Annotated in this window: 150 protein-coding genes, 4 tRNA genes, 1 other RNA gene and 2 pseudogenes; 107 read left to right on the forward strand and 50 right to left on the reverse strand. The window is 58.1% G+C overall.

Annotated features, from left to right (window positions below; genetic code table 11):
* Window positions 1-181: pseudogene (locus DDF78_RS06860) on the forward strand (inositol-3-phosphate synthase); the annotation flags it as partial.
* Window positions 182-370: 189 nt separating this feature from the next.
* On the opposite strand, the gene glf reads toward DDF78_RS06860, so the two are convergent.
* Entirely contained in the window at window positions 371-1,531 is a 1,161-nt protein-coding gene (glf, locus tag DDF78_RS06865; RefSeq protein WP_152581169.1) for a UDP-galactopyranose mutase, read from the reverse strand.
* 413 nt (window positions 1,532-1,944) lie between these two features.
* Between glf and ffs the strand changes: the two genes are divergently transcribed.
* From ffs to DDF78_RS06890, 5 genes are all read left to right on the forward strand, one after another.
* An RNA gene (gene ffs / locus DDF78_RS06870) (signal recognition particle sRNA small type) lies at window positions 1,945-2,041 on the forward strand.
* A gap of 374 nt (window positions 2,042-2,415) precedes the next feature.
* Window positions 2,416-3,654, forward strand: coding sequence for a phosphatase PAP2 family protein (locus DDF78_RS06875; RefSeq protein ID WP_438502741.1), 1,239 nt, complete (start codon window positions 2,416-2,418; stop codon window positions 3,652-3,654).
* A 166-nt stretch (window positions 3,655-3,820) separates the two neighbouring features.
* Window positions 3,821-6,901, forward strand: coding sequence for a type I DNA topoisomerase (gene topA, locus DDF78_RS06880; RefSeq protein ID WP_152581171.1), 3,081 nt, complete (start codon window positions 3,821-3,823; stop codon window positions 6,899-6,901).
* Window positions 6,901-7,674 carry a dTMP kinase gene (gene tmk, locus DDF78_RS06885; protein ID WP_152581172.1) on the forward strand — a complete coding sequence of 258 codons (774 nt, stop codon included), beginning with the start codon at window positions 6,901-6,903 and terminating at the stop codon, window positions 7,672-7,674. The genes topA and tmk overlap by 1 nt, the downstream gene beginning before the upstream one ends.
* Window positions 7,671-8,825 (forward strand): DNA polymerase III subunit delta', encoded by a 1,155-nt coding sequence (locus DDF78_RS06890; protein ID WP_152581173.1) that lies wholly within the window; start codon window positions 7,671-7,673, stop codon window positions 8,823-8,825. The genes tmk and DDF78_RS06890 overlap by 4 nt, the downstream gene beginning before the upstream one ends.
* 57 nt (window positions 8,826-8,882) lie before the next feature.
* Here the strand turns inward: DDF78_RS06890 and DDF78_RS06895 are convergent, their stop codons facing one another.
* Window positions 8,883-9,959 carry a LacI family DNA-binding transcriptional regulator gene (locus DDF78_RS06895; RefSeq protein ID WP_237564595.1) on the reverse strand — a complete coding sequence of 359 codons (1,077 nt, stop codon included), beginning with the start codon at window positions 9,957-9,959 and terminating at the stop codon, window positions 8,883-8,885.
* Window positions 9,960-10,539: 580 nt separating this feature from the next.
* Between DDF78_RS06895 and DDF78_RS06900 the strand changes: the two genes are divergently transcribed.
* The 3 genes from DDF78_RS06900 to ulaA all read left to right on the forward strand — a co-directional run bounded on the left by DDF78_RS06900 (window position 10,540) and on the right by ulaA (window position 12,947).
* Window positions 10,540-10,989 (forward strand): PTS sugar transporter subunit IIA, encoded by a 450-nt coding sequence (locus tag DDF78_RS06900; protein ID WP_152581174.1) that lies wholly within the window; start codon window positions 10,540-10,542, stop codon window positions 10,987-10,989.
* Window positions 10,990-11,095: 106 nt separating this feature from the next.
* Complete coding sequence (locus DDF78_RS06905) at window positions 11,096-11,368, forward strand: PTS sugar transporter subunit IIB (protein WP_152581175.1); 273 nt, start codon at window positions 11,096-11,098, stop codon at window positions 11,366-11,368.
* A gap of 49 nt (window positions 11,369-11,417) precedes the next feature.
* Window positions 11,418-12,947, forward strand: a complete 1,530-nt coding sequence (gene ulaA / locus DDF78_RS06910; RefSeq protein ID WP_152581176.1) for a PTS ascorbate transporter subunit IIC — start codon at window positions 11,418-11,420, stop codon at window positions 12,945-12,947.
* Window positions 12,948-13,042: 95 nt separating this feature from the next.
* Here ulaA and DDF78_RS06915 read toward each other — a convergent pair whose 3' ends face one another.
* Complete coding sequence (locus DDF78_RS06915; RefSeq protein ID WP_152581177.1) at window positions 13,043-13,312, reverse strand: HPr family phosphocarrier protein; 270 nt, start codon at window positions 13,310-13,312, stop codon at window positions 13,043-13,045.
* 173 nt (window positions 13,313-13,485) lie between these two features.
* Here DDF78_RS06915 and ptsP point away from each other — a divergent pair, with 173 nt between their 5' ends.
* The 4 genes from ptsP to DDF78_RS06935 all read left to right on the forward strand — a co-directional run bounded on the left by ptsP (window position 13,486) and on the right by DDF78_RS06935 (window position 19,718).
* Complete coding sequence (gene ptsP / locus DDF78_RS06920) at window positions 13,486-15,135, forward strand: phosphoenolpyruvate--protein phosphotransferase (protein ID WP_152587866.1); 1,650 nt, start codon at window positions 13,486-13,488, stop codon at window positions 15,133-15,135.
* A 626-nt stretch (window positions 15,136-15,761) separates the two neighbouring features.
* A complete protein-coding gene (locus DDF78_RS06925) occupies window positions 15,762-16,322 on the forward strand; it encodes a YbhB/YbcL family Raf kinase inhibitor-like protein (RefSeq protein WP_152581179.1) in 561 nt (186 codons plus the stop codon).
* A gap of 111 nt (window positions 16,323-16,433) precedes the next feature.
* Entirely contained in the window at window positions 16,434-18,080 is a 1,647-nt protein-coding gene (locus tag DDF78_RS06930) for a C69 family dipeptidase (RefSeq protein ID WP_152581180.1), read from the forward strand.
* Between the two features lie 120 nt (window positions 18,081-18,200).
* Entirely contained in the window at window positions 18,201-19,718 is a 1,518-nt protein-coding gene (locus DDF78_RS06935) for a formate--tetrahydrofolate ligase (protein WP_152581181.1), read from the forward strand.
* A gap of 180 nt (window positions 19,719-19,898) precedes the next feature.
* Here DDF78_RS06935 and DDF78_RS06940 read toward each other — a convergent pair whose 3' ends face one another.
* Window positions 19,899-20,246: a phenylpyruvate tautomerase MIF-related protein gene (locus tag DDF78_RS06940; protein WP_152581182.1), complete on the reverse strand. Its 348-nt coding sequence runs from the start codon at window positions 20,244-20,246 to the stop codon at window positions 19,899-19,901.
* Window positions 20,247-20,508: 262 nt separating this feature from the next.
* On the opposite strand from DDF78_RS06940, the gene DDF78_RS06945 reads away from it, so the two are divergent.
* Window positions 20,509-21,042, forward strand: coding sequence for a GtrA family protein (locus DDF78_RS06945; RefSeq protein WP_152581302.1), 534 nt, complete (start codon window positions 20,509-20,511; stop codon window positions 21,040-21,042).
* A gap of 91 nt (window positions 21,043-21,133) precedes the next feature.
* On the opposite strand, the gene DDF78_RS06950 is transcribed toward DDF78_RS06945, so the two are convergent.
* On the reverse strand, window positions 21,134-22,510 hold the full coding sequence (locus tag DDF78_RS06950) for an MFS transporter (protein WP_152581183.1): 1,377 nt from the start codon (window positions 22,508-22,510) through the stop codon (window positions 21,134-21,136).
* 299 nt (window positions 22,511-22,809) lie between these two features.
* Here DDF78_RS06950 and DDF78_RS06955 point away from each other — a divergent pair, with 299 nt between their 5' ends.
* The gene (locus DDF78_RS06955; protein ID WP_152581184.1) at window positions 22,810-23,469 is read left to right on the forward strand and encodes a histidine phosphatase family protein; all 660 of its coding nucleotides are present in this window, start codon (window positions 22,810-22,812) and stop codon (window positions 23,467-23,469) included.
* A 156-nt stretch (window positions 23,470-23,625) separates the two neighbouring features.
* A complete protein-coding gene (locus DDF78_RS06960; RefSeq protein ID WP_152581185.1) occupies window positions 23,626-24,600 on the forward strand; it encodes a hypothetical protein in 975 nt (324 codons plus the stop codon).
* Window positions 24,601-24,672: 72 nt separating this feature from the next.
* Here the strand turns inward: DDF78_RS06960 and DDF78_RS06965 are convergent, their stop codons facing one another.
* From DDF78_RS06965 to DDF78_RS06975, 3 genes are all read right to left on the reverse strand, one after another.
* Entirely contained in the window at window positions 24,673-25,902 is a 1,230-nt protein-coding gene (locus DDF78_RS06965; RefSeq protein WP_152581186.1) for a DUF805 domain-containing protein, read from the reverse strand.
* Between the two features lie 90 nt (window positions 25,903-25,992).
* Window positions 25,993-26,832, reverse strand: coding sequence for an ABC transporter permease (locus DDF78_RS06970; protein ID WP_152581187.1), 840 nt, complete (start codon window positions 26,830-26,832; stop codon window positions 25,993-25,995).
* A 9-nt stretch (window positions 26,833-26,841) separates the two neighbouring features.
* Window positions 26,842-27,915, reverse strand: coding sequence for an ABC transporter substrate-binding protein (locus DDF78_RS06975; RefSeq protein ID WP_152581303.1), 1,074 nt, complete (start codon window positions 27,913-27,915; stop codon window positions 26,842-26,844).
* 330 nt (window positions 27,916-28,245) lie between these two features.
* Between DDF78_RS06975 and DDF78_RS06980 the strand changes: the two genes are divergently transcribed.
* Window positions 28,246-29,070, forward strand: a complete 825-nt coding sequence (locus tag DDF78_RS06980) for an HNH endonuclease family protein (protein ID WP_152581188.1) — start codon at window positions 28,246-28,248, stop codon at window positions 29,068-29,070.
* Window positions 29,071-29,096: 26 nt separating this feature from the next.
* Here the strand turns inward: DDF78_RS06980 and DDF78_RS06985 are convergent, their stop codons facing one another.
* Together DDF78_RS06985 and DDF78_RS06990 are read right to left on the reverse strand one after the other, a co-directional pair.
* Window positions 29,097-30,839 (reverse strand): MDR family MFS transporter, encoded by a 1,743-nt coding sequence (locus DDF78_RS06985; protein WP_152581189.1) that lies wholly within the window; start codon window positions 30,837-30,839, stop codon window positions 29,097-29,099.
* A gap of 377 nt (window positions 30,840-31,216) precedes the next feature.
* Window positions 31,217-33,022 carry a sugar transferase gene (locus tag DDF78_RS06990; RefSeq protein ID WP_237564596.1) on the reverse strand — a complete coding sequence of 602 codons (1,806 nt, stop codon included), beginning with the start codon at window positions 33,020-33,022 and terminating at the stop codon, window positions 31,217-31,219.
* Window positions 33,023-33,489: 467 nt separating this feature from the next.
* On the opposite strand from DDF78_RS06990, the gene DDF78_RS06995 reads away from it, so the two are divergent.
* The 6 genes from DDF78_RS06995 to DDF78_RS07020 all read left to right on the forward strand — a co-directional run bounded on the left by DDF78_RS06995 (window position 33,490) and on the right by DDF78_RS07020 (window position 41,308).
* The gene (locus DDF78_RS06995) at window positions 33,490-35,319 is read left to right on the forward strand and encodes a DUF4012 domain-containing protein (RefSeq protein WP_152581190.1); all 1,830 of its coding nucleotides are present in this window, start codon (window positions 33,490-33,492) and stop codon (window positions 35,317-35,319) included.
* A gap of 4 nt (window positions 35,320-35,323) precedes the next feature.
* On the forward strand, window positions 35,324-35,932 hold the full coding sequence (locus DDF78_RS07000) for an arsenate reductase/protein-tyrosine-phosphatase family protein (protein ID WP_152581191.1): 609 nt from the start codon (window positions 35,324-35,326) through the stop codon (window positions 35,930-35,932).
* Window positions 35,933-36,036: 104 nt separating this feature from the next.
* The gene (locus tag DDF78_RS07005) at window positions 36,037-37,407 is read left to right on the forward strand and encodes a Coenzyme F420 hydrogenase/dehydrogenase, beta subunit C-terminal domain (protein WP_152581192.1); all 1,371 of its coding nucleotides are present in this window, start codon (window positions 36,037-36,039) and stop codon (window positions 37,405-37,407) included.
* 125 nt (window positions 37,408-37,532) lie between these two features.
* Window positions 37,533-38,645 (forward strand): polysaccharide pyruvyl transferase family protein, encoded by a 1,113-nt coding sequence (locus tag DDF78_RS07010; RefSeq protein ID WP_152581193.1) that lies wholly within the window; start codon window positions 37,533-37,535, stop codon window positions 38,643-38,645.
* Between the two features lie 441 nt (window positions 38,646-39,086).
* Window positions 39,087-40,181 (forward strand): EpsG family protein, encoded by a 1,095-nt coding sequence (locus DDF78_RS07015; protein ID WP_152581194.1) that lies wholly within the window; start codon window positions 39,087-39,089, stop codon window positions 40,179-40,181.
* Between the two features lie 143 nt (window positions 40,182-40,324).
* The gene (locus DDF78_RS07020) at window positions 40,325-41,308 is read left to right on the forward strand and encodes a glycosyltransferase family 2 protein (protein ID WP_152581195.1); all 984 of its coding nucleotides are present in this window, start codon (window positions 40,325-40,327) and stop codon (window positions 41,306-41,308) included.
* A gap of 94 nt (window positions 41,309-41,402) precedes the next feature.
* On the opposite strand, the gene DDF78_RS07025 is transcribed toward DDF78_RS07020, so the two are convergent.
* Complete coding sequence (locus DDF78_RS07025; RefSeq protein ID WP_152581196.1) at window positions 41,403-42,413, reverse strand: glycosyltransferase family 2 protein; 1,011 nt, start codon at window positions 42,411-42,413, stop codon at window positions 41,403-41,405.
* Between the two features lie 146 nt (window positions 42,414-42,559).
* Between DDF78_RS07025 and DDF78_RS07030 the strand changes: the two genes are divergently transcribed.
* The 5 genes from DDF78_RS07030 (at window position 42,560) to DDF78_RS07050 (ending at window position 48,079) form a co-directional block, all read left to right on the forward strand.
* A complete protein-coding gene (locus DDF78_RS07030; protein WP_162000763.1) occupies window positions 42,560-43,390 on the forward strand; it encodes a glycosyltransferase family 2 protein in 831 nt (276 codons plus the stop codon).
* A gap of 9 nt (window positions 43,391-43,399) precedes the next feature.
* Window positions 43,400-44,545 (forward strand): glycosyltransferase, encoded by a 1,146-nt coding sequence (locus tag DDF78_RS07035; protein WP_152581198.1) that lies wholly within the window; start codon window positions 43,400-43,402, stop codon window positions 44,543-44,545.
* Window positions 44,546-44,720: 175 nt separating this feature from the next.
* The gene (locus DDF78_RS07040) at window positions 44,721-45,617 is read left to right on the forward strand and encodes a beta-1,6-N-acetylglucosaminyltransferase (protein ID WP_152581199.1); all 897 of its coding nucleotides are present in this window, start codon (window positions 44,721-44,723) and stop codon (window positions 45,615-45,617) included.
* A gap of 49 nt (window positions 45,618-45,666) precedes the next feature.
* On the forward strand, window positions 45,667-47,169 hold the full coding sequence (locus DDF78_RS07045) for an oligosaccharide flippase family protein (protein ID WP_162000764.1): 1,503 nt from the start codon (window positions 45,667-45,669) through the stop codon (window positions 47,167-47,169).
* Between the two features lie 172 nt (window positions 47,170-47,341).
* Window positions 47,342-48,079 (forward strand): acyltransferase family protein, encoded by a 738-nt coding sequence (locus DDF78_RS07050; RefSeq protein WP_152581201.1) that lies wholly within the window; start codon window positions 47,342-47,344, stop codon window positions 48,077-48,079.
* Window positions 48,080-48,466: 387 nt separating this feature from the next.
* Here the strand turns inward: DDF78_RS07050 and DDF78_RS07055 are convergent, their stop codons facing one another.
* Together DDF78_RS07055 and DDF78_RS07060 are read right to left on the reverse strand one after the other, a co-directional pair.
* Window positions 48,467-50,161: a DUF6119 family protein gene (locus DDF78_RS07055; RefSeq protein WP_162000766.1), complete on the reverse strand. Its 1,695-nt coding sequence runs from the start codon at window positions 50,159-50,161 to the stop codon at window positions 48,467-48,469.
* 160 nt (window positions 50,162-50,321) lie between these two features.
* On the reverse strand, window positions 50,322-51,080 hold the full coding sequence (locus tag DDF78_RS07060; RefSeq protein ID WP_162000767.1) for a DUF4238 domain-containing protein: 759 nt from the start codon (window positions 51,078-51,080) through the stop codon (window positions 50,322-50,324).
* 165 nt (window positions 51,081-51,245) lie between these two features.
* Between DDF78_RS07060 and DDF78_RS07065 the strand changes: the two genes are divergently transcribed.
* Together DDF78_RS07065 and DDF78_RS07070 are read left to right on the forward strand one after the other, a co-directional pair.
* A complete protein-coding gene (locus tag DDF78_RS07065; RefSeq protein WP_152581204.1) occupies window positions 51,246-51,665 on the forward strand; it encodes a hypothetical protein in 420 nt (139 codons plus the stop codon).
* Window positions 51,643-53,001 (forward strand): AbiH family protein, encoded by a 1,359-nt coding sequence (locus DDF78_RS07070; protein ID WP_162000769.1) that lies wholly within the window; start codon window positions 51,643-51,645, stop codon window positions 52,999-53,001. The genes DDF78_RS07065 and DDF78_RS07070 overlap by 23 nt, the downstream gene beginning before the upstream one ends.
* On the opposite strand, the gene DDF78_RS07075 is transcribed toward DDF78_RS07070, so the two are convergent.
* Together DDF78_RS07075 and DDF78_RS07080 are read right to left on the reverse strand one after the other, a co-directional pair.
* Window positions 52,990-53,250 carry a hypothetical protein gene (locus tag DDF78_RS07075; RefSeq protein ID WP_162000770.1) on the reverse strand — a complete coding sequence of 87 codons (261 nt, stop codon included), beginning with the start codon at window positions 53,248-53,250 and terminating at the stop codon, window positions 52,990-52,992. The two genes, DDF78_RS07070 and DDF78_RS07075, sit on opposite strands and share 12 nt — an antisense overlap.
* Window positions 53,247-53,879: a hypothetical protein gene (locus DDF78_RS07080; RefSeq protein ID WP_152581207.1), complete on the reverse strand. Its 633-nt coding sequence runs from the start codon at window positions 53,877-53,879 to the stop codon at window positions 53,247-53,249. The genes DDF78_RS07075 and DDF78_RS07080 overlap by 4 nt, the downstream gene beginning before the upstream one ends.
* 137 nt (window positions 53,880-54,016) lie before the next feature.
* Between DDF78_RS07080 and DDF78_RS07085 the strand changes: the two genes are divergently transcribed.
* Both DDF78_RS07085 and DDF78_RS07090 read left to right on the forward strand, forming a co-directional pair.
* A complete protein-coding gene (locus tag DDF78_RS07085) occupies window positions 54,017-54,676 on the forward strand; it encodes a hypothetical protein (protein ID WP_152581208.1) in 660 nt (219 codons plus the stop codon).
* Between the two features lie 14 nt (window positions 54,677-54,690).
* On the forward strand, window positions 54,691-55,734 hold the full coding sequence (locus DDF78_RS07090; RefSeq protein ID WP_152581209.1) for an ImmA/IrrE family metallo-endopeptidase: 1,044 nt from the start codon (window positions 54,691-54,693) through the stop codon (window positions 55,732-55,734).
* 193 nt (window positions 55,735-55,927) lie between these two features.
* On the opposite strand, the gene DDF78_RS07095 is transcribed toward DDF78_RS07090, so the two are convergent.
* Together DDF78_RS07095 and DDF78_RS07100 are read right to left on the reverse strand one after the other, a co-directional pair.
* A complete protein-coding gene (locus DDF78_RS07095; RefSeq protein WP_152581210.1) occupies window positions 55,928-56,794 on the reverse strand; it encodes a nucleotidyl transferase AbiEii/AbiGii toxin family protein in 867 nt (288 codons plus the stop codon).
* 131 nt (window positions 56,795-56,925) lie between these two features.
* Window positions 56,926-57,864 (reverse strand): type IV toxin-antitoxin system AbiEi family antitoxin domain-containing protein, encoded by a 939-nt coding sequence (locus DDF78_RS07100; RefSeq protein ID WP_152581211.1) that lies wholly within the window; start codon window positions 57,862-57,864, stop codon window positions 56,926-56,928.
* A gap of 478 nt (window positions 57,865-58,342) precedes the next feature.
* Between DDF78_RS07100 and DDF78_RS07105 the strand changes: the two genes are divergently transcribed.
* Window positions 58,343-58,771, forward strand: coding sequence for a hypothetical protein (locus tag DDF78_RS07105; protein WP_152581212.1), 429 nt, complete (start codon window positions 58,343-58,345; stop codon window positions 58,769-58,771).
* A gap of 117 nt (window positions 58,772-58,888) precedes the next feature.
* Complete coding sequence (locus tag DDF78_RS07110; protein ID WP_152581213.1) at window positions 58,889-59,158, forward strand: GNAT family N-acetyltransferase; 270 nt, start codon at window positions 58,889-58,891, stop codon at window positions 59,156-59,158.
* A 177-nt stretch (window positions 59,159-59,335) separates the two neighbouring features.
* On the opposite strand, the gene DDF78_RS07115 is transcribed toward DDF78_RS07110, so the two are convergent.
* The gene (locus DDF78_RS07115) at window positions 59,336-60,430 is read right to left on the reverse strand and encodes a RelA/SpoT domain-containing protein (RefSeq protein ID WP_152581214.1); all 1,095 of its coding nucleotides are present in this window, start codon (window positions 60,428-60,430) and stop codon (window positions 59,336-59,338) included.
* A 42-nt stretch (window positions 60,431-60,472) separates the two neighbouring features.
* Between DDF78_RS07115 and DDF78_RS07120 the strand changes: the two genes are divergently transcribed.
* Window positions 60,473-60,913 carry a Panacea domain-containing protein gene (locus DDF78_RS07120; RefSeq protein WP_152581215.1) on the forward strand — a complete coding sequence of 147 codons (441 nt, stop codon included), beginning with the start codon at window positions 60,473-60,475 and terminating at the stop codon, window positions 60,911-60,913.
* An 80-nt stretch (window positions 60,914-60,993) separates the two neighbouring features.
* On the opposite strand, the gene dsdA is transcribed toward DDF78_RS07120, so the two are convergent.
* Window positions 60,994-62,346: a D-serine ammonia-lyase gene (dsdA, locus tag DDF78_RS07125; RefSeq protein WP_152581216.1), complete on the reverse strand. Its 1,353-nt coding sequence runs from the start codon at window positions 62,344-62,346 to the stop codon at window positions 60,994-60,996.
* A gap of 510 nt (window positions 62,347-62,856) precedes the next feature.
* Here dsdA and DDF78_RS07130 point away from each other — a divergent pair.
* Both DDF78_RS07130 and DDF78_RS07135 read left to right on the forward strand, forming a co-directional pair.
* The gene (locus tag DDF78_RS07130) at window positions 62,857-64,281 is read left to right on the forward strand and encodes a tyrosine-protein kinase domain-containing protein (RefSeq protein WP_152581217.1); all 1,425 of its coding nucleotides are present in this window, start codon (window positions 62,857-62,859) and stop codon (window positions 64,279-64,281) included.
* A 198-nt stretch (window positions 64,282-64,479) separates the two neighbouring features.
* Window positions 64,480-65,949: a hypothetical protein gene (locus DDF78_RS07135; protein ID WP_152581218.1), complete on the forward strand. Its 1,470-nt coding sequence runs from the start codon at window positions 64,480-64,482 to the stop codon at window positions 65,947-65,949.
* 20 nt (window positions 65,950-65,969) lie between these two features.
* On the opposite strand, the gene DDF78_RS07140 is transcribed toward DDF78_RS07135, so the two are convergent.
* Window positions 65,970-67,379, reverse strand: coding sequence for a hypothetical protein (locus DDF78_RS07140; protein ID WP_237564597.1), 1,410 nt, complete (start codon window positions 67,377-67,379; stop codon window positions 65,970-65,972).
* Between the two features lie 422 nt (window positions 67,380-67,801).
* Here DDF78_RS07140 and DDF78_RS12230 point away from each other — a divergent pair.
* Window positions 67,802-68,056, forward strand: a pseudogene (locus DDF78_RS12230) (DUF4143 domain-containing protein); the annotation flags it as partial.
* A 77-nt stretch (window positions 68,057-68,133) separates the two neighbouring features.
* Here the strand turns inward: DDF78_RS12230 and DDF78_RS07150 are convergent.
* The 6 genes from DDF78_RS07150 to DDF78_RS07175 all read right to left on the reverse strand — a co-directional run bounded on the left by DDF78_RS07150 (window position 68,134) and on the right by DDF78_RS07175 (window position 75,896).
* Window positions 68,134-69,393, reverse strand: a complete 1,260-nt coding sequence (locus DDF78_RS07150) for a DUF4236 domain-containing protein (protein WP_162000771.1) — start codon at window positions 69,391-69,393, stop codon at window positions 68,134-68,136.
* A gap of 230 nt (window positions 69,394-69,623) precedes the next feature.
* Window positions 69,624-70,799, reverse strand: a complete 1,176-nt coding sequence (locus DDF78_RS07155) for a pyridoxal-phosphate-dependent aminotransferase family protein (RefSeq protein WP_152581220.1) — start codon at window positions 70,797-70,799, stop codon at window positions 69,624-69,626.
* 662 nt (window positions 70,800-71,461) lie between these two features.
* Entirely contained in the window at window positions 71,462-72,241 is a 780-nt protein-coding gene (locus DDF78_RS07160; protein ID WP_152581221.1) for an energy-coupling factor transporter transmembrane component T family protein, read from the reverse strand.
* On the reverse strand, window positions 72,238-74,244 hold the full coding sequence (locus tag DDF78_RS07165) for an ABC transporter ATP-binding protein (protein WP_162000773.1): 2,007 nt from the start codon (window positions 74,242-74,244) through the stop codon (window positions 72,238-72,240). The genes DDF78_RS07160 and DDF78_RS07165 overlap by 4 nt, the downstream gene beginning before the upstream one ends.
* A 148-nt stretch (window positions 74,245-74,392) precedes the next feature.
* Window positions 74,393-74,947: an ECF transporter S component gene (locus DDF78_RS07170; protein WP_152581223.1), complete on the reverse strand. Its 555-nt coding sequence runs from the start codon at window positions 74,945-74,947 to the stop codon at window positions 74,393-74,395.
* A gap of 217 nt (window positions 74,948-75,164) precedes the next feature.
* A complete protein-coding gene (locus DDF78_RS07175) occupies window positions 75,165-75,896 on the reverse strand; it encodes an MIP/aquaporin family protein (RefSeq protein ID WP_152581305.1) in 732 nt (243 codons plus the stop codon).
* Window positions 75,897-76,829: 933 nt separating this feature from the next.
* Between DDF78_RS07175 and DDF78_RS07180 the strand changes: the two genes are divergently transcribed.
* Entirely contained in the window at window positions 76,830-77,435 is a 606-nt protein-coding gene (locus DDF78_RS07180; protein WP_152581224.1) for an isochorismatase family protein, read from the forward strand.
* Window positions 77,436-77,453: 18 nt separating this feature from the next.
* Here DDF78_RS07180 and msrA read toward each other — a convergent pair whose 3' ends face one another.
* A complete protein-coding gene (gene msrA, locus DDF78_RS07185) occupies window positions 77,454-78,416 on the reverse strand; it encodes a peptide-methionine (S)-S-oxide reductase MsrA (RefSeq protein ID WP_415481874.1) in 963 nt (320 codons plus the stop codon).
* Window positions 78,417-78,679: 263 nt separating this feature from the next.
* Between msrA and DDF78_RS07190 the strand changes: the two genes are divergently transcribed.
* Together DDF78_RS07190 and DDF78_RS07200 are read left to right on the forward strand one after the other, a co-directional pair.
* Complete coding sequence (locus DDF78_RS07190) at window positions 78,680-79,333, forward strand: alpha/beta hydrolase (protein WP_152581226.1); 654 nt, start codon at window positions 78,680-78,682, stop codon at window positions 79,331-79,333.
* A 100-nt stretch (window positions 79,334-79,433) separates the two neighbouring features.
* Window positions 79,434-83,615 (forward strand): SNF2-related protein, encoded by a 4,182-nt coding sequence (locus DDF78_RS07200; RefSeq protein ID WP_237564598.1) that lies wholly within the window; start codon window positions 79,434-79,436, stop codon window positions 83,613-83,615.
* 174 nt (window positions 83,616-83,789) lie between these two features.
* Here the strand turns inward: DDF78_RS07200 and DDF78_RS07210 are convergent, their stop codons facing one another.
* Window positions 83,790-85,139 (reverse strand): DUF3100 domain-containing protein, encoded by a 1,350-nt coding sequence (locus tag DDF78_RS07210; RefSeq protein WP_152581227.1) that lies wholly within the window; start codon window positions 85,137-85,139, stop codon window positions 83,790-83,792.
* 169 nt (window positions 85,140-85,308) lie between these two features.
* Between DDF78_RS07210 and DDF78_RS07215 the strand changes: the two genes are divergently transcribed.
* From DDF78_RS07215 to DDF78_RS07250, 8 genes are all read left to right on the forward strand, one after another.
* Window positions 85,309-86,337, forward strand: a complete 1,029-nt coding sequence (locus DDF78_RS07215; protein WP_152581228.1) for an Lrp/AsnC family transcriptional regulator — start codon at window positions 85,309-85,311, stop codon at window positions 86,335-86,337.
* A gap of 56 nt (window positions 86,338-86,393) precedes the next feature.
* Window positions 86,394-86,996 (forward strand): NAD(P)H-dependent oxidoreductase, encoded by a 603-nt coding sequence (locus DDF78_RS07220; RefSeq protein ID WP_152581229.1) that lies wholly within the window; start codon window positions 86,394-86,396, stop codon window positions 86,994-86,996.
* A 70-nt stretch (window positions 86,997-87,066) separates the two neighbouring features.
* Window positions 87,067-88,614 carry a glutamate--tRNA ligase gene (gene gltX, locus DDF78_RS07225; protein ID WP_152581230.1) on the forward strand — a complete coding sequence of 516 codons (1,548 nt, stop codon included), beginning with the start codon at window positions 87,067-87,069 and terminating at the stop codon, window positions 88,612-88,614.
* Window positions 88,615-89,095: 481 nt separating this feature from the next.
* Window positions 89,096-89,168, forward strand: a tRNA-Glu gene (locus DDF78_RS07230).
* Between the two features lie 41 nt (window positions 89,169-89,209).
* Window positions 89,210-89,281 (forward strand) — tRNA-Gln (locus DDF78_RS07235).
* Window positions 89,282-89,761: 480 nt separating this feature from the next.
* Complete coding sequence (locus DDF78_RS07240) at window positions 89,762-90,997, forward strand: ABC transporter substrate-binding protein (protein WP_152581231.1); 1,236 nt, start codon at window positions 89,762-89,764, stop codon at window positions 90,995-90,997.
* A 24-nt stretch (window positions 90,998-91,021) separates the two neighbouring features.
* Window positions 91,022-91,933, forward strand: a complete 912-nt coding sequence (locus DDF78_RS07245; protein ID WP_152581232.1) for a carbohydrate ABC transporter permease — start codon at window positions 91,022-91,024, stop codon at window positions 91,931-91,933.
* Window positions 91,933-92,817 carry a carbohydrate ABC transporter permease gene (locus DDF78_RS07250; protein ID WP_152581233.1) on the forward strand — a complete coding sequence of 295 codons (885 nt, stop codon included), beginning with the start codon at window positions 91,933-91,935 and terminating at the stop codon, window positions 92,815-92,817. Before DDF78_RS07245 ends, DDF78_RS07250 begins: the two co-directional genes overlap by 1 nt.
* Window positions 92,818-93,092: 275 nt before the next feature.
* Here the strand turns inward: DDF78_RS07250 and DDF78_RS07255 are convergent, their stop codons facing one another.
* Together DDF78_RS07255 and DDF78_RS07260 are read right to left on the reverse strand one after the other, a co-directional pair.
* Window positions 93,093-93,716, reverse strand: coding sequence for a DNA-3-methyladenine glycosylase I (locus DDF78_RS07255; RefSeq protein ID WP_237564599.1), 624 nt, complete (start codon window positions 93,714-93,716; stop codon window positions 93,093-93,095).
* A gap of 131 nt (window positions 93,717-93,847) precedes the next feature.
* On the reverse strand, window positions 93,848-94,384 hold the full coding sequence (locus DDF78_RS07260; protein ID WP_152581234.1) for an NAD(P)H-dependent oxidoreductase: 537 nt from the start codon (window positions 94,382-94,384) through the stop codon (window positions 93,848-93,850).
* A 207-nt stretch (window positions 94,385-94,591) separates the two neighbouring features.
* On the opposite strand from DDF78_RS07260, the gene DDF78_RS07265 reads away from it, so the two are divergent.
* Both DDF78_RS07265 and DDF78_RS07270 read left to right on the forward strand, forming a co-directional pair.
* Window positions 94,592-95,326, forward strand: coding sequence for a TetR/AcrR family transcriptional regulator (locus tag DDF78_RS07265; RefSeq protein ID WP_237564600.1), 735 nt, complete (start codon window positions 94,592-94,594; stop codon window positions 95,324-95,326).
* Window positions 95,327-95,430: 104 nt separating this feature from the next.
* Window positions 95,431-96,774: a metallophosphoesterase gene (locus tag DDF78_RS07270; protein ID WP_152581235.1), complete on the forward strand. Its 1,344-nt coding sequence runs from the start codon at window positions 95,431-95,433 to the stop codon at window positions 96,772-96,774.
* 137 nt (window positions 96,775-96,911) lie between these two features.
* On the opposite strand, the gene DDF78_RS07275 is transcribed toward DDF78_RS07270, so the two are convergent.
* Complete coding sequence (locus DDF78_RS07275) at window positions 96,912-97,739, reverse strand: IclR family transcriptional regulator (protein WP_237564601.1); 828 nt, start codon at window positions 97,737-97,739, stop codon at window positions 96,912-96,914.
* 150 nt (window positions 97,740-97,889) lie between these two features.
* Here DDF78_RS07275 and leuC point away from each other — a divergent pair, with 150 nt between their 5' ends.
* The 4 genes from leuC (at window position 97,890) to murA (ending at window position 103,410) form a co-directional block, all read left to right on the forward strand.
* Window positions 97,890-99,293 carry a 3-isopropylmalate dehydratase large subunit gene (gene leuC, locus DDF78_RS07280; protein ID WP_152581236.1) on the forward strand — a complete coding sequence of 468 codons (1,404 nt, stop codon included), beginning with the start codon at window positions 97,890-97,892 and terminating at the stop codon, window positions 99,291-99,293.
* 245 nt (window positions 99,294-99,538) lie between these two features.
* Complete coding sequence (leuD, locus tag DDF78_RS07285; protein WP_152581237.1) at window positions 99,539-100,270, forward strand: 3-isopropylmalate dehydratase small subunit; 732 nt, start codon at window positions 99,539-99,541, stop codon at window positions 100,268-100,270.
* Window positions 100,271-100,675: 405 nt separating this feature from the next.
* A complete protein-coding gene (locus DDF78_RS07290; protein WP_152581238.1) occupies window positions 100,676-101,794 on the forward strand; it encodes a beta/alpha barrel domain-containing protein in 1,119 nt (372 codons plus the stop codon).
* A 290-nt stretch (window positions 101,795-102,084) separates the two neighbouring features.
* On the forward strand, window positions 102,085-103,410 hold the full coding sequence (murA, locus tag DDF78_RS07295) for a UDP-N-acetylglucosamine 1-carboxyvinyltransferase (protein WP_152581239.1): 1,326 nt from the start codon (window positions 102,085-102,087) through the stop codon (window positions 103,408-103,410).
* A 753-nt stretch (window positions 103,411-104,163) separates the two neighbouring features.
* Here murA and DDF78_RS07300 read toward each other — a convergent pair.
* From DDF78_RS07300 to DDF78_RS07310, 3 genes are all read right to left on the reverse strand, one after another.
* Window positions 104,164-105,021, reverse strand: a complete 858-nt coding sequence (locus DDF78_RS07300) for a DUF559 domain-containing protein (protein ID WP_162000774.1) — start codon at window positions 105,019-105,021, stop codon at window positions 104,164-104,166.
* A gap of 126 nt (window positions 105,022-105,147) precedes the next feature.
* Window positions 105,148-106,533: an MFS transporter gene (locus DDF78_RS07305; RefSeq protein WP_152581241.1), complete on the reverse strand. Its 1,386-nt coding sequence runs from the start codon at window positions 106,531-106,533 to the stop codon at window positions 105,148-105,150.
* 173 nt (window positions 106,534-106,706) lie between these two features.
* Window positions 106,707-107,399, reverse strand: coding sequence for a TetR/AcrR family transcriptional regulator (locus DDF78_RS07310; RefSeq protein WP_152581242.1), 693 nt, complete (start codon window positions 107,397-107,399; stop codon window positions 106,707-106,709).
* 213 nt (window positions 107,400-107,612) lie between these two features.
* Here DDF78_RS07310 and DDF78_RS07315 point away from each other — a divergent pair, with 213 nt between their 5' ends.
* The 10 genes from DDF78_RS07315 to DDF78_RS07360 all read left to right on the forward strand — a co-directional run bounded on the left by DDF78_RS07315 (window position 107,613) and on the right by DDF78_RS07360 (window position 118,055).
* On the forward strand, window positions 107,613-108,506 hold the full coding sequence (locus tag DDF78_RS07315) for a lysophospholipid acyltransferase family protein (protein WP_152581243.1): 894 nt from the start codon (window positions 107,613-107,615) through the stop codon (window positions 108,504-108,506).
* 84 nt (window positions 108,507-108,590) lie between these two features.
* Window positions 108,591-109,586, forward strand: a complete 996-nt coding sequence (locus tag DDF78_RS07320; RefSeq protein WP_152581244.1) for an NAD(P)H-dependent glycerol-3-phosphate dehydrogenase — start codon at window positions 108,591-108,593, stop codon at window positions 109,584-109,586.
* Window positions 109,587-110,298: 712 nt separating this feature from the next.
* A complete protein-coding gene (locus tag DDF78_RS07325) occupies window positions 110,299-111,186 on the forward strand; it encodes an ABC transporter substrate-binding protein (protein ID WP_162000776.1) in 888 nt (295 codons plus the stop codon).
* An 8-nt stretch (window positions 111,187-111,194) separates the two neighbouring features.
* Complete coding sequence (locus tag DDF78_RS07330) at window positions 111,195-112,016, forward strand: ABC transporter permease (RefSeq protein ID WP_152581246.1); 822 nt, start codon at window positions 111,195-111,197, stop codon at window positions 112,014-112,016.
* Between the two features lies 1 nt (window position 112,017).
* Entirely contained in the window at window positions 112,018-112,767 is a 750-nt protein-coding gene (locus DDF78_RS07335) for an ABC transporter ATP-binding protein (RefSeq protein WP_152581247.1), read from the forward strand.
* Between the two features lie 31 nt (window positions 112,768-112,798).
* A complete protein-coding gene (locus DDF78_RS07340) occupies window positions 112,799-113,524 on the forward strand; it encodes a maleate cis-trans isomerase family protein (RefSeq protein ID WP_152581248.1) in 726 nt (241 codons plus the stop codon).
* Between the two features lie 13 nt (window positions 113,525-113,537).
* The gene (locus DDF78_RS07345) at window positions 113,538-114,875 is read left to right on the forward strand and encodes an amidohydrolase family protein (RefSeq protein ID WP_162000777.1); all 1,338 of its coding nucleotides are present in this window, start codon (window positions 113,538-113,540) and stop codon (window positions 114,873-114,875) included.
* Window positions 114,868-116,088, forward strand: coding sequence for an amidase family protein (locus DDF78_RS07350; RefSeq protein WP_162000778.1), 1,221 nt, complete (start codon window positions 114,868-114,870; stop codon window positions 116,086-116,088). Before DDF78_RS07345 ends, DDF78_RS07350 begins: the two co-directional genes overlap by 8 nt.
* A gap of 27 nt (window positions 116,089-116,115) precedes the next feature.
* The gene (locus tag DDF78_RS07355) at window positions 116,116-116,841 is read left to right on the forward strand and encodes an SDR family NAD(P)-dependent oxidoreductase (RefSeq protein WP_152581251.1); all 726 of its coding nucleotides are present in this window, start codon (window positions 116,116-116,118) and stop codon (window positions 116,839-116,841) included.
* A 17-nt stretch (window positions 116,842-116,858) separates the two neighbouring features.
* Complete coding sequence (locus DDF78_RS07360; RefSeq protein ID WP_152581252.1) at window positions 116,859-118,055, forward strand: amidohydrolase family protein; 1,197 nt, start codon at window positions 116,859-116,861, stop codon at window positions 118,053-118,055.
* 19 nt (window positions 118,056-118,074) lie between these two features.
* On the opposite strand, the gene DDF78_RS07365 is transcribed toward DDF78_RS07360, so the two are convergent.
* The gene (locus DDF78_RS07365) at window positions 118,075-118,770 is read right to left on the reverse strand and encodes a FadR/GntR family transcriptional regulator (protein WP_152581253.1); all 696 of its coding nucleotides are present in this window, start codon (window positions 118,768-118,770) and stop codon (window positions 118,075-118,077) included.
* Window positions 118,771-118,971: 201 nt separating this feature from the next.
* Here DDF78_RS07365 and DDF78_RS07370 point away from each other — a divergent pair, with 201 nt between their 5' ends.
* From DDF78_RS07370 to DDF78_RS07385, 4 genes are all read left to right on the forward strand, one after another.
* Window positions 118,972-119,733 carry a cyclase family protein gene (locus tag DDF78_RS07370; protein WP_152581254.1) on the forward strand — a complete coding sequence of 254 codons (762 nt, stop codon included), beginning with the start codon at window positions 118,972-118,974 and terminating at the stop codon, window positions 119,731-119,733.
* A 17-nt stretch (window positions 119,734-119,750) separates the two neighbouring features.
* Window positions 119,751-121,145, forward strand: coding sequence for an amidase (locus DDF78_RS07375; protein ID WP_152581255.1), 1,395 nt, complete (start codon window positions 119,751-119,753; stop codon window positions 121,143-121,145).
* Between the two features lie 238 nt (window positions 121,146-121,383).
* Window positions 121,384-122,568, forward strand: coding sequence for a D-alanine--D-alanine ligase family protein (locus tag DDF78_RS07380; RefSeq protein ID WP_152587867.1), 1,185 nt, complete (start codon window positions 121,384-121,386; stop codon window positions 122,566-122,568).
* Window positions 122,569-122,809: 241 nt separating this feature from the next.
* Window positions 122,810-123,898 carry a CPBP family intramembrane glutamic endopeptidase gene (locus DDF78_RS07385; RefSeq protein ID WP_152581257.1) on the forward strand — a complete coding sequence of 363 codons (1,089 nt, stop codon included), beginning with the start codon at window positions 122,810-122,812 and terminating at the stop codon, window positions 123,896-123,898.
* A 548-nt stretch (window positions 123,899-124,446) separates the two neighbouring features.
* On the opposite strand, the gene DDF78_RS07390 is transcribed toward DDF78_RS07385, so the two are convergent.
* Together DDF78_RS07390 and DDF78_RS07395 are read right to left on the reverse strand one after the other, a co-directional pair.
* Window positions 124,447-125,220: a mechanosensitive ion channel family protein gene (locus DDF78_RS07390; protein WP_152581258.1), complete on the reverse strand. Its 774-nt coding sequence runs from the start codon at window positions 125,218-125,220 to the stop codon at window positions 124,447-124,449.
* A gap of 153 nt (window positions 125,221-125,373) precedes the next feature.
* Entirely contained in the window at window positions 125,374-126,627 is a 1,254-nt protein-coding gene (locus DDF78_RS07395; protein ID WP_152581259.1) for a DUF2974 domain-containing protein, read from the reverse strand.
* A gap of 370 nt (window positions 126,628-126,997) precedes the next feature.
* On the opposite strand from DDF78_RS07395, the gene DDF78_RS07400 reads away from it, so the two are divergent.
* Window positions 126,998-128,290, forward strand: coding sequence for a lactonase family protein (locus DDF78_RS07400; RefSeq protein ID WP_152581260.1), 1,293 nt, complete (start codon window positions 126,998-127,000; stop codon window positions 128,288-128,290).
* Window positions 128,291-128,354: 64 nt separating this feature from the next.
* Here DDF78_RS07400 and DDF78_RS07405 read toward each other — a convergent pair whose 3' ends face one another.
* Complete coding sequence (locus tag DDF78_RS07405; RefSeq protein ID WP_152581261.1) at window positions 128,355-129,410, reverse strand: PfkB family carbohydrate kinase; 1,056 nt, start codon at window positions 129,408-129,410, stop codon at window positions 128,355-128,357.
* A gap of 259 nt (window positions 129,411-129,669) precedes the next feature.
* Between DDF78_RS07405 and rpmB the strand changes: the two genes are divergently transcribed.
* The 9 genes from rpmB (at window position 129,670) to DDF78_RS07450 (ending at window position 141,072) form a co-directional block, all read left to right on the forward strand.
* Window positions 129,670-129,864, forward strand: coding sequence for a 50S ribosomal protein L28 (rpmB, locus tag DDF78_RS07410; protein ID WP_152581262.1), 195 nt, complete (start codon window positions 129,670-129,672; stop codon window positions 129,862-129,864).
* Between the two features lie 300 nt (window positions 129,865-130,164).
* Window positions 130,165-132,759, forward strand: coding sequence for an ATP-dependent DNA helicase RecG (locus tag DDF78_RS07415; protein WP_152581263.1), 2,595 nt, complete (start codon window positions 130,165-130,167; stop codon window positions 132,757-132,759).
* A gap of 84 nt (window positions 132,760-132,843) precedes the next feature.
* Window positions 132,844-133,782: a uridine-preferring nucleoside hydrolase UriH gene (gene uriH, locus DDF78_RS07420; protein ID WP_152581264.1), complete on the forward strand. Its 939-nt coding sequence runs from the start codon at window positions 132,844-132,846 to the stop codon at window positions 133,780-133,782.
* A gap of 131 nt (window positions 133,783-133,913) precedes the next feature.
* Window positions 133,914-135,308, forward strand: a complete 1,395-nt coding sequence (gene uriT, locus DDF78_RS07425) for a uridine transporter UriT (protein ID WP_152581309.1) — start codon at window positions 133,914-133,916, stop codon at window positions 135,306-135,308.
* 65 nt (window positions 135,309-135,373) lie between these two features.
* Window positions 135,374-136,279 carry a tRNA pseudouridine(38-40) synthase TruA gene (gene truA / locus DDF78_RS07430; protein ID WP_152581265.1) on the forward strand — a complete coding sequence of 302 codons (906 nt, stop codon included), beginning with the start codon at window positions 135,374-135,376 and terminating at the stop codon, window positions 136,277-136,279.
* Window positions 136,280-136,541: 262 nt separating this feature from the next.
* Window positions 136,542-138,728, forward strand: a complete 2,187-nt coding sequence (locus DDF78_RS07435; RefSeq protein WP_152581266.1) for a circularly permuted type 2 ATP-grasp protein — start codon at window positions 136,542-136,544, stop codon at window positions 138,726-138,728.
* Between the two features lie 208 nt (window positions 138,729-138,936).
* Window positions 138,937-139,731, forward strand: coding sequence for a transglutaminase family protein (locus DDF78_RS07440; protein WP_152581267.1), 795 nt, complete (start codon window positions 138,937-138,939; stop codon window positions 139,729-139,731).
* A 100-nt stretch (window positions 139,732-139,831) separates the two neighbouring features.
* Window positions 139,832-139,920 (forward strand) — tRNA-Ser (locus DDF78_RS07445).
* Window positions 139,921-140,187: 267 nt separating this feature from the next.
* The gene (locus DDF78_RS07450) at window positions 140,188-141,072 is read left to right on the forward strand and encodes a KilA-N domain-containing protein (protein WP_202613237.1); all 885 of its coding nucleotides are present in this window, start codon (window positions 140,188-140,190) and stop codon (window positions 141,070-141,072) included.
* 147 nt (window positions 141,073-141,219) lie between these two features.
* Here DDF78_RS07450 and DDF78_RS07455 read toward each other — a convergent pair whose 3' ends face one another.
* The gene (locus DDF78_RS07455) at window positions 141,220-142,161 is read right to left on the reverse strand and encodes a hypothetical protein (protein ID WP_152581269.1); all 942 of its coding nucleotides are present in this window, start codon (window positions 142,159-142,161) and stop codon (window positions 141,220-141,222) included.
* An 80-nt stretch (window positions 142,162-142,241) separates the two neighbouring features.
* Between DDF78_RS07455 and nusA the strand changes: the two genes are divergently transcribed.
* From nusA to DDF78_RS07490, 7 genes are all read left to right on the forward strand, one after another.
* Entirely contained in the window at window positions 142,242-143,471 is a 1,230-nt protein-coding gene (nusA, locus tag DDF78_RS07460; protein ID WP_237564602.1) for a transcription termination factor NusA, read from the forward strand.
* A 302-nt stretch (window positions 143,472-143,773) separates the two neighbouring features.
* On the forward strand, window positions 143,774-146,722 hold the full coding sequence (infB, locus tag DDF78_RS07465; protein ID WP_152581270.1) for a translation initiation factor IF-2: 2,949 nt from the start codon (window positions 143,774-143,776) through the stop codon (window positions 146,720-146,722).
* A gap of 277 nt (window positions 146,723-146,999) precedes the next feature.
* Window positions 147,000-147,641 carry a 30S ribosome-binding factor RbfA gene (gene rbfA, locus DDF78_RS07470; RefSeq protein WP_152581271.1) on the forward strand — a complete coding sequence of 214 codons (642 nt, stop codon included), beginning with the start codon at window positions 147,000-147,002 and terminating at the stop codon, window positions 147,639-147,641.
* 8 nt (window positions 147,642-147,649) lie between these two features.
* Window positions 147,650-148,684: a tRNA pseudouridine(55) synthase TruB gene (gene truB, locus DDF78_RS07475; protein WP_152581272.1), complete on the forward strand. Its 1,035-nt coding sequence runs from the start codon at window positions 147,650-147,652 to the stop codon at window positions 148,682-148,684.
* Between the two features lie 44 nt (window positions 148,685-148,728).
* On the forward strand, window positions 148,729-149,931 hold the full coding sequence (locus tag DDF78_RS07480) for a riboflavin kinase (RefSeq protein ID WP_152581273.1): 1,203 nt from the start codon (window positions 148,729-148,731) through the stop codon (window positions 149,929-149,931).
* Window positions 149,932-150,268: 337 nt separating this feature from the next.
* On the forward strand, window positions 150,269-150,937 hold the full coding sequence (locus tag DDF78_RS07485; RefSeq protein WP_152581274.1) for a TetR/AcrR family transcriptional regulator: 669 nt from the start codon (window positions 150,269-150,271) through the stop codon (window positions 150,935-150,937).
* 76 nt (window positions 150,938-151,013) lie between these two features.
* Window positions 151,014-151,601, forward strand: a complete 588-nt coding sequence (locus DDF78_RS07490) for an NAD(P)H-dependent oxidoreductase (RefSeq protein ID WP_152581275.1) — start codon at window positions 151,014-151,016, stop codon at window positions 151,599-151,601.
* A 47-nt stretch (window positions 151,602-151,648) separates the two neighbouring features.
* On the opposite strand, the gene DDF78_RS07495 is transcribed toward DDF78_RS07490, so the two are convergent.
* Both DDF78_RS07495 and radA read right to left on the reverse strand, forming a co-directional pair.
* Window positions 151,649-152,179, reverse strand: a complete 531-nt coding sequence (locus DDF78_RS07495) for a cupin domain-containing protein (protein WP_152581276.1) — start codon at window positions 152,177-152,179, stop codon at window positions 151,649-151,651.
* Between the two features lie 184 nt (window positions 152,180-152,363).
* Complete coding sequence (gene radA / locus DDF78_RS07500; RefSeq protein ID WP_152581277.1) at window positions 152,364-153,791, reverse strand: DNA repair protein RadA; 1,428 nt, start codon at window positions 153,789-153,791, stop codon at window positions 152,364-152,366.
* 170 nt (window positions 153,792-153,961) lie between these two features.
* Here radA and DDF78_RS07505 point away from each other — a divergent pair, with 170 nt between their 5' ends.
* From DDF78_RS07505 to tpx, 3 genes are all read left to right on the forward strand, one after another.
* The gene (locus tag DDF78_RS07505; RefSeq protein ID WP_152581278.1) at window positions 153,962-154,567 is read left to right on the forward strand and encodes a hypothetical protein; all 606 of its coding nucleotides are present in this window, start codon (window positions 153,962-153,964) and stop codon (window positions 154,565-154,567) included.
* A gap of 224 nt (window positions 154,568-154,791) precedes the next feature.
* A complete protein-coding gene (locus DDF78_RS07510) occupies window positions 154,792-154,881 on the forward strand; it encodes a 30S ribosomal protein bS22 (protein WP_003817716.1) in 90 nt (29 codons plus the stop codon).
* A 204-nt stretch (window positions 154,882-155,085) separates the two neighbouring features.
* The gene (gene tpx / locus DDF78_RS07515; protein ID WP_152581279.1) at window positions 155,086-155,592 is read left to right on the forward strand and encodes a thiol peroxidase; all 507 of its coding nucleotides are present in this window, start codon (window positions 155,086-155,088) and stop codon (window positions 155,590-155,592) included.
* Window positions 155,593-155,875: 283 nt separating this feature from the next.
* Here tpx and rpiA read toward each other — a convergent pair whose 3' ends face one another.
* Together rpiA and DDF78_RS07525 are read right to left on the reverse strand one after the other, a co-directional pair.
* Window positions 155,876-156,574 carry a ribose-5-phosphate isomerase RpiA gene (gene rpiA / locus DDF78_RS07520; RefSeq protein WP_152581280.1) on the reverse strand — a complete coding sequence of 233 codons (699 nt, stop codon included), beginning with the start codon at window positions 156,572-156,574 and terminating at the stop codon, window positions 155,876-155,878.
* A gap of 102 nt (window positions 156,575-156,676) precedes the next feature.
* Window positions 156,677-157,888 (reverse strand): ribonuclease H family protein, encoded by a 1,212-nt coding sequence (locus DDF78_RS07525; RefSeq protein ID WP_152581281.1) that lies wholly within the window; start codon window positions 157,886-157,888, stop codon window positions 156,677-156,679.
* Between the two features lie 550 nt (window positions 157,889-158,438).
* Here DDF78_RS07525 and DDF78_RS07530 point away from each other — a divergent pair.
* On the forward strand, window positions 158,439-159,923 hold the full coding sequence (locus DDF78_RS07530; protein WP_202613238.1) for an ATP-binding protein: 1,485 nt from the start codon (window positions 158,439-158,441) through the stop codon (window positions 159,921-159,923).
* A 251-nt stretch (window positions 159,924-160,174) separates the two neighbouring features.
* A complete protein-coding gene (locus DDF78_RS07535) occupies window positions 160,175-160,369 on the forward strand; it encodes a helix-turn-helix domain-containing protein (protein WP_152581282.1) in 195 nt (64 codons plus the stop codon).
* Window positions 160,370-160,683: 314 nt separating this feature from the next.
* On the opposite strand, the gene deoC is transcribed toward DDF78_RS07535, so the two are convergent.
* Window positions 160,684-161,451 carry a deoxyribose-phosphate aldolase gene (deoC, locus tag DDF78_RS07540; protein WP_202613239.1) on the reverse strand — a complete coding sequence of 256 codons (768 nt, stop codon included), beginning with the start codon at window positions 161,449-161,451 and terminating at the stop codon, window positions 160,684-160,686.
* A gap of 145 nt (window positions 161,452-161,596) precedes the next feature.
* Between deoC and DDF78_RS07545 the strand changes: the two genes are divergently transcribed.
* On the forward strand, window positions 161,597-162,385 hold the full coding sequence (locus DDF78_RS07545) for a GntR family transcriptional regulator (RefSeq protein ID WP_152581283.1): 789 nt from the start codon (window positions 161,597-161,599) through the stop codon (window positions 162,383-162,385).
* Between the two features lie 50 nt (window positions 162,386-162,435).
* On the opposite strand, the gene DDF78_RS07550 is transcribed toward DDF78_RS07545, so the two are convergent.
* Window positions 162,436-163,395, reverse strand: a complete 960-nt coding sequence (locus DDF78_RS07550) for an ElyC/SanA/YdcF family protein (RefSeq protein WP_202613240.1) — start codon at window positions 163,393-163,395, stop codon at window positions 162,436-162,438.
* Between the two features lie 552 nt (window positions 163,396-163,947).
* Entirely contained in the window at window positions 163,948-165,621 is a 1,674-nt protein-coding gene (gene pgm / locus DDF78_RS07555; protein ID WP_152581284.1) for a phosphoglucomutase (alpha-D-glucose-1,6-bisphosphate-dependent), read from the reverse strand.
* A gap of 320 nt (window positions 165,622-165,941) precedes the next feature.
* On the opposite strand from pgm, the gene DDF78_RS07560 reads away from it, so the two are divergent.
* Together DDF78_RS07560 and DDF78_RS07565 are read left to right on the forward strand one after the other, a co-directional pair.
* Window positions 165,942-168,104, forward strand: a complete 2,163-nt coding sequence (locus DDF78_RS07560) for a glucose PTS transporter subunit IIA (protein WP_152581285.1) — start codon at window positions 165,942-165,944, stop codon at window positions 168,102-168,104.
* A gap of 27 nt (window positions 168,105-168,131) precedes the next feature.
* Window positions 168,132-168,968: a PRD domain-containing protein gene (locus DDF78_RS07565; RefSeq protein WP_152581286.1), complete on the forward strand. Its 837-nt coding sequence runs from the start codon at window positions 168,132-168,134 to the stop codon at window positions 168,966-168,968.
* Window positions 168,969-169,183: 215 nt separating this feature from the next.
* Here DDF78_RS07565 and DDF78_RS07570 read toward each other — a convergent pair whose 3' ends face one another.
* The gene (locus DDF78_RS07570) at window positions 169,184-170,368 is read right to left on the reverse strand and encodes a diacylglycerol/lipid kinase family protein (RefSeq protein WP_152581287.1); all 1,185 of its coding nucleotides are present in this window, start codon (window positions 170,366-170,368) and stop codon (window positions 169,184-169,186) included.
* A 200-nt stretch (window positions 170,369-170,568) separates the two neighbouring features.
* On the opposite strand from DDF78_RS07570, the gene serS reads away from it, so the two are divergent.
* The 8 genes from serS to DDF78_RS07605 all read left to right on the forward strand — a co-directional run bounded on the left by serS (window position 170,569) and on the right by DDF78_RS07605 (window position 178,628).
* Complete coding sequence (serS, locus tag DDF78_RS07575; protein WP_152581288.1) at window positions 170,569-171,855, forward strand: serine--tRNA ligase; 1,287 nt, start codon at window positions 170,569-170,571, stop codon at window positions 171,853-171,855.
* A 154-nt stretch (window positions 171,856-172,009) separates the two neighbouring features.
* A tRNA-Ser gene (locus DDF78_RS07580) sits at window positions 172,010-172,094 on the forward strand.
* Between the two features lie 147 nt (window positions 172,095-172,241).
* Entirely contained in the window at window positions 172,242-173,861 is a 1,620-nt protein-coding gene (locus tag DDF78_RS07585; protein ID WP_152581289.1) for a PucR family transcriptional regulator, read from the forward strand.
* A 4-nt stretch (window positions 173,862-173,865) separates the two neighbouring features.
* The gene (locus DDF78_RS12210) at window positions 173,866-173,991 is read left to right on the forward strand and encodes a hypothetical protein (RefSeq protein WP_272869827.1); all 126 of its coding nucleotides are present in this window, start codon (window positions 173,866-173,868) and stop codon (window positions 173,989-173,991) included.
* A gap of 303 nt (window positions 173,992-174,294) precedes the next feature.
* On the forward strand, window positions 174,295-175,617 hold the full coding sequence (locus tag DDF78_RS07590) for an aspartate aminotransferase family protein (protein ID WP_152581290.1): 1,323 nt from the start codon (window positions 174,295-174,297) through the stop codon (window positions 175,615-175,617).
* 194 nt (window positions 175,618-175,811) lie between these two features.
* The gene (locus DDF78_RS07595; RefSeq protein WP_152581291.1) at window positions 175,812-177,833 is read left to right on the forward strand and encodes an amidase family protein; all 2,022 of its coding nucleotides are present in this window, start codon (window positions 175,812-175,814) and stop codon (window positions 177,831-177,833) included.
* Between the two features lie 236 nt (window positions 177,834-178,069).
* Window positions 178,070-178,315, forward strand: coding sequence for a hypothetical protein (locus tag DDF78_RS07600; RefSeq protein WP_152581292.1), 246 nt, complete (start codon window positions 178,070-178,072; stop codon window positions 178,313-178,315).
* Entirely contained in the window at window positions 178,308-178,628 is a 321-nt protein-coding gene (locus DDF78_RS07605) for a type II toxin-antitoxin system RelE/ParE family toxin (RefSeq protein ID WP_152581293.1), read from the forward strand. Before DDF78_RS07600 ends, DDF78_RS07605 begins: the two co-directional genes overlap by 8 nt.
* 142 nt (window positions 178,629-178,770) lie before the next feature.
* On the opposite strand, the gene gabT is transcribed toward DDF78_RS07605, so the two are convergent.
* The 3 genes from gabT to DDF78_RS07620 form a co-directional block, all read right to left on the reverse strand.
* Window positions 178,771-180,147, reverse strand: a complete 1,377-nt coding sequence (gene gabT, locus DDF78_RS07610) for a 4-aminobutyrate--2-oxoglutarate transaminase (protein ID WP_152581294.1) — start codon at window positions 180,145-180,147, stop codon at window positions 178,771-178,773.
* A 234-nt stretch (window positions 180,148-180,381) separates the two neighbouring features.
* Window positions 180,382-181,158, reverse strand: a complete 777-nt coding sequence (locus tag DDF78_RS07615; protein ID WP_152581295.1) for a carbon-nitrogen hydrolase family protein — start codon at window positions 181,156-181,158, stop codon at window positions 180,382-180,384.
* Between the two features lie 94 nt (window positions 181,159-181,252).
* Window positions 181,253-182,893: an amidohydrolase gene (locus DDF78_RS07620; protein WP_152581296.1), complete on the reverse strand. Its 1,641-nt coding sequence runs from the start codon at window positions 182,891-182,893 to the stop codon at window positions 181,253-181,255.
* Window positions 182,894-183,115: 222 nt separating this feature from the next.
* Between DDF78_RS07620 and DDF78_RS07625 the strand changes: the two genes are divergently transcribed.
* From DDF78_RS07625 to DDF78_RS11740, 5 genes are all read left to right on the forward strand, one after another.
* Complete coding sequence (locus DDF78_RS07625) at window positions 183,116-184,288, forward strand: RsbRD N-terminal domain-containing protein (protein ID WP_162000779.1); 1,173 nt, start codon at window positions 183,116-183,118, stop codon at window positions 184,286-184,288.
* Between the two features lie 125 nt (window positions 184,289-184,413).
* Entirely contained in the window at window positions 184,414-185,412 is a 999-nt protein-coding gene (locus DDF78_RS07630) for a phosphotransferase (RefSeq protein ID WP_162000930.1), read from the forward strand.
* A gap of 244 nt (window positions 185,413-185,656) precedes the next feature.
* Window positions 185,657-187,033 carry an aspartate aminotransferase family protein gene (locus DDF78_RS07635; protein ID WP_152581299.1) on the forward strand — a complete coding sequence of 459 codons (1,377 nt, stop codon included), beginning with the start codon at window positions 185,657-185,659 and terminating at the stop codon, window positions 187,031-187,033.
* A gap of 273 nt (window positions 187,034-187,306) precedes the next feature.
* Window positions 187,307-188,953: a helix-turn-helix domain-containing protein gene (locus DDF78_RS07640; protein WP_152581300.1), complete on the forward strand. Its 1,647-nt coding sequence runs from the start codon at window positions 187,307-187,309 to the stop codon at window positions 188,951-188,953.
* A 308-nt stretch (window positions 188,954-189,261) separates the two neighbouring features.
* Entirely contained in the window at window positions 189,262-189,411 is a 150-nt protein-coding gene (locus DDF78_RS11740) for a hypothetical protein (protein WP_154677518.1), read from the forward strand.
* The last annotated feature ends 252 nt before the right edge of the window (window positions 189,412-189,663 follow it).

Genomic DNA, 189,663 nt, shown 5'->3' on the forward strand with positions numbered 1-189,663 from the left:
CGGCCCGGTGCTGGCGCCGAGCTCCTACTTCATGAAGTCCCCGGCCGTGCAGCATGAGGACAACGAGGCGCGTCAGCTCGTCGAGAAGTTCATCGCCGGCGAGGTCGAGTCGACCGAAGCCCAGCTCAATGCCGACGTGGCCGAGGCGAAAGCCAATGGCAAGGACGTCTGGCACGCCTGAGCGAGCGGGCTTATGCTCTGTAGGCTAGCGGCTGATGTTGCTGGCTAGCCTGCGTCGCCAGTCTGTATATGACAATGGGGGCTGCGCACGATTCTGTACGAATCGCGCGCAGCCCCCATTGATGCATGTGGCTACCGTTCGGTTCACACTTTTTTCAACGTTCGCAAAAAGTGTGAGCCGGTTCCTGAGCTACTTCGCGATGAGCGGGTGAATGCGCTTGTCATACGCGGTCAGGGCGCTGTTGATGACCTGATGCATGTCGTAGTACGCATACGTGCCCAGCCTGCCGCCGAAGATCACGCCGGGCTCCTTGTCCTCCAGCTGCTTGTACTGCTGGTACAGGTCGCGATCGTCCTGCGTGTTGACCGGGTAGTACGGCTCGTCATCCCGGCCGGCGGAGCGGCTGTATTCGCGCCACACCACGGTTTTGTCGGGGTTCTGCTGCTCGCGGCGCTCGGGGTTGAAGTTCTTGAACTCGATCGCCCGCGTGTAGGGCACGTCCGCATCCGGGTAGTTCATCACCGGGCATCCGTAGTGGTCGCCCTCCTCGTAGCGGACCTCCTCGAAGTCCACCGTGCGCCATTTCAGCTCGCCGAGCGCGTAGTCGAAGTAGCGGTCCACTGGGCCAGTGTAGATGATCGGGACCTTGCCCACGAGCGCGGCCTTGTTCAGCGGCTGGCTCTCGTCGAAGAAGTCGACACCGAGCGTCACATGAATCTTCGGATCGTCAATCATCCGCTCCATCCATGCCGTGTAGCCGTCGGTCGGCAGCCCCTCGTACTTGTCCTTGAAGTAGCGATTGTCGTAGTTGAAGCGCACCGGCAGGCGATTGATGATGCTGGCTGGCAGGTCGGCCGGATCCGTCTGCCACTGCTTGCCCGTGTAGTACTTGAAGAAAGCCTCGTAGAGCGGCCGGCCCACCAGCTGGATGCCCTTGTCGTTGAGGTTCTTGGCCTCCACTCCCGCCAGTTCGCCCGCCTGCTCTGCAATGAGCGCCTGGGCCTCCTTCGGCGTGTAGTGCGCGCGGAAGAACTGGTTGATGGTCCCCAGATTCACCGGCAGCGGGAACACCTCGTCCGCATGCGTCGAGTACACGCGGTGCACGTAGTTCGTGAACGAGGTGAAGCGGTTCACATACTCCCATACGCGCTCGTTGGACGTATGGAACAGGTGGGCGCCATACTGATGAATCTCCGCGCCGGTCTCCTCATCCATGCGCGAATACGCATTCCCCCCGATATGCGGGCGAATGTCGATGATTTCGACTCGCGCCCCCGCACGTTCAGCCGCCTGCTGCGCCACCGTCAGCCCAAACAAGCCAGCGCCAACCACCACTAGATCCGCGTTCATGGATATCCTTCCGTTCCCAATATTCCCATGTGTTCAGTGTCATGAACCATATGCGATGGACTGCTGAAGGCAACAACCGCTTGTCGCAACGCATAATCTCCTTTATATTACCCGCAGGCGCTCCCGTGGCCCAATAGCCTGTCGCGCGGTGAGAATGAAGGTCGATTCGCCGGGGTTCTCTGCATCTGACGAATCAACCCGTTTGCGTCGTCTTTTATCTGCCAACTCGAAGCTGCTGTACAAAAGGTGACGCAAAATCAGTGCAAAACGTTGCGAAACTTACGGTAGTGGCGCATTAGCGTGCAAAAGGCGACGCAAACTCCTTCGGAAACGTTGCGAAAGCCACGGCAGCCTGTCGCTCTGCTCTGAGCAGCCTTGCGTGCCGACGTGCATCCGAGGGTGGTGTACACTAGGGAAAGCCTCCACGCGGCGCTATGTCACCCAACTCCCCCAGGGCAGGAATGCAGCAAGGGTAAGTGGCCTCTGACGGGTGCGTGGAGGTTTTCACATATTTGACTTATAACCCGCTTATGTGCAAGTTTTGCCGCAACTGCGCGTCTAGCGAATGCATCGTCGCAGGCTTGGCCGTAGAGTCGTGAAATATGAGCGACGAAACAGAATCCGAATTTGAACCCGATGCCGTGGCACGCGACCCGAATAATCCTGATGATGCCGGCGATATGAGGAACGACGCAGACAGTGCGGATACAGCTGCCGCGACGCCGGAAGATGCGGAAAGTGCGGAAGATACAGAGAATGTCGGCAACACGGAGATTTCCGGCAATGCAGATGGCGAACATGGCGCGGCCGAGGCTGGCGGCGCAGATGGCGCATCTAACGCGAATGACACGGATGACGCGAGCTCAGCCTCACCCAGCGTCCCAATGCCCGTGTTCACGCCGCTGCCTGAGCCCCCGGCCTCGGCCGGACTGCCGACATCAGCGTCGCCAGCGGCTTCGAGCCACGGAGCCTTTGCAACGCTCGGAGACGATTCGCCGCATTCCTTGAAGGTGCAGTCTGGGCAGAGCAATCAGGTAGACGATTTGACAGGCCTGATCGGGCCGCAGGGTCCGCAAGGCTTGCAATCCGGGCGATCCGCACATGATTCGCAAAGTGGCTCCGCATCGCAAGACGGACTCGGCCACGATTCCGACCCTGATCTCGATCTCGACCACGGCCTCGCCCGCCTCGACCCGCTGACCGTGCGCCCGAGAATGTCCAGCCGAATCCTGTGCGTGGCGTTTGCTCTGATATTCGCAGCCTTTGCCGCCGGCGTGTGGTGGCTGGGTGTGCACATGATGTCGGGTCAGAATTACGACGACGCCGTGTATACGGGTTTGCGCGGCTCCATCGCCGGCTGGTTCAGTCCGCTGACCACGATGTTTACCAACTCTTCTCTTGTAATTGGGCTGAGCGTCGCCATCATCGTCGTAGCCGTGGCGGTTGCCGCGTTGCGCCGCCGGTGGTGGCTGCTGGGGCAGATGGCCGTCGTCGGACTGCTGTTCTGGGCCGTTCACTATCTTAAGGACGTGCTGCCGCGCCCATTCATCGTCAACACGGCTTCCAGCAAGCTCAATTCCGCGCCGTCCGGTCATACCTTGCTTGCCGCGGCCGCCGGCGTGCTGCTCCTGATTGCGGTCGGCCGAGCCTGGCGGGCGCTCGCAGCGCTGCTGGCTTCCGTCTACGCAGTGCTGGTGGGGCTGTCGGTGATCGTCGGCCAGTGGCATCGCCCGACCGATGTCATCATGGCCATCCTGCTGATCGGCGCGGTGACCCTGCTGGTGCTCGCCTTCACGCGCGCATCCGGCATGGACGCGCCGGGCAAGCGGGCCTCCTCGCCCAGCATACAGATCGTCGCCAGCGTCATGATTACTGCCGGAGTGCTTGGCTGTCTGTACGCGGGCTATATCATCTGGCAGCTCGCGCCCGGGCTGCCCTTGAGCGAGCAGTGGACGCATAGCGGAGCTATCGCTTCGGCGATTGTGCTCATAGCGGCTGCAAGCGCCCTGGTCTTCGGTCTGGTGCTGGCGATGCGCCAGCTGACCGCGTCGCCGCTCTCGAAGCTCGGCCTTGTTGGAGCGCCTCCCGAGCCGCCGACCGCACCGCAGCAGAAGGCGAAGTAAGCCGAAGTAATCCGAAATAATCGCCGCGGCAATCGCTGGAATTGCTGGCGAAACGCTGAGACGGCACGCACCCGATTTGGCGCTTCGACATGCCGCATGCGTATGATGGCGCTGCGCAATGCCATGAGCAATGGCAGAGGAACTGATAGTAGAACAAGGAGGGGCAATGGCTAACGGCACCAAGCTCGTCATCGTGGAGTCCCCGACCAAGGCCAAGAAGATCGGCGGATATCTCGGCAAGGACTATACCGTGATGGCATCGGTGGGTCATATCCGCGACCTCGCCCAGCCCAGTCAGGTCCCTGCGGCCCAGAAGGCGAAATTCGGCAAGTTCGGCGTCGATGTGGACGACGGCTTCGCTCCTTATTACATCGTCGGCTCGGACAAGAAGAAAACCGTATCCGAGCTGCGCTCCGCGCTTAAAAACGCTGATGAGCTCTACCTCGCGACTGATGAGGATCGCGAAGGCGAGGCCATCGCCTGGCATCTCGTGCAGACGCTCAAGCCCAAGGTTCCGGTCAAGCGCATGGTCTTCCACGAGATCACCCCGGAGGCCATCAAGGCCTCGCTGGCGCAGACCCGCGATGTAGACGGTAATATGGTCGACGCGCAGGAGACGCGTCGTGTGCTCGACCGGCTCTACGGCTACGAGCTGTCCCCGGTGCTCTGGCGCAAGGTCGGCCCCGGGCTGTCGGCGGGTCGTGTGCAGTCCGTGGCGACACGGCTGATAGTCGAGCGTGAGCGTGAGCGCATGGCCTTCGTGAAGGCCGCGTATTGGGACGTCACAGCTATATTGGGGGCGCCAAGCGTCCAAGGCGACAATGTCGATTTCGCTTCCAGGCTCGTGTCGCTGGATGGCAAGCGGCTGGCCGTCTCCAAGGACTTCGGCGATGACGGCAAGCTCACGCCGGCCGGATTCAAAGACAACGTCTGCCTGCTGGATGAGGCCGGTGCAGCTGCGCTCGCGAAGTCGGTGCAGAACGCCGTGTTCACGGTGGTCTCGAATGAATCGAAGCCCTACCGCCGCCGCCCGATGCCGCCGTTCACCACGTCGACGCTGCAGCAGACCGCCGGCAACCGGCTGTCGATGAGCTCGCGCCAGACCATGCGCGCCGCGCAGGGGCTGTATGAGAACGGCTATATTACGTACATGCGTACGGATTCGGTGACGTTGTCGCAGGAGGCCATTTCCGCCGCCCGCGATGCGGTCGAATTCCATTTCGGCGCGTCGTATCTCGCTGATAAGCCCAAGCAGTATGCCACGAAGACGGCTGGCGCGCAGGAGGCCCACGAATGCATCCGTCCCGCCGGTTCGCGCTTCCGCGACCCGAACGAGCTGGGCGGCAAGGTGCCGCCGGACCAACTCAGGCTCTACACGCTGATCTGGCAGCGCACGCTGGCCTCGCAGATGGCCGACGCAACCGGATCGACCGCTACAGTCAGGTTCTCCGCGCCCGCAGGGCAGCAGGGCGAGGCGATTTTCCAGGCCTCGGGCACCGTCATCGAATTTCCGGGCTTCCTTAAGGCCGTTTCGGGCCGCTTCGGCGGCGGTTCGTCTTCGTCGACGGCAGCGCAGTCGGCTCGGACTGCCGACAATGCGCAGTCGGGCAAGGCGGATGCGAAATCCGGCAAGTCCGCCGATGAGAATGAGTCGTTGCCGCCGATGCAGGTCGGCGACGAGCTGCACGCGTCGCAGGTGACGGCCGATGGGCACGAAACCCAGCCGCCGGCGCGCTACACCGAGGCCTCGCTGGTCAAAACGCTTGAGGCCAAGGAGATTGGCAGACCGTCGACCTACGCGAGCATCATCTCAACCATCATCGACCGCGGCTACGTCTACGAGCGCGGCCGCGCCCTGATACCGTCCTGGCTGGCGTTCGCGGTCACGAAGCTGCTGGAGACGAAATTCCCCAAATATGTGGACTACGAGTTCACCGCCGATATGGAGAACGGCCTCGATCAGATCGCGCATGGCAGGGAAACCGGCAAGGAATGGCTCACGCGCTTTTACTTCGGCTCCGGCGAGGAGGCAGCGCAGAACGCTGCCGAAGCCCACGAAGGCCTGCAGCAGCAAGTCGCTCAGCTGGGCGAGATAGACGCGCGGGCCATTAACACCATCGATATCGGCGATGGGCTGCACGTCCGTGTAGGCCGTTATGGCCCGTATCTTGAGGATATGAACCACCTCGACAAGGAAGGCAATCCTAGTCGAGCCTCGTTGCCGGACACGATGGCGCCTGACGAACTGACCATCGAGGCGGGCCACGAGCTCATCGAACACAACGCCTCCGGGCCGCGCGAACTGGGCAAGGACCCGGCGACCGGTGGCTCCGTCGAAGTGCGCAACGGGCGTTTCGGACCGTATGTGGCGCTGGTGGCACCCGAAACCCCGGAAGAGGACAAGGACGCTGCGGCTTCGGAAGCGTCAGCCAAGACGGCTGCGAGCAAAGATACTGCGGCCAAGTCGAGCAAGACGAGCAAAGCAGGCAAAACAGCAAAATCTACGAGCGCCGCGTCGAAGCGCGCGAAGAAGACTCCGACCGCGCCAAGGCCCAAGATGGCCTCGCTGTTCAAGTCGATGAGTCCGGACACGCTGACCCTTGAGGACGCTCTGAAGCTGCTCAGCCTGCCGCGTGAAGTCGGCGCGATCGAGGAGACCAATGCCGAAACCGGCGAGGTTTCGCAGGCGATCGTGGCTGCAAGCAACGGGCGATACGGCCCGTACCTGACCAAGACGGGCGCTGACGGCACGAGCGAAACACGCTCGCTGACCAGCGAGGACGAGATTTTCACCGTCAACATCACACAGGCCAAGGCCCTGTTCGACCAGCCCAAATACGGGCGTGGGCGCGGCCGGGGAGCTGCCAAGCCGCCGCTGCGCGACCTCGGGGCCGATCCTGAGACCGGCAAGAACGTGACCATCAAGGACGGGTTCTACGGCGCGTACATCACCGATGGCGAGACGAACCGGACCCTGCCCAAGCAGTACACGCCCGAGTCGATCGAGGTGCCGGAGGCCTTCCGGCTGCTGGCCGAGAAGCGTGCAGCCGGGCCGGTGAAGCGCCGGGGCCGCAAGGCGACAACGTCAAAGTCGAAATCGACCGCAAAATCGACCGCGAAGAAGGGCGCTGCTGCCAAGAAATCCACCGCAGCCAAGAAATCCACGGCGAAGAAATCCGCAGCGAAGACCGGGGCTGTCAAGAGCAGCGCAAGCACCCGCAAGAGCGCTTCGGCCAAGGCCAAGTGATGGCGGGGCTGTTCATCTCCTTCGAAGGCGTTGACGGCGCCGGCAAGACCACGCAGGTCGAGCGGCTGCGCCAGTATGCCGAGTCCTTGGGGCGTTCGGTCACCGTCACACGCGAGCCGGGCGGTACTGCCTTGGGGCGGGCCATCCGCCAGATGCTGCTACACGGCGTGCCCGAGGACGCCGAGTCCATGAGAGGGGCGGCAACTGTCGAGAGCGCTGCTGGAAATGCTGCCGAGAACACTGAAAACGCAGGCATCGCCGCGCGCGCCGAGGCGCTGCTCTTCGCCGCCGACCGGGCGCAGCATGTCGCGCAAGTGATACGCCCGGCCCTGGAACGCGACGGCATCGTAATCACCGACCGATATCTGGATTCGTCGCTCGCCTATCAAGCAGGCGGGCGCGAACTGACCGTCGAGGCCGTGCGCCGGCTCAATCTCTGGGCAAGCGATGCGCTGCTGCCTGCACGCACCTATCTGCTTGATATGGATACGGATATTTCGCATCGTCGGCTCACGCATAGCGAGGATCGCATGGAATCGGCGGGCGCGGCATTTCAGCATCGCACGCGGCAGGCTTTTTTGGAGCTTGCGCGCAAGGAGCCGCAGCGGTTCAAGGTCATCGATGCCGCGCGGCCCGTCGATGTGGTCTGGCAGGAGATCAAGGCCGATTTCGATGCCGTACTGGCTGACGGCATGGCTTCTGGTGGCTTGGCCTCCGGCGGCATAGTTTCTGACAATATGGACTCCGGCGAATCACGGGGAGAGACGCGATGAGCGTCTGGGATTCGATCGTCGGCCAGCAGCGCGTCGTCGGCCAGATCTCCGCCATCGCCGCCGGGGATGCGAAGGCCATCGCCCAGTCATGGCTTATTTGCGGTCCTCCCGGCTCGGGCCGCTCGAACATCGCCCGCGCCTTCGCAGCAGCTCTGGAAAGCCCTGATCATGGTATGGACGCGGAGCCGACGCGGATTGCTGCGCAGGTGCTTGCCGGCACGCATCCGGATGTGACCGTGCTGGCGACCGACAAGGTGACCATCGGCATCGATGAGGTGCGTGGTCTTATCGAAACCGCCGAGCAGACGCCGAGCACCGCGCCGTGGCGCATCATCATCATTGAAGACGTCGACCGCATGCTCGAGCGCACCACGAATGTGCTGCTCAAAGAGATCGAGGAGCCCAGCCCGCACACTATCTGGCTGCTGTGCGCGCCCAGCGCCCAGGACGTGCTGCCCACCATCCGCTCGCGCACGCGCATCATCAATCTTGCCGTGCCGCCTGTCTCGGCCGTCGCGGATTTTCTGGTCGAGCAGGACCATGTGGACCGCAATATTGCGTTGCGTGCCGCGCGGCTGGCCGAAGGACATATCGGCGTGGCGCGGCTGTACGCCAACGACGATCAGGTGATGGCTGACCGCGATGAGCTGATTGTCGGCGTGCTCGCCTTGCAACGAGCTTCCGACGCCGTGCTGCTGGCGGCAAGTCTGATCGAGAATGCGTTAGGTCAGGCGCAAGCGGATGTGCAGCGCCAGGCCGAGGCGCGCGAGGCCCAATTCCGCCGCATCAACGGACTGGGGGCGAAGGATCGCATTCCGCCCAAGCTGCGCGGGGCGTTCAACGCCATCGGCAAGAAGGACGTGCTCAAGCGCCAGACCACGCGCCGCAGCCGCGATGTGCTGGACCGCGCGCTGAACTCGGTCGCCAGCATCTACCGCGATGTCGCCGTGCTGCAGAACAATGCCGAGGATGCGGTCGGGCTCATCAACCTTGAGAACCGCACGCCCATCACCGAGCTGTCGGCCCACCTCACTCGCGCCGGCGCAGTGCAATGCCTCGAAGACATCGCCACCGCGCGCCGCCGACTCGCAGGCAACGGCAACCCAACACTCGTCTTCGAAGCCCTGTTCTGCGCGCTCATAGCTCGCTAGCAGCTAGGCAGCGGCACAACTTACACTTTTCAGCCGCGGCCAAAAAGTGTGAGCCGCTTACCCCAGATCAGCGTCGGGAACCTCCATATCGCTGCTGCCGAAACGCGGGGTCGCCGTTGATTCGCGCTCGATGAGCTGTGGGGGGAATGCGGTGTGAGATGGCAGCCAGCGTTTTCCTGCGGGCCCTTTGTGCAGCAGTCGCAAGGTCTCCTTGACTATTGAGGCAATCGGCAGACGCAGCGAGCTTAAGGTGGGATGCACGGCTTGCGCCGTCGGGGTATCTCCTGCGCCGATGACGCAGACTTCCTCGGGAACGCGTACCGTCAGCTCATGCAGGGCGAGCAGTGCTCCTGCGGCAACGGCGTCGCTAGAGCAGATGATGGAGTCGGGGTGCCTGCCTGGTGCTGCGAAAAGCGCCATGGCGTCATCATATCCGCGCTTGACTGTGTTCGAACCGAAGGTGCTCCACGCTGGCTCGCTGTCCATATTGCGCATGCTCATCGACGTTTGGAAGGTCGTATATCGTTCCGCTGCGTCGTCGGAATCGACATCATTACCGAAGAAGGCCACGGCGCTCGCGTTGTGCGCCGAGAGATGGTCAAGGGTGATCTGCACAGCGGCGCTCTGGTCGATGCCTATCCAGTTGATGCGTGAGGAGATGACAGGTCCGGATATCTGCACGATGGGCAGCAGCTTGGCGAGAGCGTCCAGCTCATGGTCGGGCTGCGCGTTGTCGGGAGGGACGATGACCAGTCCGTCGACTTTGCGGGCGGCCATGGCGGCAATGCGGTCGCGCTGGGTCTGCTCATCGGAGCCTATGCCTACCACCAGCTGGCAGCCTGTGGATTCAACGGCCGGTTCCAATTCGCAGAGCAGTCCTGCCGCAAGCGCTTGGTGAGGATTGGGCAGAATGAGTCCCAGCAGGTGGGTCACGTTGCTGCGCAGCGTGCTTGCGGCATTGTTGGCGGAGTAGTGCAGTGCGTCTGCGGCCTTGAGCACGCGCCGGGCGATGCTGTCGTCCTGCGTGCGCTGCCCGTTGATCACGCGCGACACCGTCGCTGTGGACACGCCGGCCATGGCGGCGACATCGGTGATTGAAGCGTTCGAGATGGGCATCGTCGAATCGGGTGTCATTCCTGCTCCAAACTGGTGGTGGCTCCGGGCTCGGCCTGTTCTCGTGCGGGAGAATACCGTGCAGACGGGGTCTGCGCTGGTAATGTCCGTGCAACTGGGTTCACAGATGAGTCCATATTTGGCAGGGTACTCGTGCTCAGCAACCGCGGCGTTGCGCGCATCAGTTCCAACTGTCGTTCGTCCCTGCTGCGCATGGTCGACTGAGATTCATAATACGCGTATCCGACGATTATTCAGAAAACGTTTACCTTTTATAACAAGCCGATTTTAGGGTGTATACTCAGAGGCATCGGAGAAAGCTCCGATGGCACATACAGGTGCGAATATCACCTGCAGCGCGACAACGAGGTCGGATAATGATTCATCCATTCTCGACGCCTCGCTTGTACAAGAGCATGGCCCTGAAACGGGTTATGCGCCTTCCGGGCGAGGTCGGCGGCAACTGACCAAGTCTCGCGGGCACGACATGTCGCCATCGAATGCAAGTACCCGATTCGCGCCGGGCATGAGCCCAGCCGAACACAGGATGCGCGCTGATGCGACATGTGCAGTGCGCCGAACTCACGAAAGGACGTACGCTATGTCCGCTGACATTGACGGATTCCTGCCTGACAGCTCGTTTCTGCTGGACGTTGAAGCCGCAGACTGGAAGGATGCCATCCGATTGGCAGGGCAAGGTCTGGTCGCTTCCGGATTCACCACTGAGGCCTACACCGAGGAGATGATTGGCACGGTCGAGAAGATGGGACCGTATATCGTCATCGCTCCGGGCATGGCGCTCGCGCATTCGAGGCCGTCCGACGCTGTGCTGCATACCGGGCTGAGCTGGGTGCGGCTGAGCACGCCAGTGGAGTTTGGCAGCAAGCGCAATGATCCGGTGTCGCTGGTGATCGGCTTGGCCGGCCGCGATGAGAATGAGCATATCGCCGTGATGTCGGCGATTGCCTCGGCCTTGTCGAATGCAGACAAAAGAGCGCAGCTGGCCACGGCTTCCACGCCTGAGAGCATCCGTGCCATCTTGGAATCCTGATTGTCCCCGGCAGCGCATCCTGCCGGAGCATCCATTGTCTCGGTGCGGTTCGTCCGTCCGGGCAGACCCAAATCAACAAAGAACCAAAGTTAAGAATTGAGGAATTATGAACATCCTATGCGTATGCGGCAATGGCATCGGCACTTCGGTGCTGCTGAAGATCAATGTCGAATCCGCCGCCGCCGATCTTGATATGGACGTCACCGTCACGACGTCCGACGCCGGCAGTGCCAAGGGCACGGCGAATATGAACGATCTCGTGCTCACCTCCGCGGAATTGGCGCCGGAGCTTGAAGGCACCACAACCCCCGTCGAAGTCGTGAACAATTTCATGGATACCGACGAAATCACAACCATTCTGGAGAAGTACGCCGACTGATGTGGTTGCCGCGATGAAGCGGAACCCATCATCATAGAAAGATACAATCATGAATGTCTTCATGCTCGTGCTGAATTTCATCAGCAAGGAGATTCTCAACGTCCCCGCCTACCTCATCGGCATTGTCGCCGCAGTCGGCCTCATCGCACTCAAACGCAACGTCGGACAGGTCGTGTCAGGCGCGCTGAAGGCCGCCATGGGCTACCTGATTCTCGGTGCCGGCGCCACAGTCGTCACTGCAGCGCTTGCCCCGTTCGGTGAGCTTGTGCTCAAGTCGACTGGCGCTCACGGCGTCGTGCCGACCAATGAGGTCATCGTCGGTCAGGCTTCCAGCCAGTTCGGCTCGGCCTCGGCCTATATCATCGTGCTGAGCTTCATCATCATGCTGCTGGCCGCACGGTTCACGCCGCTCAAATACGTGTTCCTCACCGGCCACCATATGGTGTTCATGTCGATGATGCTCGCCATCGTGCTGTCCTTTGGCTTTGGCGCCAAGAACCAGTGGCTCGTCGTGCTGCTTGGCTCAGTGCTCATGGGCGTCATCATGGTCGTGATGCCTGCCTTCGCACAGCCCTTCATGAACCGTGTGACCGGAAGCGACAAGCTTTCGATCGGCCACTTCAACACCTTGGGCTACATCGTCTCGGGTGCTGTCGGCGCGGCCTCCGGCAAGAAATCGAAGTCCACTGAGGATATCAACTTCCCCAAGGGCCTGAGCTTCCTGCGCGACTCCATGGTCTCCACTACGCTGCTCATGGTCATCCTGTATCTGATCTTCTCCGTCTGGGGTGCCATCGTGCTGCCGGCCAAGACCGCGTTCAAGATCTTCGCCTCCAACCCTGATAACTACGGCTCGTTCTTCATGGCCGCGTTCGCGCAGGCTTTGCAGTTCGGCATCGGCGTGAGCATCATCCTCTACGGCGTGCGCATCATCCTGGGTGAGCTTGTCCCCGCCTTCCAAGGCATCGCGAACAAGGTCGTGCCGGGTGCCAAGCCTGCGCTCGACATCCCGATCGTGTTCCCCTATGGCGCGAATGCTTCGCTCATCGGCTTCCTCTCCAGCTTCGTCGGCGGCCTGGTGGCGCTGGGCATCATCGCAGTATGGCTCGGGCCGGTGTGGGGCGTCGCGCTGATTCTGCCCGGCATGGTGCCTCACTTCTTCGATGGCGGTGGTGCCGGCGTATTCGGCAACGCGACTGGCGGGCGTGTCGGCGCTATTGCAGGCGCGTTCATCAATGGCATGCTCATTACCTTCCTGCCCGCGGCGCTGATGACCGTCATGGGCAGCTTCGGCCTGTCCAACTCGACCTTCGGCGACTCGGACTTCGGTTGGTACGGCATCGTCGTGGGCAACCTGGTGCACATGGGCCCGGTGGGCGGCGCGATTTCGCTGTTCGTCTTCGCCGTTATCCTGTTCGCCGTGGCCTGGGTCTGGCAGGTCAAGGTCGTGAATAAGGGCTGGCTGCCTGGCGTCAAGCACGCTGAGTTCATTGAGCAGGTCAAGGCTGAAGAGAAGGCCGCCAAGGCTGCTGCACGGGCTGCCAAGGCCGTCAAGAACACGGACGCAGCCAAGGCTTGAGTCCAAGAGTCCCCAGTTGTTGGGTAAAAAATAATGCCGGACGCAGCGAACTGCGTCCGGCATTACTGTATTCGTAGCCTAATAAAGGCTGGCAATCACTCGCTTGCGGCGATGGTGGCGGCGAGCTTGTCAGCCACGGATTCGGCGTCGTCGCCGTCCACGGTGATGGTCACTTCGTCGTTCTGCTTGATGCCCAGACCCATGACGGACAGAATGCTGCCGGCGTTCACGCCTGCGCTGCTGGGATCCTTCGAGATGGTCACCTTGGCTCCGCTGGCGGCGGCCGCCTGCGCGAATTGGGAGGCCGGGCGTGCGTGGATGCCTACGGGGTCGGTGATGGTGATGGTGCGGGTTGCTGTTGACATGCAACGCTCCTTTGAGTTTGAGCAGTGTCCTGCTGGGCATGCTGCGACATAACGTTGTCGCGTTTTAGTCTAGCATGGGTATGGAAAATCTAGACTGGGAGGCTGACTCGCCCTGTCGTGGCTTTTTTCTAGGTGTCTCGATATACTGACAAAGATTTGGAGAAAGGACTCTGATGATTATTACAGGTGTTGGCATTGGCCGTGGCACGGCTATAGGGCCGGTTATCCGCATGGCTTCAGCGTTGAAGGAACCGCAGGACATCGCGCGCGGCGCGGGCTTGGACGCGCAAAGCGAAATCAAGCGCGTCAAGGCTTCGCTGGACGCGGTCAATGCGGATTTGAACGCCCGTGCCGAGGCCGCGTCGCATGGCGACGAGGGAACCCGGCAGGCAGCGGCAATACTCGAAGCTTTGGCGCAGATGGCGGGGGACCCGACACTGCTGGACTCCATCAGCAAGCTCGTCGAGCAGGGTAAAACCGCTGATCGCGCCGTGTTCGAGGGCTTCGCAGGCTTTGAGCAGACGCTCACCTCGCTCGGTGGCTACATGGCCGAGCGCGCAGGTGATCTGCACGATGTCGGGCAGCGCGTGATCGCCAATCTGCTTGGCGTTCCCGCCCCAGGCGTGCCGCAGAGCGACCATCCATTCGTGCTGGTCGCCGAGGATCTGTCTCCTGCCGACACGGCTGCGCTGGATATGCACAACACGCTGGCCATCGTCACCACTCAGGGCGGGCCGACCAGCCATACCGCGATTCTGGCCCGTGCTCGCGGCATCGTCGCCGTGGTTTCCGCATCCCGGGCCAGCGATTTGACCAATGGCACGACTGTCATTGTCAGCGCCGCGAAGGGCGAGATCACCGTCGACCCGAGCGACAAGGAAATCGAAACGGCCAAGGCAGCTCAGTCCTCGGCTGCTCAGGCCAAGGACCTGCGCGGCAAGCCCGGTGCGCTCAAGGATGGCACGCCCATCCCGCTGCTGGCCAATGTCGGCAAGCCGAAGGACGCCGATGCGGCGCTCGAATACGGCGCTGAAGGCGTGGGCTTGTTCCGCAGCGAGTTCCTGTTCATCGGTAATTCCGAGCCGCCCAGCGTCGAGGAGCAGGCCAAGGCCTATGCCGAGCTGCTCAGCCGTTTCCCGGGCAAGAAGGTCGTCATCCGCATGCTCGACGCGGGCGCGGATAAGCCCCTGCCGTTCCTGACCCCCGAGGACGAGCCGAACCCGGCGCTCGGTCTGCGAGGTCTGCGCACGCTCAAGGCGCATATGCAGGTGCTCGAAGACCAGCTCGAGGCGCTCGTTGAAGCCGATCGCGCCACTAACGCGCACCTGTGGGTCATGGCCCCGATGATCGCCGATCAGTATGAGAGCGAATACTTCGTCAAGCTCGGCAAGTCGAAGGGCCTGAAGTTCGTCGGCTCGATGGCCGAGGTTCCTTCGATCGCCCTGATGGCGAACGAGGTCGCTGAAGTGGCCGACTTCGTCTCGATCGGTACGAACGACCTGACCCAGTACACGCTGGCCGCCGACCGTACGCTCGGCTCCGTGGCCAACTACCAGACTGCTTGGCACCCGGCCGTGCTGCGCAACATCAAGCTCATCGCCGACGCCGGCAAGGCGCATGACATGCCGGTGGGCGTGTGCGGCGAAGCTGCGGCTGACCCGGATCTGGCCGTCGTGCTCGCCGGCCTCGGCGTCACCTCGCTGTCGATGACCCCTGTGGCCCTCGACGACGTGCGCGCCGAACTGGCCAAGTACACGCTGCAAGAGGCGCAGGAGAAGGCCAAGCGGGCCCTCGCCGGCGAGTTCTACCACCCAGCCGAGTAATACATAACCAATCCATTGGCCTGCCGGGTTCAATCCCGACATGGCCAAACCGACGCCATTAACCAGCGGGGCCCTGCGCATTACCCATGTGCAGGGCCCCGCTGATATGTGCGGTGCCTGATATGCGAAGTGCTGTGCCTATGACACATGGCAGATGGCTGTCTCGCGTAGCCTTTTGTACGCTAACTTAGGCTTACCGTACAAAACGTTACGCAGAACAGCCATTTCCCGTCGCATTCTATACGTCAAGGTCGCGTTACCGTACAAAAGACTACGCACAATGGCTGTTTTGCATCGCATTTCATACAGGACACTGGCGTTAGCGTACAAAACATGACGCTGAAACGTCACAAATCCCGCACTATTACGAGGGTCCTGCGAGAATTGTGATGTCTGAGGCAGTTCAAACGTCACAATTCCCGCATAAGCCGCGTAATCATGCGGGAGTTGTGACATTTGAGACCATGGGCCGTGTCTTCGCTCACATGTCTTGAGCAGCTTTATCCGCTCGCTCAAACGGACTTGACCCCCATGCGACACGCCGAATGGCGTGCAATATGGCCGCAATCCGTTGTTCGCGCGTTATTCTCCTAGGGCAAGTCAGCGCGGTGGGGGATACTGGATTCATGAGAGTCTCAGCTGATTTCACCGTCGTCCCCGATGAGTTCGCCGCCGCAGCGCCGCCGGAGAACCTCATCGATGGGACGCCCGTCGTCTCCTTCCCGTTCTACATCGATAATCTCGACCCATCCGCCCAGTATCTGCACTGGCAGTTCGTCGACCCTGATTCGATTCCCGTCTGCGGATTCGAGTGGATCCATTGGGGTGTGGCGAATGTGCCCATCGACGCGCTCATGTTCGATTTCAACGATTCGCACGCGCTGCAGATTCCGCCGGACTTCTCGCGCACGCTGCCCTCGATGATTCCTGAGGCCATCCAAGGCCGGACTTCGGCGGCAAGCAAGTTCGTCGGGAAAAGCGACCCGGCTGTGACCATGCGCTATAACGGCCCCACGCCGCCCGACAAGCTGCACGGCTATGAGCTGCAGGTCTGGGCCACCGCATCGCCGCTGCCGGGCTTGCGCCAAGGCTTCTGGCTCAACGAGCTGCTGCACGCGCTGCACAGCTACGAGGGCCCGCTCGATCATGGCGGCATCGTCTTGGAGTACGGTCCGAAAAGCGACTGAATGCCGGGCGCGGCAAGACACATAGACAATCAAATAGACAATAAGACAATAAGTAATTAGGCGACTGCGCCAACATACACAAGCATATACAAGCAAAGGAAGCAACAGCATATGGCCTGCACCACGATTCTGGTCGGCAAAGACGTGAGCTACGATGGCTCTACCATCATCGCCCGCAACGAGGATTCGGCGAACGGCGAGTTCAATCCCAAGCGCTTCCTCATCGTGAAGCCGAGCGAGCAGCCCCGCCATTATCGCAGTGTTATCAGCCATGTGGAGCTTGACCTGCCGGACGACCCGCTGCAGTACAGCGCAGTACCGAACGCCGATGCCAAAGAAGGTATCTGGGGCGAGGCCGGGGTCAATGAGGCGAATGTCGCCATGAGCGCTACCGAGACGCTGACCACCAACGAACGCGTGCGCGGCGCCGATCCGATGGTCGAGCTCACTGCGGCGAAGGGCGCAGCGGGCGAACTGGGCTACGAGCCGGAAGTGCCCGGCGGCATCGGCGAGGAGGATTTCCTCACCATCGTGCTGCCCTATGTCACCACCGCGCGCGAAGGCGTGGCCCGCTTGGGCTCGCTGCTTGAGCAGTACGGCACCTACGAGATGAACGGGGTCGCGTTCAGCGATGCGAGCGAGATCTGGTGGCTGGAAACGGTCGGTGGCCATCACTGGATCGCCAAACGCGTGCCAGACGAGGCCTATGTCACCATGCCGAATCAGCTCGGCATCGACGAATTCGACCTTGACGACGCCCTCGGCGATCAGGAAGACCACATGTGCTCCGCCGATCTGGCCGAGTTCATCGAGGCGAACCACTTGGATCTCTCGGTCGAATCGACCACGCCGTTCAACCCGCGCGATGCCTTCGGCTCACATTCCGACTCCGACCATGTGTACAACACGCCGCGCGCGTGGTTCATGCAGCGCTTCCTGAACCCTTACGACGAGGTCTGGGATGGGCCGGATGCCGACCACAGCCCACAGAGCGACGACATTCCGTGGGCGCGCCAGCCTGATCGCAAGATCACCATCGAAGACGTCAAATACGTGCTCAGCTCGCACTATCAGGGCACGCCATACGACCCGTACGGCAAGCTCGGCGACGAGCATACGCGGCATATGTACCGCACCATCGGCATCAACCGGCAGAGCCAGCTCGCCGTCATCCAGATTCGCCCTTACCAGCCGCAGGCCAACCGCGCCATCCAATGGATGGCCTACGGCTCGAACCCCTTCAATGCGCTCGTGCCGTTCTACGCGAACGTCGACACGACGCCGGATTACTTGGCCGACACCACGACGCGCGTGACCTCGGAGAACTTCTACTGGGAGAACCGCATCATCGCGGCGCTGTGCAACTCAGCCTTCGCCGAGACCTCGAACGCAATTGAGCGCTACCAAGAGAAAATCGGCGGCATCGGGCATCGCATGGTGACCGTCACCGACGAGCAGGTGGCGCGGCTGGACGGCGTCGCGGCCGACAGCGCGGCTGACGAATCCTATGAGGCCGATGCCGAGACCGCCGAAAGCGACGATATCGACGTGACTGATGACATCAGCAACGACATCCAGCCAATGGAACCGGGCGAAATTCCCACCGCCATCCGCAACAGCGAGGCGCGCGAGATACTGGCCGCCGCAAACCAAGCGATGGCCGGCCAGCTCAAGGCGCAGACCGACGAACTGCTCGACGCTGTGCTGTACACCACCAGCATGAAGATGAGCAACGGCTTCAATCGCTCCGATAACTGAAAGAGACATAGCTAACATAGCTGCCTGTCACGTAATCGCCGCCCCACGTATTATCGTATTATCCTGAGTAATTGCACCATCCTTACCCACGCCCCTATCCACGGAAACTTAAGGAACAACATGCCACTGATCGATCAGTTCACCACCCAGTACGGCCTCGTGCGCAAAATCGACGCCTTCGGCTATCTCGCACAGTTGAAGAGCGACTCCAGCATTGAGCGCAAGCATGGCAAAGTCGTGCTGGTCACGGCCGACACGCCGCTGAAGGCCTCGCGCGGCGAAGGCAAGACCACCACGACCATCGCGCTGATCGATGCGCTGCGTGCCAAGGGCATCGACGCGGCAGCCGTGCTGCGCCAGCCGAGCATGGGCATCACCGCAGCCGGCTCCAAGGGCGGCGCTTCGGGCGGCGGCAAGGCATCGCTGACCCATCCTGAACTCGTGGACTGGGGTCTGTGCGGCGAGATGACCGCCATCGCCGCAGCGCAGAACCTGCTGGTCTCTTTCGCCGAGAAGGCCGTGGACGAAGGCCTGCTCGATACGATTCTGACTCCTCGGGTGAGCGAGGTTCCCTCGCGCTCGCTGCGCCAGATTGCCGTCGACTACGGCAAGGGCAATGTGCCAGAGCGCGTTGTGCTGACGCCGACCAGCGAACTGATGCAGATCGTGGTGCTTTCGCGTTCGATGGCTGAAATCGGCGAGCGGGTCGCCGCGATGATCGCCGGAACCAAGGACGGCAAGCCGGTGAAATACGGCGAATTCATCGATTTGTGGCGCATCACCAACATTCTGCTTGACGCGGTCAAACCGGCACTTACGGAGACGCAAGCTGGCTCGCCGGTCTACGTGCACTGCGGACCTTTCGCGAACGTGTCCATCGGCATCCCCTCGCTGGTATCGGTCGAAATGGCGTGCGCGCTGCACGATGTGGTGGTCGTAGAAGCCGGGTACGGTGCGGATGCCGGAGCGCAGAAGTGGCTCGATATCGCCTGCCGCGACTATGGCGCGCAGTGGCCTTCGGCTGCCGTGATCGTGACGCGCGCGACCACTTGGCGCGACGACCCGGCGCTTTCGTGGCGCTATCCCTTCCATGTCCAGCGCCTCGAAGGCCTTGACATTCCCACCTTCCCGCTCATCAACCTGTGGGAGGGCGAGGACGGCGAGATTGCGTCGCTGCGCGAGACTGCGAAGACCCTGGAATTCCGCGATCCGATTATCGGCAACCTGTTCCGCGACGGCGGTGATGCGCTGAGCGACCAGCTCGAAGGCTTCATCGATGCGCTGCAGAACGGCGAAACACCAGCGCAGCCGCACAGCCATCGCGGCATGTCCCTGACCGAGAACGCCAAGTGGGTCGCCGAGCAGGCCTATGGCGTGCCTGGCGAACGTGTGCTGCTCAAGGACGGGTTCAGCGCGTCCCTTGCCCAGGCCCGGGATCTGTGCGCCGATGCGGGTCTCAACCTCGATGAGCTGGCCTTCGTGGCCGTCAAGTCGCCGGCCGTGATGACCGACAACGACTCCGCGCCGGAAGCCGAGCACACGGTGACCCTGAAGAAGGTCGAAGTCCACGCCGGAGCAGGCCTCGTGCAGGTCAACCTGACCACGTCACTGACCACCCCAATGCCCAAGATCGTGTGAGCCTTGGCTGGCTGGCTAGCTAGCGGTTGTATTACGTATGAAGGCGGCGCACCCAGACCGGGTGCACCGCCTTCATACGCCGTGGCATGCGCGATGTGCGATGCGTACTGAACGTGTTGCACCCCTATCGCATTCCATGGCGTCCTAGGGCTGTCAGCCACTAGTCCCTTAAAATTACCCTTAGAAATTGCTGCCGTTCCAACCCCAGTCGGTGGTGGCGGTATAGCGGATGTACGTGCGGTCCTCGGGGATGCCGAGCTCGCCGTTGAGCGCCTTCATGATGCTCGTGGTGAGCTGCTCCCAAGCTGAGCCCGGAACGCTGCGGCCGAAGACATTCACCTCGACATAGGCGGCGGGCTTGCTGTCGTCGCCAGCGAAGTAGATGGGCATATCGTCTTCGAAGGGGCACATCAGCCAGCCTTCGGACTTGCCGGGAACTGCGGTAATTGCCTTGCCGTAGGCGGCCTTGAGCGCTTCACGCTGTTCGGGCGTGGTGGATACTGAGACATGGGTGTGGATGACTGGCATGATATTCCCTTCCAATAGGTAGACGGTTAGTCGTGAGGCCCAGTCTAATCCGGCTTGCCGATTGCGGCCGGACATATGCGCAGTTCTGGTGCGCAGACCTGGCGATTGGAAATCACGAGCCACAGCCGAGTGCAGCCGTGGAACATGCTGAACGAAACCTCGAAGATATGCATGGGTTCGGTTCAGATTGCGTGCGGGCCTGCCGGATTATCGGCTGCGACGTGTTTAATGAAGCGTTGTGAGAAAACTGATTGAACAGCTGATGAAGTTCGGCGTCGTAGGCGTCATCGCCTTCTTCATCGATTGGGGCATCCTGAACGCCTTGGTGTGGGGCCTGCATATGCACAACGTGCTGGCTGGCACGATTTCCTTCACGATATCGCTCGTGTTCAACTATCTGGCCAGCATGAAGTACGTGTTCAAGCATCGCGAGGACATGGCCCGCTGGATGGAGATTCTTATTTTCGTTGTGGCTTCGGTCATTGGGCTGTTCATCAACGATCTGATTCTGTGGATCAGCACATACGGGATGAACCGCGACGCCTACGTTTCGCAGAGCGCCCAGTACGTGCTGCGCACGAATGCCGGCAAGCTGGTCGCCACCGCCGTGGTCATGGTCTGGAACTTCGTGATTCGAAAGTGGCTGCTCGACGACACGCATACCAACGCGATGAATCGGCTCAAAGGCGAGTCGAATCGGCTTACCCAAGAGGAGCTGGACAGCAAGTGGGAAGGCAGCTTCTCGCATAGGCTGGGGCTGTGGTCCCTCGCGCACACGCCGAACGGCTGGAAGTAGCGCCTAAAAGTAGCACAGAAGTAGTTCTTGGAGGTAGCGCCTGGAAACAACACCGTCCGAAAGCAGCGGGCCGAGTCCCCGCTTTTAGACATTAGACGGTTATCGCTGTCAGCGTGGGCGTTTCCGTGCTCGACTTGATCTGCCTGAATCCGACGAAGGCAAGCACCAGCGAGAGCAGTGCAAGCAGCGTGACGACGAGGAAGCCTCCCTGCGAGCCGGACCGATCGATGAATATGCCCGCGATTGCCGAGCCTACCGATCCGCCGATCGAGTTCATCGCGCCGATCCATGCCACGCCTTCGGTGAATCGTGTCGGCGGCACGATGTGGAGCAGCAGCTGGTTGCCGTTGATCCATGTGGGTGCCTGGCATACGCCGATGATCAGATAGATGATCATGATGACCCACAAATGCCTGGCGAACAGGAACGTTCCGATGCCGATGTTGACCACGGCCAGGCAGAAATAGAAACGCTTCCACAGCGGAGTGATCCAGTTCTTCGCACCGTAGACGATGGCGCCGCACAGCGAGCTGATCGAGAAGCATGCGAAGACGAGGCCGGTGTACTGCTTCATGCTCTGCTCCGTGGCGAAGGCAATAATCGAGATGCTGGCCGCCGACTGGAACGCGCCTAAGCCGAACCAGGTGACGCATAGCGCGATGAGGCCCGGCCCCCAGATCGACTGCTTGACGCGCTCCGACTTGGCAGAGGCACTGCTGCGCAGTTCCTGTGTCTTCTTGGAGGCACTGCTGTGCAGCTCCTCGGCCTTGGCCGCCTCTCGCTGGCGGTATTGCCTGCGAGTGAGTCCGGACTGCTTGGCCAGCGTGGTCTGCGAGGGCGGCTCGGTCGTCAGTTCGGTCAGGAACATCAGCGCCCCGATGACGACGCATGCGCCGGTGACCCCGAACGCAAGCGTGCCGGAAACAACGGCCAGCGCGGAGGCCAGCGGATTGCCGATGACCCACATGCATTCGTCGAACACGCCCGAAAGCGACATCGCCCGGTCCGTGCGCACGCGGTCACCCTTGAGCAGATGCGTCCAGCGGCTGCGGCTCATTGCGCCCCACGGCGGTATCGCCGCCATGAATGGCGCGATGACGAACAGCGTCCACTGCGGCGCACGCGCAGTGATGCATGCGATCATGGCAGCTGCCGCGATAAGCCAGACGATGATAGTGGGGATGGCGACCTGGCGCTGCCCGAACTTGTCGACCAGCTTGCCCAGCAGCGGGCCCACGACAGCCATCGCAATCGCCTGGATGGCGGCCAGCGCACCGGCCAATGCGTAGTTGTGATAATAGTGCTGCACGGCGATGGTGATCGTCATGCCGATCATCGGGAAGGGCATGCAGGCGAGCACCGACCCGATGGAGAATCGAGCGGTATGGGGCATGTGCAGCAGTTCCGCATAGCCGCCGAAGAGGCGGTGGGTGACTTCTGTGAAGCCGGAGAACACGGGGTTGCTCATGGCGTTCCTTTGCGCTGGTACGGGGTGCAGGAGGGCAGTGCGGGAGAAAGGGAATCAGATTCTCGTACATCGAGTACGATTGTGCAAGTGTAATGAGACTCAGGCCGCGACACGCGGTACATTGGTTGATGAGCCGAGCAGTGTGCTTAATGCCGCGCGGCTCGGCGGGATTGCAGCTCAGCTGGACTGCATAAGCCTTATGAGGCTGCGTGGCTTCTCTAGTGTCAGGCGGCTGCAATCGCGGATCAGGAGGCCGAGGCGCGCGGGCGCGTCATCGGCGCATAGGAAAGGGGCTGGGCATGCCGGCAACCACCATCCACTTCGTACGTCATGGCAAGGTCGAGAATCCCGACCAGCTGCTCTATGAGCGGCTTCCGGGCTTTCATCTTTCAGGGTCCGGCGTGCGTATGGCTCAGGCGACGGCGCGGTACATCGCGCAGGATCCTCAGCTGAGCGCGGTGACGGCCGTGTATTCCTCACCTTTGGAGCGTACGCGCGAGACGGCCGGCGAGATTCTTACGCAGCTCAATGACCGGCGGGCGCAGCGCGGTCAGGAGCCGTTGCGGCTGGTCACCGATGATCGGCTGATCGAGGCGCGCAACGAGTTCCGCGGAACGCGTATCGGGCACGGTGACGGCGCGCTGTGGAAACACCATAATCTCAAATTGGTGTCCAACCTGTGGAAGCCGAGCTGGGGGGAGAGCTATGCGCAGATAGCGCAGCGGATGGGCGACTTCGCCGATGAGAAAGTACGACAGTACGCGGGCCAGCAGATTATCGTGGTCAGCCACGAGTCCCCAATCTGGTCCTACCGGCATCTGCTGGAAACCGGGCGTCCCGAGCACAACATGCTCATGCGCCACACCGCGCTCGCGTCGGTGACCTCCATCACCTACGACCCCGAAACCGGCAAAATGCTGTCCATCGCCTATGCCGACCCGGCCGCCAATGTGGAATAAATACTGTGGAATAAACACTGTGGAATGAACGGAATGGGATGAACACTGTGGATAAACGGCGCAGAGTGGGCGGAATGATGCAGCGACGGGACGCCGCGACAAGGCGTAGCAGGGCATGGGGCATAATGGAAGCGGTGCAAGTGCAAAGGAGCTGAAATGGCATTTCATATGCAGGATGAAGTGATAGTACGCATCGCGATACTTCCCGAGGTGCGCGAGGCTGCGGGCGAAGGGGCCCGGCTGATGTCGCTGTGGCCGCTGAGTGACGCCAAGCTGCTGGACAATGATGCGAAGTACACCGAGAATCTTCAGGTGCGCATCACGCGCGCAATGGCCGCGATCATGACCGGCGAGGAGGTGACGATTCCGGACGCCGAATTCGTCTACGAGGGCGCCGAGGAGATACCGGGGCGGCCTCAGCGCATCGTCGATGCACTGCTCGCCGCGAACGACGCCTGCGAAACCATGGCCGACTACTCGCAAACCGGCGATACCGCGCTGGTCATGGGCGGCTGCGGCGCACTGGGAGTCGACTGGGGCGAGGATACCATCACTGCGGTTGCACAGGCGCTGGAAGAGGTGGAGAACGCGGTTGCTGACGGTGAGGCTCTGCAATCCGAGAGCAACGAGGAGCCGGTAGATAAGCCGGCGGATTCGCCGGAGCACTCATCCGGCAGCGTTGACATCGAGGCCGTGGCGCAGCGCCTAGCCACTGTGCTGGCGGCGGTTGACGGGCTGCTCGGTGTCATAGGCCAGGGCGATGATCCGAGTCTGCAAGGCGACGACGCTGAATCGGCGCGGCTGCGGGCCGGACGCGCACTGCCGGTGATGCTGTATGCAAACGAATTGTGCGAGCGGGTTTCGATTCCGCGTGTTTTCATCTCCGCACAGGAGTTCCTAGATATGATTGACGCGCGCGACGGCACTGGTGCAGTGGGCTCGAACGGAAATGCAGGCCTCGCCGTGGCCCGCATGCTTGCGCCTTCAATCGCCGCCGAATGGGCGAAGCATCGCGAAGATGTGCTCTGGGACCCGCAGGAGGCGAAGAAGAAGGCGAAAGAGGAGGACGAGCGCAAGAACAAGGAGGCGCTCGCCGCCAAATTCGCCAACGCCCCTGACAACAAGAACTGAGTGCCGGGGGATAGGATTACGGTGTGTTCAATAGCATGATTCCCGCAGAGGGTCTCATGAATGCACATGTATTCAGTTTGTAGTGCCGGTGCTGTCGGAACTGCCGTTCCCATTGCTTTGGTTGTCGGCGGGCTCGCTCGCTGGCTGCGAGTAGCCCGGAGTTGGCTGGGATTCGGCGTTTCCTGAGTAGTTGCTGTTCCCAGCATTCTCGGTGTACCCGCTCTGCGGCTGGTAGGGGTCCTGAGCGGGATTGGCGTAGGACTGCTGATTCTGGTCGTTCGGTGACTGATCTGGCGCATACGGCTGGCCATATGCCTGCTGACCGTTGTAGGGCTGGGCTTGGGGGTAGCCGATCGGGTATCCGGTCTGCTGGGCTTGGAAGTCGTCATCATACCGGGCGCCGGCGGGATTTGAGTTTGCGACGCCAAACACGATGAAGGACGCCAAGGCTCCGATGCCGCACAACCCAGCGAGCAAACCCCACACAATCATTCCGGAGCCGACTCTTGGAGTGCCTGTGACAGTGTATGCGGCTCTGGAAGCGATAGCCTGCGCTGCAATGATCCCACCAAGCAGTCCAGTGAGGAAAATCAATCCGTACGGCAGCGCGGCCCACCAGCCGGACTTGTTGGAATCGTGCAGTCGCCTGACGAAAAGGGCGATAAAGGGGACGAGTATTGCCAGACTCCAAAGATTGGACAGCCAAGACATCCGGTCGCCGCTGATGCTATTGAGGATACTAATCACCAGAGATACGCCAACGTTGCCGAGAACCACCCACCAGAACTCGCTTTTTGAGGCTCTGCCTTTGAACACGATGTATTTCTGGAAGAAGCGTTTGATGGCTTCGGGGAAGGGACAGCCGTAATACGGCCTGTTCAGCGGCGGCACTCCGGCTGGCGAGAAACCTGGGCCGGAGGGCTGACCGCCGCCATATCCAGGTGCGTACTGCTGTTGGCTGTAATTCGGTGCGTCTGCGTACTGCGGAGCACCTGTGTATTGCGGGGCTTGTTGTCCGTATGATGGAATTTGCTGCCCGTATTCTGGTGTCCCATACTGTGGCTGCTGTGGCTGCACAGGCTGCCCGGATGCCCCAGTCTGCTCAGGCTGCGTCTGCCCGAGCGGCTGTTGCTGAGCGTATGAGCCAGCATACGGCGTATAGGGCTGCTGTGCGTCGCCTGAAGTGTCCGGAGCATTGCCTTGCTCGGAGCTAGACGCAGCAGCATACGACGTGTCCTGAGAACGTGACGCGTCATCGCCATTGATGCCCGGATTGCCGGGGTATTGCTGTGAATCGGTCATGATGTCCCTTTCGGCATGATTGCGTACATCTCTATTCTCTCAGGCGTTGCGACGAAAATGCTCCATCCGCCCATAAAGAATGCTGAAAGGCTACTGTCCCTCTTCCTCATCCAGCGTGTCATCGCTCGCCGGGCCGAGCAGCAGATATTCGGCCAGCGCAATCAGCACGAACAGCACGCCAGTGCCCGCGATGATCACGAGCGTGGCCGAGAAGATCGGCGGCGTGCGGAAGGAGTTGAACGCGCCCTGCAGCCAGATGCCCAAGCCTCTGGTCGCGCCCAGATACTCGGCGGTCACGGCGGTGCCGAACACGTATGCCGCGCAGATGCGGATGCCGCCGAACATCTGGCGGGCGGCGACGCGCAGTTTCACATGCCACAGGGTCCACGCGCGGGTTGCGCCGCAGGTGAGCGCCACATCCTCGTAGAACCGCGGCACGGCTGCCAGGCCGCGCGTGGTCTGCACTGCGACAGGGAACAATCCCAGCACTGCGACCAAGACGATCTTTCCGGTCGGGTCGAAGCCGAACCACAGCATGAACAGTGGGGCGATGGCGATAAGCGGGATCGTCTGCGCGGCCGTCAGCAGCGGGTAGAGCGCCCGGTGCAGCACCGTCGAGGAGTACAGCAGCACGCCGATGCCGACGCCTGCCGCCACAGCGATCACGAAGCCGATAACCGTTTCATACACGGTCATGGCGGCGGCGGACATGAGATCGGGCCAGGTGTCGATCATCGAGGCGACGACCTGGCTGGGGGCGGCAAGCGTGCGGTCGCTGATGCCGCCGAAGCGCACCGCTGCCTCCCATACGGCCAGCAGCACGCCGATAGTGACAACCGGCGGCAGCGCGCGGCGCGCAAGGCGTCTGAGACGTCCAAGACGCCCGACACCATGTCGTCGTCGTTTGGCTGCTGGGGTTGGTCGCTGCATCAGTGTGCCTTAGGACAGGTAGTCATTGGTGGCGAGCTTGCGGGCCTGCGGCGCTTGGTCTGGTGTGCCGCTCGTGCCGTTCTTGCCATCCTTGGACTTGGCGTCGGACTTGCTTGGGGCGTAGGTGCCCGCGTTGTTCTGGAAGTCCAGGTACGGCTGTGCGGCGCTGAAATCGGTGGTGCCGGTCACGCGCCTGGGGTCCTTCGTGGTCCAGTACTTGTTCGCGATGATCGTATCCATCGAGGCCCGCACCAGCTTGGGGTCGAGCTGCGATTCCTTGGTCTGCGCCACGAGGATGTCGCTGGCCTTTTGCGGGTTCGCCAGCGCGTAGTCATAGCCCTTGGCTGCTGCGGCGAGGAAGTGGCGCAGCGTCATCTGATGTGCGCTGTCGTTGAGCCAGGAGGCATTGACGGCGAATCCCAGCTGGTCCGGGTTGCCGGGCACGCCCCAGTCGGCGGCCTCGAAGCAGTTCAGCGCCGGGCCGTTGAGCTTGCTCTCCACGCCTTCCCAGGTGGCGTAGAAGCCGCCGAAGTCGCCCTTGCCACTGCTGAGCGTGGTGAAGGTGTTCGTCCCGGCAGTCGCGGTCTTGAACTCGCCGGTGCCGCCGGCATGCTTGATCATCTGGCGCACGACGGCGTTCTGCTCGGCCGAGCCGAAGCTGACGAAGGTCTTGCCGGAGAGGTCCTTCGGGGTGACGATGTCTTTGCGGCTGGCCAGCGCGCACCACTGCGCGACCGGCTTCTGCGTCAGGTCGAAGACGAAGCGCAGATTGGCGCCCTGCGCGTTGAACGCCGCGACGTTGCTCAGCGTCGTGAACCCGACATTGGCCACGCCGTTCTCCACGCTGGTTTCTGCGCCCGCCTGAGCGGTGGGCAGGATGGTGAGATCGACGCCCGCATCCTTGAAATAGCCGAGCTTCTGGGCCACATACAGCCCGATATGATTCGTGTTGGGCGTCCAGTCGAGCATGAACGACAGCTTCTGCGCGCCATTCGATGAGGCGCTGTCGTTCGTGCTGCTGCCGCACGCCGCCATGCTCAGCCCCAAAGCCGCGCAGATCAGCGCCGCCAGCACTGCGCGCATCGACGCGCGTAGTCTACGTAGATGTGTGATTTCCTCTGTGGAACCATGATTATTGGAACCATGATTGCGATGTGATGCGATCATATCGTCACCTTGCCTTTGCTGCTATGGCCCGAAGCAAGGCACGGAAAGGTGAGGAGTCCGCGCGATGTCTCAGGCTGCATCCTAAGCAGCTCGCCGCCGCCAAGGATGCCTATACCTATTGCTGATTATGACGCGGCTGCTGCCACCAACCGCGCGAACGCAGTCCAGTATAGCGCCAGCACTGCCGGAGGCGGTACAGAGGCCGCCCCTGCATTTCGGCCCACCTTCGGCTATCATGGCAAGGTTATGACGCAGCATCCACGCAACCCGAACCTACCGAACCGGCATAATCGACCGAACCGATCGCGCAATCAAGAGGCCGCCAACGGTGCGCCCCGCGACGCGCATTTCACCAAGCGCCGCTTCAACGCGAGCAGCCCGTTGGAGCGGCTGCTGATTCTGCTGGTCGTGGCGGTGGTTGTTGGCATTACTATCGGCGTCGTGCTCCCGAAGATCAGTCAGCCGGTCGGCCAGCTCACCGGCGAGTACACGGCCAGCGGCCCTGCGGCGGATGCGCTGGACGCGCTGAGTGTGAACGACAATCCTAAGACGAGCAGCTATCAGCGCGACGCCTTCGGCTACAACCAGACAGACACGGACGGCAACGGCTGCGACGTGCGCGAGGATGTGCTGTCCCGAGACCTGACCGAAGTGCGCTACACCTATGCGGGCGGTTGCAAGGTGAAGTCCGGCGTGCTGCAGGATCCGTACACCGGTAAAACCATTCACTTCGTACGCGGAGCGAAGACCAGCGCCGCCGTGCAGATCGATCATGTCGTCGCGCTCGAAAACGCCTGGCAGTCCGGTGCCAGCGCATGGGATACGGCGAAGCGCTATCGCTTCGGCAACGACATGCTCAATCTGCTCGCCGTCGACGGACCGGCCAATCAGGAGAAGGGCTCGGCCTCAGCCGCATACTGGCTGCCGACCAACGGCGCGTTCCGCTGCCAGTACGTCGCCCGTCAAATCGGCGTTAAGACGAAATACGGCCTGAGCATCACCAGCAAAGAGAAGCGCGCGATGCAGTCCGTCCTGCACGCCTGCCCCGCCCAAAAGCTTCCGCAGAGCTAGTCTGTCAAGACAAGCTGAGCTACCACTTACTCAATGCGGGCAGGCCACGCACCTGAGCCGGAGACGGCTCCTGCGCGCTCCTCCACTTCGGCATGCAAACGGCGCATCGCGCGGTGGGTGAGGTCGCGGGTGGAGCCGGCGCCGTCGCCCTTCACGCCGAAGAGCACGATGAACACCATGACTAGGACGATTGCGGAGCTGATGCGCAGCGCTGTCTGCACGCCAAATATGCTCGCTGCGGCCGCATGCTCGGCACCGCCGCCGAGCGCGTTCTGGCGCATTTTGGTGAAGGTCTCCATAAGAATCACGAGCACGGGCGCGCCGATGGCCCCGCCGAGCTGACGGGCCGTGTTGGTCACGGCCGAGCCGGCCGAGACCTCGCGCGGCTTCAAACAGTTGAGCGACCATGTGGTGATGGGCATAAGCACGAATCCCATGCCGATCTGCCGGATGAACTGGCATATCGACACCCACCAGATCCAGGTATGAGGGCCGATGGTGCTCATCATGAGGGTGCCCGCGAACAGCAGAATCGCACCGGTCAGCGCGACCGGACGCGCGCCGAACCGGTCGAGCGCGCGTCCTCCGGCGAACTGGGAGATGCACTGGCCCAAGGCCCCCGGCAGCATGATCAAACCGCTCATAGTGGCCGAGTAGCCACGGTCGTTCTGGATGTAAAGCGGCATGATCACAAGTATGGAGCTGAAAGCGAAGAAGCTGAGCGTAGCCGTGATGGTGCCGATGGCGAAGCTGCGGTTGCGCAGCACGGTCAGATCGAGCAGCGGCGGCTGGACATCCGCGTCCTTCAATTTCTGTACGGTGGCTTCGTCCGCACCCGCCTTGCGCGCCGCGTACACGCGGTCGGAGAATGCCTTGAACCGTTTCGCGCCCTTGAGCTGGCGTAGCACGAACCAGACGATGCCGATAAATCCGATGACCATTGGCGCCCAGACCACCGGCGCGCCGAATCCGTATGCCTCACTGTTGGTGAAGCCGTACATCACGCCGCCGAATCCGAAGATTGAGAGGGCCACCGAGAAGAAATCGGCCTTGACGCTGGTGTCGTTCTGCACGAAGTTATGTAAGCCGAAAATCGCCATCAGCAATGCGATAACGCCGATGACGGTAAGCGTCATGAAAATCGAGCGCCAGCCGCTTGCGTCGGTTTGCATTCCGCCGATGGTCGGCCCGATGGCGGGGGAGATGCTCATCGCCATGCCGACGGTGCCCATAGCCACGCCACGGCGGGACATGGGGAAGATTGAGAACACGGTGATCTGCAGCACCGGCCACATCACGCCGGAGCCGATTGCCTCCAAGGTGCGGCCTGCGAGCACGAGCAGGAAGGTGGGCCCGAGCCATGCGAGCACGGAGCCCAACGTGAAGACTGCCATCGAGACGATAACGATCTGGCGGGTCGAGAAACGGCGCGTCAGAAAGGCGGTGAGCGGCACCATAACACCCATGATGAGCGGCATGATCGAATTGAGCCACTGACCGGTGGTGATGCTGATATCGAAGTCCTTGACGATCGTCGGCAGTGCGGCGCTGAGCTGCAGCTGCGTGAAATTGCCGACGAAGGTGATAAAGGTGAGAATCGCGATCGATATGAACGCCGGGCGGGTCAGATGCCCATTCGCGTAGGCTTGATCTTTGGGCAGCACCGCAGAAAGATTGTTGCGCCTCGTGAAAGAGCCAGTGGCAGTTTTGGCGGTGCGTGGCGCGTCCCCTGTATCAACCGGATTATTCTCGATTTTGCGCCCACTCATGCGCCACCAACTTCTTCCGCTCTGTTCTCGTCTGTTCGTTCGTTGTCTTCTTCTGTTGTGTTCGTCGTGATCGTCACTACCCGCAAAGACCTCAAAAGTCTACACCGTCGTATTGCCAAGAGTCACGGATGTTCGCTATATGCATGACGGCTCGGCTACTGCACGGCTCGTAGCAGGGCATGTTGCATCGCATTGCCTACGTTGGCGTGCGACATGCTGGCATTCGCCGCCTACGTTGCGACGCGCCCGGATTAAGTCGCACAAGTCGAGCGATAGTGATTTCGAATGGCGGAATTCCGCGAGTCAATAATCGTAATAGGCGACTTGTGTATGGGTTCTCGGGCGTGTCACGTTGACGTGCCCGAGAAATCGGCCCTTTAATACGACCCGGTGCCCTTGACCACAGCGCCGACGGTTTTGAACAGTATCGCGAGATCGCCGGTCAGCGACCAGTCCTGAATGTATGACACGTCGAGCTGCTCGGCCTCGCTCTGACTCAAGTTGCTGCGGCCGGAGATCTGCCACGGCCCGGTGATGCCGGGCTTGACGAGCAGTCGCGTGGAGTAGAGGGACTCGTACTGGTCGACCTCGTACTGCTGCTGGGGGCGCGGCCCGACCATGCTCATGTCGCCTTTGAGCACGTTGAAGAACTGCGGGAACTCGTCCAGCGAGGTCTTGCGGATGAATTTGCCGAATTCGGTGATGCGCGGGTCGTTTTTCGCCTTGAACAGCACGCCGTGTTCGGCGCCCATCTGCTCGGCGAGGGCTTCGTCCTGCTTGTCGGCGTTCACCGTCATCGAGCGGAATCTGTACAGGGTGAACGGCCTGCCATACAGCCCGATGCGCTGCTGCTTATAGATGGCCGGGCCGCCGTCCTCCGAGCGGACGCGAATCGCCACGTACGCCATGATTGGCGAAGTCAGGATGATGGCAATCGTGGAGCAGATGATGTCGAAAAGTCGCTTGCAAGCCCTGATGAAGGTCGAGTACTGCGGCAGTCGTGCGGTGAAAACAGGCGTGATCGGATCGTTGCGCAGATGCAGCGAGGCACCATCCATGTCGGCGACGACTGCGCTGAAGGCCAGCTCGATGCCCATGGACTCCACGGCGAGCGAAAGCGTGCGCATCGTCTCCGAATAGCGTTCGATGACATCGGTGACCAGTACGGTCTGCGCCTTGAGATAGTGCGCCGTCTGCGGCAGATGGGAGTTCATCGGCAGTACACGCAGGCCCGCTTCGAACTCGTCGATGGGCTCGAAGGGAACGGAGATGAGATGCTGCGGCCGGTCAGCGGTGCCAGCACTGGCAGTGTTGACCGCTCCAACAGCGTCAGCGTCAACGTCAGCAGAATCAGAATCGAAAGCCGGGGTCGGGGCCGAAACAGCGGCGACCGGGCACACGGCTATCGGGGCGTAGCCCAGTCCGCGGTGCTCGCGCAGCAGGCGGATACGGTCGTGGATGCCTGCAGGCGAGCCGACGACGACGGTGGGGTAGTTGTATTCGCCCTTGACGCGGTTGCGGTGCAGCGCCCTGCGCATCAGCCAGCGTTCGATGATGGTGAACGCGGCGGTCAGTACCGGCACGAAGAAGGTGAGCGAGCGAGGAACGTCCATCTTGAAGAAGTAGCTGAAGGTGGCGAGGATGATGAAGTTGACGAACATCGCCCGCATGATCTTGCCGTAGAGCGCGTAGCCCTCGCCCATAGTGTGGCGTTCGTAGATATGGCTCAGTCCCAGGCTGACAATCCACGTCACGCAGACCAGCATGAGATATTCGACAAGTCCGTCGCCCAGCACGCTGTGCGTGCGCAGATATGTATAGGAGCCGGGGAATGTGACCAGTACGATTGCTGCGGCGATAAGCGTCATCAGCATGTCGAGCACGACGAGCGTGGCGTTGTAGATGTAGCTCCACTTGGGCACGTTGTAGTCGAAGAGACGCCATTTGCGGCCGTCCCTGGCTCTGGCAGGCTTGCCTTGCGGTCCGGCGACGAAGTATGAGCCGTCGAAGAATGTAGGGGGAGCGTCTTTCGGATTCGAGCAGGTGGCAGTTTCCTGTGGCGGTTCGGGAGGAGTCTGCTGCGCCTGCGCCAGGTCTGCCGTAACCTTCGGGGGGCCGGATACCCGCATGCGTGTAGTTTCTTCGGACACTGCCGAATCCACGTATGCATCCCTCAGAGTCATGCGCCTTCTCCTTCGTGTTTCTCAGACTGTTCTAAGATACTACGCGGGGGGTGATGTTTTCAGGTGCTGTGTTGCTTATGCACAGACGCATAGCAAAACCGTTCCCGTTACGCTCATTGTGACATGGTAAAGACAATACTCAAAAAACTTTTCATCTTTTTTTGAAAAGTTTGTTGCGTTATGTTTGTTGCGTGGTGACAGACAACGCTGCATTGCTGCCGCGGCACAGTCTCCGCCGCAGATGTAGGAGCGGGGGGATGCGGTGCAGAAGCAACATATAGCAGGGAGTGTTATGGAAAAGAATGTGTAGAAAACGCAGGAACCGTGGTGAAGCCCAAACGGGCGAGGAATAATAAGACGGATATTGTGCCGTGTGAGCTGCGTGGGCTGCAGGGCTTTGTACAAGCCGCAAGGGCTGCAGGCAACGGATGTAACGGATGCAACGGCAGGAATGGGAGACGGATATTATGGCAACAAGCAGGCATGCCAATAGCGGGCACCGGTCACGGCGGCATCGCGTCTGGCCCTGGGTGACGGGCGTGGTCGTCCTGCTGCTTGCCCTCGTCGCCGTTGCCGGGGTGTTCGGCCTGAAGTTCTATTCGGAGGCAAAGCAGGTCAGGGAGCATTCGCAAAACGCCATGCAGATGATGAGCGGCTTCTCCGATGTCACCAATGCCGACGCCGTGCGGAATCTGAACAGCCAGCTGCCCAGTATCCGCCATGAAACGGGCGAGGCGAAGAGCATCGCCCACGGGCGGTTGTGGAATGTCGCGGCCAAGCTGCCGAAGGTCGGCAATGATGTCACCACAGTGCAGGGCATGACGACATCGCTCGATGGCATCGTCAACGACGCTGTTCCCGGCTTCGTCAACGCCGTCACCGGTCTGCAGTCCTCGCAGCTGTCGACAGGCGATGGACAGCTCAACCTTCAGCCGATTCTGGACGCGCAGAAGAACATCACCAGCGCCAATGCCGCATTGCAGCAGCAGGTGGCCGCTTTCAACGCGCTGCCGACTCCTAGCATCGGTGCGGTCAAGGATTCCTACACCAGCGCGAGGGAAAGTCTGAACAGCGTGGCGAAGAAGACCGACGCGCTTTCCAAAGCGATGAACATCCTCCCTGATTTCCTCGGGTCGTCGCAGCCCCGTACGTATCTCATCATGTCCATGACGACGTCAGAGGCGCGTTCCTCAGGCGGCCTCATCGGCTCGGTGGGCGTGATGACGACCGACAACGGGAAGATATCAATCGGGAACTTCCGCCCGAACACCGAATACATCCCGTATGGCTCCGGAGACCCTACGGCCGACGAGCAGCGCATCTTCAGGCAGTGGGGCCCGCTGTCGATGTCCTTCGACATCCGCGATCTGGCGGTGTACCCGGACACTTCGCGCACCGCCGAGGGCATGCAGGCGATCTGGCAGCGCACTCCGTGGGGCAGCGGCCAGCCGATCGACGGCGTGCTGCTCATCGACCCGGTGTTCCTGCAGGAGCTTATTAGCATCAACGGCAACGTCAAGCTGAGCGACGGCAGGGTGCTCAATGGCCAGAACACGGCCGAGTTCCTGCTCAATACGGTGTACAAGGAGTACCCGGTCTATGAGCAGGATCTGTACTTCCAGGAGGTGGCGACGCAAAGCATCGGCAGCATGTTCTCGAACATGAACGTGAAGAAGCTCTCGCAGACGGCGAATATCATGAGTTCCATGGCGTCCGGGCGGCATTTCTCGATGTATGCGTTCGACCCGGCCGTCGAGAAGACCATCAGCGGCGCAGGCTTCACCGCGCAGACGCCGAACAGCGAGGAGCATCCGTCGGTGGGCGTGTATGTCACCGAGCAGAACCCCTCGAAGATGGACTGGTACATTCATCGCACGTCGACTGTCACCCGCATGTCTTGCAACGCGGACAGCTCGCAGACCTACACGGTGGAGTACAAACTCGAAAACACCCTGAACGCGAAGGATGGGAGCTCGCTTCCCGCGTACGTCAGCGGCGTCGTTCCGACGCAGCAGACCCAGGGCATCGAGAAAGTGCTGATCTATGCACCTGCCGGAGGTAAGATCGCCAACTTGCAGACGCAGGGCAATGTGACCCAGTCGCGCAAGGAGAACCTGAACGGCAAGGCCATCAACGCGAGCCTCGCGCAGATCGGCCCAGGGCAGGCCGCCGTGTATTCCTTCGATGTGACCACGTCGCCGAAGTCCGTCAGCGACCTGACTGTGGACCAGACCCCGATGGGCTGGGCCGACGCCGGCGTCACACTGGAAAACAGCGCCTGCGCGATAGGAAAGTGATCTCATGCACATCATGTTCGTCTGCACCGGCAATATCTGCCGTTCACCGATGGGCGAGCTGCTGCTGACCAGGTATTTGCGAGGCACCAGCATACGGGTGTCGAGCGCCGGGACGAAGGGTCTGGCAATGCACGCGATCGACCCCTCGGCCAGGCGCATCATGGACAGCATCGGCATCGATTCCTCCGGCTTCCGCTCCCGCCGCCTCACCCGTTCGATGGTGCAGGCCGCGGATCTGGTGCTGTGCTTCGAGCAGGAGCAGCGCAAAAGCATCGTCACCCTCGTGCCGACCGCCGTGCGCTACACGTTCCTGCTTGGCGACTTCGCCAACATGTGCGAATACTGCGCCCAGCGCGGCCTCATCAAGGGCACGACCATCCAGGAACGCCTGCAATCCGTCGTCGCCCAGTCATCCATGGTCCGCCCCATGCTCCCCGACTCGCAGGACATCGAAGACCCTCACAAGCAGGAATTCGAGAAGTACCACGCCGCTGCCGACGCCACCAACGCAGGAATCCGCCGCATCCTGACCAGCATGCGCAAGCATTACCAGGTGGAGCACGCGCCGGAGCGGCGGCTGATGGGCAGTGGAAGATCAACTCTTTTAAGTTGAATAAATCAGTAATCTTGATTTGCCTAGGAGCGCTTTTCTCTCCATACTTGATAGGACAATAGGCGAGTGTAGATTCGTAGTTTGCTTTTGGAAAGGAATCATACATGGACAGGGTCTCCCAGGTCATTCAAGGCGGATACTGCATTGGATGTGGTGTATGCCCATTCGTCGACGCGAGTCTTGCCATGCGAATGGACGAAGACGGGAAATATCAGGCTGTTGAACTATCGCAAGAGCATTCCGACATAGCGTCTCGCGTATGTCCCTTTGCCAATGGTGAATATAACGAAGATGTGCTTGGAAAAGAAATTTTTGGTTCGGTAAGTGGAATACAGCACGACGATGTGCTTGGCTTTTATCTTAAAACATACATCGGTCATGCTGTTTCAGGTGGATTCCGGGACAAAGGCAGCTCTGGTGGCTTAGTGAATTGGATGGCATCCAAACTATTGGCTGCTGATAAAGTCGACGCAGTCATTCACGTCAAAGAATCCTCGGACGGTAACGTCATGTATTCCTATCAAGTTTCTAGATCTGTGCAGGAAATACAAAATGGTGCTAAATCGAAGTACTATCCTATAGAACTTTCGGAAGTTCTTGATTATGTTAAAAATCATGATGAGCGATTTGTGGTCATCGGCATCCCCTGCTTCATCAAGGCTCTTCGACTGCTTGAAGAAGAAGATGAGTCTATACGAAACCGTATCAAGTATCATATAGGTCTAGTATGCGGTCATTTGAAATCTTCCTTCTTCGCATTAGCGGAGGCGTGGGAAAGTGGCATCGACCCCGAACATGTCAAAAATGTCGATTTTCGTTACAAATTGCCGGATCGCCCCGCCAACGATTACGCAATAAAAGCCACTGGTATCTCCAATGGGAAGCCTATTGAAGTTGTGAAGCCGACTCGCGAGCTATCTACGACAAACTGGGGATACGGATATTTCAAATATAACGCGTGCGAATATTGCGACGACGTGCTCGCGGAAACCGCAGATGTCACATGCGGCGATGCATGGCTGCCGGGTTACCAAAGCGATGGCAAAGGAACAAATGTCGTAGTTGTACGCAATTCCGACATTCTTGACCTGCTTGAAAAGTTTTCAAGTGAGACCCAGCTTGAGGAGGTGCCGTCAGAATTGGTTGTTCAGTCCCAGAGTTCAGGCGTCAGGCACCGCCGTGAAGGACTTTCATATCGTCTCCATCTCAAGGATGAGGCAGGTGAATGGAGGCCTACGAAACGTGTATCAGCCACGGATAATATTCCGCGGAATCGAAAAAGAGTTTATGAAGGCCGTATCCAACTAATGAATGAAAGTTTCACAGCTTTCCATGGTGCTCAGGAGAGTGGGGAAGGTATGTCCTTTTTTGTCCGGCATATGGGTCCAATTGTTAAGGCATATAAAAAGGCAGATAATCCTTTATGGAGGCGAATCGCTCGGAAGGTCAAACGCATTTTATCAGGAACGCGATAGACAGACCGAACCATCCTGTATTACCGAGCAAGCATACGGCATTAGAAAATATAGTAGTAATTCGAAAAGCAGAATGTGAACGAAGGTGGATGTTCTGCTGTCGTTTAGAGAGGGAGATTCCGTAGGTGTTGGATAATAACTCACGAATCAACATAGCCATTCTAACAATCAACGATAATCTGAATTATGGCAATCGTTTGCAGAATTACGCACTGCAACAGATTCTCAAGGAATATGGGGATGTATCGACGATTCGCATGCTTACCCGTGCCGATAGTCGTTTTTCGTACTGGAAGGCGATTCTGCGCGATTGGAAGCAGCGTGGCAAGGCTACTGCCTTCAGGTTTGGAAACCGGAATCAACGTCTGCTTAGCCAGCCGATGCGTTCAGGAATAGCTTTCACGAGAAAGCTCGTTCCTGACACTTCGGCTCGATTATCGCAGTTCCGGGGTCTGGAGGCCAAGGACGCACTTGATCTGGTGGTGATTGGGTCGGATCAGGTTTGGAATTATCACTGGTTGGACAAGGGTGATTTGAAACTTCGGCTCGGCATGTTTAAACCAAAGCTGCGTAAAATCTCCTACGCGGCGAGCATCGGCGTGGATGATTTGTCCGATTCTGCTGCTCCTATTTTCGAAAAAGGTCTGCCGGGCATCTCTCATATATCCGTGAGGGAGGATAAGGCAAAAGATCTGGTCCAATCAGTGCCGAACCTAGATGCCGAGGTCGTTTTGGATCCGACGCTAATGCTGCTTCCGGAGCAGTGGAGCCGAATCTTTCGCGGCTTTGTGCCGGAGCATGACGGATATGTGCTGACTTACTTTCTAGGCAAGCCGTCGGACGAACAGGAGGCGGTGATGCGGGAATATGCTGAGTTGCGAGGATTGCGCATCAGGCGTATTCGCGATTATTCTGACCCTGAAACATATGTCGCAGGCCCTCAGGATTTTGTCGAGCTGTTCGCTAAGGCCGACTACGTCTTCACCGATTCCTATCATGCCTGCTGCTTCTCGCTTATTTTCGAGAAAGATTTCAAAGTATTCAACCGCTCCGGTTTTGAAGGTGGCAAGAACATGAATTCGCGCATGCAGACATTGATGCGTCTTTTCGATTTGTCGGATACGATGGGAGATAATACAGCCATCGACAGAATCGATCATGATGCGGTACTCGCTAAGTTACAAGAGTACCGTGAGCTATCTCATTCATGGCTGACTCAGGCGATTGCGAATGACTAGACACATGCGGAAGGTTGCGTAGGGCGGGAATCCCACGACTGAATATTCTTTTAGGATGGGGGAATCGAAGTTAATGTTGGTCGGAGCTGACGGTGTTTTGTGCTGTCGGTGGGTTTCGGGGTCAGCGTTATTACGGTGAGGACTGGTACTAGGGAGGCTCCACCATACGAGGCTTTCGCAGTGGATAAAGAGATACTTCTTATGGTATGGAAAGTCAGGTTGAAACACGGATATGACTTATATCAATGGGCTTATCGGCATGAATAGGAAAACGCGTCGACTTAATACAGGTATTCCACCGCACTTCCTGGGTTTAAACTCCGCGAAAGTCAGTATTCCATAATACTCATACATACTTTTAGAAGAAAAACGAAATAATTATAGTATAGTCCTGTGAATAACAAACAATGATTTGGGGCTAATGTGTGAAAAGAAGGAAAGATGTCTGTTATTATTGGTGCCTATGTGGCGGCTATGATGTGTATCCACGCTGCTAAATTCCTTTCAAAAAAATCAAGACAATTGAGTGTATTAATGCTTCTAGTGGCTTGGGTGATCTTATCATGCGTCGTAGGATTCCGATCTTGGGAAGTAGGAATTGACTCAAATCAGTATGCAGCTCAGTTTTCGGTATTTAATATAAAACAATTAACATTACGCGATTACTTGGCACCAGGATACACTCTTCTACAATTCCTTTTGCGTCTCATCGGCTTCAACCAGTATCAGTATCTTTTTCTTGTAATGGCTGCGCTAACATTTTACTTCTTACTTGTAGCCATATGGAGACAAAGCAAGATGCCTTCTCTCACTTTATTTATTCTCTTGTGTTTCGGGAATCCGCTTGAAGCTGCAAATCAGTACAGACAATTTTTGTCCCTGTGTATTATTTTTTTTGCAATGCAATTTCTGGATAAAGATAAGTACCTGGAGTTTTATCTGTTGATATTTGTGGCGTCATCTTTCCATATATCGGCTCTTATCTGTTTACTTATTCCATTTTTTTCAAAAAAGAAGCATAATAGCCTTTCTGTAATTACTAAAATAATGCTTTCTCTTCCATTCTTTTATTTAGCCATACCAATTTTTAAATTTGTAATGAATAGAATTCCTTATGTTCAAAACTATGTTGGATCACAATTTGACACAGCTACTTCTATGGATAACGTTTTTGCTTTTCTTTTTCGATTGCTCATTCTAGTATGGGTCTTGAACTATCAAAGAAATAAAGAAAATGTGAGTAGTCCTTCTTTGGGAGCACTTGAGTACGGTATTGTTGTTCAGTCTCTTGCGGTATCGCTGCCTGTTCTGTCAAGATTGCCTTTCTACGGTGTTCAATTTGCGTCACTGCTTATTCCCGACTGTTTGTATGAAAGAGACAAGCGAAAATCTGATTCAACTTATGCTTCTCTATTTTTCTTGATTGTATTATTTTTGATATATTTTATAATTCTTTATTTTCAAAAAGATTATCAGCTAATTGACTATAGCTTTTATTGGCAGGCACCAAGTGATCCTACAGCAATATTATTTTGACAAAAATAAAAACTAATTCAATGGTTCTGAGATATCGAGATTTTGCCGACGTTCGGTTGGCCTGATAATATGGGCGATATAAACACAATTGTATATCCCCAAAACTATCGCATTGTTTGGTGAATCTAGAACAAGGAACTCCTATGAATGACCCCAAAAAACTGTCAGTGATAGTGCCGGTTTTCAATACTAAGCCAGAGTACCTCGAACAATGCTTCTCCGGGTTTCTTAACAATTTCGATAGCAGAATAGAGTTGATTGTCGTTGACGATGGGTCACATGAGGATACCAGATCTCAACTCAGATCAATTCAACAACGCTGCGTAAACTCAATGACGCTGATTCTCCAAGAGAATAGTGGCCAAAATGCCGCTAGAAAGCGCGGAATCGAAGCGGCATCAGGCGAATACATAGGGTTTCTTGACAGTGATGATTACATACAATGGGATGATTTCCTGCGGGTACTCGATGCGTGCGACGGGGGAAAAGACCTCATTGGATTTAATTGCAAAGTCGTAAATGATTCCGGAATCGTTGCCGATGGCTACGGTTACAGCGATAGCGCTGGCGCCGAGGAGGATATTCGTCGTCCAATGATGGCTCACTGTGCTGAATTGTGGATGCAAGTTATAAGGCGTCCGCTGCTTTCGGAAGATTTCTTCTGTGAGGACATTTCTATCGGCGAGGATTTAGCTGCTGTTTTTCTGGTTTTGTCTCAGTCGCAGTCATGCGAAGTATTGGATTGTGCTCCCTATCGTTACCGTCAGCACCAGGGAAGCGTGATGCATAACACGAAGCCTGAGGCGCGGTTAGATATAGTGAAGTCCTTTGAATTTATGATATCTGCGCTGGGGCCGAAGCTGCATAGCTATCACGATGAACTGGAATGGCAAGCCATACATCATATTCTCTATGCTGAGGTGTGGTATCTGCTATGCGGGGGTTTGCATAATATGGATTATGTCTGCAGACTTACGTCCTGGGTGGACTTGACTTTTCCCAATTGGAAGAATAACCCGTATTATCTCCGAGAGCCTCGGGATATAACATCTTCGCTTATTGTCCGCAGACGATTCCGATTATTTGCCATGCTTCATAAACTCAAGAGCATACTGAGACGAAAATAAAAGATGCTGATGAATGCAGACTCAGCGATACAAGTTTGAAGGTTACATTAACTTGAAATGACTCGCGCGCGGCTGCGATCGTAAGTATTCATTGTTAACGAGAACTGATTGCTAGCTGGACCTTTTTGGCGAGAGCAATGGTTTTGGCGATGCTTTTGACGGGCATCCGGCGTAACAGAGACAGCGTGATACGCTGCTTTCGGTTGAATATTTCCAGCGTCGATGCGCTTGGCCTGTTTTTCTTCAAATAACTGATGGATTTGTCTCTCACCTCAAGTACCGACTGTTGTGTGGAAGTCAACGTGAACATCGCAACCCGATAGAACGCCTTGTATCGTTGAGCTTCGCAAAGGCCGTGGAGTTTGGGCAAAACTTTTTCGATGGTATTGCTGCGTTCGATGAATGCTTCACGATACGATTCGGCTGTTCTCGCAGTGATGTTATGAAGAATCGACTGCGCTCTTTGCCTGTAGCCATACAGGCGTTCGTCCAGGAACGTGACCTTGCCTGAATGCATGAAAAACTTGTATGTTGTGAGCACATCCTCGAACAATCGGTTCAATGGGAACCGAATCCCTGAATTCTGCCACATTTCGATTGAAAAAAGCATTCGCCATGCGAAGTTCTGGATTCGATCTTCTAACAAATAGGTGAGTGCCTCATTGCCGCTGACACATACATTCCGGGGAAAGGTGTCAGCTTCGGCATCAGTGCCTAGTTTTTTCCCTTCCTCGTCAATCAGCACATACGTGAACACGACGCAGTCAGTTTCCGCACCTGACTGTAATACCGCTTTCATGCAGGAACTTAACGTGTTTGGAGCGATGATATCGTCGGAGTCGACAAATAAGGCATAGTCTCCCGTGGCATGGTCCATGCCGTAGTTTCGAGCGCTGGAAAGTCCGCCATTACTCTTGTGCAGAGCGATGATACTCGGGTTGTTCTGCGCATAGTCGTCGCAAATTTTTCCTGAGGCATCTGTCGACCCGTCGTCTACAAGAATAATCTCCGTGTTGGCATAATCCTGGGTAAGCAGACTATCTATGCATGCATTTATGTAGTCTTCCACGTTGTACACAGGGACAACCACCGACACTGTATGCATTTCGGGCACTCTCTTCTCGGTTATCGGGACGGTACAATAGTAATACGAATGGACTCTACAGGCATTTACGACAAAAAGTAAATCCTGACGAGACTCCAAGATTTACGTTTGGAACTGAAGAGAAGGGTAGTGATGTGCGAAAGCCGATGGATGAGGCTACGATCGCGTTTGTCATACTGACATGGAATTCCGCCCAATACGTGCGAAAGTGCCTGGATTCAGTCACTGCTCTGCACTTCGGGAAAGTACGAGTTTACGTTGTAGACAATGGCTCGAACGATGAAACGATTCGCATTACAGAGCCGTATACATCCGGCAGCATGGATGTTTCGCTTATACGCCTGAGCACGAACTTTGGAACGACAAAATCCCGAAACATGGCGCTGAGAAAGATTTCGACAGATGTGGATTACATTTGCGTTCTTGACTCGGACACTGAGGTGAATAACGAAGCCTTCGAAAACCTTGTCCAAAAACTTGTCGATGATCGCGAAGAGTCAATCGGGCTTATTGGCCCGACTATGAGGGACCGAAAAGGTGTTCGCCAGCTCAGTGGCCGAAATCTGCCTACGATGGGAATTAAGATACGTAAGGCTATGCCGGTTTCATCGTTGAAGCGGCGTGGTGCCGCAATGGAGGTGCCAGATGCCCAGGTAATTGATGGATTGCAAGATGTTGGCTATCTTCTTTCCGCTTGCTGGCTTATGCCGTCATCTACGCTTTCAAAGGTGGGGCTATTAGATGAGCGTATTTTCTATGCGCCGGAGGATGTCGATTACTGTGTAAGAGTGCATCAGGCAGGATTGCGAGTGGCGTACTGTGCAGACGCAGCAATCATTCACGACTATCAGAGAATCTCTCAGAAAAAAATATTCAGCATCATGAATATGAAGCACTTTCTTGGGCTGGCGTATTATTTCAAAAAGTATCGTTATCTCTTCAACGCTGATGCAGCTGTTGCCAAACGAGAAAAATAGGGTCTTGCTATGAGTATGACAAAGGTGCTTTTTTACACTGAGGCATGGGGAATCGGCGGAATCGAAAGCTTCGTCATGAATACCGTAGAGACCTTGAATCGGGACGAGTTCTCCTTTGATATTTTTTCCACGCATGATTGGAGCGATGTCCATGACGAAAGAATCTCTCAATTGCATGGACATCGATATGTTGTATTTAAAGGCAATAAGCCCGGCTTCATTAAACGTTTGCTGGACAGCAGCAAGGCATGGGATACGTTGCTGAGTCAGCGACGATATGATGTAGTCCACATCAACGCTATGAATGGACTCGGTTTTGTCTACTCGGCGATAGCGAAAAGGCATAAGGTCCCTGTGCGCATCGTGCATTCCCATAATTCGCGCTTCGGTTCCGGTTCGAAAACAGTGAAAACAATCGCTCATATTATAGGCAAAACAGTGTTTGGCGGTTCTGCCACATCTTGTCTTGCGTGTTCGCAGGATGCAGGCACCTACCTCTTCGGCAGAAAAAAATTCACAACTATTCATAATGGAATCGACACCGAGAAATACGTGTTCGATGAGGGTAAACGTATCGAGATGCGGCAGCGATTCGGACTCTCGCAGGACGCTCTTGTTTTTGGGGCGGTGGGGAGACTTTCTGAGGCAAAGAATCCGTTGTTCCAAGTGGATGTCCTCTGCGATCTCTGCGGCAAAAAAATGCCTGCCTATCTTTTGCTCGTTGGAGACGGTCCTTTGAACGAGAAAATAAAGGCATATGCGGAGGAACAAGGGGTTACGGACCGGTTGATTATGCCGGGCGCTGCAACGCCTGAGTCTGCGATGCAGGTTCAGGATTATCTAAGCATGCTTGACGTCTTCTCCATGCCGAGCGCATTCGAGGGATTTCCCATAGCGGCGATAGAGGCCTATGCAAATGGGTTGGACTTGGCGTTGTCAGAAGCTGTACCTGTGATTGGTGATACAGAAGACGCGGAAATGCACCTGCCGATTGACGATGCATCGCAATGGGCCGATGCAATTCAGCAGATTCAGGTCCAGATGAAGGCTAAGAATCGGCTTGGGAATCGACCTGAAAAGGCGCGCAAAGCGCGAAGCCTTGGATACGACAGAAAGCAGGTCACGAGAACTTTGGAGGAACTGTATCAAGGCTAAAATCATCTTGTCGTTTCTTCTGCGCTTCTGCTCACTATGTCGCAGCAGTCAACATACTAATGCATGAGATATTTCTGTATCTTGGAAATCTAGCCAACCAAGTTACGTGCAGCGTGAGGTGTACGATAAACCTGTTTCTACAAAGAGAGACCGAGCGCTGTGAAAGAGGAATAATATGAGCCGCCACGCGTTCCTTATCATGGCCCATAAGAACTTCGAGCAGGTTTCGCTGCTTCTTCAGTTGTTGGATGACGCACGGTTTGATATCTACCTGCATGTAGACAACAAGGTAAAAGATGTCCCTTGGGAGAGCATGCAAAAATCGGTGACCGAATCCGATTTAACTTTCCTGCATGATGTAGATGTGGCCTGGGGGGATTCCAGCCAGATTCGATGCGAGCAAGTGCTTATTAATGCCGCCATGCAGTCGGGCAGGCAATATAGTTACCTTCATCTTCCATCCGGACAGGACTTGCCGCTAAGGACCAACGATGAGATTTGCCGTTTCTTCGAGCAGCATGTCGGAAGACAGTTTGTGTCCATCGGACACACCGATATCGATGATTCTCTGACTTTTGAAGATCTTTCAAAATATCATACTTATCGTATGTTCGGAAAGAAAGGGCAGCAGCAGCCGTGGAGAAAGATGGGGGACCTGCTCTCGCATGCTCAGATGCTGCTCGGAGTCAATAGGGATAAGTCATGCGCACTCAAGCATGGGAAGGGCGCGAACTGGTTCAGCATAACAGGCGATTTCGCGCAGTATGTTCTGGATCATTGGTCGATTACCGAGAGTCATTTTATGAGTCGCACACTGTGCTGCGATGAACTTTTCTTGCAGACGATTCTGCTGAACTCGCCTTTTTCCGCAGATCGGTATATTAACGAGTTCGATTCTGACCCGCACCAGACAATGCGATTGATTGATTGGAACCGTGGCGCTCCGTATATCTATCGACTCTCCGATTTCGAAGAGCTGATGGATTCGGGCTGCCTGTTCGCAAGGAAATTCGACACGGCTGTGGACGCGCCGATTGTGGAAAAGATAGCGTCGACCATCGCAGCTAAGTGATTGTCATTTTCCTGCAATGCTGTAATGCTGCAAATAAGGAGATATACCGTTGAGCCAGAGAAAATCAGGAGCGGTTTTAGGCTATATCAACATAGGCCTGAAAAACCTTGTCAACCTGCTATACACTCCGCTCCTCCTCCACTACCTTGGGCAGGGAAACTACGGAGTTTTCCAAATGACGAACTCGGTCGTGTTCTCCCTCACCATTCTCAGTATGGGATTTGATGGAGCATACGTTCGTTTCTATTCGCGGCTCAGGGCGAAATCGGATGATCGCGGAGTCAGACGATTAAATGGTATTTATTTCACGTTGTATGGTTCTATTGCGGTTCTTGCTTTGGTGATTGGTGGTTTGTTTGTTGCCAATACGCAACGGATTTTCTCTGGCGGGTTGACGGCTGACGAGATTGCATTGTGCAAGTCGTTGATGGTAATAATGATCATCAATGTGGCCATCACTTTTTTGTCATCTCCTTTCGACGCTTTCATCATGGCTCATGAGCGCTTCGTGTTTCAGCAATCACGGCAGATTTTCCTGAATATTTGTACGCCTTTCCTCGCTATCGCGTTGCTGTCTATCGGCATGGGGGCCGTTGGGGTGGCTATCGCGCAGTTGTCGGTAAGTGCCGTATTGCTTATGTTGAATGTGAGATTTGCATATTTTAAGCTGGGCATGCGTTTTCTTTTTAAAGAGTTTGACTTCGGTCTACTTCGTGCAGTTGGTGTATTCAGCTTTTGGATATTCCTGAACCAGATTACCGATCTGGTGAACAATCAGATTCCTAATTTTCTGCTTGGGGCTTTGGCTGGGGCTTCCACGGTGGCGGTGTTCGCCATCGCATCGCAGATGCGGAACCTGTTTTTCTCGATGTCCACGATTCTGTCGAGTTTGTTTGTTCCCCTGATTAACCGGATAGTGGCCGGGGGCGGAAGCGAACAACAGCTGACAAAGTTGATGACTAAAGTCGGCAGATATCAGATGATTATTTTCTGGTACATCTTCGGTGGGTATATTATTCTCGGTCGGTATTTCATTCATCTGTGGGCGGGCGGGCAGAATGCCGATGCTTTCTGGTTGTCAATTGTGATGATAGCCCCGGTGATGGTGCCGTTGGTGCAAAATACGGGGATCGAGATCCAGCGGGCGCAAAATCAGCACAAGACAAGAAGCATCGTTTACGTCATTACAGCTGTCCTCAACATCGTGTTCTCGCTGGTTCTTATTCCGCGCTGGGGCTATTGGGCGCCGACGATCGGCTATCTGCTAAGCATGGTGATTGGCCCGGGCTTGTTTATGAACTGGTTCTATCAGGCGCGCATCGGGCTGGACATGTTCTATTTCTGGCGTAGACAGATGCCCATCATCCTCATGTCGGTGACACTGACCGCACTGTTCTGCGTTGCTGTGTTCTTCTTCCCTGTCACGAATCTTGTCGCTTTTGTCGCATGGGGCCTTGCTTATTCGGTTCTTTTTGCTGGGCTTGCCTGGAAATTTGTCATGAACGGGGAGGAGAAGAGGACAGTGCTGCGGAGGATCGGGAAAGGGGAGTGACCTCAGGGTTCCGGGAGCACTGGGCATGAGTGGGGTGCGGGGCGGCCGCGGCATTTGCGGGGGTGAGGGATTATATAGGTGAGATTTATATGAGACACCCACAACCTTCCAGTTCCTTGCGTGTAAGGCGCGCACGCTGCTGGTTCCATACTATGTGTTCTCCCTGTACTTCTTGGCAAAGCCGCTGGCATTGCTGCTGGCCCCGGGTCTGGCGCGGGTCTTCAAGACTGGTCATGACTATTCGATGGGCCGCGATTTCTATGATGTGCTCGTCAACGGCAATGGGCTGTGGTTCCTGTGGGCCTATTTCGTCGGTGAGCTCGTCACGTACGGGATCGTCAGGCTGGTGCGCAGCCGCTCCTATGATGCGGGGATTGGCTTGCTGCTCATCGCCTGCTATCTGGCGGTAGTTCATGTGCTGCCCGGCTTGCAGCTGCCGTTCCGGATGCTGCAGGGGGTGAAGGCCGCCGGGTTCATGCTGCTTGGTCTGGCTGCCAGGAATCTGCTGCTCCCGCTGCGGCGGGGCACGTCCACGGCGCTTCTTTTCGCTGGCGCTGTTGCCGTATACGTGGCCTGTGCGCTTGTTGCTGTGCCCAAGCAGCCCGGCATCGGTTCGCCGTCCGAGTGGTTCGCCGTGCTGGGCATGTTCGCCGGCGTAGCTGGCTGCGTGTTCCTGTCCGTGCTGATCGGCCGTTCGCGTGTGCTGGAATGCGTCGGCAGGCACAGCATCGTGTTCTACGCCCTGAACGCGCTGATGTTGAATGCCGCCAAGCTCGCGGTCTTCCGGGTCCTACACGTCAATGGCGCGGCGCTGCCTGCGGCTGGCCAGTGGGCTGTCGGCGTGATTGTCGCGGTTCTCGCCATGCTCTTCATGGCTGTGGCCGATCTGCTCGTGCAGCGCTGGATGTAGTGGTCAATCGGCGCGGCGAGGCCGGCGGGGAAGCGGGGGCGCGGGACGCATGTGCGGGGGATGTAGGTGTCAGTTGCCTGTATGTGCTCCCGATGGCGTTACGGCAAGGCGTACCTTGCCTCTGATTTCACCTCCATATCCCCGTGCAAAACAGTGAGCCGGTCGGACGCGCCGATTACGCTATTCTTCCGACATGCCGTGCTCCACAGCCGTCGTGCTGCTTGGCAGCCCCTGCTCGTAAAGTGCGAACCAATCTTTGTCTTGATTTTGCATACCCTAAGAGGAGCCTCCTTCCACCGCACGCCCATCGCATGACGGAAGAAAATTTAGCCCATCCGGTGCCGAAACACAATAAGAACTAGTGGTCAATACTATCTAATCTGCCTACTACTTATTTTCAATCCACTGTATGCTGGTTTCTAGACCCATACGTTGTAGTTGTTTTTTTACAGCGGAAAACGCTACTTTACTGAAGAAGGGGAGATCGTGATTTGTAGAGTTACTATGAGGAGCCACAATTCCAAATACAACCTCATGCACCTGGTTGTTCTTAAGAAGGAAATGTTCAACTTGTGATTTATATTCTGCTCCGATTTCGCTAATTATATCATTTACTTTGTTGGTGAAGGCATCGGCATCTTTCTCCAGTGAAGCGGAGACCAGCCCTTGATTGAATAAGTGGCTCATTACTGCCGAACCAGAGTATCGTTTTACATGAATTCTCTGTCCGTCATCTGATAGTAAATCGCAGAATTCTTCGCGGCTACGGCCACCGCCATATGAGACAAGGTGCCTGTCCATCAACATGTAATGTTCGAGAGTCGAATGATTTAATTGTCGTTCTAATTCATAATTGTAACGCTCCTCGCATTTAATCTCATATTTCTCCCTATCGGTTTTAGGCACCTGGAATGGCTGATTGTATTCATCATTTAAATATGGTATAAAAGAAATATCTGAATGTTTGGTTTGTCTATAATCTTCATTGATTCTTTTTTCGTAGTCTTTTTGAATTTCGTACCATGCTCCATCACTGACACAATAATTTCTGTGCCCCAATTCGATTTCTCCTACAAGGCATTTGTCTGCAGACCATGATTGATGTGTATCTTCCGAATCTTTTACTAATATTTTTTTACTGCTTAGTTGATCATATGTTTGAAGTGGTTTTCGGAACGATGCTATAACTTCTGGTAAAAGAATGTCATCATGCAAGGGAAGCTCACCACCATTCGATTTTGGCTCTCCAGCAATCTGGAAGCCTAATACTGACTCCCAATTCAATATGTCTGGAATGGCCATCCATAATGTGGAAGCTGGCCTTTCGCCGGAAGATGGGTTTATTTGGTGTATGGCTTCATCCCATAGGCGTCTTTTTAGATCGGGATCCTTTACTGGTGAGATGTTGTCTACCCACTCAAAATTTTCTTTATATTTGTTACTGCGATAGCGCTGATATAGTTGAGGCAAGAAATTTTCAATGATATTTATATCTATATTTTTTGTAAGGGAAATTGAATCTCCTCCCGTGATGGTTCCGTCTAATAAGTCGTTCTCTTGGCCTTTTGCCGTGACGTTGTTCAAAAGATTGCGTTCTACATCAAGAGCAAATTCTGCAATTGTAGCCGACCGAGGTAATTGTTCGCTAGAACGTTTAGCATTGCCAGAAACATCAGTAAACCCAATTTTACGTAAGGCATCGTCCGCAACAGAATTCAACACACATTTCAAACCAAATCGTTGTTCTATAGCCGAGGGGTTGAGGAGAGCTCTACCATATCCGAAAGCTAGGGCGAAGAGACGGGTTACAACAGAATCCTGAGTATGCATAGAAATAGGTATAATTAAGATTGACCCTATGCTCGAAACCATAATATTCGGTATATCTTGCGAAGAATCGAAGAATTTAGTTACCCAATCAGGCCTATGTTGAGGATTTGCCCGGATGTACAGCTTATAATTATTATGTATCGTTAACTTCTGTATGGTCCGAGCGCTTGAGCTGTTGTGTTGCTCGATAATTTTGTCATTTGGGAAACCTTCTTTTATCAAAAAGATATTAAGCTTATTCTTTCCTGCCACTGAATCCTCCTCATAATGTTGTATTGCTAAGTATATAGATTTTTTAAATATTAAATCGACTAAAACGTCTGAATTTAGAAAACAACCTATACAGAGGCTCGTTCCTGTCGCATGCTTTGTTCGGTATTTGCCAATGCTGGATATTGTATGCACTGGTGAACTAGGAGACTTCCAGATCTAATGAGATGCCCTTCTCCTTCAGTGAGATCCACCGCAGTGGCCCCGGATTATGATTCTTGGCAATGAGGGAAATCTTCTTCTCGTCAAACATTCCACGCTGGGCGATCAGCCAGCGTCTGGACTTCAGCACTGTCACCAGGTTGATATCTACTGAGCGGCTTAGTTTTCTGCCAATCACAAGTATTTTCGTTGGTGAGAGCGGGAAAGTGATTGTGGTGACTGCAGTGGAATTCGCCTCGCGCCATAGTGTTAAAGCCCCGTCTCCTGTCAAGGCATTAGTGCAGTCCCAAATGCTCCACGGCCACGTTTCGATTCCGAGCTGATCAAATTCGACGGTTTCATTCATATAGCTTGCTAATACCATTCGGTCACCAAGAGAAAGCTCGGCTTCTTGAAGGCTGCGGTCCTGCATGAGAAGGACCGCAGGAGTCTGGGTTTTCGCCTGATCGGCATAGAGACCGCGTTCGCGATACATATCCAGAAATGCAATAGCAGCTCTAATCTCACCCTGAGTAAGTGTATCGGTCCTCCTTAATTTCCTTAGAGCAGATATACCGGCACTCTCGACCTTTGCGAATTGACCTTCTAAATCCGTGCTCAGAATTTCGGTCCTATATGCGTAACTGACAACGGTGGCATTTATAATTGCCGTTGTCGTAGAGCGGCCTTTCGCGAGATCGGCTACATCTACCATGCCCTTCCCGTCGGCCCATCCGTCGAGATAGCTGCGAGGAATCATATGCGCTCGTTTCGTCACCATCGTAGGCCCTTCTGTCTGTTTGGTACTGCAAGATTACCGCCTCGTTGCCTAGACTTGTCAACCGCCCGACGTTCCTCGTGTATTTTGATCGTGTGTGGGTTGCTGGTTCCTCACATACTTTGATCGCGAAACTACGATCATGGTATGGGAGATCTGATTGCAATGACCGCGCGTCGAGGAGCTGCGAACCGATTGCGTGCCGCCTACCTGCGTGCCAGCAAGAAGGACAAAGACCGCATCCTCGACCAGGTGGCGTCCGTCACCGGCCTGGCCAGGGTCTCGGTCAGGCGGTTGCTAGCCGGCCCAAGACTGCCCGCGCCGCGCGAGCAAATCGGCGGGCGCACCGTGAGGAAACGCCATTGCACAGACGATGCGTGCAGGCTGCTGACCCACGTCTGGAGCCTGATGGGCCTGCCCAACAGCAAGTACTTCGCCGTCATGCGCCACGAATGGATACGGCTGCTGCAGGCCGGAGACGACCTGCAGCAGCCGTCCGCGAGCAGGGAGAGTACCCCCGTGGGAGATGTCGTATCATCTAGTCATGGACAATACTCTCCCAATTGATTCAGCTGATTACATGCAAGGCAGCCCAAGGCCTAACCTTCCGCAAATAGGCAGCGGCATAAATGGTTTAGCGAATCGTCTGAGCGCTGAGACTTTGCCCTCTTTTTTCTTCAAAAACGATACATCTCAATTGATTATCTTAGGAAACGGTCTTGATCTTGCGTGCGGTTTGAAGAGTAGGTATTCGGATTTTTTCAATTGGTATTTCCATGATTTCATGGACGAAGGCATAGGGAATTCTCCAAGCACACAAGGACAACAAGTACTTCGTAAAATCCAAGAGTCATGTGGCGGCTTGGGAAGCATAAATAATGGGCAGCATACCCGATTGACTTTTGACAATATCGAGAAAGTTCACAGCGTCTGGGATTATGTGTTCGCCTACGAGTGTACCAGGAATCAGCCGAACGAGTGGAAAGATGTTGAGGCCGTAATACGCAAGTGGGTGTCGAATAGCTATCTTCAACAAATTGTCGGTAGCCTCCGGAATGGGCGAGTGCCAAATGTCGGCTACGATAACTCGGGAGAGCTAGGAGTCTGTCTAGCCATGGTAGCGTACATGTTCTCTAAAGAATATGACGTAAACGCGCAGATTGAAGATTCCCAGATTAATGAAATCATGTTAAAAGAGCTTAGTATGTTCGAGGATTCCTTTGCGAGCTATCTAGAGAGCGCCGTGTCGCCAGAATATAAGACGAGAGCATGCTGTCTGTTTGATGATTTGGCCGGCCAAGATTTAGAACATATCTCCAAGGTAGGCGATTCACCGGAGCATCTGAGCAATTCTGTTTTATCGTTTAACTACACGCAGCCATTCCCTCTGAATCAAGAGCATGTCAATGTTGCCCACAAAATTCACACGTACCGGAACATTCATGGATCTTTGGAAGGTGGGAGAATCATCTTCGGCATAGACAGTCTCGCGGATGATGGGAATAACCTCTTGGAGAACAAGGCGGTATTGCCCTTCACCAAGACTTACCGGATAATGCACAATGCCGAGCCATCCATCCAAGGCCTTTTCGACACTGGGCATATCTCTCGCAGGAATGGAGATTGCTTAGATGCGATAAAGATATTCGGTCATTCATTGGGAAAGGCGGATTATTCGTACTTTCAGGCTATCTTTGATCAGGAAAATCTTTACTCAGGCGACGTAGTTCTGGTTTTCTATTATCGGCCATATGATGGCTTTAGAGTGGAACAGTACTATCAGGCGGTCGTCAATCTGCTGAGTCGATACGCTGACACTCTCGACAATCCGGCGCACGGCAAAAATCTGATACATAAGCTTATTCTCGAAGACCGTCTGAGTGTGCGTGAGCTAGAGGGCTGAATTCTGATGGAATCTGGCCGCCGCGGTTCGTCGTTGAATTGTGGGCGTGAGCTGGTCGTTCTTCCTGTAGGGCTGGTTCCTGGTCTGTTCGATGTCTTTGTGCAGCAGGTAGTCGTTCAGCTCGTCGTTGACGGACTTGCTGCTGTTGCCCGAGTCGAAGCAGGCGGCCGGGAAGGAGAACAGGGCGATGGCCGTGTCGGCCGCGCTCCTGATGTTGCACTTGGCGTTGTTGCGGGTGGCCGCGTTCACGGTCCAGTTGGTCGCATAGTCGACCATGGTCCGGGTGCGCGCGAACTCGCCGGCCGCGCTGGGTCCGCAGTGGGCCACGGTGTCGGCCTCGGCCAGCCCGGGCAGGCGCTCGATCTGGTCGGCGACCTTCCCTTGGGCGAGGCCTCGAGTCTGAGCGTTTTGAGCCGGTGATCGATGGTCGAGGAACTCATCGCCCCGACCGCGTCGATCTGCATGCGCGTGGCGCCGGTCAGCTCGTCGCTGGCCTCCAGCGCGGAGATCCATTGACCTATCATCGCCTTCATATACAGCCCGCATAGCATGCCCATGAGCATCCGCAGACGTTCCAGGAGCCGCCCGCTTCCCTGCGAGTGCTTGCTTTTTCGTCCCGATCCTGGTTTGCGTGGGCGTCCCGGTCGGCCTTTGCCCATCGGGGCCGCGGGCTTACTGAGCAGGCGGCGGACCGTGGAGCGGCCCATACCGATCCCGGCCAGACGATCCAGGATCAGCTTCTTCTCCTTCTTCGTGGCCTTGCCGTATTCGTCCTTGAAACGGTTCGTCAGCCTGCGCTTGTGCGGCCATGTCGATTCTGCCTTCCATAAGGCAAGCATCCCCGTCCCATAAAGCGGCGGATCGTGCTTCACGTTCACGCTCACTTTTCAATGACGAACAAGAACAACTCCAAATCACACGTTTAAAGACGCAAGAAGCGTCGGAATTGCACATTTCCTTACCTCATTTGTGGTATAGTAATGTGCAACGTTTAAATTTTAAGATAGGAAGATGGATGACGCAGGTGTATCAATATGACGATTGGTCTGAACCGGGCGGCCTCTCGCGGGCGGATCAGGAGCTTGCTCAGTTCAATTTGACAACTGAGATTCTTCACCTGGGTGTGGCGCGTGGCTTGAGGAATGCTCGGAATCGGACTGCTGCAGCTTTGCCGTCGGCCAAAGGCAGTGATATCTATCAGGATTCTATGGAAGACCTCACTGCGCTGTTGAAACCGAAAGGATGGAGATTGCTTCAGTTTCATATGCAGCCTCGGTTGGTTCATCCTAATGGCGTTATGTCCTTCACGGTCAGTGCGGCAAAGGGACTTTCTTCGCGCTCTGGAGATGGACCTATCACGAATGCTAAAGGACGCTCGACGAGAATGAGTTTGAGTAGTAAACCATATGCTCAGGATGCTTTGTTCGAAGCGGAGGAAAACGAATCAGATCCAGTCTTCGACGAAATTCCTTTTTTCTTCCTGCTGCATGAATACACTCCGGCTGGTTTGTATCTTGAACTTTCCAGCCCGGCTGCGATGGATGACAAAACTGGTGTAGTTACAGAATGGAGTCAGCGTATCCCAATTCCGTTCCTTAGCGCAACGGGGGATTTGTCCCCATTCGCCACGGATGGGCCTGATGATGACTTCGATGTCCCTGTTGAACCCCTATAAAACCTTTGATTTGAATGAACAATTTTGTAATTACCCCCTCGAGATTAATAATTGCGCGTCAGCGGCTTGGCATGACTCTTGTCGATTTAGCTGCTGCTAGCGGGATTTCAAGACGATCTTTATCGTACTATGAGAAGGGGGGTGCCAGCATCTCTAGAGACTCGCTACAAAGACTGTCAGTTACGCTCGATGTCCCTGAAAGTTTTTTCTATCGTGGAGATATCGAAGTCATACCAGTCGAGGCGGTGAGCTTCCGGAAACTGAGCAAAGCCAGTGCGCGCCAGAGGAACATGGTTTTGGCTGAAGCCACACTTGGCGTCGAATTCTATGAACTGCTGTCACAAAACTTTCTTCTGCCGTCGTCTAATATACCTACGTTCGATAAAGTGGATCCAGAACTGGCAGCAGACATGGTTCGAAAGCGTTGGGGTTTGAGCGATCGCCCAATTTCAAATATGATGCATCTGATTGAATCGAAGGGTGTCCGAGTTTTATCTCTCAATCCTAGCGCTAAAGATATTGATGCTTTTTGTTTAACACGAGATGATACTTCATATATGTTTATGAACACTTCAAAGACAGGGGAGAGACAACGATTCGATATTGCTCATGAATTGGGGCATTTGGTGTTACATGGCGGGTCAGATATGTCCCCAGCTGATTCACGCGAAAGAGAACAGCAAGCCAACAAATTCGCTTCTGAATTCCTTATGCCGAGAAGTAGGATTTTGGCTCAGCAATTGGATAATCCGACACTGGAAAGAATATTCGCGGCGAAACGGTACTGGAAAGTGTCTGCACTGGCAATGACGCACCGGTTGCATGCAATCGGATTGCTTACAGATGCGCGATACCGGGCATGCTGCATTGAACTGGCAGACAAAGGATTTAGGTTTGACGAGCCAGATGGAATAGTACATGAAAGCTCTTCGCTTCTGAAGCAGACAATATATGGTAGGGGGAAACGTGTCAGTTTTGCTGATGCGGGACAAGCTCTCTCTCTACACATGCATGAGGTGAAAACTTATGCCGCTGGCCTCGTTCCTATGTTGGCATGAAGGTTGTCGCATATTCCTCTAGCTTCAATATAGATAGTCAGTTTAATCTCTTCGCAATTATTTCGTTGGCACATCAATCAAGTCGAATTAAGCGACCACAAAGGTGAGCCCGTTAACGCTAAGCGTTCGACGAAACATCCCACCGACATCGAACGTGACTCCAAATCGCATGCTTCGCAGCATAGGTACCTGCCTATGCTCCCAGAATCGGATTCAGAAAATCCTTCATCAGCTCTTTTGCCGCATCGATATGTTTATATTCGCTGCAAGTTGGCACGTCATGAGCCAGTTTTGCATACCTAACTCCCCATGATGCTGGCACGGGAAAGACGGTGGGCAATGTGAGGCTGCGCCGTGATTTCTCGGCGACTAGAGCTTTTCGGAGTTTTGCCGCATCGATGTCATATGTGGTTACCATGATGACAAGGTCAACAAGGTCTTTCTCGCGACTTGATGGTTTGCCGTTGTACAGCGCGATGGTTGCGCATACCTTGTCGGCGATTTGGTCTGCGACCGGATATAGCCGATACGGATAGCTTTTTAGTTTCGGGAGATTCAAGGCATTCGCAGGTGCTGCAATCTCCACATCATCGGTTGTCGTTGTCGCAGTGACTAGGTCGACGTGAAAGCTTCGTTTCTTCTGCACGCCGATATAGACATCGAAGTTGATCTGGTACCCATTCGTGTAATCGTTGTTGGTGCCAATGAGTGTTTTGCTGTAGCCCGTGAACTGGAATCGGAAGAAGTCACCTAGGTCTATGGACGCCAGTCGACGAAGCTCTGTCAGCGCCTTGTCGAGCGATTGATCGTGGTTATATAGATCGATATCCATCGTCGCTCGTGCGGAGGGAATTCGCGCCAGCATGCCTGTGCCGCCTTTCAGCACCCAAGCATGGTTGCCTTCCTGAGAGAAGATGCGACTAAGGAAGCGGTGAAAGTGTTCCAATCGGATGCGCTCGTCTACAGAAATAGAAGCATCCGCGCGAAAGGCTTGATTCGCTGCGGCTTTGATGGCTTGCTCCACCGCCGCAGGACTTGCGTATGAGGTCTCATGATCCATGGGTTGCCTTGCTGTTTTGCTTCTGCTGTTATCACATCAATGTGTATTCGCATTATTGTATACGAGGGTGGGCAACTTGGCGAAGGCATGTCATCGCGTGGCAGACGAGCTGTGCCACGCGAAGATTTTGTCTATGTCGTTTTGAGCGTCTGTGGGATTGCTTTCATATCTGGCTTAGGAACTGATTGCAGGATATTTGCTATCTGGGCAATATTGTCAACCTGCTGACTGGTTTGGGTATGTGCAGACTCGAAGAGAGTGCCACGCATGGCATTAAGCACTGCGGTGATGGCGTGTTGCAGCGGAAGTGAATCGGAATCTGGGAGAGCGTCGAGGCTCTCATAGAGCGATTCCAGATAGCGTTCAGTCACTAGGCTGCCAAGCTTGGGGTCGGATGCAACTTCATGGGCGAGAGCGCTCTGGTTGATTCCTGCAATGACAAGCAGTTGTTCCAGCAGAGCAGCTCCGTCACCGCTGCCGTGCCCGTTTCGTTTGGCCAGCGGGCTGAGCAGCTCAGTGAGGCGGGATGTATTGACATTGAACTGCGTGCAGGCGTCCCGTAGTGTGTCGGCAATAAGGCTCAGATCGTACCTGCTCTCGACCAGATCAGCTATGGTTCGCTCGCGTGTGGTAACGGGTAGCCCATTCTTGATGGTGATGTCCTGTTCAGGCAGCATGGCGATTCGGTACCGCGTATCTGCCCGCTGTGTTTGCTTTCTGCGGGGCGTAGTGAACTCGTGATGTTGTGCACGCAGATCTCCGATGTTGTGAAGCCGTGTTGCCGATTCGCCGGAGACGACAAAACCAATAGGATGTTCGGAAAGTCGTTCGTAGGCGGGTTTGCCAGGCTCGGTCATCAGCCATGCCGCGCGAAGCGCTTCATGTTCGTCGCTGGGGGAACCCGCGTCTCGGTAGATGCCATGCGCAATCCGGACGAGATCGCCAGACTTGCATAGACGGGTGATAGTCATGGGGCTGATGCCGCGCGAACTTGCCTGCGCCGAGGTAACCAGGCCCCATTGGGACTCGGTGACCTCGCTGAGTACGTGCAGCGCCTCGCGACTTTTCATACTTGGATAATAACGTATTAACCGTTAGTTTCCAAGTATATTGACTATCAACATAAGAATTTATAGAACTCGGGTTTCCCATAGTTTCCGATAGCTCCCCAGTGTTCCCAGGCAACGCTTGGTGCTATTCACGGTTTTTCCTTTGAATTGTGAGCGTGTGTTGAATGCCGGAGGTGCGGTGGAAAACTTGGACACAGATATAGCTATATTTTTAGTTTCAAACAACATCAGATATATGTAAAAAGATACATACAATGTAGTTTAATTTCCCTTCTACATGCATGTATCGAGGTTAGTCGTGAGGCTGGTCGTTGAACTGTGGTCACGCAATTTTCAAGTACCAGCAGAATCTAGTTATACAGACTGCTAATATTAATTTATTAGTAGTAATTATATTTGAACAATAGCAGCGATAATGTAAGACTATTATATAAATATATTGCATAAATAATTGCATGATTGATAAGGAAGGTTAGGAATGAGTCTTCAGGGATTTGAGGAAGTGGCTATTACGGAGCCTGTTGGCAAGCTGACGATGACGGTGATGGATTCTAAAGTCAGGTTCAATAAGGCGACTGCGGTCGAGCTGGGCTATCCGGCGTACGTGAAGGTGCTGATCAACGACAAGACCAGGCAGGTCGCCCTCCAGGCGTGCACCGGGCGTGACGCTAACGCGATCAAGTTCAGCAAGCCCGAGGGCAAGCAGGTCTCGTCGGTGACGGTGGGCAATAAGGTGCTTGTTGCCGCGATTGGCAAATTCTTCACGCTCAGGCCGGCTCCGGAGGGTGAAATCTCCTACCAGACGGCTGCCGGCACGCTCAACAAGGACGAGAAAGCAGTCGTATTCGATACGGCGAATGCCGTTGCGGGCACCATGAAGCAACGCGGGCGCAAGAAAGCGGTTTGAGAGTAGGTAATTTCCAACATTAATCTTGGATTATAGGTATTCTGAGCTTTTGGTTTTATATCTGAACTGGTTGCCGGATTCTATACGTTCAGCGCATACTCGATTGACCGAGACGACGTGCCAGGCGGATGGCTGCGTCGCAATACGCCGGACCGCATCCCTGCAATTCTCATCGGCATGCTTGGCGTCTCGCAGCAATTTCAAGGCAAAGGCCTCGGCTGGAAGTTGCTGCACGATGCCATAACGCGCGCACGCGGCATCAGCCAACAGCTTGGATCGCGCGCCATCGTCGTTGAGCCCTATGACGATTCGGCTCGCTCGTTTTACACGCATTTCGGGTTCAGTTCGATTCCCGGCTCCAACAGCATGTATTGGCGGCTCGCCTAGCGCGCGAGCCTCATGCCTTGCCACGCTCACCGGCTCGACTGTCGAAAATGGAATATGTCGGTCATAAAGCCGCAGCCTATCGCCGAATAGATGAACATTGTTCCCCTTGGACGAGGGGTGCAAGGCACATAAGAATATTCTGACAGAATGATAAAGATGGCTCTTGGTGATGGGGTGTCAATCCAAATAATGAGAAACTATTTCGACAAATTGGTTGACATTGGCGGAATAGTTTGGGTAGGCAATGTCCAGTTGTTTTGGGTTCTGTGCGTACACCAATACGACATTGTCATAAGAAGTGTCGGCATCAGTGGAACTAAGGATTTGCTGTGAGGAACCCGATTGGATTTCGCTCTCGAGCTTGTCGTACTGAATCAGTGCATCTTTCAGATGGTCTTGTTGAAAGGAATCGATATCAAGGTATTGATTGGCGCGAGAAAATTTCAGTAGAAATAGTTCAGGGCATTCTGTCAGTTTCGTATGAATTTCAAAAACGCTATCGGTGGTTGCTCTCAGATCCTTAAGGAGCTGACTGGCACAGTCCAACTCGTTGAGCTGACCAATGAGCGAATCCCTGTCACCTGTGAATCCGGGAATTTGCGGGGAACGCTCTTCAAGAGCGAATAAGCTAGAAACTGTGGTGAAGAATCGTATTCTATCGTTATCAACTGCCGAAAGATGAGTGTCTGCTCCGCCGCTTTTATAATTGGTTCCGTAAATTTCATCCGTGGCCTCTATGGCAGTTGCCCAATAATGCTGCAGCTTTGTACGAATCTGGATTTCGACGTGATAGTTACCGTAATCTGTAGGGATGTTGGTCAGAAGATGACGGGAACGGTAGCCGCTTCTTGCCGGAGAAGAGATGTAATCTTTCTGGGCTTGGCCGTGATTTTTTAACGATAATGTAGATTGCAGATATTCGGCGGCTCTGCTGACATCATCATTTGTCTTGACGATGAGGCGGCAACCGCCGATGTCATCGAGTTCCCCTAATTTGAAGTGTGACTGCGGCCGTCGAATCTTCCCGATGATGGATTTCATGCGTTTAAGACGATATGTAGCTACTGACTGATCAAATTGCCTTGAACAGTCGAGGACATGCTTGAAACAGCTTTCTGTAGGTTCGACATGCTGAGCGCGCCATCGCTGTGCAATTGCGAATGATGTTTGGTATTCGTCGGCGGTATGGGAGCTAGGGCTGTTACGCAGAATTCTTCCTGCTCCCGTTGCTGCGTTTCGGCTAACCGGGGATTCCACGTTGTCCAATGTCATAAGCCATATACTATATTAATTTGAATAGGAAAGGAGGGACACATGACCAGTATTATTGACGTGGCAGCATATATTCTTCGGCGCTGCGGTTCGATGACTACGATGAAATTGCAGAAGTTGGCGTTCTATTCTCAAGCGGAGTCACTGGCTCATAGTGGGCGTCCCTTGTTTCCTGAGGATTTTCAGGCTTGGCGGGGCGGTCCGGTCAGCGTTGAATTGTACGCGTGTCATCGTGGGATGTTCCTCATACGCGAGGGTGCCCTGACTGGTGTGAAGGAGCTTACCGACCAGGAGAAACGTCTGATTGATTCAGTATGTAGTTCACTGGCTGGGTTGACAGGTAACCAGCTGAGTTCTCGAACCCACGGAGAGGATCCTTGGCGCGAGGCGCGTGCTGGTTTGCCGCAAACGGCGTCATGCACTACGAAGATCACGAAGGACTCCATTCGCGATTATTACAGCCGTAACCCCGTTTGCATTTGATTTGTGGCCTAGAGTTTTCTTGGCTATTTCGAACACAGCGCGCCAACGAACGCCCAACATTCGCCACCCGCCACCCACCATCATCTCAGCAGCCGCTCGCCTCGTGCGATGTATGCGGCCATCTCATCACGAGGAACCATGGAGCCGCCGGTGACCCATGCCAAGTGGGTGCTGTGCGACATGGTAGTGTCGTCAAGGCCGGTTTCCTCCCGGTACTGTGCGCTCGCGAGCACGCGCCAAGGGCAGGCGAAGCCGGCTGCTGAGGAGGGTTCGATGTCGATTCCAGTCGAGTCGTGGAGGTTGGCTTCGATTCTGAAGAGTTCATCATCGTCAATGGTGCAGAAGCCGTCGATAACCCGGCGCATCGCCTTGCCGACGAACTGCGACGGCCGGCCGCATGCCAGACCGTCGGCCGCAGTGACGTTGTCGATGCCGAAATCCTGAACGCTCACGTGGTCGTTCAAGCCGGTGTAGACGCCCAGCAGCATGGATGGGCAATGGGTCGGCTCCACGAAGATGCACCGCACATTGTCGCCGAACACGCTCTTCAAGCCGAAGGCGACACCGCCCGGGCTGCCGCCGACACCGCACGGCAGATAGACGAACAGCGGATTCGATTCATCAACTTTCACGTCATAGGCCTGCAACTGGCCGGCGAGACGGTGCGCAGCCACGGCATAGCCCAGGAATAGCGTCGGCGAATTTTCGTCGTCAACGAAATACGCCTTCGGGTCGTTTGCAGATTCCTTCCTCCCCGTCGCAACCGCCACGGAATAGTCGTCCTGGTATTCGTGGACGTGGACGCCATGTGACCGCAGCTTGTCCTTCTTCCACTGCCGGGCGTCGGCGGACATGTGCACGCTGGCGTCGAAGCCGAGTGCCGCGCTCATGATGCCGATGGAAAGGCCGAGATTGCCCGTGGAGCCGACGGCGATTTTATAGCCGCTGAAGAACTTCCGGAGCTTTTCGCTGGCCAGCTTGCGATAGTCGTCCGTCTGTGACAGCAGCCCGGCCCCGATTGCGAGGTCTTCCGCATGCTTGAGCACCTCGTATATTCCTCCGCGGGCCTTGATCGAGCCGCTTATCGGCAGCTCGCTATCAAGCTTGGCCCAAAGCTGGCCGGGAAGGCGTTGGCCGTAGCGCTTTCCCAGCGTTTCCTGCTGATCCGGAACCGTCACCAGAGGCGATTCGATGATGCCGGCCGTGCCTTTGGTCTCGGGGAACAGCTCGGCGATAAGCGGCGCGAATCGTTTAAGCCGCGCTGCGGCGTCGCCGATATCCGCCGTCGTCAAACCTACATCGGGTGCGCCCTCGCGGAAGCTGACATGATTGGCGTTGAACCAGGTGACTTCCCGGCAATCCATGATGTCTCGCAGCAACGGCAATTCGCTGACCCACTGCTCGACGGATTTCCCCAATATCTGCTGCTTCATAAGATTTCCTTTGCGATGCCGGAGTGCTCGAGAATTCGGTTCGGGAACTCGATTCGAGACCTCATCTCGACAATTCAAGAACAATCGTTACTCAAGAATATTATGCGTTCCCAATGAAGTATGCTGCCGCGAGTTTCTTCCATACAATAAAGAAACCCTGCTGATAGGATGCATTTCTTTTATAAAAGAAACTTGGTTCTTGGCATGCTCTAGCTGGGCGTGTGGCAGGGCAGTGGCAGTGCAATGGCAAGGCATACACGTCGGCATACGCGAAATGCGGTTTCCTTGCGTACGATATTCTCGTGCCTCTATACACGTCTGAATCCGCGCAATTGCCCGGCGAAAGACGGCACCCTGACGCCAACGGTGCCACCAACAGTGACGCCAACGAATCGAGCCGCAACGTCGACAATATGTATACCCTGTGGGGGAATCCTCCGAGGACGCCGCAAATCCGCTCTCGATGGTAACGTGATGATGCTTAAATGTTTTGAAGAGTAAGGGACTGCGTTGACCATCGTCGACCTTGTGCAGATTATCCGCAAGCATATCGCCACCGTAATCGTGACGTTCTGCGTCGTTTTCGCAGCGGTTGCCGCGTTCACGTTCATGTCGCCGACGAAGTACACGGCGACGGCCGAGCTGTTCGCCACCTACACCGGGCAAACGGATGCGCAGCAGAACTCGTCGGAGATGAGCTCGGGCGCGACGTATCTATCCACGCAGATCAAGACCTATCCGCAGCTGATCAAAACGCAGGCGGTGCTGCAGCCGGTGATTAGCGATCTGAACTTGGACATGAAGGTCTCCGATCTGGCCGACATGGTCACGGCCACCAACCCGAGCAACACCTTCATGGTGGATGTGTCGGTGGTGGCGGGGGACTCGAAGAAGTCGGCCGACATCGCCAACAGCGTGGCCAACAACCTCTCGCAGCAGATTTCCTCGGCGCTGTACACCGACGGCACGAGCAAGTCGCCGATTCAGCTGTCGGTGGTGCAGAAGGCCGTACCGCCCGAGGCTCCCAGCTCGCCGAAGACCACACTGTATCTCGCCGCCGGAATCATTCTGGGCATTATCGCGGCGATTGGCGCGGCATTGCTGAAGGACATGATCAACACCAAGGTGGACGACACCGACGAGGTCAAGGAACTTACTCAGACCTCCTCGCTCGGTACGGTGCCGAAATCCGATATCTTTGATGACACGCGCCCTGCCGTGGTGGGCAACACGGGCAGCCGCGAGGCCGAGGAATTCCGCCGCATCCGCACCAACATCGCGTTCCTGAACCCCGATGTGCGCAATCACGGTCATCTGCTGGTCATCACCTCTACGGAGCCGTCGGAAGGCAAGACCACGGTTTCGGTCAACACGGCCGCAGCCATCGCCGAAGACGGCAAGACCGTGCTGCTGATCGATGCCGATTTGCGCCATCCGTCCGTGGCGAAGTCCCTTGACATCGAAGGGCATGTCGGTCTGTCGCATATTCTTTCGGGTCAGGCCTCTCCGCGCGATATCGTGCAGAAGTACTGGAAGCCCAACTTCCACGTGCTTCCTGCGGGCAAGCGCCCTGGCAACGCGAGCATTCTGCTCAATTCGCAGGTCATGCATGAGATGGTCGAGCAGGCGCTTCAGCAGTACGATTACGTGATTCTCGACACGGCCCCGATGTCCGTATCCAACGATGCGGCGGTTTTCGGCCGTTTGGCTGATGGCGTCGTGATGGTCGTGGGCAAGGGCGTAGCGGAAAAGAAGGAACTTGCGTCCACCGTGCAGGCTCTTGGCGCCGCAGAAGTGCCAGTGCTTGGCTACGTCTTCAACTTCGCCAACCCGAAGAAGAGCCATTCGAAGAACTATTACTACTACGAGGATACAGTCAGCAGCAAAGACGACAAGGAGAGCTCCAAGACCAAGGGGAAGGGTAAGCACCACTGAGTCGACTAGCCGATAGAGCTAGGCAGCGCGGATAGCTGATTAATTGATGTATCGGCTTCGACGGTCCGGCGCAATTGACAACTACCGATTACTGATTGTTGAAGTTGCGGTTGACTGTAGGGCAGATCAACGACCGTGAGCGGGCGTTCATCGGCGTGATGAGCGTTCAGAGGAAAGAGAAAGAGGAGTGCCGAAAGCATGAGTCGCAGCAAGGTTCAGAACGCGGATTTGAATTTCGACTTTCCCGTGGCTGAGCGGAAGAACAAGCCGGATGCGCAGACGGCCACTCTGGCCTTCGCGGTTCCTGGCAAGCCTGCTGCTAATGCTGATAACTCTGCTGCATTCTCCGCTGCTGATGGTTCTGTTTCCGCTGCTGCCCCCACTGCTTCTGCTCCTGTCACTGCCGCTGCCGCGCCGCTAGCTGCGGACGGCCAGCAGTTGCTTGCGACACCGACACCGATACCGACACCTCCGCTGGCGAGCAACGACATCGTTGACACGTTCTGGGACATACCCGCGATTGACATTCCCTCTCCCGAGGCGATTGCGAAACGTGAGAAAATTCAGGCTCGGCGCCAGCAATCGGGCGCTCCGACGGCTGCGCTCTCTGGCGGGCTGCCGCTGTTCCTAGGTGATTCGAAGCGCCCATCTCAGGCCACGACTGAAACCTTTGCGCCTGCGGAGTTCGATTTCGACGCTATCATCAGCGGCGCGTCTGATGCACTTGATGCCAAGCAAGGCTTGCACAAAGCGGATCCTGAAGAGGCACCGCGCTCGCATGTCAAGCAGATAGTCATCGCTGCTGTCGTCCTGATCGTAATTGTTGCTTTGGCAGTGGGAGGGAACTTCCTGTGGCGGCAGCACAGGGACACTGTCGAGTACCGACAGGCTATGAGCGCATGCAATGCCGCCACTGGCGAATACTCGAAGGCCGATGCCGACCTGGCCACGGTGCTGCGCAATACGAAATCGATGCAGGGCGTCACATCCGATCAGGTGACGGATGCGAAAACCGTCACTACGCTGCGCGACGCCGTTTCCAAGGCAAACTCGATAAGCGTCGCCGCCGGCTGCCCGGCATCCCTATCGGCCGACGCGTTGCAGGACAACGCCAAGGACGCGAAGCGTCTTGCGGCTGCGCTCAGGGGCAGCACCGATGACATCACCACAGCCGCCAAGGCCGTGACGACGAGCAAGGCCGCCAAGGATACGGCGAACGCTGCCGCGATTCAGGCGAACCTGAAAACGGCCACCGCCGATGCGCAGACCCTGCTGAACAACAGCCTGTACAGCGTGGCCGACAACTCCACACGTGTCGCGCTCGAAACCGCAATTAAAACCGCGAATACGCTGCTGGGGCAGAACAAGCCCGACGCGGCAGCCATGCAGAATGCGCTGACCGGGCTGCAGACCGCGAGCGACGCGGTCAAGTCTTCGATGAGCGACCTCGTCGTGCAGAATCAGATCACCGCGCAGCAGCAGGCTCAGTTGCAAGCGCAACAGCAGGCTCAGCAGAACCAGCAGCAGCAGACGCCGGCTCAGCCTGTTGTGCCTGCGCCGTCGGCTGAACCTACAACGGAGCCATCTGTGGCACCGAGTACGACAACGCCGACGGATCCAACATCAAGTCCTACAGAGACGACTCCAAAGGATCAGCCTCAGCAGTAAGGATTTTCAGGATATTTCCTTCACTGCGTTGTATTGATGGCGATATCGTCAACTTTTCGTCTGACGGAGAGGCAACCACTACCGACGGCGAAAACCAGCAGCCACAGGGCGTAGAAGGCGTATGACTCGAACTGGATATAAAGATATGCGGTCAGAACGAGCCAGCATACGGTAGTGCGATTCCAAGCGTGATGTTTGGTGACGTGGACGAGCATCATCACGACGAGCAGTGCGAACATAATGATGCCGAATTCCGTGATGAAACTGGAATAGGCGCTCATCGTGAAGGTGTTCGTGGGGGGATTGGCGAGCCCGTTGATCTCCGAATTTGCCACGCCGCCGTGGTCATCGAACCATTGCCGTGCGCCTGCATAGCCGTCGCGCACGGCTTCGGATATATTGCCTGCACCCCAGCCAAAAAGGAAATGACTCAGGTCGTGCTTCCATGACCACATCGGCGCGAGCATGTGGAATATTCTGGCCGACATCGAGGGGTCGCCGGCGAGCACGCCGCGCGTCGCCAGATCATTGAGCCGTGGATTGAGGATGACAGCGAGCAGGCCGCCAGCTGCTATGGCCGAGGAACCGGCGACGAAGCCCCAGGTTGCCTTGCGATTGCGGAAATTCACCGCGCTGAGCAGCCACAGAAACAGCGCCACGGCGGAATCGACGATGATGCGCGTGCCCGAGCCCATAGCGATCGCCCCGGCTGCGAAAACCGGAATCAGCGCTGCGAGCCGTCGGTCGCGCGTCAGCCAGAAGAGCGGGAGCAGCACGCCGAAAATATGCATGCCGATGTACGACGGCTCGGCGAATAGAAACTGCGGTCTGACGCGGATGTAGCGGCGGTACATCATGGCTGCGAAGTAGTGCAAAGTCGCGTCCGATTGCAGCTTGAGCGCGATGAACTGCGCGACGCCGACGGCAAAGGCGAACCAGTAGGTGCACACCACAACCGTGATCGCTGCGCGCGCCGACAAGTGCTTCCGCGTGAATGCGATGTCGATCGATGCCAGGCAGGCCAAGCCGAGCAGAAGCGAGACGAATGACAGCGCGATTGCATTGGCATGCACGGCAACGGTTTGCCACCCATATATTGACGTCACCACGAGCAGTACAGGGAACAGGAAAAACGGCAGATACGCGCGCAATGTCAGCCGCAGGTAGCGCCAGTTCGCCAGTGCGTATGCCAGGAAGAACCACGGCGAAAGCGGAGTCCAATAGGGCAGCGGTATGCCCAGCAGCGTGCCATCCACGGGGAGCAGGGCCAGCGCGATATAGAACAGGATGTCAGAGGGATCGCGGGCGAGCTGTTGTTGCGTGAGAGACGTGGAAAGCGCGGTTTGTGCTGCAGAGAACGTGTGGCGTTGCGCCGGAGGTTGCAACGATGTGCTTGTTGAAGTCAAACGCTCTGAGGCGGTATTGCTCACTATTCTGGATTCCTTTCCCGATTATTCCAAGCTGCGTGGCTGCCTACCTGCTCGTTTGCATTCGCGGACGACTGACTAGCAACAGAGTCCGCGCGAGACGTAAGGTTTCCCAGCTACTTCTCAACCATAGCCGGGGTAACTGATTGAATGGTGTGAAGACGTCTTGCCGTGATTGGCTAATCGGTCGGTTCTGCCAAACATGGAAGCGAAAACGGTCCAAACAAGGAAACAGATTCGGTCCAAATGGGTAAATAGAATTGGTCCAAATATGGAAACAGAAACGGTCCAAATGCGGAAACGCAGAGTGAGAACGGTGAAAACACAGAGGAGACAAGGAGTTGCATGATGCCTGTGAACTCGCAATATCTTCCGCGCATCTATGATGCCGTATTGAGGGGAAGGTGCCTCTAAATGCGCGGTGCTCGTGGAATCTGAATCTTCGCTCGAAGACGGCGATTCGATCGGCTGAAACCCGGCATTTCGTCGACCATTCGATAGCGGCGGCCGCACTTGGCGTCGGTCTGCAATACCTGTTGTAAGACCTGCAAACATTCGGGTTGCTGTTCGAAAGCATGTGCGTTCGCGATCTGCGCGTGTACGCGGATGCGCTCGACGAGGAAGTATTTCATTATCGCGACAAGACTGGTCTTGAATGCGACGCCGTGATAAGTGCACATTTGGTCGTGTTGTGCTGCCAATGAAGTATGCACGAACGATATTGGCAGCACAACACGTGACTTGCTAGGCGATTGGCCTACTGGTGCCCCAGTTTTTGGGCTATGCCGCCATGATGGGAGCACATGCCGCGGTAATTCGGCGCGCCTGGGCTGGATACTGATTGCGTGCCATCGCTGCATACGGCTGTGAGTGTATCGGGCCCAGCTGGTTGCTGGGGTTGCTGCGCCTGGGGTTGTGGTTGGTACTGCTGTTGCTGAGCCTGTTGTTGAGCTGCTTGCTGTTCGGCTTGCTGTTGTGCCTGTTGCTCGGCCTTGGCTTGCGCTGCGGCAGCCGCAGCTGCTGCGGCTTGGGCGGCGGCCGCATCATTCTGCTGTTTTTGACCAATGCTGCCATTCACTGCGTCCATCGCAGACTGAAGAGGCTGAACCGCCGCCGTCCAGTTGCCGGGCTGCGTGGAATTCATAGCTTCATCAGTGGTGATGTCAGCATTGAGGGCGTCGCGTGTGGATTCGTCGGCGACATTTCCATTGGAAGAATCGAGAAGCGCATGGGCTTCGTTGAGCTTTTGCGACAGTGCTGTTTTCGCTGCGCTGAGTTCGATCGCCTCTTTTGCCGCTTTCTCTTTCTGGTCTTTTTTCGCGGCTTTTTCTTTGGCGGCATTCGCCTTCTGAGCAGCCGACACACTATGCGTCGCTGATGGAGACGGCGAGCTGGCAGAGGGGCTTGCTGAGGCACATGCAACGAATAATGCTATGGATATGATGATGGCGATCGTTGCAAGGAGCGTGCTGCGGCGTCGTTTGCGCAGCTGAATCACGACAAGACTGGCCGCGCCAAGGACGGCTCCAATGAGCGCGAGAAAGGCTCCGAAATCAGGCGCTTTGGCTATCAAGCAAACAAGCGACACCACGCCGAGAATCACGGAGGCGATTGCCAGCTTCGACCAGGGGAGTGAATCGTGGCCGGCATGCTTTCCTCCGGGCGTATTGGGAATGGGGCCATTATCGCTGGGTGCTGATGGTGCTGGATTAGGAATTTGAACTGGGAATGCCATGGTTGGGGCATCGTCGGCACGGGAGGAATGCTGCGTGTCTGTTTGCGTGATCCGGTGAGATTGCTCTTGTTTCCTCATTTGAGGTTTGCCGCCAAGATCATCGATCTTATGCGTATACGACAGGCCGGTTCCGGGAATTGCCGCGCCGACGCGAGTCCCTGTTTTCCCGGTTGTCACATGAGGCTTGCCTCTGCCTCCGAACGTGACGCTGTTGATTCCCCTCTTCCCGATATTGATTCGGAAATATTTTCCGCCGATGCTTTTGCGCAGTCTCCAGCCCATATCATCTTCTTTCATCCCTTTGCGGCAGCAGTGCCGAAGAAAAGCTTACTCCTAGCTGGGAAGCAGATCATAATATTGAGTTGGAAATAGATTTTTCGGACGTATGACATTGCAGTAGAAGAGCATATATGCGACCCATAGTCGCCGATTGCAGTCTACTGCGACAATGCCCGAGCAGCCACGGGGCAAAGCCCAGTAGTACGAGACGGTGATGGAGTAGAGGACTGGTATTACTGCCTGCTCCATACCTCGCGTAACGCATCCAGACCGGAAGTGGCGTCGATGGGGTGGCCGAGATCAGCTAGCGCGCAGGCCAATGCGCTGAAGGCGGTGATGGTGCGTTGGCGGGTGGCGGTGGCGCCCATGTGACCGATGCGAACGAGCTGGCCGTCCATGGGGCCGAGGCCGCCGGAGACGCACAGGCCGTAGCTTTCGCGCAGGGTGGCGCGCAGCTCTTCGTCTTCTACTCCTTGCGGAATCCGTATGGCGGTGACGCTTTGGGCGGCGTGGGATTCGTCGTCTATCCAGAGCTCTAGCCCGGAGGCGAGCACTGCTGCACGCATGCCCTTCGCTGCGGTCTCGTGCCGTGCTATCGTCGCATCGATGCCAGCGTCGAGGATGATGTCCAACGCAGCATCCAGTCCGTACACCAAACTGATGGGCGCGGTGTACGGCAGCACGCTATGTTCGAGCCACTTGCGCTGCCACGGCTTGAACGACAGATACGACGAATCATAGCGAGGGCAGACCATGATTGCGTCCCACGCCTTGTCACTGACGGAGACCAACGCCATGCCGGCCGAGCAGGAGAGACATTTCTGGCTTCCGGTCACGCAGATATCGATGCCCCACGCATCCGTTTCGACATTGCTGCCGCCGATGCCCGAAACCGAGTCCACAATGCTCAGCATTCCGCGCCTACGCGCCTCCATGCAGATCTCTTTGATCGGATTCTCGCTGGCGGAGGGGGTTTCGGAGTGGACCATCGCGATGATCTTGGCCTGCGGATTGCTGTCCATCGCGTCGAGCACCATATCCATCGTCACCGAGCTGTTGTACGCCGTCCTGACCTCGACCACCTGCGCGCCATAGGCCTTGAGAACGCGGCTGTAGCCTGCCCCGTACACGCCTGTCACGATGTTGATGCACACGTCGCCTGGCTGCACGAGATTGTACGCGGCCATTTCCAAGCCGACAATCGACTCGCCCGCGATGGGCAGCACCGTACCAGTGGTCTTGAACACCTTCGCAAGCTTGTCGGTCACGCCGTGCATGAGAGCGGTGAAATGCGGATCGTGATGGTGCATCATCGGCTTGGACATCGCGGCGAGCACCTGCGGATAGATGGTGGTCGGTCCGGACGCCATAGTGAGCTCGGGTATGCTGTCGTTGAAGTGCTGCGTCATGTCTGCTCCTGCCGTTGTACCGGGCCTGTGGTTTTTGATCACGTTGAGTATTGCCCGTTCCCGTTCATCTGTTTGCGAATATATCGCGCGCCTTATCCTTTGCCAAGCATAGTCATGGTTGATGCGTCCAGTACGCTCGTCGCAATGAGTATGGCAGCAAGTACGGCCGCTATGTGAAATCTATTAAGCACATTTGCATGAATCGTCTGTCCTCACACGTCGAAGTGACTCCGAGAGGATTACCTAGAATGGCGGTATTCCGCCAAAATGCCCTGCGTTGAATTCGGTGTCTACTTTGCGAAGTGCTTAATAGACGAAAAAAGTGCTTAGTAGACGAGAATTCAACGAGAATTCGATACGGTGTGGAGCTGGATGGACACAATGAGACGATACTGCACGGTGCAGGGCGTTTATTCAGCACTTTTTTCGTCTTTTAAGCACTTATATAAAGTATCGATTGAAATATCACTCATCGAACTGTTGGAATTAAGCCGATCCTGCATGCATGGCGATGACTCGGAATTCTTGTTTAATCAGTTGATTAGCACAAAGTGCTTAGTTAATGGTGAGAAGGGAATTATAGGCAGGGCATACGAGGAATGTGCGTAGAGAATGGAACAAGTAAAGCACACGGAAAGCCGGGAATTGGGCAAATCAACAGACTATATGGCCATCGCCAGCGCAACGACTGCGGCCGCGCACAGCATGGCAATGACGAGAATCACCCAATCGGCGGGCCTCATACGCAGACGGCGATAGTAGCTGCGCCGCACGCCTTGCATGCCCAGACCTCGTGACTCCATGGCGCGGCCGACATTCTCGCCCATCTTGAACCCTTGTATGAGCACGGCGATGATGACGGGGATGTAAGCGCGGAAGCGCTTGGCGAGGCTGGTCTTTCGCGTCTTGAGGTTGAGGCCGCGAGCCTGCTGGGCCTGCGAAATCGTGGAGAACATGGCGAAGAATTCGGGGATGTAGCGCAGACTGGTGGATATCGTCAGCCCGATGCGGTACGGCACGCCCAGCGCCACGAGGCCGCGCACGAGCATCGACTGATCGGTGGTGAACAGCAGCACAAAGCACGCGAAGGCGAGCGCTGGGACGCGCAGACCCATCACTGCGGCCATGACCAGATTCTGCTCGGTGAGTACGAAAGGCCCGAAGCTGAGCAGCACGTTGACTCCCGTGTGGTCGAAGAGCGGCCACATGATGACAATCATGGCAATCAGCGGGAGCAGCATCTTCCAGATTCGTACTATGTGCCGCAGCGGAATCTTAGAAGTGATGAGCAGCGCGTGCTCGACCAGCAGCGCGAGCATGATCACACCGGTCTGACGCAGCGCAAGCGACAGGATAAGCAGCAGCGCAGCCAGTGCAAGCTTGACGCGCGGATCGGCTCGATGCAGCCAGCCATCAGCAGGGACGTAGAGATCAGCGTTCATCGCGGCACTCCGGTGTGGGGGGTGGGTGAGTTGGGTTGAGTCGCGTCGGATTGCACGCGCGTCGCAGGCACGAAACGTGCGGCGAATTCACCTGGCGTCAGCGCCGCTTCGTGCGGCTTAACACCTAAGGCAAGCGATGCCTGCACGGCGAGCGGCACGGCGCAACCCGCCTTCGAAAGCAGTGCGGTATCGGTGAGGATGTCGCGTGTGGTGTCGAATCCCAGTAGACACCCATCATCCAGCACTGCCGCGTGCGAGCAGATGCGAGCTACGGCGCGCATATTGTGGGAGATGATAATGACGGTGACGCCTTGCGCGTTGAGATTGGCCAGAATGCCCAGCAGCTGGTCGGCCATTGCGCGATCCAGTCCTGCGGTCGGCTCGTCAAGCACGATGATTCCCGAATTCATGGCGAACACGGAGGCTATGGCCACCTTCTTACGGTCGCCATATCCCAGCGTCGCCGGAGGAGCGTCGCTGAGATCATGCAAACCGAACTGGCGTATAGCGTCGTCGGTTAGTTGTTGTACTTGGTCGGCGTCGTAGCCGATCGACTTGGGGCCGAACGCGATTTCGTCGCGCACGCTGCTGCAGAAGATCTGATCGTCCGGATTCTGGAAGACCATGCTCACATGCTGGGCAAGTACTCCGATAGGGTGCTTGCTGGTGTCGAGTCCGTCGACGGTGACGCTGCCCGAAGTGGGCGTCAGCAAGCCGTTGAGATGTTTGGCGAGCGTAGTCTTGCCCGAGCCATTGCGACCCAGCAGCGCAAGAAACATGCCGCTAGGGATGCTCAGGCTAACATCGCTGAGTGCCGGAGAATCGTCATAGCTGTAGGACAGATGCGAGATGGCGATGCCCGAGGAAAGCTGCCGGTCTGGTGAATTTCGGCGTGGCGAATGCTGCTGGCCTGTGCGAACATGCTGCCTTGGCTGATCCGCCTGGTTTGTCAGATCGCGTCGCTCCGGCTGCATTGCCTGAACCGATTGTGTCGATGCGAACGACATGGACGGCATAGAGGGCGACGTTAACGGTGATTGCGCAGACAACACGGTGGATGCGTGTGATTCAACCTGCTGACCGCCTAATGCAGCCAATCCGCCATTGCTCAGTGCTCGCAGGGCTTCGTCTGTCGTCGCAAAATGATACGCATGGCCGCCGTTAGCATCATCGACGGTGCCCGAACTGTTTGCGCCCTCCGTGCAGTGTTCGGTCTCATTGAGCTTCCACGCCATTTCGCATGCTTCGGGAAGTTCGATGCCGTTGCTGATAAACAGCTCCGGGTCGTCGGCAAACAGCGCAGGGTCGCCCTGTCTGATGATGCGACCCTCATCCATAACAATGACACGGTCGGCACATTGTGTAATCCAGTCCGTCTCCTGCTCCGCCATCACGATGGTGATTGGACGCTGGCGCCGTATTGCCTCGAGTGCGGCAAAGACCTCCGCCTTCCCTGCCGCATCAAGGGCCGCAGTGGGCTCGTCGAGTATCAGCACGTCCGGCTCGCTCACCAGCGCAGCCGCAATCGCCACACGCTGCATCTGGCCGCCCGACAGCGCGGTGGGCTTGCGCCTACGGAACTCGTTCATGGATACAAGATTCAGCGCCTCGGTGATGCGGCGATCCATCTGATCGTAGGGCACGCCCATGTTCTCCAACGGGAATGCGATCTCGTCCTCGACGGTGATGCTGAACAGTTGTGCGCGCGGCTCCTGTTGCACATAGCCGACGTGCCGGGCGATATCCGCGACCGCGGCTTGGTTCGTGTCGTCGCCGTTGACGAGCACTTGGCCATGTATGAAACCGTCGACTGAACTGGGAATAAGCCCAGTCAGGGCAAGGCACAGCGTGCTTTTCCCAGCTCCTGTCGCGCCGGTGACGGCAAGGAATTCACCTTGGCGCACGCTCAATGAGACATGATCCAGCGCCTGTACGGGCTGGCCGTCTGCCGTGAGCGGCATGTAGTGCCAGCTCAGGTCATGTGCCTCGATGATGTTCGTCATATGGTCGTTTCTTTGGTTTGTTGGGCGCGTTGTCGGCTGCATAGTGTTGGCCGCTGTTGTGCGCATAGTGTTGTGCGGTGTGGCATAACCTGCCTGTCATGCCACACCGCACTGGATAATTAACGTTTACCAATCACGTCGTCTTAGCTTACTGCTTGCTGTCCTCGGGCAACGATACTTCGTATCCGAGATTGCCGATGCGCACTAGCGGCGGATACGCCTTGCGGATGGCGGTGAACAGTGCGAGGCCAATCACGAGGCCGAACACGGCTTGGACGCAGTTGCCCGGGACTTCGGTGAGTGCTGGGCCCCAGCCGGAGAGGAAGGTGCCGGCAACAAGATAGCCGAGTACCTTCCAGACGGCTGATACCACGGAGCCGGTGACAAGATACGACGGCTTGAACTTCTTCACGATAAGTCCCATGATTACCGCTTGGCCGCCGTCGATCACGAAGGTGAATGCGGCCCACTGTGGGTAGCCGGAGATCAGATCGGACAAGGCCGGGCCGAGCCCGCCGATTACGCCGCCGATCCACGGGCCGAATGCTAGCGAAGAGAAGTAGATCATGGCATCCGAGAGATTGAAGTAACCGCGTGTAGGGGCCGAGGGAATACGAACCGCGAAAGTAAGCACGGTGGTGATGGCCGTCATGATCGCGATCAGCGGAATGGTGCTCGCAGTGAGAATGCGTTTTCTTGCCATTATTATCGACCTTTCGAAGATCCTTCAAAGCAACTTGCTCCACCGTAGCGGATTAGTGTTGCACGAGCCTCACGACAACAATTCTCGGGGTGATGGCGGAGAAAACGGCAGAGCAAGCTAGCGGGATATGTGCTGAAGCAGCAAAAGCTCAACGGCATTTGACCGTTGAGCCTTTGAGTCGTTGAGCTAGCTGGAGTATTTGGAGTATTGCCGAAGGCTAGGCGAAGAGCAGCTTGAACAGCCAGGCTCCGACGGTTGCGCCCACGATGGGGGCCACGACTGGGATCCAGGCTTCGCCCCAGCGCGAGGTGCCCTTGTGCTCGATAGGCAGAATGGCGTGCAGAATGCGCGGCATCAAGTCTCGTGCGGGGTTCAGGCCCGGGCCGGTCGGGCCGCCCATCGAGGTCACCAGGCCCCAGACGATGAAACCGACGACGATGGCTGCGGCGCCAAGGTTCTTTGCGCCCCACGGATTCGACAGCGCACACAGGGCACCGAGCACCAGAAGGAAGGTGCCGAAGAACTCGTTGATGAAGTAGTTGAAGCGGTTGTCCTCCGCGTCGGTGGTGCAGAAGGTGGCGAGAATCGCTTCGGGCTCGGTGGTCGAGGCGTAGTGCGGCAGATACGTCACGTAGACGATGAGCTGGCCGGCCAGTGCGCCGAGCAGCTGCGCCACGATGTACGGGAGCACCTCGCTCCACGGGAACATGCCGTTGACGGCCTGCGCGATGGTCATGGCGGGGTTGACATGCGCCCCCGAAATGCCGCCGAACATGAGCACGGGGAACATCACGCCGAAGCCGTAGCCCATCGCGATGTTGACCCAGCCAGCATGGTGGCCTTTGGTCTTGCTCAGCTCCACGTTCGCGACGGAGCCGTTGCCGAAGACCATCAGGAGCGCAGTCCCGACGAATTCCGCGGCCAGTTTGGTGAATAGCGTGTATTCCATAGTGTCCTCTGTCATCCTCTTCTCAGGGTTTCGCGCATGATATCGCGCTTGCACGGGCAGTCGAGGCCGGTTGCAGCGCGCAAGGCACAGTAGTCGACCTCGACTGTCGTAGGGTGGCGCACGTCGCCGTATGGCGAACGAAAACCGTAGGAAATCTTACGCTTAGGACTGAATTTTGTGGTGTCGGCGAGGTGCGGAGCTGCCGCGTGGATGATGATGCTGGTATTGGATTGGTATCACGCGCTATTTTGTAAGGCCTAATGTCAGATTATGGCATCTCCTAATGCATGATTGTGGTAATTCTTAATGCCAAGTTATGGTTTTGGGTGACGACTAAATCGGGGAAACCCAGGTCGGTTTCATGTCTGGTTGCCGTGGACTTGTGTTATTCGTGGGGCTCGCCACGCCGAGCGCCCAGACCTGCGCCTTGGTGCTCGGCAACGCCAATTCGGTTACTGTCGTCCTAGAGGCTGGCGTTCTTGCCGCTGGAGCATAGTAGCTTTCGATAGTCTGATTTCTCAGACCTTTTCGCGTTCCAATGGGACAATTGGTCTGAACCCCGACTAAGAATCACCATGCCAGACAGCGTTACTAGATGTTTGCTGTGGTCTTGCTGGTTTTTTGCTTCGCCGTGTATTTCAGGTGCTGTTGGACACGCTCGCTGTGCTGACCGACCCGGTAATCCTGACTCACGTATTGAAGTGCTATCTTCGTCGGATTCTGCACAGCGGTCGTCGCGATTCTTAGCAGAGCAGCGTGGCCCGGATTGCGGCACAATGTTAAAAATAAACGAATCCCTACAGAAGCGTTCACTCACTGTTGCGATATGAAAATACAGTTGTCTATTATGGCAATAACGTCACAAGCTGGTGAATCCGCGAAAGGCACACTCGCCATATGACGAGTAGTGGCCTATATAAAAAGGAGCAGCGTATGTCCAAGGCGCTTATTGTCGTTGATGTGCAGCCGACGTTCTGCGAAGGGGGAGAGCTGGGCGTGCAGGGCGGCAACGCCGTGGCCGAGCGCATCGCGGCGTTCGTGAGCGAGCATCGTGGCGACTATGCCTATATGGCCACTACGCAGGATTGGCATATCGAGCCGGGTTCGCACTTCTCGGAGCATCCCGATTTCGTGGACACATGGCCACCGCACGGCCGGGCGTCCACGCCGAACGCGCAGCTGCACCCTGCCATCGCCGCGCTGGGCATCGCGCATCATTTCAAGAAGGGGCAGTACAGCGCCGCGTACTCGGGATTCGAAGGCATCGAAGACAACACTGATGCCATCCCGTCACGCGATGAGGTCAAGGCGCAGGAACGGGCGGGTCGCACCCTTGCCAATGCCTTGAAGGCCGCGGGCATTGACCACGTTGACGTGGTGGGCATAGCCGAGTCCCATTGCGTCAAGGCGACAGCTCTCGACGCGAAGCAGCTCGGCTACGAGGTGACAGTGTTCTCGGATCTCACCGTTCCAGTCAGCCCTGAATCCGGGGAGGCTGCGCGGGTTGCAATGCGCGAGGCGGGTATTGAGCTGCGATAGCTTCAATACAAGCCGCAATCACTTATCGAGCAGCGGCAGGTACTCGCTGTAGCCTTCTGTCTCCATCTGCTCGCGCGGGACGAAGCGCAGTGAGGCTGAGTTCATGCAATAGCGCAGACCGCCGCGATCCTGTGGCCCGTCGTCGAAGACGTGGCCGAGATGAATCTGCGAGTCGGCGGTGCGCACTTCGACGCGGGGGCGGCCAGGGAGCGTTGTGTCGCGGTGATTGGTGAGTGCGGAATCATCGATGGGCTTTGAGAACGCCGGCCAGCCGCAGCCGGAATCGTATTTGTCGTTCGAAAGGAACAAAGGCTTGCCGCTGACGATGTCGACGTAGATGCCTGGCTCGAAGGTCTGGTCGTAGGCATTGTCGAAGGGCCGCTCGGTCGCCGCCTCCTGCGTCACCGCGTATTCTTCCGGACTCAGCTCCCACACGCGCTCGATGTAGCGCTGCCGTCGGCCGACGTTGAAAATCTTGTCAAGAGGGATATGGCAGTAGCCGCCTGGATTCTTGTCAAGGTAATCCTGGTGGTAGTCCTCGGCATTGTAGAAATTGCGCAGCTCCTCGACTGCAACGGCAGGCGTGCGCGGATTCCGTGCGGCCAGTTGCTGCAGCGCCGTATCATATACGGCCTGCTGGTCTGGCGAGGTGAAGAACATGCCTGAGCGGTATTGACGCCCCGTGTCGTTGCCCTGCTGATTCACGGAATACGGATCGATCACATCGAGCAGCAACAGCGCGAGCGTGCGCAGCGTCACCCGTGCCGGGTCGAAGGTCACGCGCACACTTTCCGCCGCGTCGGTCTCGCCTGAGCAGACCTGCTCGTAGGAGGGGCTGGGAACCTTGGACTGTGCGTAGCCGACCTGGGTAGTGCTCACCCCATCGACGCCTTGGAAATAGCGCTCGATTCCCCAGAAGCAGCCACCCGCGAAATAGGCATCCTGAGTCTGCGGCTCATGCTGCGGATTGCTGATCGAAATTGCCTGGCTTGCATCGCCGGGCCGCTCGGTAGTCGTGCTGCTGGTTTCCCTGCTATCGGTTGTCATACCGACAGTATCGCACCTCGGGCGTCGTTTCGCGCGCTTTCGTTCGCTATGAGAAGAGGTGGGCGCAGAAAGGCTTCGTTGCCCTTCCTCCGCAATGCCTTCGCCCGGTAGCCATGGGGCAGAAACAACGCAAAGGTACAGGGGAGTGGTGATAATGGAAAGGTTGAGGCGGTGACTAGCCGCTGCAGGAGGTGTGGATGAGATTCACGACGATAAGCAGCATCGAGACCGATCACCGGTCCGATGCCAAACTCTACGTGATGTTTCATGGGTACGGCAACGACGAGACCGAGATGATTCGCATGCTTGGCGCCATCGACCCGGATGCCGACTACATGTCGGTCCGCGGGCCGATTCGCCGCGAGGGCCAAGGCGGCAATGCCTGGTACGACAGCGGATCCGACGATAATGCGGCCATCCGTGACCGGTGCTCGGCAGTCGGCGACGACATTGTCGACATGCTCGACGCGACCGCGATGCACGACAGGCCCGTCGTCTCCATCGGATTCTCGCAGGGCGGGTATTTGGCGTATCGGCTGCTGGCCGAGCACCCGGATGTTTTCGACGCGGCTGTGCTGCTTTCGCCTTCCTTCCATGACGGTGCGGATGATGACGGCGACGGGGATGAGGAAATCGAGGAGTCCTTGGTCGTCGAGCAGATCACGGATCAGCCCTCGCGCGTCTTCCTGGGCTATGGCGCACTCGACACGAGGGTTCCGGCCGAGCAGCAGGAGGCGATCGGTCGTTCGCTGGCGCGCTTCGCCGATGTGGATGCGCATGTCTACCCTGATATGGGCCACGACGTATGCGAGCAGGAGTTCGCGGATGTCAGGCATTTCCTGGCACTATAACGAGGTCAAAGTCGGAATGCCCTGAGACCGGATGCATACCTTATATATACAAGTATCGTGTGCGCCGCACGCATGCGGCAGATGAGGAGATAACGGGTTTTTGGATTGGCACGCCTCGGTATACGGATCGCGCACCGGCCATGAGGGCGGGTACGGCGCATACGACGATGACGAATTCGGCTTCGATGAAGGCGAAGACGGCATCGCCTACGGCGCGCAGGAGATCATATCCGACCGCAAGCTGAAGCAGCTAGGCGGATCGGCGTACTACCGCGCCTACGAGGTCATATCCAGCGGCCGCATGCACGATATGAGCGTCGCCGACGACGAGGAGACGCCGAACGGGCTGCTGCTCTCGGCCTACGTGGACAGCGCCGACGGCTATGGCGACGATTACGAGGTCCTTGCAGTCGTTGACGAGCAGGCCAACGACATCACTGAATCGCATTGCACCTGCCCGGCTTTCGGGCGGTACGGGGCGATCTGCAAGCATGTGATTGCGCTGATTATGGCGTACAACGAGAACCCGCAGAACTTCGAGCTGCAAGGCGGGCCGCTGCGGCGCTCGCCGACGCAGGACACCACGCGTCTGCTGAAAGCCTTCATGGGCACGCAGGATCGCGAGATGCAGGAGCAGGCCAAGAACCGTCATCTTGCGCTCCTGAAAACAGTGAACGGCGAGGCGGCGTCAGCCAAGAAAGGGTCGTCGGCGGCCTCGTCGGCGGCGATGCAGCATATGCCCATCGGCAGCGTCACGCTGCTGCCGACCATAGGCCGGTCGATGGGCGCGTGGTATCTGCGGTTGCGGATTGCCGCGCCAAACCGCGCCGCGTCATACGTTGTCAAGGACATCGGTTCGCTGCTGCGGTCGGTGCGCCGCAACGAGCCGGTGGCCTACGGCAAGAAGCTCGCCTTCGTGCACACCGTGGATTCCTTTGACGAGCGCTCGCGCCGGATGCTTTCGGTGCTCGGTCGCGCTGTCGATATCCGCCGCAGCGTCGGGGGAGTGGTGCGCCGCAGCATGCCTTCCGAAACCGGCGGCGGGGATATGACGCTGTCCGATGACGAGATTGCGGATATTCTCGATCTCTACGTTACCGATGCCTCAGACGTTATGGACACTGCGACTTCGGGTAAGACTCGTCAGATTCATCAGGTTCATCAAATTCATCAGGACACAGCGGTCTTTTCGCGGCGCACGTCACAGACTGGCCGTGCTGCCGAACGGAACAGTGGCCGAAATGGTGATGGCGACCCCGAAGTCTGCGCCGTTGGGTACGTTCCGCGCGGCGTGTGGTTCACCCACGCCACATTCGCGCAGGTCAAGGATGGCGACCCCGATCTGGGGCTGCGCATCGTGCGCGCTGGCGAGTCCTCCCAGACCCAGGGGTTCATCATCCGCCACGCGCGCGCCGTCGAAGACGTGGTGTCGGGAGGGCGGTCGCGCTATGTGATGGTGCGCGAAGACGGCACTGATGCCGGTGCTGACGCAGACTTCGGCAGTGCATTCTCCCACGCTCGTGCCCATGCCCAGTCTGATGCGCACGTGACCATCTACCGCTGCTCGGAGGCGTTCTACCGCAATCGCAAACTCGCGCAGACCTTGTGCGGCAATGGCGAGGAGGGCGAGCTCTTCCTCGCGCAGGACGATGTGGAGGCGTTCTCGCGCACGGTGCTGCCATTCCTCGATGTGGTTGAGGGCGATGCCGTTGGGGACGATGCCGGCAAAAGCGATGCAGGCGAAGGCGACGGTGAAGGCAGCAGTGACGTCGGCGGTGCGAAAGGCGATATTGTCGCAGATACCGGTGTGATGGACGATGCTGCACCTTCGCTAACTTCGAACAAGGGCCTGCGCGTACGCCTTCCCGCCGAGCTGTTGCAACGCAAGCCCGAGCCGTGCCTGATCGAGATATACCTCGACCGGGATCGCTCCGTGGGCGGGGTCACCTGCGATGTGCAGGCGCGGTATGGCGATCGGCGCTTCCATGTGTTCGACGGCATTCCTACGGATGGCGTCACCGATGGCGTGGCGCGTGACCGTCAGAGCGAGCGGCTCGCCGTCGAGGCGGTGCGTCACTACTTCCCCATGCCGCAGGGCAATATCGCGTTTCTGCCGGAGCATAATGACGAGGCGATCTACAAGCTCATCAGTGAGGGACTGCCGGTGCTGCGCTCGCTCGGCACCGTGTTCTCGACGCCGTCTTTCGACGGGCTGACGTCAGCTCCGCGGCCAAATATCAAGGTCGGGCTGTCGCTGAGTTCCGGACTGGTCGAAATCTCGCCGATCGCCGACGAAATCGACCCCGATGACGTGCCTGCGCTGCTCAATAGCTATCGCAAGCGCCGCCGTTTCCACCGCCTGCGCAACGGGGCTTTCGTTGATATGCGCGATGTGAATGCCAGCGCTGTGGATGAGCTTGCGTCTGACTTGGGGCTTTCCGCCGCAGCCTTCGACAAGGGCTCGGTGACGGTGCCCGCCTACGAGGCCTACTATCTCGACCATCAGGTGGACGACGCCGACAAGTCCGAGGGATTCAAGGATTACCTCGATGATCTGCGGGTGATCGATCCGAAGACCTATCAGGTGCCGGATTCGCTGCAAGACGTGCTCAGGCCGTATCAGGCTGAGGGTTTCCGCTGGCTGAGCGCAGTGTGCGACAAGGGCTTCGGCGGCATTCTGGCCGATGAGATGGGCCTGGGCAAAACCGTGCAGCTGCTCTCGCTCTTGGTTGCGCGGCGTGAGGAGAGCCGCAAGGTGGGGCCAAGCCTCATCGTGTGTCCGGCGTCGCTGGTCTACAACTGGGCGGCGGAATGCGAGCGATTCGCGCCGGAACTGAATGTGCTGGCCGTCGCGGGCAACAAGGCCTCACGGCGCGCCATGCTTGACGAAGCCAAGGCACAGTATGCGCGGATCGGTCAAGCTAGGCAATCCGGGCAAGCCAATGCAGGTACTACCGGTATAGCTGATGCCGGCACCGTCGCTGCGAGCACCGGCTGGCAGGGCGCGAAAACCGCGTCGCAAACCGAAAGCAGCGAACGCACCTCCGATGTGCTTATCACGTCATACGATCTGCTGCGGCGGGATATCGCGGATTATCAGGGGCTTGAATGCTTCTGCATGGTGCTGGATGAGGCGCAGTACATCAAGAATCATGCGACCAAGGCCTCGAAGGCTGTGCGCTCCGTGAATGCCCGTCACCGCTTCGCGCTCACCGGCACGCCTATCGAGAATCGGCTCTCGGAACTGTGGAGCATCTTCGATTTTCTCATGCCGGGCATGCTCGGGTCGTACGCGCATTTCCGCGAGCGCTTCGAAATGCCCATCCTGAGCGATGACGAGGATGCGCAAGGCAAGCTGCAGGCCTTCGTCGGGCCGTTCATTCTGCGCCGGCTCAAGGCGGACGTGCTCAAGGATCTGCCTGACAAGATTGAGAACGTCATTGCGGTACCTTTGGAAGGCGAGCAGCGGCAGCTGTACGCGGCCCTTGAACAGCGCCTGCGCGCGACGCTTCTGAAACAGCGCGATATCGAATTCGCCACCGGCAAGATTCAGATTCTCGCGCAGCTCACACGGCTGCGGCAGGCCTGCTGCGACCCGAGACTGCTGTATTCCAATGTGGGCGAAAACGTGGTCGAAGCGAATGCAAAGGCCTGGGGCATGCCAGCCCGCACACTTGAGGAGTCGCAGGAGGCAACGGCGAAACGCGAGTTGGCGGCTTCGGCGAGCTCAACGGCATCGGGCAGAAAGGCCCGCAAAGTACCTTCGGTCAAACTCGATGCCATCGAAGAGCTGGTGTCGAGCTGCCAGGATGCGGGGCGCAAGATGCTCATCTTCTCGCAGTTCACGAGCTACCTGGACCTGATTGCCGAGCGGCTGCGCGCGGGCGGCGTGGATTACGACGTCATCACCGGGGCAACGCCGAAGAAGCGCCGCGTCGAGCTGGTCGACCAGTTCAACCGCGACGATACGCCAGTGTTCCTCATCTCGCTCAAGGCCGGCAACACTGGCCTCAACCTGACTGGGGCCTGCGTCGTGGTGCACGCCGACCCGTGGTGGAACGCCGCCGCGCAGGATCAGGCCACCGACCGCGCCCACCGCATCGGCCAGACGCAGGATGTCAACGTCTACCAGATCGTCGCGAAGGACACCATCGAGGAGCGCATCCTTGCCCTGCAGCAGTCCAAAAGCGATCTGGCCTCACGCTTCGTCGATTCGGCTTCGTCGTCCGGCGCCGCCGTCTCCCGGCTCACCAAGGACGATCTACTGGCATTGCTGGGCTAGCTGGCAGCGGAACCGTGCGCAGCAGAACGCCTGCGGTCACATGCCCATATGTTCCCTAGTTATTAATTATTGCGGATCGTCAATCGGCATCCCGGATCGGTATCTCTCGCGAGGCAGGATGCCGCCGGCCGCCTCGAACATAGTAGCGAGGCAGCCGGCGTCTTTGGCTTGTTGTCAGCTCCACAGGCCCAAGGCCAGCTCGGCCACGCACACCGACAGCAAGTACGATGCGGCGACCGACACGAGGCCGACAGGGATGATTTTCCAGCCGAGGCCCTTGAGCAGCGACAGCTTGGTGCCGACGGTCAGACCGGCGATGGACAAGACGACCGTGCAGATGGACAGGAAGTCGACCGGGGTGGTCATCGCCGTCACCCATTTCGCAATCGGGCTGATCGGGGAGCTGATGATGACGCCGAGCGTGACGATCATGACCATCGCGGGGACCTTGTTCCGTGTGAGCTTCGAGAGCGCCATGCCGGCTGCGGCGAGCGCCGCCACCAGCAGATAGCCGACTACGAGCTGGTAGGTGAAGGACTTGGTGGCGATGGCGGTGATCGGGATGCCGATGACGACGAGAATGACGAAAATAACCCAGGTCGGCATAGTCACCAGGCTCTCCGGCTTCTTCTCCACTTCGCCAGACGGCGCAGCGGAGATCTCTGCGGTGATGGGGCGGACGTTGTCATGGGCGAGCTTGTTGTAGAGCTTTTCCGCAAGCGGCAGCGCGACATATACGCCGACGTACACGCCGATGAGGCCGGTGATGACGTTCGAGGTCGCAGCCATCGCCAGCACCTCGTTTGCCATATTGGGATGCTCTGCCGTGATGGCGCCGGTGGCTGCCGCCATCATCGAGCCGGATCCGACTCCTGCGCCCATGGCGAGCGCGAGCGGGTTGAAGATGTGCAGCTGGCTGGTGACGGATGCGATCAGCCCGACGAGGATGGTGCCGAACAGCGTGCCGAAGATGTACATGGTGAGTACGCCACGGTATTGGGGCGAGCCGGAGCCGTATCGTTCGCTGACCATGGCGAACGACCCTTCACGGTCGATGGAGAACGTCGCACCGATGGTGGACGGGCCCATATGCAGCAGCACCGCCAACGGCAGCGCGAGCAGAATCGTGGCGAACATGTGCCCCAGCTCCTGCAGCAGCAGCGCCGGCCCGGCGTGCACCAGCAGCATGATGCTCGGGCCCATGGTGAAGGCGAGCCTAGCGGTGAGCAGCAGCACGGCCACGTCCATGATCTTCTGTGCAATGGCGACATCGCGCTCGCTGAACGGCCTGAATTTCTGCGCGGACACCACTGTGCCGATGACCAGACCCCAGAGCATGGGAAGCAGCGTAACCTTAATGGATTTTCCGAGCGGGATGATCAGCGGGCCGGCGATCTGCGATACCGCGGCTATCAGTAGTACGATGACGCTGACGATAAGAACGGCTTTTTTGGGGAATTCAGGCTTGTGATGAGGTGCATCTGGAGCGTTGGGTGCGGCCGACTCGGTTTGCGCTGCGGACATGGCGTCCTCCTTAGGTTGAAGTCTCGCGGGGAGATGATTCACGGGTATTCGGGCTGGGTTGGTAACGTTCTGCGTTGCTGAACGATATTGCTGAAACATAGGCGGTCAAATGTTAACTGATGTAACGAATACATTGCCGTGAAGTAATCTAGGCACATACTCCGTGTCTATGCAGGATACATCACAGATTGCCGTATCAGATGACGAATATCGTCTGATCAATGCGTTGCAGATATCGCCCTGGGCCCCATGGTCGGTGCCGGCTTCAGTGCTGGGGCAGGACCCCGTCACCCTCGCCCGGCATTGGGCGCGCTTGGAACGCTGCGGCATCGCCTGGATAGGGGCGTACCTTTCCGGCAACGCCGCCAAGGCCAGCGCCCTGTTCGAGCTGTCCTGCCCGCCATCTCAAGTGCTCGCGGTCGCCCGCAGTCTCGCCTACGACAAGGAGGTGCTCACCATCGACCTGACCACCGGCGCGCGCGATCTGCTGCTGACGGTGCTGTGCGAGGACTTCCAGGAGCTGCAGCACTATGCGGTTGAACGCATGCGGCTACTTCCCCAGGTCGTGAGCATGCGCACGCAGATCGTCACTTCGAACCGGCTCACCTTCGACGCGCGCACATGGCGGCTCAATGTCCTGACGCCAGCCGAGGTCCGCCAGCTGGCGCAATACCAGAAAAGCCAGAACGAGCGCGGTCTCGCCGTGCAGCGCAAGCCCGATCGGCGCGAACGCGATCTGATTGCCTCCGCGCTCAGGCATGACCCGCGCATGAGCATGGAATCGCTGGCGCGCTATACCGGCATTCCGTCGCAGCGGGCGCGCGACTGCCTCAGCTTGTCGCTTGCCGAAGGCGATATCGTGCTGCGTGCTGAAATCGCCAGGATTCTGTCGCAAACGCCGGTGTATGCGTGGCTGTTCATCAAGGTCGCTGCGGGGCAAGTTCCCAAGACGCTCAAAAGCCTTGCCGCCATGCCCGAGACAAGACTGGCGACCGCTGTCATGGGCAGCTGCGACATCGCCCTGGCCGCGTGGCTGAAAAGCCTGGAGGATCTCGAACGCCTGAAAACCGCGCTGGCGCAGCAGCTGGGCTTAAGCGTTGTTGACACGTCCATCGTCATGCGCACCCCGGTTCATCTGCACGAATGGCTGAACGAAGCCGGGCTGCGCATACGCGCCGGCGATGCGCAGCCGGGCTGATGCGGAGTGAGGATGAATCTGCCTGTTCTGTCCCGCAGGCGCTGAACAATGTGGGTATGAGCAACGTTCTTGTTATCACCAGCAATCCTGAGCCTGCCTCGCTTACCGACGCGGTGGGTGAGGCCTTCGCGGCGGGTGCACGCGGGCGCGGAGCGCAGGCGGAGGTGCTCGATCTGTACGAGGTCGGCTTCAATCCGGTCTATAGCGCCGAGGACCGTGCACACTATCTTGGACAGGCACCGGTGCCTGACGATGTGGTGCCGATACAGGGCAAACTGGCGGATGCGGATGTCATCGCGCTCGTCTTTCCGGTGTATTGGTACACTATGCCGGCGATGGTCAAAGGATTCTTCGACCGGGTCATCTGCCGTGGGTTCGCCTACGACGCGGCCACCGGTAAGCCGCTTGCGCTCGCGGGCAAGACGGTGCGTGTGATTGCACTCACCGGCGGCGCACGGCAGTGGTACGAGTCGGACGGCATCGATGCCGCGCTGCGCAACCAGATATGCGCGCAGACCTTCACGAAGTACTGCGGCGTGGACGATGTGGACCTCGTGTATGTTGACAATCTGAGCATGGGAGATGACGACTCAGCTAAGCGCGCTGCCGCTGCCTTGCAGCTCGAACGCATCACAGCACTCGGCGCGTCGCTGGTCTGAAGGTCGGCTGGGCAGACGGCAGGCCAGCGGGTATGCCGCCACGTCCCAGTTGCGCGGCACAATAGGGCGTATGACTCAAGCTGAAATCGCAACCCAAGCACGACCCGCCGCCGAAGGCAAGCCCGAACTCCCTGAAAACGTCCGCGTCCGATTCTGCCCGTCGCCCACCGGCACCCCGCACGTCGGCATGGTGCGCACCGCGCTGTTCAACTGGGCGCAGGCGCGCCACAGCCACGGCACCTTCGTGTTCCGCATCGAAGACACCGACGCCGTGCGCGACAGCGAGGAAAGCTACAACCAGATTCTCGACGCGCTCAAATGGCTCGGCATCGACTGGGACGAGGGTGTTGAAGTGGGCGGCCCCGACGGCCCGTATCGCCAGTCCGAGCGCAGCGCAATCTACAGCGATGTCGCGCAAAAGCTCCTGGATGCCGGCTACGCCTACGAATCGTATTCGACCTCCGACGAAATCGAGGCGCGTAATCTCGCCGCAGGCCGTCCGAAGGCCTTCGGCTACGACGGCTACGACCGCGATTTGACCGAGGAGCAGAAGGCCGCCTTCCGCGCCGAGGGCCGTAAGCCTGCGCTGCGCATCCGCATGCCCGATGACGATGTCGCCTTTGACGATTTAATTCGCGGGCGCATCGAGTTCAAGGCCGGTTCAGTGCCGGACTACGTGATCGTACGGCCGAATGGCGACCCGCTCTACACCCTGACCAACCCGGTCGATGACGCGATGATGCGCGTCAATGTCGTGCTGCGCGGCGAGGACCTGCTCAGCTCCACGCCACGGCAGATTGTGCTCTACCGTTATCTCATCGCGCTTGGCGTGGCGAGCGAAATGCCGCTGTTCGGCCATATGCCGTATGTGATGGGCGAAGGCAAGAAGAAGCTCTCGAAGCGCGATCCGGAGTCGAACCTCTTCCTGCATCGCGAGAACGGGTTCATCCCCGAAGGACTGCTCAATTACTTGGCGCTGCTCGGCTGGTCGATTGGCCCCGACCGCGACGTGTTCTCCATGAGCGAGCTGATCGAGCATTTCGACGTGCGCGATGTGAAAGCCAATCCGGCCCACTTCGATATCGACAAGGCCATTGCCATCAACGCCGAACATATTCGTATGCTCGAGCCGCAGGACTTCCTGAATCGCTCCGTGCCCTACCTGCACCGTGATGGCGTGGTTTCGGCCGACTCGTGGGGCGCGCTTACCGACCGTGAACGGGAGATTCTGAGCGCTTCTGCCGAACTGGTCCAGCCGCGCGTGCGGCTGCTCGGCGAGGTGTCGGGCATGGTCGGCAGCCTGCTGAGCGACGCGGAATACCTCGAACCCGAGGCTGACGCGCGCAAGCAGCTCAAGGACTCGGCAGCCGACGTGCTCGGCAAGGCCATCGCTGCGCTGGAGCCAATCGAAGAATCCGCCTGGACGACCGATAACCTGCACGAGACGCTGACCCAGGCACTGGTGGAGGATGGCAGCTACAAGCCCCGGCTCGCCTTCGGCCCGGTGCGCGTGGCGATGTCCGGCCGCCGCGTATCCCCGCCGCTGTTCGAGTCCATGCAGATCGTCGGCAAGACGATCAGCGTGGCGCGGCTCAAGGGGTTGCTTGCGCAGTTGTGATACAGAAACCGTGATGTATACGGCTGTGGCGTTTTCCTAAAAGCTGCCGCAGCAGCCAGAAGGAATTGACGACTCTGTCTTGTTTCTGACAATAAGCCTCAAATAACGGCAGAAACGAGACAGACTATGGTGAACTCTGTCTTGTACCTGACATTTGACGCCGGAAACTGTCGCAAACAAGACAGAGTTCGGGTGGCGCCGGATATGCTTTACGGCTCGACGTTGTCTCGCGTCCCGAGTCCGGAGGACTGGTGTGGTAGCCGTCCAGCCATAGCTCAGCCGAAGGTTTGACGGTGTCTTCGTCACCGTCCTTCGCAGCCTTAGCGGCTGCTCACTTCACCTACAGGCAACGCACTGCGTTGCCTGCTTAACGGTTCAGCACTGCGCTGCCCGCTTTACGGCTCGACACGCCGTCTTGCGCTTGGTGACGAATGCCGGTATATTTACATGCTGTTGCTTGAAAGGGCGATAGATAATTTAAGCCTCCATCGTCTAGCGGTCTAGGACTACGCCCTCTCACGGCGCCAACACCGGTTCAAATCCGGTTGGAGGTACGAAGACGCTGTAGCTGCTCGCAGCTGCGACGCCTGCCAATTGGGGTATGGTGTAATTGGCAACACGGCAGTTTCTGGTACTGTTGTTCTTGGTTCGAGTCCAGGTACCCCAGCAAATACGAAAGCCCTACAGCCACAACGGCTGCGGGGCTTTCCCATATTCTCTCTGCTGATCTACGTCGTTGCAGAGGCTCTGAACGAAATCAGCAACGGCGGTGCAGCTCATGTAAGGCACGCCGTGAAAAGTGCACACAATCGATGTTATTATATGGAAGCACAGATACCCACAATTGAAGCGGGTGTTTCGGGCGACATGTCGAACCGGTTGATTTTAGGTCGTCAACCGTGAGACGATATGAAACACGATGTGCGAACACAGTGATGTGAGCGCACAGCACACATAGAAAGAAGGGCGATGATGCCACGTATCTTCTACCGGCCGCAGCGGCCGGATCGCGCCATGGCCTCGCAGGAGGCCGGGCACGAGACCTTGTTCTCTCGCGCATGGTTCGCTTTGCGAGGGCAAATTCAGCGGGGAGGGGGGGGCTGACAGGTCTTCCCGCCGTCCCAACGCAGGCAGGGGCAAGCGCGTCATGGCGGCCCTCGCGGCTGTTGCCATGATCGGCGCAGGACTGGCCGGGTGCTCGTCCGGCGGCCGCACGAAACTCGTATTCGCCTTCAACAAGCGCGAAGCGGTGCCGTTCATGCAGCAGGTCGTCGACGACTACAACAAATCGCAGGACAAGGTCAACGTGGTGATGGACACCTCGGGCCTCAACTCCACTGCTGCGGGCTTCGTGCGGGGCGCGCCTGCCGACCTGCTGCTGGCCAACTTCAACAATCAGGCCGCCCGTTACGTCAACCAGTGCGCGGTGACAGATCTGTCCGACACCGATGCCGCCAAACGCGTCCGTCCCGACGTCAAGGCTCTTGTGGATGGCGTGGGCAAGTGCCCCGGGCGCACCAGCGCGGTGCCGTATTCGATCATGGCCGCCGGCGTGATCTACAACAAGGACATCTTTGCGAAATACAACTTGCAGGTGCCCAAAACCTACGATCAGCTGCTGAGCGTAAGCAAGACGCTCAAAAGCAACGGCGTCGCTCCGTTCTTCGGCACATTCTATGACGGTTGGACCGTCTCTCAGGGATGGTTCGACTATGCTGCTGGCGGGTCGCTGGATCTGAAATCGTTCTTCCAGTCCATCGAGAAGGACGGCGCCAATGTCGGTCCCAATTCCTCGGTGTCCTACGAAAAGGACTTCCTCGAGCCGATGAACAAGATGATGACGCTGGCCAAGGATTACACCAATCCAGACGCCAACTCCAAGATTTACGGCGATGGCAACACGGCGATGGCCAACGGCAAGGCAGCGATGTACCTGCAGGGCCCGTGGGCTTTCAGCGAAATCTCGAAGACCAATCCCAAGGCGAATCTGGGCACCTTCCCGCTGCCGATGACAGACAATCCCAAGGATTTGAAGACGGCGGTCAACGTCGATCTGGGCGCGATGATCCCGGAGCAGTCGAAGCATCAGGCTGAGGCTCGGGACTTCATGAACTATCTCTTCCAGCCGAAGATCATCAACGCCTACAACGCCTCGCAGCTCGGTTTCGGCCCGCTGAAGGATTCCGCCCCGGAGACGGATCCGCGCGTCGCCGGTCTGCGTCCCTACTACGAGAAGGGAAAGATCTACGCCGGTCCGTCATACGTGATTCCGCAGGCGATTCCGATTCCCCAGCTCGCGCAAAGCATCGTCCTGGGAGCCGATCCCAAGGACGTCCTATCCACCATCGATGCGGACTGGGCGCGTTTCGCCCGCCGCCAGTAACCGTGGAATCGAAGGAGTTACATCATGGCTATCAGTTCACTTCCCAGCGTCCCTGACGTTCCCGAAAAGGCAGATCGCAAGCATCGCAAGGTGGAGCCGGTCTTCTGGTGGATGACCGTCCCGACGCTGGTCGTCTTCACCCTGGCGATACCGATTCCTGCGGCGATAGGAATCTTCTACAGCTTCACGAACTATATCGGCGTGGGCAAATGGCATTTCCTCGGGCTGGCGAACTACATCGCGATGTTCACCGACCCGCAGATCCGTCAGAGCTACATCTTCACCATCGGCTTCTCGCTGGTCACCGTGCTCGCAGTGAACGTCATCTCGTTCCTGCTGGCAGTAGGTCTCACCGCGCGAATCCGGGCCAAGGTGGCGCTGCGCACGGTCTTCGTCATCCCGATGGTGATTTCCGGCATCGTGATCGCGTACGTGTTCCAGTTCCTGTTCTCCAACTCGCTGCCCGCGCTCGGGCAGGCGCTGGGCGTCGGCTGGCTCAAGGAGAGTATGGTCACCAACCCGCATCTGGCATGGGTGGCGGTCGTGTTCGTCACGGCCTGGCAGTCAATTCCCGGAACCCTGCTGATCTACATCGCCGGTCTCATGTCCGTGCCCGAGGATGTGTACGAAGCCGCTGACATCGACGGCGCGAGCAAGTTCCAGCAGATGACCAGGATCACGATTCCGCTGGTGTTCAGCTATGTGGTGATCAACACGATCCTCGGCTTCAAGGGCTACCTCAACGCCTACGACATCATTGTCGGCTTGACGAACGGCGGCCCGGGCACCTCGACGATGAGCGTGGCGATGAACATCGTCAACGGCCTGACGAACGGCGATTACGCCTACCAGATGGCCAATGCGACGATCTTCTTCATCTTCACACTGATCGTCTCGCTGCTGCAGCTTTCTCTTATGCGTGGAAGGAACAAGTGATGAGTGCACAATCCATAACCCCGGCCGCTTCAAACGCGAAACCGAAGAAGATCAGGGCGCGCATGGAGCGCGTCAACTGGCCTGCGACCATCATTCTGGCCGTGTGCTCGCTGACGGTGCTCATTCCGCTCTACGTCACGGTTTCGATGGCGTTCAAAACCACCAAGCAGGCGGTTGATGGCAACGCCTTCAGCCTGCCGAACCCGGTGAGCGTCGACGGATTCAAGCAGGCCTGGACGATGACCAAGACCCCGGTCGGCGCGGGCATTTCGGTGCTGATAACCGCCGGCGTGGTGTTCCTGGTGATCTTCCTGGCCGCGTTCCTCTCCTACTCGATCGTGCGCAACTGGGATCATCGCTTCTTCCGCTATTCCTTCTTCTACGTGCTCGCCGCGATGTTCATCCCCTTCCCGGTGGTGGCGCTGCCGCAGATCAGCCTGACGGGCCGCTTGCACCTGGACAACCCCTTCGGCGTCATCATTCTGGCATCGATGTTCCAGCTGGCGTTCAGCGTCCTGCTGTTCACCACCTTCCTGCGTTCGATTCCGAACGAACTTGAGGAAAGCGCGCAGATCGACGGCGCGTCGACGTGGCAGACCTTCCGCAAGATCGTCTTCCCGCTGCTGGCCCCGATGAGCGCCACGGTCGGCATCTTCGCGTTCCTGTATGCGTGGAACGACTTCATGATGCCCTCGCTGATCATCTCCGACGCGACGCTTCAGTCGTTGCCGGTGCGCCAGAACATCTTCCAGTCGCAGTTCAGCAACAACTACAACGTGTCCTTCGCCTCGTACCTCATGGCGATGGCCCCGGCCATCATCGCCTACATCTTCACCCAGCGTTGGGTGATGAGCGGCGTAACCCAGGGTGCGGTAAAAGGCTGAGCCGTTAAACGGGGAGCCCAGTGGGCTCCCCGTAGGCGAGGTGAGGCCCCGCCAAGGGGCCGAAGGACGACACCGTAGGCGGCGTCACTCCGTAGGAGAGAAAAGGGCCGAAGGACGACACCACACTCACCCATACCCCATACGTCACAACCCCCGCACTATCTCGACACCGGTGCGGGGGTTGCGGCGTCTCCTGCCAGTTATACGTCACAACCCCCGCATGATGGTCGAATTCATGCGGGGGTTGTGACGTTTGCCTACCAGTTTCCTGCGACTCACCCGTTCTGCGGGCACAGAAAGCAGCCTTGCACATGATCGTTGACCATGCCGACCGACTGCATGAAGGCATACATAATGGTCGGGCCGACGAACTTGAATCCCCGGGTTTTCATTGCCTTGCTCATCGCGGTGGATGTCGGGTCGCTCGGCGGTATCGCGCTCGCATCCGCAGGCCGATTGACCCGCACCTTGCCATCGACGAAGGACCATAGGTAGCTATCGAACGATTCTCCGACTGCATCCATAGTGCCGACCAATTGCGCATTGTGGATGATTGCCTCGATCTTGCGCCGGTTGCGGATGATACCGGGGTCTGCCATCAGCGCGGGCACTTCATCATCCATCGCGGCCACGCGCTCTGGCTCGAATTCATGGAATACGGTCCGCAGCCGTTCTCGCTTGTTCAGTATCGTGCTCCACGACAGCCCAGCCTGCAGCCCTTCCAGACACAGCCGCTCGAAGAGATCACGGGAATCATGACACGGCTTGCCCCATTCCTCGTCATGGTAGGCAAGCATCGCATCGCCCGCGCTGTATGCCCACACACAGCGTGTGGGTGTCTTTGATGGCGGAGCATCAGGTTCATCGTCGTGCGTGGCGGCCGATAGCCGTTCTGACATAGTAGTTTTTCTTTCGTGCTGCATGCCAATCACTGTCCCATAGCGTCACGTCATCTGGATGATGTGACGCTATGGGACAGAGCAGCGTGCGCCTGACTCGTGGTTTACCGTCGAAATGAGCGAGCTACGGCTTATCGAGACTGCAAGTCCCTGACGAATTGGACATACGCTTCGGCGTTCTGCGAGATGTGCTCCTCCGATGGGGCGTGCGCGGTGCCGTACAACGCGAAAAACGGCCGGTAATCGGCGTGGCAGTAGTCGAATGTGGTTTCGAAGGGCGTGAGCAATTCCTTGAGCGTGTACCGATATCTGCCTTCAGCGCTGTAGTCGGGCTGCGCGATGTCCGCACTGACGGCAAGTGCAACAGGCTTGTTGCGCAGCGCGTTTCCGCCCACGCCGCACGCCCAGCCGTGGGTAAGCACGTCGTCGAGCCACTGCTTCATCAGGGGCGGGCAGTTGAACCAGTACAAAGGAAATTGCAGGATGAGCGCGTCATGCGAGTCCACGAGGCGGCGCTCGCGTTCGGCGTCGATTTGGCCGTCCGGATATGCCTCGGCGAGCACATGCGCATCGCATAGTTCGCTGTGCCGGCGCGATGCTTCGACCCAGTGCCGGTTGATAACTGATTCGCCAAGGTCGGGATGCCCTGCGACCACCAGTGCTGTCATATGAGAGGCGCCTTTCTTGCCTGAGTGCATATCGATATCAGTATAGTGTGTACAACTGTACATTTCATGATACGATGCGGAATATGACACATGATCATTGCGCAGGCGATTCCTGCATGAGCTGTGCACGCAGGCATGTCAATGGATAACGGTTGGCGCAGCGTCCGGCAGCCAACTGCGGACACATCGTCAAATCGGGGAGGAAGCATGGATATGAAGGCCGAGCTGCCTGCAAAAAACGAGTCGGCATCGGAGTCGATACCGGGTCGCAAGACGCAAGCTGAGGAATCGACTCACAAGAGCAGCGTAAGGCTCAGTAGCAACGCAGCTCATAGGGTCAAGGCTGCGTCAGGAAAGCAGACCCGCCGCTTGCGGCGCACCGACCCTGGGCGGCGCGATCGCATCATTGACAGCTGCCTGGATGTCATTGCGCAAGTCGGCGTGGCGGGCGCGTCGCATCGCGTGGTCGCCAGGGCTGCCGATGTGCCGCTGGGCTCGATGACCTATCATTTCAACGGCATGGACGAGCTGCTGCGCGAGGCATTCACCCGCTTTGCCAACAGTGTCGCCGACCGTTTTGAGCGCCGCATGGCGCAAGCCGAGGATCTGGATTCGGCCCGAGTCGCGGTCGTCGCCATCATCACCGAAGACATATTCTCCGGCCCGCGCGAGCAGGTGCTCACCCACGAGCTGTACACACTCGCGGCCAGAGACCCGTCATTCCGCGCCATTACCACGGCATGGATGCGTCGCAGCCGCGCCGCGCTGGAACGGTTCTTCGACCCTGATACCGCGCGTATGCTCGACGCGCTCATCGAAGGTCTGAGCATCCATCGTGCCCTCGATCAGCAGCCGCGCGATGCCAGCGAAGTCGTGGAAGCGGTCAACCGCATCACCGCCACCGCAGTGGACCAGCGAGCCAAGCAGACCGAGACGGACTGAGTAGGAAGTCGGGCATAATGAACATATAGCCGCACAGCCTCGCCGTACAATGCGCAAATCTGCCCAATAGCCAGCGAACACACGGATGCACTATGGTGGTGAGTATGAACGAAACGCAGCGAACGTTGCCGACGACGATGCCGGCCCAACATGCCCAGCAGGCCCAATCCGCGCATCAGGGCGACTGGCGGCCGCTGTCGGTGTCCGCGCGGCTTGGTCGGCTGCAATTCCACAATTCAGGCAAGTTCCGTGTGCTGCAACTGGCCGACATCCAGGACGGCCCCAAAATCGACAAGGACACCATCAAGCTGATAGGTGCCTGCCTGGACGCGGCGCGGCCGGATGTCGTCGTGTTTTCGGGCAATCAGATCGCCGGCTACGACACCGCGTACGCCGCGACCTTCCGCAAGCGTCACTGGACTGTGGCATGGAATCGGGTCAGGACACAGAACGCGGATCGCTTCGCCGCCGACTTGGAGCATACGCGGGGACTGGTGCGCTCGCAGATTACGCAGTTTGTGCAGCCGCTTATCGACCGTGGAATTCCGTGGGCTGTGACCTACGGCAATCATGACTTTCAATGCGGTCTTGACAATGCGGAATTGGACGCCATCTACCGCGAGTTTCCCGGCTGTCTGAATCCCGAGTCCACGGCTGCGAGTCCCGGTCATCCGCGCATTCAGCCTTCGTCCGGGCTTCCTGAGCAGCGGATTTTCCCATGCGAGCCGGGCACCTTCGCACTGCCCGTGCTGGATGCAGAGCGTCGGCGTGCCGTCATTGCCTTGGTGCTGCTGGACTCGGGCGACTACTCGCCGCTGGGCGGTTACGGAGTGCCTTCTGACCGGGCGCTGACCTTCCTGCATTCGATTTCGGGTCTGCTGGGCGTGCGTTCGATGGTCTTCCAGCATTTCCCGCTGCCGCAGCATTACGAGCTGCTCAAGGAGGTGCTGGCCACGGCCGACCATGCTGTGGAAGGCTACCGCGCTTTCGCGGGGCATCATTATGTCATCGATGAGACCAAGACGCTGCCTGGCAGCTACCTCGGCGAAGGCGTGAGCTGCCCGGATCACGACTGCGGGGAATTCGACCTGATGAAGGACGGCGAGGGATGCTTCGCGCTCAGCGCCGGGCATGACCATCGCAATCGCTTCGTCGGCACGCTCGACGGCATCCTGCTGGCGGCGACTCCGACCTGCGGTTTCGGCTCCTACGGTCCTGCGCCCGCGCAGCGCGCCGCCCGCCTGTTCGAATTCGACATCCGCCACCCCTTCGCCCCGCGCACGCAGCTGCTCGAATTCGGCGAGCTGGTCGGCAAACCGAGCAATCGCAAGGCCTATACCTACGCGCTCAACGACACGGCGGCCTCGCCAGGGGAGACGATGGACCTGCTGCGCAAGCCGGGGCTGGTCTCACGCATTGCCAAGCGACTGCGCGGTATCGGTCAGTAATATCAGTAGTGCCAATAGCGTCAGCAGCGCAGGGCGGCGATGACGAACTCACAATAGTGGAACTGGAACGAAACGGCTGCTGAGCTAAGGGGGTGCGGCCCTTTCATTCCAGTTATTGCAAGTCCCTCATCGTGTGCCTAGCGATTGACGCTGGCCTTCATGAGCGCATCGGTCAGGTACTTGCCTGCGGTCATTACGAACGGCGCATAGCGGCGGCCCGGCGCGGAACCCATGCGACCGGAAGGGCCGGAGATGGAGATGGCGGCGATGACCTGCCCGGAAGCGTTGCGAATCGGCGCGGAAATCGAGCACACGCCTTCTTCGCGCTCGTTGATCGACTCGGCCCATCCGCGTTTGCGCACGGCGGCGAGACGGCTGACCGTGTATTTGGCGTGAAGCAGCCCCTGATGAAGCCGCTCCGGATCTTCCCATGCCATCAAGATCTGCGCTGCTGAGCCGGCCTCCATCGAAAGCATCGCGCCTACGGGAATCGAATCACGCAGCCCGCTGGCCCGCTCCACTGCGGCGATGCATACGCGCTGGTCGCCCTGCCGACGATATATCTGCGCCGATTCGCCGCTGCGGTCGAGCAGCGTTTGCAAAATAGGCCCGGCGGCGGTCAGTAGACGGTCCTCGCCGGCGGCTGTGGCCAGCTCTGCGAAACGCGAGCCCAGCACGAAGCGCCCGTGCGTGTCGCGCAGCACGAAACGGTGTCGTTCCAAGGCAATCGCCAGCCGGTGCGCGGTAGGGCGCGCCAGAGCGGTGGCTGCGACCAGCTGGCTGAGTGTCAACGGGCCGGATTCCAAGGCATCGAGAATCTTGACGGTTTTGTCAAGCACGCCGACCCCCGAATGGATCTCTCCGTCATCTACGTGGGCAGCCCCGGTCGCGCCGTGGCCGTTGCGCGCGGCATCATCGTCGATCTGCGCATCGAACTCGTCGGTGTTGGTGCTAATAGAAGTCATATTCGGATTATGCCATCTCATATTTCGAAACGCAAAAGTCCGTGCGCGCTGCAAGCTCGCATACTCGGTTGTGGAAGGGCTGTGTTCAGACGCACAGCCGAAATGTGTTCAGGCGCAAAACCGTGTATGGCGAGTCCAAAAGGAGACTACATGGGAACCACATTGGCTGAGAAGGTATGGGCCGACCATTTGGTGCGGCGGGGAGAAAACGGCGCCCCCGATCTGCTGTACATCGATCTGATGCTGATGCACGAGGTGACCAGTCCCCAAGCGTTCGAAGGGCTGCGGCTCGCCGGGCGCAAGCCGCGCCACATCGACCAGCTCATCGCCACCGAGGACCACAACACGCCGACGGTCAACATCGACCGTCCCAATCCGGACAAGACCTCAGCGCTGCAGTTGCAGACCTTGGAACGCAACTGCAAGGAGTTCGGCGTCCGTCTGCACGGCCTGGGCGACGCCGATCAGGGCATCGTGCACGCCTTCGCGCCGATTCTGGGACTGACGCAGCCCGGCATGACCATCGTGTGCGGCGATTCGCACACCTCGACGCACGGGGCTTTCGGCGCGCTGGCCTTCGGCATCGGCACCTCCGAGGTCGAGCATGTGATGGCGACGCAGACCCTTTCGTTGAAGCCCTTCAAGACGATGGCCATCAACGTGGACGGCGAACTGCCGGCTGGTGTTACTTCGAAGGACATTATCCTTGCGATTATCGCGAAGATTGGCACCGGCGGCGGCCAGGGCCATGTGCTCGAATACCGTGGCGAGGCGATTCGCAAGCTGTCGATGGAAGCGCGCATGACCATGTGCAACATGTCCATCGAGGGCGGTGCGCGCGCCGGCATGATCGCGCCGGATGAGACGACGTTCGAATACCTTGAAGGTCGTCCTCACGCGCCTGAAGGCGAGATGTGGGATCAGGCGCTCGAGTACTGGAAGACGCTCAAGACCGATGACGACGCCGTGTTCGATAGGACTGTGAACCTGAACGCCAGCGACCTCGCGCCGGTCGTGACCTGGGGCACGAACCCCGGCCAGGGCCTGCCGATCACTGCGAATGTGCCGGTACCGGAGCAGATTCCGGACGCCAACGCGCGGGCTTCGGCCACGTCGGCCATCGAGTACATGGGGCTGACGCCGGGCATGCCGATCAAGGATATCGCGGTCGATACGGTGTTCATCGGCTCGTGCACCAACGGCCGCATCGAGGACCTGCGCACGGCGGCGAAGATCATGAAGGGCCACCACAAGGCGAAGTCGATTCACCGCGTGCTGGTCGTTCCCGCCTCCTCGCGCGTGCGGCTGCAGGCCGAGCAGGAAGGGCTTGACAAGGTCTTCACCGATTTCGGAGCCGAGTGGCGCAACGCCGGATGCTCGATGTGCCTGGGCATGAACGCGGACAAGATGGTGCCGGGCGAGCGCTCGATCTCGACCTCGAATCGCAACTTCGAAGGCCGCCAGGGCAAGGGTGCGCGCACGCATCTGTCCTCGCCGATCGTGGCCGCTGCGACTGCGATTCGCGGCACGATCTCAAGCCTGGAAGATTTGTAAAGCCAGCTTTCAGCGGTTTGGCCGGCGGCTCTAGCGGGCGGTGGTTTTCGGCCTATGTGATTTCGGCCGATATGGTCTGTCTGGCGAGAAAACCATTGCCAGCAGGCCGTATGGCTGGTAAGGATTGTAGAAGAGGATTCGCGCGGCGCTTCTGCTGGACTGAATAGGGAATCAGGCTAATTCGATTTCGGCTGGTTTCAGTGGACATGGCTGCGAAACGGATACGTCAAAGGACATGAAGATTTATGGAAAAACTTACTGTGGTGAGCGGCGTCGGCGTACCGCTTCGTCGTTCGAATGTGGATACGGACCAGATCATCCCGGCCGTGTTCCTCAAGCGCGTGACCAAGAGCGGCTTCGACGACGCGCTGTTCTATGCGTGGCGGCGCAACCCCGAGTTCGTGCTCAACCGTTCGGAATATGCGAATGGCAAGATTCTGGTCACGGGGCCGGACTTCGGCACCGGCTCGTCGCGTGAGCACGCCGTGTGGGCCTTGCATGACTATGGATTCAAGGTCATCATCTCGCCGCGCTTCGCCGACATCTTCTACGGCAACACCGCCAAGAATGGCGTGCTGGCTGCAATCATGCCGCAGGAGAGCATCGAGCTGCTTTGGAAGCTGCTCGAAGAGGAGCCGGGCCGTTCGATGACCGTGGACCTCATCGAGCGCACTGTGACTTGCGGCGACGTGACGCTGCCCTTCGAGGTGAATGACTACACGCGCTGGCGCCTGATGAATGGCTACGACGACATTGACCTGACCTTGCAGCACGAGGACGATATCACTGCTTACGAGAAGCTGCGCGCCGAGCGCTTCCCCTTCAAGCCCAAGACCCTCCCCGCCAAGCACATGCCCGAACATCGCATCGCCTCCGCCAGAGAGCAAGATGAGGGTAAGTGGCCCGGACCGTTAAGCGGACAGCGCGGTGCGCTGTCCAACGGTCCTGGGCGGAGCCGCGATTTACGAGCGGCGTAGCCAATACTGAGCCCGCCGAAGGCGGTCCCTAAGTGCAGGACCAGGACCGTCCTTAGGATGGGCGGCCAGGCGGACTGCCCGGAGTCAGTATTGTCTTCGTTACAAGTCAAAAATTGCAGGACCAGGACCGTCGTAGTTATGGAAAGCCTGGTGTCTGCGCGCACTGAGTATTGCGTAGCATACGATTAATGACTGCAGAACCAGGGCCGTTCTATACCTGAGTGAAGAAAAATCGGGTCTTTCATCGGCCGCGTAGCGCGGTGGGCTGTCCAACGGACCAAGACCGCCCTTGGAACAGGCACCCCGGTGATCGCTCACAGCCAGTCATCGTTTCCATCAGACTCAGCTTCTGCTGTTCGTAGCGCCGTTCTCCTATACTGGTGCAAAAATCTATAGGAGTGTGTTATGGCCGAGTATGCCGAGCCGTTCTACGATGTGAATCTTAGCTATGCCGAGAACTACGAACGTGGCCCGTTCGGCGCATTCGCCGGGGCGCTTGCCGAACAGTCATCCCAGCCTACCGGGTTGTCTACATCCAAATCCGATGCGAACTTCCTGGGTTTCCCGGTCAATTTGCCTTTTGGCATCCCCGCCGGCCCGCTGCTCAATTCGCGGTTCACTACGGCCGCGTTCCGCATGGGCTTCGATCTTGCCGTCTATAAGACCGTGCGTACCCGGGCTTGGGACTGCAATCCTTTCCCCAATGTGCTTTCGGTGCATCCGCGCACGAGCGCGCTGACTCCGGGTGACGCCGAGCTGGACGAAGGCGTGCTGGCGGACGGTCACTTCGAACGGCCATTGTCGATTTCCAACTCCTTTGGCGTGCCCTCGCGTGACCCGGACGAATGGCAGCCGGACATGCGTGCCGCCATCGCTGCAGCAGGGTCTGGGCAGCTGCTCATCCCCAGTTTCCAAGGCTCGCGGCATGAGGGCATGACGACGAGCGAATACATCGCCGACCATGTGACTGCCGCCAAGCTGGTTCGGGAAACCGGGGCGCAGCTCATGGAGATGAACACGAGCTGCCCCAATGAAGGCCGTAATCGTCTGCTCTGCGATGACCCGCGCTTGGTCGGCGAAATCACGCAGGCTGTGAAGAACGAGATCGGCGACATGCCGCTGATCATCAAGCTGGCGTATCTGCCCAGCGATGAGGCTTTGGAACGCATGGTGCGCGAAACCGCCTCGCACGGCAGCGTGCAGGCCTTCGCGACAATCAACACGGTTTCCGCGAAGCTGGTCGATCGCAAGGGCAATCAGGCGCTGCCGGGCGAAGGGCGCGAACGCAGCGGCGTGTGCGGTTCGGCCATTCGCAGCGCCGGGCTGGACATGGTTCGTCGACTCGCCGATATGCGCGAGCGGCTGGGACTTGATTTTGCGATTATCGGCATCGGCGGGGTCATGGGTCCGGCAGATTATCAGGCATACCGGTCGGCTGGCGCGAATGCGGTGATGAGCGCGACCGGTGCCATGTGGGACTGTGAGCTGGCGCATCGAATTAAGGGTGAATTGGTGCAGCAGTAATACAAGCGGCAATATAGCAAGGAAACTTAGATGGAGCTGCGGTCCAGGGTGTTGCGTCACAGAGAATGACTGCGCTCGGCGTTGCATCCCTGTGGTATTGCAATACTGAGTTATCTCAACACTGCGGCATTGCAACGCGTGCGGAAACGAGACAGCCTATCGGCGCGTGTCGTTTAGGCTGCGGGCGTATGTAGCGCATTTCACCAAGCCCCCACAAGCCTTGTGGCAAACTAAATGCTAGCGTTATACCCGCCCGCAAACCTGCGTGGGGAATGAAAGAGGACTGAAGAGTGGCTGAAGATAGCGAAGATGTTCTGCATGTGGTCGGCGGAAAGCCGCTGAACGGCACCATCAAGGTGCGCGGCGCAAAGAATTTCGTCAGCAAGGCCATGGTGGCCGCGCTGCTCGCGCCGGGCGTGTCCGTGCTCAAGAACGTGCCCGAGATCCGGGACGTGCACGTGGTCTCCGATCTGTTGCGCCTGCATGGCGTGAACGTTGATGTCAATGGCGACAAGGGCATCGTCACCATTGACGCGACGAATGTGCAGCTGGCCGATGTCGCCGATGTCGACACGCTGTCAGGTTCCTCGCGCATCCCGATCCTGTTCTCCGGCCCGCTGCTGCACCGGCTGGGCGAGGCTTTCATCCCGCAGCTGGGCGGCTGCAACATCGGCGGCCGGCCGATTGACTTCCACCTTGAGACGCTGCGCAAGCTGGGCGCGAACGTCGACAAGGAGCATCAGGACGGCATCCACATCACCGCGCCAGACGGACTGCATGGCGCGAAGATTCACCTGCCATACCCCTCCGTCGGCGCGACCGAGCAGACGCTGCTCGCCGCTGTGCTCGCCGAAGGCAGGACCGAGCTATCCGGCGCGGCAATCGAGCCGGAGATCATGGATCTGGTGGCGGTGCTGCAGAAAATGGGCGCCATCATCTCGGTTGATGTGGACCGCACCTTCCGCGTTGAAGGCGTCAAGGAGCTCAAGGGCTACACGCATACTTCGCTGACCGATCGCATCGAGGCAGCATCCTGGGCTTCGGCGGCGCTGGCGACGCACGGCGATATCTTCGTCAAAGGTGCGACGCAGCCCGAGATGATGACCTTCCTCAACGTATTCCGTAAAATCGGCGGCGAATTCGATATCACTGACAAGGGCATCCGCTTCTGGCATCCGGGCGGTGACCTGAAGTCGGTCGCCCTCGAAACCGACGTGCACCCCGGGTTCATGACCGACTGGCAGCAGCCGCTCGTCGTGGCGCTCACCCAGGCCAACGGCCTGTCGATCGTGCACGAAACCGTGTACGAGAACCGCTTCGGCTTCACCAAGCCGCTGGTGCAGATGGGTGCGACCATTCAGCTCTACCGCGAGTGCCTGGGGTCATTGCCCTGTCGCTTCCAGCAGCGCAATTACAAGCATTCCGCAGTGATCTTCGGGCCGACTCCGCTCGAAGGCCGTGACATCGACGTGCCCGACCTGCGCGGCGGATTCAGCCACCTCATCGCGGCGCTGACGGCCAAAGGCCCCTCCGACGTGCGCGGCATCAGCCTGATCGACCGTGGCTACGCCGACTTCCGCGGCAAGCTCACCGCCCTCGACGCCGCCATCGACTAGCGGTGTTTGCGTGTCTGCACCCGTGCTGTTTTCAGGCAATTGGCGTTGAAACATTCGAAATACGGGGCATCCAAGCTGCATAGGGTGCCCCAATAAGCTGCCTTGGTTGTTATATGGTGCCACGCAGATATATCGGATGCAGAATGCAGCATAAAACCTTCTGATTTGCATCTATTAAGCACTTTTTTCGTCAATTAAGCACATGCGAAAGTAGCCACGGTTCTATGAGGTAATGAAAACGTTGAAATTACGCCGTTTCTGAATAATCTCTTTTCAGAGTATATGGGTAAAGACCATACATGACTGAGAAAAGTGCTTAATAGATTTCAGGTGCAGACGATATCACGTCACGACAGCTTGTGGGCGAAGGACATGGGGCGCAAGAAATCGCAATGCTCAATGGTCAATGGCCTGAACATCAGTGAACCGAACGGTAATGAACCTGGTTACGGCGAACCGGATGCCAATCTGCCAGTGTTCCCGAATCTATTAAGCAGATTTGGCTCGAATTGAAGTTCTACGGAGGATATTAAGGGATAGGACCTTTTTGAAAACGTTGAATTTGAGCCGTTTTGAGAGCAGATTATTTTCCGGATACTTTCGCAAGTGCTTAATTGACGAATAAAGTGCTGAATAAATGAGGTTGCAGGGCAAATCGATGTATCTTGACTTGCCCCGTGCTTTTCGCTGCCCATCAGAGCGGAGTGGTTCGTTTCGACCGCGAACGTGAGAGTTCGGTCTTCGTACGCTGCCTCACCAGTTTGGACGTCCGAACTGGTGAATGGCTTTGTCGGCCTGCGCGAGAGCGTCGGCAACCATCATCACGAAGTTATGCAGCGTTGTATCGCTTGAAAACACTTCTTTTGTTGCAGTGAAAACTTTCCATCCAAGACTCTGCAATCTGTTGCGTTTATAGAGGTCATAGGTCCAGCGGTCTCTGGTGTGGTGGTATTCCCCGTCGTATTCAATAATCACCTGCTGTTTGAGATAGGCCATATCTACTGAAAACTGATTGCTTTCAACGGTGTCGATGATGGTCGGGTTCACTTCGGGGATAGGGAGCCCGACTTCGGGAAACTTGAGACGAATATAGGTTTCCTGAGGAGAGTCCGTTCCCTCAACACTGAGGGGAAGAGCCTCTTTGCAGACTCGCACTCCGCGAAAAGGGCCGATGCTATAGATGAAATCCGCCAAGTTATCATGAGTGGTCTGTTTCAAATCGGGATTGTTGCAAGTGAGCCAGTCCATGATTATGACCATTGAGTCACGGTCGCAGAAGGCAGCCATCTGACATACTGCCTGCTCTACCGAAACTCCGGCGATATTGTCGCCGAACTGGGTATGGGTCATGGGGTGCGGCCATAAATGATTCTGTACGCCGCGCAGATGCGAGAGTTGTTGCGGCGAATTCGCTGTGACGTGCAGCAGCCTGCTGTCTAAAGTGCTGGGCACGTTGACGCTCATGCCGCATAGTCTCAGAAGGGTGATGTGACTGAAAATGAGCGTGCGCTTGGTTCGTCTGGCTGCTTCGGCGCAGGCCAGATGCTGCTCGCTGGCGATTCGTTGCGCCTCATCGAGGGTGAAGAATGTGCTTCGGGAAGTAGTTTGCATGTTGGCATCGTACGGGAGGTTGCCCGGTCGCGTCATGCGTATCATGGTTATGTGGTCGAAGGCTTGGGGTTTCGACACGCCGAGGGTTTTGCCGGTCGAAGTCGGTTGTGCAGAGCGATTTCAGCGTTACGAAACGTCAGGAGACTGATGGCGGGAGTTGCCGCGTGTGGTGTGGTGCGGCTCGGCTCCTGCGTCAAAATGCGCGAACAGCGACCGGGCGCAGAGGGTCAGCGCGGCTATGGCGGCAGCGGTGACAAGCGCGATCCATAGCGGGGGCACGTGGTCGTAGGCCCAGCCGTATGCCATCTGGCCCAGCGGCATGGCGCAGATTGACAGGCTTGAAACCATCGCCATGACTTTGCCCGTGAGCGCTTCTGGGGTGCGCATCTGGATGGCGGGGATTGCGATGATGGTGGTGAAGCTGGCGGCGATGATCATGGCACAGAACGAGGCGACGATCAGCGCCAGCCTGGTCCAATCGTTGAATGGCACTGCGAACGCTACTGCGCAGGGCAGCACGCATACGGCAATGGCGTAGCAGGCGGCCGGGAATCGCTCGATGATGAGCTTCGAGGCCAGCGCGCCGGTGATGAAGGCGCCCGCAACTCCCGCGATACCGACGATTCCCTCGCTGATGCCGTAGATGGTGGCGTTGAAGCCCAGCGTGGCGCGCACCATATAGGTGAACCCTACGGAGCTATTGCCGTTGACGAAGAAGTTGACGGCGGTGGCAAACAGCATGAGCTTAAGGATGTTGGGTTGTTTGCGGGCTAGGAACCGCAAGGCCTCTTTGATATCTTCGATGGGCGTGGGCATGGCTGTGGGTATGTCCTTGGGCGTATCTTCGTCGGTTGCGGTTGCGGCACTGTCGTGATCTGCACGCCGTGGAGGCGCGAGGTGCAGAAAGCATTCGAGGATTGCCGTGGCGTAGAAGCCCGTGATGCTAATGATGAGCATCATTCGGATGCCGAATGCGGCGTACAGCACTCCGCCGGCGAAGGAGGGCAGCAGCGAAGTGAGCTGCTGAACCTGATTGACGATGGCCATGCCGCAGCGCATGGTCGTCTCCCCGGAATCGCGCAGCAGCTGGGGCAGCGCGGCCTGAACGGTCGGCGTTTCGAAGGCGCTGAGCACAGAGAGCGACACCATGAGCGCGCTGACCGCGACCATGCTGAACCCATTGCCTGCGGCGAACCAGATGGCTGCCAGCACAATGAAGGTGCCGGAAAGCGCATCCAGCGCAACCATGATGGTGCGCCGGTTGATGCGGTCGGCCAGCACGCCGCCGAATGGGGACAGCAGAATCGTCGGCACGACGGCTACAGCGAGCATCGAGGCGAAGGCCGAGGCCGAGCCGGTTTCGTCAAGCACCCACATCGACATCGCGAAGCGCAGCATCGTGTTGGCGAAGAGGGAGAGCCCTTGACCGGCAACCAGGAGGATGAAGTTGCGACTGGTGAGTGGGGAGTGAGAGGCGGGGCTGAGGTTGGGGTTGGGATGTGACGATGCCATAATAATCCTTTCATACCGACCGACGGTATGTATAGAAGTGATAAAAATTGGACCGGATTGGAGCGTTGAAAAGAAGGCTGGATTGGCGTAAGGATGACTGACGAGAGATCTGAATGGTGGGAAAATAGGCCGTCCGACGACCGAACCGACCGACCGACTGCCAAGATGAATGCCTACTGCTCCGTTACGATCTGCGGTGCCTCTGCTGACGATTCGTTGCTCGGCGCAGCAAGCACGGCGATGCCGGTCATGAAGTCATCGATGAGCGCACCGTCGAAAACCGGCACGTTGATGGCTTCAAGCATGGCTTCCAGACATTCGATTCGGTGCCTCAGCTCGCTCGGCGTGCCGGGGAAGAAGTGCGGGATTAGCCAGTAGTTCGGTAGGATGGCCAGCATCTGGGCCGCTTCGCGCGGGTATTGCGTCGGCGTGGAGCCGTCGGCGACGCCCTCCTCGATATAGACGAGCAGCTGCTGCGAGAGCTCGTTGCCCCAATGCCGCAGGTTCGCGGCCAGCGTCGTGGGGTCGTCGAGCTGGGGGAGCAGGGCGCGGATGGCGGTGAGATGCTGCTTGTCGCGCATGGTGGAGCGCATGGTCTCCTGCAGTTTCTGCAGTCCGGACATCGTCTTGTCGCTGTCGAGGCGAGCGAAGATATTCTCGGTGAATTCCATATCTTGATTGCTCAGCGCGTCGAGAATGGCCTCTTTTGAAGCGAAATGGTGGTAGATCGCGCCTTTTGAGAGGTCGCCCAGCTCGTTGAGGATGTCTTGGATGGAGGTTTTCTCAAAGCCCTTGGCAGCGAATTGGGCTCGGGCCGCATTGAGGATGCGCTGCCGGGTGACTTCCGGGTGGGCGTTGCGTGCCATAAGGCTGCTTCCTTTCTAGAACGAGGCTGCGAGGTGTGCGGCTGTTTGTCGGGCGGAGATGGTCGTGCGTATAAACGCCAGCCATCGTGTGCTGCTAACTGCAACTTTACATACCGTCGGTCGGTATGTAAAATTAAGAGTATATCTGATATCTTTGCGATTGAATCGTGGCCGTTCCTGCGGTTCGTTCGGCGCTTGCGGCACAATGGGGGCATGACTTCCAAAGGAAAACCGTCGCCGCGCTCGGCTGTGAAACCCTTAAGCGATGAGCAGGTTCGTATACTCAACGAACGCCATCATCTGGTTGACCCGACGTATGAGCCGCCCATCCAAGGGCACGCGCCCAATACGGCTGAGATCGAGGCGCAGCATCCCAAAGGCACCAAGCGCCTGCTTGCCGGAGTGTCGGTCGTGATGCGGACGCACAGCAAAGTGCAGGCTTGGGGATTGGAGCATATCCCCGAAACCGGCGTATTCATCACAGCGGCGTCGCATGTGACGATGTACGACGTGTTCGTGCCGATGATGACGCTGTTTCATATGGGCAGACGGCCGCGGTTCATGGCGAAGGCGGAGCTGGGCGGCTGGCCGGTGATCGGCAAATGGTTCCAGCTGGTCGGCATGCAGCCGGTGCCGAGGCGCAGTGGCAAGGCGCGCGTCATCGAAGAGGAATCCGTCAGGATTCTCACGTCCGGTCGCCCGCTGACGATCTGGCCGGAGGGCACGCTGACCCGCGATCCGCTCAAATGGCCGATGAGCATGAAGAACGGCGTCGGCATCATCGCGCTTGAGGCCTCGCGTCGATTGGGCCATCAGGTGCCGCTGTTCTGCGCGGTCACTTGGGGCGCGGCGAGCATCAACCACTGGTGGCCGTGGCCGCGCAAGAACGTCGTCATGTGCTATGACACGCAGCTTGACTATTCCGATTTGCTTGGCTCAATGGCTCAATGGGGCGAGGAGCCGCCGGCAGCGCTGGCCGATGAGCTGGCCGGGCGGGTGCGCGAGCGCATGGAAGCCGTGATGACCGAGATTCGCGGTGAGCAGCCACCCGCCGAGGGATACTGGGACTTCCGCACGATGAGTCGCAAGCCGCGTTTATCCGCCTAACGACTCGGCAAAGTCAATGCAAAGTCAAGGCGGGCGGTAGCATAACAAGGCATAGATACGTCCGCTGGCGCGAAGGAGCGAGGTATGAAGATCACGGTGTTGGGCGCGGGAGCCTGGGGCACGGCCTTCGGTCAGGTGCTTGCGGATGCCGGCAATGACGTGACGATGTGGGCGCGCGAACCTGAGATCGTGCAGGGTATCCGGGATCAGCATCATAATGCGGTCCGTTTGCCCAGCGTCAAGCGCCTCCCCGAGAATATGACGGCGACCGGCGACCGAGCCGAGGCGGTGTGCGGTGCGCGCATCGTCGTGGTTGCGATAGCCGCCCAGTTCGCTCGGATAGCGCTTGAGCCGTTCAAAGACCTGATTTCTGAGAATGCCATCGTCGTCTCGCTGATGAAGGGCATCGAGCGCAATACCGGCAAGCGCATGGATGAGGTGGTGCGCGAGGCGCTTGCCTTGCCGGCCGAGCGCTTCGCCGCCGTATCTGGCCCGAATCTGAGCAAGGAAATCGCCGACCGCCAGCCTTCGGCCACTGTTGTCGCATGCGAGGATATCGATGTGGCGCATACGGTCGCCTCTGCCTGCGCTACGGAATATTTCAAGACCTTCGTCACCACTGACGTGATTGGGCTGGAAATGTGCGGATCGCTCAAGAACGTCGTGGCGCTCGCGGTCGGCATGGCCCGAGGGGCCGGATACGGCGAGAACACTGCCGCCATGATCGAGACGCGCGGGCTTGCGGAACTTACGGCGCTGGGCGAGGCCGCCGGGGCGAACCCGAGAACCTTTGCCGGACTGGCAGGCGTCGGCGATCTGATTGCCACCTGCGGTTCGCCGCTGAGCCGCAACTATACTTTTGGCTCCAATCTGGGCAAAGGCATGAGCGTCGCGGAAGCGACGGCCGCCAGCAGCGGCGTGGCCGAAGGCGTGCCCACAACCGATGCCGTCGTGGCGCTGGGCCGCAAGTTTGGCGTGCCCACCCCGCTGGCCTGTGCAATGAGCCGGGTGCTGGATGAGGGCATCCCGTGCGCGCAGATGCTCGCCGAGCTGTTCAGCGCCGATATCAGCGAGGAATAGGGCGAACCCAGGGCCGAATGCATCGGACGAGTTTTCGAGTCTCAGTCACCAGACTGTGCTTGCCTTTGGACGTAGGTAGCTATTTGACTTATGCACAATGATGCAATGATGCAATGATGCAATGACGCATAGAATGTGGCATCCACACGTCACGACTCCTGCATGATGAGCAAGTCTATGCGGGGTTGCATCGCGTAAAAGGTCTGAAATATCGCAATGCCGGCGCTCCACCCCTGTGGCAGTGCCGGCATTGCGACACATAACGTCAGGAGCATGGCAGTCCTAAGCAGCATGCTCATTCAGAAATTGTGGCGCATCCTTGAGGCAGAACGTTGTCCGCTTATCGGACTGCTGCGAATAAGCGGATGAGCAGTGGCTCTTTTCCTTGCTGTCATTACCGCAAACCTTGCCAAAGGCGCTGAGATCATCAGTCGACATTTGGCAATCCGTAACAGTCTCGAAATACGAGCGTTACTGTTGCGTTTCTCAGACTATTTATGATTGGTCCTACCAATTTGAATTGGTGATTGCAACACATGCAAAAGGAAAAATCATGAGAGTAAAAAATGTAAACCGGTACATCGCGCAATCTCTCGCTTTGGTCACCAGTGTCGTTCTGCTTGCCTCGGGCTGTGGATCATCAGCCAGTTCTTCATCGAGCGCAACGAATGCACTGAGCGTTGGCTACGCGAGTTGTGCACACTGCATCCCTATGAGCCTGATTCCGAATAAGGCGAAGGACCTCAAATTGGACATGCATCAGTTCCAAAATGGCAACGATTCTCTAATGGCACTCATGAGCAAGAAGGTGGATGTCGCTCAGGTCACCTATGGGCATCTTGTCACCGCTTTGAATCAAGGTTCTCCCGTGGTCGCAATATCAGGCCAGATCAATGGCGGTAGTGATATCATCCTTTCCAACGGTATGAAGGATAAGGTCAGCCCAGGCAACTGGAAAGAACTCTCCTCCTATATCAAACAAAAGGCATCTGATGGCGCAAAGCTGAAGATTGGCGCCAACCGAGGAAGCTCGCAGGATCTCCAGATGCGTGCGCAGTTCAGCGCCGAAGGCGTCGATGTCAACAAGGATCTGGACTTCGTGAATATCTCGAATCCGGCCGATTTCAAGAATAATCTCGTGAACAAGCAGATTGACCTTGTATCGGCTGTCGAACCATTCGCATCCGGTATCATCCTATCGAATTCCGGCTATCACTTCGCTTATCCGTATGATCAGCCGATGGGCGACCTCACCAATATTATCCTGACTCGCGATGATGTAATCAAATCGAAGCATGACGCGCTTCAGCAATTCGTTGATGCGAACGTTGAAGTTGTCGATGGGCTGAAAGGTGATACAAGCCCATGGGTGGATGCGGTCGTCTCCAAGACGGGCCTGGACAAGGCCATTGCGCAACGAGCGGTGAAGAATGCAAGGCCTGATTACACCATCAAAATGACCAAGGTCGAGCAGATAGCCAAGACGCTCAAGGGCATGGGATATGTGCAAAAGGATGTTTCCGGCCAAATCTCCTCGCATGTTGACTACAGCTTCCTGTCCAAAGCGACCAAGCAATCCGAAGCCCAGCTTGGTAAGTAGTGATGAGCATGACTGGTCGCAAGAATCCTGCAACGTGGGGCAAAACGCTTCTTTCGAAGCTTGGCCACGGGATTCAAAAACTCATCTTCCCGATTCTGGTCATTGCGATATGGGAATCGTCCTCGTTCAGCTCAGACTATAGCTCGGTTTTCCCAACACCCAGCAAAATTATTCATGCACTAGGAGACTGGATCTTCGGGTTTGACGGCAGTACGCAGAGCGTCAGCGGCCAGTGGCTCACGGCCGCGGCCAGCAGCCTGACGCGCGTGCTTTCCGGGTATGCTCTTGCTATCGTGCTGGGCATCATCGCAGGTATTGTATGCTCGTGGTGGGAGGTCACCAAGCGCCTTTTGGAGCCGACGGTGCAGATGTTGCGTTTCATTCCGCCAGTCTCCTGGATACCATTAAGCATCATATGGTTTGGCATAGGCGATGGTCCTGCGGTGTTCCTCGTGTTCCTGGCAGCGTTCTTCCACATTTTTATCAATACGACGCATGGCATTGTAAGCACGCCTGAAAACCTGCTTCGTGCCACGGAGATGATGAGTGCAAGCTCGCTGCAAAAGTTGATATACGTGGCATTGCCTCATGCAGTACCCTCCATTTTCACAGGTTTGCGCACAGGACTTGGCGCAGCCTGGATGACGGTGGTGACGTCCGAAATGATAGCGGTGAAAAGCGGCTTGGGCTATTCCCTGTGGGATTCGTACAATTTCATGCGTCTGGATCTGGTCGTTGCCGCCATGGTGAGCATTGGGGTCATCGGCTACCTGTCCGACTTTATTCTGCGGCTCAGCTACCGCCGCGTTATGTTCTGGAAGGAGTCCTGACATGGCTTATCGCTACCTCAGTATTGAGAATGTAGGCAAGAGATATCAGACGCCGAACGGCGCGCTTGATGTGCTCGAGAATCTTGATCTGCGCATTAAGGATCATGAATTCGTCTGCATCGTTGGACCGAGTGGATGTGGGAAAACCACGATTCTTAATCTCATCGCGGGATTCGAATCGCCCACTTCCGGCCGGCTGACGCTTCTGGACGAGCCGATTGAAGGGCCGGGCAGTGATCGTGCGGTCGTCTTCCAGGAAGCAAGCCTGATGCCTTGGATGAATGTGCAGTCCAATATTGGATTGCCACTCAAGGTGAAGCATGTTTCCAAAGAGGAGCGTGCCGCGAAAGTCGAACCGCTTATCGACACAGTGGGCTTAAAGGGCTTCGAGCGGCATTTCCCTTGGCAGCTTTCCGGGGGCATGCAGCAGCGAGTGGGTATCGCGCGAGCGTTGGCCATGGATCCTCAGATTATTTTGATGGATGAGCCTTTCGGCGCGTTGGATGCGCAGACGCGTGAATCCATGCAGGAAAGTCTGGTTGACATCTGGTCGAAATCCAAGAAAACCGTAGTGTTCATTACTCATAGCATCGATGAGGCGCTCGTACTCGGCGATCGCGTCATCGTCATGGGATCGCGAGGGACCGGGGTTAAGGATGACATTCATGTGGATCTGGACCGTCCTCGTGACTCGACCACGGTTCCGTTCAACGAATTGAAGAAGCACATTAGAGAGCTTCTCGTCAACTGATGAGCGCAAAACGCGCAGAAAGAGACATTCTATGAAACGCATTGGCATGCTGACTCCGTCATCAAACACTATTCTGGAGCCTGAAACCTTCGCCATGCTGTCGGCATTGCCTGATGTCAGCGTCCACTTCGGCAGGTTTTCAGTTACAGAGATCACGCTTTCCAATAAAGGCGTAGGGCAGTTCGATATAGAGCCCATGCTGACGGCGGCCAGATTGCTGGCGGAAGCAAAAGTCGACTGCATCATATGGAATGGCACTTCCGCAGGATGGCTTGGAGAGGACAGCGACGCGCGGCTGTGTGACAGCATCAGCCAGGAGACGGGCATCCCATGTTCATCTGTCGTGCTGGGGCAACGCGAGTTGTTCCGTCGGCTTGGGGTGCATTCCATTAATCTGGTGGATCCGTACACCGAGGATGTGAATGCGGCGATCCAGCACACGTTTGGGGCGATGGGCACGGCTGTTGCCGGATGGTCGTCGTTCAATGAGCATGTGAACTGGAATTTTTCGCAGTTCACCCGCTCTCAGATCAAGGCAAAAGTTCAGGAGCTGATGCAGCAGCACCCGGACGCCGATGGCATCTACGCGTTCTGCACGAATATGAATGCTGCAGACTTAGCCATTTGGGCAGAAAGTCGATACGGCATACCGTTCGTTGATTCCACATCCTTGGCAGTCTGGGAGGCGCTGCGCGTCATTGAATACCCGAGTGCCGACAGGCTTGCCCAGCAGTGGGGAACGATGTTCAATGCGTAATGCACCGGGAATCATGGGCAACGAGTACTGGCTGGTGAATGTCGCAGCTGTCATCGAGCATGACGGCAAATTTGAGGTGCGTCACCATACCAGCATTCATGTGGTGGGAAACACCATCGCTTGGATAGGAGATTCCGTGCGCGCATCGCAGGCGCCAGATGCCGAGGTGCGCGTCATTGACGCGCACGATGCCTATGCGCTGCCCGGATTCATCAACACTCATGTTCATTCCGCCCTGCTGTCGAATCATGGCCGGGGAGACGACTATGCGGGGGCGCCGATCTATCAGCACCGCGTAGCGCAAGGCATCATGTTCTCTCCTGATGAACTTGCGGTTCTCGCCGGTTTCGGAGCGGTGCAGGCAGCGCTGATGGGATCGACCACCATAGTCGATAACTATGAGCATGAGGATGCCTCCGCTGCCTACCTAGAGCGCGTTGGTATTCGTTGCTATGTCAGCGAACGCGTGCATGACGCCGATCTCGCCGTACTAGCGTACAGCGGCCGGTACGAATATCAGCACGCTATTCGCGAGCAAACGCTGTCCAGACAGCACAATCTCGAGGATCGCTATGCAGGCAACGGCGACGACGACCTGATGCGTGTGATGATCGGGCCGCATGGTCCGGACACCTGCTCGCGCGAATTGCTTGCGGAATGCTCGCAACTTGCCAAAGAGCGCCAGCAACTGGTGGCGATTCACCTGTCGCAGGGAGCACATGAGCGCAACCAAGTTTCGTCCCGTGACAGTATGGATTCGGTGGAACTGCTGGAATCCTGCGGTTTGCTGGGTCCATGGCTGCTAGCTGGCCACTGCCTATCGCTGCCGCAGTCACGCATCGCCCGGCTAGCGCAAGCGGGGACAAACGTGATCCAAATGGTGGGTGCAAATCTCAAATCCGGCTGCCGTCTGCAAAGCGACGAGTTTGCCCAGGCTGGTGCCAATGTGTGCGTTGCTACGGACAACATGATGCCCGACATGCTGGATTGCCTGCGTCTATATGCGCTGGTGAACCGTCTTGGTTCACCGCATCCCGATGACTATGACGCGTCTCGGGCGCTTGCATCCGCAACGATCAATCCCGCTCTCGCCATCGGCCGTTCGCATGATCTTGGACGTCTGACAAAGGGGTACAAGGCCGACATCGTGCTCATCGAACCCAACCCTGTGGTGTCGGTCCCTGCCAGCGGTGAACTGCAGCATATCGTCTATAACTACCGGCGTGACGATATCCGCGACGTTATCGTGAACGGCGAATTCGTAGTGAAGGACCACGCGCCGGCCAATGCCGACCTCATGCAGCTGCGGCAGGAAGCACTTCGGATCTTTGCGGTGCATGATCATGAATGAGCGGAATTCCAAGCGTATGCTTCTCGACAAGCGATTTCACACCAGCGCGACTGTGCTGGAATCTGAGCCGGGCGCACGGGCGGATGACGAAGGCCCAGTCTTCGGCGTCAAGGATCTTATCGCGGTACAAGGAGTGCCGCGTTATCTCGGTTTCGAGCGTTGCATTGGGCACAAGCAGCCTGAGGCGACCGAGTCCGCGACATGCGTTTCGCTGCTACGCAATCACGGCTACAAGCTGTATGCCACGCAGAAGACCCCACCGCTGGGATTGGGATTGACGGATGTCGATACGGTATATCCTGCGATGCCAGGGGCATATCCGGGAGGTTCCAGCACTGGTAGTGCGGTCGCGGTCAGCACGGGCATCACCGATGTGGCCTTGGGGACGGATTCCATGGGATCAGTGCGCAAACCGGCTGCGCTCAATGATATCTGGGGATTCAAGCCCATGCATGGCAGCTACCCGTCTGACCATATCTGCGATACGTCGCCCAGTTTCACCGATGTTGGAACGCTTGCACGCAATTTGGAAGATCTCGAAGCGTTGGACCGTATACTGAACGCTGATGTCGAGAGTCGCAATTCTGCAAGAAAACCAACAAAATTCAAGGTGCTGACTATTGACAATGCATCGATGGGCCCTGCTATCAATGCGCAATATCAGCGTGCCCTCGTGGTGCTGAGCGGTGATAACGACATTCGTCTCGAATCGTCCGCTATTGATTGGGAACAACTAGCCTACCCGGCTGATATCACCGCCACTATCAGCAACTATGAGCTGATGCGAGCAATCCGACAGGACGAAACCTCAGGATCATGGCTGCGTCGTGAAATCAACGACTACGTCAGCCGGTACATGGACAATCCGACAGTGCCCGCCAGCGACTATCGGCAAGCTTTGCAAGAGAAACGAAATTATGCGCAGCATATGGAACAGCGTTTCCCTGACATTGCCGTGCTCACGCCCGCCCTGCCGCAGCGGCCGCCCAGTCTTCCCTGGAGCAACCGGTCGGATATGCTGCACCGGCTTACGAGATACACATCGCTAGCCAATGTGCTGGGTACGGCCAGCATCTGCATACCGATGCACCGCAGCAACTCGTCGTTTTCCTATGATTTCGGGCTGCTGCTCACGTCGCTTACCTCAACAATCACGCATCGTCAGCTCTTTGAAACCGCTCGCATAATAAGCGGCGCGATTTCGGCTGCATAACAGATGCATAACAGAAAGGAAATCACCATGAATACCACTCGAAGAGTGCTGATAACAGGAGGCGCGTCCGGCATCGGCGCTGCAACAGCAGGCCTGCTGCGTTCGCAAGGATGGCAGGTGGCTGTGCTGGATATACAGCATGCCGACAACGATGACTTATCGTTCATCTGCGATTTGCGCGATCCTGCACAAGTGGAGCATGCGGTGCATGAGGCCACTGAGGCATTAGGAGGACTTGATTGCCTGATCAATGCAGCTGGCGTGGAATCCGTGCACAGCGTAGCCGAACTTGATGTGGACGAATGGGATCGCGTGATCAACACCAATCTTCGCGCTCAGTTCCTGACAATCAAGGCAGGCGTCGAGGCTCTGAAAGCGGGGGATTCGGCGTCTATCGTGAACGTGTCTTCGCAGCTTGCCTCGGTTGGCGCGGACCGCTTCAGCGCATACACCGCATCCAAAGCCGGCATACTTGGGCTTACACGATCTCTGGCCATTGAGCTCGCCAAAGACGACATCCGCGTCAACGCGGTCTCTCCTGGCGCGGTGGAGACGCCGCTGCTGGCGCGGCAATTCGAAGGAGGCAAGCGCGGGCCACAGGGAACGATTGACGACCTTATCGCCCAGCATCCGATTGGCCGTCTGGGCAAACCGGATGAGATTGCGCAGGTCATAGCGTTCTTGGCGTCTCCGGCAGCATCGTTCGTGACCGGTGCCAATTACATTGTCGACGGCGGCTATACGGCTATCTGATTGAGGGGCAGACAATCATGTTTGATGTAGTGCTGAACAATGTTCGTCTGACGTCGCTAAAGGACGGTCCGACGACGGATATCGGAATCAAAGACGGCCGAATCGCCGCTGTGGAAACAGGACTGAAAGGGACTGTCAACGTTGATGAGGGCGGGCGCTTCGCAAACAGTGGCTTCATTGAAAGTCACCTGCATTTGGAGAAGGCTTTCCTTTTGGACAGCATGCCCCGCGATGCGCATACGCTGGCTGACGCGATTGACATCACCGGCGAGATGAAACGCGGCTTCACATGCGAAGACATGGCCAGACGCGCCCGCAAAGTACTGGACCGTGAAATCTCATTCGGGACCACGGCTGTGCGCGCGCATGTCGAGGTCGATGACACGTTGCAGCTCAAAGCCATGCAAACCGTGCTGCGCTTGCGTGAGGAATACCGTGATCGGCTGCGGCTTCAAGTCACTGTCTTTCCTCAGGAAGGCATATTTAGACAGGGCAATGTCAAGCAGTTTATGCGCGCATCATTGGAAATGGGCGCAGACGTCGTAGGGGGCATTCCATATAACGACCCTGATCCCGTCGAACACCTCGATTTCGTGTTTGCGCTTGCTGAGGAGTTCCACAAGCCTGTGGATGTTCACATCGATCTGTCCGACAATCCCGAGCAGCTCGATATACTGTCGCTAGCCGACCATGCGATTGCGCACGGCATGCAGGGGAGCGTCAGCGCCGGGCATATGACCTCACTCGGCTCCGTGCCTTTGGACAAGGCGGCGCGTATTGCAGATCGCATTGCCGAGGCCGGCATCTCCGTCGTCTGTTTGCCGATGACCGATGTGTACCTCAACGGACGTGACGATCTTCAAGCTCCTCGGCGCGGCATCATGCCTGTTGGGCTGTTGCAGCAGCATGGCGTGAACGTCGTCGTCGCCACGAACAACATCCAGAACGCGTTCACGCCTTTCGGTAACGGCGATCCGCTCAATGCGGCGAACATGCTTGCCGAAATGGCGCACTTCGGATCGGCGGAGCAGCAGCATGACGTGATGGGCATGCTCACGGTCAACGCCGCCAAGGCGAATCACATGGGAAGCGGTGTAATCGAAAAAGGTCAGCCTGCGAATATCGTGGTGTTTGACACCCCCAATGAGCGTGACGTGCTGCTGGAGCATACGCCGGTGTGGATGTCATTCTATGAGGGGAAACGAGTGAATTGAACGCTGGAGAGGCGTGGGCTCATTGATGCGTTGATTGCTCGATGCGCCTGCGCACCTCAACCATGTGTCTGCGCATGGTCTCTTCGGCAAGGTCGGGATCATGCAGGCCGATCGCCTCGGCTATGGCGCTGTGTTCCTCGACCGAGAGCCGTTGCCATTCATCATTGGAATGGGTGAGCACACGCTCTTCGCGCGTCCATTCGGCGGTCATCGTCACGATGGCGGCCATAATCGGGTTGTGCGAGGCTTGGGCAAGCAATGCATGGAAGGTGATATCTGTATCCGTGGCGTCTTCCTGATTCGATGCCGCCTCGGTTTTGGCCACGGCCTCTTTGATCTGCAGCAGGTCGGCTGCGGTGGCGCGCAGTGCAGCGAGTCTGGCGATGGTGGGTTCAATGGTATAGCGCAATTCGGCCACATATTCGGGGTTGGATTTTGCTGTCATCGCGCGCAGATCCCATTCGTCGCGAGGCGGTTCCAAAACGATGGTCCCGTTGCCTTGGACTCGCCGGATGAGGTTCTTGTTTTCCAGCTCCAGTAGGGCATCGCGCAATGTGGAGCGCGATACCTGGTATCGTTTTGCGAACGCGCGTTCCGGCGGCAGCTTGGTGCCCGGCTGCAGTGTGCCGGTGATGATGCGCCGTTCCAAGTCTGCTGCGATTTGCGTAGCTGCCGGTGTCTGTGTCGCCTGGGAGCCATAGACGGTGGAAGTCATCAGGTGTTGCCTCTTAAAACTAGCTGGTATGACCAATCAATCATACAATTAGTGAATCTTTGGTGCGAAACGCATTGCGGGGCATCAGTAGATTCAGAAAAATGTTTCCCCAAAGTAACGGAACTTTTGTTTCAGGCAACATTCCGCATCATATAATTGGTCCTACCAATTAGGTAATTCAATATCGAGTCGGGAGCAAGCATGACCCATTTTATCGATCTCAGTGTCCCTTTGTCAAATTTCGCCAGCGAATTTAACTCACCAAGCATCACCTATTGGGATCATTATGACTTTGCACATCGCACCGCAAAGACATGGGGTCTTGATCCTGCTGATTTCCCCGAGCCATATGTGGGGAGTGCAGGGGAGGAACTTTCCCTTTCCTCACATGCAGGCACTCATATTGACGCTCCCTGGCATTTTGGGCCCACTACGGCCGGTCAGCCCGCAAAAACCGTTGATCAGGTTCCTTTGGAATGGTGCTACGGCAACGGTGTCGTGCTTGATTTTAGCTCGACAAAGAAGACTGCAGAGCCTATCGACGAAGACGATATCGTGGCTGCGCTCGATCAGTTGCATTATGCACTGCAGCCTAATGACATCGTGATGCTTCGAACAGGAGCCGAGGAGTACTGGGATACGCCGATCTATAATGAGATGGGCACCGGCCTCACTGCGTCTGCTGTCGTCTGGCTGGTGGAGCACGGCGTGCACATGATAACAACGGACGCGTATTCGCTTGACATCCCTTTGAAATACATGGCCGAAAAGCTTAAGGATGGTGACAAGGACGGCTTTTTCCCAGCGCATCGGATTGGACGCGCCGTCGAATATGTCCATGCCGAGAAAGTGATTAACCTCCGACTGCTTCCTGCCACTGGCTTCAAAGTCTCGCTCTTCCCAATCAAAATTCGCAAGGGAAGCGGCTCCTGGTGCCGGGCCGTTGCGATTTTGGACGACTAAAGATAAGGAACGGCACCGTGAACAATCTCTTATCGATGCCCGCCAGCGAACTGATTCAACGGCTTCGCAGCCATGAATGCAGCGCTACCGAAGTCGTTCAGGAATCATTGGATTCAATCCATCGGTTGGATCCGGCTCTCGGGGCTTTCATCAGCGTTGATAGTGCTGGGGCGATCAGCCGCGCGAAACAGCTTGACAGCCATACAGGGGAATGCGGCCCTCTCCATGGTCTGCCCGTTGCCATCAAAGACGTCACCGATGTCAAAGGCCTGACCACTACGTTCGGCTCCAGGCTTTCGGCAAAAGAATCTGCGCAGGCAGATGCCTTGTCCGTGTCTCGGTTGAAAGCCGCTGGCGCGATCATTGTCGGCAAAACCAACACGCCCGAATATGCATTCGGCGCGGTATGCACGAATCCTATCAGAGGGACGACGTGCAATCCGTGGAATACGGCGCTTACCTCTGCGGGGTCCAGCGGAGGCTCAGCTGTTGCGGTGACGAGCGGCATGGTGTCGCTGGCGCAGGGTACCGATTTGGGAGGAAGCGTCAGAACTCCGGCAGCGTTTACCGGCTGCGTCGGCTTTCGTCCTGCTCTGGGTCGCATACCAGAGCCGCAAAGTCTGCTGGGGTGGGAGAGAATCGCTACGCAGGGGGTGCTTGCACGTTCTATTGCTGATGCACGGTTGATGGCAAATGTTATGTCCGGGAGCGATGCTCGTGATCCCCTTGCCCCCAGCGATGATGAATATGCACGCCAATCTTTGCCGAAACGATTCCATGCAGCGGCGAGTCTCACTCTTGGCGATGAATATGCCGTTGATGATGAAGTGGCTCAGCGATTTTCCCGAGCAATAGATAAAGTCTCGGTTCTGATGGATATTGATGAGGATTATCCGTCGGTGGGCAATGCTTCGAGGGCTTTCTGCACGCTGAGCTATGCCCAGACGTGGTATGAGTTTCGGCATCTGATTGAAGCGCATCCTCAATTGGCCACGGAGCCATTCAAATGGAATATCGCGCAAGGCGAAGGTATCTCTCTTGAGTCCTACCTGAGTGCGCAAGAGGAACGCACACGCTTCTATCGAGAATTGCAGCGGTTCTTCGAACGGTATGACTTGCTTATGGTTCCCAGTGCAAGCGTGATGCCGTTCCCGAATGACAGCGGTGAAGTCACCACAGTTGGCGGACGGCCTACGCGCAGGATAACCGATTATCTGGAATGCACATATCTGTTCTCTCTTGCCGGGTTCCCCTCGATATCGCTTCCTGCGCCAAAAAATCCCGACGAGTTGCCATTTGGCATACAGCTTGTTGCCAAGCCATGTCATGAAGATCTCTTGTTCAGTGCTGGTGCATTGCTTGAAAGTGAGGCTGGCTTCGCCCATCAGTGGCCTCCGATGTGCCTGTCCTAAGTGATACTGCCGCTGCTATCATTGCGAAAACAACTAGAAACAAATGCGCTTCGAGGATGAGCTAAGCCTGTTTGAGATTTCGTGGAATGGCTTACTCACGGTCAAGTATGCTCAAGAAACCCCAAACGACTGTGGGCTGAGTATTCTGGCTGGCAGAGGCAAACGAAGCAAACGAGGCAAGGCCCTGCATGGGGAGGTTGGCTGCTGCGGCGGTCGGTACGGATTCGTGAGGATTGACATGGTCAGGAAACGCATAGTGGTGCTGTACGGCGGCAAGGCCGATGAGCACTCTATCTCGTGCATTTCGGCTGCTGGGGTGCTGGCCGCGATGGATGAAGAGCGTTTCGAGGCGGTTCCGATCGGCATCACAAAGCAAGGCGAATGGCTGACGGGCTGCACGGATCCGCGTGACTTTGATTTCAAAAAAACACCGCTTCCTGTCGTGAGTGCGGGGGAGGGCACAAGCCGTGTCGTGCTGGATATGGGTATGGGAGGCGACGGTTTCTTCGCGCGCAGTAGCCCGGACGACGGTGTGCAAGGGCAGAGTAGCGCGAATAAGCACAGTACGCTGACCTCGCTGGGCCATATCGATGCCGTGCTGCCGATATTGCACGGGCCGTATGGCGAGGATGGCACAGTGCAGGGCCTACTTGAGATGCTAGGGGTGCCGTATGTCGGCTGCGGCGTGTTCGCTTCCGCCGCGTGCATGGATAAGCATTTCACGAAAATCCTGCTCACTGACGCTGGCATACCGGTCGCGCCCGATGTCACTCTCGACACGCGCCCTTATACGACCGCCAGCTCCTTCGACTCGGCAGCTGGGGAGTTCATCGCCCAAGTGCGTACGGCCAAGCTGCGCTACCCGTTGTTCGTCAAGCCTTCGCGCGCTGGTTCGAGCTTCGGCGTGACTAAGGTGGAACGTGCGGGGGACGCCGCCGAACTGGCCACCGCAGTGCGCGAGGCATCCCGGCACGATTGGAAGGTGCTGGTAGAACAAGGCATCGATGGCCGCGAAATTGAGTGCGCGGTGCTTGCGTCGCGAATCAGCGAGGAGCCTCGGGCCAGCTGGCCGGGCGAGATCGTGCTGGACCGGCGCGAATCCGGCGACGTCCAGTTCTACGATTTTGACAGCAAATACATCGATTCTGGTGCCTCGCATGTGCAGGTGCCAGCCGATCTGCCCGCCGAAACGCTGCGACGCGTGCAGGAGATTGCCATCAAAGCATTCAAGGCGGTTGATGGCATTGGCATGAGCCGCGTGGACACCTTCGTGGGCGCGGATGGCAACATCGTCGTCAACGAAGTCAACACGATTCCCGGCTTCACGCCGATTTCGATGTATCCCAAGGCGTGGGAGGCGACCGGCGTCAACTATGGCAAACTTATTACGACGCTGATCGAGAGCGCGCTTGACCCCGCGTAGCCTTGGCCCAAGTTTCAGCCCAAGCTCATAAGCATCGGTCTCAGCCTCAGTCCCAGTCAGCAGGCAAACTGTGATTGTGACTATGCTCAGGCAAGCATAAACATAAACATAAAAGCAAACGCAGGGCCAATGCTTGGGCGCAAGCGCGAATGCAATGCACTAACGAACCGCAACAGATCGCGATGACGAGACGCCGCAACGAACCGCGAGAACGAGACGCAAGACCCAAGGAGAACGCATCATGAACCACAAGAGCCGCCCGGAGGATAAGAACCAGCCCGCGCATGCCTACGATCCCAGGCTCGGTTCGCCGTGGTGGAAGCATGCCCGCAGCCGGTTCTCGACGGTGGGAGTCGCGCTCAGCGTGATGCTGGTCGTATGGTTCGCGTTGAGTCTTGCGGTTTCCTTGAGCCTCAAGTTCGCGCTGCCCGCGCTGGACATCGATGCGAAGCACATTCCTACTTGGGTGAACCTGCTGGCCTCCAACGGGCCGCTGTACGTGATTGCGATGCCCATTGCCGTGACTATACTCCGCAAGGTTCCGAAATTGCCGACAAGGCGCTTCTCTCTGGATGGCAAGCAGTTTTTCGCGCTGCTGATCATGTGCGTGCCGATCATGTACGCTGGCAGCCTCGTCGGCATAGTGCTTTCGTCCCTGCTGTCAGGCGGCACTGCGGTCAGCAACGTCAGCCAGCTCGCCTCCTCGCTCGACCCGCTAATGGCGTTCGTGTTCATGGTGCTCATTGCGCCGGTGTTCGAGGAATGGATATTTCGCAAGCAGATCATCGACCGGCTGCGGCGCTACGGCGAGAAGACGGCCATCGTGATTTCGGCGCTCGCCTTCGCCCTTTTCCACGGAAACCTGTTCCAGTTCTTCTACGCATTTGGCATCGGGCTCGTGTTCGCCTACGTCTACATGCGCACCTCGCGCCTGCGCTATTCGATTGCGATGCATATGATCATCAACTGCAACGGCGGCGTGGTGGCACCGTGGATCATGCGCCAGTTCGACCCTAAGGCGCTCGAATCGCTGCAATCGGCGGGTGCACAGATGCAGAGCCAGTCGGAATCACTCAAGCAGCTGGAATCCATCAACCAGGGGTCCATCGCCGGTCTCGCCGGGGTCACGTTGTATGGGCTGGCGCTGCTGGCATTGGTCGTGGCGGGCATCGTCCTGCTGATCGTGTGGCGCAAGCGCTTCGAGTTCTACATCACTCCCGAAGAACTGCTGCCTGGAACCCGCCTGCGCACCGTGGCCAACCCCGGCATGATTGCCTACGGCGTGCTGTGCGTGGCGCTGATGGTCGGGGAGCTGTTCCTCCACGGGTGATAAATAACAGGATCTTGGCCCGGCAGCATGAGGACACAGTTACTGTGCGAATTAATTAAGCACTTTTGGCGGAATCGTGCCGGCAAACACGCTATGGTGGCTCCAAGATTGAACTCAGAAACGTTGATATTCCGCCAAAGTAGCGAACGCCGAAATTGGCGGCTACTTTGCGAAGTGCCTAATAGACGAAAAAAGTGCTTAATAAATGCTTGCAACCACATTTTTCCCTCGCAACGCGCAATCGCTAGTCACAGGCGACGCATAGCCACAGACAGCTACAGGCGGCATCTATTAAGCACTTTTTTCGTCTATTAGGCACACGCGAAAGTATGAGCTCGTCAGACGGCACATGAGATCCTTGCAATTCCGCCGTTCCTTGACGGCGGACAGTACGCTTCAAGGTGCTGCGCAGACGCTTCCTGACTGAAATGTGCTTAATAGATGACGAGGGTGGACGAAAGATCACAGCAGATAAGGGGCATGCAATAGGAGGGGAAGCATGACAGACCAGAATCGGAGCGCAGAGAGGACGCGGCTACTGCCCTGTTTTACTGACCGATGGCGGCACGCTGTTCGATGAATTCGGCGTCGGCCAGGGCACGCACGGCCTTGTCGCGCACAGTGCTGAGCAGCACGCCGGGCTTGGCGAAAAGTAGCACCTGCCCCTCGACTCCGTAGGGGGTGAATCCAGTGAAGTTCACCACCGCTGAAGTGTCAGGGCTTGTGGCGTCCGCTGTCGCGCGTTCGACCGAGGCGGCGATGCGCCTGCTGATATCGCTCAGGTCACTTCCCGCTTTGGCGGTGAAGGGGATGGTCACGCGGCTTTCGGCCGCCGGCGTGATGCGTTCGAGCAGAGAGGTGTTGAGCACGGAGTTGGGGATGATCAGATCGTTGCCGCCGCGCTCTTCCACAACGGTCTGGCGCCAGGTGATGTCCTTGATCGTGCCGGTCACGCCGGAAACGGTGACGATGTCGCCGGGGGTGACGACCTTGCCGAGCATCAGCCCGAAACCGCCGACCACGTTGGCAATCGTATCCTTGAGACCGAGCGACAGCGCGAGGCCGCCGACGCCGAGCGCCGTGATGAGCGTCGTCGGATTGATACCGAACACAGGTCGCAGCACGATGGTGGCAGCGAACAGCCAAATCATCAGGCGCGTCAGATTGATGAAGATCGAGGCGTTAGGCACGTTCGAGCGTTCCAGGAACTTACGCAGCAGCCGACTGGTGACTTTCGCCAGGATCAGCGCGGCTACCAGCACAATCGCGAGCAGCACGATTCTGTCCGCGTGCGCCGACAGCCAGTTCAGCATCGTTTCCATAGCGTCCTTTCCTCGTGGTTCCTCGCCTGAAAGGCTGGAATTACTCATAGCGTCGGCTTCGTCCTGCCGGATGCGCGAAGCCGCTGTGCGCCGAGCGTCTGTTTGCTACCGTCGAGCATATCCGAAGGGGGCATCGAGCGCCGGCAATCCGTGCTACGCATCGCTTCCGTTCCCGCGCTGGGCGCGCCAACGATAGCTCCATGTCGATCTGATGAGCAGATTCGCGGCGAACAGGATGTTGCGCCGGTCCTCGTCCGAAAGTCCGGCGAATGATCCGATCATCTCGGGCAAGGCCTTGGGCAAGGAGCCCAGCACGCCGGAAAAATGGTCGGTGCCGCTTGCGGCGAGAATCGAGAACAAGGCGTCGACGGCGCGTTGGCGTTGCTCGTGCGACAAACTGCCCAGCCACTCGTTCAGCGATGTGTTGAAATACTGCGAGCTGGGCGCGATGGCGGGAAGCACTTCGAAGGCACCGCCCTGCACCTGCCAGGAGAACGCCATATGCTGCATGATGCCCTTCTGGTCGGAACGCACCACGACGCAGGGCTCCGGGGTTTCCAGAATCATACCGACTATGGATGAATCGGGCACGATTTTCTCGACTTTCGGCACGACTGCCTGGTAGCGCGGGCTGGTCACCACCTCGGATGGGAAACCGGGGCCGTCAAGCGAGAAGACACGCACGATCCGCTGCTGGATGTCGTCGGCGGCATTCATGGCGGCGTGAACGGCGAGATTGCCGCCCTTCGAGTGCCCGAGTAGCATTATCGGCCCATTCCACACCCGTGCGACCGCCTGCAGATAGTCGCTGGCGGCTTCCTGCGCAGGCACCGGGTATTGGAAGGCCATGTTGAAGTCCTCCTTCCATCCTACGAAGGAGTCATCGGTGCCTTGGAACGCGATGGCCAGCGTGCCATCGGGGAGCTGCATCGTCTCGGCGGCGAACTGCGTCTGGCGCTGTGCGCTGAAACGCTGATTATAGGCTGAGATCCGTATTCCGGCGAAGCGCGGGGAGCTCGCTGCCGCCGCATACAATTCGTTGGTCAGCTGCGGGTCGGCGAATCCGGCGACATCGATCTGAGCGGGTTGATCAGGCTGATTAGGCTGATTGGAGTCGGCAGGTTCTGTGCGGCACTCCACGAGACAGGCGTTCACTTCAGCAAGCGTGGGACCTTCGAAGGGGGCCTTGCGTAGCGTTCGCAGCGAAGCGATTGGATGCCGCAGGTCGAACAGCCGCGCGCGGACGGCAAGCGTACCGTATTTCGCCGTGATGTCGCTGAGTCGGGGCACTTCGTCGGGCACATCGCAATATGCGAGGGAAGCCAGCACCAGCGCGTCGACCGCGTTGAAAGGGTGCTCGGAGAGGTCGCGCGTCTCTTCGCGCGTGTAGTCGTTGATGTTGCCCATGACAGCCTCCTGCATTATCTGTGATGATAATCGCTGCACATAACCGTGTGCGTGCGAATTCGGTACGGTAGCCGCGACGGCATATGCAGAGACGCAACGATAAAGGCGGTGCATACGATGCGCAGGGCGGCGTTATTGCTGTCGGCGGAATCGAGGGCGGCGGCATCGAGAGTGGCGGCATCGAAAACGGCATAGTGAGGTGGTGGCGTGGTTGGTTAGCAGAACGGTGGCGCGACAGTGCAGTGAAGTGACGCGACAGCGCGAAACCACAAAGAATTGCGATAGTTTGTTGCTCGCAATGCTGTGGAACCACTCGTGTCGGCAGGCGAGTGAAATCGCTCTGTTCACTGCGCAGGCATACGATGAACGCATGGATATTCTTGTCGGCGGGTTCGGCCCGCTCAATGGCCAGACGTGCAAAGGCATCGAGCGTTTCGCGCTCACGGTTGATGCGCACAACGCTTCCTCCGCAGCTAAATGCGAAGATGAGGCTGAAGTCGAGCGTGAGACCGAGGGCGGGAACGGCTGCAACGACAGTAACACTATCCGCGTGCTTCGGCGTGATGTACTGGCCGATCTGCCGTCGCCCACATGGCTCGAACGCGATGGGGACATGCTGTACGCGGTGCTGGAAAACACCGGCGAGATCACCTCGCTGCGCATCGAGTGCGATGATGATGGGCTTCGGCTGCGGGAGCTGTCCCGAGTGCCGGTGCAAGGCGATGGGCCGACTCATGCCGCAATAGCCGTGGACGATGAAGGCCAGCGGCATCTTGTCGTTGCGGATTACGGCGATGGGAGCATTGCCGTGCATCCGATTGGCGACGATGGTGGCGCGATGCACGGAACGCAACTACTGCGCGGCGAGGGACATGGCCCATTGCCGGCGCAGGCCGGGCCGCACGCCCATTGGGTGCTGCCGCTGCCGGATGGGCGCGTGCTCACCACCGACTTGGGAGCTGATCGAATCTACGTGCACCAGTGGGATCATGGCGCGCTGCGTCGCATCGGCGCGGTGATGCTTGCTCCTGGCACCGGGCTGCGCGATATGCACCTCATGCCCACGAATGATGGCGGCTGGTGCGTCGCAGTGGTCGGCGAATGGGGCGATTCGGTCACGCTGCTGGCGTGCGATGACGTTTCGAAAGGCTCCGCTGAACACGGGCATGAGGGTGGACATGAACATGAGCGTGATACGGGCGGCGACGGCATCCGCGTCGTGCAGACCGTCGATCTTGGCGGCGACCCGGGCGATCAGGCCGCATCACTGGCTTATGTGTCATCGGCTGCCGTGCTCGCTGCTCGCCCTGATGGCTCTGCACGCGCTGCTCATTCCGCCGGTTCCGCTCGCCCGGGAGAGAGTACGCCAACCGCTGCGGGCTTCGCCTACATCGGCCTGCGTGGATCGGAGCGCATCATCACGCTGGCTTGGGATGGCGAGCGATTCGCACGCCTTGCCGAGCCGGAAACGCCCGGCTGGCGCGGCCGCGGCATACTATGCGGCGGCAAGCGGCCACGGCAGCTCGTGGCCTTTGATACGCTGCTGTTCGCAGCCGACGAGACCTCGAATAACATCGCCGTATTCGAGCTTCTTGCGACCGGCGAGCCGTGCGAACGCGCCCATTTCGACGCTGATTCGCCCACGGTGATAGTGCGGGTGTGACAACGCGCGGGCCGGGACTCTTCGGGCCAGGCTGATTGGTCTACGTGGCCTGGTTGCGTGCCCGTTATTCGCCCTTACCTTGCCCATGCCCTTCGGCCAGCGCCAGCGCGTCCTGACGGTCAGGGCAGTCGGGCACGCCGGCGATATTGCGTTCGATAGCGAGCGAAGCGGCAGCGTTGGCGATATGCACGGCGTCGAGCATCGACCAGCCTTGGGCGAGCATGGCGCAGAAGGCTCCGGTGTGGCAGGCACCGGCCGAGCGGGTATGTACCGACTTGACCGGGAATCCCGGCACATGCGTCACAGCGCCTCCCGGCTCGCGTACCCAGGCGCCGTGCGAGCCGGCACGCAATATCAAGGGCGCTCGCAGGGTTTCGCCGAGCGAGCCGCACAGATCTTCCATCGCTTCGTCGAAAGCGCCTCCGACCGTGAACTTCTTGGCGTCGCTGAGCGGCACGCCGAGCCGTTCAGCCAAGGTGTGCGCCTCCTGCCGGTTGCATGACCAGATCGGGCGGGCCAGCACCACATTTTCCAACAGCTGCTCGCTGACCAGCTCCAAGGCGTTCGTGGGATTGATCACCAGCGTATAGGGACGATCGTCGGGGTCGAGCGCCGTGCGTGCAAAGAACGCTTCGATGCCGGATGACGAATGATCCATCAGCGTGTTGCCGCTGATATGCACCACATCGCCGACTCGTGGCTCGATGGCATCGAAGGTGCTGACGTCACCCTGCGATTCCGCGCCGTACGTCGCGATGAAGGTCTTGTGCTCGCCGTCGTTGAGCACCAGTCTGAACCCGGTATCCGAGTCCAGCCGATCCTGCCCGATATGATCGATCCCGTTGTGCGCCAGGGCCTCGCGCACGGCGGTGCCCCACATGCCGTTGCCGATGATGCCCGCATGCTTGGCAGGGGAGCCCATGCGGCTTGCGGCCTGCAACACGCGGAAGCTGCCGCCGATGGTCGCGTTGACCGCCTGCGAGACGGAGAATCCTCCGGAAGGCGGCATCTCGTTGACATCCATCATGACATCGACCCATACTTGGCCGAGCGACAGCACCGAAGCGGCCTGCGGGCGGGTCGGCCTCGTGAACGCGTGTGGCATGAATTCGTGCAGCATTGCAACCTCCTTCGGCATGACGGTCATACTCGTATATCGAATATGGCCTTACCTGCGGTTTTTTCCTTTATATCCTGAGCATATGAAGGTAAGCTGAACGCTCGGCAGGCTTTGGCGATACGCGGACGGCAAGGCTGCCGAATTTGCGTTATGTCCGCCTTGGCTGTATAGTTGTGTGATTGTGCGTTCAACAGCATGCGTGTATGCGTATGATTGCTGATCGCCAAGACTTGCAAGTCAAAGAATTAGGGAGTCCATTATGGCAGCTCGTTGCGCAGTGTGCGGCAAGGGACCGCAAACCGGTTACACCGTTTCACACTCACATATCCGCAATAAGCGCACCTTCCGCCCGAACCTGCAGCCAGTCCGTACCACGGTTGACGGCGAGAACGTCCGCGTTCGCGTCTGCGCCAAGTGCATTAAGGCCGGCAAGGTTCAGCGCGTGGCCGCGTGAGTCGCGAGCAATTGCGATTCAAACCCCGGAGGCGTCAAGCCCCCGGGGTTTTGTGTATTCCAAGCTACTTACCTGCTAGAGAATCGGGGACTCTGTCTCGTTTGTGACAATTACCGGTGGTAAATGTCATGCATGAGACAGAGTCCAGCATGCTCTGTCTTGTTTCTGCCATTACGGCCGATTTACTGTCGCAAACGAGACAGAGTTGTCGATTCGCCAGTGAACGACCTCAAGGACACGAAGGCTGTACGACTAGCGCATAGCTGCAAGCTGTCGGGCTAATTGACAACAATGGGAAATATGAGCGTTTCACTGAGTACCCCGATTTCGTCATTGATGATGAACAAGCGGCGGGTCAGCGCGCTCAAATCCTTGGGGCTCATAACGGTCGGCGACGCACTGACCTATTATCCCTTCCGTGTGACCGAGCCGGTCGCGCTTAGGGCGTTGCGTGAGGCTCACGCAGGGCAGCCGATGGCCTTTGCCGCTCAGGTGCGGCAGGTGCGCGTAGTGCCGATGAATGCCCGGCGCGGGTTTCGGCTTGAGGTGATGGTCGATGACGCGGATTTCGCGCGGACCAGAAACGTCAACGACACCATAGCCCGGCTTGTGTTCTTCTCGGGCAAACGGCAGTACATCGACTGGCTCAGCGCGCGAATGCATTCCGGCGCGGATGTCGTCGTCGCGGGGGAGCCTACGGAATTCAATGGGCAGTTGCAATTCACTCATCCTGAGGTGCTGACGGTCGATCCCGATTCGCGTGATTCTGAGGAGTCTGGCAGTGTCAGACCGGGCGACGAGGCGCAGTCGCGCGGCGGAGCGGCGATGAGGCGCATATACGATGCCGACTCCGAGGAAGAGGCTTTGCGGCGAGTGTGCCGACCCCGGCCCGTGTACCACGCCACTTCGCGCATTTCCAGCGAGCATATCCACGAGGCGATCCTGGGATTCCTCGATCTGCTGCGCGACAGCAGCGCTGGAACTGACGGTGATGCGGAGAATGAGGAGACGCGAACTGGTGTCGTCGGAGTTGATGCTGCGTCAACCGATACTTCACGACCCGCTGACGCTGTCCCTGCCGGTTCTGCTGACGCTATTACTGCTGCCGACGCCGCCGCTGACGCCTCCGGAACTTCACCCGACATAGCCGCCCTGCGCCAGGCCGTCCCCGATATCGTGCCCGAATCGATTCGTGACGTGCACGCGCTCATGCATCGGGCGCAGGCCTTCCTCGCTATCCACGACCCGCAGTCGACCAAGGAATTCCATCAGGCCATCGCCACGCTGCGCTATGAGGAGGCGCTGGTCTCCCAGACCGCCGTGCTGCAATCGCGCCAGCACGCCCGCCAAACACAGGCCCATGCGTGCGTGGACGGTTCGCTGCGGGACATGTTCATCGCCTCTCTGCCATTCAAGCTGACCGGCGGCCAGCGCGAGGTCATTGACGATATCGCCGCCGACATGGCGCAGAGCTATCCCATGCAGCGGCTGCTCCAAGGAGAGGTCGGGTCGGGCAAAACCGTGGTGGCGGTTGCCGCGATGCTGCAGGCCGTGGGCGCGGGGTATCAGGCCGTGCTGGTGGCGCCCACGCAGGTGCTTGCCGAGCAGCATTACCAGACCATATCGGCGATGGTCAACGGCGACTCGATGCAGGTGGCGGTGACGCTGCTCACCGGCGGCATGCGGCTGGCTGCCCGCCGCAAAGCCTTGGCGCAGGCCGCAAGCGGCGAGCCGGGCATCATCATCGCCACGCATGCCGCGTTCTCCTCGACCTTCCAGGCGCCCAATCTCGCGCTCGTGGTCATCGATGAGCAGCACCGCTTCGGCGTCGAACAGCGCGAATCGCTGCGGGCTCGTGGAGAGCTGACCCCGCATCTGCTCGTGATGACCGCGACGCCCATCCCGCGCACCGCCGCGATGACATGGTTCGGCGATCTGGACATCTCATGGCTCACCGAACTGCCCGGAGGCCGCAAGCCGATCAGAACGGTTGTCGTGCCGGAGGCCGATGCGCGGACGATGGCAGCCATGTTCGCGCACATCCGCAAACGTCTCGATGCGGGGGAGCGGGCCTACGTGGTCTGCCCGCGAATCGATATGGACGAAGATGCAGACGGCGCGGGTGATGCCGGCGAAGACGGCTTCGAAGCCTTCGATGACGGATCGGATGATGAACGGGCGCAGGCTGCTGCGAGCAGGCAGTCAGGCAGGCGCGGGCAAGGTGCCAGCCAAGCGAACGGCAGCGGTTCAGATGGTTCGGAACCAATGGCTGAGCCCAAGCCGCCCTTGCATGCGGTTGCCGAAATCGTGCAGCGGCTGCAATCGCTGCCCCAATTCGAAGGCGTTGCCTTCGCAACGCTGACCGGCCGCGACGATGACGCGACCAAGGCGCAGGTCATGGCCGACTTCTCCTCTGGCAAGACGCTCGTGCTCGTGGCTACCACGGTGATCGAGGTCGGCGTGGATGTCCCGCAGGCCAGCTGCATCGTGATATTCGACGCCGACCGCTACGGGCTGTCCCAATTGCACCAGCTGCGTGGCAGAGTCGGGCGCGGCGGCACCGATTCATGGGCGTTCCTCGTCTCGCGCGCCGAGCCGGACAGCATCGCGGCCCAGCGGCTCGAAGTCATTCATCACTCGCTTGACGGTGCGGAGATTGCTCAAGCCGACCTCGAATTGCGTGGTGCTGGCGATGTGCTTGGCGATACCCAGTCAGGCGTCAAATCCGGGCTCAAGCTCTTGCGCGTGGTCAAGGACGTCACGATCATCGCTAAGGCCCGCGCCGATGCCGATGCACTGCTCGATGCCGATCCTGATTTGAGCCACGCGGTGCAGTTGGCCGGTGCGGTGCTCGACTTCACGCGCGGCGGCGAGTCGCAGATTGTCAGCAGCTGACCATCGCCGGATACCTTAGACGTTTCGTATGGGAGAGGCTAAGGTGGTTGGTGGAAAAACGGGCCAACGAATTAAGGAGCGAACATGCAGCATATTATTCTCGACTGCGATCCGGGGCATGACGATGCGATGGCGATTCTGCTCGCCGTGGGCAACCCGGGCATCGATCTGATCGGCGTCACCACTGTTGGCGGCAACCAAAGTCTCGACAAGGTCACCTACAACGCGCGATCCGTGCTGGAAATGGCCCATGCGACCGATATCCCAGTGCACGCCGGAAGCGACAGGCCGCTTATCCGCCCGCTTGAGGTCGCTGCCTCGATTCACGGCGAGACGGGGCTGGATGGCGTGACGCTGCCCAAGCCGACACGCCCGCTCGAACAGGGCCACGCGGCCAACTGGATCATCGACACCATCATGGGCAGCGAGCCCGGCACCATCACCCTGGTTCCCACCGGCCCGCTGACCAACATCGCCCTGGCCGCGCGTCTGGAACCGCGCATCGTGGAGCGCGTCAAGGAGGTCGTGCTCATGGGCGGTGGCGTGCACGTGGGCAATTGGAGCGCGGTGGCCGAATTCAACATCAAAACCGACCCTGAAGCCGCGCGGGTGGTGTTCCGCGAGGCATGGCCGCTGACGATGGTCGGCCTCGACCTGACTCATCAGGCGCTGTGCACGCCGCAGGTGCAGTCGCGCATCGACGCAATCGGCACCGATCTGTCGGCCTTCGCCAGCGGTCTGATGGACTTCTTCCGCAAGTCCTACCAGAACAATCAGGACTTCATCGACCCGCCGGTGCACGACCCCTGCACGGTCGCCTACCTGATCGACCCTTCGGTGATGACCACCCGCCGCTGCCCGCTCGACGTCGAAATCGCCGACGGGCCGACCCTAGGCATGACCGTCGCCGATCTGCGCGGGCCGGAGCCGTCTGCCAAGGACTGCCATACGCAGGTCGCGCTCAAGCTCGATTTCGACAAGTTCTGGAACCTGATCATCGACGCCATCACGCGCATCGGCTAGCAGCACAGCAACCAGCAGTACAGTAATCATGCAACACAGCAATAGGGAGTAGGGAAATACCGATGTCTCAACAGATGACGTCCCCGTCCGGCGGGCAAACCGGCAACGGCAACAACGGCAATAACGGTGCGATGCTCGACCAAGGCGGCCGCTCCATCGTGGCACTGATGACCGCGCTCATGGTCGCAATCTTCGCATTCCAGCTCAACGCTTCGATGCTCTCGCCGGCGCTGGCGACCATGGAGCGCGAGCTCAACACGACCTCCGACCAGATTGGCCTGACGCAGACGGTGTTCTTCACCGCCGCCGCGCTGTTCTCGCTGTTCCTGCCGCGCCTGGCCGATCTGGTCGGCCGCAAGAAGGTGCTGCTGGGCATCCTCATCGCCACGACGCTCGGCTGCGTCGTCTCCGCGCTCGCCCCTAACGTCACGGTGCTCATGCTCGGCAGAATCCTGCAGGGTGCGGCCGGCCCGGTCGTGCCGATGTGCCTCATCATGCTGCATGTGCGCGTCACCGAGGAGAAACGCTACGCCAAGCTCATGTCGATTCTGACTTCCGTCAACGGCGGCATCGCCGGCATTGATGCAATTCTCGGCGGCTGGCTCGCAGGCAACTTCGGCTTCCGCTCTGTGTTCTGGACCATGGCCGTCATCGGGCTTGTCGCCATCGTGCTCGTCGGCGTCGCCACCGAGGAATCGACGGCGCAGGACACGCCGCGCATGGACTGGCTCGGCGTGGTGTGCCTCGGCATCGCCTTCCTCGCGGCCTATCTGGCCATCAACGAGATTCAAAAGCTTGGGGCGGCGAACTGGCTTGTCGTGATTATCGAAATCATCGTCGCAGCCGTGTTCTTCGTGGTCTTCTGGCAGGTCGAGAGCCGGTCCAAGGCGCCGATGGTCTCTACGGTCTACTTGAAGCAGCGCCGCACCTGGGGGCTGCTGTCCACGACGCTGCTGACCATGACCGGCGTGTTCGCCATCATGAACGGCGTGATACCTGCCATCGCGCAGGATACGAAGCTGTGGTCCGGCATGGGCGCTGATGTGGTGTCCTTCGTCACGCTCACCCCGTATGCGATCGTCGGCCTGCTCTTCGGCATTGCCGCAGGGCAGCTCGCCAGCCGCTTCGGCTACCTGAAAGTGCTGCGCGTGGGACTGGTCGTGAGCCTACTCGGCGCGCTCTTCGGCATCGTCGTGGCGCATGACCCTTCCGTGTGGATTCTGGTCGCCATCTCGGTGCTGCTGGGACTGAGCTACGCCGGCACGGCGAACATCATGCTCAACGGCCTGGGCATCGTGCTCTCGCCGAAGGACAACACCGGCTATCTGCCCGGCATGAACGCCGGCGCGTTCAACCTCGGCGCTGGCCTGAGCTTCGCGATACTCTACGCCTTTATGACCTCGCTGAGCGCCTCGCACGGCTCGGTGGCCGGCTACAGTGCGGCGATGATTGCGGGCGCGGTGCTGCTGGTGGCCGCATTCGGCTGCTCCTACCTGATTCCCCAGCCCGAAGACGAACGGGAATAGAACAGGAATAGAACAGTGCGACGCGGCGGCAGAACAGCACGGTCGCACGTTTTATACTGATGCTGATGAGACTGCGAATTGATCTGGCCTATGACGGCGGCGACTTCCACGGATGGGCGAAGCAGCCCGGTCTGCGCACGGTGCAGGGCGAGATGGAGACGGCGCTGCATCGCATTCTGAGTGTGCTGGATGACGACGCGGGGGATCCGCTGCGCCTCGTCGTGGCCGGGCGCACTGATACGGGCGTGCATGCGAGCCATCAGGTGTGCCATCTCGATGTGCAGGCCGAAACGCTCGCCGGCTGCATCGGCCATATGGACACGCCGGCCATCGAAGCGCTTATGCGCCGATTGCGGCATTTCCTGCCGGACGACATCACAATCCACGCCATCAGCGAAGCGCCCGAGGGCTTCGACGCACGCTTCTCCGCGCTGGAACGCACGTATGTCTTCCGCATCGCCGATGGCGCTTATGCGCCCGATCCCCGGCTGCGCGGCTTCGTGCTGTCGATGGACGGCGAGCTCGACACTGACGCGATGAATCAGGCTTCGGCGATGATGCTCGGCCTGCACGACTTCGGCTCCTTCGCCACGCCGAACCCCGGTGGCACCACCATACGAGAAGTCAAGACGGCATGCTGGCGTCGCGTCATCACTCGCCCGCTGACCGATGAAGAGGCACGGGGGCATTATTGCACGCCTACTATCGAATCCGGGCTGGTGTGCTTCACCATCGTCGCTGACGCCTTCGCACACAACATGGTGCGCTCCCTGGCCGGCGCATGCGTGCAGGTCGGACTGGGCAAGCGCTCGCTGGACTGGTTCGCCGGCAAGATGGCGCAGCCGGTGCGCGAGGGCTCCACAGGCCCTATTGCACCGCACGGCCTGACGCTTGAGCACATCGCCTACCCACCAGACGAGGAGCTGGGCGCGCGGGCCGAGCGCATCCGAGCCAGACGCACGCTGCCATGACGGAGCGGCGTGTGTGCGGCTATGTCTGTCTGCGGCCGGCTATGTCTGTCTATTCTGTCTGCAGCTGCCTGCGTTTGTCTATGCCTGTCTGCGTTCGCCAATCCGCGCTTGTTCACGCCTCGTGACATGTTCGTAACATAGCCACGCGCCGATGGTAATGCGCGGTGGTTAGCGTTGCCAAGGAAATCGCAAGGAAGCATGCTCGCGGGCACGTCGCGGCATCGCGTTGTGACCATTGCAGTGATTCGCGGAGGAGTTTCGAATGGCAGTAAATTCAGTGCATCAACTGACGGGGGAGCTGGTCGATCGCAGGGAGGGGATCAATCGCGAACTCAGCCGCAACGGAGTGCGCTTCGGAGTCTACAAGGACGGCGAGTACCGCGATCGGCTCTTCCCCTACGATCCGATTCCGCGCATCATCGAATCCGACGAGTTCGACCGGCTTGAGGCCGGCCTCAAGCAGCGTGTCAATGCGCTCAACGCCTACCTCAAGGACATCTATGGCGACAAGCGCATCATCGCCGACAACGTGATTCCCGGCGAATACGTCTACACTTCCGCAGGCTACTTCCCGCAGGTCAATGGCGTGACGCCTCCCGGGGGCATCTTCGCGCATATCGCCGGCGAGGACCTGGTGCAGGGCGAGGACGGCCGCTGGTGGGTGCTCGAAGACAATCTGCGCATCCCCTCGGGCGCCAGCTACCCGCTGTTCGCCAGGGATGTCGAGCGCCGGACCAACCCCAAGCTCTTCCGCCAGCTGCATGTGCGCGACAATCGCGACTACCCGCGGCTGCTGCGCAAGGCCATGGACTTCGTTTCGACCGACGGCATCGCGGTGGTCTTCACGCCGGGCCGTTACAACTCCGCGTTCTTCGAACATGCCTATCTAGCCGAGAAAACCGGTGCGGTGCTTGCCTTCCCCGAGGATCTGGAAGTGCTCGACAACCGGTTGTATCTCTTGGACTATGCCGGCCGCCGCCACCGCGTGGGCGTCATGTACCGCAGGATGTCGGACGAATTCCTCGACCCCTTCGCCTTCAACCCCGATTCCGTCATCGGCGTGCCGGGACTGCTCTCCGTGTATCGCTCGGGCAATGTGGCCATCGTCAACGCGCCGGGCAACGGCGCGGCCGACGACAAGGCGATCTACTACTTTGTGCCCCGTATGATTCGCTATTATCTCAACGAAGAGCCCATCCTGAACAATGCGCCGACCTATATGCCGATGTTCGAGCAGGATCGCCGCGAGGTGATCGACCGGCTCGGCGAGCTGGTGATCAAGGACGTGAGCGAGGCCGGCGGCTACGGCGTGGTCTTCGGCTCGAGCCTTGACAAGGCGCAGCGCCAGGAGTTGACCGAGCGCATCACGAGCGAGCCCCGCCGTTTCATCGCGCAGGAGGTCATCCAGTTCAAGGACATCAATGTGATCGACCCGGTCACCGGCGAGGAGACGCCGCGCAAATGCGATCTGCGCGCCTTCGTGGTGACCGGCCAGAACACGCATGTGTGGTATTCGGGCCTGACCCGCTACTCCTCGAAGCCCGGAGAGATGATCGTCAACTCCTCGCAGGGCGGCGGCTTCAAGGACACTTGGGTGCTGGCGCCCGACAAGCCGAAGAACAGCCAGCAGCAGGGCGGCGTATCCGCAGCGGATGCGGCCAGCCTCATCGCCGACCCGCAGCCGCACACGCTCTCGCTGGTCACCGTCTCGAAGGCCGACAACCTATACTGGCTTGGGCGCTATACGGAACGTGCCTTCACCACGCTCGCGCGCTTCTTCCCCTTCTACGACCGCGTGATGGACACCGATGTGGACGCCTTCCGCCCCTTCGCCGAGGCGCTCGATCTGCCGCAGGACTTCGGCGATTTCGACGACTTCATCCATTCCTTCCTCTACGACGGTCAGGACCCGAATTCGGTGCGCAGCGCCGTCGTGCGCGCCTTCGACAACGCCGTGATTCTGCGCCCGGAACTCAGCTCGGGTCTCCTGCAGTACATCGAGCTTGCAGTGAGCAATATCACCGCTGCGGCGACGCGCTTCGCCAGCGCGGAGGACATCTACAAGCAGCGCGACATCGAAGACAACATGCTTGCCTTCTGGGGCGGCGTCGAGGATTCCGGCATGGATACGACGCTGAAGGCGTCCATCTTCATCGGCAAGTACATCGAACGCATCGACTTGTACACGCGCCTCCACCTGGCGCCTGAAGAGCTGAGCGCGCCGCTGACGAAGCTGGAAACCTACGCGCATACGCTCGATGGCCTGCCGCTGCCGCAATGCTTCGCCATCGGCGTCGGCTGGCTTTCCGAGCAGCTGCCTGCACGCGGATACGCCCAGCTGGCTGAGCGGCTCAACGAGTTCCGGAGCGACTTCGACAGCAGGTCGGTGCTGGTGCAGTCCGAGGACGGCACGCTCAGCGCCATGAACATGGACGCCCGTCGTCCGTGAGCTATGTCGTCTGTGAGTTAGCAGGCCGTGAGCTACGCCGTCTGTGAAGCTACACGGCCCGTGTTTCGGCGGTTCCGTCTCGGTGCAGACAGCGAGTCGGGATCGCCGAAACGGAATCGCCGAGACAGGAATTGCCCAGCGCGTAGTCGCATCTGCTAAGGTGGGATGAGCGTTCGCAGCATATGTCGAATTCGAGGAGCCGAGATCAATGAAGAAACTGGTGTTTGATTACGAGATGAAGCTGTCGTTCAGCTCTCCCGTCACCGACCACCGTTTCCAGTTGCGCTGCGTTCCCGCCTCCGGCCCCCGCCAGCAGGTGGTGGATGTCGAGGTTGAGATAGAGCCCAAGGCCGAGTTGGAGACCACGGTCGATGCTTTCGATTCCGTGGTGAAGACCGGATACATCCGGCAGGCGCATTCGAATTTCAATTATTCCGTCAAGGGCATCGCATTCGTCGATACCGAAAACACCAAGCCGGAAAAGTACAAGCCGCTCTATCGCTTTGACTCCGCGTTGACCGTGCCCGGCTCCTCGATTGCGGCCATGATTGCGGCCTGCCGTGCCAAACTGGCTGATCTGCAGCCCGACGCAACTGAGGTCGAACAGGGCCAAGTGGTGATGGACGAGGTGTTCCGCGCATTTACGTACACGCCAGGAGCCACAACGATCCGCACCACGGCGGAGCAGGCGCTCACCCAGGGTACGGGCGTATGCCAAGACTATGCGCATGTCATGCTCGCCGTATGCCGGCATCTCGGCCTGACCGCGCGCTATATCGCCGGTCTGCTCGGGGGCGAGGGCGCGACCCACGCATGGATTGAGGTATACCACGACGGCCGCTGGATCGGACTGGACCCGACGCATAACCGCATGGTGGACGACAACTACATCACCATCGCGCACGGTCGCGATTACCGCGACTGCATGCTCGACATCGGCATCTTCTCCGGCGACAACGTACGCCAGAGCCAGTGGGTCAACGCTTCGGTGCACGAGCAGTAGGTAGTGGACTGTAGCGAACGGTAGGTTGGGAGTGCGACACAGGCTCGACTTGCGCGATTCGCCCTTCGTCGTATAATAAACAAGTTGCCTTGTGCAATGTGGATGAGTGTCCGAGCGGTCGAAGGAGCACGCCTCGAAAGCGTGTGAGGGCGAACCCCTCCGCGAGTTCGAATCTCGCCTCATCCGCCAAGTCCCCCGGTTTCCACCCCGGGGGACTTCTTACTTTCCAACGCTTCCCGCCTGCGAGTAGGCGTCACGGGGCATGTAGTCTACAACCCATATGAGTGTCTGCGAGTGTCGCGAAGTGCTGTAGTGTGTAAGGCACAGGTACTTTTGTGTGTGTTGAGGTGTTGTCTGCGATGGTGCGGAGAACACACTAGGAACGCACCACACTGATCAGAGGGAGACACAATATGGGCCCGGCGATGATAAACGACGGGGAAAGGGGAAGCGATCATGCCGCCTAAGGAGATTCAGGAGACGCTCGATATCAAAGGGCTTGAGGTGACGGTCCGCTCGACCGGCGATGGGAACGATTACATTTCGCTCACCGACCTAGCGAGGGCCAAAAGCGAAGACCCGGCGGATGCGATCAAGAATTGGATGAGGAACCGTAACACCATAGAATTTCTGGGAATCTGGGAGCAGCTGAATAACCCGGACTTTAAACCCGTCGAATTCGACGGGTTTAAAAAACAAGCGGGCTTGAACTCCTTTATCATGACCCCGACTAAATGGATCACTGCCACAGGCGCAATCGGAATCAAAACCAAACGTGGAAGATACAACGGTGGAACCTTCGCCCATGTAGACATCGCCATGGATTTCGCCTCTTGGATCAGTCCCGAGTTCCGTCTCTATGTCTTCCAAGAGTACAAGCGGCTGAAAACGGACGAATCGAGCCGCCTCAATATCGAATGGTCCAACAAACGCATGTTTGCTTCCTTGAACTACCGAATCCAGACGGACGCGATCAAGGATACGATGCCGGAGCATATGAAAGGCAGCAGATTCGAAGGCATCAGGTACGCGGATGAGGCAGACCTGCTCAACCTCATCGTCTTCGGTGTGACTGCTCGGGAATGGAAAGCCGAGCATCCAGAACATGGCTCTGACAATGTCCGGGATTTCGCCACTGTGATGCAGAATCTGATTCTCTCCAATCTAGAGGCAAGGAACGCAGAGCTTCTTCGGGACCATGTGGACAAAGACAAGCGTTTCGAGATTCTTAACAATGTCGCGATACAGCAGAAGAGGAGCTTGGAGCGCCATTCGGGAATGAAGAAGCTCGAAGAGGAGGATAAGAGAAAAGCTCTTGGCGGTCAGACTGCGGAGTCGTAGCTGATTGACTTTGAAACATTGGTCTCGCACTTGGGTGCGCGTGGCCACGCTGCCTATAGAGCATGGTGTGCTGGACGCATGCGACATTTTTCGCTGCGGAGTGCGACAAGGGCCGCTGATGTATCGCTACAACTATGGATTTCAGCGCTATACGAACAGCGCGGCATCGTAGGATGGGTAGCCGAAGTCGAAGGCCTGCTCCATGCGCGACGCGGCTAGGAGCGAGAGTGCTCGCAGACCGTCTATTGACGCTGAATCGTCGGCTGGCGAGGATGCGCTGCTGCGCTGGGATTGTTGCGTATGCTGTGAGTCTTGGGTGATCTGTGTGCCCTGAGTGCCCTGCGAATCTTGGCCTTCCACGCCTGTAATCTCCTCGCGGGCGCAATTGATTTCGACTGCGGCCATCGTCGGCACGCGCAGGCCGGTGGCCGCATCGATGATCGTATCCTGATTGGCGAGCAGCTGCTTGACGGAGTAGACCTTCTGCCGAGGATCCTTGATATTTCCTGCTGCTGAGGCGAGCGAAAACAGCTGCGAAGCCGTGGCCTTGTGGTCGTCGCTAAGTGTCAGCGTGGCGTTCGACACTCCGCGCGCGGCGAGCACCTCGGCTGCGAAGCCGGCCCGGTCCTCGGCCAGAACAGCCGCCAAAAGCACGTTGGTATCGGCGTGCAGCTGCGTGCGGCCATCGAGCCCGCCGCGATGCGTCGCCGCAGCAGGCTCGCTATACGTTCCGCCCACGGAGGGTGCCAGCACATGCGCGAGATGCTGCGCCTGCGCCGCATGTATCGTGCCTTGCGCAAAACGTTGCGGGCATGCCGCAGCCACTTCGGTCCACTGGCTGCCTGCCGTCGTAGCCGCAAGAAAACGCATCAGGCGAGGATTATGGCCGGCCACCACGTTTTGCTCCTCGATGGCGGATAGATACGCCCGACTGCACGGATTCGTAGCCCTGCTCGCCTCGACCCGCGTTTCCAGCTGTGGAGCCGCGCATCCCGTAGCTGACAGCAGCAGACACCCCGCCAGCGCACCGCCGATGGCGTGGATCAGGTGTCGTTCGCTGTGCATGAAGTGGGTGGTGCGTGTCTGCATAGACCATTAGAGTAATGAAGGATTATGACCAAGTGGGGCACAAGCGCTCGGCTAAATAACTTCATAGGAGGTCTTGCACCATGCAATTGGACCTGACGGGTATTCACCAACTGGCTGATGGACAGGGAATAGATGCCGAAACGGTGGACGCCGCGCTTGCCGAAGCGCTGCGTCTCGCCTATCTCAAAACACCAAAATCCGCGAAACATGCTCGCGTCGAGCTTGATGATCGCGCAGGAACCTTTACGGTGTGGGCGCGCGACGAAACCGAGGTCGCGCCTACTGAAGAGAATCCTCACCCGGAGCCTGAGATCGGTGAGGAATATGACGACACGCCCAAGGGATTCGGGCGACTGGCGGCGGCCACGGCGCGTCAGGTCATCAGTCAGCTGTTCCGCAGCGCCGAGGACGAGAAGATCTTCGGCTCCTTCTACGGTCAGCGCGGCAAGCTGATCACCGGAGTCGTGCAGCAGGACGTCAAGGATCCGGCCAATGTGCATGTCGCCGTAGGCGAGGTGGAGGCCATCCTGCCCAAGCGCGAGCAGGTGCCGGGCGAGCGCTACCATCACGGTGAGCGCATTCGCGTCTACGTCGTCAATGTGGCGCGCGGGCTCAAGGGCTCGGAGATCATCGTCTCCCGCTCCCACCCCGAGCTGGTGCGGCGGCTCTTCGAGCGCGAGGTTCCGGAGCTGGTCTCCGGTGCCGTGTCGATTATGGCCATTGCGCGCGAGGCTGGTGCTCGCACGAAGATCGCCGTGCATGCGAACACGGAGGGCGTCAATCCCAAGGGAGCGTTCATCGGACCGGGAGGCGCCCGCGTGCGCGCGGTGATGGAGAACCTGGGGCCGGAGAAAATCGACATCGTCGACTGGTCCAAGGATCCCGCGCAGTTCGTTGCCTCGGCGCTTTCGCCGGCGGTGGCGACCGGTGTGCAGGTCGTCAGTGAGAAGAACAAGACGGCCATCGCTTATATTCATGACGATCAACTTTCGCTGGCCATCGGCAAGGAGGGGCAGAACGCCCGCCTCGCCGCCAAGCTCACCGGCTGGAAGATCGGCATCGAATCCAGCGAGGCGCACGCTGCCAAGGAAGCCGCCGATCGCAAGGCCGCTGAGCAGGCCGAGCGCAATGAGACTGAGCACAGCGATGTTGAGAGCAGCGAAACCGAGCATGGTGATGCTGTGCGCAATGGCAATGAACCGCAAGCCACTGATCAGAAAGGCACTGCGCAACAGACCACCGATCAGAAAAGCACCGATCAAAAAGGTGCCGATCAGAACGAGACTGAGCAGCAGGCCGACAAGGCGTGAGTGACGTGCCGGCAGGCGCGTCGGAGAATCGCAACGTTGTTTGTTCAACGATGTCTGCTCAACGCATGCAACGCACGGTCATCACGCCGGCAACACATGCCGTATTCTGCATCGATAGACGCAATCCAGCGTTTCGAGTATGCTGAATGCGGTAATTCGCGAGCGTATGCACACCGCATGCGCTTCGTGGCATGGAGACGAGGTAACACAATCATGGTCGCACGATGAAACAGAGTAGGCTCGCCGTCATCGAAAGCTGACCGCGCATGTACGCGCGGTCACCGGAATTAGGAGAAAACTGAGTGGCAAAACAGCGCGTATATGAATTAGCCAAGGACCTTGGCGTCGACAGCAAGGCTGTCCTTGAAAAGCTCAAGGACATGGGGGAGTTCGTCAAATCCGCCTCGTCGACGGTTGAGGCACCGGTTGTGCGCCGATTGAAGAATTCCTTCGCGCAGACCGGCGGGCAACAGCCGGCTTCCGCAGGCACCAGCGACAAGGCAAAGCCCACAGGGGGCAGGGCCGCAGAGGCATCGCATACAGTTGCGCCGCATGCGCCGACGTCGCACACGCATACAACAGCAACACCGCATGCACTGGGCTCGCACGAAGCGGCCCATCAGGCATCAGCAGCGCCATCGCCCGCGCCAAGGCACACCGATGGCCCTAGGCCCGGCTCCTCGCACTCGAATGCGCCGAGGCCTGGCGGGTCATCGTCGCAGCATCGGCAGGAGCAGGGTGGTTCCGGGCGTCAAGGGCGTCCGGGCGATCATGATCGTGATCGCAATCGTCAGCGTTCCGCATCCCAGTCCGCGCCGCGCCCCGGTCGCTCTCATGACAATGAGGGCCACGGCAACGGCGGCGGCAACCGCAACGAGCCGCGCCCAGGCACGCCACGAGGCCAGCAGCCAGGTGCCCCGGCGCAGCCGCGCGCCCATGCGGCGTCCGGCCCGCGTCCGGGCAACAATCCCTTCAGCCGCAAGCAGGGCATGCATACGCCTACTCCGAGCGACATTCCGCGCCCGCATCCGATGGCCCGCCCGACGGTCAACAATGGACGTGGCGGCAAAGGCCGTCCCGGCCAAGGTGGTGGCCGAGGAGGCTTCCGCGGTCGCCCGGGGCAGGGAGGCCAAGGAGGAGCAGCCAGGCCAGGTCAGTGGGGCCATAACCGCCCCGGCCAGGCCGGCGGCGCGACTCAAGGTCGTACCGGCAGCGGCACTGGTCGCTTCAGCGGCGGCAACAACACCGGCAGTGGCTTCCAAGGCGCTTCCGGCACCACGAATAATGGGCCTTCGCGCGGCGGCGGTCGCGGTCGCGGCGGCACCGCAGGCGCATTCGGGCGTCAGGGCGGCAGGTCCTCCAAGTCGCGCAAGAATCGTCTTGCGAAGCGTCATGATTTCGAAGAGATCAAAGCACCAGTCATCGGCGGCGTGCGCATTCCGGCAGGTCATGGGCAGACCATCCGCCTGCGTCAGGGCGCTACGCTCTCCGATCTGGCCGAGAAGATCAACGTCAATCCGGCCGCTTTGGTGACCGTGCTCTTCCACTTGGGAGAGATGGCCACATCCACGCAGTCGCTGGACGAAGCCACCTTCCAGATTCTGGGCGAGGAGATCGGCTGGAACATCCAGATCGTCTCGGCCGAAGAGGAAGACAAGGAGCTGCTGCAGCAGTTCGACATCGACTTGGACGACGAGGAACATCAGGACAGCGAGGATCTTCAGCCCCGCCCGCCGGTGGTCACCGTCATGGGCCATGTCGATCACGGCAAGACCCGCCTGCTCGACACGATCCGCAAATCGCATGTGGTCGAGCGCGAGGCCGGCGGCATCACCCAGCGCATTGGCGCCTATCAGGTGACGGTGGATCTTGAAGGCTCCGACCGCAAGATCACCTTCCTTGATACCCCTGGCCATGAGGCCTTCACCGCGATGCGTGCGCGTGGCGCCGAACTGACCGACGTTGCGATTCTGGTCGTGGCCGCGGATGACGGCGTGATGCCGCAGACCGTCGAAGCCATCAACCATGCGCAGGCAGCCGATGTGCCGATCGTCGTGGCAGTCAACAAGATCGATGTGCCCGGAGCCAACCCCGAGAAGGTGCGTGGGCAGCTCACCGAATTTGGCCTCGTACCGGAGGAATACGGCGGCAACACCATGTTCGTCGACATTTCGGCCAAGATCGGCACCAACGTCGACAAGCTCCTCGAAGCCGTGCTGCTCACGGCCGATGCCGAGCTCGACCTGCAGGCGAACCCGGATATGGACGCCCGTGGAGCGACCGTCGAGGCCCGCCTCGACAAGGGCCGCGGCGCTGTGGCGACCGTGCTGGTGCAATCCGGCACGCTGCATGTCGGCGACGCCATCGTGGCAGGCACCTCCTATGGTCGCGTCCGCGCGATGATGGACGAGAACGGCAAGCAGATGAAGGAAGCCGCGCCCTCCACGCCAGTGCAGGTACTGGGCCTCACCTCCGTGCCCACGGCAGGAGATCTGTTCCTCGTGGCGTCGGACGACCGCACCGCGCGTCAGATCGCCGAGAAGCGTCAGGCGAGCGAGCGTGCTGCGCAGCTGGCCAAGCGCCGCAAGATCGTCTCCCTCGAAGGGCTCAAAGAGCAGTTCGCCAAATCCGAGGTGGATATGCTCAACATCGTCATCAAGGGCGATTCCTCTGGTTCCGTCGAGGCGCTGGAAGACTCCCTGATGAAGATCGAGGTCTCCGACGAGGTCGGAATCCAGGTCATCCACCGTGGCGTCGGCGCAATCACGCAGAACGATGTCAATCTGGCGACCGTCGACAAGGCCGTCATCATCGGCTTCAACGTGCGCCCGAACCGTCAGGTCGCCGATCTGGCCGAGCACGAAGGCGTGGAGATCAAATACTACTCGATCATCTACAAGGCCATCGAAGACATCGAGGCCGCGCTCAAGGGCATGCTCAAGCCGGAGTACGAGGAGGTCACGACCTCGCATTCCGAAATCCGCGAGATTTTCCGCTCCTCCAAATTCGGCAACATCGCCGGCGTTATGGTGCAAGATGGCGAAGTCAAGCGGGGCACGAAATGCCGCATCTTGCGCGACGGCGTCGCCACGGTCAACGACCTGGAGATATCCTCGCTGCGTCGCTTCAAGGACGATGTACAGTCGGTCAAGGAAGGTTATGAGGCTGGCATCAACCTCGGCACCTTCAACGACATCGAAATGGGCGACATCATCGAAACCTTCGAAATGCAGGAGATCGAGCGGAAGTAGCTTAATAAGGTAGGGGCAATTTAGCTAAGTTTGTTGAGTTGTCCGCTGTGTCGAAGGGGGGTCTTCATTGAACACGCTCCAAGGCCGCTCGGCCGGTCATACGGTTCAACGAAGACCCCCCTTCGACACAGCTCGTTTCGCATTCGTGTACGGTGCCCTCTGTTTTTGAGTTGGGTATTGCTCGGTTCAAGCTCGAACGGTTTGCGATGGTCTTGTAGGGGAATAAAACTTTCTGATCTTTTTGGATTTATTGGGTTTACAGGATTTAAGGAGTGACATGGCGGGAACTAATCCGCGGGCGGCGCGTATTGCCAAACTTATTCAGCGCGTTATCGCTGCGTCCATCGAGACCCAGCTGCATGACAAGCGCTTGGAGAATGTGACCATCACCGAGGTGCGGGTCACCAACGACTTGCAGCTCGCCCGGGTCTTCTGGACCCAGCTGGGCGATGAAGGCAAGGAGCAGGGGGAGCGCAAGCGCGCCACCCAGGCCCTTCGTCAGGCCAAAGGGCGGCTGCGCGCTGCCGTCGGTGCGAAGGCTGGGCTGCGGCTCACGCCTGAGCTGCAGTTCATGTATGACGAGGTGCCCAGCGAGGCGCACGAGATCGAAGACATCCTTGCCACGGCGCATAAACGCGACGAGGAGCTCGCCAAGGCACGCGCCAATGCGCAGTACGCCGGCGAGGAAGACCCCTATTGGCACAATGACGAGCCCGAAGATGGCGAGTCAGACGATGGGTTTGACGAGTCCGATGATGCTGAGGATGCTGATGGTTTCGACGGGTTTAATGACGCTGACAGTGAGGCCGATGGCGCGCTTATCGATGACACGGTTGCAGATGGCCCTGCGGATGGCAGCGCTGTAGACAACGACGCCGATTCTGATGCTCCTGACCTGCATTCGGCACACGAGGCGTGAGTCTGGATATGTCGGCAGAGTCTTCGCAGCTCGGCTCCGGGCTGCTTGTTATCGACAAGCCTCGAGGTGTGACTAGCCATGACGTGGTGGCCGCGGTGCGCTCGATGCTGCATATCAAGCGGGTCGGGCATGCCGGGACGCTTGATCCGATGGCCACCGGCGTGCTGATCGTCGGATTCGGCCACGCCACGCGGCTGCTCAATGTCATCGTCGGGCACGATAAGACTTACGAGGCGACGATTCGGCTGGGTGTGGCGACGACGACCGACGATGCCGAAGGCGAGCCTATCGCGTCAGATCCGCTGCCTGACTGCGCTTCGATCGATCAGGCGGCGATTGAGCAGGTCATTCGGGAGCATTTCATCGGCGTGATTGACCAAGTGCCGAGCACCTACTCCGCCATCAAAATCGACGGCAAACGCGCCTACGATCTTGCGCGACAGGGTGTGGACGTCGAGCTGAAAGCCCGGTCGATTACGGTCAGCGCCTTCGATATTCTTGCCATGCGTCGCGTTCCCAGCGCGGCGGCGCAACCGGGAACGGCAACAGCTCCACACGGCAACTTAATTGATCTTGACGTACGTGTCACCTGCTCGGCGGGTACATACATCCGCGCTCTTGGCCGCGACCTCGGGCGGGAACTCGGCGTCGGAGGGCATCTGACCGCGCTGCGCCGTACTCGCATCGGCAATTGCGATGTCGCCGCGCCGAATGTCATTGCCGCCCGGGCGGTCGCCAGAAGCTACACCGATCGTGAAGGCCATGAGGTCACGCGCAATAAGGCGGTGTTCGACTGCGATGCGGACGGATTGCGTTCGCATGCGATGCCGATGCTTGAGGCGGCGAAGGCCGCCATGCCAAGCATTGCGATAACGCAGGCGCAGGCGCGCGATCTGCGCTTCGGCAGGCGCATCGCGGCGCATATCGACGCTCCAACGGCTGCGTACGTGCAAGCCAGCGGCGAAGTGATCGCGATTCTCGAACCGGCTGGCGACACCGACGCAGGCATCGCCAAGCCGGTGGCCGTCTTCCCTGCGGATTGATTCGCTGGTATTGTTGACGCCGGTACACGACTTGACGAGGACTTATGAATATCACCATTTTGACACCTGACGCTAACGGCTTGGTCGACTGGCCCACCTTAAGCAAAACCAAGAAGGCCGTGGTCACGGTCGGCGGATTCGACGGCATGCATCTGGGCCATCGAGCAGTGATCGAGCGGGTGGTAGAGCTGGCGAAGGCGACCAAGTCCTTCTCCGTGGTCATCATGTTCGACCCTCGCCCGGGCATCGTGCATCATTACGCGGCTACGCATCACAACAGCGAGCCGGGCCCTGACTTCTGCGATACCGGGGCGCTGACCTCGGCCAGCCAGCGCATCCGCGTGATGCGCGAGCTGGGCATCGACCAGGTGCTGGTCGTGCGCTACTCGCTGGCCTTTGCGGCGAAATCCTTCCGGTTCTTCCTCGGCCAGCTGGTCGGCAAGCTCGGCATGCGCACGATTGTGCTGGGCGCAGACGCCGCTATGGGTGCGAACCGCACCGGCGACGTCAAGGCCATCGAGAACCTTGCTCAGGCCACTGGCGTATTCGAGCTGGATGTCGTGGGCGATCGAGGTCCCGGCTATGTGCGCATTCCCGCCGACATCGTTCCACAGGTGCCGCTTGGGCCGGGAGAACCCGTCGACCCGACCGAAGGCATGACCAAGGCCGAACTGCGCGCATGGAGCAAGGACCATCAGGGCCGCAAAGTGCGCGTGTGGAGTTCGTCCAACGTGCGCTATCTGCTCTCGCAAGGGCGCGTCAAGGCTGCGAATCAGGTGCTCGGGAGCCTGCACGGCATCGAGGGCACGGTGGTGCATGGCGAAAGCAGCGGCGTCGACCGCATCGGCTTCCCCACGGCGAATCTCGGCCAGTCCGTCGACGGCTACATACCCGTCGATGGCGTCTACGCCGGTTGGGTGATCGATTTGGGCAAGCCTGGGCAGCCCGATGAACTCGCAGCACCAAGCGAGGAGACGCGCCTGGCTGCACATTCCGCGTGGCGCTGGCCCGCCGCCATATCCATCGGCACCAAGCCGACCTTCAGCGAGTCGACCGGAATCAATGAGCGCGTAGTGGAATCCTATGCCATAACCGACAAACAGCTCGATCTGTATGGACATCTGCTGCGGGTCGAGTTCGCCGGTTTCCTGCGTCCGCAGATCAAATTCGACGGCATCGACGAGCTTAAGGCGGCGCTCGCCGCCGATGTAGAGCACACCTTGGAGCTGACGACTCAAGCATCCTGATCCAGGCGAATTTCCAGTACATATCTAGGACGTATGCCGGAGATCGGGTGTTCATTCAGCGGCTAACGCGCGGCCAAACCCTACGCCATCACCAACGGCTGATTGAACTGATCGGATCGGCAACCCTGTCTTGTTTATGACAGTGAATCGACCGTAGCGGCAGAAACAAGACAGAGTGTGCGCAACTCTGTCTTGTTCATGACATTTGGCGCTGAGAACTGTCGTAAACAAGACAGAGTTCACGACAGTCAACAGGAAAGCCTGCAAACACGGGTAGCTCAGAATACGACAGAATCTGCAATGGGGCAAAAGCATGGTATGATAACAGTGTTATCTGATGACACTGTTATCGTTGGGAGGCTTCATGACGGCACGAGGCAGCGAAACTCGCCAGCGCATTGTCGATCAGGCGGTTCGCGACATACGTGAGCACGGGTATGGGCAGGTGTCGTTGCGCTCGCTTGCGGCGGAGCTCGGGCTGACGACCGGCTCGGTGTATAGGCATTTTGCGTCCAAGGAAGAGCTGCTGAACGCCGCAGGTTATGAGATGTCGCGGATTGTCAACGATGCGGTTGTGCCATCTAGGGCAAGTGTTGACACCACAGGTAGCGATGTCGAGATTCTGCTGGGAATCGCAGACCGGCTGCTGCAACTGATGCGCGACGACCCGTATGACGTGGAATTTCTTTTCTTTGGGCCGTTGTACGGCACGGCGATGCGGCAGCCCGGCGCAGTCGAGCAGCCGCGTTTTCTCGCCACCTTGCTTGGCATATGCGCTCGACTGTGCGAACGCTACGATGCATCCGTCGATCCGAATCAGTTGTTTGTGCAGATATGGGCTTTCATTCAGGGTTACGGCAATCTCATCATGCGAGGTGTCGCCGATTACGACGCAAGCATGCTCCGCGAAGCGCTGATGCGCCTACTCAGCAAGCCATCGCCGGAATCTTTGTCGTTTTCGGCGTCTTCGATGCCGCCAGATGCACGCAAACACACAGCCAAATGAGCTGCCGATATCCAAACGTTCCTTCATTCGCAACCAACAACTACGACAAACCAACAACCGCAATAAAGGAGCTGATATGAGCAACGTCGTCGTTATTTATTGTCATCCCTATGAGAAGAGCTTCAATCATGCCGTACTGAGCGCCGTCGTCAAGACGTTGAACGAACAGAGTCATGAGACGCATGTCATCGATCTGCATGCCGAGAACTTCAATCCCGCCTACGACGCCGAGGAGCTGCGGCTGTTCCACGAAGGCGGCACGCACGACCCGCAGGTGAGCGCATATCTGGATATGCTGCGCAAAGCCGATACGGTGGTGTTCGTCACGCCGATATGGTGGAATTCGATTCCCGGCATGCTCAAAGGCTTCATCGACAAGGTGATGAAGGAGGGCGAGGGGCTGAGCCACACGATAGGCCGGTTCGGCGTCCAAGGCGAGCTGACCAACATCAAGCACACCTACGTGCTCACCACATCCACCTCGCCGACCCTCTTCTTCCGGCTGTTCCTCGGCGACGGCATCAAGCGTATCTTCATCAATCAGACGCTCAAGCAACTCGGCATGCAGCGTCGGCGCTGGATCAACTTCGGCGGCATCACCGCATCCACGCCCCAGCAGCGCGAACGCCATCTCGCCAAAATTGCGGCGATGACGTTCGAGTGAGGGCAGTGGGACTGCTTGCGTAAGCGGAACCAAAAGGGAGGTCGCGGCTACTCCAAGGTGAAGCCATCGAAGGTGAATCCCGGGCTGACTAGGCACGAGACGAGCGCATCGCCGACACCGGGAATCGTGCGTTGCCAGCAATCCGCAGGCACGATCGCGTGACCTATGGGCATGGCTGAATCGGTTTTGCCTAGCTTGCCGGTCTCATCGATGCTGCTATTCTCGCCGTTTTCTGGGGTGACGACTTGAGCCGCGGACAAACCGGAGCCGAGTATGATGCGTTCGCGCCGAGATTCGTTGGTTTCCGGCTTGTCGCCAAATCCGCCCAGTTCCAGCGTGACATTCGCAGGTCCATGCCATAGCCAGATTTCATCAGCATCAACCTTATGCCAAGCGCTCGCATCGCCTTGCGGCAGCAGAAAGTAAATCAGCGAGGCTAGAGGACGTCTCGAATCAGCATCGAGGTGTTCGCTTTGCCAGTCGCGCGTGTACCAACCACCCTCGGGATGGGCTTCAAGGCCGAGGCGCAGAGCCACATCGCGTGCGAAAGGACTCATATCGTGCAAAGCAATATTCATTGGTATCTCCCTAATAGGTGTGTTGCATTCGAATGGTGTTGGATTTGCTGCTGCTGCTGCTGCCGCCGCCGCCGCTGCCGCAGATTTCGAAGGTGGACCGTGGTCTCGTGACGTGGCTTCACGACTTGGTTTTGTGACTGGCAACGGGCGCAATACCTGGATACGGTCTGGATGCACTTCATGGTCAGCGGCCCGACACGCCCAAGGCTCCCAAGGCATCGCGCAGCGAGGTCACTTCGATTACGCGCAGCCCGGCGGGTGGGGTAGCCGAGCCGGAGCGCTGGCGCATCGTCGGCACCACTGCTGTGGTGAATCCCAGCCGTGCCGCTTCGGCCAGGCGATGCGCGAGGCGGGGGATGGGGCGCACCTGACCGGTGAGCGAGATTTCGCCGATTGCGCAGGTGGTGCGTGCAATCGGGCGTGACGAGGCGGCGCTCGCTAGCGCGGAGACGATAGCGAGGTCGCAGGCCGGCTCTTTCGCCAAGCCGCCGGCGATGGTCGAAACGTAGACGTCCTTGGCCAGAAGATTCACGTGACCATGTTTATAGAGCACGGCGATGAGCATCGCCAAGCGGTTCGAGTCGATGCCGTTGGTGGCGCGCCGGGGCGAGGGCAGCGCGGTCGCGGTCACCAGCGCCTGCACTTCGATGGGCAGGCTGCGATGCCCGTCCAAGGTGAAAGTGACGCAGGTACCCTCGGTCGGCTGGTCCGAAGTCGACAAAAACAGTCCGGAAGGGTCGCTCACCTCCTCGATGCCGTCGCCGCTCATATCGAAGCAGCCGACCTCATCGGTCGGTCCGAAGCGGTTCTTCACGGCTCTCAGCATGCGCAGCGCGGTCTGCGCGTCGCCCTCGAACTGGCAGACGACGTCCACGACGTGTTCCAGCGTGCGCGGGCCGGCAATCGAGCCGTCCTTGGTCACATGACCTACCAGAAACACCGGAATATCCATCGTTTTCGCGCTGTCGATCAAAGCGCTGGCGACCTCGCGCACCTGCGTCGAGCCGCCAGCGATGCCGTCGACTTCCTGCGAGACGATGGTCTGCGCCGAGTCGACGATGACCAGCGCCGGCTTCTCCTGCTCGATCAGGCCGAGCGCCGTGGACAGGTCAGTGGTGGAGGCCAGCAGCAGATTCTCCTCGACTGCGTCGATGCGCGAGGCCCGCATCCTGACCTGGGCCTGCGATTCCTCGCCTGAGATGTACAGCACCGATTTGGGTGATTGGCCGCGTGCCACATAACGCGCGATATGCCCTGCCGTTTCCAGCAGCAGCGTTGACTTGCCGATGCCGGGCTCGCCAGCCACCAGCACGACCGATCCGGGGACGATGCCGCCGCCGAGCACGCGGTCGAATTCGCCGAAACCAGTCGGTATGCGCTGCACATTGCGGGTGTCGACCTTGGTGATCGGCGTGGCTCCAAGGTCGACAGCGCGATTCGCCAGCGTTCGTGAAGTGCGCCCCGGAGCCGCCGTGCGTGTGGCAGCTGCCGGCCGGGCCTCGTGGAACTCCTCGACAGTGCCCCACTGGCCGCACTGGGGGCAGCGGCCGTACCATTTCGGCCCGGTCCAGCCACATTCCGTGCATACGTATTGCGTCGCGCTTTTCGTCATGTCCCTGACGCTAGCGAAGTTTCCAGACATCGTCTGATCGCTGTCGCCAGGCTGACCATCGGCCGGCACCGCCACACGTCATGTGATGCCACGTATTTGCCGAGCGCACTCTTCACTGATAGCGGGCCTCGCGCAGGGTCGAGTCAATCCGCTGTGCGATAATCGGAGCCATGTCGAAAAGTGAATCCTCCTCTTCTCACGGCCGTCTTATCGCGGTCGTCGTCGCGGCCGCGCTGGTCATCGTCTTGGCGTTGCTCTCGGCGTTCATCTGGCCCGGCTGGGCTTTGAACAAGACGAGCGTCTCCGCCGCAAGTCCAAAGAGCACTGAGGCTCCGACGACGCCAAGCATCAAGGCGAAGCCGCTGCCGGGGGACGCGAGCCAACTGCTGAAGGCCATGCCCGACAGCGTGCTGAACTTCGCGCGAACCGAAGCCGTGCCCAGTGCGAGCTGGACCGGCGCCTCGCCTATCGAGGAGTACACGCTGACTTATTCGACGGGCAACGTGGCGCAGGATATCAGGGTCATCGTGGCGCAGTGGTCGGGCGCTGATGGCGCCAAGGGCCAATACGATGCGCTGGCTGCGGCTATGACCGGCCAGGAGCTTGGCACGGGCAGTGTGAAGGTCTCCGGCAATGTCACCGGCAGCTACTCGGTCAAGGCCGATCCTGCCAATGCGAAGAACGCCGTGGCGCTCTGGCAGAATGACACCGTGGTGTTCCAAGCCGTCGGGCCGAAGGATTCGGTCGAGCGCTTCTACCAGAAATTCCCGCTGTAATCGCTGTAATCGCTGTGACCGCTTGATTGCTGTGACTGTTGCGATTGTCATGACCGTTGCGATCGCTGTGGGCGCTGCGGCAGCCATATCCGCGCATTCGTGTGCGTCTCGGGCGCACGAATGGCATGGCTGAGGAATCGCGCACCACACGGGGTGCCAAAGTCGCCCAAGCAGTGTAGTATTGGGCAAGTTGCACACTTATAGTCAAGGATTGGAGGCTTCAGATGGGTTCCGTCATCAAGAAGCGCCGCAAGCGGATGAGCAAGAAGAAGCACCGCAAAATGCTGCGTAAGACTCGTCACCAGCGTAAGTAGTAGTACGCTGCGTACGCTTGCGATAGCGTAACCCCTCAAGCCGCATGGTCTACTCCGATAATCTGCTATGAGCAGTCGGGTGGCCACAACAGTCACATGGGGATAGGGCCTGAATCCGATTCGCTCGGATTCAGGCCCTTTCGCTTTCACCGGAATTATCGTTCCTTCTGGCGCATCCGCCGTTGGTGTGCCATCATAGGGAGTATGGCACAGATAAATTTGGGGGGAGACCCCGTACAGACCATTGGCACGCTTCCTGAAACCGGCTCCACGCTGCCGGCTTTCACCCTTGTTGACACGGAACTCGGTGAAGTCGATTCCGCGTCCTTCGCGGGCAAGAAGATCGTTCTCAACATCTTCCCGTCGATCGATACCGACGTCTGCTCCGCATCCGTGCGGCGCTTCAACACCATTGCCGACGAGCTTGACGACACTGTGGTGGTATGCGTGTCGAAGGACCTGCCCTTCGCGCAGGCCCGTTTCTGCGGTGCCGAAGGCATCAAGAACGTGGTCGTTGCCTCTGCTTTCCGCTCGTCGTTTGGCGAGGATTACGGCGTGACCATGACGGACGGCGCACTCGAAGGCCTGCTGTCCCGCTCCATCGTGGTCGCTGACCGCGATGGCAAGGTGGCCTACACCCAGCAGGTGCCCGAGATCCACGACGAGCCCGACTATGACGCTGCGCGCGCTGCGGTGACCGCGCTGGACTGAGCTGGACTACGTGGGATTGCACGCACTGCGCTGGTGAAGGCGCGGTGCGGCACTGAGCTTCGCAAATCGTATATATGCACAAAGGCGGCTGCCTTCCTGATGAATAGGAAGGCAGCCGCCTTTGTCACGCCTGTTATGCCCGGTATATCTGTCTATGCTGCTCCAGAATTGCTGATTTAGCAAGTCACCGGAACTCCAAGTCACTGGAGCCGTGTGAGCAGCATCATGCGTCGGTATTCATTCACGCATTGCTTTTTCGTGCGGCGCTACTGCGGGTTTGTGCCTACTTATTGGCGTTGGTCAGCACGCGGGGGCCGTTGGGGTCGCCGACGATGACCTGATCGACCATATTGAGGAACAGCCCGTGCTCGACTACGCCGACCGTCGTGATGAGGTCCTCGGCCAGGTCCTCCGGGTGTTCGATGCGCTCGAGATGCAGGTCGACCACATAGTTGTTCTCGTCGGTGCGCACCGGCTTGCCGTCGGCGTCCAGCCGCAGCACCGGTTTGTAGCCCTTGGCCTCAAAGCGCCTGACGACCTGCCCTGCGCCGAAGGGGATGACCTCGACCGGCAGCGGGAACTTGCCGATGGTGTCCACGACCTTGGATTCGTCGACGATCCACACGATCTTGTTGGAGTTCGTCGCCACGATCTTCTCCCACAGCAGCGCCGCGCCGCCGCCCTTGATACCGTTGAAGTTCTTGTCGACCTCGTCAGCGCCGTCGATGGTGACGTCGATATGATCCACGTCATCGATGTTGACGATGCGGATGCCGTAGCCCTCCGCCTGCTCCTGCGTGCGGCGCGAGGTGGTGACCCCGGTGAATTCGAGCCCCTCCTCCTTGACGCGCCGGCCAAGCTCGTCCACGAGGAATCGCACGGTCGAGCCGGTTCCCAGTCCGGCGATCATGCCATTGTCGATCAGTTTGGCTGCTTCGATGCCGGCTGCCTTCTTGAGCGCATCCTGCTGTGCCTTGTCCATAATGCTCCTTCGGTGGAAACGTAACTTCGTGAAGTCTGGTCAGAAGTCGGTTCCATCCTATCCGCTGCGCCGTTAAATGCATAGTTCAGCGCATGTAGCTTGTCACATATCGACCGCGAAAGGCGCATTCCGCAGCACGATGGTGCCGTCGCCTTCGACGTATCCTTCGACGGTGACGGTGCCTCGGATGAAGCGTGGGCGGCCGTCGTAGGTTGTGCTGCTCGACGGCGGGGGAGTGAAGCGCAGCGTGCCGGAAAGCGTCAGACCTGTGGGCTGATGGTGGTTCGCCGAGATGGCTGGTGCGTCTACATGTGGTGCAGGCTCGTCGGCATTCGCCGTGTACGAGACGCGTTCGTCGACGTTAGCTTCCGCCGCATTATCGTCTGCTGCATTGGTATCGGCCCAGTCATTATCTGCTGAATTATTGCTGTGAGCGTGGTCTTGATTAGCGTTTGCGACTGTGCTTGCTGGCGTGTCGGTTGGCGATTCCACGGTCTGTGCTGGGCTGCTATTTGTCTTCTGGGCGTGTGACGGCAAGTCCGGCACCCCTTCGGGCTCGGCAAGCAGTTCTTCCAGTGATGGTTTACGGCGCGAGGATGTGGAGGCAGAGGCGGTGTCGGTGACGGGGGCGGGGGCAGTCTCATATCGGCCACCGTCTTCATCGCCCTCAGAGTATCCATCACCATTTGCGGATGATGCCATGCCACGCCCCAGATGATATTCCTCGGAGGTGATCTTGCCGTCCAGCAGCATCTGCGCATCGGCAGGGATATCGACGCCTTTGGCGTAGTCGGAGGCCAGCAGCGACTGCCAGCCCTCCAACGGCAAGTAGCCGTCCTTGACCCCGCTGCGGGCGTCGCCAGAATACGTATGCGCCAGGTCATCGACTTTCTCGTTGCCTGCATTGCCGGCATGACCCTTGACCCACTTGAAGCGCACAGAGCCGGAGCGCTTGGACAGTTCGGCGTCGATGGCCTTGATGAGCGGCGCGTTCTTCACCGGCTTCTTCTGCGAGTTCTTCCAGCCGTTTTTCTTCCAGCCATGCACCCACTTGGTAGAGCAATTGATGGCATACTGCGAGTCGGTTTCGATCACAAGGTCTTCGGAACCGGGATGGGCGCGCAACGCTTCCAAAACCGCGCACAGTTCGCCAATCTGGTTGGTGCCATTCGTCGCGCCGCCCGCATCGCAGTCGCCATCGTGCCGGTGCTCGTCGCCAAGAGACGGGTCCGTGTTGTGGTCGGCCCACGCCCAGCCCATGGGGCCGTTGGGGTTGCCGAGCGCGCTTCCATCGGTTGATACGGTGATTGTCATTGTGCACTCCAATGTCCGGCAACCCCAACGGCCCCTTCGCAGCCTTGGCGGCTGCTCACTTCGGAACCGCAATTAAGGAGCTTCGCCATTTGTTTTTGCTGCGCCGCTTGATACGGAGCGGCTTCGCCCTCGGCTATTCGGCGGCACACTGTGCCGTCTCGTAACGCCTCAGCTACAGACAGTCCACTGGACTGTCTGCTTGACGGCTCAGCGTCAAGGTTGCCGAGCGCGCTTCCGTCTGCCGATACGGTGATTGTCATGCAGACCACAGTACGAGCGACGGGGGAAAACCGAGGATTGTGGTCTGCCGCAGAAATATACACAAACAAGTTTGATTAAACCACAGGCCAGCATTTATATAGTATTATTTTATATAATTATATATTTTCGAATAACTAAAGTGTATATTCTTGTATATATCACATATAAAAATGTATACTATATAAAGTTATATAGATATAAAGTTATATAGATATAAAGTTATATAGATATAAAGTATATATAAGTGGAGAAAGTCCTAGGGAAAGTGGACAAGTAAAGGGAGGTTATCGTGCTTGAACTTGAGCTGAGAAATCTCGTGGAAGAGGTCCAGGAGAGACATGCGGAGTCGCAGATGATCGAACTGAAGGCGGCGCATGAAGGTTGCCCGACGCGGCTGTATGACACCTTGTCGAGTTTCTCGAATCAGGATGACGGCGGGATTCTCCTGTTCGGCATCGATGAAAGCCGAGGCTTCGAAGTCGTTGGGGTCTATGATGTGCAGGATCTGATGAAGCATGTGGGGGAGCAGTGCAACCAGATGCATCCGAAGGTGCGCGCCGTGTTCACTGATTGCAGCATAGCTGGCAGGCATGTGGTCAGCGCTGAAATACCGGCGCAGGATGTCGCAGATCGGCCGTGCTTCTACGAGGGGAGAGGTCGATACAAAGGCTCGTATGTGCGCGTGGGGGATGCCGACGAACCGATGACCGAATACGAGATATATAGCTATGAAGCGTTCCGCAGGAAGTATGAGGACGAGCTTCGTGTCGTCGAACGTGCCGAAATAGAGGATCTGGATCGCGACAGCCTGCTGCGCTATGAGCTGGCTCTGAAAGAGGGGCGGCCCCATTTGGCTGGTCTGAGCGAGGCGAAAATTCTCAACTTGCTGAGTGTCGTGCGTGAAGGGAAGCCCACGCTTGCTGGCGTCATGCTGTTCTCTTTGTATCCGCAGGCCTTCTTCCCGCAGCTTGGCATCATCGCAACGCGCATTCCCGGCGTACGGGCCGGAGATGTCGGCACAGACGCGGAGCGTTTCATCGATAATGCCCGCTTGGAAGGGACGCTTGGCGACCAGTTGAGTGGGGCCGTGGCTTTCGTCCGCAAGAACATACGCGTCACTACGAAGATATCGGAGAGCACGGGCGAAAGGACCGATGTGCCGCAGTATCCGATTGAGGCGGTCAGGGAGTTGATTCTCAACGTGCTCATTCACCGCGACTACAGCATTCATACGCAGGGCATGCCGATCCAGTTGCAGATTTTCGACGACCGGCTGACTGTCACCAACCCCGGTGGGTTGTACGGACGTTTGTCTGTTGACCAATTGGGCAAGATCCAGCCAGATACGCGTAATCCCGTTATCGCGAATGCAATGGAAATACTGGGATTGACGGAGAACCGATATTCGGGAATATCGACGGTGCGGAGGTTGACCGCCGAGCATGGGTTGCCTGATCCTGTTTTCGAGAATGCGCGGGGTGAGTTCCGAGCCACGCTTCGACTGAAAACGAGTGAGAAGACCACTGCGGTGGATGTGCACGATACGACGAGCACTGTGAAACGAAAGCGAATGCTGAAGAGCGAGCGGCGAAGCGCTCTCCTTGAGTTTTGCCGCATTCCTCGTACGCGCCAGGAAATTACTGATTTCCTTGCACTGGCAGGAGTCCCATATACGATGAACAACTATGTGCTGCCGTTGGTAGCAGAGGGACGGCTACGGCTTGGCGTTCCTGACAAACCGCGAAGCAGGCACCAAACTTACCAGACGGTATAACGTTGTCTTTTGACCGCTAACGCGACCCTAACGTATGAAACGTAACGGAATTGACCTTCAAAACGTCGCTTTTTGCACGTCAGCTTCGTCTTACCGTACAAAAAGCGACGCTAGCGGCTGTCGAAACATTACTTTTCATACGTCGGCGCTGCGCGTTTACCATTTGTATACGTTCATGCACAATGGCAAAAGTATACGAACATATACATGTCGTCGAGAGAGAGCGGGCTTTCATCATGTGAATCAGAACCATGTACGACGCAGGTCTGGTCTTTTGGTCAGGGCGAGAAAAAATCGGCTTGACGCAGCAGCAACTCGCCGACAGGGCGCGAGTGTCGCGTAGCTGGCTGGCAAAGGTGGAAACGGGGAAGGCCTCATTTGATTTCCGCAAGGTGCTGATGGTCTCCCAAGTCTTGGGAATGCACGTGGAGATTAACGATGACTGAGCGCATGCTGAAGGTCTTGATGGATGGAGTCTTAATCGGAGCCTTGCGTATGAGTGCTGCAATGCCCATGAAAAATGCTGCCCGCCGCTACATTGGAGTGCGCAACACTTCCAATAGGTTGTGTTGTAGCGGCAGACAGCACGTCAGAATAACCGATCGCAAGGGTTTTCTTGACAGTTATGGATGAATCAGGCACCCAGAACCGCCAAGATGTCCATAATGGCGAAGTCGTTGGGAATGTCGTAAGCAGCTCATAGCAATGAAGCTATGCGCAACAGCCCGTAACAACGAAATCCCACGGGCTCAGCTCACTATCAGAGATTTTTTGCCTCTTCCGCGCTCATGCCGAGCACGACAGGGGTCGACTTGTAACCGACACCCATGCGGTCGATACCCATGTCAATCAGTTCGTAGAAATGTTCCTTGGTGCGGATGGCGCCGGAACCTTTCACCTTGATTTGCCCGTCTGCAGCATCCTGCATGGCTTTGACGACCTCGACTGTTGCGCCGACGCTTTTGCCGCCTGTGAAGAAGCCAGTTGATGATTTGATGAAATCGGCACCTGCCTCGACGGCGCAGCGTGTGCCGTCCTTGATCTGATCGATCGTCAGGGAGTCGGTCTCGATGATAACCTTCACGTTGGTGCCATGCGTATGGCAGACTTCGACCACTGGCTTGAGGTCTTCGACGACTTCGCTGTGCAGCCCGGAACGCAGCCAGCCGTAGTTAGCTACGATATCGAGGTCTTCGATGTCATACTGTGCGCAGTATTCCTCGGCCAGCAGCGCCTTGCCGTGCGTCGCAGCCAGACCGAACGGGAAGTCGCATACGACACACAGGCCGGTGTCGGTACCCTTGATCATCGGTGCCACGATAGCCATCGATGAAGGATTGATACAGATGGTCTTGCATCCGTAATCAATGCCTTCCTGAGTCCACTTCTTGATTTCGGCAACCGTAAATTCCGGCTTCAGCACAGATTGATCGATATAGCGGGCAAGCTCCCGCTCGGACATCTGAGCAGCTTTCTTCGTGGTTTCCATCATTGGTTCCTTTCGTGTAATTCGGTCGATTTCAGACATTGAAATCAGTACATTTGTATGTAATGTACCGCTCTTTTGAGCTATTTAAAGGATAGAATACGTTGTGCAGGAAAATTCTGTATTCGATTCAATAAACTTATTTGTACGGTACATATAGAGCAAATATGTCGTATGATGATGTTCTGTGAACAACATCGCCGCCGCATTTCAAGAACCGCTGGACTCGACTTCCGACGAACCGCTGTATGCTCAGCTTGAACGCCGCATCCTACAGCTCATCGCGACAGGAGTCCTTGACGAAAACGTGCCGCTTCCCACGGAAGAGAGTCTGGTGAAGACTTTCGGGCTGTCGCGTGCGACGGTGAGGCGGTGCTTCAAGGATCTTGTGGACGCTGGCCATGTGCGACGGCGCCGGGGCTTGGGAACATTCGTATCACGCCAGTCGGGGCAGGCGAGCATCACCAGGTCGCTGAACTTCTCTTCCGAGATTAGAGCTTTGAAGATGACGCCCTCGTCGCGGGTGCTGGAATTTCGTACCATCAAGTCATCGGCGTCAATCGCTCAGAACCTGCATATTGCCAAAGGCGCGAATGTATGGCGGATACGACGCGTTCGTTTGGCAGACGGCAGTCCTGTGCTGTTGACTACTTCTTTTGTTCCCACGCTGCTATGCCCGAAACTCAGCGAGCAGGATCTCGAGCACTCGCTATATTCGCGAATCACCGAGCAATCCAATGCCTTGCCAGCGCGATGCGAGGAAATCTACGACGCGGTCTGTCTGGACGAGACCGATGCGCAGCAGCTCGATGTGCCGATAGGCTCGCCGGCCTTCCGCATACATCGGGCTTCGATGGACACCAGAAACCGGGTGTTCGAGATATCGATCATCATCGAGCCAGCCTCCAAACATCGATTCAAAGTTTCGACTGACATCGACGAGGTTCATTTCGAGAAGATATTCGACATGGGCTGAGAATCTATGCTGCTGATTCCGGTGTGGCTTCTTTGCAGCAGTCGTTGTGCTTACGCGAATTGAGGGTTCGCCGCACGAGGCACGCTGATGCCGGATCGTTTTATGCATTGCGCAGCACGCAGCACCGCGCTGGGAACATCGATATGCGCGATGTAATTCTTGCCGTTCGGTCCGTATCCATTGGGGCTGTCGACCAGCCGCTCAATTTCCCCTAACAACAGTTCCGCGTATTTGGGCATATTCCACATTCCCGGAATGGCCTGAGTGAAGGTGAGCCCACTTGCATCGGGCAAATCTGCGTTGGGGGAACTCGCCTTGGGAATATCTACGCTAGAGACGTCCATGCTGCAAATGCCTGCACGAGGAATGTCCGCATCAGGAATGGTGTTCTGCTCAATTACAGTCGCCTCGTATGCGGCGTAATTCACTATCGCGGCATCGGGCGCAAATTTCTTCATTCCGGCAGCCATCCTGTGCTGCATAGTGGCATCTTGGACCAGAATCATGGAATCGTGCGCGACGTGTTCGCGTTCCAACAAATCAAGCAGATATGTGATGTTATTGCCGCAATTCGTCGATTCGATTTCCAACCAATCGGCATGTATGCCGTATCGCTGACTGAGATAATTCTGAAATATTCGAGCCTCAGGCAATCCGTCCGTTTCGACGTGAGGAAAGAGTTCGCGCATGGTCGCTCGCAGGGCCTCGGTCGTATGCCCTGCGCCGCCGACGATAATGTAGTTGCGCGCCATATGCTTCGTGATACCTTCGGCAAGCACGTCGCCGCCTACGACGATGCTGCCGCCGAACAGCACCATGATGTCGGCCTGATCGAAGCCAAAAGCAGTGTGAAGTTGCGTATGTGAAAGCCTGTCGATATCGCGAGGCCCACAAAAACGGCTGAGTGTGTTCATTGCCTGGGCCAAGGTGAATGTGTCGTATGACGCTGCCATATCATCAGGGTAAATCAAACCGGCGCGAGTCGCTTTCTTTCCGCTGATTTCTACCATACAAAGGCTATGTTGATGCGTCGTTTATACGTCGCAATTCCCGCATGATAGTGAGGGATATGCGGGAGTCGTGATGTTTGACGGCGGGGAAACGTCACGATTCCCGCATGATTACGGGGCTTGTGCGGGAATCGTGACGTTTGAACGGGTTTATACGTCACAACGCCCGCACTGGGGCCGTATTAGTGCGGGAATTGTGACGTATGGGGAGAGAAAATGGCAGAGTGTGCGGAATGGGGGATGAGCAGAGGAGCAAGCGTAAGGATTGGAAGGAACGCAAGGAGCAAGGGCGCGAATTACAAAAAGAGGCGGTGTGGCTGTCGAGAATGACAGTCACACCGCCTCTTTGCCGAGAAGGTTAACTTCTTCGCGACCTTGGCGGTCGCTCACCTCGGAACCGCAATTAAGGGGCTTCGCCATTTGCATTTGCTGCGCCGCTCGATACGGAGCGGCTTCGCCCTCGGCTATTCGACGGCGCACTATGCCGCCTCTTAACGCCTCGGCTACGGAAAGCCCACAGGGCTTTCCGCTTTACGGCTCAGCAGCTAGCAGTTACGCAAGCGCCTTGTCCACGACTACGGTGGCCTCTTCGAGGACCTTGTCGAGCGCCTCGGGGGATTCGAAGGACTCGGCGTAGACCTTGTAGATGTTCTCGGTGCCGGAGGGGCGGGCAGCGAACCAGTTGTCCTTGGTCGTCACCTTGAGGCCGCCGATGGGGGCGTTGTTGCCAGACGCTACAGTCAGTTTGGCGGTGATGTCCTCGCCGGCCAGCGTGGTGGCGGTCACGTCGTCGCCGTTGAGACCCGCGAACTTTTGCTTCTGCTCAAGCGTGGTCGGCGTGTCGACGCGCTTGTACCAGCTCTCGCCGAAGCGCTCGACCTGCGCCTGATGCAGCTGGGCCGGGTTCTTGCCGGTGCGCGCGGTGATTTCGGCCGCCAGCAAATCGGGGATGAGCCCGTCCTTGTCGGTCGTCCACACGTGGCCGTCCTTGCGCAGGAAGCTCATGCCAGAGCTCTCCTCGCCGCCGAAGGCGACTTCGCCGGAGAACAGCGGATCCACGAACCACTTGAAGCCGACCGGCACTTCGACCAGCTTTGCGCCGATCGACGCGGCGACGCGGTCGATGAGGCTCGACGAGACCAGCGTCTTGCCGATGCCGGCGCCCTTGGGCCAATTCGGGCGATTGCCGCTGAACAGGTACTCGACGCAGACGGCGATGTAGTGGTTCGGGTTCATGACGCCCCAGTTCGGACACACGATGCCGTGGCGGTCCGCATCCGGATCGGTGCCGCCGACCAGATCGTACTTGTCCCACGCGCCGGCGTTCAGCTCATCCACCAGGCCCTTCATGGCATAGGGGGAGCTGGGATCGATGCGGATCTTGCCGTCGTGGTCGATGGTCATGAAGCGCCAGGTCGGGTCGACCTCAGGGCGGATCACACCGATGCTCAGATCGTATTTTTCGTTGATAAGCGGCCAGTAGTTCACCGAAGCGCCGCCCAGCGGGTCGATGCCCAGGCGCACGCCGGAGGAGCGGATCACATCGAAGTCGATGACATCGCCCAAGTCGGAGACGTAGTGATCGCGGTAATCGAAGCGCTCAACCAGGTCTGAGGCGATGGCCTGCTCGTACGGCACGCGCTTGACCGACTGGTAGTCGCCCAGCAGCTCGTTGGCGCGGTTGGCGATGCGCTCGGTCACGTCGGCCGGAGCGGGGCCGCCGGTGACGGGATCGTACTTGAAGCCGCCGTCGGTGGGCGGGTTGTGCGACGGGGTGACGACGATGCCATCAGCCAGGCCTTCGCCGGTGAAGCGCTGCGTGCCGTCCTGCGCATGGTTGTGGGTCAGAATGGCCTGCGAGATCACCGGGGTCGGCACGACGTCGTCGCGCGAGTCGATGCGCACATGCACGCCGTTGGCGGCCAGCACCTCGATAGCGGTCTTCTGCGCCGGGTCGGAAAGCGCATGCGTGTCTCGGCCGATGTACAGCGGCCCGGTGACCCCGGCGGCCTTGCGGTATTCGGCGATGGCCTGGGAGATGGCCACGATATGGGCTTCGTTGAAGGAGGTCTTCAACGAGGAGCCGCGGTGCCCGGAGGTGCCGAAGGAGACACGCTGCTCGGGGTTCGCGGGGTCGGGGATGCAGTCGTAATACTTGCCGACGACTTCATCAACATTGATTAGATCAGCTGGGGTGGCGGGCATGCCCGCATTTTTTGCAACCATGCCACCATTGTGCCACGACGCCGCGCCTTATTGGGAACAATTGCAGATAATTAAGCGTCGCGTATCCTGATTTTCGCCTTCCCGACACTCGTGTGTCATCCTTATGACGTCCTTGCTTCCCGCGACATGCAAACGCTTTGACTTCTTGCGACCGAGGTCGTACGCTGGTGTCGATTTAATTGCAGGGTTGCAAGTCGCAATGAAGACGCAAGACCTGAGATAGCGGAGGCATACGTGCCGCATATCTCAGGTCTTTAGTTGTTATGGCCCTTGCACTGCAAGCAAGTCAAGGTCTATAGACAAGAGAAAAGGAGGCAATGATGGCTAACTCAACACGAGCGTCGGAGATCATCTCCGCAATCGGCGGCGCGGACAATGTAAAGACGCTGACACACTGCGCCACACGACTGCGTTTCGAGCTGTTCGATGCCGACAAGGTCGATCAGAAGCGCATGGAGAGCATCAAGGGCGTGCTGGGGGCGGTTCCGCAGGCCGGCAACCGCTATCAGGTCGTCATCGGTGGCGCAGTGGCCACGGTGTACGAAGAGGTTATCGCGCTGCCGGAGATGGCAGGGCGCGCCCAAGGCACCGTTGAGGCCGATGAAGGCATGTCGAATGCCGACGTCAAGGCCGAAGCCCATGCCAAGGGCAAGAGCAAGAACGGATGGGTGAACTCCTTCTTCGAGTACCTGGCCGATTCCTTCCGCCCGATCCTCGGCGTGCTGCTCGGCGCGTCGCTGATCATCGCATTGGTGAACCTGCTCATCTCGATTCACGTCATCAGCGGGTCCGAGGCTACTACGGGCCTGGTGTTCGTGGAGGCTATCTGGAAGGGCGTGTTCTACTTCCTGCCCATCATGATCGCCTACAACGCATCCAAGAAGCTCAAGGTCGATCCCTGGCTCGGCGGTGCCATCATGGGCATGCTCATGACCCCGCAGTTCATGAGCATGTTCGATGAGAAGGGCCACGGCGTCGACATCAAGGCCGTTTCGGCTATTCGCGGCGTGGACCTTACGTCTCTGCAGGGATGGCATGACGCCGTCACCTGCGTACCGAACCAGGCGCTGGGCACTCAGATGTGCACGGCTAAGGTCTTCGGCCTGCCGATGGTGCTCAATGACTACAGCGGCAACGTGTTCGTCCCGCTGCTCATGGCTGCCGTGCTGGCGCTGGTTTACAAGGGCCTGAACAAGATCATCCCCGAGAGCGTGCAGATCGTCTTCGTGCCCTTCCTGTGCATGGTGATCGTCGGTGCGCTGACTGCGTACCTCATCGGCCCGCTCGGCGTCTTCGCCGGCAACTACCTCGGCATCGGACTGGCATTCCTGAACAAGTACGTGCCATTCGTGCTTGCAATCATCATCCCGATGCTCTATCCGTTCCTCGTGCCGCTCGGCCTGCATTGGCCGCTGAACGCCCTGATGCTGCTGAACCTCAACACGCTCGGCTACGACTTCATCCAGGGCCCGATGGGCACATGGAACTTCGCATGCTTCGGCGCCACCGCCGGCGTGCTGTACCTCTCCATCCGCGACAAGGACAAGGAAATGCGCGAGGTTTCCCTCGGCGCACTGCTCGCCGGCCTGCTTGGCGGCGTGTCCGAACCTAGCCTCTACGGCATCCATCTTCGCTTCAAGAAGATCTACAGCCGCATGCTCCCCGGCTGCGCGGCCGGCGGCGTGACCATCGCCATCCTCGGCTGGCTCTTCCCCTCCGTCGTCAAGGGTGTTGCGGTCCACGGCGTGACCGCGAACGCCTTCGCCTTTACCTCGCTGCTGACCATCCCGATCTTCAGCCAGGTCTGGGTCTATGCGGTTTCCATCGCTGTAGCGTTCCTCGTCTCGATGTTCGGCATCATCATCTTCGATTACCGTACTCCTGAGCAGAAGGAAGCCCTCAAGGCCACCCTGGCTGCTGAGGCTGCCGGAGAAGGCTCCGTCGCTGCTGCTACCGTTGCCGCTCCGGCTGTTGCTGCTGCTCCTGCCGCCGCGACTGCGACTGCAACCTCCACTGCAACCGCGGTGAAGACGACTGTCGTCGGATCCCCGGTCGCGGGTCATGTCATCTCCTTGGATGATGCCGGCGATCCGGTGTTCGCGTCCAGGGCCCTTGGCGAAGGCGTCGGCGTGCAGCCGGCGGCCTCGACCATCGTCGCCCCGGTATCGGGCACGCTGCAGACTGTGGCCGAGACCGGCCACGCCTTCGGCATCGCAACCGCTGACGGCGTCGAGGTGCTGGTGCACGTCGGCATCGACACGGTCAAGATGAACGGTGACGGATTCAACGTCGCCGTGGCGAAGGGCCAGAGCGTTAACGCGGGCGATACGTTGGCGACCGTGGACTTTGATAAGGTCACGAAGGCAGGATTCAGCACCACGACGCTCGTCACCGTGCTGAACACCGCTGAACTCGGCAGCGTCACCCCGCAGCCGGGCAAGGACGTCCAGGCGGGCGATCCTGTGCTGGATATCGTGCGCTAACACGCACAGCGGTTGGAAGGAAGGTCCTTGGAGATACTTCGCGTGTTCAACAACAACGTCGTCCTCGCCAAACGCGGCGACGGCGTGGTGATCCTCACCGGTCGAGGCTTGGGCTTCAAAGCCCACCCCGGGCAGCGGATCGACAACGCGAAAGTGACCAGGACCTTCGTTCCCTCCGACGGGCGCGATCCGGACCATCTCGCAGAGTTGCTCTCCGAGATTCCGCCCGAAATCATTCATCTGGTCACCGATGCCATGACCGCCGTCGGCCTCGCCGAGCAATGCGAGACCCAGCCGACGCTGGTCATGGCCTTGGCCGACCATGTGGCATATGCGCTGCGCCGCGCGCACGACGGCACCAGCGTCGCCTATCCGCTGCAAGCCGAGGTGCGTTCGCTCTACGTGCGCGAATACACGCTGGGCGAGCGGCTGCTGGCCGAACTCAACGAGCATCTGGGCGATGCGCTGCCTCAGGAAGAGGCCGTGGCGTTCGCGATGCATCTGGTCAACGCCGGATTCTCGACAGGCGATCTGTCCTATACCTACAAGATGACCGGCGTCATCCAGCAGATTCTTTCCATAGTCGAACAGACCTATGGCATCACCATCGACCAGCACAGCGTGAGTGTCGGCCGTTTCATTACGCATCTGCGATATCTTTTTGTGCGCATCAGCCAGAATCGGCAGCTCGCCAACGAACCGACGCCGATCGTCACCTCAATCCGCCAGGCGTATTCGGATGCGGCGGCCTGCGCGTGGAAAATCGCCGCGGTTATCGAATTGCGGCTGAATGCAGGGCTTACCGACGACGAAGTTGCGTATTTGACCCTGCATGTGGCCCGCGTTGCGGCCGATGTGAGCTGACTGCATGCTGCTGGCCTTGCGCACACCGATTGCGCGCAACCGGATAGTTTTCTCGTACTGTCGTCACGCATATGAACTGTTTTGCGTGACGTTTCTACTAGGATTGCGGGTTTCTCGGACTCTTATCACGCGAACAGGCCGATTTGCGTGACAACAGTCCGAGTTGCACACATTGCGATGGGGTAGTGAGTCGGAACTTGGTACGGGACGGGTGGCTACTTGGCCACAGCAAATTCCTGTGGCGACGAATCCGTGGTTTCATCCGACACGCCGATGCTGTTTTCTGCGTTTTCTGTGCTGTCTGCTTCTGGCTCTTCGAGCTGCGGCACGCGCACACGCAGGGCCTTGCGATCCACATCGAAGCGGATGCGCTTGGTTTCGCCCACGATATCGCCATCGACCTGCGCCAGGGCCTTGCGTTCCAGCTCGATTTCAGCGCTGATGCCCTGAATCTGGTCGAGCGTCGAATTGGTTGAAAGTGGGCTTTGCCCCGGTTTGCCCACCACGGTCTGATGCAATACATCCCCGAAGAGATTCGCCCAGCCGATGATGCCACCCGAGGTGTCGATCAGCTCGAAATCAAGCAGGCCATCGTCGTAAACGGCTTCGGGCATCAGCGAGACGACGGGTATCTGCCCGCAATTGCCTGCCATGAATGTGCGGAAGGCCACGCTTTTGGAGCTGTGAATCTCCCCGTCTGCGCCAGTCATCGTGATGGTGCCCCGGTACTTGGGCGAGAACAGATGCCGGACAGCGCCGACGAAATAGGCCAGCCAGCTGATGCTCTTCTTCAGCTCCGGATTGGTGTCGTCGATCATCAGCGCGTCAAAGCCGATGCCGGCAATGATCAGAAACGCGTGCTCACGTTCGTCTTCGGGGCGGTCGAGCATCGAAAGCCGGCCCATATCGACCTGCTGGGAGCCATGCGACGTGGCTACGGTGAGCGCCGCATCGACATCGTCAATCGGAATGCCCATATTGCGGGCGAACAGATTGCCGGTGCCGATAGGAATGATGCCCAGCGTGTGCTCGGTGCCGGACACCACGCTCGCCACCGTGCGCACCGTGCCGTCGCCGCCGACCGCGATAAGCACATCAGCGCCATGTTCCAGCGCCTCGAGTCCGCAGGCTCGCCCGTCCTTGTCGAGCTGCGTGTCGATGAACTCGACCTGCGTGAGCCTCTTGCGCTCGCAAAACTCCTGAATATGCTGGCGCAGCTCGGCGGCCTGCGGCTTGGAAGGATTGATGATGAAGGCGTAATGCACCCGATCCTTGTCACGCTGTTCGACGGCCTGCGTGACGCGATGCCGCCGATACGCCCGTATGCCAAGTATCGCCGCGACGATGAGGACGATAACGGCGGCGATGCTGGCGATGACGATGAGCGCAGTGGTGGACATACCTTTTATTGTGCGCTTGCATCGCGCAAAACGCTCTGCGCGAATAGTGACGTCAACGATTCCTGCACGAACACGCGCGAACAGGCGCGAACTCGCGTGGTGTCAGACGTGGCGTCGGGCGTGCGGTGCCGAGCGTGGCATCGAGCTTACGGCGTGGTGTTTCGCGCCGCGTGTCGGCTTGCGGCATTACTCTGGGAGCCATGCTTGATATCCAATTCATACGCGATCATGCCGATATAGTGAAGGAATCACAACGCAAACGCGGGGAATCCGTGGAGCTTGTGGACGAAGTGCTGGGGGCTGACGAGTCGCGGCGGGCCTCGCTCAAGGAGTTCGAGGCGGCGCGCGCCGAGCAGAAGGCGCTCGGTCGCAAGGTCGCCGCAGCCAAGGGCGACGAGAGGGCGGCGCTCATCGCGCGTACCAAGGAACTGTCCGCAAACGTGTCGCAGTTCAAGATGGCATCCGACGAGGCGGCCGAGGCCTACACGAATGCGATGTGGAAGTTGTCGAACGTCGTCGAGCCGGAGGCGCCCGAAGGCGGCGAGGATGATTACGTCGTGGTCAAGAAGGTCGGCGATATCCGTGATTTCGCGGCAGAAGGCTTCGAGCCGAAGGATCACTTGGAGCTGGGTCTCGGTGTGGCCGGCATTGATATGCGACGGGGCGCGAAGGTCTCCGGTTCGCGTTTCTACTTCCTGCGCGGCGCAGTTGCGCGCCTGCAGATCGCCATGCTGACGATGGCCGTTGATCAGGCCGAGTCCGAGGGCTTCACGTTGACCATCACGCCGACTCTGGTGCGCCCGGAGATTATGGCCGGAACCGGCTTCCTCAATTCGCACGCCGATGAGATCTACCGGCTGCGCGACCCCGACGACCAGTACCTAGTCGGCACATCCGAAGTGGCGCTCGCTGGTATGCACGAGAACGAGATTCTTGACTTGAGCAACGGCCCGCTGCGTTATGCCGGCTGGTCGAGCTGCTACCGGCGCGAGGCCGGGGCCGCCGGCAAGGACACGAGCGGCATCATCCGCGTGCACCAGTTCGACAAGGTCGAGATGTTCGTCTACTGCAAGCAGGAGGACTCGCGCGACATGCACATGCGCCTGCTCGCGATGGAGGAGGAGATGCTGCACAAGGTCGAAGTGCCCTACCGCACCATCGACACCGCTGCCGGTGACTTGGGATCCTCAGCGGCCCGCAAGTTCGACAACGAGGCGTGGGTGCCGACGCAAGGCCGCTACCGTGAGCTGACTTCCACCTCGAACTGCACGGAATATCAGGCGCGGCGCTTGAATATCCGCGAACGGCTTGAGGACGGTTCGACCCGTTCGGCGTCCACGCTGAACGGCACGCTGGCCACCACGCGCTGGCTTGTCGCAATCATGGAGAACCACCAGCAGGCCGACGGTTCGATTGAGATTCCCGCCGCGATGCGCCCGTACATGGGCGGTCGCGAGGTTATCGAGCCGAGGGCGTGGGAGGCGTGAGACAAGTTGCCTGATGGCAACTTTCGATTCGACATCGCAGAGTCGAGGCGCGGTCTGACCTCGTGAGTCGCGCTCGTGTCTTCGTCTTCAGCCTAACCCGATGTCGGTTTCGTCGGTTATAGTTACAGCTTGTGCCTCGCATGCGAAGCACAATGGACAGGTGTCCGAGCGGCCGAAGGAGACGGTCTTGAAAACCGTTGTGGAGCAATCCACCGCGGGTTCGAATCCCGCCCTGTCCGCATTGTGATGTCTTGCGACATGCGTCACGCATGTCGCAAGACATTTGTCATTGTTGTGGTGGGTTGTGTTGGTTACACCAGTAGTCGGAAGCCCCTGCGCAATACCCACGACAACCGTTCGACATCTGGGCGTGCGACCATACGGGTATGTCGATTACCATTGGTCAGCTGCTTGCCGTGCCGGAACTCAAGCTCAGACTCGTCCACGACGGCGGGTGCAACGGCACGGAAAGCATCGTGTGGGTGCATGCTACCGACGTGGTCAATGCCGCTGAATTCTCGGAACCCGGCGAGGTACTGCTGACGTGCTCGACTAATTTTCCGTTGGAAGACATGAGCAATGCCAACGATCTGTCGTTGCTGCGGCGTGACCGGCGCAAGCTTGGGCTGTCGTCCTCGTTCAAGGACGCCGAGAGTGCCAAAGAGCCTTACGACGAGCTATGGATGCATTACGTATCCAGCCTGAGCCGGGCGGGCGTCATGGCGATTGGCTTCGGCGTCAAGATGAAGCACCCGGTCATTCCCCAGGCCTGCATCGATGCGGTCAAACAGCATAATATGCTGCTGTTCGAGGTTCCCGAGGAAATCAATTTCTCGCAGATCGCCAAAACGGTGATCCGCAGCCAGGCCGAAGAGAGCGAAAACGTGCAGCGCGTCATGTATTCGGCGCAACGTGAGCTGTTCGAAGCCTCCAATGACAGGAATCCCATCGAGGCCGTAGTGAATCGGGCGGCGCTGCTCTCTTCGGGTTGGGCGGCTTTCATCGATAATGAGATGCGCATCATATCCATCTCCAATCAGTCGATGCGCAAGCGGGCCATGACGCTGGCGGCGCGCATGGGCAAACAGAAAGAGCATGACGGGGATACGGCCAAATCGCTGTTCGGCGTGGCGGGTGGTGCCATTCGGTACTGCGTATGCCTGATAGGGCGGAAAAGCCGCGCCTTCGGCATGCTTGTCGTCTCCACATCCCGCAGCGGCTCATATGGTGACATTTTCAGATCGCTGGGCGTTGCCGCAGCGGACGCTCTGATGTGGAGCCTTCCGCAGCATATCGAACGCTTCCGCAGCGAAAGTAGGCTGCGCGCCATCGCAATGGGGGAGCTGCAGGCGGGCCGAGTGCAATCCGCGGCGTCCATCATGGGGCCGCTGTGGAATTGGACGCCGTCGTACCCGGCGCGGCTGTACTGCGTGGAGCCGTTCGGTGTGAGCAATGATATGGATTTCGCCACGATGTCGATCGAATCGGCATGCCTCGAGTCGGTGTTCGGCGAATATGAGGACCGGCTGTGGATTCTGACGAGCAAAGACGGCTGCGATGCGGTCGAACGCTGGATCGAGGGCAGCGGAGCACTTGATTCTGGCTATGCCGCAGTGCGTGGCCCGCGTTCCTTTCCTGGCGCGTTCAACAAGGCCGTGCAGAATTTGCTGCTGCACCGCGCCGGAAGCCGGGACTCGGTGCTGGACATCACGCCCCACGAGCTGGTGGATCCCGATCTCGCGCAAATGTATGCCGAGGAGCTGTTCGCGCCGCTGAAGGATGTCCCTGCTGCCGAAAACCGCTCGTTGATGGCGACCTTGCGGGAGCTGATGTCGGCTTCCTTCAACATCGGGACTGCGGCCGGACGGTTGCAGGTGCATCGGCATACGGTGGAGAATCGCGTCGTGAAGCTGGAACGGCTGCTAGGACTGGATTTCACCGATGAATCCGCCCGCGTGCGCCTGTGGATCGCGTATTCCTTCATCCGCGACGCGGAGCAGGCCTGAGTCGTTGCCGTTTGTCATCGTCGATGGCCGAGCCGTCGATATCGGTGCAGGCGATGCGGATGGCGCCGATAATGCTGCCAACAAGAATGCCGTCAACAAGGTTGTTGTCACCAACATGTTAATTTCATGACTTCATTCGGGTCACTGGCGTGTAACGCAGCGCTGTTTGCCAAACGAAACAAGCAACCGCCGCAAGGCTGATAATACGGACGTTTTTAGGTCACCCCCCACCTAATCGCTTTGTTACGGTGGTGATTGATAGGACATCATATCCAATTTTGTATTTCATATTGGCATATTTTCCATTGCCCAGCGCTCTTCGACGTCGGACAATGGCCACCATCAATGGTTATTCATCGTATGCAGTTCACATGATATCCGTGAGTAATCCGTAGACAAGTAACACGAAATCCACTACATGGAGGGTACGCAGATGCCACAGCAGCTCGTAGAGACGTTCACGAAAGATATCGAAGATTCTGACGTTCAGTTCTCCGACTATAAGCAGTATCTCAGCCCGGCACTGTCCAAGGCCACGGACTTGGTCGCGGAATCGGGCAAGGGCATGTACCTGACGGATGTGAACGGCAAGCACTACATCGACTGGGTGCAGGGCATTGCGGTCAACGCCTTAGGCCATGCCCATCCCCGGGTCGTGCAGGCTGCGCAGGAGCAGATCGCGAAGCTGATCACGGCCAGCTTCAACGTCGTCAACTACCCGACCACCTTGAAGCTCGCTGAGCGCATCGCGCAAGTGACCCCAGGCGATCTCAATTCGATGCTGTTTGCCAACGGCGGTGCCGAAGCCACGGATGCCGCCATCAAGCTTGCTCGGGTTGTGACGGACCGCCCTGCCGTCATTGCCTTCAAGGGCTCCTTCCATGGCAGGACTATAGGGGCGACCAGCATCACAGCGTCAAATTCCTTCTACCGCAAGGGCGTTGAGCCGCTGATGGGCGGCGTCTATTTCGCGCCGTACCCTTCCAAGGATTTGTGCCCGGAAGGCTACGACGCCAAACAGCGTGCGTCGTGGTGTCTGAACGAGATCGAGAAGCTGTTCAAGTACTGCGTTTCCCCGGATGAGGTCGCCTGCATCTACGCAGAGCCGTTGCAGGGCGAGGGCGGCTATGTGGTTCCCGACCCCAGCTTCCTGCAAGGGCTGCGCCAGATGTGCACCGAGCACGGCATCATGCTGGTCTTCGATGAGATTCAGTCGGGCTACGGCCGCACGGGCAAGATGTTCGCCGGCATGCATTCGCAGGTGGTGCCCGACATCATGACCGTGGGCAAGGCCATCGCCGGCGGCTTCCCGATGAGCGCGGTGATCTCGAGTGAAGAGCATATGAGCCAGTGGCGCCCTGGCATGCACGGCGGCACCTTCGGTGGCAATCCGGTCGCCGGAGCCGCTGGGCTGGCGGTGCTGGACGAGTTCGAAGAACACCACATCGTCGATCATGCCGCGCAGCTCGGCGACTACTTCAAGTCCAAGCTCCTCGAATTGCAGCAGAAATACTCCTTCATAGCGGACGTTCGCGGCCAAGGTATGATGCTCGCCATCGAGTTCGGCTCGAAGGGCAGCAAGAATGGTTCGGATCTTTTCGCCGAAGTCTCTGCCAAAGCGCTGGACGCCGGATTGCTGCTGCTGGGCTGTGGCGCCGACCACGACGCGATTCGCTTCGCCGCGCCGCTGAACTCCACCACGGAGGAGATCGACGAAGGCCTTGATGTGTTCGACGGGGTGCTGGCTTCGCTGTGAGCTCGCGCAGTAACGAATTTGCTGGGCTTGGGATTATGCCTATGACAGCAAGTCGATTTTATTTCAGTGCCAAGGACTACCCATGTACCTATACACGTAATGATTAAACATTGGTGATGCAAAATTAACAGGAGAGAACCTATCGTCCGTAAAACATTCAACCACATCCATCCATAACCTTTCGAGGAACTCATATGACTGATTGCGACGCTTCGGCGCTTGACCCTTGCGAATTATCCATTGCCGACATCAAGCGCATGCTCGCTTCCAGCGAGCTGACCTCCACCGAGCTGGTGGTCAGCTATCTCAACCGGATGTTCTACTACGATGTCAACGGCATTCGGCTGCATGCCGTGCCGATCATCGCAGCCGACGCAATCGAACAGGCCATGCGCAAGGATGACGAGCGGGCCAGCGGCAAGGCACATGGGGCGTTGCATGGCGTACCGTACACCGTGAAGGACAGTTATATGGCGCGGGGTATGACCATGGCAGCTGGATCCCCGGCCTTCGCGCATGTCGTGGCGAACGAGGACAGTTTCTCCGTGCAGGCGTTGCGAGAGGCCGGGGCCATCCTCATCGGGCGTACCAATATGCCGCCGATGGCGGCCGGAGGCATGCAGCGCGGCCTATACGGACGCGCCGAAAACCCATATAATGCCGAATACCTTGCCGCCGCCTGGTATTCGGGATCGTCGAATGGCTCTGCGGTATCGACTGCATCGAGCTTCGCCGCCTTCGGACTAGGCGAGGAAACCGTGTCGTCCGGGCGCTCGCCCGCTGCGAATAATGGCGTGGTGGCCTATACCCCCTCCCGCGGCGTGATTTCTCTGCGTGGCAATTGGCCCTTGCACGCCACCAAGGACGAAGTGGTGCCGCATACGCGCACCATGGCTGATTTGCTTGAACTGCTGCCGACCTTGATGCGCGAGGACGATGACACGCGTGGCGATATGTGGCGCAGGCAGCGCTTCGTGCCACTCGAAGGCGCTCAACGATTCCGTGAGGAAGGCGTGGACGGCATCGTTGATATGGACGCGCTTGGCGGCCTGCGCATCGGCGTCGTCAACGAGTACGCCGGACGGCTGGGCGGCGTAATTCCATCCGTGTACACGCGGCCAAGTATCAGTCGGCTGCTGCTGCGGGCCGTTGACGATCTACGCTCGCTCGGTGACGATGTGCGCTGGACGAATCTGCCCCTGCGTGACGCCTACGAGCTTGCTCCGCGTACGCTGAAAACCTTCGCTGACCAAGGCCTGATTCCGGCCGAATGGATGGAGCATGAGTGGCTGCAACTGAACGCCGCCGTGCTGGAAGAATTCATTCAGGGCTTCGACATCAGCGGCGTGGGCAGCCTCACTGATGTAAACCCTGATGATGTGTTCCCCAATCCCTTGAACTCGCTCGCGCGAAAGACAGGCCGACGTTATGGCTTCTACCGCGAGGCCTACGAATACATCTGGCAAGGCAAGCTCAGGCCCTCGCTGGAAACCCCGCAGCTCGAACAGGGATTGCACGGTCTGGAAGCTATCCGCAAGCGACACCTTGAAGCGTGGATGCAGGCGGAAGGCTTCGACGTGTTGGTGTTCCCGGTGAACAGCAACATAGCCCACGCCGATACCGATGTGGACGAGGTGCACAACACCGAAGCATGGCAGGACGGCACCTGGTTCTCGAACGGGAACCGCATGATACGGCACCTAGGCATTCCTACCGTAAACGTCACCATGGGCATTATGGACGATACCGGCGTCCCTGCAGGGCTGACTTTCATGGGGCCGTCGGGCAGCGACCGGCTGTTGCTCGCCGCCGCATACCAGTACGAGCAATCCGCGCGCAGGCGTGCTGCTCCGGGCCGTGTGCCAGCAATAGAGGATCTGAATCGGATCCCGTTGGACGCTGCGAGCTCTGGGCGGAGCAGCGGAACATTCCCTGCGAAGCTGCACGTGGACATCGACCATGGTTCATTGCGCTATCACGTTCAGGCCGAACGCCCGGACGAACGTTTTTCATGCAGGATATTCGTCAACGGTCTGCTTATCGAGCAATGGGACGGCACGCAGCCATGGGAAGGTTCGATGTCGCTGGCGCAGTTGTTCGATGCCGATGTGGTGGCCGTGGTGGCGCTGTTCTCCGGAATCGGCGGCGGTATCGGCGCTGACGTGAGCGTCAGCCCGATGCCCAGAATCGCCCAGCCGGTCAATTCCTTGATATAAATATCGTCATATGAGACTTGGACTCTATCTTATTTTGTGTATGAGAAAGGAGTGCGTTGTCAATTGACTGCCTGCCTGAAAGCGCGGATAGGGCGTACGCTAAAGATAGACATTTTGTTGAGGTTTCATTTACATGTGTCTTGTGGTACGAGGCAGTGATGTTTCGTTCGTTCGCTTCAAGAGGATTGTGGCTGCTTGTATGATTGAGCTATCGAAAACATGAGGGAGGTGCCGTCATGACAGTCTTGACTTTTGATGATGTGACGTATTCCAAAGCTGAAGCCGAAGCACGGCGTCAAGGCGTTGATCTGGGCGCTGAGATCAATAAGCTCGGCAAGCTGGTTACCGCTTACGCGCATGATGCCGAAGTGCGCGAGGCCGAGCTTGCCGAGGGCGACAAGATAGCCGGCACTTGGCGCACGCACGAAGATATTCGCAGGTATCTTGAGGATGTCAAGCGCGAGGCTGGCATTGATGCTTGAGGTTCATTACTCAACGGATTTCGACAAGGATGTGCGCAGGCTGATTCGCAGGCATCCCAGTCTGGTGGACGAGCTGTTCGCCATCATCGAGGATGTCCTCGCTGTTAAGGGCCGGGTAGACGATGCGTACGGCCCGCATGTGCTGAGCAATCGCGGCGGGCATTACAACGGGTGCATGGAGTTCCACTTGACGGACAACGTGCTTGTTCTCTTCTCCCCTCCGCTCCCTGACAAGTCGGTGACCATGCGACGCATCTGCACGCATGCGGAGCTTACATCTGGCGTGTTCGGGCGAGAATGGCCCAACGATTAGGTTTTATTCTGTTTGATTGGAGGGTTGATTGTGCTCAGGAAAAGAGAAGAATCCCAAAATCGATGATTCAACGATGTCTCTGTTCGTCGAACTCGGCGAACAGAGACATCGTGAGAACTTATTAAATCCGAAGAGACATTATCTAGAGTGCTGCTGTTTCTTGGCTCGCTGTCTTTATAGCGGCTATAAGGACATCAAGAGCCTCAGTAAGCTCCTCATCTGTAATAACCAGAGGCGGCAACAACCGAACAACATTCCCGTGAATACCGCAATTGAGCAAAATCAGCCCAGATTGTGCTGTTAGTTTGAGAATCCGTGACACGATTTCGCCATTCGGTCGTTCATCTCCGCTGTGCACAAATTCGATAGCTTGCATAGCACCCAGACCACGTACCTGTGCAACCTCGGCAACTTCTTGTTCCAGAGGTGCAAGCCTATCCTGAATGAGCTCACCAATATGCAAAGCCCGTTGCGGCAAATCTTCCGATTCCATCAACGTAACGGAGGCAAGTGCGGCGGCGCAGGATACCGGATTTCCCCCATATGTGCCACCTATACCACCCGGTTGTACACTGTCCATTATCTCTGCACGTCCGGTGACGGCGCTGATAGGTAGGCCCCCGCCTAAAGCTTTTGCAGTGGTAACAAGATCAGCATCCAAATCGGAATATTCGGAAGCAAACCATCTACCCGTCCGGCAAAAGCCTGTTTGAATTTCGTCGGAGACATAGAGGATACCATGCTGATGAGCCCATGTATTCAGCGTCTTCAAAAAGCCCGGAGCCGGAACAACAAATCCGCCTTCGCCCTGTATAGGTTCGGCGATGATGGCTGCTACGCTCTCGTGGCCAACCAGCAGCTTGATTTTATCAATGGTTCGTTGAGCAGCCTCAGCGCCATTTTCTCCGTACTCATCTCGCAACGGATATGAAAACGGTACTGAATACACGTCAGGAGCAAAAGGTCCGAAACCCAACTTGTATGGCGATGCTTTCGTGGTCATGGCCATAGTCAGATTCGTTCGGCCGTGGAATGAGTTATCCATTACCACTATTGCCGGTCGACCGGTGAATTTACGGGCAATTTTGACAGCATTTTCAACCGCTTCGGCACCCGAATTGAGTAGTACGCTCTTTTTCTCCCATTGTCCGGGGATATGCTCGGCAAGCTTGCGACAAACCCGCACATACCCTTCGTAGGGCGTGGTCGCAAAATTGGTATGGGTCAGCTTCGCGACTTCTTGTTGCACGGCTGAAACCACTTGAGGAGCAGCATTTCCAACGCCGGTTACCGCAATGCCAGCTGCCAAATCGATGAAGCGGTTCCCGTCGACGTCCGTGATCGTGGCACCTGAAGCAGAATCAGCAAACACCGGCATGAGCGCCCCTACTCCAGCACTCACATATTGATGATGCTCCTGCATAAGTTCCCGCGATTTCGGGCCTGGTATAGGAGTCAGAATATTTCGAGCGACCTGAGGAACACTCGCTAGTGGCTTGGTAACAGTTGATGCTGGCATCGGTATGCACCTTTCGTTTATTTTCGTTGGTAGAACTTGTTGAATGTTGGAATCCAAGACTGGACAGTTTTATGACGTCCCTCCATATGCGAGATGACGCTTTACAGCTGCGGCGATGGAATTTCGCACTGACCGTTGTCGATTTTCGTCGATGCGTATATTACGGGTTTCTCGCTGTGCGTTATGCCGCCGCTTCATGACAGCGACAAAAGACTAATCACGTAACCAATAAACTCAGCACACATCGATTGGGTAGCGCGCCTGTTTTGCCCGCACTGTCTCCGTGTCAATTTGCACTACAACGTAGGGGTCTTGTGGGTTGGTTGTTGCCACTGGAATGGCGCGTGGGCTGACAATAATGCCTGCGCCTTCGTAGCTGAATCCAAGGGAATCGGTATATCCTCGATTTGAAGACGCTACATAGCAGCCGGATACAGTTGCCGCCATCGTGAGCGCCGCATGGAACATCGCTGCGTCGAGAGGCGGAGTCGCACGCGGACACACAATCAAATCGACGTTCTCACGACCATACTGCCTGGCGTGTTCGGGGAACATGATGTCGGTACACACCATGAATCCGACCTTCAATCCGGCAAGTTCAAATGTTTCGAAGGCTTGAGGCCCTGGTTCTGTCCATGTAGTCTCCCAGTATCCTGGACCATGCGGTAGGTGCTGCTTATGGTGGTGAATTACCAGACCTGTCTGTTTGGACCAAGAGAACCCTGCATTGACACGCAGACCTTCGCTTGTTTGCATGGGCACACTGCCCACGATGTTTGTCGCGGAGAAATCTTCGAGATGGCTTATCGCCTCTTGCTTCGTTTCCAGGCTTTGCGACCATGCCGATTCATCGAACTCATGCGATGAGGCCAGCCACATCCCGAAGGGGAGTTCATTGAGTACTAGAATATCGACAGGCTGACGTTGCGTTCGCTGCTGTAGATCAGACCATGCCTTCGTTCCATACGCGAACTCTGGATTGTTCTCCAGCACGCCGATTGTTGCAATCATTACAGTACCTCGCTAAAAATGAGTGACGGAATACTTCTTTGATGATGTAATTGAATAACGCGAGTTTTGATTTGGGGGAAACACTCGTTCATCGTTACTCGTGGTAGGTAAAGCGCCCGCCAGCCACCGTCGATCGGATAGGTATATGGGGTATCTCAGCGGCAGGAGTGGTGAGCAATTCCTGTGCGAGACATGTGAAGTCCGCGAAATAGCCTCGGGAGATTCTGCCTTTGCTCCCTGCGTAACCGGTCGCCTTGGCAGAGCCAGTTGTATAGCACTGCAGTGCCTCAAGTGTGGTCAGACATTCTGACCGTGGTCCGAATGGCCTGCCGCTTCCTGTGGTTCTCGTTACGAATTTTTCGATGCCGAGTAAAGCCGAATCGCTGGCGCATGGCGCATCGGAACTACCCGGCAGCGTGATTCCATGGTCTAGCAGAGATTTCGCCCTATAGGTATAGTTGAGAACTTCAGGCTCCAGTGAATCGATAATTCCATCGCCTATGTTGTCATAGAAGACGGACTGTGTCGTGGGTACCACGCCTAGGCGTGCGATGACATCAAGTTGATCGGGCCTCATTACACCAGCATGTTCGATTCTCAGCGGCATAGGAGGTGTAATGCCTAGTTGCAGAGCCTCTTCGTAAGCGTCCAATGCGGCATCGACTCCTCGATCGCCAATGGCATGAGTGGCCACACTCCAACCCGAGCGTATGGCATTCACAATCCAACTATGGATGGAATCTTCGTTGTTTTCCAACGATCCGACATAGCCTGGCCGACTTTTATAGGGGACAGTCATCGCAGCGGTTTCGCCACTTAATGATCCGTCGGCAAAGAGCTTAGTGGGCCCGATCGAAAGCCACTCATCGCCGAGCCCGCTTCGTATGCCGAGGTCGAGGCCGATTCCGAAATCATCGTCGGGGCTTGATTCAAGGCCGTGCAGGTTGTACACCGTTGGCATGGCTTGAGTGCGTACGGACAGTTTGCCGCTGTCAGCCAACTGCTGATAGGCGAGGAGCTGAATGGGGGAGTCACCAATCCATCCCTCGCCGATTCCCGCATCACAGACACTGGTTATGCCATCTGCGGCAAGCTTTTTTCCTGCGCGGTCGATTGCTTCTCGCATCGTCTGCAACGAGTATGGCTTGAACAGGTCCTGCAGCAGACTTTGCGCATTTTCCTGCACTAGGCCTGTCGGTTTGCCCTGTTCATCTCGTACGATGTGACCGCCCTCTGGATCTTGGAAATTTGGCTCCAATGCGCCTATGCGAGTCAGTGCCTCGGTGTTGGCAATTGAAGAGTGCCCCGAAGTGTGCCGCATGAACAGCGGTCTACCTTGGCAGATTTGGTCCAAAACCGATATCTGCGGATACTGCCCATGAAAGCGATGGTGATCAAACCCGGAGCACAGCACCCAATCTGACGGTGAGGATGGCTGGGAATCGTTGACGGCATGTTGGATTCGCTGATATACCTGATCGATGTCGAGCGAGATATCTGTAAGATCAATTTCCGAAAGGGTTCTTCCCAGCCACGACACGTGAGCATGAACATCATTGAACCCCGGAACCACATACGCGCCTTCAAGGTCCACATGCTCGGCGGCGTCTATGCCGTCCAATTCGTCATCGAGGCCGACGACCTTGCCATCAAGAACGCCTACTTTTTCAGCCACTTGATGATTGTTGTCGAGCGTGGTGAATCTTGCGTTTTCGAATATGGTATCTATGCGCATTTTCAGACCTCCTGTCAAGCTGTCAGGGCTTCACTTTCCTTGATTTTTGCAGTGTTGAGCGAAAGTCTAATTAGGAAGAGCTGTGTACCGCTGGCTTTTCCGCCAATGAATTGTATCTTTTTGCAGTGCATTTGCACATCATCGAATACCGTTAAATTTTCAGAAACGTGGAGTTAACCTATTGACCATTGATATAAGGAAATGGCACGCTATGTTGTGTATATGTCCGATACAGATGACCGCTGGTTTGAATTAATGCTGTCTCTCTATGAGCACCGGGGTCTGCTGGTGTCTTCGTTCCTTGAGGAGGTTGGTGAAGTATTCGCATATCAGAAGACAGAGGTCACGTTCAGTGATTTGCAGGAGACGGCATACAACGCCTTTGTCGCGATGCTGCATTACATCATCAATGACCCTAAAGATGTGGATCCTCGAATGCCGCTTGCCAGGCAGTTAGGCCAAAAACGTGCGCAGCAGCACATACCGATAGAGACATTGGAGGCATCGATATCACTTGATTTCAAGATCATGTGGAATGTGCTTACGCATCTCGCCCTTCCTGAAGACGCCCCCGTATTGGCCGAGAATGTTGAATCCCTGTGGGAGACCGTTAACGGCTTTCGCCAGGCCACGCAGGCAGAATATCATGCTGAATGTCTGCGGGAAGAGAGCTACCAGATAGAAGAGCGCGCCCTGGACTTGGAGAAATTCATACATTCTCACGACAGCACTTCCCAAGCCGCCACTATTGTTTCCCGGAGCCTTTCCATACCGTATGGCCAGCAGTATTGTGTGTGCTACGGCAATACCGTTCCTGCCTTCCGCGCCTCACTCCGCCTCATCAGATCATATTCCAAGCGTGTGGTGCTCTATCAGGGGAACGCCGAGGCGTTTGCGCTTTTTTGGCCTACGGATGTCCCAATGGGTTCTGGACATCCCCTGCAGGCTCTACGCAGTACGCCCTGCGGCTATCTTGCGGCCGTGGAAAATCTCGCTGCCGTACCTCGTGCGCTCCGTATCGTGCGAAAATATATGCTGACTATCGACCAACGCCACCTTTCCGGTCCAATCGACATTGAACAGCATTGGGTGGGCTACGCGCAAGCGGAGCTGTTTTCTTTCCTCCCGGAATTGGCGGAACGCTATGATCGCCAAATCAGTGCACTAGATGCCGAACATGCGAACGACACAGTTATGACGGTAGCAAAATATGTGCAGACCGGCAGCATTCAACTGACCACCATGGCCTGTTCATGCCACCGCAACACGGTCATGAAGCGCATCAAATCGTTTGAAACGGTCACGGGGCTCAATCTAAAAAATCCAACGGATTTGGCGTTCACAGTATTGCTTATGGAGCATCTCAGCACGAATTCTTCGTCGGCGCCGATATGATGTCTGCCTGCGCTGTGTCGGCTGGAAATCTGTTCGTAATGTTTTCCTCGTAGCTTCGCAAATGTTTATGTCTGATTGCTGTGTTCCTATAGGTTATGGAGCCAGCGCCTAGCCGAGGAGTGGCAATGGGCTTCGACTGCTGCATGTCAACTGAGACCACATCGGGCGAAGCCACGGCAACTGAAGCTGAGCATCGTTTTCGTGCCATTATTGCTGACAGCTCGTTGAATGCGGCTGAGACGTGCTTCGATGAAGGGCGTCTCGCAGGAATTCTTCTTGAGGAGTGTGGGTTGGCGGGCACGTTGCATCGGCTGCCGACGGAGAAGGATGACACTTTTCGTTTTGCCACGGCTGAGGGCGATTTCACGGTGAAAGTGTCGTCATCGTTCGAACGGCCCGATCTCATCGATCTGCAGACGCAGGTGATGGCGCATGTCGCCCTCGATGGCAGGGTTCCTGTGCCGCAGCTTCGCGCCGCCCTCGATGGCCGCTTCACTCTGGATGTCGGAGCAGGGCTTGGCGTGTACCCCCGCATTCTGCGCGTGATGAGTTATCTGCCCGGCGCCCCGCAGGGCGACGCTCACCCGAGCGATGTGCAGCTCGCCCAGATTGGGCGCATGGTCGCCAGGCTTTCCTGCACTCTGGCTGATATGAGGCATCCTGCCGAGGATCGCCTATTGTTCTGGGATCTGCGGCAGCTGGGCGGTTTGCGGCCGCTGCTGGACGTATGCGGCGAGTCCACGCGTGAGCTTGCCCGCCAGGCGTTCGACGAATTCGATGCGGTGGTGGCTCCGATCGCGCGAAGCCTGCCGAAGCAGCTGCTGCATAACGATGCGAACAATTTCAACCTGCTCGTTGATGAGGACGATCCTCAGTATGTGACCGGCGTGATCGACTTCGGCGATTGCGTGCGTACATGGGTGGCGGCAGATGTATCCGTGGCGTTTGGCAGCCAGCTTTCCCGCTTGGATGACCCATGGAATCGCGGCCTTGCTTTGCTGGGTGGGTATCTTGGCGAGCGCACCCTGAGCAATGACGAGCTGCGCGCAGTTGCGGTGCTGGGTCCTGCCCGGCCTTGCGCTGCGCATCCTCGCCCAGGCGTGGAGCACTCGCGAGAATCCTGAGCGTGCGGCGTATCTGGCGACGCATACCGCTGGTCTGATGGAGTCGCTTGAGGCTGTGTATGCGGTTCCGCTGACACAACGGATTGACGATGTGCTCGATCTTGGGAACGCAGCCCGATGACACGATTGACATGGTCGGCGGTCAGCAGCGGCCGATTCTGGCGTGCGCCGAAGTCCTGAACCTATCACACAGCACAAAACCAATAGCTTGCAACCCAGCCCATCACAGAAAAGAGAATGCCTTATGTCCGCATCGTCCACCCCTGATATGCGCCCCGGCGCCATGGCCAACGGGTTCGAGCCCTCCATGCTGCAATCGCTGCCAGCCGCCGAACGGGAGCTCGTTGAGCGGCGGCAGCGGGCCCTAGGGCCGGCGTACCGACTGTTTTATGAGCTCCCGGTCGTGGTTGACCACGCGAAAGGCGTGCATATCTACGACCCCGAGGGCAACGAGTACCTTGATGTGTACAACAATGTCCCGTGCGTGGGGCATGCGCATCCGCATGTGAACGAGGCGATCGCCCGTCAGCTTGAGCGGGTCAACACCAACACCCGCTACCTACAGGATGGGGTGGTTGACTACGCGGAGCGTTTGCTCTCGACTTTTCCCGACGAGCTCGGCAACGTCATGTTCACCTGCACCGGTTCCGAGGCCAATGATCTGGCGCTGCGTGTGGCTCGGTGGGTGACTGGTGGTACCGGGGTGATTGTCACGGCCAACGCCTATCACGGCGTGACCACTGCGATTGCGGCGATTTCGCCGTCGTTGGGGGCCAATGTGCCGTTGGGCTCGTATGTACGGACCATTCCCGCACCCGATGCGCTGCGCATTCAGGCGCAGGGCTTTGATTTCGACGCGTACATGGCGGACGCCGTGCGTGCAGCCATAGCCGATTTGCAGCGCCACGGGGTGAAGGTCGCCGCATTCATCGCCGACGGGGCGTTCGCATCCGATGGCATACATCCTAATCCGGTCGGCTGGCTGCACGAGGCCGCTCGCTTGGTGCGCGAGGCAGGTGGGCTTTACATCGCCGACGAGGTGCAGCCGGGCTTTGGCCGGCTGGGTGACGGCTGGTGGGGGTTCGCCAGGCACGGTGTGGTGCCCGATATCGTGACGATGGGCAAGCCGATGGGCAATGGCATTCCTATCGCCGCAGCGGTTTTCCGACCGGATCTGCTCGTTGATTTCGGCTACCGGGTGCGTTACTTCAACACTTTCGGCGGCAACTCTGTGTCGATTGCGGCAGCAGGGGCAGTGCTTGACGTGATCGAGAGCGAGCAGCTGATCGCGAACGCGGCAAGCGTCGGCCGCCAGCTCCTCGAGGGCATCCGGTCGCTCACCGCGTCGGATGAGCAGGTCGCAGAAGTGCGCGGAAGCGGGCTGTTCATCGGGGTCGAACTGGTCACCGACCGCGAGAGCCTGAACGAGAACCCGCAGCTCTCGGCAGCGATCGTGAATCGGCTGCGCGAGCGGCGCGTGCTCATCTCCTCGTCCGGTCCCAAGGCCAACGTGCTCAAGGTCCGGCCGCCGATGGCGTTCCGCAGCGCCGACGCAGACCGGCTGCTGAGCGAACTGGACATTGTGCTGGGGCAGCTGCGCAGCACGGGCGAGCTACACTAAGAGCGGCTTACTCATAGGATTCAATTCGATCGTCTGCCCCCTATCCCATTTATTTGCTATCTGAACTCCCGGGTTGCTGATGTTTCTCAATGATACTGAGTTAGTCCCGCACGGTTGGGCTGAGCGCCGAATCAGCACACCGTGGCTTAAGACAACTTGGTATCGCTATAGAAACTTTACGTGGGGTTTTTGAGCGATTATTGATGCAGGTATATGAGAAAACTGGTGTTCTGTGGTAACTAAGCCGACATATACTTCCACGAAGATGATTTTATGGCCATCACTGTTGAAGAACTCCTTTCTGACCCTACGCTCAACCTCAAACTGATTCACGGCGTTGGACGCGGCGCGCTTAATCACAGAATCGTATGGTGCCATCCGACGGAGGTGCTCGATGCGGCCTGGTCTGAGCCTGGGGAGATTCTCATCACCTGCGGGATGAACATCCCTTTTGAACATGATGATTCACCGGAAGAGCGGCTACTGCTGAAAAAGGCGCTGAAAGCTTTCGGGCTTTCTCCGCGGCATAATGACGCCGATAAGTCTTATCAGGATATGTGGGACTGCTATATTTCGCAGCTCAGCCAGGCAGGTGTGCTCGCTTTTGGTTTCGGACTTGGCATCAAGCATCCGTCCACGCCAAAAGCCCTGATCGAAGCAGCGAAGAAAAACGATATGGTGCTGTTCGAAATTCCACTGAACACGGTTTTCGCTTCCGTTTCTAAAGCCGTCTCTCAGTCCTTGACCGATGAAAACGACAACCTTACGCGCAGGACGTACACAGCGCAGCGCAATGTAATTCATGCTCTATCTAGCCCTATGCCGATAGGATCTGTTATATCGACTGTCTCTTCGTTAATCAACGGGTGTGTGGCGTTCGTTGACACGTCCTCTAGCGCGGAAGGGGAAATCATCGCCATATCGCACAAGGATTTTGAGTCTTCGGCGCAGGAATGGGCATCGAAAATGATACGGAAACGTGAAAGCAGTACGGAGCCTTGGCGAATCAAGACAATATTTGGCATGGAAAACGGCAGAGATTATTGCGTATGTGTTGTGCAGAACCCTCAATCGCTCAAACAACCGCCTTTTGGAGTTATCGTGGCATCGATACCTCTATTAGAGGAATCGGATATGTTCTTTCGATCCATCACCATGTCTGCATCTGATGTGCTTGCTGTCACTCTCCCTCGGATCACAGTAAATGATGGACATATGAGGCAGCTTCGAGCCATAGCTATGGCGGGTCTTGCTCAAGGGCAAAGTCATCTCGCGCTTCTGATGGCTCATGAGCTATGGGCCACGATTCCGTCTCCGCCCCTAGTCCTGATATGTCTCGACGGTGAAAGGCCTTTGTTGGACCATCATTACGCGATGCTGTCGTCTGCCGAGAAAACTGCCAAAGTGAAAGGTAATTTTGTGTTTGGTGAATATGGCGGCAGATTATGGATGGTAGTAGCCGAAGGCGACCGTGAAACGTTTGCACAGGCGTTCGAAAGCGAGAAAAACCTCAAATACGGTATGGAATCCGTTAGTTCATGGGAATCTTTGGATGAGTCCTTCCCTGAGGCGATTCAGGACATGAACATGAGGAAGATTAGACAAGATGGAAGATCAGTGGTTGACATGTCCCCGCACGAGCTGGTATTGCCGCAGCTGGCCTCAGCTTACGCTTTTGAGCTGTTCCGTCCTCTACAGGAGCTTCCTGCAGATGAGTCGGAATTGCTTATGAAAACGATTCGCGAGGTGGTGTCCTGTTCGTTCAATGTGGGGATGAGTGCGCGTCGGCTCGATGTGCATCGGCATACCATCGAAAATCGCATCGCCAAGGTGGAGCAGCTGATTGGTCTGGATCTCTCGCTGGAATCAGATCGCGTAAAAATCTATATCGCGCTTGCATTCATTCGCAATGCGATGTGACGACAGGCTGGGGCAGGGTGAAAAGCGGTTTAAAGTAAATCCTACTTTATATATTCTGTATCGCTTCGTGATTGAAGATGTGAAGACCGAATATTCTCAAACGGCAAACAGGCTATGGCCATGCCAAGTGCAACAGTCGTTTTTGTATGTTTTCGCATTGGTGCAATGATGTGTTACCAATAATGAATAACCGGATAATGTATCTAATCTAATTCGGTTTGGTGGACCAGCGGATATTGCCCTTGGACTCTTCGCTGAGGCATAGTCGTTGCAAGATTTCAAATATTCCAGATATGGAAAGAGCTCTTATGACAACGACCAAAGCCAATGAAATCATCAGTCTCAGGGATTACGAAGCACGCCTCAGCCCTGCTGTTGTAAAGTCAATACGCCTTGTCCATTACGAGATTTGTGTTGTAATGAGTGTGACGACAAACAGCACGCTGATTGGCACCTAGACGGAATCAAGAAACTCTTCAAATGCAACAGATTACCTCGGGGAATCGTATAGTTTCTACGAGAGGTCGGTGCAAAGAGGGGACAGATACGTAGTGCCAGATCCAAGTTTCTTTGTATTGATATGGGGGGTGCGGTGGAAAACTTGGACACGTTGTTGTGTTTGCTTGTTCATGCTATCAGGCCGAGTGAACGGCGGTATTGGTCGGGGCTTGTGGAGCCGAGGGAGCGTTTGATGCGGGTCGTGTTGTACC

Source organism: Bifidobacterium tibiigranuli, assembly GCF_009371885.1.
Taxonomy (GTDB): domain Bacteria; phylum Actinomycetota; class Actinomycetes; order Actinomycetales; family Bifidobacteriaceae; genus Bifidobacterium; species Bifidobacterium tibiigranuli.

Coding starts and splice junctions, on each gene's coding strand:
- glf (WP_152581169.1), bottom strand. CDS start 1,531: ATGAACGCGGATCTAGTGGTGGTTGGCGCTGGCTTGTTTGGGCTGACG.
- DDF78_RS06875 (WP_438502741.1), top strand. CDS start 2,416: ATGCCCGTGTTCACGCCGCTGCCTGAGCCCCCGGCCTCGGCCGGACTG.
- topA (WP_152581171.1), top strand. CDS start 3,821: ATGGCTAACGGCACCAAGCTCGTCATCGTGGAGTCCCCGACCAAGGCC.
- tmk (WP_152581172.1), top strand. CDS start 6,901: ATGGCGGGGCTGTTCATCTCCTTCGAAGGCGTTGACGGCGCCGGCAAG.
- DDF78_RS06890 (WP_152581173.1), top strand. CDS start 7,671: ATGAGCGTCTGGGATTCGATCGTCGGCCAGCAGCGCGTCGTCGGCCAG.
- DDF78_RS06895 (WP_237564595.1), bottom strand. CDS start 9,959: ATGACACCCGATTCGACGATGCCCATCTCGAACGCTTCAATCACCGAT.
- DDF78_RS06900 (WP_152581174.1), top strand. CDS start 10,540: ATGTCCGCTGACATTGACGGATTCCTGCCTGACAGCTCGTTTCTGCTG.
- DDF78_RS06905 (WP_152581175.1), top strand. CDS start 11,096: ATGAACATCCTATGCGTATGCGGCAATGGCATCGGCACTTCGGTGCTG.
- ulaA (WP_152581176.1), top strand. CDS start 11,418: ATGAATGTCTTCATGCTCGTGCTGAATTTCATCAGCAAGGAGATTCTC.
- DDF78_RS06915 (WP_152581177.1), bottom strand. CDS start 13,312: ATGTCAACAGCAACCCGCACCATCACCATCACCGACCCCGTAGGCATC.
- ptsP (WP_152587866.1), top strand. CDS start 13,486: ATGATTATTACAGGTGTTGGCATTGGCCGTGGCACGGCTATAGGGCCG.
- DDF78_RS06925 (WP_152581179.1), top strand. CDS start 15,762: ATGAGAGTCTCAGCTGATTTCACCGTCGTCCCCGATGAGTTCGCCGCC.
- DDF78_RS06930 (WP_152581180.1), top strand. CDS start 16,434: ATGGCCTGCACCACGATTCTGGTCGGCAAAGACGTGAGCTACGATGGC.
- DDF78_RS06935 (WP_152581181.1), top strand. CDS start 18,201: ATGCCACTGATCGATCAGTTCACCACCCAGTACGGCCTCGTGCGCAAA.
- DDF78_RS06940 (WP_152581182.1), bottom strand. CDS start 20,246: ATGCCAGTCATCCACACCCATGTCTCAGTATCCACCACGCCCGAACAG.
- DDF78_RS06945 (WP_152581302.1), top strand. CDS start 20,509: ATGAAGTTCGGCGTCGTAGGCGTCATCGCCTTCTTCATCGATTGGGGC.
- DDF78_RS06950 (WP_152581183.1), bottom strand. CDS start 22,510: ATGAGCAACCCCGTGTTCTCCGGCTTCACAGAAGTCACCCACCGCCTC.
- DDF78_RS06955 (WP_152581184.1), top strand. CDS start 22,810: ATGCCGGCAACCACCATCCACTTCGTACGTCATGGCAAGGTCGAGAAT.
- DDF78_RS06960 (WP_152581185.1), top strand. CDS start 23,626: ATGGCATTTCATATGCAGGATGAAGTGATAGTACGCATCGCGATACTT.
- DDF78_RS06965 (WP_152581186.1), bottom strand. CDS start 25,902: ATGACCGATTCACAGCAATACCCCGGCAATCCGGGCATCAATGGCGAT.
- DDF78_RS06970 (WP_152581187.1), bottom strand. CDS start 26,832: ATGCAGCGACCAACCCCAGCAGCCAAACGACGACGACATGGTGTCGGG.
- DDF78_RS06975 (WP_152581303.1), bottom strand. CDS start 27,915: ATGCGCGCAGTGCTGGCGGCGCTGATCTGCGCGGCTTTGGGGCTGAGC.
- DDF78_RS06980 (WP_152581188.1), top strand. CDS start 28,246: ATGACGCAGCATCCACGCAACCCGAACCTACCGAACCGGCATAATCGA.
- DDF78_RS06985 (WP_152581189.1), bottom strand. CDS start 30,839: ATGAGTGGGCGCAAAATCGAGAATAATCCGGTTGATACAGGGGACGCG.
- DDF78_RS06990 (WP_237564596.1), bottom strand. CDS start 33,022: ATGACTCTGAGGGATGCATACGTGGATTCGGCAGTGTCCGAAGAAACT.
- DDF78_RS06995 (WP_152581190.1), top strand. CDS start 33,490: ATGGCAACAAGCAGGCATGCCAATAGCGGGCACCGGTCACGGCGGCAT.
- DDF78_RS07000 (WP_152581191.1), top strand. CDS start 35,324: ATGCACATCATGTTCGTCTGCACCGGCAATATCTGCCGTTCACCGATG.
- DDF78_RS07005 (WP_152581192.1), top strand. CDS start 36,037: ATGGACAGGGTCTCCCAGGTCATTCAAGGCGGATACTGCATTGGATGT.
- DDF78_RS07015 (WP_152581194.1), top strand. CDS start 39,087: ATGTCTGTTATTATTGGTGCCTATGTGGCGGCTATGATGTGTATCCAC.
- DDF78_RS07020 (WP_152581195.1), top strand. CDS start 40,325: ATGAATGACCCCAAAAAACTGTCAGTGATAGTGCCGGTTTTCAATACT.
- DDF78_RS07025 (WP_152581196.1), bottom strand. CDS start 42,413: ATGCATACAGTGTCGGTGGTTGTCCCTGTGTACAACGTGGAAGACTAC.
- DDF78_RS07030 (WP_162000763.1), top strand. CDS start 42,560: ATGGATGAGGCTACGATCGCGTTTGTCATACTGACATGGAATTCCGCC.
- DDF78_RS07035 (WP_152581198.1), top strand. CDS start 43,400: ATGAGTATGACAAAGGTGCTTTTTTACACTGAGGCATGGGGAATCGGC.
- DDF78_RS07040 (WP_152581199.1), top strand. CDS start 44,721: ATGAGCCGCCACGCGTTCCTTATCATGGCCCATAAGAACTTCGAGCAG.
- DDF78_RS07060 (WP_162000767.1), bottom strand. CDS start 51,080: ATGATTCCTCGCAGCTATCTCGACGGATGGGCCGACGGGAAGGGCATG.
- DDF78_RS07065 (WP_152581204.1), top strand. CDS start 51,246: ATGGGAGATCTGATTGCAATGACCGCGCGTCGAGGAGCTGCGAACCGA.
- DDF78_RS07070 (WP_162000769.1), top strand. CDS start 51,643: ATGGACAATACTCTCCCAATTGATTCAGCTGATTACATGCAAGGCAGC.
- DDF78_RS07085 (WP_152581208.1), top strand. CDS start 54,017: ATGACGCAGGTGTATCAATATGACGATTGGTCTGAACCGGGCGGCCTC.
- DDF78_RS07090 (WP_152581209.1), top strand. CDS start 54,691: ATGAACAATTTTGTAATTACCCCCTCGAGATTAATAATTGCGCGTCAG.
- DDF78_RS07095 (WP_152581210.1), bottom strand. CDS start 56,794: ATGGATCATGAGACCTCATACGCAAGTCCTGCGGCGGTGGAGCAAGCC.
- DDF78_RS07100 (WP_152581211.1), bottom strand. CDS start 57,864: ATGAAAAGTCGCGAGGCGCTGCACGTACTCAGCGAGGTCACCGAGTCC.
- DDF78_RS07105 (WP_152581212.1), top strand. CDS start 58,343: ATGAGTCTTCAGGGATTTGAGGAAGTGGCTATTACGGAGCCTGTTGGC.
- DDF78_RS07115 (WP_152581214.1), bottom strand. CDS start 60,430: ATGACATTGGACAACGTGGAATCCCCGGTTAGCCGAAACGCAGCAACG.
- DDF78_RS07120 (WP_152581215.1), top strand. CDS start 60,473: ATGACCAGTATTATTGACGTGGCAGCATATATTCTTCGGCGCTGCGGT.
- dsdA (WP_152581216.1), bottom strand. CDS start 62,346: ATGAAGCAGCAGATATTGGGGAAATCCGTCGAGCAGTGGGTCAGCGAA.
- DDF78_RS07135 (WP_152581218.1), top strand. CDS start 64,480: ATGAGTCGCAGCAAGGTTCAGAACGCGGATTTGAATTTCGACTTTCCC.
- DDF78_RS07150 (WP_162000771.1), bottom strand. CDS start 69,393: ATGGGCTGGAGACTGCGCAAAAGCATCGGCGGAAAATATTTCCGAATC.
- DDF78_RS07155 (WP_152581220.1), bottom strand. CDS start 70,799: ATGACGCAGCACTTCAACGACAGCATACCCGAGCTCACTATGGCGTCC.
- DDF78_RS07160 (WP_152581221.1), bottom strand. CDS start 72,241: ATGAACGCTGATCTCTACGTCCCTGCTGATGGCTGGCTGCATCGAGCC.
- DDF78_RS07165 (WP_162000773.1), bottom strand. CDS start 74,244: ATGACGAACATCATCGAGGCACATGACCTGAGCTGGCACTACATGCCG.
- DDF78_RS07170 (WP_152581223.1), bottom strand. CDS start 74,947: ATGGCAAGAAAACGCATTCTCACTGCGAGCACCATTCCGCTGATCGCG.
- DDF78_RS07175 (WP_152581305.1), bottom strand. CDS start 75,896: ATGGAATACACGCTATTCACCAAACTGGCCGCGGAATTCGTCGGGACT.
- DDF78_RS07180 (WP_152581224.1), top strand. CDS start 76,830: ATGTCCAAGGCGCTTATTGTCGTTGATGTGCAGCCGACGTTCTGCGAA.
- DDF78_RS07190 (WP_152581226.1), top strand. CDS start 78,680: ATGAGATTCACGACGATAAGCAGCATCGAGACCGATCACCGGTCCGAT.
- DDF78_RS07210 (WP_152581227.1), bottom strand. CDS start 85,139: ATGTCCGCAGCGCAAACCGAGTCGGCCGCACCCAACGCTCCAGATGCA.
- DDF78_RS07215 (WP_152581228.1), top strand. CDS start 85,309: ATGCAGGATACATCACAGATTGCCGTATCAGATGACGAATATCGTCTG.
- DDF78_RS07220 (WP_152581229.1), top strand. CDS start 86,394: ATGAGCAACGTTCTTGTTATCACCAGCAATCCTGAGCCTGCCTCGCTT.
- gltX (WP_152581230.1), top strand. CDS start 87,067: ATGACTCAAGCTGAAATCGCAACCCAAGCACGACCCGCCGCCGAAGGC.
- DDF78_RS07240 (WP_152581231.1), top strand. CDS start 89,762: ATGGCGGCCCTCGCGGCTGTTGCCATGATCGGCGCAGGACTGGCCGGG.
- DDF78_RS07245 (WP_152581232.1), top strand. CDS start 91,022: ATGGCTATCAGTTCACTTCCCAGCGTCCCTGACGTTCCCGAAAAGGCA.
- DDF78_RS07250 (WP_152581233.1), top strand. CDS start 91,933: ATGAGTGCACAATCCATAACCCCGGCCGCTTCAAACGCGAAACCGAAG.
- DDF78_RS07255 (WP_237564599.1), bottom strand. CDS start 93,716: ATGTCAGAACGGCTATCGGCCGCCACGCACGACGATGAACCTGATGCT.
- DDF78_RS07260 (WP_152581234.1), bottom strand. CDS start 94,384: ATGACAGCACTGGTGGTCGCAGGGCATCCCGACCTTGGCGAATCAGTT.
- DDF78_RS07265 (WP_237564600.1), top strand. CDS start 94,592: ATGGATATGAAGGCCGAGCTGCCTGCAAAAAACGAGTCGGCATCGGAG.
- DDF78_RS07270 (WP_152581235.1), top strand. CDS start 95,431: ATGAACGAAACGCAGCGAACGTTGCCGACGACGATGCCGGCCCAACAT.
- DDF78_RS07275 (WP_237564601.1), bottom strand. CDS start 97,739: ATGACTTCTATTAGCACCAACACCGACGAGTTCGATGCGCAGATCGAC.
- leuC (WP_152581236.1), top strand. CDS start 97,890: ATGGGAACCACATTGGCTGAGAAGGTATGGGCCGACCATTTGGTGCGG.
- leuD (WP_152581237.1), top strand. CDS start 99,539: ATGGAAAAACTTACTGTGGTGAGCGGCGTCGGCGTACCGCTTCGTCGT.
- DDF78_RS07290 (WP_152581238.1), top strand. CDS start 100,676: ATGGCCGAGTATGCCGAGCCGTTCTACGATGTGAATCTTAGCTATGCC.
- DDF78_RS07300 (WP_162000774.1), bottom strand. CDS start 105,021: ATGCAAACTACTTCCCGAAGCACATTCTTCACCCTCGATGAGGCGCAA.
- DDF78_RS07305 (WP_152581241.1), bottom strand. CDS start 106,533: ATGGCATCGTCACATCCCAACCCCAACCTCAGCCCCGCCTCTCACTCC.
- DDF78_RS07310 (WP_152581242.1), bottom strand. CDS start 107,399: ATGGCACGCAACGCCCACCCGGAAGTCACCCGGCAGCGCATCCTCAAT.
- DDF78_RS07315 (WP_152581243.1), top strand. CDS start 107,613: ATGACTTCCAAAGGAAAACCGTCGCCGCGCTCGGCTGTGAAACCCTTA.
- DDF78_RS07320 (WP_152581244.1), top strand. CDS start 108,591: ATGAAGATCACGGTGTTGGGCGCGGGAGCCTGGGGCACGGCCTTCGGT.
- DDF78_RS07325 (WP_162000776.1), top strand. CDS start 110,299: ATGAGCCTGATTCCGAATAAGGCGAAGGACCTCAAATTGGACATGCAT.
- DDF78_RS07330 (WP_152581246.1), top strand. CDS start 111,195: ATGACTGGTCGCAAGAATCCTGCAACGTGGGGCAAAACGCTTCTTTCG.
- DDF78_RS07335 (WP_152581247.1), top strand. CDS start 112,018: ATGGCTTATCGCTACCTCAGTATTGAGAATGTAGGCAAGAGATATCAG.
- DDF78_RS07340 (WP_152581248.1), top strand. CDS start 112,799: ATGAAACGCATTGGCATGCTGACTCCGTCATCAAACACTATTCTGGAG.
- DDF78_RS07345 (WP_162000777.1), top strand. CDS start 113,538: ATGGGCAACGAGTACTGGCTGGTGAATGTCGCAGCTGTCATCGAGCAT.
- DDF78_RS07350 (WP_162000778.1), top strand. CDS start 114,868: ATGAATGAGCGGAATTCCAAGCGTATGCTTCTCGACAAGCGATTTCAC.
- DDF78_RS07355 (WP_152581251.1), top strand. CDS start 116,116: ATGAATACCACTCGAAGAGTGCTGATAACAGGAGGCGCGTCCGGCATC.
- DDF78_RS07360 (WP_152581252.1), top strand. CDS start 116,859: ATGTTTGATGTAGTGCTGAACAATGTTCGTCTGACGTCGCTAAAGGAC.
- DDF78_RS07365 (WP_152581253.1), bottom strand. CDS start 118,770: ATGACTTCCACCGTCTATGGCTCCCAGGCGACACAGACACCGGCAGCT.
- DDF78_RS07370 (WP_152581254.1), top strand. CDS start 118,972: ATGACCCATTTTATCGATCTCAGTGTCCCTTTGTCAAATTTCGCCAGC.
- DDF78_RS07380 (WP_152587867.1), top strand. CDS start 121,384: ATGGTCAGGAAACGCATAGTGGTGCTGTACGGCGGCAAGGCCGATGAG.
- DDF78_RS07385 (WP_152581257.1), top strand. CDS start 122,810: ATGAACCACAAGAGCCGCCCGGAGGATAAGAACCAGCCCGCGCATGCC.
- DDF78_RS07390 (WP_152581258.1), bottom strand. CDS start 125,220: ATGGAAACGATGCTGAACTGGCTGTCGGCGCACGCGGACAGAATCGTG.
- DDF78_RS07395 (WP_152581259.1), bottom strand. CDS start 126,627: ATGGGCAACATCAACGACTACACGCGCGAAGAGACGCGCGACCTCTCC.
- DDF78_RS07400 (WP_152581260.1), top strand. CDS start 126,998: ATGGATATTCTTGTCGGCGGGTTCGGCCCGCTCAATGGCCAGACGTGC.
- DDF78_RS07405 (WP_152581261.1), bottom strand. CDS start 129,410: ATGCTGCACGAATTCATGCCACACGCGTTCACGAGGCCGACCCGCCCG.
- rpmB (WP_152581262.1), top strand. CDS start 129,670: ATGGCAGCTCGTTGCGCAGTGTGCGGCAAGGGACCGCAAACCGGTTAC.
- DDF78_RS07415 (WP_152581263.1), top strand. CDS start 130,165: ATGAGCGTTTCACTGAGTACCCCGATTTCGTCATTGATGATGAACAAG.
- uriH (WP_152581264.1), top strand. CDS start 132,844: ATGCAGCATATTATTCTCGACTGCGATCCGGGGCATGACGATGCGATG.
- uriT (WP_152581309.1), top strand. CDS start 133,914: ATGCTCGACCAAGGCGGCCGCTCCATCGTGGCACTGATGACCGCGCTC.
- truA (WP_152581265.1), top strand. CDS start 135,374: ATGAGACTGCGAATTGATCTGGCCTATGACGGCGGCGACTTCCACGGA.
- DDF78_RS07435 (WP_152581266.1), top strand. CDS start 136,542: ATGGCAGTAAATTCAGTGCATCAACTGACGGGGGAGCTGGTCGATCGC.
- DDF78_RS07440 (WP_152581267.1), top strand. CDS start 138,937: ATGAAGAAACTGGTGTTTGATTACGAGATGAAGCTGTCGTTCAGCTCT.
- DDF78_RS07450 (WP_202613237.1), top strand. CDS start 140,188: ATGCCGCCTAAGGAGATTCAGGAGACGCTCGATATCAAAGGGCTTGAG.
- DDF78_RS07455 (WP_152581269.1), bottom strand. CDS start 142,161: ATGCAGACACGCACCACCCACTTCATGCACAGCGAACGACACCTGATC.
- nusA (WP_237564602.1), top strand. CDS start 142,242: ATGCAATTGGACCTGACGGGTATTCACCAACTGGCTGATGGACAGGGA.
- rbfA (WP_152581271.1), top strand. CDS start 147,000: ATGGCGGGAACTAATCCGCGGGCGGCGCGTATTGCCAAACTTATTCAG.
- truB (WP_152581272.1), top strand. CDS start 147,650: ATGTCGGCAGAGTCTTCGCAGCTCGGCTCCGGGCTGCTTGTTATCGAC.
- DDF78_RS07480 (WP_152581273.1), top strand. CDS start 148,729: ATGAATATCACCATTTTGACACCTGACGCTAACGGCTTGGTCGACTGG.
- DDF78_RS07485 (WP_152581274.1), top strand. CDS start 150,269: ATGACACTGTTATCGTTGGGAGGCTTCATGACGGCACGAGGCAGCGAA.
- DDF78_RS07490 (WP_152581275.1), top strand. CDS start 151,014: ATGAGCAACGTCGTCGTTATTTATTGTCATCCCTATGAGAAGAGCTTC.
- DDF78_RS07495 (WP_152581276.1), bottom strand. CDS start 152,179: ATGAATATTGCTTTGCACGATATGAGTCCTTTCGCACGCGATGTGGCT.
- radA (WP_152581277.1), bottom strand. CDS start 153,791: ATGACGAAAAGCGCGACGCAATACGTATGCACGGAATGTGGCTGGACC.
- DDF78_RS07505 (WP_152581278.1), top strand. CDS start 153,962: ATGTCGAAAAGTGAATCCTCCTCTTCTCACGGCCGTCTTATCGCGGTC.
- DDF78_RS07510 (WP_003817716.1), top strand. CDS start 154,792: ATGGGTTCCGTCATCAAGAAGCGCCGCAAGCGGATGAGCAAGAAGAAG.
- tpx (WP_152581279.1), top strand. CDS start 155,086: ATGGCACAGATAAATTTGGGGGGAGACCCCGTACAGACCATTGGCACG.
- rpiA (WP_152581280.1), bottom strand. CDS start 156,574: ATGGACAAGGCACAGCAGGATGCGCTCAAGAAGGCAGCCGGCATCGAA.
- DDF78_RS07525 (WP_152581281.1), bottom strand. CDS start 157,888: ATGACAATCACCGTATCAACCGATGGAAGCGCGCTCGGCAACCCCAAC.
- DDF78_RS07535 (WP_152581282.1), top strand. CDS start 160,175: ATGTACGACGCAGGTCTGGTCTTTTGGTCAGGGCGAGAAAAAATCGGC.
- deoC (WP_202613239.1), bottom strand. CDS start 161,451: ATGTCTGAAATCGACCGAATTACACGAAAGGAACCAATGATGGAAACC.
- DDF78_RS07550 (WP_202613240.1), bottom strand. CDS start 163,395: ATGGTAGAAATCAGCGGAAAGAAAGCGACTCGCGCCGGTTTGATTTAC.
- pgm (WP_152581284.1), bottom strand. CDS start 165,621: ATGGTTGCAAAAAATGCGGGCATGCCCGCCACCCCAGCTGATCTAATC.
- DDF78_RS07560 (WP_152581285.1), top strand. CDS start 165,942: ATGGCTAACTCAACACGAGCGTCGGAGATCATCTCCGCAATCGGCGGC.
- DDF78_RS07570 (WP_152581287.1), bottom strand. CDS start 170,368: ATGTCCACCACTGCGCTCATCGTCATCGCCAGCATCGCCGCCGTTATC.
- serS (WP_152581288.1), top strand. CDS start 170,569: ATGCTTGATATCCAATTCATACGCGATCATGCCGATATAGTGAAGGAA.
- DDF78_RS07585 (WP_152581289.1), top strand. CDS start 172,242: ATGTCGATTACCATTGGTCAGCTGCTTGCCGTGCCGGAACTCAAGCTC.
- DDF78_RS07590 (WP_152581290.1), top strand. CDS start 174,295: ATGCCACAGCAGCTCGTAGAGACGTTCACGAAAGATATCGAAGATTCT.
- DDF78_RS07595 (WP_152581291.1), top strand. CDS start 175,812: ATGACTGATTGCGACGCTTCGGCGCTTGACCCTTGCGAATTATCCATT.
- DDF78_RS07600 (WP_152581292.1), top strand. CDS start 178,070: ATGACAGTCTTGACTTTTGATGATGTGACGTATTCCAAAGCTGAAGCC.
- DDF78_RS07605 (WP_152581293.1), top strand. CDS start 178,308: ATGCTTGAGGTTCATTACTCAACGGATTTCGACAAGGATGTGCGCAGG.
- gabT (WP_152581294.1), bottom strand. CDS start 180,147: ATGCCAGCATCAACTGTTACCAAGCCACTAGCGAGTGTTCCTCAGGTC.
- DDF78_RS07615 (WP_152581295.1), bottom strand. CDS start 181,158: ATGATTGCAACAATCGGCGTGCTGGAGAACAATCCAGAGTTCGCGTAT.
- DDF78_RS07620 (WP_152581296.1), bottom strand. CDS start 182,893: ATGCGCATAGATACCATATTCGAAAACGCAAGATTCACCACGCTCGAC.
- DDF78_RS07625 (WP_162000779.1), top strand. CDS start 183,116: ATGTCCGATACAGATGACCGCTGGTTTGAATTAATGCTGTCTCTCTAT.
- DDF78_RS07630 (WP_162000930.1), top strand. CDS start 184,414: ATGGGCTTCGACTGCTGCATGTCAACTGAGACCACATCGGGCGAAGCC.
- DDF78_RS07635 (WP_152581299.1), top strand. CDS start 185,657: ATGTCCGCATCGTCCACCCCTGATATGCGCCCCGGCGCCATGGCCAAC.
- DDF78_RS07640 (WP_152581300.1), top strand. CDS start 187,307: ATGGCCATCACTGTTGAAGAACTCCTTTCTGACCCTACGCTCAACCTC.
- DDF78_RS11740 (WP_154677518.1), top strand. CDS start 189,262: ATGACAACGACCAAAGCCAATGAAATCATCAGTCTCAGGGATTACGAA.